Here is a 228,459-nt window from a genome sequence, read left to right as displayed (position 1 = left end):
ACATGGGCAACCTTGGTCAACGTGAGTTCCGCAGGACCTTGCCGCTGCGGCGTGCCCTGCGGCTGGGGATCGTTCATCGCCTCTCCCGGATGGGAATGCGGATGTCCAATCCCTCTCGGCGGCACCGGCGATCGACGTAGCACATCACTCGTGACGACGCCTCGACCACCTCACCGAATGCCGCCACCAGCAGCACGGCGGCGGTGATCAGGACGATCACCGCCCAGCGATGGGTGCCGGTGAAATCGGTGACGAACAGCGGGATGGCCAGCAGCGGCACCGCCAGCAGTCCGAACAGGGCGCGTTGGGCAATCCACAGTCCGGCCGTCGACCACTGGGCGCCTTCGACAAGCAGTTTCGCGCGCGCGACGCCGTCGCGATACGAAGTTCGCTCGACGAAAAGCACTGGAACCGTGACCCAAAGGCGCGCCCGAAGCCGGCCGAGCCAGATCAACGCCAGCGGAAGCGTCACGAGCAACAGGCTGCTCACCACGACTACGCCGACACCCACCAGGGTGAACCACAGCTGGAACACCAGCAGCGGACCGAATATCGCAGCACACCGGCCCAGCGCGGTGCGCGAGCCGATCGGGGCGCCCTCAACCGTCGCGAGTCCGAGTGCCACAGTCGTCCCGCGTAACGCGAACCGCAGTAACCACGCGCACACCGCGGTGGACAGAATCGCCGCCCAGGCCGTGCCCTGGTCGGAGCCGCCGGTGAGCCACGAGGCGCCGGCGGTTGCCGCGATGACGACCGACTCGGCGGCGAGCAGGCCCAGCAGGCTCAATCCGGCCAGGACGCGAATGTTCGCCTGGATCAGCGCGAACGGCAGATCGAGCAGTTCACGGAAACTCAGGGGTCGGATCGGCACCGTCGCTCCAGGAGACCCCGGTACCGGATCTGTTCCCGCCCCGACGGCGCCGGCCGGTTCGGCGGCTGGCAGCACGGGCTGAGTCTAACCGGCACCCGCTGGGGTCGGCACTGCATCATGTGCCGGCATCGCGTCCGGCCGATGGGGAAGCGCCCGAACTCGCCGGCGCGGTGTTGCGTGCCCACTGCCCTGTCGGCAGAGTCGGGACGCCGCAGGAAGTCGCCGCCGCGGCGTTCGTGTGGCTTCGACCGTAGTGGCGTGGCCGTCGGGAACGGCGCTCGAGGTCGAGCGTGCGTCCTCCTGCCGGGCCTTACTCTCCGCCGATCAGCGACCGGGCGGGAGTTCGCGATGGTTGGCGGCGCGCAGTTCAGCCTCACGGCGGCCGCGGATTTCTTCCCGGGTCGCACCGGTGGGCAGGCTGTAGCCTGCGGCGCCGGTCGGGGGAAGGGAGTAGCGCGGCGTGTGGGCGGAATAGTTGGAATCGACAACCGTGGAGGCGATGTGCCGGGCGTGCGCGACGTCGGGGGAGCCGGCCCGGCGTTGGTAGCCGACCGAAGCGCCCGTGGGGTGCGAGGTCTGGCCGTCGATGGTGACCTTGCGGGTGCGGCGCAGGGTGAAGGTGATCTCGTCAACCTCTTCGAAGACCTCTTCGAACGCTTGCCGCGCGGTGCGCAACGGGTAGGTCGCGGTGTCGATCGCGTTGGCGACTAATGACGGAACCAGCGGACGGATGAAGCGTGCCGCGGTATCGGTGAACGGCACCGTGCCGATCAGCGGCAGTTCGAGGCCGCCGGTCTGGGGCGCCGCGGCGGGCGGGCGCGCGGTCAGGGGCGCGGGGAGGTTCGGTGTCATCTCGTCAGGTATGACACGGTCCGTGCGGTCGTGCGCCGCAGCGGAAGGACATTCGGGGCGGCGCGGCGGTTCACTGATTCCGATCTCGATGCCGCCGATGGCCGCGATGATCCGGGTGCGCTGCCGCTGCTGGTCGATGGCCGTGTCCGCCTCGGTGGCGAGGCGGGCGGCGGTGAGTTGCTGTTCGACGCGCAGGGTTTCGGCTTCGGTACGCACTTCGGCCTGCTTGACCGCGATGGCCGTGTCGGCTTCGCGCTGCGCGCGGTCGTATACGGCGCGCGCCGCGTTGTGCCGGTCGAAGGAGGTCTCCCCGCGCCACCAGCGCAACACCAGCGGCAGCAAGGCGAGCGCGACGAACGCCACAATGGTGAGAATGCGCAGCGGTAACGCGTCGCGCACCGTGTAGTCGTTCATCGCCTGCCAGCGCGCGCCCAATCCACGGTCGGCGCCGTCGAACGCCTCCGTTCGCGCGGTGGACAGCGCGTTCTGGTCGTCGGCGACTCGGCGGTCGGCCGCGTCGACCCGGCCCTGCGCGGTGGCGAGCCGAGTGCGGGCGTCATCGAGCATGTCGTCGGCCGTCCGTGCCTCCGGCCCCCGGCCGGGTATGCCCGTAATCCTGGTCTGCGGGCACTCGGGGGTCGGGTTGTACTCACAGCGGGCGACCACCAACGCACGATCGAGATCCAGCTGCGCTGTGGTGATCGACTGGTCGAGTGCGGTCCGGTCGGCTTTCGCCCGAGCTAGTTCGCTCTGTGCCGCAACCACCCGCGCGGCCGAATCGACCGACTGTCGAGCCTGATCATCCAGCATCCTTTCGACGGACGCCCCGAAGAGAACGATGGCGGCGGCTTCGGCGATCAATCCGCCCGCCAGCACGGCCAGCGCGATGCGCGCGATCAGTCCGAGCCGATCCGGCCCCCCACTCGGTCGCGCCGTCGCCGCCGCCCGCGCGAGCGCGCCGGTCAGCGCCGCGACCAGGAGCACCACCGCCGCGCTCGCCCAGAGCGGCCACGCGCGGGTCGAGGACGTGGCCAGCGCGGTGACCGTGCCGGAGATCGCCGCGAACAGCAGCACGACGGCTCCGGTGACGGCATAGCCCGCGCGTTCGTGGCGATCGGTGATTTCGCCGGTCCGGCCCCCGCCGAGCCAGGTGAACAAGCCGGTGACGGTCATCGGAAGACACATCCTCTACGTCCCAGGCGCTTTCGCGGGCGCGACGAAACTGTCACGGATTCGTTGTGACAGCGTGACAGGCCTCTTGTCCGCGCGGCGGGCAGAGTCGCTCGGATGTGTCCAGGGTCACAAATCGTCGAGCGGGGACCCCGCCGACGCGGTGGCTGCGGCGACGTGGGTGACGGCCGGCGAGCGCGGCGTCGCGGCCATCCATGATCCCGTGCGAGAGGCCGAGATATCCGACGTGATGGCCCGGCTCGGCGATGGCCTTGACCTGCCGGAGAACGGAGTACGGCAGTTGTTCTTCGGCCGGATCGAGGCGAACAAGGCGGTGCAGCGCGGTCTGCTGCTGCAGTGGCGCTTCGACCCCGCCGCCGCACCGACCAGCCTGGCCGGCCTCTGGTCCGTGCGCCCGGTCATCGACCAGGTCAACCTCGACATCCTTGATCAGCTCGGACCAGCTCGCCGCCCGCCGAGCCGTACCGCCCGCACCGGACTGCGCGGAAAGGTTGGCGCGCAGCGTCTTCGGCGTGTTCGGTACCGGCTGTATCGACGCCTTGTGTCAGGCCGCGCCGGTACGCGCCGCGGTCGTGCTCTGCCCGGTTCGGGCGCTGGCTCCGCCTTCGCTGGGAAAATGTGTCCAACGCCACATCTGCTTATTTGCTGAAGGTGTGCTGAATCCCACAGTGTGCAAAAGAGTCCGGACGGTCGGATCGCATTCATGGCTTGTCACGCTGATGTCGGAAATGTCTCAGGGGTCGAGGTCGCCGAGTTAGCCGCTCTCCCTTGGTTTGTCCGGCCCTGGGGCGGGGAAACCTTTCTCGACGCAGGTGAGGGCGGTTTCATGGGTTACATCGAGGTTTCGGGCCGGTGGTGCGCGCCGGTTTTTCCACCTGGCATCCGAGTGTCACGGGATCGCTTGCACCGTACTTGCTGCTTTACACTGGACGACGCGCACACGTGGAGGACCGCATGAAGAAGCCCAGCTAAACCAGGTTGTTAGCACAACCTAAGTTGGTTGGGCCCTGGACCTGACTTATCGTTTGCTCTTACGCCGGACACAGCATGTTCGGCGATCGCCCCCGCTCGGGCAGCCCCAGCCTGGTGCTCAGCGTAGCGGGCGCGAACCCGCTCGGAGGTAAGGATCGTGTTAGGGATCCGTTACCGAAGGGCACCCACTACGTCACAGAAGCGGGTGGAACAACTGCAGACCTGACTGCACGCCGAAGACCATCAGCGCGGCTGGCTTCGGAACGTACGGGCGCAGTCTTGTACGGAGGCGTTCGACGAAAGGCCGTTTTTCTTCGAAGGCCGACTTTCTTGAAGGCAGAGGCATGACGCAACTTCCTGGCCACAGGTCACCTGGACCCATCGGTCTCTACGACCCGGCGCACGAACACGACGCCTGTGGCGTCGCGTTCGTGGTCGACATGCACGGCCGCCGCAGCCGCGACATCGTCGACAAGGCTATTACGGCGCTGTTGAACCTGGAGCATCGTGGTGCCGCCGGCGCCGAGCCCAACAGTGGTGACGGCGCGGGCATCCTGATCCAGGTGCCGGACCGATTCTTCCGCGCCATCGTGGACTTCGAGTTGCCGCCGGAGGGCTCCTACGCCACCGGTGTCGCCTTCTTGCCGCAGGCCCGCCGCGAAGCCGCGCGCGCCGCCTACGGCGTGGAGAAGATCGTCAAGGAAGAGGGCCTCGAGGTCCTGGGGTGGCGTGAGGTGCCGATCGACGAGTCCTCGCTCGGCGCCCTGGCGCGGGACGCCATGCCGACCTTCCGGCAGATCTTCGTCGCCTCGCCGAAGAACGCTTCCGACCCGCTGTCCGGGCTGGATCTGGAACGTCGCGCCTACGTGGTGCGCAAGCGGGTCGAGCACGAACTCGGGTCGGCCGGCGCCGGCGAGGGCGCGGTCGGCCGGGAGTCGGTCTACTTCCCGAGCTTGTCCGGGCAGACCTTCGTCTACAAGGGCATGTTCACCACGCCGCAGCTGCGCGCGTTCTACCTCGACCTGCAGGACTCCCGGGTGGAGAGCGCGCTGGGCATCGTGCACTCCCGCTTCTCCACCAACACCTTCCCGTCCTGGCCGCTGGCCCACCCGTTCCGCCGGATCGCGCACAACGGTGAGATCAACACCGTCACCGGCAACGAGAACTGGATGCGCGCCCGGGAGGCATTGCTACGCAGCGACGTCTTCGGCACCGACTCCGCGGGCAAGAACCGGCTGGAGAAGATCTTCCCCGTCTGTACCCCGGGGGCGAGCGATACGGCCCGCTTCGACGAGGTGCTGGAACTGCTGCACCTCGGCGGCCGCAGCTTGCCCCACGCCGTGCTGATGATGATTCCCGAGGCATGGGAACGCAACGAGAACATGGACCCGCGGCAGCGGGCCTTCTACGAGTACCACTCGATGCTGATGGAGCCGTGGGACGGCCCCGCATCGGTCTGCTTCACCGACGGCACCGTCGTCGGCGCCGTGCTGGACCGCAACGGCCTGCGACCCAGCCGCATCTGGGTCACCGACGACGGCCTGGTCGTGATGGCCTCCGAGGTCGGCGTGCTCGATATCGACCCGTCCAAGGTGGTCAAGAAGGCGCGCCTGCAGCCCGGGCGCATGTTCCTGGTCGACACCGCCCAGGGCCGCATCGTCGGCGACGAGGAGGTCAAGTCTCAGCTCGCCGCCGCGCATCCGTACCAGGAGTGGCTGGACGCGGGCGTGAGCCGCCTGGCCGACCTGCCCGACCGCCCACACGTGCACATGTCGCATGACCGCGTGCTGATCCGCCAGCAGATCTTCGGATACACCACCGAGGAGCTCAACCTGCTGATCTCGCCGATGGCCAAGACCGGCGGAGAAGCGCTCGGCTCGATGGGCACCGACACCCCGATCGCGGTGTTGTCCGCTCGCTCGCGGCTGCTGTTCGACTACTTCTCGCAGCTGTTCGCGCAGGTCACCAACCCGCCGCTGGATGCGATCCGGGAAGAGGTCGTGACCAGCCTCAAGCGCAACATCGGCCCGGAGGCCGACCTGCTGCACCCAGGGGCGGGGTCGTGCCACATGATCGCGCTCGACCAGCCGATCCTGGACAACGACGAACTGGCCAAGCTCGTGCACATCAACGACGACGGCTCGCACCCCGAGTTGCGTTCGGTGGTCGTGCGCGCTCTCTACCCGGTGAAAAAGGGCGGCAAGGGCCTGCGCAAGGCGCTCGAGGCGATCAACACACAGGTGTCGGCCGCCATCGACGGCGGAGCGCGGATCATCGTGCTGTCCGATCGCGAGTCGAACGAGAAGCTGGCGCCGATCCCGTCGCTGCTGCTGACCTCCTCCGTGCATCACCACCTGGTGCGCGAGCGCACCCGCACCATGGTCGGCCTGGTCGTGGAGGCCGGTGACGCCCGCGAGGTGCACCACATGGCCACTCTGGTCGGCTTCGGCGCCGCCGCGATCAACCCGTACATGGCCTTCGAGACCATCGAGGACATGCTCGAGCGCGGTGCGCTGGAGCTGCCGGGCAGCACCGGCGACCTGGCCGCCGACTACCGCAAGGCGGTCGCGAACTACAACAAGGCGGCGGGCAAGGGTGTGCTGAAGGTGATGTCCAAGATGGGCATCTCCACCCTGGCCTCCTATACCGGTGCGCAGCTGTTCCAGGTGATCGGCCTGTCGCAGGAGCTGGTGGACGAGTACTTCACCGGTCTGCGCTCGCACCTGGACGGCATCGGCCTGGAGGACATCGCCGCCGAGGTCGCCTCGCGGCACGAGATCGCGTTCCTGGAGAACCGTAACGAGCGTGCGCACCGTGAGCTCGAGGTCGGCGGTGAATACCAGTGGCGGCGCGAGGGCGAGTACCACCTGTTCAACCCGGACACGGTGTTCAAGCTGCAGCACGCCACCCGCTCCGGTCAGTACTCGATCTTCAAGGAGTACACCAAGCTGGTCGACGACCAGTCCGAGCGGCTCGCGTCGCTGCGCGGGCTGTTCAAGTTCAAGGGCGACGTTCGCAACCCGATTCCGATCGACGAGGTGGAACCCGCCGCCGAGATCGTGAAGCGGTTCTCCACCGGTGCGATGAGCTACGGCTCCATCTCGGCGGAGGCACACGAGACCCTGGCGATCGCCATGAACCGGCTCGGCGGACGGTCGAACTCGGGTGAGGGTGGTGAATCGCCGTCGCGTTTCGAGCCGGAGGAGAACGGCGACTGGCGGCGCAGCGCGATCAAGCAGGTGGCCTCCGGCCGCTTCGGCGTGACCGCGCACTACCTGACCAACTGCACCGACATCCAGATCAAGATGGCGCAGGGTGCGAAGCCCGGTGAGGGCGGCCAGCTCCCGGCGCACAAGGTGTACCCGTGGGTCGCCGAGGTACGGCACTCGACGCCGGGCGTCGGCCTGATCTCGCCGCCGCCGCACCACGACATCTACTCGATCGAGGACCTGGCGCAGCTGATCCACGACCTGAAGAACGCGAATCCACAGGCGCGGATCCACGTGAAGCTGGTCGCCGAGCCGGGCGTCGGCACCGTCGCCGCGGGCGTCTCCAAGGCGCACGCGGATGTCGTGCTGATCTCCGGTCACGACGGCGGCACCGGCGCCTCGCCGCTGACCTCGCTCAAGCACGCGGGTGGCCCCTGGGAACTCGGCCTGGCCGAGACCCAGCAGACCCTGCTGCTCAACGGGCTGCGCGACCGGATCGTGGTGCAGGTCGACGGTCAGATGAAGACCGGCCGCGACGTGATGATCGCCGCACTGCTCGGCGCCGAGGAGTTCGGTTTCGCCACCGCGCCCCTGGTGGTCTCCGGCTGCATCATGATGCGCGTGTGCCACCTGGACACCTGCCCCGTCGGCGTCGCGACGCAGAACCCGGTTTTGCGCGAGCGCTTCACCGGCAAGCCGGAATTCGTCGAGAACTTCTTCCTGTTCATCGCCGAAGAGGTCAGGGAGTTGCTGGCGCAGCTGGGCTTCCGGACGCTGGACGAGGCCATCGGACGGGTCGATCTGCTCGACACCTCGCGGGCCAAGCAGCATTGGAAGGCCGGGAAGCTGGACTTGTCGCCGATCCTGGACGACGTCGAGACGGCGTTCATGTACCAGGACCGTCGCTGCACCAAGACGCAGGACCACGGCCTGGACAAGGCGCTGGACCAGCAGCTGATCGTGCAGAGCCGGGACGCGCTGGAGCGCGGCCAGGCGGTGAAGTTCGAAACCAAGATCACGAACGTGAACCGGACCGTCGGCACCATGCTCGGCCACGAGGTGACCAAGCTCTATGGTGGCGCCGGCTTGCCCGACGACACCATCGACATCACCTTCACCGGGTCGGCGGGCAACAGCTTCGGCGCCTTCGTGCCCGCCGGTATCACGCTGCGCGTGCAGGGCGATGCGAACGACTACGTCGGCAAGGGCCTTTCCGGCGGTCGCCTCGTCGTGCGTCCGTCGCTGAACGCGCCCGCCGAGTTCCGCGCCGAGCAGAACATCATCGCGGGCAACGTGATCCTGTTCGGCGCGACCAGCGGGCAGGTGTTCCTCAGCGGTGTGGTCGGCGAGCGGTTCGCTGTACGTAATTCCGGCGCCACCGCGGTGGTCGAGGGCGTCGGCGATCACGGCTGTGAGTACATGACCGGTGGCCGGGTGGTCATCCTCGGCGAGACCGGCCGTAACTTCGGCGCCGGTATGTCCGGCGGCGTGGCGGTGGTCTTCGACCCGAACGGCACCTTCGCGTCCAAGCTCAACCCTGAGCAGGCCGACGCCGTCGAGCAGTTGGCCGGTGACGACTTCACCTGGCTGCACGACATCATCACCCAGCATCGTGACCAGACGGGTTCCCCGGTCGCCGATCGCATTCTGAGCGATTGGTCGCAGCAGGTGAACCACTTCGTCAAGGTCATGCCGCGGGAGTACAAGAAAGTTTTGCTCGCCATCTCCGAAGCTGAGAAGAGCGGCAAGGACGTGGACGAAGCGATCATGGAGGCGGCACGTGGCTGACCCGCAGGGATTTCTGAAGCACACCGCCAGGGAACTGCCGACGCGGCGGCCGGTGCCGCTGCGCCTGATGGACTGGAAAGAGGTCTACGAGGAGAACTTCTCGCACCAGACCTTGCGGACCCAGGCCAGCCGGTGCATGGATTGCGGTATCCCGTTCTGCCACAACGGCTGTCCGCTGGGGAACCTGATTCCCGAGTGGAACGACCTGGTCTACAAGGACCGCTGGCGCGAAGGTATCGACCGGCTGCACGCGACCAACAACTTCCCGGAGTTCACCGGGCGGTTGTGCCCCGCGCCGTGCGAGGCGTCCTGCGTTCTCGGCATCAATCAGGATCCGGTCACGATCAAGCAGGTCGAGGTCGAGATCATCGAGAACGCCTTCAACGAGGGTTGGGTGACCCCGGTCTACCCGACCCGCCTCACCGGCAAGAAGATCGCCGTCGTCGGTTCCGGTCCGGCCGGCCTGGCCGCGGCGCAGCAGTTGACCCGGGCCGGGCACACCGTGACCGTGTTCGAGCGGGCCGACCGCATCGGTGGTCTGCTGCGCTACGGCATCCCGGAATTCAAGATGGAGAAGCGCTTCATCGATCGGCGTGTCGCGCAGATGGAGGCCGAGGGCACCATCTTCAAGGCCGGCGTGAACGTGGGCGTCGACATCACCGCCGAGCAACTGCGCGAGCAGTTCGACGCGATCGTGCTCGCCGGTGGCGCCACCCTCGCTCGTGACCTGCCGATCCCCGGTCGCGATCTGGACGGCATCCACCAGGCGATGGAGTTCTTGCCGTGGGCCAACCGGGTTCAGCTCGGCGACGACGTCACCGACGCCGACGGCCTGCCGCCGATCCACGCGAAGGGCAAGCAGGTCGTCATCATCGGCGGTGGTGACACCGGCGCCGACTGCCTCGGCACCTCACACCGGCAGGGTGCGGCCAGCGTGCATCAGTTCGAGATCATGCCGCGTCCGCCGCAGGAGCGGGCCACCTCGACCCCGTGGCCGACCTACCCGTTGATGTACCGGGTTTCCTCGGCCCATGAAGAGGGCGGCGAGCGGGTGTTCTCGGTGAACACCGAGCGCTTCGTGGGCGCGGACGGCAAGGTGACCGGCCTGGAGGCGCATGAGGTCACGATGGTCAACGGGCGCTTCGAGAAGGTCGAAGGCACCGACTTCACGCTCGAGGCCGATCTGGTACTGCTGGCCATGGGCTTTGTCGGTCCCGAGAAGCCGGGCCTGCTCGCGGATCTCGGCGTCGGCTACGACCATCGCGGCAACGTTCAACGGGACAAGAACTGGGCGACCAACGTTCCCGGCGTCTTCGTCGCTGGTGACATGGGTCGTGGTCAGTCGCTCATCGTCTGGGCCATCGCCGAAGGCCGTGCCGCGGCCGCCGGTGTCGACCGGTATCTGGAAGGCGAGACCGCGCTTCCGGCGCCGATCACCCCCACCATGGTGGCCCAGCGCTAGACCCTCTCTTACCGGAGCGGAAACCAAGGCGCCTGTGGACAACTCGTCCACAGGCGCCTTTCGCGATTGGTAGACCTCGGCCCGCGCACCTTTCGCGCATCGAGCTCGGCGGCCGCGTCGGTAATTCGACACACTGCGGGTTTCGACACACTGCGGGTTTCGAATGGCATCGCGGCGGTTGTGCCCTTATCGTGATCTGCGCGGACATTGATCTTGGATGTGGTCGGTGTGCACGTCGGACGGTCGGTGGTGTGTATTTACCTGGCGTGCACGGAAACGACATCCGGTGAGTTCAGCATTGACGCGGCAACTCGGCGGGAAGTTCGACGAGGGCAAGGGTTTGGAGCGGTATGCAGTGGAAGAAGGTCGTCGCGGCTCTTGGCGCATCCGCGACGGTGATGTCCGGCTTGGTTTTCGGCAGTGGGTCGGCGAGCGCAGATCCCGGCTGCCCCAGCCTGTACGTGGTGGCTGTCCCGGGTACCTGGGAGACCGGACATGATAAAGCGCCGCAGCCCGGCATGTTGTCCGGTGTCACCCGAGGTCTTCCGTCCTCCGCGGAGGTCGACTACGTGACGTATGCCGCGACCGCCTTCCCTTGGGAGGGTGAGATTTACGGCAACTCGAAGAAAGAGGCGGTCGACAACGCCCGCGGTCTGATCGCGAGCATGGCACAGCGATGCGGCGCGACCAGGATCGCGCTCATCGGTTACAGCCAGGGCGCGGACGCAGCCGGTGACCTCGCCGCCGAGATCGGCACCGGTCTCAGTGTGGTGTCACCTGATCGCATCGCCGGTGTCGGGTTGATCTCCGATCCGCGACGTTCGCCCACCGACATCCAGGTCGGCCCGATCGCCCCCGGTGCGGGCGCGGGTGGAGCTCGAGTCGGCGGCTTCGGCTGGGTCAGCGACCGCACGCGCACCATCTGCGCGGTCGACGACCTCTACTGCGCTACCGCGACCGACGATTTCGTCACGCGGTTCGCCGGATTCCTCGCCCAGGCGTCGGACGCCAACCCCGCCAACCTGTGGCGCTACCAGATCGAGGCGGGCAACATCCTCGGCGATCTGATGGCCTTCGGCGGTGTCCCGGCGCTACAGGCGCAGCTCACCGACTCGGCCAACCAGCAGCGGGTCAAGGACCTCGAGCGCTTCTACAAGTCGCAGGCGCACACGGTCTACGGCGACTATTCCGTGGGTGGCGGCCAGACCGCCATCTCCTGGATGCGCAACTGGCTCGCGGGCATGGCCTGAGCTGGCACCGAAACCGTAAGGCCCACAGCCGGACAGACTCGGCGGTGGGCCTTCGGTTTTCCGGGGAGGCCGGCTAGCTCGACCCGGTCGGCGGCAAGAACTGCTGGAATTGCTGCAGCGGCGGGGCATCGCGCCATGGTTGATCATCCGGCCCACGGCGCGGACCGTCGTGCCCTTCATGCCTATGGAAGTGACGGTGCCAATTGATATCGGTACCCTGCGCCGGTGCGTCCACTGCCTGGACTTGGATCCCCTCGGTCGGTTCGGCCGGAGTTTCGGCGGACGCGGTCGCGGCGAGACCGGCGAGCGGCACGGCGATCAGCGCGCCGGCTACGGCCACCCGGGTGAGACGCCGCAGCGGCGTAGCGATTTTGAAGAGCGACACGGAATTCCTTTCTCTCGAACCGTAAGCCACTATGCGAGTGGCTCACCGCTTCCATAGAAGTTTCCGTCGCTGGGACGCCGGTTCGATCGCCCTGGCAATCGGCTGGGAACGGCTCAGGTTCGGGTCGCGATATTGCGCGGCAAGAGATCCCACACGTGCCCGTTCTCGTTGACTGTAGCGACTGTGCGACTTCCGTTGCGGGAAAACAAGATTCGGGTGATCGAGCAGTAATCGACGGGAAACGTCAGCGGACGCTCCAGTCCGAGAACCGCTTGCAGCAGCACGTTGATCACCCCGCCGTGTGCGAACACGATGACAGTGTCGGCGGGATCGGTAGTAGCGACAATGTCGGCGACCGCCGCACATACTCTGGCGGTGAAGGCATCCCCGTCGACCTCCACGGGGAAATACCCGGCCTTGATCCGATCGTAAGCGTCCCGGAATTCGACCTTGGCGTCCTCGATCGGGATGTAGGCGGGGAGATCGCGATCGTATTCGGCCAGGTCGTCGACGATCTCTACGTCGAGACCGAGTTTCGAGGCGGTCCGCGCCGCAGTCTCCCGCGCTCTGCGCTGCGGACTGCACACCACGCGGGAGATTCGATGGTGCGCCACCGCTGCGGGCACCCGCTCGGCCTGCTCCAGCCCCACCGGCGCCAACTGCGGATCCGCGGGTCCAGTGGAGTTCACTATCCGGACCGGCTGAGCATGACGAACAAGGATCAACTGCACACGCCTACTCTGCCCCATCCCCGGACCGGCTCCATCCGGACCCGCGAACCCTGCGATGGGCGAGACGCGGGTGACATACTCGAAGCATGACCGTCGAGCCGTTTCCGCAGTGGCTGCGTCCGCCGCCGGGTGGGTTCGTCGCCGAGGACCTCGATCGCCTGCCCGACCTCCCCCCGCACACCGAGTTGATCGACGGGAGCCTCGTCTTCGTGAGCCCGCAGGCCAAGTTTCACATGCTGGTCATCGATCTGCTCGGCTATACGCTTCGCCGGCTCGCTCCAGCACAGCTGCGGGTGCGGCGGGAAATGACTGTGACGCTCGGGCGGGACCAGCGTCCCGAGCCGGACCTCGTCGTGATCCACGCCGAACGGGACGGTGGCCCTGAGCTGACGACGTACCAGGCCGATGACGTTGTATTGGCGGTCGAGGTGGTCTCCGGCGAATCGCGTACGCGTGATCGGGAGCGTAAACCGCAGCTGTACGCCCGTGCGGGGATCGCCCACTTCTGGCGGGTTGAAAATGTAGACGGTCGCCCGGTGGTCTATGTCTACGAACTGGACCCTGCGACGAAGGTCTACGCGCTCACCGGAATTCACCACGATCGTCTTCGGCTGACCGTGCCGTTCGACATAGACCTCGATCTCACCGATATCGATCGACTCTGAGTCGGGCGCCGTCGTCTCGGCTGCCCAACCAGGCGCAGAGGCCGACTGGCGCGCGGCACGAAATGACGGCCCGGTTCGCCTCGGGCGAAGCCGGGCCGTCAGCCGTCAGGTGTTCTTCTTCCGCTTGGTCAACAGGTAGATGCCGACGATGATCAACGCCACGACCAACAGGCAGCAGATCGCGCCGACGATCAACCCGCCGCCTCTGCTGCTGCGCTTCTTTTTGGCCGCGAGCTCCGTCGCCGAACTCAGCCACACGTCCGGGCTCGCCCACACGGAGTGATCCAGCAGACTCGCATTGGCCAGCAGGTCGAAGTACATATCGAACCCCTCTAGGTATCGGCCTCCTCCCGGAGCCGAATATCCAAGCGTAGTCGTCCGATTCGCTCGAGGAGGTCCATTCGCCGCGCCGGCTCGGTCAGCGTGGTTTCACCAACGGGAACGGCAGCGTCTCGCGAATGCTGCGTCCGGTGATCAGCATGACGATCCGGTCCACACCCATCCCGAGCCCACCGGTCGGCGGCATCGCATGTTCGAGCGCCTGGAGGAAGTCTTCGTCCAGCTCCATCGCCTCCAGGTCGCCGCCTGCTGCCAGCAACGACTGCTCGGTGAGTCGGCGCCGCTGCTCCACCGGATCGGTGAGCTCGCTGTAAGCGGTGCCGAGCTCGACGCCCCACGCCACCAGGTCCCAGCGCTCGGTGACACCGGGAATGCTGCGATGCTGCCTGGTGAGCGGGGACACCGAGATCGGGAAGTCGATGTAGAACGTCGGTTCCTCGGTGCGCGACTCGACCAAGTGCTCATACATCTCCAGCACCACCTGGCCCGCGTCCCAACCATGCTGATATGGCACGTCGACCTTGTCGCAGAGCTCGCGGAGTTCCTCGACCTCGGTCTGCGGCGTGATCACAGCGCCGACCGCCTCGGACACCGCCGCGTGCACTGTGATCACCCGCCACTCGCCCGAGATGTCGACTTCCTCGAACGTGTCATTTCCGCTGGGCCGCAACGCCACCATCGCACCGTTGGCCGCGATCGCGGCGTTCTGGATCAGCCGACGGCACAGGTGCATCATGCGTTCGTAATCGCTGTGCGCCTCGTAAGCCTCGAGAATGGTGAACTCGGGGTTGTGGCTGTAGTCGACGCCCTCATTGCGGAAGGTTCGTCCGATCTCGAACACCTTCTCCATACCGCCGACGCATAAACGCTTCAGGTACAGCTCGGGCGCGATGCGCAGGTAGAGGTCGAGGTCGTAGGCGTTGATATGGGTGGCGAACGGCGTCGCGTTGGCACCGCCGTGCACGCGTTGCAGGATCGGTGTCTCCATCTCCAGGTAACCCCAGGAGTTCAACGAGTCCCGCAACGAGCGCACTACCGCGCTGCGCTTGGACAGCACCTCACGTACCTCGGTGTTGATCGCCATGTCGACATAGCGCTGCCGCACCTTCGCCTCCGGATCGGCGAGGCCTTTCCACTTGTCCGGCAACGGATGCAGGCACTTGCCCAGCATTCGCCAGTCCGCCGCGAGCAGTGAAAGCTCACCGCGCCTGCTGTACCCGATCTGGCCGCTCACCTCGATCAGGTCGCCGAGATCGAAGAACTCACCGAACTCGGCACTGCGTTCGCTGCCGACCCGGTCGCGGTCGATGACCAATTGGATGTCGTCGGTCCAGTCGCGGACCACGGCGAAGATCACGCCGCCGTAGTCGCGAATGCGCAGCAGTCTGCCGCAGACCCGGACCGTGGTACCGCGCGGGGAACGCCGCGCTTCGGCGACAGTGTGTGTGGGCGGGTAGGCGACCGGGTAGGGGTCGACACCGGAATCGGCGAGGCGCGCGAGTTTGTCCATCCGCACGCGAACCTGCTCGGGCCTGCGCGGAAGCTGCTCCTCGCCGTGCACCTCGGGCGTCTCCGGTGGGCTGCCGTCAGCGTTCAGGCCCGTCACCGTGGCAGGCACCGCGGTGTGCGCACCGGTGTGCGTCATCGCGTCGGTCTGCTTGCCGAGCCGTGGGACGAAACCCTCGGCCAGCCCGCTGGCCAGCGCGACGCGTGGTAGCTGCCTGCGCTCTTCGAACAGGAAGAAACGGGGAACCCAATGCGGCTGGTACTTGACGTTCGAGCGATACAGCGCTTCCAGCTGCCACCAGCGCGAGAAGAACAACAGCACGCCGCGCCACAAGCGCAGCACAGGGCCGGCGCCGATCCGGCCGCCTTCCTCGAACACCGAGCGAAACACCGCGAAGTTCAGCGACACCTTGGTGACGCCGTAGTGCTCGGATTGCAGCGCGAGCTGCGAGATCATCAGCTCCATCACGCCATTGGGGCCCTGCGGATCACGGCGCATCAACTCCAGGGAGGCACCGGTATGGCCCCACGGAACCAGCGAGAGCATCCCGAGCACCCGATCCTGCGGATTGATCGCCTCGACCAGCAGGCAATCGCCGTCCAGCGGATCGCCCAATCGGCCCAGGGCCATGGAGAACCCACGCTCGCTCTCGGTGTCGCGCCAACTATCCGCGCGGGCGATGATCCCGGGAAACTCCTCGGCCGGGATATCGCGGTGGCGGCGGATGCGCACCACGACGCCGTGCTTACGCAGCCGGTTCGCGGCTTGGCGCACCGGTTTCATCTCCGGACCGGCCAGCGAGAAGTTCCTGGTGTCGACAATGGCTTCGTCGCCGAGGCGCAGCACGGACAGGCCCGCGCGACGGTAGGCCGTCGCGCCGAGTTCGCTCGCGCCCATCACCGCGGGCGCCCACCCGAATCGGTCGGCCAGCCGCAGCCAGGCATCGATCGCTTGGGGCCAGGACTCCCGGATACCGATCGGGTCGCCGCTGGCCAGGCAGACGCCGAGCTCCACCCGGTAGGTCACCGCCGCCTTGCCGCTCGGTGCGAACACCACCGCCTTGTCCCGGCGGGTGGCGAAGTAACCGAGCGAGTCCTCCACGTCCGAGCGCTCCAGGAGCCCGCGGATCGCCGACTCGTCGGTCCCGGTCATCGCGTTGGCCGCGCGCTGCGAACGCAGCAGGATGATCACCGCGGCCAGGAGCGCGAGGGCGCCGAAGAGTCCGAGCAGGAAGTTAATGAACGGCCGCGGATGGCCATCGAAGTGCTCGTTGTCCGCCAGCACCGCCGCGGTAACCCGGTATACCGCCCAGGCGGGTCGCTGGATGCCGGGCGGCAGACTGCCGGGGAACAGCTCGACCAGGCCCCAGCCGAGCAGCGCACCCACGATCAAGCCGCCGACCAGCACGCCGAGCGCCTTCCAGCCCGCACCGCGGCGCACCTTGGTGTAGAACTCCGGCCACGCCGCGACGAGCATGCCGATCACCGCCAGGTGCACCACCATGGCCACCAAGGCGTTGATATCGCCCTGTTCGGTGAACAGGAGACTGTTGGCCAGTGCGTAGGTGGTGAGATACCCCACCAGCAACCACCAGGCGATTCGTTTACGGCTGGCGAGAGCGCCCGCCAGCAACCCGACGACCAATGCCCACATCAAGTTGGTGTCGGGGGCGTTGAAGTAATACTCGTCGACGTAGCGGCGCGGAAGCTGGGTCAAGAAGCGCAGTCCTGGCGAAAGGCTCCAAAGCAAGCACAGCGCCGCGAACACACCGAGCGCCAATCCCGCGATATGCGGCACTTCCGAGAGTCGGCCATGTCCACGGTGCGGAACCGGTGGAGTCGGTCTATCCGGAGGCGGGTTGGCAGCGATGTGTTGCTGGGCTTGCGTGGAGGTCACGTCAACCAGTGTGTACGCAGCTGTGTCAGATTTGCCACGCATGTGGGACGGCGTGTCAGTGCTCGATTTGCCGCGCTCGCCGCGCAAGGCCGAACCGGATACGGCGGGCAGCGAGGCAGACCGAAATTTCAGCAGGCCGGAGGACAGGTCGACGGAAGCCGCCGGGATCGCGGCGGGCGTAGGGCGGTGTTCGGTGAGTTCAGATGGGGGAGTAAGTATTTACCCCATGTCAGAACCAGTCGATGTGCCCATCGGTGACGACGTCATTCGGCTCGGTCAGTTTCTCAAGCTGGCCAACCTGATCGAGTCGGGTGCAGAGGCCAAGACTGTGATCGCCGCCGGATTGGTTCGGGTGAACGACGAGGTCGAATTGCGGCGCGGACGGCAGTTGCACGTCGGTGACGTGGTTGCCCTTGCCGGTCACCAGGCCAGAGTGTGCGGCTGATCACGGCCCGGGCAGCAGCAGTCTGCTTCGGACCGCGCGGGGCGGACTCAGTCCTCGGTGCGCACGACGATGCCGTCGTGGTCGCTGTAGAGCAGCTCGCCTGGGACGAAGGTGACCCCGCCGAATTCGACGGGCACGTCCCGGTCGCCGCTGCCGGTCTGCGTGCTCTTGCGCGGGTTGGTGCCCAGGGCCTTGATGCCGATGTCGAGGGTGCGCAGAATGGCGCTGTCGCGGACCGCGCCGTTGACGATGATGCCTGCCCACCCGTTATCGACGCCGCGCCCGGCGATAATGTCGCCCACCAGCGCGGCGTGCACGCTCGCGCCGCCATCGACCACCAGCACTCTGCCTTCGCCGGGTCCGCCGAGCGTCTGCTTCACCAGCAGATTGTCCTGGAAGCAGCGGATGGTGGTGATGCGTCCGGCGAACGCGGCGCGCCCGCCGAACTGAATGAACTGCGTGTCGCAGCTACGGATCTCCGAGCCGATCTCATCAGCCAAATCGGCGGTGGCGATTACGTTCACAGCGCCTATTCTGCAGCGTCTGCGCCGCCACGCGCCCCTTGGGCTCGAAAGCGGGGTGGGCGGATCTGCTGGGCTATCGGTGGCCGTAGCGCAGTTCGTACAGGTCTCGATCGTGTTCGGAGACCTTGCCGTGGTCGACCAATTCGGGATTCAAGCCGTGCTGGACCAGACGGAATCGGCGCCAGACGTAGCTGAGCGCGACCGTGAAGACCACCAGGGGAACGATCATCATCACGATCAAGCCGATCTTGAGGGGGAGCGGCCCCGGGAAAAGCAGTACCAGGGCGAAGAACGGGATGATCGGCCCGAGGAACCGGACGAGATATCGCTCCATGGCCCCGTGTCCGACGAGGTCGTGAATGACCCACTCGTGTAGCTCCTCGGGGAGCTCGCGGCCGAGATCGTAGGCGATCCGCTGCCCTATCGTGGGGGTTTTCATACTTCTAGGCTATGCCTGTGGTGTAAGTCACCGCTAGTTCAAGCGGGGCGTCCGTGCCTGCGCTCGTAGTCGAGGCGTTCGCGTTCGGTCCGGCTGCGGGAGTCGGCGTCGGCGAGGGCCGGGTCGAGACCGTGCTTGATCAGCCGGTGCCGCCGGTAGACGTACAGCAGCGCCACCGTGAAGTAGATCAGCGGCAGGTACAGCAGCGCCATCATCGCCAGGCCCATCCACAGGGGACCGGGCAGCAGCAAGAACAGCATGAGCACTGGTATCACCGGCACGAGGAACCGCAGCAGATAACGCCGCGTAGCACCGGGGCCGACGAGGTCCGCACGGACCCAGTCGGACATCGATTCGGGTAGCGTGCGGCCGCAGATATAGCCGATTCGCTGGGGGAAGGAGGGCGCTGCGTTCACGGGTTCAGCATCCTCCACCGCGTTATCGTCAGCGCAACCGGCTCGCCCCCGCAGTAGCTCCGAACACACACCACAGCGGCGCGAACACGCCACGAGCTGAACCACGGTCATGCGCAGACACCCACGGGCTGGGCATACCGGCTCAGGCAGTGACCGCCAGCGTTGCGGCGAGACCGAATGCCAATGCCATCAGGATGACCTCCACGATCGCCCGGCGCAGCGAAGCCTCCGCGCCCATCCGGTGGTCGGCCGCTCGCTGCACCCAGCTGCGTCGCCACCACCAGCCCAGCGTGAGCAGTCCGAGCAGCAGCACGGTCTTGGCGAGCAAGATCCTGCCGTAGCCGGTCGTGACGAACGGAACGATCCCGCCGACGCGGATCAGCCCGTTCAGCATTCCGCTCACCGCCAGTGTTGCCACCATCGGCGGCGCCGCCGCCGAATACCTGGGCAGCGCGACCGCCCATTCGCCGCGGGTCCGCACCACCAGTGCCAGCGCGATCAGCAACCCGAGCCAGGCCGCCGCCGCCAACGCGTGCACCGCGGCGAGCACCGACCCGAAAGCCTGCTGCGACATATGCCCGGTGATCGGGCGCAACGCCAACGTGACCGCCGCGAACACCAGCACCAAATCGCCCGAGGCGGACTCGGGCCGGCGGAAAGCCAGCGCGGAGCCGCCCGCTACCGCCACCACGCCGACCAGGATCGCGATCCCGATCTGTCCGCCGCTGACGTCGACGAGGTACGTGCCGAACTGCTCGGCGCCGAGGTCGGCAACCGGAACACCGATCACCTCGGCTGCCTCGAAGACCAGCACGGCGAACTCCGCGATCGCCCAAACGCCGGCGAGAACCGCCAGCATCCGCCACGGTGTCTGCAGCCGCGGCGCTAGGCGCGGCAGCGCGGCCAACCCGAGCGTAGTCGCCCCGACGCCGTCGGCCACCACCCGGACCACCGCCTCCGCGGGCAGCGGTCCGGGCAGGATCAGGGCCCAGGCGAGCGCTACGCCCAGCAGCCCGGACGGGACGCTGAGCAGTAACGCGGGCCGACGTGCCCCGTCGATCTTCGCCTTGCTCACTGTTTCGAGCCGCGGCTCCTGCCGCCGTACAACGCGAATGCGAGCCCGCCGCCGAAGAGCACGATCGCACCGCCGACGAACACCCACAGCGGGACTCCACCCGAGTCGTCGGTGCGCTCGCTCGCCTTCGCGTTCGGCTTGGGCCCCGGCGTGCCGTTGCCGGGCTTGCTGAGCGTGAAATGCCGTTTACCGCTGACCGGGTGGCCGTCGGCCGACGTCACTCGGTAGGCGATGGTGTACTCGCCGACCGGTCCCAGCTCACCGACAGCGACGCTGACCGTCTTGCCCTCGACCACAGGCTCGCCCTTGGACCAGAGGTTGCCATCCGGGCCGACGACGGTGAGCGCCGGAAAGCTGGGTTGCAGCTCTTCGTTGAACGTGACGCTGGCGCGGGCCGGTCCGGTGTCGACTGTCGCATTGTCCTCCGGAACGCTGCCGGTGGCGGCGGAATGCGCGGCGGCGACTCCCGCCGCGGCGACACCGAATCCGAGCAGGAACAGTCCCGTGACAACGGCGGTGAGCAGTCGGCGGGTCATGAGCGCCGCGCCCGGATCACATTGCCCAGGCCGAGCGCGACGGCGAGGACACCGAGCGCGAGGCCGATCCCGCCGAGCCAGCGGGCGGTGTCGTCGGTGTCGGCGGTATGGTCGGCGGCCCCGCTGTCGACCATGTGCCCGTCTGCCGCGTTCTTATGGCTCGCGGTCAGGGTCACCGACGGCGCTGGATGCTCGGGCTCGTCGCCGTCTTTGCCGACCGGTTGGTCCCAGCTGACCACCTTGCCGTCGGAGTAGGTCTGCTTTGCGGGGAAGCTGACCGAATCCTGCTTGGGCAGCGGGCCGACCGACACCGCGAAACGCTGGAATTGACCAGGCGCAATACCGGGTGCACCGGGGTCGGCGGTCCAGGTGATGGCGGTGATCTCGGACTTGTCGTTGCGTTCGACCCTGGCCGACCACCCCGGAATCGGTTCGGTTCGAGCGGATTTCAGAGTGGGCAGGGTGATGGTGAGCGCCGTAGTGCTCGCGGTATCCGACTCGGTGGGTACCCGGAAGGTGGCGACCGCGTATCCGCCTTGTGCCGCGCCGGGCGCGTCCACCGTGACATGTGCCGCGGCGGTACCACCGGCGAGCAGGACGAGTGCCGCCGCCGAGGCCGTCGTCGCGAGGGCGCGCGAAATCGAGCTGTGCATTGTGAAGTCTCCTGTGTGCGAGAGCTGGGTGTCGAGGGATCAGGCCGACACCGGTGGCGCACGAGGACCGATCGCGCCGCTCGGGGCGCAGCGATACAGCGGAAGACCGGGATCCGGCCAGTGCGGCGCGCCGACGATCCGTGCCGCACGCGGCGGGGCGAATAGCGCACGCAGCACACCGGAGGCCACGGTGTACAGCCGCCCAGCGAGCACGATCAGGACGGCGCAGCCGAGCGTGGCGATGACATGAGCGAACAGCATCCACCCGGCCGGCAGGATGGAAACCGTTGTGGCGCCGGTAATTCCGTGCCGAGCGTGATCGAAGGCGGACGAGCCCGACAGCTCGGCATGGCCCGCCAGCTGACCTGCCCCGAGCAGTCCGACCAGAGCCGGCCCCGGCCGCGTCGACACCATGCCCGCGGCCGACCCGGTCGCGATGGCGATCAGCAGCAGCAACGTCAGCTCGGTCGTGTCGGGAACACCGCCGCCCGCGGCACCATGTGCCGCGACGGCGAGCGTGGCGACGAGTGCACCCACCAGCCCACCGCGCAGGCGGCCGGCGTGCAGGTGCGGGGACATCGCAGCGGTGCCGGTCAGCGCACGCCGAGCCGGGCCAGGATGTCGGACTCGATCCCCGACAGCTCATGGGTGATCGATGCGTGCACGGCGCGGCGTCGGTGGGCGGGCATCTGGTCGGCGGTGCGTACGGCGGCGGTCAGGCTGCCGAGGCGGTCCTTCGCGGCGGCGGCGAACTTCTCTGTCTCGGCCTTGGCCTTGGCGTCCTTGCCGTCCTGGGTGTCGACCTGCTGCAGCGCCGCTTCCGCATTCACGATCCTGGCCTGGAGCTTCGCGCCGTGCCCGGTGAAGTCGCCGAGCTGGTCGATGCCGACACCGAGCTGCTGCGCGCGGCGGGTGTCGAGCTGACCGCGCAGAAACGTCGCACCACGGTAGGCGAGCGGGGCGAGCACCGGGATGAGCACCCGGGCCACACCGAGGTACTTCTTGACCTGGCTCGCGCTGAACGGATCACGCTCGGCCTTGGCCGCCAGCTTCAGCGCGGCCTTCTCCTCCGCTTGGAGCGTGGCAATCTGCGCCTTGGCGACCTTGCCCTGGGTTCGTGCCTCGGCGCGGCGGGCTTTGCGGTCGTTCTTGGCGGCGAGCCTGGCCTCGATCGCGGCCTTGTGCTTGAGAGCTTTCGCCTCGGCCCTGCGGCTCGGCCGCCGTTTGCGCTTCGTGAACAACCCCATCGAAGGCCCTCCGTCATGCTGGTTCGCCATGGCGGCACGACACCGAAGCCCGTCCGCCCATGTCACACAGTTCGCCGTCACCCTATCGGGTCCACGGCGACAGCGGCGAGGGTAGTGCGGCTCGCACGCTGTCCCGCAGCCGCGGCGCATGCGAGACCGGCTCCACGGCCGACCAACCGGCCGCAATCCGGCATCCGATCGGCCGCCATATCCACGCAAAGTCGCGAGCGCGGTGCCCCGGACGTGGTCCGTCAGAGGGGGCGGTGTGCGGCAACGGGCCTCGTCGGATGGCCCGGGCTGAGCGTTCCAGACCGAGCATCGCCCGGCCCGCGAGCCTTGTGGGGCCGCGAACACCCAGCCCCGCAGGCGCTGCCAAAACAGTTGTCAGGGGGAGGGACCATACTGCATAGCGTGGATTCGGACATCGGTGACCAGGATGGTCGCAAGCGCAACGGCACGGCTGTGGATCGGCTCGCCGACGCGCCGACCGCTTTCATCGATGCCAGGGCGCTGATCGGATGCCGTCACCGCCTGCGTCTGGACGCGGCGTATCCGGAGGCGCTGGCCGGAATCTCCGAGGACGCGGGCGTGCGCCAGCGCAGAGATGCCGCCGCCGCGCACCGCGGCCGGGTCCGGGACGCGCTGATCGCGGCGGCCCCGGACGCGTGGGTGGTGATCGATGCGCAACTGCGCGCCGGCGAGCGGGCCGATGCGACGATGCGCGCGTGCGCGGCGGGCGCGCAACGCATCTGGGGCGGACTGCTGCCGCAGGAACCGGAAACCGGTCGACGCGGCGGCTCGGAGATCCTGCTGCGTGACGAGGACCGCGGGGGATACATTCCGGTCATCGTGGTGAACCACAAGGTGACCGACCCGCGGCAACCGGAACCGGCGGATTTCCACCCGACCACCACGGACCCGTATCGCTGGAACCCGCAGCCGGATCCGCACCGCAAACTGCGCCAGCAACCCCGGGACCAGCAGCGGCTCGCCCACCTGCACCGGATGCTGCAGCGTCACGGATTGGCCAGTCCGGCCGTGGTCGGCGGCGTGATCGGTTTCGACTTCGACCGCATCCTGGTGCACGACCTGGCTCCGCTGCTGGCCGATTACGACCGCCGCTACGCCGACCGGATCGCGGTGGTGCGTGGCGAGTTGCCGACCCTACCGTCCAAGGTGCCCGAATGCAGGCAGTGCCCATGGTGGACGCGCGGAGTCGAGGGCCCGAGTTGCGAGGGCCGGCTGATCGAGCGCCGCGACGTCAGCCTGGTGGCGCCCGGTTCGCGCGCCGAGGTGCTGCGCGGACACGGCATCGAGACGATCGACGAGCTGGCCGCCTGGGTGGGTGCCGATCCCGAGGACTGGCAGCATGGGCCGTTCGACGAGGCGGTGGTGACCGCGCGGGCCTGGATCGCGGGTGCGCCGCTGGTGCGCCGGGTCGAGCAGGTATCGGTCCGGCGGGCCGACGTGGAGGTGGACGTCGACCTGGAAAGCTTCCAAGAGCACGGCGCCTACCTGTGGGGAACGCTGTTGGACGGCGTATACCGTCCGTTCGTGACCTGGGATCCGCTGCCCACCGAGGACGAGGGCCGCTCTTTCGGCGAGTTCTGGACCTGGCTGATGACCGTGCGCGCCGAGACGGCGGCGGCCGGGAAAACGTTTGCCGCCTATTGCTACTCGCGCACCGCCGAGGACAAGTGGCTGTATGAGTCGGCGCGACGGTTCGCGGGCCGCCCTGGCGTGCCGACCGTGCAGCAGGTACGCGCGTTCGTCGACGGGCCGCAGTGGGTGGACATGTTCCAGGCCGTGTCCGACCAGTTCATCTGCCCGAATGGCAAGGGTCTGAAGAAGATCGCACCGGTCGCCGGATTCGCCTGGCGTGATGCCGAGGCGAGCGGTGAGGCGTCGATGAGTTGGTACCGACTCGCTGTCGGCTATGACCTCGCGCCGGACCCGGCCCAGCGCACCCGGCTGCTGGAGTACAACGAGGACGACGTCCGCGCCACCCAGGTGTTGCGCGAGTGGATGACCACCCGCGCCGACCTCGAGGTTGCCGGCCTGGCCGATTTCGCGTACGCGTCGGTGCCGCCTCCTTCGGCCACCGCACCCGACTGCGGCGGTACCATCGCGATGTGACAGAGCACGTCGAAAAACTCGAGTTCCAGGCAGAGACGCATCAGCTGCTCGAGCTGATGATCCATTCGATCTACTCCAATAAGGACACGTTCCTACGGGAGCTGATCTCGAACTCCTCCGACGCGCTGGACAAGCTGCGGCTGGAGTCCTTCCGGGACAAGGATCTGCACGTCGACACCTCGGATTTGCGCATCGAGCTGGACGTCGACACGGACAATCGGATCCTGACCGTCCGGGACAACGGCATCGGTATGTCGCGCGCCGAGGTGGTCGATCTGATCGGCACCCTCGCCAAGTCCGGTACCGCCGAACTGCGCAAGAAGCTGAACGAGGCCAGAAGCGCCGCGGCAGGCGATATCGATGCGGCGGAGCTGATCGGTCAGTTCGGTATCGGCTTCTACTCCACCTTCATGGTGGCCGACAAGGTCACGCTGACCACGCGCCGCGCGGGGGAGACTACGGGCACCCGGTGGGAATCGACCGCGGGCAGCTCTACCTACACGATCGAAGAACTGGACGAGGCACCGCAGGGCACCTCGGTCGCGCTGCATCTGAAGCCGGCCGACGAGGAGGACCACCTCTTCGACTACACCCTGGAGTGGAAGCTGCGGGAGATCGTCAAGAAGTACTCCGACTTCATCGCCTGGCCGATCCGCATGCAGGTGGAGCGGACGGTCACCGAGGGCGAGGGCGAGGACGCCAAGGAGACCAAGGTCCTCGAGGACCAGACGCTCAACTCCATGAAGGCGCTGTGGACCCGCCCGAAGAGCGAGGTCAGCGACGAGGAATACACGGAGTTCTACAAGCACGTCAGTCACGGGTGGGACGATCCGCTGGAGATCATTCCGCTGAAGGCCGAGGGCACCTTCGAATACCAGGCGCTGCTGTTCGTCCCGTCGCATGCGCCGTTCGACCTGTTCACCCGGGAGCACAAGCGCGGTGTGCAGCTCTACGTCAAGCGGGTGTTCATCATGGACAACTGCGAAGAGCTGATGCCGGAGTACCTGCGCTTCGTCAAGGGCGTGGTGGACGCGCAGGACCTGTCGCTCAACGTGTCCCGCGAGATCCTGCAGCAGGACCGGCAGATCCAGATGATCCGCAAGCGCCTGGTGAAGAAGGTGCTGTCCACGGTGAAGGATCTGCAGGGCGCTGCGGACCAGACCAAGTACCAGACCTTCTGGAAGGAGTTCGGCCGCGTCCTCAAGGAGGGCCTGCTCGCGGACTTCGACAACCGGGAGACCATCCTGCAGGTCTCGTCCTTCGCCTCGACGAACTCCGAGACGGAGCTGACGACGCTCGCCCAGTACGTGGAGCGGATGCCCGAAGGGCAGGACGCGATCTACTACATGACCGGCGAGACCCGTCAGCAGGTCGAGAGCTCGCCGCATCTGGAGGCGTTCCTGGCCAAGGGCCGCGAGGTGCTGATCCTGACCGACCCGGTCGACGAGATGTGGGTCGGCTCGGTGCCGGAATTCGACGGCAAGTCGTTCCAGTCGATCGCCAAGGGCGAGGTCGACTTGGAGACCGAAGAGGAGAAGCAGGCTTCCGAGGCGCTGCGTGAGCAGCAGGACAAGGACTTCGCGGACGTGCTGGCCTGGCTGGGCAAGGCGCTCGCGGAGAGCGTCAAGGAGGTCCGCCTGACCAATCGGCTCACCACCTCCCCGGCGTGCCTGGTCGGCGACGTCTTCGACTTCACGCCGATGCTGGAGCGGATGTACCGCGCGTCGGGTCAGGCGTTGCCGGAGAGCAAGCGGATTCTGGAGCTCAATCCGACCCACCCGCTGGTTACCGGCCTGCGCGATGCGTACGCGGCGAAGAAGGACGAGGCCGAAGCGGGTACCGCGACCGAGCTGTCCGAAACCGCCGAACTGCTCTTCGGCACGGCGGTGCTGGCAGAGGGCGGCGAGCTGAAGGATCCCGCGCATTTCGCGCACATCCTCACCGACCGGCTCACCCGCACGCTGTGAACCGTCCGCGCCCGGAGGACCGTGCAGTCCTGCGGGCGCGGCGGGTCCGCAGGACCTGTTTCGGCCATTTCGCGGCTACCGAGGTTATCGAGATGGCATATTCGCAGAGCTGGGGAACTCGTCTTCGGTGTGGCGCGGTTCGATGGGATGGCTGAAAGGATCGTCGGAACATGTCCGGAAACCCGCTGGCCGTCGCCGAGCCGTGGGACCTCGTCGCGGACGGCTACGCCGAATTCGCGCCCGCCCTCATGCAGCCGTTCGCGGCCCGCGCGCTCGAATTCGTTTCGCTGTCACCAGCGTCGCAGGTCGTGGACGTGGCGGCGGGCCCGGGCACGCTCAGCCTGCTGGTCGCCGAGCAGGTGACGCTGGTCGAGGCGATCGATTTCTCCGCACCGATGATCGCGCGGTTGGCGAACAGTGCCGCTGCCGCCGGGCTGACCAATATCCGGGCGCGGGTGGGTGACGGGCAGGATCTGCCTTACCAGTCCGATCGGTTCGACGCCGCGTTCTCGATGTTCGGGCTGATGTTCTTCCCCGAGCGCGCGAGAGGATTCGCCGAGCTGTTCCGAGTGTTGCGGCCCGGCGGTACCGCGGTGGTGTCGAGCTGGGCGCCGATCGCCGACTCGCCGCTGATGCGGATGATGTTCGGCGCCCTGGCCGCGGCCGATCCGAATATCCAGGAGCCGCAGCCGAACTTCTTGAGCTTGGAGAACCCGGAGGTCTTCGAATCAGAGATGCGTGGCGCGGGCTTCGAAGCCGTGTCGATCCAGCGGCATTCGATCGCGCTGACCTTCACCAGTCCGACGCAGATGTGGGAGACCATGGTGCGCAGCAGCGCGCCGCTGGAACTCATGCGGCACAGCGTCACCGCGCAGGTGTGGGCCGAGCGCGCCGCGGTCATGCAGGCGTATCTCGCGGAGAAGTACCGGCCGAACGGTCTGCTGTCCACCACCGCGTACCTGGGTATCGGGCACAAGCCGCAGGCGTGATCCCTGGCTACGCGGCAGAGTCTTCCGCGCAGCCAGGCCGAGGCGTTACCGCGGAGCCATGCGCAGCGCACCATCCATACGGATGGTCTCGCCGTTCAAATAGTCGTGCTCGATGATGTACTGCGACAGCTGCGCGTACTCGTCCGGACGGCCGAGGCGGGACGGGAAGGGCACGCCCGCCTCGAGTCCCTTGCGGTACTCCTCGGTGACACCGGCCAGCATCGGAGTGTCGATGATGCCGGGGGCGATGGTGTTCACCCGGATGCCGAACTGGGCCAGGTCGCGCGCGGCGGGCACGGTCATCCCGTGCACGCCGCCCTTGGACGCCGAGTAGGCGATCTGGCCGACCTGGCCCTCGAACGCGGCGACGGAGGCGGTGTTGATGATGACGCCACGCTGGCCGTATTCGTCCACCGCCGCGGTTTTCGCGATCGCGTCCGCGGCCAGCCGCATGACGTTGAAGGTGCCGAGCAGGTTCACCGTGATGACCGTGCGGAACAGCTCCAAGTCGTGCGGGCCGTTCTTGGACAGAATGCGACTCGCCCAACCGACACCGGCGCAGTTGACCACGATGCGCAGCGGCGCGCCCGAGCCGACGGCCTGCTCGATGGCCGCGCCGACCTCGTCGTTGCTGGTGACATCGGCGGCGATGAGGGTGACCCCGGCCGGCACGTTGTCGCCGGCGCGCTCGATCGACTGTGGCACATCGAGTCCGAAGACGGTGGCGCCGAGTTCGGCGAGTCGCTTGGCGGTGGCGGCGCCGAGGCCTGATGCGCCCCCGGTGACAATGGCGGCGGAACCCGAAATCTCCACGATGGTCCTCTCGTTCGTGACAGCCAGTTGGCCCTTCGTCAATTGCACCTTAATAGGGGCCGCCGGACGGTGTCCGTCCCGAGGCCTCGGTGGGTCGAACGATGCTTCCGGGACACTGGTCACCGCTCGGATGACGGTCGGTCTGCTCCCATTGCGGAAACCGCTGCTGGATCTGGTGCGTCGAGGTGGTCGGCCGCACGGCTTCGCGCTGGCAGGTTCCGGTGAGCCGCGCGGGTGAGCAGCAGCGCGGCACCGGCCAGCGCTGGAGCGAGCGCCGCGAATCCGATCACTGCGACGCCGCCGAGATCTGGTGCGGCCGTGCCGAGGAATGCGGCCGCACCGAAGTAGAGGAACAGCAATCCAGACCCGATGCCGATCGCGTGCTCCGGCAGGTGCTTGCCGACCACGATGCCGACAGCGATGGCGAGCGCGTCGGCGGCGACCATACCGGCTGTGGAGCCGAGCCAGACGCCTACCCAGTCGAAGTCGGTGGCCAGCGCCGCAGTGGTGAACATGGTCCGATCACCCAATTCGGCCAGCAGGAACGCGGACAGCACGACGAAGAACGGCGCGCTCGCGGTTTCGGGCGGCTTGGGCTCTTCGTCCGTGGGGCGGAAATGCTCGCGCAAGGTCCACAGGCCGACGGCCAGGAAGGTGATCGCGGCGACCAGTGCTATCGCCCGGGTGGGCAGTGCCGTACCGAGGAAGTAGCCGACGCCGACCGAGATCAGATGCACCGCGGCCGAGGCCGTCGCGATACCGCCCAGCACCACCCACCAGCGATAGCGCAGCGCGAACGTCAGCGCCATCAGCTGAGATTTGTCACCCAGCTCGGCGAGAAAGACGATACCGACGCTCAGCAAAACAGTGGCGATCATATGTGGCTGCTCCAAGGGCTCCGGCCTGTCGGTCGGAGATATCGGTGCCCTCCGGCCGACAACGACGTGGTTGTCCAGGCCGAAGGTCTCGCCCACCGGAACAATGCCGGTTCACACAACCGGACCCGCGCCCACGGGGCATCGGGTCAGTATGTCGACTGCGCGATTGCGGGCTACTCCCCTTCGCTGCTGCCGACTCTACCGGCCCGAATCCTCAGCGCCAACTTTCTGTAATCGAAATCGCAATGCGCACAATAAGTTTGGCGATCCGCGTGCAGAGTTTCGGGCACCCTCACGCGGCCAGCAGCATAGCCAGAACCGCGGTGTCGGGATCGCTGATCGGATCCAGACCGACCCGACTGACCAGCGAGATAACCGTTCCGTCGGACTCGGCCTCGGCCCATGCCGCGCGGTGCTCGAGCCCCAGATGCGGCACGCCGGGTAGCAGTACGCAGCCGGAGGCGGCGCCCGTGCATTCGGGCAGCGAAGGCTGCGTCTCGGACGGGGGGTGCAGCATCAGCAGGGCAGGTGGCACATGCTCGGCAAACCGGCCCGGCCGCACGGCCTCGGCGCCGAGCACCGGACCTTCGGCCAGGACGAGTCCGACCGTGCCGGGGGCAGGGTCATCGGGTAATTCCTCACGCACACCGAACACCATCGAGGTCGTCAGTAACCCGGGAAGGGTGGCTACGCGCACCGCGAGCACGAGAACTTGGGCCCATTCCCTCGTGGTTTCCGGCCAGCGGCCCGAGATGATGAATCCGCGCAGCGACCCGCGCGAGTGGAACGGCGTGATGCCGATGGGTCCGTTCGTGCGCATTTCTGCCTCCCGTCGCACAACCGGGGCGGCCTTGCCCTGTTTTCCTGTGATGTCCGAATATGAACCACGAGTCACCTGGCACACAAGTACCAAAGAGTGCCAGTTCGGGTTCAATGTGCAGCGCCGGGCAGCGGCCGAAACACAGCGGACCCGCGAACCGGTTGACGCCGGTTCGCGGGTCCGTGGGGTGGCTGCTCAGCCGAAGATCAGGCCCTTGGCCTGAGCGGTCGCCTTCGCGAACCGCTCCTGCACGTCGGCCCAGTTCACGACGTTCCAGAACGCGGTGACGTAGTCCGCCTTGACGTTCTTGTACTGCAAGTAGAACGCGTGCTCCCACATGTCGACCTGGAGCAGCGGAATGATGCCCAGCGGGACGTTGGCCTGCTGGTCGTAGAGCTGGAAGGTCAGCAGCTTCTGGCCCAGGGTGTCGAAGCCGAGCACCGCCCAGCCGGAGCCCTGCAGACCGTTGGCCGCCGCGGTGAACTGCGCGCGGAACTTGTCGAACGAGCCGAACTGGTCGTCGATCGCCGCGGCCAGCTCGCCGACCGGCTTGTCACCGCCGTTGGGGGAGAGGTTCTTCCACCAAATGGAGTGGTTGACGTGGCCGCCCAGGTGGAACGCGAGGTTCTTCTCGTTCAGGAAGATCGCCGCGTGGTCACCGGCCTCGCGGGCGGCCTCGAGCTTCTCCAGTGCCGAGTTGACACCGGCGACGTAGGCGGCGTGGTGCTTGGAATGATGAATCTCATTGATCTGCCCGGAGATGTGGGGCTCCAGGGCGCTGTAGTCGTAATCCAGATCTGGCAGCGTGTACTCAGCCACGATGTCCCTTCCTATGTCGGGCTGGTTGTGCCCGTTGTTCGAGCCCAGCCAACCATCATTCGTACACCCGGTCGATTCCAACTCGGGGCGATGCCCGCGCATTCCGGTGCCGACGCGGATCGAATCGGTCGACGACGGCGCGGCGGTGCCGACCGCCATCGCGCGGGTCGCGCACCGTCACATCACGGACATCGGCACACTGGAAACGCACGCGTAGCATCGAACCATGTCGTGGTACGACGAGCTAGTGGGGCGCCTGAGCCTCCCCGAACCTGCCATGGTCACACCGGAACAGGCTCTGCCCGGCCGGGGGGAACCACTCCCGGTGCCGGATACCCACTCCGTGAACAGTCACCCGATCCGCCCGCCGTTTCCCGACGGCACGCAGGTCGCGGTCGTGGCAATGGGCTGTTTCTGGGGTGCGGAGAAGGGATTCTGGGAACTCGACGGCGTCTACACCACCGCGGTCGGCTATGCCGGTGGGTACACGCCGAATCCCACGTATGAAGAGGTGTGCAGCGGGCGGACCGGCCACACGGAATCCGTGCTCGTCGTGTTCGACACCGCGGTGGTCGATTACGCGGGTGTGCTCCGGCACTTCTGGGAGAACCACGATCCCACCCAGGGCATGCGCCAGGGCAATGATCGTGGCACGCAGTACCGTTCGGCCATCTTCACTCTCGACGCCGGACAGGCCGAACTCGCCCGCACTACCGCGCAGGCTTACGGCAAGCGACTGGCTGCCGCCGGATACGGCGAGATCACCACGGAGATCGTGGCAATACCCGGCCAGTCGGCCTTCTACTACGCCGAGGCGTATCACCAGCAGTACCTGGCGAAGAATCCCGGTGGATACTGCCCGGTGCACGCAACCGGCGTGAGCTGTCCGGTGGGCCTGGGCGCTTGAGCGTGCGCGAACCGCACATCCGGCCGAGCGGATGTGCGGTTCGGCGCCGCAGTGCCGGTAAGCGTTGTTTCGGTCCGGGACAGGCGGTCAGAGCGGAGGAGCGATGCCGGGGCGGGCGGCCCGCGGGTCGCCCGCGTCGTGCGCTTGCCACCAGCGGACTCCGTTGGCGATGAAATCCGCCAGCGGGATCTGCTTGCCCCGTGCGTCGTGTACGGTGATGCCGTCGAACCACACTCGGATGTCCAACTCGCGCGGATCGATTCCCTCTTCCTGGGAGAACTCGATAACGTGCGCGGTTGCGTGGTCGTCGATCCGGGTGTCGAAGCTGAGCAGCTCGCTCCACAGCGCCCAACCGCTGTCGTCCAGGTCGATGAACTCCCAGCCGTGCAGCCGTCCACCGCCGAAGCTGCGGATGGCCTCGTCCAGGCCGTCCAGTTGCAGCGGCAGCACCCGGGGCTCCAAGTCGTCCCAGTGCTGCGTCCGCAATGACGCGGCAACCCGGCTCACGCCGGTGAATATCACCTGGACCCGGGAGTCCTCGGATGCCGTGCCGTGCTCCGGAAGCGTCAGCACTTCGAGGTCGAGTCGCAACTGATCGGCCGTCTCGTCCACCGCGAGGCCGAGGCATGTGGCCTCGGACAGCGCGACGTTGAGGCCGGCGGTGTCCATTCCGTCGAGTAGCCCCCTGCTCACGTTCATCAGCCCAGGCTACCGACCGTTGCTGCCGCAATTCGGCATTTTCGGCGGCGTTCTCATTTTCATGGAACCGAACGGGTGCCGGCTCCGTCCAACTAGATATCGGAGCCTCCTCGGCCGCAGGCTCCGAGGTCGGCGACGAATGGCCGCTCCGGGATGGTCAGGAGGGGAGTCCCGGATCGGTCATTCGCATCGCTCGGCTCGGGGACACACCGAGGGCGAGCGGCCGAGCGGGTCATTTCCGGGCCGGAGGTATGGAAATCGCTGGGTCCGATCGCCCGGCTACTCGATAGCCGCACCCTTTCAGTGGTGCGCTCGCCGATAGCTGTGTCTTGTGGATCAGCTTGTGGATTATGTGGATAACTTCGACCGAGTTATGCACAACCAGTATCGAACGGGGCGGCGGTCGAGTTCCAGAGTGGAGAACGTACCCCAGATCGTAGCTTGCTGTCGAGCTGGTTTCCCCGGCACGGAACTGCGCAGTAGCTCGTCCCCCATGGCAGGATCGAGTCTGTGACGAGCCTCCACATTCCGTCCCGGCAGGTGGTCGAATATCAGGCAGATAGCGGATATGACGCCATCCAGGTCCGCGGCGGCACGGTGGCATGGCCGCAGGCGCGCCGGCCGCTGGTCGCGGAGGGTGACCACGAGGCGAAGATCTACTGACGAAGGAACGGGGTGCGCGGTGAGTACGGTGGTGCAACCTTGTGCGCGCTGCGGCGCGCGCTGGGCCGTGCAGGGTGCGCCGATGCACTGGTGCCCACGCTGCCGCGGCGCGCTCCTCTCGCCCGCGCCGATCGACGCGCCCGCCGACCGCCGCAATTACCGCTGGGTGGCACGCAAGCCTGATTCCCTGGCCCGCCGGGCGCAGTCGCCGGGCAGCTCGCGCGCGGCTACACCGACACCCCGCTATGCGCAGATGCCGCGATGGGGTCTGCTCGACGCGGTACCGCGGGCCGGCGCCGCACCGCGCAATCGGCTCGGCAGGCTCACCGACTCGGTGACCAAGCTGCTCGTCGTGACCGCGGGGGTCTTCACGCTCGCGGCTCTCGCCGAGCTGGCGCGGTACTCGGTTCTGTTGCGCAACCGGACGCGCCTGATCCATCCGGTGGTGCTGTTCGCCTCGGATGCGTTCGTCGTGGTCGCCGGGGTGCTGACACTCGGCTTCGCGCTGCTGGCGGCGGTGGCGGCGCTGGGCAAACTGATCGAGGTCAGACAGGACGTCTACGCCGCGGCGAAGCGGCGCGACCCGCGTTCGCCACGTGTGCTCGCGCTCGGTTGCCTGGTTCCGGTGGTCAACCTGCTGTGGCCGGGGATCTTCCTGACCGAGGTGGCGGCCTTGCGCGGGGATCCGCGGATCCGTCGCGCCATACAAATATGGTGGGTGGCCTGGGTTTTCGGCGGCGGCGTCGCACTGGCCGCGCTGTTGTGGCGGAACGCGGACTCCCTGCAGGCCAAGGCGGACGGGGTGCTGTTCACGGTGTTCGCCGACGCGTTCGCCGCGGCGGTCGCGCTGCTGACCCTGTGGGTGCTACGGACCATCGAGGGACGGGATCTGCTCGGGCGCAGCTGGACCGCGCGCCGCTGGCTGATCGCGGTCGACCCCGCCGCACCGGTGATCGCGCCAGTCCATCCGGGCGGCACGGCCGACTCGGAGCCGGCGAAGACCGCCGCATCCGCGGATGAGGACAACGGTATTCAGGACCGTGAGCACGAGGAGGTTATGGCCAAGTGAGCCAGGGCAGTCGCGCACCATTCGTCGTCGCGCATCGAGGCGCCTCGGCGGCGCGCCCCGAGCACACGCTCGCCGCCTACGAGCTGGCGCTCCAGGAGGGCGCCGACGGCGTCGAATGCGATGTCCGGCTGACCCGGGACGGGCATCTGGTGTGCGTGCACGACCGAACAGTCGACCGGACCTCTTCGGGCAGCGGGCTGGTCAGCGAGATGACCCTCGACGAACTGCGGGCGCTCGACTTCGGCGCCGACGGCGCGCCCGCCTCGGTGCTGACCCTCAGCGAGTTGATCAGCTTGGTGCTGGACTGGCGCAGCAGGCCGACCAAGCTGTTCATCGAGACCAAGCATCCCGTCCGCTACGGCGCGCTGGTGGAGAACAAACTGCTGGCCGAACTCCAGAGATTCGGGATCGCCGCCCCCGCCTCGGCGGACCATTCCCGGGCGGTGGTGATGTCGTTCGCGGCCACCGCGGTCTGGCGCATCCGCCGCGCCGCACCGCTGCTGCCCACCGTTCTGCTCGGCGAATCATCGCGCTACCTGGGCGGATCCGCCGCAACGACGGTCGGCGCCACCGCCGTCGGCCCGTCGGTGAAAACGTTGCGCGAACATCCCGAGCTGGTCGACAAGGCCGCCGCCGCGGGCCGCGCCACATACTGCTGGACCGTCGACGACCCCGGCGACGTCCAGTTGTGCGCCGACCTAGGCGTCAGCTGGATCGCCACAAACCACCCCGGACGCACCAAGTCGTTGCTCGGCGCCGCCTGAACAGCCACACACGGCCGGCCGTCAACCGGTCAGTGTTTCTTCACGTAGAGACGCTGCCGCTGCCGCACGGCTGCGCACACGGCGCGGCGATGCCGATCGGCACGGATACCTCGTTACCGACGACCCGATCCTGCGCATCCACCGCGTTCAGGATCGAATGCCGAGTGGCTGCCGTGTCCGTGGCGAAGGCGCCGGCGGGCCCACACCCGAACACGGCGATCAAGGTCTCAGCGAACGTCAAAGCGATGCGGTTGCTGTCTCACGCACTGCGTCGGCCCGACTCCTTTTGCGAGTGCAGCGAGAGCGAGCAAGCTCACCAGCGCCGCAGGTGCTGCCGAACCAACGCCAGCCGCTGCCGAACCGGCACGGCGCGGCAAAAACAACACACCACCCTGTAGGTTGTGCCCTCGTGGGTAAGAGCAAGCGCAACAGTCCTAAGCCCGGCGGGAACCGGGCGCAGCGTCTCGCCGAGCGACGGGCGGCGCAGGAGCAGGCGGCGCAGGCCGTCACGCGTCCGTTCGAGGGCTTGGCCGCGGAGTGCGATCTGGTCGCGCTGCGCGAGTTCGTTCCGTCGGCCACCGCGCGGTTGACACTGTCGCCCGCGGTCGCGGCCGAGCGTCCGGTCGTGCTGGCAACGGTGCTGCCCGGCGCGGTGGCTGCGCTGGTGCGTGCTGGTGCGGAGCCCAGCGGCTATGTCGGCGCGCAGGTGCAGGTCCAGGGCGCGGACCCGGGTGCGGATCTGGCCGCGGCGATTCTGTGGACGCAGTCCGCCGAACCCGGTGATTCGATCACCTCGGTGGAGAGCGTCGCGGGCGGTCCGCGGCTGGCCGATGTCATCGATCCCGCGGCGGGCCTGGACGTGACGGTGCATCAGGACTTCGACTGGTGGGTGCCGGCGGGCGTCGAGCCCGATCCGCAGGTCGCGGCCACCATCGAGCAGGCCAAGGCGGCGATCATGCCGTCCGCGCGGCTCGCGCTGGCGGGGGATGCCATCGGCGCGGCGTGGTGGGTGGACGCGGGTGAGAAGGCGCACATTCGTTGGGTGCGTCCCGAGGACGAGGACGATCTGATGCTGGCGCTGGCTCGTGTGCACGCGGCGGGCGGCCTGCATCTGGGTGCGGGTTCGCGGTTCGCCGGTTCGTTCCGCACCCACGGTGTGCTCGTCCCGGTGTTCGACCTGGACCGCGAGCGGCACCCCGAGGAGTGGGTGCAGCCTGCGGTCGAGTTCGGTGCTCGATTGTCCGAGGCGCTGCTGGCTACCGACGCGCCATTGACGGCCGGTGAGCGGCGTTCCCGCGATGGGCTGCGGTCGCGTCAGGTCACGCTGCGCTGAACTCGAATTCCTGCGGGATTTCGGGAATAATTTTCTTTCCGTGTGTCAGCCACTCGGCACCGCACTGAAAACCGGAAGTTAGGGAAGTCTCACCGAACTGCCGAAAGCCGAGAGAAATCTTGCTCATGGCGCTCGAAGCCAAGTGCGTTGACGGGGTATCTCGCCGAAACGCAAAACAGGCCCGGCTGGTGGAGCCAGGCCTGTTTGCCGTTTTCGGCGAAGGTCGTCAGACGGAGCCGCCCGCTACCGTAGGCGCGCCGGAGGCATCGCTCGGGCCACTCATCTCCCGGGCGACGAATTCCTCCAGATCGAACAGGTTCGACCCGGCGCGGTCGGCGATCGTGAGCAGGGTCGTCATCCTCGCGACCTCCTCCACCTGCTCCTTCAGGAACCATTGCATGAACTGTTCACCGAGGTAGTCGCCCTCTTCGCGGGCGGTGCTCGCCAGCTGGACGATCTGCTCGGTGACGGTCTTCTCCTGGGCGAGCGCCAGCCCGATCGGTTCGCGGGCATTCTCGAACCGGGATTTCGCGGCGTCTACACCGGAAAGCTCGATACTGATATCCCGGTCCAGGAAGTACTGCACGATCATCATCGCGTGGTTACGTTCTTCTACCGCCTGCGCATAGAACCGTTTGGCCAGCTGCGGCAGATCGGCATTGTCGAACCAGACCGCAATCGCGATGTACTGATGCTCGGCATTGAATTCATGCCGGATCTGATCGTGCAACAGGCTGTGGAATTTGCTGCGGGGGGATTCCGGATGGCTTGACATAGGACTGACATTAGCGCTGGTCACAGCGCATGTCATCCAAGTGCAACCTTATTGAGGCAAGTGTTGCCTAATTAATTCTGCGCCGTGCCTGCCATTTTCGGCGCCGCTATATCGCCGCGGGGGCCCGTCCGCAGCTCACGCGCGACGAACTCTTCGACGTCCAACAGCCGGCCATCGGCGCGGTCGAGAACAGCCAGCAGCGTGGTCATCCCGGCGACGTTCTTCATCTGCTCCTCGAGGAACCACTGGATGAATCGTTCACCCAGGTAGTCGCCGGACGTGCGGGCAGCGCGGGCCAGATCGCTCGTCTGCGTGCTGCGGATCTGCTCGCCCTCCAGCAGCAGAGCTATGGCGGTGCGCGGGCTGTCGAAGGTCGAATGGATCTCGTCCAGCCCGCCGATTCGCACCTCGAGATCGCGGTCGAGCAGGTATTGCACCAGGCGGAGTGAGTTCGCGTACTGTTCGCGCGACCGGGTATAGGCATGTCCGGCCAGTCGCGGTAGCCGATTCGAGTCGAAGTACACGGCGGCGGCGAGATACTGCTGGGCCGCGGTGAACCCGTGACGGATCTGCGCGCGGAGCAACTCCGGGAAGGTCTCCGGGGAGGACTCGGGGAAGGGCGCAGCCACATCGATATCCGGCATGGCACCGACGCTACCGGGTCAGCAGCTCCTCCGGGATGGGTTGGTCGCCGGCCAGCGCGTTGAAGAACCGGCTCGCCTTGCCCTTGTCCCACAGCAGGACGTTCCCGCTGTCGGTGTCATCGAATCCGCCGATCGGGACAGCCGTCGCGACCGTGTCGCTTTTCAGTGCCCAGGCCAGTCCGCCGAGGTCCCAAATGTGATCGCCGTTGTCGACCTTCAGCGACTTCACGGTGTCCGAGGCCAGGGGCCACAGCTTGAACGGGTTGGCCAGAGTGGTGCCGCTGGTCGCCTTCGCCAGTAGCGCCGCCAGGAAGATCCGCTGATTGTTCATGCGGTCCAGATCGGCGAGGGGGGTGGCGCGGCTGCGCACGAAGCCCAGCGCTTGCGGACCGTTCAGGCGCTGGCAGCCCGCGGGGAGATCGATGCCGGCGAGCGGGTCGTCGATCGGTTTCGGCAGGCAGACGTCGATGCCGCCGAGCGTGTCGACCACGCTGGCGAAACCGCCGAAGCCGATCTGCGCGTAATGGTCGATACGCAGGCCGGTGGCGATCTCCACGGTCTGTACCAGCAAGGCCGGTCCGCCGATGGCGAACGCGGCGTTGAGCTTGTCCTTGCCGTGGCCGGGAACGCTGACGTAGGAGTCGCGCGGCAAGCTCACCAGGGTGGTTTTACCCGACTCCGGGACATGCACCAGCATGATCGTGTCGGTGCGCTCGGGACCCACTTCGCCGCCTGTGGCCAGTTCCTGCTCCTGCTGGGGCGTCAGCCCCGCGCGTCCGTCGGAGCCGACCAGCAGCCAGTTCGTCCCCGGCGTGTCGCCCACACGCTGGGCGTAGTTCGCCAGCGCCGGGATGCGATTGAGCGAGTTGTCCAGCTGGATGACGGCGCCGACGGCGGCGAGGACCAGTACCAGCAGGATCACCAGCAACCAGCGGAAGGGGTGGCGCTTGCGGCGCGGCCGCGGCGCCTGGGCGGGGCGTGTGCCGCGCGGAGGCGCTGGCGGCGGCCCTTCGCGATACGGCCGCGGCTGCTGCCACGGCGCGTGTGGCGGCCCGTCATCGAAGCGAAGCGGCCGTTGCGTGGGAGCATGCGCGGGGCCCTTGTGCTGCGGGACCGGTTGCTGCGTGGGGGCATGCGGCGTGCGTCGTGCTTGTTCCGGCGGAACCTGCGAATACGCCAGCGGCGGCGCGTGTGGCGGGCCGTCTCGGTGCAGCACCTGGGTGGGCTCGATCGGCGGCGGAGCAGCACCGGCTGCTGGGGCTTGCATGCGGCGTCGCATCGGGGGTTCGCCGGGCCTGCCTGGCGGCGGCATCCGGCGCGCTCGCGCATTGCGCTGGGGGTCGTCGCCGTTCATCACTGAGACTCTACTTATCCGGTGGTCATCGGGTATTGCACGTGTACCTCGGGCTGGACGGGGTGCTGCATAGTAATTCGTCTCCGCGACCCACCCGTTAGCGAACCGGTGGGCACAGTTGAGTTACGGCAGCCACGAAACATGGCCGCGCAGAACGGTATAGCCGATGTAGGCGACCGCATCGATGGTCGCGTGTGCGAGGACAAGCGGCCACAGCCGGTTCGTGCGCTGCCAATAGCGACCGAATATGACGCCCATCACCATGTTTCCGAGACCGCCGCCCAGCCCCTGATACAGGTGGTAGCTGCCGCGCAGGAGCGCTGAGGCCAGCAGCGCCGAGTGCGCCGACCAGCCGAGCCGACGCAACCGGGTGATCAGGAACGCCACCACGATCACCTCCTCGGCCAGGGCATTCGCGCAGGCCGACAGGATCAGGACGGGCAACCGCCACCAGTGGTCGCCGAGCGATGCGGGCACGATCGTCACGCTGACGCCCAGCGCGTGTGCGGTGAGATACAACCCCAGGCCCGGCAATCCGATGATCGCGGCGAGCGCTATGCCGGGCAGCGCGTCGGCGCGCCACCTGATCCGCTTCGCCAGTCCGATCAAGCGCGGGCCGAGACCGCTGCGCCACAGCAGGTACAGTCCCAGCGCTGCCCATGCCACCAGCCGCAGCACGCTGAGCAGCTGAAACAGCAGGTCGATGGTGGACTGGGTGGATCGCGACGGGTTCAGCGCGATGGTCCGCCCGCCGACCCCGCCCGGCGCCAGCGCGCTTTCCACCAGCGAGAGCGCCGCGTTGAGCCCGCTGAGGCCGAACGTGACGAGCAGCACGATGACGATCTCGAGTTTCAGCGCGAGCCGTTGCTGTTCGGTCGGCTCGACCTCGTCCCAACCGGTACCGGACTCCGCACGCATGGGTCGAATCTATTGCGCCGGCTGTGCGTGGCGCCCGCCACGTCGGGTCGGGCCCGCGACTTCGTTCGCTGAACGAGGTCGGACCTGTCCGATGGAGTTTCAAGTGCCAGCCGGTTCGGTAGGCGAACCGCGGGCCGCGGCCGCTGCGTGGACTTGTGTGAGCGGGCGAATCAGATGCGGCGCAGGCCGTTGAGGAATGGGCAGCCCGCCAGGGTGCGTACGGCGCGGCTGAGCGCCGCGATGTCGTCGGCCGGAGCGCTGAACGGGAGCCGGAAGTCATGGTCGCCGTCGTACCCCTCGATGCGCAGGGTGAGTCCGTAGCGGTCGATGGCCAGTGGGTGCACGATGCCGTGTCGCAGGCGCGGCGGCAGATGCCTGGCCAGCTGGTCGACGACGTCGGCGTGGTCGACCGCCATGTGCTGCAGCCACGCGGATTCCATGGCGCAGAACGGATCCGGCTGCGCCAGCCGCAGCTCGTCGCTGCGCACCGACTCCGCGCCGGTCGAGTCGGCTACCACCGCGGAGTTGATCACCAGGCGCAGCAGTGTTGCACCGAAGCCGACGTCGAGCAGGCCGGGATGCGGGTGGTCCTTCGCGACTTCGGTCGCGAGAGCGCGCTGCGCTCGTATGGGCACCGCCCGCACCCAGCCGCGCAGCCAGACCAGCGCGCGTACCGGCTCGCGCAGCGGCAGGGGCGCGTGGTCGGTGAGTTCGAGCACCGCGGGCGCCCCGTTCTCGCCGGTGTTGCCGGCCAGGATCGCAGCGACCGACGAGGTCGGCACCGCGATCACCGCGTCGCCGCATGGCCGCACGAGGTGCACGGACGTGGGTGTCGGATCGATGCCGGGCATGGCGAGTACCGCCTGCTCCGCGTGGACGCAGGCGCTGCGCACCCGCTCGGCGGTGGACGGGGCGACGGTCGGGGTCGGACGCGGCATGCAAACCTCCGTGGGGCGGACAACGGTTCCTTGATTAGGTTACCCTAAGCTAAGTGAGGTCGGTTGGTTCCGCAAGCCTTTCGATCGAGCTGATCGGGGGAACGTGGTCCAGGACCGACGATCCGGATTGTTACGGTGAGGGCGTGTCGGAACGGACGGAACCCAGCGAACCGGTGCTGGTGACGCTATCCATGCCCCCGCGGCGCAGTCTGGTCGACGGACTGGTCCGCAATCTCGGCGCAAATGATGCTGCGCCGGTCCTCGAACTGGATGTCCCGGATGCTGACATCGCGGACTTCCTGGCGGGTGCGGCGCACTCGGATACCGGTTTCGTCGCTCGAACCTCGTCCGGTCGTCATGCGGTGGCCATCGTCGCGGCCACGGTCGCCGCCCTGTGTGGCGAGGACATCCACGCTGCCCTCAGTGCGCCTGATATCGCTTTTCTGAGGTCGCTGAAGCCCGCCGCAATTGATGCTGTCCGGTCGGTTTTGCTTGCAATCGAAACCGAGGATGCCGACCAGTTGATCGACGCATTGCGTGTGCTCGCCGGCCACTGAAGCCATACCCGACGGCCGCGAACACAGGCCGGCCCGCGTCCAGCAGTCGCAATCGCTGGGGAGCCGGACGGACTGCCAAGTAATCTCGTAACCGTGCCGCGAATCGCGTACTTCGGGCCGTCCGGAACCTTCACCGAGATGGCCCTGGCTCAACTCGAATCCTCGGGGGCCTTTGCCGGGCCCGTGGAGCGGGTCGCCGCGCCCAGCCAAGGGGGCGCACTGGACCTGATCCGCTCCGGCGACGTGGCCGGCGCGGTGGTGCCGATCGAGAGCTCCGTCGAAGGATCGATCTCGGCGACCCTCGACTCCCTGGCAGTCGGCCCCCGGGTGCAGATCATCGCCGAAACCGAGCTCGAGGTGAGTTTCACGATCCTCGGCAAGCCGGGAACGACCCTGGCCGGGGTGCGGACCCTGGCCGCATACCCGGTGGCCGCGGCCCAGGTACGACTGTGGGTTGCCCGGCACCTGCCGCAGGCACAGCCCTACATCTCGGCGTCCAATTCCGCCTCGGCCGAAGACGTGGCGGCGGGCCACGCGGACGCCGCCGTCTCGACCGCGCTGGCCGGGGAGCGGTTCGGGCTGACCGCGCTGGCCTCCGGCGTTGCCGACCACGAGCGAGCGATCACGCGCTTCGTGCTGTGCACCCGGCCCACGGTGGCGCCGCCCGCCACCGGCGCGGACCGCACGTCCATCGTGCTGGAGCTGCCGAACGCACCGGGATCGCTGATGCGCGCGTTCGCGGAGTTCGCCACGCGAGGCATCGATCTCACCAGGATCGAGTCCCGTCCTACCCGAACCGGCATGGGGACATACCGTTTCTATCTCGACTGCGTAGGGCATATCGACGACACTGCGGTGGCCGAGGCACTCAAGGCGCTGCACCGCACGGCGCGAATCCGGTTCCTCGGGTCCTGGCCGGCGGCCTCGGCGACCGGAGCTCCGCCGCCGTCGGATGAAGCAGCGGCGGAGTGGTTGGTTCAGTTGCGAAAGGGGATGGCGGACCTATGACCGGCAGATTGATTCTGGTCCGGCACGGTGAGACCGAAGGAAACGTCGCCAAGCTGCTCGACACCAGGATTCCGGGACTGCCGCTGACCGAACGCGGTGCGGCGCAAGCGAAGACGTTCGGCGAGGGCCTGCTGCGGCCGCCGCAGGTGCTGTTCTCCTCGGCCGCGCTGCGCGCCAGGCAGACCGCGAACTACATCGAAGCCGCCACCGGCGTGGCTGCGATGGTGCTCGACGGCCTGCACGAGGTACAGGCCGGCGATCTCGAAGGGCAGCACAGCGAAGAGGCCCACCAGACCTTCCAGCAGATCTATCGCGCCTGGCACGAAGGCGATCTCATGCTGCGGGTGCCCGGCGGAGAATCCGCTCAGGATGTCCTGGACCGCTTTCTGCCCGCGATCGCGGAGTTACGGGCTACCTACTTGACCCACCAAGACGGTGCCGGCGATGTGATGGTCGTCAGTCATGGTGCCGCCATGCGCCTTGTTGGTCGCACGCTAGCTGATGTGCGACCACCATTTACGACGAACAACCACCTGGATAACACCGAGACCATCGAGCTGGTCCCGATGCCCGACGGCGGGTGGCAGTGCATTCGGTGGGGCCGGTTCACGCCGCCGTTCGGATACGACGTCGCGCCGACCTCCGACGACCCGATGGGTTGACGAAGGCTGATGGCGCGCTCAAGAACGTTTCGGGTTCGGCGGGAAGTCTTCGCGTTCCGGCAGCGAGTTGATCAGATCCTGTACTGCCGTGCGCAATCGCGCGGCGGTTCCGCTGCTGAGTGACGTCCACTTCACGCCGTCGCCGGACTTGCTCGCGGTCGCGATGAATCGCCCCGCGCGCGTATTGAAGATGGCGATGTGGTTGTCCGCCACCTCCCTGGTTCCGTCGCCGTAAACCACGCCGACGATCTCGGCATACGAATGGATCTCGACCAGGGCCGCTGCCAAAATCTTTGCGTCGTTCGTGGGGTTGCCGACTTTGGTCAGGCGCTCGGCGGTGGCGGCGGCGTCGCCGGTGTCTCCGAAGATGGTGGCGAGTTCTTCGGTCGGGGCGTTCATGCCGTAGAGCTCGAGCGGTTCGGCGTAGCCGAGCGCCGCGAGTACCGTGGCAGGCAAATCGATCCCGGCCTCGTCGATGACGTAGGAGTCCTGCCCGCGAAGGGCGACGACCGGAAGGTCATCACCCTTCGCCAGACAAAAGCGGCTTACCCACCCGTCAACGATCAACCGCAGCGCGATGATCCAGTGCGGCCGGTTCAGCGCGCGCAGCCGATTCTCCAGATCGCGATGGACCACGTCGTCCACGAGGAGCTCGCGCTGGATGAGGGACTCGGCCGCCGCGCCCATCGCCGCCCTGTGGTCGGTCATGTTGTCGTAGTGTCCCCTCGCGTTCAACACGACTGGGACCTCGATCTCCAGCTTCTCCATGAGAAACTGCATCTCATCGAGCGACAGGACGACCGCCTCGAGCGTCGACGGGCCGCGGCCCGCACCGAGTACGGTCACTTAGCCGTCTCGCTGATGTCACCGCCGCCGATGACTCCGTCGGCGGCGAACCGGCCGTCGCTGAAGTGCTCGGTCGACCGCAGGTAGTCCAGGCCGTTGTGCTCGGTCTCGTCGTCCTCATCGGTGCGAGCCTGGTTGCCCAGCAGTGGGTTGCCGTTGCCCGGATTCGCTTGCCGGACCGGCGTCGCGTCGGCCTGGTGGGCCGTAGCGGTTTCCTGCGCCGGTGCAGGCCCACCGATGGTGCCGCTCGCGCCCCAGCCTTCGGGAAGTTTGAGCGAGCCGTTGACGCTCGCCGCGGATCCGAGGCCGGTGAACGACACCGCGCGTGTCGAGGCGGCGGCACTGGCGGCGGCCGCACCCGCGCCCATGGACATCGGAGCGATGCCCGACATGGCGGGAGCGCTGGTCGTCGTCGCCGTGGCGATGGCACTGCCCGCGGCATTTCCGACCGTCGAAACGCCGGCGGTGGCAATTGAGCCGACCGCCTGGGCTGCCTGGGTGGCGACGCTTGCCACGCCCGGGTTGCTCAAGAACGCCTGGGTGGCTGCGATAGCGCCCTGGATCGGATCCACCGGAACGTCGGATGCCTTGTCGGCCGCCTGCTCCGGGCTGGCCGTTCCGGCGCCCTGGGCGATCGGCGGCGGCATCAGGAACTCAGCAGGAGTCGCGAGCATGGCGCTGGTCGCGGCTTCGTAGGTCTCCATCACCAGCGCGGCACGGGTGTCCATCGCGTTCCGGGCGATCTCCGCGGCCTCGAAGGCGCCGCTCACGACCCCCGCCGGGTTTGCCGACAGGGTCAAGGCGGTGTTGACGGCCGCGATTTCCGGCGGGCTCGGCATGGCCAGCGCGGCGACGGTGTAGGCGGTGGCGTTCGCCGCGGCCTTCCCGCCCATCGCAGCCGCTTGCACGCCCTGCTGTTCGGACCAGCCGAGGAAGCCGGTGAGCTTGCCCAGTGCGGCGATACCGTTGACGCCCTCCATGCCGACGCCGAGTTCGGCCATCACCCTGGCGACGGTCGTTGTCGCGTCGACCCAGGCGGCGGTGAGCCCGCCCCAGGCGGTGGCGGCGGCCGAGATGGGAATGGCGTGCGCGCCCGCATGTAGGGTGGCCGAATTGACCTCCGACGGCCGGGCCGCCCAGATCACGCCGGTGACTCCTGCAACCATGTTTGACTACTCCCCTGAATTAAAAGTGTTGCTGACAGTCTCGTTCGCGGACCTACACCTGAACGGCGCTGATGCCGGCCGCACGCACCACATCACCGGCGACGTGCTGGGCCAACTGCATACGTAACGTGGCCGCGGCGTGGTGGCACTCCAGAATCGCCTGTGCGATCGCCCGGTCGTGGGACATCGCCCCCTGGTTGAAGTGGCTTGCGCTGACGAACGAGACTTCCTCGGCGCCGGAGGGCAATACGTGCGTCGCGGGTGCGGTGATCGCCGCGGCGGCGGCCAGCCGTTCGGCGACGAGGTCGAGCTCGGCCGCGGCTGCGAGAATGGTTTCGGGTGCGATCAGTACATGTCCAACCATGACTCGACTCCTTCTAGTGGCTGTGGGGCGGAACCACGAGAATTCCCCCTTCGAGTGATAGGACGCGACGGCAACACAATCGGTTCCATCGAATCCCCAACTTTTCGATCTCGCTGCCGATTACACACCCACGACGGTGGGTACGCAATACGACTCGGACAAGACTAGCCCCATCCCAGCTGATGCAGACGGTCTTCGTCAATCCCGAAATAGTGTGCGATCTCGTGGATCACGGTGATGGCCACCTCTTCCACCACCGCTGCCTCGTCGGCGCAGAGTTCGAGAATGGTCTCGCGGTAGATCGTCACGGTGTCGGGAAGCGCCCCGCCGTACTGACTGTCGCGTTCGGTGAGCGCGATACCGTGATACAGCCCGAGCAGCTGGGGATCCTCCGGATTGCGCGGCTCGATCAGTACGACCACGTTGTCGATCGCGCGGGTCAGCTCGGGCGGGATGAGATCCAATGCGTCGCCGACCAATTCCTCGAACCGGTCGTCCGACATCGAGACGGGCATCGGCGATCCGCTACCGCGGCTGGGGCTGTGGCGGCAGCGGTGCGGCGCCGGGCAGCGGTGCGGGCGTGGACCGTCCGTTGTTGGGCGGCGGCACCGGAGCCTGGCCGTTGACCAGGATGTCGCCCTTGGCCGAGCCGGTGATCGGCGCGAAGCCCTCCTGATCGGCTCCCTTGCCGATCATGCAGTCCAGTTTGCGGCTGCCCGCCATCCAGCTGCGAGCATCGATGTAGTCGAAGAACAGGGTCAGTGTCTTGTTGCGGATCACGTCCGGCCCGCCGAGGTACTCCGTCGAGGTGCGGGTGCACTCCTGCTCCACGAACTTGTCCTGCTCCTCCTTCGGCGGTGGGCCGCCGTTGAAGTGCGTTCCCACGTCGACGGTGGAGACGATCTCGATGGCATGCGGCTGTGCGCAGTCCACCGGATCGGTGGGCAGATTCTGGTTGATGCCGAGGCACACCCCGGGCTCGTACACCCTGGACTGGTCGTGCTCGGCCGCGCTGCCGACCGAGGACGGCGTGCCGACACTCGCCGCGACCTGCAGCCCGCAGCGCAGTGTGCGGTCACCGTGCTGCCAGCCGTCCGGGCTGGGATACATCAGCCCGACAATGTATTTGCCGCGCGGATCGAAGCGACCGGACAGGTATTTCTGCACGGCGGGCAGGCAGTGCTCTTCTTTGAGCTCGGTGAGCCGCAACGAGTCGGGGAACCGCGAGCCGGGTCCGAACTCCTTACCCGGATAGCGGCTCATGTCGATATCGGCGGCGACCTCGAACAGGTGCTTGCTCGAACAATTCACCTTGACCAGGTCGGATCGGTCGGGTTTGGTCCAGCTCAGGCAGTCGCCCTTGGCCGCGGTACCGAACACCTTGTCCAGTACCGGTTGCGGTGGCGAGCCGGGATTGTGTGCCTCGAGCCCCTTCTCATTGTCGAATCCGGTCACGAACAGCGTCACCAGGGCCGCGACCACCGCGCCGACGGCCACCGCGAACAGACCCCAGCGCAAGGTGCGCGCCGACAGCTGCACCTCGCGCAGGTTGCCGCTGTCGGCGAACGTGGCCTTGGCCGAGCCGAACGTGTGGCGGACCGTGTCGGCACGCGAGGACGCGCCGCGCGTCGGCGCGCGCCGGGACCGGGACACAGGTTCAGGGGACATCGCGGTCCATCATGGCAGGTGTCCGTCTCGTGGTGCGACGACCTGGCTCGATCGGCGCGGCAACTGCTGTGGGTCTTACCGCGGTGGGTCCAACTGCGGTGGGTTTCAGCCCCGTAGCGCCGACAGGAAGACGCCCGGCAGTCTGGCGGGATTGGCCTCGGCGTAGAACTCGGTCAGCCTGCGCGCGGTGGTCGCGGCCGAAGCGTTGTCGATGAACCACGGCGGCTTCGGTGCGATAGCGAGTTCACCGCGCAGCAGCGAGCGCGGCGCGGGCCGGAACGGACCGCGCACCACGGTGCGCTCCACGTCATCGAGCAGCAAGGCGTTGTGCACCACACCGATTCCGCTCTGCACGTCGTCCAGGGTGTGGCCGGGGAAAGCGCCCCAGGCGGCGCGCGGGGCGAGGAACGCCAGCCCGGTCCAGGCGTTCACCGCGATCGCGCCGTAGCGCAGCCGCTCGATCGCGCGGTCGAAGGCGATGCCGAGCCTGCGGATGGTGATCGGTGGGACGATCACGTTCGCGCCGAGCGTTCCGGTCAGCTCCGCGTTCGCGAAGTCCACCGCACGCTGCAGGAAGTCGCCGCCCGCGTAAGGCAGCTCGACCACCCCGAGCACCGGAGCGAAGTACTCGGTGCGCAGCAGCGGGGTATCGGTTTGCGGGAGCTGGTCGATCAGCACACGGCCCGCACCCAGGCGCTCGGCCCCCGGATACGACGCCAGTGCGTCGGCGACGCGTGCGTCGCTGCCCGGGTAATACGCCGGTCGCTGCGGCGCCCGCTCCATGGCCAGGCGCAGTTCATCGAGAAACTGGTCTTTGCGGTCCCAGTCCGCGCTGAGCACAACCGTCTGCGCTGCCACGCAGTTGTAGCCGCCGTTGTGCAGACGCTGGGTGGCCACGTGCTCGGCCTGGTAGCGCAGATCGGCGTCGGACCAGGCGCCGGGCACCACGAGGGTCGGCGAGATGCCGCCCAGCTCGCTGGTGATCGGTTTGTCCAGCAGTGGACGGTTTTCCTGCTTCCGCTGCACACCCTCGGGGCCGGGACCCCACACGATCGCGTCGTGGGTGTGCGCGCTGCCGGTCATGTGCACGTGCGCGACGTCGGGATGGTGCACCAGGTAACCGCCCTGCTCCGCGCCGCCGGTGAGGATCCGCAGCACGCCCAGCTCGAGGAGCGGCTCGAACACCATCTCGAACACCGTGAACAGTGGGTCGGTGATCGGGTTGAGCTTCAGCGCGACCACTCGGTTGTGCGCGTACAGCTCGTACAGCGCGTCGAGCGGCGGGATCGAGGTGATATTGCCCGCGCCCAGCACCGCGCCGATACCGCCGGTCGCGGTCGGATCCAGCTGCGCAAGTCCGGCCCGCCTGCGCGCGGTGTCGCCGTCGATGCCGGGCCGCAGCCATACCTCGCCGCGGAAACCGCTGAGTAGCAGACGGTCGTAGACGCCGCGCGGAAAGATAGGCACCGCTATCCGGCCGCCCGGTGTCGCTTTCAGCGTGACGCCGGTCAGGGGGCTGTACCCGGCCTCCAGCATGGCCAGAGTGTCCGACAGCGCGGCCGTGGCTTGCAGCAGAGTGAGCGGGCCGGACATCCATTCCTCGCCGACCAGCGGCGAATCCTCATCGAGGCCCTTGACGACGCATGCGGCCCGCACCCAATCCGCGGCGAAGCGGCCGGTCCGCGCGTGGATCTCGGCGAGCAGTTCGCGGCGCCGGCGCAGCGCGGTGGCGGCCCATGCCTTCTCGCCCGCGGTGAGGTCGGCCAGCGCGTTGTCGATGGCGGTCTCGTCGAATGGCGTGCCCACAAGCCCACTATGCGCGCGATTCCGGGCCGATGGACCGCATCCTGGGATATCGGCGTGAAACGGAAACACGTCGACTACTAGGCTGGTGGCCCATGATCGACCTCCGATTCCTGCGGGACAACCCCGACGTGGTCCGTGCCTCGCAGCGCGCCCGCGGCGAAGACCCCGCCCTCGTCGACGCGCTGCTCGAGGCGGACGCGGCGCGGCGTGCCGCGGTGGCCACTGCGGACAACCTGCGCGCCGAGCACAAGGCGATGGGCAAGCTGATCGGAAAGGCGAGTACCCAGGAGCGCTCCGCGCTGCTCGCCCAGGCCGGCGAGATGTCGGTCAAGGTCAAGGAGGCCGAGGCCGCCCAGCACGCGGCCGACGCCGATCTGGACGCCGCACATCGCGCCATCTCGAACGTGGTGCAGGAAGGTGCTCCCGCGGGCGGCGAGGACGATTACCTGGTGCTGCAAACCATCGGCACGCCACGGGAATTCGACTTCGCGCCGAAAGACCACGTGGAGCTGGGCGAGTCGCTCGGCCTGATCGACACCGAGCGTGGCGCGAAGGTATCCGGCGCCCGGTTCTACTTCCTCACCGGTTACGGTGCGCTGCTGCAACTGGGTCTGCTGCAGTTGGCCGCGCAGAAGGCCGTGGCCAACGGCTTCACCATGATGATCCCACCGGTGCTGGTGCGTCCGGAGATCATGGCCGGCACCGGATTCCTCGGCCAGCACTCGGCCGAGGTCTACCATCTCGCCGATGACGATCTCTACCTCGTCGGCACCTCGGAGGTGCCGCTGGCGGGTTACCACTCGGACGAGATCCTCGATCTGAGCGGCGGCCCCAAACGGTATGTCGGCTGGTCCTCGTGCTTCCGCAGGGAGGCGGGTAGCTACGGCAAGGACACCCGCGGCATCATCCGGGTGCATCAGTTCGACAAGGTGGAGATGTTCGTCTTCACCACGCCGGACCAGGCCGACGCCGAACATCAGCGGCTGCTCGGTTGGGAGCAGGAGATGCTCGCGGCCGTCGAGGTGCCCTACCGTGTGATCGACGTCGCGGCGGGCGATCTGGGCAGCTCGGCCGCGCGCAAGTTCGACTGTGAGGCGTGGGTGCCGACTCAGCAGACCTATCGGGAACTGACCTCGACCTCGAACTGCACCACGTATCAGGCGCGCCGTCTCGCCGTACGTTATCGCGACGAGAACGGAAAACCGCAGGTCGCCGCCACTTTGAACGGCACGCTCGCGACCACCCGCTGGATCGTCGCGATACTGGAGAACCATCAGCAAGCCGACGGATCGGTCCGGGTTCCGGCTGCGCTGGTCCCGTTTGTCGGCACCGAGGTGCTCCGGCCGCCGAATTGACAACGGGCATATGACGGACAAGTAAATAGCTACCGGTTCGCCGTGTCGGATTCCTTGGATGTGGCAGCCGGCCGGATTCCTTGTGTCTAGGCTGTCCCTCGTGCGAGGAATCGGGTCTCGCGGCGATACCCGGACTCGGGTGCGGGCCGCATCTGCGCTGGCGACGGCCATGGTCATGGCTCGAACGACCGGGGCGTTCTATGTGATGGGCGGAGTTCTCGGCCTGCTCCTCACCGCGATCGCCCCTGGCGAGGAAGGTAATCGGCCGCTGGTCGGTGGGGCGGCAGCGGTAGCGCTGGCGCTCGGTCTCACGCTGCTCGCGTGGGGGCCGCGACTGCCGCATTCGATCCACCACGTCTACGTCGCGATCGCGACCGCGCTGGTGACCATCGCCGTGCATTCGTTCCCGAACACGGTCGGCGCGCTCGGCCTCGCGTCGTTCTACGTGTTCATCGCGTGCGACGCCGCGCTGTTCTTCGCCTGGCCGCAGGCGGCGGCGCACATCGTGTCAGCGCTGGCGCTGTGCTTTTGGGTGCTGCCCACCCGGCCGGCGACCCCAGGACTGCCGTGGTGGTCGGGCTTGATCCCGGGCGGTGTCACTCTCGGCGTCGGCATCGTCGTCGGCATCCTCACCAGGATGGCCTCAGAGGCCGACATCGATGTGCTCACCGGCCTGCTGAACCGGCGCGGCTTCGATCGTGCGCTCAACACCGCGATCGAGCACGCCACCCGGTCCGGGCAGGGGCTCGCGCTGGTGCTGGTCGACCTGGACCGGTTCCGCAAGATCAACGACCACCTCGGGCACCGGGCGGGCGACGCGGTCCTGCAGCGGGTGGCCGACACTTGGTCGAAACTGCTCGCTCCCGATCAGCGTTTGGCTCGTTACGTCGGGGACGGGTTCGCGTTGCTGCTGCCGAATACCACCGAACAGGCCGCGATCCTGCTCACCGAGCAGCTGCGCGCAGCGGTGACCACCGGTTGTTCGGCGGGCGTGACCTCCTGGCAGCCGGGGGAATCGGGATCGCTGCTGGTCAGTCGCGCCGATGTCGGCCTGTATCGGGCCAAGCAGGCCGGACGCAACCGTACGGTGCTGGAGTCCTCCCGGCAGCTGCCGCTGGCGGTGGAGCTGCGGGAGGCGATCGACCGCGGCGCCCTCGACGTGCACTACCAGCCGATCGTCAGCCTGACCGAGGGCGGCGGCAAGGCGGTCGGCGTGGAGGCGCTGCTGCGCTGGTCGTCCAGTGCGCAACCGGACGTGACCACCGAGGGTCTGATCCGCGTCGCCGAGGAGTACGACCTCATCGCCGACCTGGACGAACTGGTGCTGCGCCGGGCCTGCGCGGATGCCGCGCGGCTGCAGGAGACCTTCGCCGCGCTCGACTTGACCCTGAACGTGAACGTCAGCGGGCTCGAGCTGGCCGAGGCCGGCTACGCCGACCGGGTGGCGGGCATTCTCGCCAGTACCGGTTGGCCCGCCGATCAGCTCGTGCTCGAGGTGACCGAGAGTGAGCTGGCCGCGGAATCGCAGACCGCGATCACGAATCTGCACACCCTGCGCGAGCGGGGTGTGCGCATCGCGATCGACGATTTCGGCACCGGGTACTCCTCGCTCAGCAGGCTGGCCACGCTGCCGAGCGACATCCTCAAGGTCGACCAGTCCTTCGTCGCCGCGATCCGCTCGGGCTCGCCCGCGCCGCCGCTGCTCGGCGTGATCGCCGCCCTGTCCAACGCGCTGGATCTCCAGGTGATCGCCGAGGGCGTCGAGACCGAGTACCAGGCGGCGGTGCTCACCGAACTGGGCTTCGCGCTCGCGCAGGGCTACCACTACAGCGACTCGCATCCGGTGTCGGAGCTGATCAGCGACCTCAACGAAAACCACGGCCGGGTGGGTATCGACGCCACGGAGCGGGAACTGGGCGACGGGGACTCGGTCCACGCCAACGGCTGGGTACCGCTGCGCTGATCCTGCTCCTGACGCCCCGGTTGATTCCCTTGACGCTGTACGGCGGTTAATTCCCTTGACGCTGCGCGGCGAAGGTGGTCATGCTGACGGCATGCGTTTGCTCCTCTACGCCTATTGATTCGCGGGGACGCTGCGCGCCCGATCGACAGATAGCGCGCGCAATCTCAGCCTTCGCTCGCTGATCGTTCGAGCCGTACTCTTCAAGAGCACTGGTGAACTGATTCCGCTGTACGCGCTGTACGCCTTGCTGTTCGCCGACCATGGGATGAGCGCGGGGCAGATCTCCGCGCTGTTCGCGATCTGGTCGGCGACGTCGTTCCTACTCGAGGTGCCCTCCGGCGCGTGGGCCGACACGGTCTCGCGGCGCGGTCTGCTGGTGCTGAGCGGTGCCTTGCTGACCGCCGGGTTCGCCCTGTGGACCGTGGCACCCTCCTTCCCAGGCTTTGCTGCCGGATTCGTGCTGTGGGGCACGTCCGGCGCCTTGGCCTCCGGCACGTTCGAGGCGTTGCTCTACGACGACCTCGCCGCTCGCGGGAAGGCAGCGTCCTACCCGGGGATTCTCGGTTACACCCGCGCGGGTGCGGAGGCCGCCGTGGTCGTCGCGATCGTCGCCGCGACCCCGCTCTACCTCTACGGCGGTTACGCGCTGGTCGGCTGGTCCAGCGTTGCGGTCGCGGCCGTGCACACGGTAGTCGCGCTGTCGCTGCCTACAGCGCCGAAAGCGGTGTCCGCGGCGGATGTCGACGATTTGGAAGACGCTCTACCGGAGTCTTCCGAGGACGACAGCGCAGTGCGTTCCGGTGCCACCCACACTCCAGCGCGACGTACCGATCCGGGCAATCCAGCTCTTCGAGTGGATACGGCGTCGGCTGCCAACGATTGCGCAGCGGAGAGTGCCGTCGAAGCCGATGCCGTGGTGGGGGCGAGTGTGCAGGCCGCGGATGGGGTCGGCGCCCGCGCAACCGTGCCAGGTGCCGTCGGCAGGAGCGATCCGGGCGATTGCGCTGTGCCGAACATCGCCCCTGTACCGAACATCGCCGCGCTCGGCTGCGCGTCGAACGCCGATGCGCGCGGTGCGGCGGGAGGCGCCGTTCCTGGCGGCTACTCAGCGGCCACCGACGGCGGTTCGGTGGACGCGGGCAATCGCGCCGGCTCGGATCCGCAAGTAACGCATTCGGTTTCGGGCGAGCGAGGTGTTTTGCCGGGCGGCTCGACCCAACGGCCACGACCGTTCGTCCAGTATCTGGGCATGCTGAAAGCCGGTGTCGTGGAGGCGGTTCGGGTGCGGGCGTGCGCCATGGCGTGTTGCTGGAAGCGCTGTTGTTCGGCATCACGGCGTTCGACGAATACTTCGGTCTGCTCGCGCAGCAAATCGGCGTTTCCACCGCGGTGGTGCCGCTGCTGGTCGGTCTCACCGTGCTGGGTTCGCTGATCGGTTCCGTGCTGGGCGGGCGGACCGAAGGCATGTCGGGCCGGGCGATGGGGATCGTCATGGGTGTCTCCGGTGTGCTGTTCCTCGCCGGCGCGCTGGTCGCAGGGTTTGCGGCCCGGCGGACCGACGCCATGTATCCGTTGGCGGTGCTCGGATTCACGGCGATCGGCATCTCCTACGGCATCGTGCACAACGCGGTGGTCGTGGCGGGCGCGCGCCTGCAGGACGCCATCGAGGGCCCGGCGCGTGCCACGGTCACCTCGGTGTCCGGCTTGCTGAGCGAGGTGGTCGCGCTGGCGGTCTTCGGTTTCGCCGCCGTGGTGACCATTCGGTACTCGATGTCCACCCTGCTGGCCTTGCTCGGCCTCGCCGTGCTCGCCATAGCCGCGTCGACGCCCCGCTGGTTGCCCCGCCGCCAGTGAGCGGTACGCCACCTGAGACCCCGCGCTCGCGATTGCCGCATTCTCGTGCCAGTCGTGCGGATAGCGAGTGTGGGCGGCCGCTCGACCGGACGGCGCTTCGGCCCCGGGTAGCGTGCGGACCATGACCGTGCGGGTGAGGCTGGGGCTGGTCTTCGGATTCGCTATCGGCGCCGGCGTCGCGGTGCAGGGACGGATCAACGGGGCGCTCGGTGCGCGCCTGCACGACGGTATTGCCGCCGCGACCATCAGTTTCGGCACCGGGCTGCTGGTGCTGGCGGTGGGTTTCGCGGTCAGCGGGCGGCTGCGCGACGGTGCGCGGCAGGTGCGGCGGGCGTTGTCCGAGGGTGTGCTGCGGCCGTGGCAGTTGCTCGGCGGTCTCTGCGGCGCCTTCTTCGTCGCGTGCCAGGGTCTCACCGTCGCGACGATCGGCGTCACCGCGTTCACCGTGGCCACTGTCGCGGGCCAACTGCTCAGCAGCCTGGTCGTCGACCGTCTCGGTCTCAGCCCGAGCGGACGCACGCCGGTCACCGGGGTGCGGCTGATCGCAGCGGTGCTCGGTGTGCTCGCGGTGCTGGCCGCCGGATTCGGCCCCGGCACTGCCGTCAGCGGTGGTCTCTCGGTGCCGGACGCGTTGCGCGACGCGCCGACCGCGCTGCTGATCGTGCTCCCGGCGCTGGCCGGGATCGGCCTGGCCTGGCAGCAGGCGGTGAACGGCAAGGTCGGCGCCGTCGGCGGACCGTTCTCGGCGGCCATGATCAACTTTTGTGTCGGGCTGGGCGCGTTGCTCGTCCTCGCGGCCGCGGTGCGCGCCACCGTCGGCGGTTCGGCCCAATTCCCCACCGAGCCTTGGCTTTACGTCGGTGGCCTGATCGGCGTGGCTTTCATCGCGCTGGCCGCGCTGACCGTCCGCTGGATCGGGGTCCTGCTGCTCGGCCTCACCTCGGTGGCAGGGCAACTGCTGTTCGCCCTGGTCCTCGACCTGATCACCCCGACAAGCGCGGGCCTTTCGGCGACCGCGATCATCGGCTGCGTACTCACTCTCGTCGCGGTAGGCGTCGCGACTCGATCGCGGTCGTGAGCCGGCTGGCCGGCTCCCGACCGGATCGAAGGTGGGTTCGATCAAGCCGGGTGGCGACGGTCGGCGCAAGGTCCTCGCATCCGGGATTCGGATGCCTCAGCTCAGCTTGCGTGAACGCAGTTCGTGTCCCTTGGATGTCTTGCAGCGCCCGGACTCCAGATCCCACTGCCAGCCGTGCAGGTTGCAGGTGAGCGTGTTGCCGTCCACCACGCCGAACTTCGATAGGTCTGCTTTCAGGTGCGGGCAGCGCCGCTGCACCTCCCAATCGCCGAGTTCGGTGGAGGCGCTATCGTCGTGCGCCTCGGCGAACCATCCGTCGGCGTAGGCGATCCGCTCGTCGGTGAGACATTTGAAGAAGGTGTAGAGGAACTCGTTGTATCCACCGATCCGCCAGGCTTGGAAGCGGGTGGACAGGAAGATGGTGTTCACCCAGTCCGGCTCCTGGTCGCGCAACACCGTCTGCACCAGCTCCGGTGCGATGCGGAAGCCGTAGCGGTAGCGACCCTCGCCCTCGATGGGCGCGCGCACCGTGCGTTTGGGGAAGTCCAGCACCACGGTTTCCTCGCCGATCACCAAACCGACCGGGTATCCGATGCCGTCGCAGATCAGGTCGCTCTGCACCATGATCGGCTCGAAGAGTTTCTGCAGCGGCTCCAGCACCGCGCCCTCGCCGGTGGCCCAGGTCGCCTTCTCCGCTTCCAGCACCGGCGCGAGGCGCTGCGCCATCCGCTCGATGTACTCGGCCTTGTTGTCGTAGATCTCGGCCGGGTCGCTCGGGTGCGTCAGCGTCAGCTCGGCGCCGCGCACGTCGGCAACCGAGCCCGGGATCATCAGGATCCCGCCCGTATCGCCGTGGATCTGCATCTGCTCCAGGAACACCTTCTGGTCGGGGAAGATGTTGCCCTCGTCGCCGCGATCGTCGTTGAGGTAGCGCAGCTCGTCGTCCAGGAACACCGGCGGACCTGCCGAAGGCACCACCCAGGTCGCGCCGACCTGTTCGATATAGCTGCGGGCGCGGTCCATACCGCGCTGACGCTTCTGCTTGCCGAAGTTCGACTTGGTGCGGGCCGGAATGTCGTAGACCATCGGGTACCAGATCGCGCCCGAGTATTGCAGCAGGTGGATGTCGACGTGACCGAACGCCTCGTGCAGCACGTCCATCTCGACCGGGCGGGCGTCGTTCATGTTGAAGCAGGTGGTCTCGCCGTCGGCGACGACGAGCCCGGAGTCGCCGATCGGGCCGTCGGCCGGGGCACGCAGCGCGATGATCATGATGTCCAGCTCGCCCCCCGGGCCGGTCACCGTGTGTTTGACCGAGTTCTCCGTCTCGAAGAACTTGTGGAAGCCCAGGAGCTCCAATTCCCGCCGCAGATCCGGCACCGGGTAGTCCGGCAACAGCACGGTCGCGTCCTTGTCGACGTGCTCGGCCAGCGTCTTCGCGTCGAAGTGATCGCGGTGCAGATGCGAGACGTAAAGGAAATCGCATGCGCCCAGCTCGGCCCAATCCAACTGGGTGTTGTCGGGGAACGGGAACCACGAACCGAAGTACGCGGGGTTCACCCAGGGGTCGCAAAGGATCGACCCGGCGGTGGTGCGGATGTGGAACCCGGCGTGTCCGACGCTGGTGATCTGCACTAGCTGCTCCTCCTGCTGTCGCCAGCCAACCAGGGTAATAGTTGGGCCGAGACGTCGCCCGATGCGGTGGCGCCCTCCGGCCTGGAAGGTACTCTGGATATCCACAAGAGACGTCGTAGGTATCCGTAGGAGGCTGATCGGAATGTCGAAGACTCCGATCGAGATCGATGACGAGGCCTTGGCCCTCGCGGCCGAGGTGCTCGGCACGAAGACGAAGAAAGAAACAGTCAACGCCGCGCTCCGCGAAGTCGGTCAGCGACTGGTGCGGATCCGGGCGCTTGCCCGACTGGGTGAGATGGCCGACCGTGGTGACTTCGACGAGTTCATCGGCAACAAGGCCGCGTACCGCCGGTGACACCTGCCCTCTACCTCATCGATACGTCAGGTCTGTTCCGGCTCCTGCAAGACAAGTTCCGACGCGCATGGGCAGACCAGTTGACCGCCGGGGTGATCGCGACCTGCCCGATCGTGGAGCTCGAGTTCTTGTATTCCGCGCGGTCGTTGGCCGATCGACTGGAGAAGAAGCGGCTGCTACGTGAATTGTTCGGCTGGGTGCCGATGTACGAGCGCGGATACGAACGCGCTGACGAGGTTCAGCAGCTGATGACAGACCAGGGGATGCACCGTTCGGCTGGGCCGGTAGATCTTCTGATCGCGGCGACAGCTGAGCACCATCGGCTTGTCGTGCTGTGCGATGATCGCGACTTCGACGTGATTGCTCGGATCACCGGGCAGCAGATCGCCTTCGTCACGGACGTCTGAACCGGGCGGCCCACCCGGAGGGAATCGGGGGCGTAGCGGTGTGGCACGCGGTGACGGAGCAGTGCCGAAGGGGCGGTCAGCGACTACGCTTGCAGACTTGTGGAACCCGTCTACCGGACCGTCATCGGGCTGGCCCGTACCGTCTTCTTCCTCGAAGGTCTGAAGTTCACCGTCACGGGCGATGAACATATCCCCGCGCGGGGTGGCGCCGTGCTGGCGGTGAACCACACCGGCTACATGGACTTCACCTACGCGGGCCTACCGGTGCGCACCCCCAAGCGTTACGTCAGGTTCATGGCCAAGAAGGAAGTCTTCGACGACAAGATCTCCGGCCCGATCATGCGGGCCCTCAAACATATTCCGGTGGATCGTTCGGCGGGGGCCGAGTCGTACCAGGCCGCGGTGGAGTATCTGCGCCGCGGAGAACTGGTCGGGGTGTATCCCGAGGCGACCATCAGCCGCAGCTTCGAGATCAAGGAATTGAAATCGGGCGCGGCGCGCATGGCAATCGAGGCACAGGTGCCGATCATCCCGATCGTCATCTGGGGTGCGCAGCGGGTGTGGACCAAGGGGTTCCCGAAGCGGCTCGGCCGCACCAACACGCCTATTTCGATCGCGGTCGGCGAACCGATCCAGCCTTTCGAACCCGCAGCCGAACTCACCGCCCAGCTGCGCTCGACGATGCAGGACATGCTGCTCGACGTGCAGAAGGACTATCCGCACGAGCCCGGTGCGTACTGGGTTCCGGCCCGGCTCGGCGGCGGTGCTCCTACCCTGGAGGAGGCGGATGCGTTGGATGCCGCCGAGGCGGAAGCGAAGGCCGCGCGTAGAAGTGCGGCGGGGCAGTAACGGGAGATCGGATGGCGCGGGAACCGGTGTACGACCTTCTCGCCGGCCTGGCCCGAACCATTTTCCTGGCGCAGGGCTTGCGCATCGACATCGAAGGCCAACAGCGCATCCCCCGTTCCGGTGGGGCGGTGCTCGCCGTCAACCACACGGCGTATCTGGACTTCATGGAGGTCGGGCTGGTCGGGCGCAAGTCCGGCCGCAACGTCCGATTCATGATGAAAGCCGAACTCGAACACGGCATCATCGGTTTCCTGATGAAGCACTGCAAGGCGATCGGTGTCGATCGCACCGCGGGCGCCGAATCGTATGCCCGCGCGGTGACGGCGCTGCGCGAGGGCGAACTGGTCGTGGTTTACCCGGAGGCGACCATCAGCCGCAGTTTCGAGCTGAAGGAATTCAAGTCCGGCGCGGCCCGCATGTCCATTGAAGCCGATGTGCCGATCGTTCCCCTTGTCATCTGGGGTGCGCACCGCGTCTGGACCAAAGACATCCCGAAACAGCTGGGCCGCCACAACTTCCCGATCAATATCCGGATCGGCGCGCCGATCCCGCCCGCCGAACCGCCGGACGCGCTCAGCGCAACCCTTCGTGCCCACATGAGTGAACTGCTGGAAAACGCTCAGCGGAACTACCGAATGCCGGAGCGGGCTCGCTGGGTTCCCGTTCGGCTCGGCGGCAGCGCTCCCACTCTCGAGCAGGCGGCGGTTCTGGAACGCGAGGAAATGGCAAGACGCCGAGCCAAGGCCGCCGGTCGTGCTCCGCACCAGGCATAGCGGCCGTGGTCGCTCGTCACGGTGACCACCCTCCGCGGCTGAACCTCTCCCGTTTCGGATTCGCTTGCGCGGGTACTCCTGCCGATGGCGTGATGCGCAGGCATTGCTACGAAGACCTCCTGGCGTATGCCCGGACGGGACGACACTCCGGGTGCCGTCCCGTCCGGTGTCATCGTTAGCGTGCCGCTGAGCGGAAGCTGCGCAGCCGCAGGCTGTTGCTGACCACGAAGACCGATGAGAACGCCATCGCCGCGCCCGCGAGCATCGGATTCAGCAGGCCCGCCATGGCCAGTGGGATCGCGGCCACGTTGTAGGCGAACGCCCAGAACAGATTGCCCTTGATGGTCGTGAGCGTTCGGCGCGAGAGGCGGATCGCGTCCGCCGCTGCCCGCAGGTCGCCGCGCACCAGGGTCAGATCGCTCGCCTCGATGGCGACGTCGGTGCCGGTGCCCATGGCCAAGCCCAGGTCGGCCTGGGCCAGCGCGGCGGCGTCGTTCACGCCGTCGCCCACCATGGCGACCACCTTGCCCTCGGCTTGCAACCGCTTGACGGCCGCCACCTTGTCTTGCGGCAGTACCTCGGCGATCACGTCATCGATGCCGACCTGCGTGGCGATCGCCGCGGCGGCGGCCTGGTTGTCGCCGGTGAGCATGATCGGGGCGAGGCCCAGCGCGCGAAGCTGGGAAATCGCTTCGGCGGAAGTCGGTTTCACCGCATCGGCGACCACCAGCACGCCACGCGCCGTGCCGTCCCAGCCCACCGCGACGGCGGTCTTGCCCTCGGCCTCGGCCGCGCGCATCGCGTGCGTCAGGTCGTCGTCCAGGTGCAGCGACCAGTCGGCGAGCAGGCGGGCCCGGCCGACTACCACGGCGTGACCGTCCACCACTCCCTGCACGCCCAGTCCCTCGACGTTCGCGAAGTCTTCGACGGGCTTCAACTCGCCGACCCGCTCGCGGGCGCCCTTGGCGACGGCCTGCGCGATCGGGTGTTCGGACGAATCCTCCAGTGCTCCAGCAAGTGCCAAAATCCGCCCGGCCTGCTCGCCTGCGGCGGGGATGACGTCGAGCAGGGTCATCCGGCCGGCGGTGACGGTGCCGGTCTTGTCCAGCACCACGGTGTCCACCCGCCGAGTCGATTCCAGCACCTCGGGGCCTTTGATCAAGATGCCCAGCTGGGCGCCGCGTCCGGTGCCGACCATCAGCGCGGTCGGCGTGGCCAGCCCGAGCGCGCAGGGGCAGGCGATGATCAGCACCGCCACGGCGGCGGTGAACGCGGCCGCCACGGAACCGCCGGTGCCGAGCCAGAATCCGAGCGTCGCGACCGACAGCGCGATCACGATCGGCACGAAGATGCCGGAGATCCGGTCGGCCAGCCGCTGGGCCTTGGCCTTGCCGGTCTGCGCGTCTTCGACCAGCTTCGCCATCTGGGCCAGCTGGGTGTCGGAACCGATCCGGGTGGCGCGCACGACGATCCGGCCGCCGACGTTCACGGTCGCGCCGACCACGGCATCCTCGGGACCGACCTCTACCGGCACCGACTCGCCGGTGAGCATCGCGGCGTCGACGGCCGAGGAGCCCTCCACCACGATGCCGTCGGTAGCGATCTTCTCGCCTGGGCGCACGACGAAACGATCACCGACGGTCAGCTGTTCCACCGGAATCCGCTGCTCGACCTCGCTGTATCCGCTGCGGTGTGCCCCGGGTTCTCCGTTGTCGCGCGCGCGCCCTCCCGCGGTCGGGTCGCTCGCACGAGGCACCAGCACCGAGACCTCTTTCGCGCCCAGTTCGAGCAGGGCCCGCAATGCCGCACCCGCGCGCCGCTTGGCCCGAGCCTCGAAGAAGCGCCCGGCCAGGATGAAGGTGGTGACCCCCGCCGCGGCCTCCAGGTAGATATTGCCGGTGCCGTCCATCCGGGAAATGGTGAACTCGAACGGGTGGGTCATTCCCGGGGTGCCCGCCGTGCCCCAGAACAGCGCGTACACCGACCAGCCCAGGGCCGCGAGCGTTCCCGTCGAGATCAAGGTGTCCATGGTCGCGGTGCCGTGGCGCAGGTTTGTCCACGCCGCACGGTGGAACGGCAGCGCGCCCCACACGACGACCGGCGCGGCGAGGGTCAGCGAAAGCCACTGCCAATTGGTGAACTGCAGGGCCGGGATCATCGCCATGGCGACCACCGGCAGCGACAGCACCAGCGAGACCAGCAGGCGGGTGCGCAACGCGGCGGCCGGATCGTCCTCGGCGGTCGCGATCTCCGGCGGCTTCGGCGGGGCGGGCAGTGCCGCGGTGTAACCGGCCTGCTCGACGGTGGCGATCAGATCGTCGGGCGAGACGTCGCCGGCGACCTCGACCCGGGCCTTCTCGGTGGCGTAGTTCACCGTCGCGGTGACGCCGTCGAGCTTGTTCAGCTTCTTTTCGATGCGAGCGGCGCAGGACGCGCAGGTCATGCCACCGATCACCAGCTCGACCTGCCGGGCGGGCGATGGTTGCGTCGCGGTGGTCATCGTGGGTGCTCCGTTCTGCGCGGGCGGTGGATCGACGAGTCAGTGGCTGTGTCCGCCCGGCGCCGGCTGCTGCATACCAGTGTGTTCGGTGTGCGTGGCGGTGCCTGCGGAGGGGGTGCCTTGGGCGGGGATGCTCGGGGGGACGGACAGGGTGAACTCGGCGGTGCGGACCACGCCCTCGTGCTGGAAGTCGAGGAACAGGCGGTAGTCGCCCGCGCTCGGCGCCGTGAGGGCAAAGGTGATGCCCGGTCCAGCCGGGGTCACGCCGTCGCCGGGGTGACCCTCCGGGTGGACGTGCAGGTAACCGAGGTCGGTGGCGCGCAGGGCCACCAGGTGACCGTAGGCGCCGAGGTAGGGCTGGAGGTCGTCGACCGGCTTGCCGCCGCGGCGAACCGACAGGGTTACCGTCGACGGTTGACCAGGGACGACGACACCGTCCAGCGTCACGCTGTAATCGCCGACTGTGGCGGTGTTGGTCGCGGGCGGGAGTTGTTGCGGTTCGTAGTTACCTGGCACCCGCAGATCCGCGCCCAAAGTCAGGTTGTCGCCAGCGTCCGGGATGAAATCGGCGAACACGCGATAGTCGCCGGCGCGGGTGAGGTCGATGGGGACGCTCCAGGTTCCGTCTGCGCCCAGCGCCGGGTGCACGTGCTGGAAGGCGGCCATGTCGCGGCGCACGACGATCAGGTGCAGATCCTTGTCGTGGTTGCGTACGTAGCGGGTGACGGCCACCCCGTTCTGGTCCAAGATGCGGAAACGCAGCGGTGTACTCGGCGTCGCCGGGGCCTGGGAATTCTCCAAGCGGAGGGTGTATCCGCGCTCGGTTGCCAGCATTCCCGCGGGTAGGGCTTCCGAATGGGCCGCGCCCTGCTCGGTGGGGCCGTCATGTTTTCCCGAGTTGTGTGCGGCGGGCTCGGGACCGATGACCGCGCCGGTTGCCAGCGCGATCCCGAAGACCGCCGCGAGGCCGAGGGCGAAACCGCCGAGCTTGATGGATGCGTTCATCGATGTGCTCCGTTCGGTACTCGAGCGGCGACCGGGTAGGCCGCTGGAACCACCGCGCCGGAGGGTTCGGTGGGCTCTACGGTCACCCGGCTGTCGGCGAGACCGGCGGCGGCGGAGTCGACGTCGCAGACTCCGCCGAGCTCGTCCGGGACCGAGGTGGCGCGACGGCCGCGGGTCGTATCGGTGGCGGGGGTGCTCATGGTCGATCTCCTCTTCGGGTTGCCCTACACGATTCTTACCATACCCCCCTAGGGTATTAGTCCGTCAAGGGTGGTGCGGGACACAGGAAAAAAAATCCGCTCCACGATGTGCCGAACCTGGGGTCGGGATCGTCCGGCCGAGTGGGTAGGCGATGGCGGGAGTCGAAGCGGCGTGAGCCTCGGCCGATACCGGGTGCCGACGCGCGATGGTTGCCGAACTCCGGACTGCGGCGGCCGGATCAGGCCGAGTGCAGGTTGCGGGCGGTCGGGGAGGTTTCGGTGGTGGCCGGGTCAGGGTGGGTGCCGAAGAGCCGATCGGCGGTGCCGGAGGTGGTGACCGTGAACCAGTAGTGCTCGTTCTTGTAATGATGGTGGCGGTGGTTGCGCCAGATGGCGCGGTAGAGCGAGCCTTTCGGCTTGTAGTCGGTGTGGATCAGATAGTGCGTCCACTCGTAGCCGAGACCGAGCAGGGTGATGGTGATCAGGAAGGTCAGGCCGAGGCCCAGGCGCGGGAAGGTGAATCCGGCCAGGGCGATCAGCGCGACGATCAGCACGCAGAGCGTCCTCGTCGGAATGAAGATCAGCGGAATGTTGCGCGGGTCCACATGGTGCTCGCGGTGTTTGCGCGCGAGTTCGCTGTCGAGACGGATCGGGCCGACCCGCCGCGGCCGCCAGTGCAACACCGTGACGTGCACGATCCACTCGAAAACCGGGAAAACCGCCAGCATCGCCGCGGGCACCAGCAGGTCGGTCGGCTGCCAGTCGCCGCCGACGACCCGGCCGATCGACGCGCCCACCAGCGTGGTCGCGATCATCCACGGCGAAGGATGCCGGAGGAATTCGCGCAACGCTTGGCCGAGGGATAGTTCACGGCGCAATGCCCGCTTGTCCCGGCGCGCTTCGGCGCGTGCCTCCGTGTCGGCCGTATTCGGTTCGAATGCCTCGGATTTCGTCATGGGTGTTCCTGGGGTGTGCGTGCTCAGGGCCCGCCGATGGCCTCGAGCAAAGCGGTGGTTGCCGGTTCGAGCAGCGCCCGAGCGGTAGTGGCGGCCTTCTGTGGCCTGCCCGCCACTATGGCGGCGGCCAGTTCGCGGTATGCCTCGACGTTGCCCACCTCGGCGGACATGGCCGGGGACAGCGCCGCGAGCGCCGGTTCGTAGGCGGCGCGCAACATGTTGAACATCAGCCGGAACATGATGGAATCGGCCGTGTCGACGACGTGATCCCAGAACTCCAGCGCATGCCGCTGCCGAGCGATCGGATCCTGTTCGGCGGCAAGCGCTTCGATGGACGCGTCGAGCAGCGCGCGGGCCGCGTCGGTGCCGGTCGCGCCGACGCGGCGTGCGGCCAGTTCCGCCGCCTTCGGCCCGTTGTGCAGCCGCGTCTCCAGTATGCTGCGCGCCACCGCGGGGTCCAGTTCCCCGGCTTGCACCAGCAGCCTGGGTAGAATCTCGAGCCCGGCTCCGCGCCGATAGTCCAGCACGGTGGTCGCGTCGCCCTGACGCACGGACACCAACCCGGCCGCCGCGAGCCGTTGCAGCGCTTCCCGTACCGCGGGCCGCGACACCCCCAGGGCCTGCGCCAACTGCCGCTCGCTGGGCAGCGTCGCTCCAGGGGCCAGATCCCCACTGAGCACGTCCGCCGCGATCTGCTCGAACACGTCCGCCGATACCGATCGCTTGACTACAGGTCGCAACGCCATGGCTCTACCGTGCGCTTAGTTGGTCAGGAGGTCAAGTGGTCAGACCAGTTGTCCGAGGGTGTATTACGGTTCGGGCGTATTATTAATGCGAGCAATTCATAATATGGGAGGTGTCGTGGCGACTACGGTAGAGATTCCGGACGAGGTCCTTGCCGAGGCCATGCGGCTCACCGGCCTCACCACCAAGAAGGCCGTCATCAACCTCGCCATGTCGGAACTGGTGCAGGGGTATCGACAGCGTGCGGCTCTGTCCCGGTTGCAGCGAGTGGATCACAACCCCTTCCTGACCGAGGAAGAACTCGCTGACGTCATGGCGGCAGACCCCCGGTGACACTGTCGAGCGATCGGCCCCACTACCTGCTCGATCAATCGGTGATGTCCCACTACTGGGCCGAGCCAATGGTGCAGCGCAAGATCGACCAACTCGCGGTCGGCGGCGTCCTCGGTGCGTGCGTGGTGACTATGGACGAAGCGCGGTTCAGCGCACGCAACACCCGGGATCTGAAGTTCATCACGGAGTTGTACGGCTCGGTGTTCCGGTGGCTGGAATTCGATGACGAAGCCGAGAAGCACGTCGAGCGGATCAGGTCTGTCCTCTGGAGGATCGGCGCGGGACGCGGAGCGCAAACCACAGACGTGCACATCGCCGCCGTCGCGCTGCGGCACGACGCGACGGTCGTGCACAACGACACGGATTTCGTCACTATCCAGCGCGCGGTTCCGGAGCTGAAACAGCTACGGATTTTGCCCAACGAGGAGACCGAGTAACCCACCAGCGGTACCAGAAAGAGGGGCGGGAACTGTCCGAAGCCGCCGGATGGACCTGGAGTGTTCGGATCTCAGGTGGGGTCGGAGCCGCGGATGGCGGACAGCCAGGTGGTGATCGCGGCGGCGATGGTGGTGGCGGCGAGGAAAGCGGGAAGGCCGCCACCGTCGATGTAGACCCACAGCAGAGCCGCGAAGGGGGCGGCGACGATGGATTGAGCGTCGAGCAGGAGGCGGCGGCGCAGCCGAATGGCCGCCGCTGTATGGGCGCAGGCGTCATTATCCGGGCGGCTGGGGTTGTCGATCAAGCGCCCAGGCGGCTCGGCCTCGCGGATGCGGCCGCAAGGATAGAGGCGTCGTCCGGCGATGTGGATTGTGCGATCGCTGCACTCCACCTCCGTTTCGGTCAGGCTCACCAGCACCGGGTCGAAGTAGACCGGAAGCCAGCGCGGGCGCCCCGCACCGCCGAGCTGCAACCAGGAACGACTGGTCAGCCGGTGCTGTTGGCGCACCCGGGTGACGCGGACGGTTCCCGGCGAACTCGAACGCCGTAACCGCACCAGCCCGACTGCAACGGCGAGCCGATACCCCGTATACCCGACGACACCAAGCACGACCGCCGCGATCGCCGCGACCTGATCCAGCGTGCCGAACGGCGCCCACGCAGCACAAACCGCGAGGGCGCCGATCGTCACCGTGAGCGGATAGGCCAGCGGGTGGCCCGATCCGGGGCTCACTTCAGGAAGCCGACTTTCGTGTAGTCCAGCGAGGCGAGTCCGGCAGCGCCGTAGTTCGCCAAGTCGGCGCGCACCCCGACATTGCCCGCGGACTGCATCAGCGGTAGCGAATGGCCTTCCTCGAATACTTTGCGATCGACCTGGTTCGCCAGCTCGATCGCCTTCGCGGGGTCGAGTTCCGAGACCGTCTGCTCGATCAGCGCATTCAGTTCCGGCGAGCCGATCCGGCCGTAGTTGCCCTGCAGGTCGCCCGGGTTGTAGCCGTAGATCTGGTTGAGGCTGCCGAGCGGGAACGGGTCACCCACCCAGGTCCACTGCGCTACATCGAAGTTGCCCGGCTGGATCACATCGGTGAAGTAGCCCTTGCCGGGCTTGGTCTCGATATTCAGCTTGACGCCCACGGCGGCGAGGTTCTGCTGGATGATCTGCGCGATCTGCACCCAGGTGTCGTCCTGATACATGACGTCACGGATCTCCAGTTTGCGGCCATCCTTCTCGCGGACGTCGCCTACCAGCTTCCAGCCCAGGTCATCGAGTTCCTTGGCGGTGGCGGCCGGATCGAAGCCGAGGCTGTTGTCCTGGTATCCCTTCTGCCCCTGGATGAAGACGTGGTTGTTGAGCGGTTTCGGGTTCTCCACCAGGCCGTGCTGAATAGCCGTGACGATGCCCTGCCGGTCGATCGCCTTCGAGATCGCCACGCGCAGCTTCTGGTCGGCGAGGATGGAACCCGGTGCGCCGTTGAACGTGAAGTGGTTCCAGCTGTTTCCCGGCGCCCGGCGGATGGCGATGCCCGAGGTGTTCTTCGCGGTCCTCAGTTCATCCCGGGTACCAAGGCCGACCGCGTCGATCTCGTTGTTCTGCAACGCGGGCAATTGGGCGGAGGAATCGAGCACGCTGAAGGTGATCGTGTCGAGCTTCGGGGTGTCGCCCCACCACTTGGGATTGCGGCCCAGCACGATCCGTCCCTGCGCCCGGTCGGTGGACTGCACGAGGAACGGTCCCGCGGTCAACGCGATGCCGTCGACGAGGCTCTTGTTGAACGCCTCGGGGGTCGCGGTGACGGACTTGGGGAACAGGAAGGTGTTGCCCGCGAACTGCCCGCGCCATTCGGCGTAGGGCTTGTTGAACGTGATGATCGCCTGCCGGTCGTCGACGCCGCGTTCGACCTTCTCGACGCGATCGAACCCGTTGTTGATGGCGATCAGGAAGGCCTTGTTCGCGCCGCTGAGCGCGTTGGCCTGGGACTGGATGTCTTCCCACGTGATCGGGGTGCCGTCGGACCAGACGGCCTTGGGATTGATCGTGTAGGTGACCTGCTGCGGAGTGGTATTGGTCAGTTGGACGTCGGTGAAGTAATCGGGGTTGATCGAAAGCTCGCCCGCCGCGTTCGTCCGGAACGCGCGTGGCATCATCGGCCGTTCGATCCCGCCGGTCTCGGCGTCGTTCCCGTCGTTGGACAGCGAGTTCCAGTTCGCGGGAAACGCGGAGATCGCCAAGCGCAGGTTGCCGCCGTCGCGTAGCTCGCTGACATCGTGCGGGTTGATGTCGTTGGTGGTGCCGAGCTCGGCGGACGAACCCGCGGCCGCCCCCTCGTTGTCCGAACTACACCCGGAGGCCACCAAACCGATCGCGACCGCGGCGATCGCCAGCCGTGTCGTCAGTGCACGAATCCGCATGGTTCGCTCCTTCCCGCAGCGCTGCTGCGTGTCTGCTTCAGGAAACCAATCTTGGTGTAGTTGTATGAGGCGAGTCCGGGGACCCGCGGATTTGATGTCGCTTGTGGTGCCGATAACGTCGGACAGCCACCGCCCGATTCGGCGCCGTCCGCGCTGAACCCCCGCGACCGCGAGTCCGAACGCGACGACCGGAACCGACCGGCGCGGCCGGGTGCAGCCTCGAGCGATCGGATCCGCATCGCGCCTCATCCTTCCTAACGGCTCACGGCCGGCACTGGAACAGCATCGATCAGCGCGCGTGTGTACTCGTGCGTCGGCGCCGCGAAAATCTGCTCGGCGGACCCGTATTCCACGATCTTGCCGCGATACATGACCGCGATGTGATGGGCCAGGTTGCGCACGACCGAGAGGTCGTGGGAGACGAACAGATAGGACAGTCCGCGCTCGGCTTGCAGATCGCGCAGCAGGTTCAGCACACCGGCTTGGATCGAGACGTCCAGTGAGGATACCGGCTCGTCCAGCACGAGCAGTTCCGGATCCAGCGCGAGCGCGCGGGCGATGCTGATGCGCTGCTTCTGGCCGCCGGAGAAGTCGCCGGGGTAGCGGTCGGCGTGTTCCGGGCGCAGCCCGACCTGCTCGAGCAACTCCGGGACTCGGCGGGCGATCTCGGCCCGCGGCCGTCCGTCGATGCGCAGCGGCTCGGCGAGGGCGTCGAAGATCGGTAGGCGCGGGTCCAGCGACGCGGTGGGATCCTGGAAGACGATCTGCATCTTCCGCCGGATCTCCCGCCTGCGCGACTTTCGCAGCGTCGCGACGTCGCTGCCCATGATCTCGATGGTGCCCGCCTGGGGGCGAATCAGGTCGAGGATCTGCGTGAGGGTGGTGGACTTCCCCGAGCCGGACTCGCCGACCAGCGCCAAGGTGCGCCCGGCTCGCACCTCGAAGCTGATGCCGTCGACCGCCCTGATCTCGCCCTTGCGGCGGCGGATCACCACACCGGAGGTGATCGGGAAGACCTTCACCAGATCGGAGACCCGCAGCACCACCTGTGTTTCCACGTCGGGTTCGGACTCCGGTTCGGAGATCTCGCTGCGGTAAGCCTCGAACAGCGTGTCCGTGCCGACCTCGGCGGTGCGGATGCAGGCGGCGGAGTGCCCCGGCTCGGTCATCTCCAGCGGCGGTTCGGCAGCCGCGCATTCCGCGATCGCTACCGGGCAGCGCGGCGCGAACGAGCAGCCCGGCGGCAGCGCGTGCATGGCGGGCGGCGCGCCGACGATCGGGATGAGCGGACGGCGCGCAGGGCCGTCCATGCGCGGAATCGAACCGAGCAGGCCCACGGTGTACGGCATCCGCGGCGCGTTGAACAACTCCGCGGCGGTCGCCGTCTCGACGATCCGGCCCGCGTACATCACCGCGACACGGTCGGCCAGCGTGGCGGCGATGCCCATGTCGTGGGTGATCATGATGACGCCCGCACCGGTGATATCGCGCGCCTTGCGCAACAGGTTGAGGATCTGCTTCTGCACCGTCACATCCAGTGCGGTGGTCGGCTCGTCGCAGATGATCAGTGCCGGATCGTTCGCGATCGCCATCGCGATGACCACGCGCTGACGCTGGCCGCCGGAGAATTCGTGCGGAAACGCCTTGGCCCGCACCTCCGGGTCGGGAATGCCGACCAGGTCGAGCAATTCCACCGCTCGTTCGGCGGCCTCGGACCTGCTCATCTTGCCGTGCGCCAGTAGGGCTTCCGCGATCTGGTCGCCCACCCGGTAGACCGGAGTGAGCGCGGACAGCGGGTCCTGGAACACCATGCTGATGGAACTGCCACGCAGCTGGGACAATTGCCGGTCGCCGAGTCCGAGCAGTTCGCGGCCGCGGAACCGGATGGAGCCGGTGATCCGCGCCTGCTCCGGCAGCAGCCCCATCACCGCCAACGACGACACCGACTTGCCCGAACCGGATTCGCCGACGATGGCCAGCACTTCACCGTCGGACACCGTGTAGGTGACGCCGCGGACCGCTTCGATCCGGCCCTCCTCGCTGGGGAAGCTGACGCGCAGGTCGGTGATCTCCAGCAGCGGTGTGGTCGACTGGGTCATGCTGTGCCCTTTCTCGCATGACCGGGGCCCTGCGTGGTGACGCGTACTGCCGCCTGCGGACCTCGACCGGTCATGCGCGTGCCCTTTCTCGCATGACCGGGGCCCTGCGTGGTGATGCGAACTCGACCGGTCATGCGCGCGCCTTCTTCTTCGACCGCGCCCGCTTGGCGCCGGGATCGAACGCGTCGCGCAGTCCGTCGCCGACCAGGTTCGCGCACAGTACGGTAGTGATCAACAGACCACCTGCGAACAGGAACAGCCACGGGTAGGTCAGCGCCGACTTGGTGCCGGTCGCGATCAGCGAGCCGAGCGACACGTCCGGGGGCTGCACGCCGAATCCCAAGAAGCTCAGCCCGGTTTCGGCCATGATCGCCGAGCCGACGGTGAGCGTGGTGTCGATGATCAAGATCGAGGCGATGTTCGGGATGATATGGCTGAGGATCACCGTGCGGGTGGGCGCGCCCATATACCGCGCGGCGCGCACGAATTCGCGATCTCGCAAGCTCAGCGTCAGGCCGCGCACGATCCGGGCGGAGATCATCCAACCGAAGCAGGACAGCAGGATGATCAGCAGCAGAATGGATCCGCTGCCCTTGGTTCGCGGCGCGAACAGCGCGATGATGATGAAGCTCGGGACCACCAGCAACAGGTCGACCAGCCACATGATCGCGCGATCGGTCCAGCCGCCGAGCAGCCCGGCCAGTGAACCCGCGGTCGCCGCGATCGTGGTGGACATCAGCGCGACGCACAGGCCGATGATCAAGGATTTCTGCAAACCGCGCAGGGTCTGCGCGAGCACGTCCTGGCCGATCTGCGTGGTGCCGAAGGGGTGCTCGAGGCTTGGTGGCTGCAGCAGCGCGGTGTAATCCAGCTGCTGGTAGTCGTACGGCAGTACCGGCGGGAGCGCGAAGCTGACTACGAACAGCAAGATCAGGACAATGCCGCCGGCGACGGCCGGTTTGTTGCGCAGGAAGCGACGCAGGACCAGCTTACGTCGTCCCGTCGCGGTGACCGCGGGAGCGCCTTGGACGATGATCTCGGCTTCAGTCATGCTGCCCCCATGGTGGATTCGCGGGCCCTACGTGGTTACGCGGGCCGCCGCCTACGGTCCGGTCGCTCATCCCACACGCACCCTGGGGTCGAGAATCGCGTACACGATGTCGGAGAGCAGACCGGACACCAGCACGACCAAGCCGGCGAACGCCGTCACCGTCACCACCACGTATAGATCCTGGGCATTGATCGAGTCGACCAGCCACTCGCCGACACCGTGCCAGCCGAAGATCTTCTCGGTGAAGGTCGCGCCCGTGATCAGAGCGCCGAGGCTGTAGGCGAACAGCGTCGCCATCGGGATCAGCGCGGTGCGCAGGCCGTGTTTGTAGAGCGCTTTGCTGCGGGTGAGGCCCTTGGCGCGAGCGGTGCGAATGAAATCGCTCTGGAGCACGTCGAGCATGGCGTTGCGCTGGTAGCGGCTGTAGCCCGCCATGGCGCCGAGAGCCAGCGTGGCTGTGGGCAGGATCAAGTGCTGGACGCGGTCGAGCAGCTGCGGCCCGAAGCCGTCGATCGCGTTCGCCGACGTCTCGCCGGTATAGAGGAAGATCTGCTGGCCGGTGAGCGAATTGATCTCCAGCGCACCGTACTTCAGCAATGTCGCGAGCAAGAACACCGGCGTGCTCAAGACCAGCAGCGACACCACCGTGGTGAAATAGTCGCTGAACTTGTATTGCCGAATCGCCCCCGCCGCGCCGATCAGAACCCCGAGCACGGTACCGACCAGTGAGCCGACCAGCAGCAGCCGCAGACTCACCAATACCCGGCGCGGCAGTTCCTCGCTGACCGGCTGGCCGGCCAGCGTGGTACCGAAATCACCCTGCGGGATGCCCTTCAGCCAGCTGATATAGCGCTGCGGGATCGGCTCGTTGAGATGCAACTGCTCGGCCTTGGCATCGATCACTGCTTGCGGTGGGCGCGGGTTACGTTGTTCGAGACTGTCCAGCGGCCGGAACGTCAGGGACGCCAGGCTGAACGTCAGAAACGAAGCCAGCAGCAACAGCACGACATAGTTGAGCGCGCGTCGTAGCAGGAAGCCGGTCATCAGTCCTCTGGTCTTTCGGCTGGCGAGCCAGCGTCGGTATTAGCCCCCGATCATAAGGACGTCTTCGCCGCCGCGCGTGCCACGAGACGTTCGGGCATGTCCGATCCCGATCCGGCTATGGGCCCGGCGGCGGTCCGGGGCTGTCCGGCAGGATGGACGAGGTGAGTCCCTTGCACCTGCCCAAGCCGAAGATGGTCGCTACCGATGTCGACGGCACGCTCATCGATCCGGACGAGCGGGTCACCGCGCGGACCAAGGCGGCGGTGGGTGCGCTGATCGCCGATGGTGTGCCGTTTGTGCTCGCCACAGGTCGTCCGCCGCGTTGGGTCGCGCCGGTGGTCGAGGGACTGGGGTATGCGCCGCTGTGCGTGTGCGGCAACGGCGCGGTGATCTACGACAGCGCCGCCGATCGGGTGCTGGCCAGCATGACATTGGACGTGCCGACGCTGGCCTGGCTCGCCGATGTCGCCGAGCGGGCGCTGCCCGGCTGCGGTTTGGCCGCGGAACGCGTGGGCGAGAAGGCGCACGACGCGGTGACGCCACAATTCGTCAGCTCACCCCAGTACGAGCATGCCTGGCTCAATCCGGACGACACTTCGGTTGCCCGTGCGGAGGTCATCGACGCACCGGCGATCAAGATGCTCATCCGGCTGCCCGGCGCGCGCAGCTCAGATATGCGCACGGTGCTCGCTCCGCTGATCGGGGAGCGCGCCGACATCACTTACTCGACCGAACACGGCCTCATCGAACTGTCCGCACCTGGCGTCACCAAAGCGTCGGGTCTCACGGTGGTCGCCCAGCGTCTGGCCGTGGACGTGGCCACCATCGTCGCCTTCGGCGATATGCCCAACGACGTCCCGATGCTCACCATGGCCGGTCTCGGCGTCGCGATGCGCAATGCCCACCCCGAAGCCCTCGCCGCCGCCGACGAAGTCGCCGAATCGAACTCCGACGACGGAGTCGCCCGCGTCCTCGAACGCTGGTGGGTGTGAGGGTCAGTGAGCTTGGTGCGGGATGAGGGAGCTGCGGTGGTGCTTGGGTGTCAGCTGTCGAGGGTGCCGATTGAGTGGATAGAGGTGCGGTGCCGTGGTGGTGCCTGGTGCGGTCGGCGCCGGATCGACTGTCCAGGGCAGCGGGGTCCAGCCTTCAGGTGATGAGATGGAGCGTGGTTCGCCATCAGGTAGGTGAGCCGCAGCGTAGTTGGTTTCCACGCGGGCAGGCGCTACAGCTGCGGGCGGGGGATCGGCGGGAGGGCCCGGTACCGGACTCTGGCTGTCGGATAGGGCCTGGTCAGTGGGTGCGGGGATGGTTTGGTCCGTGGGGCCGGCAGGTGCCGGGACGCCTTCGGCTACCGGGGCAGGCGCGGTTGGCGACTCCGGACCGGCCGGGGTTCGGGCGTCGGGAGCCGGGTTGATCGCAGACGGCGGAGCAGCGGGAGTGGCGCCTTCTGGGAATGGGACGCTCGCCGGAGCGGCGACGGGGCTTTTCCGGTTCAGTTCGTCCTGGTAGGTCTTCCACACGGTGGTCACGATGCCCGTGAGCTGATCGAGGATCAATGAGCCGTGCTGGAAGTCGGCGCGCAGGCCGTCCGGGACGGGATAGGCGTCGTGCAGCGGGAGCCCGAGGATGCCGGTGTCGGCGCCGAGTTGCAGGAAGCGGTCCCGGATGAGGCCCAGCACCTCGACGACCTGACCGCCGGGCACGGTGTAGACGTCGCCGTTGGTGAACTTCACGTGTTGCTGGCCCTGCGCGGCGGGCAGTACCTCCGATTGCGCGGCGCCGAGTGGTCCATCGGGTCCGCCCGACAGCGACCAGTGCCTGGCAATGAGGTTGTCCTGCACCATGTTCAGTAATTTGGTGGTCAGTGCGGCGAGGGCTGCCACGTCGATGCTGGGGGCGGGCGGGCTGTGGAATCCGCCGGAGCCACCCGGCGCGCCGGCGGCGATATCACGGATCCGGTCCATCAACGCGTATGCGGCATCGCCGGGACAGTCGGTGTGGCCGACGTCGCGGTGCGCGAAGACGACCGGCAACCGCACGGCCTCGCCCTTGGCATACGGGGTGAACGACGTCCCCTCGGAATACATCGTGGTGAAGCCTTTGGGGTCCAGTCCGGCGATCCGGCTGCGCCAGCCTATGAAAGCGCCGATCGCGTCGATGGACTCCTTGGTCGGTGCGATGGATTCGTAGTCACCCATCAGCGCCACACCCGCGGTGTTCTCGTTGAACCCGCCGGCGTGCGCGCCCTGCACCGGCCGGTCGAGGCCGCCGAAGCGTCCTTCGAAAATTTGGCCGTACTTGTCGACCAGCGCGTTGTACCCGATGTCGCACCAGCCCAATGTTTTCGCGTGATAGGTGTAGATCGAGCGGACGATTCCGGCCGATTCGGACTTGCTGTAGTCGTTACGACCGGCGGTGTGGTGCACGGTGACACCGCCGAGGCCGTCGTCGTACGTCGGGTCTTCGCAGCGAATCGATTCATCCGCGCCCCACTGGGCCCGGGTGATGACGTTCGGTCCACCGCCGGGCAGCGGCGTCGCCACGCTGTGCAGTGAACCGTCGATGTCGCCCCGGCCGGGATCGATGAGCACGGCGGTCAGATCGGGGGGCTGCTCGGCGCCATCGTCGGACTGGAATTGGGTCGGCTCCTCCGGGCGGGGGCCGGTGTGTTGGGCGGGGTCCGCATCGGGCACGGCCTCCTGGGCCGGATCGGGCACAGTCTCCTGGGCCGGATCGGCGGAGGACGGCTCGGTCTGCTGGACCGGATCATCCGCGATCGCCACGGGCCGCTCTACCGGCGCCGCGGCTCGGCTGCGCGTGACCAGCACCTGTACCGCGTTCGTGTTGCCGACGTAGATCGGCTCGGTGCCGTCGATCGCGCCTGGGCCGGAGCGGTCGGTGCGGTGGGTCTCGACAGGTTCGGTGTCGTACCAGGGCCCCCAGGTGCCGTCGGGTTGCCGGGCTCGGATGGTGGCTCTGGTGTTCGTCAGCTCCTTGGCGGTCAGCGCGACCATGCTGAACAGGGTGTCGCGCGCGAGTTCTTTCACCTGCGCCCCCACTCGCGTCATCAGTTCGGGGGTCACGGCGCCGGGCGACAGCGCGGGCGTGTCGGGCGTGGTGCCGGGCTGCAGTCGCGCGGGATCCGCGATGAAGCGCACGCTTCCCGGGCTGCTCGAGGCTTTCGCCGGAGCGGGAGAACTCGGGCTGTCGGATGCCCGGCCGGAATCCGTTCCGGGTATCGGTATTTCTTCGGGGAGCTGCCCGCCGGGTGGGAGCGGTAGCCCGCCCGGCACCGGGATGGATTCCGGAATCGGCAGCATGCGCAGGTCGGAAAGGCGCAGATCGGGCAGGTTCAATCCGGTTAGTTCGCGCAGTGGTAGCACGATGTCCGGTGCTCTGGTTAGCGCGACTTCGGCGAGTTGCGCCGTCACCGCGGGGTCGCTGTCGGTGGCGGTCCGGTAGTCGGTCGAAGCGCTGCGGGTGATCGTTGCGAGCGGCGCCGCCACCACGAGGGCGGTGACAACCGGGAGCACGTAGGAATGTTTCGGTGTGCCGTACCGCACGAGCGTCTCCAATCAGGTCGAACCGGTGATCTCGAGCAATTCGGGGTTGCTACCTGATGTATCAACAATCACATTGACCACAATTGTCACGTGTCTAAACCTCTAGTTGAGAATTATGATTGCTTGAATGTAGCTCTCGGATTGCGACGGGCGGGGGACGACATGCCGACCGGTGTCGAATCGACCGGTCCCCGGAAACCATGGGAGTGCAGGGATGCACCGGAATGCAGGAGCGCTGAGCACGGCGAAATGCGCGGTGCGAACTATCCGCCGTGCCCGACCCCGGACAGGCCGGAATCGACGAGCGGTCATCCGGTCGCCGCTGCGCGCAGTGTTAACCGGCGTTGCCGCACTGTTGTCCGGCGTTGCCGTAATGGTCACCGGCGGCGTGTTCGTGCTGACGGATGGACCGGCCGACACGCCGTACCGCACCGTGGCCGGGCCGGGACACGGGCGCGGCATGAGTCAGGTCGGCGCGTTCGAGAGCGCACAGGACGGGTGGGTCGCCGAACGCATTCTCGCGCACTACTACCCCGGCGCAGTGCTCGCCACCGTCGCGCCAACCGCGATCCGGGTCCGTCTCATGGGGCGGGACGACTCGTCCCTGGACGTCTTCGCCGACGCTGGTTCGCGGGTAGCGGGCCGCGACGTGGCGCCCGGTCAAGTCGCGCATCTGACGCCGCTGCCGGGCGGCGGAGCGAACGTCGTCGTGACGGTCGGTTGCGACGGCGAGGTGCTGTGGCAGGCGGCGACCGACGATCCGTGGATCCGCCCGATCGACGGCCGCCCGAATCGTCCCGCAGCCGAACATCTCACCCTGTGCGGGGGACCCGCGTATCGCGGCGCGCTCGGCGTCGCCATCGAGAACGGGGCAATCCGCACGGTCAACCAGGTGGACGTCGAGGATTATCTGCTCGGCGTGGTCCCGGCCGAGGTGCAGGCCAACTGGGCGGACAGCGGCGCGGCCGAGGCGCTACGGGCGCAGGCGATCGCGGCGCGCTCGTACGCACTCGCCGAGCAGCGCTATCCGTACGCCCAGACCTGCGACACCACCGACTGCCAGGAGTATCCCGGCACGACGAAGGAAGATCCCCGGGCGGCCGCCGCAGTCGCCGCCACCGCGGGCACCGTGTTGCTGCGCGACGGACGCATCCTCCGCACGGAATACTCCGCCGCGCCCGACAGTGGAGAACCCGTGGACATCCGCACTTTCGACGTCGGCCCCGCCCCGGGCGAACTGCTCGCCACCGCCCCGCCGGAGGACCCGCGCAAACAGCGGTCTGGCACCGAATCGGCGATCGATGCCGAGTACCGCCGGATCGGTGGCTCGACCAGTACTCTCGGCACGCCGCTCGGCCCAGAGATGATCCTGCCGCAGCACGCGGGCACCTACCGGCTCTACACCAAGGGCGTCATCATCGCGACGCCGACGCTCGGGGCGCAGGTGGTCGACTTCACGCGGTTGTTGCAGTTGGTGCCGAACCCCGCTGGGGCGCAGCCGATTCCGTCCACGGCACCCGCGACTGGTCTGCCTCCGGCTCGTAACGCGCCCAGCGCCGATGCTTTGCTTCCGTCCGGTGGTGTGGCTCCGTCTGGTGGTGCGCTTCCGTCGGGTGGTGTGGCCGGACCTGACAGTGCGCACTCGCCGACAGTCGCGGCTGCCCCCGCTGCATCCGCCCCTGCTACATCCGCGCCATCGGTGGGCGCGGTTGCGGGCACTGAGCCCACGCCCTTCGCAGGCGCGACTCCATCTGGGGCTGCGGCGCCGGCCGGTTCGGTTCCATCTGCTGTGTTGCCGCGTGCCGAATAGCGGGCCGTTCACCGACTCCGGCTGGGCGAGGCCAGGGGTTTGTCGTTGCGGATGAGTTGCTCGGGCACAGATGCGGCGAGATCACTCTGATGGTGCGTCGCCGAGTGACTCGGCCAAGCTGCGCAGCAGGTCCGCCAGCTGTTCGCGGGACGAAAGGTCCAGTGCCGCAAGCATTCGCTGTAAGTTGCCCATGTGCCGGGGCAGTATGTCGTCGATGAGTGCGCGGCCCTTCTCGGTCAGCCGGACCCGGACTGCTCGGCGATCTTCGGGGCAGGCCCGGCGCTCGACCAGCCCTTTGGCCGCCAGCCGGTCGATGCGGTTGGTGATCGCGCCGGAGGTGACCATGGTGGCCTTCAGAAGCGCGCCCGCGGTGAGTCCGTCGGCGCCGCCGGAACGGCGCAGCGCGGACAGCACGTCGAATTCCCAGACTTCCAAGCCGAATTCGCTGAAGAAGCGCTTGAGATCCTGGTCCACCAGCCGCGCCAGCCGCTGGATCCGGGCGATTACGAGCATCGGCGCGACGTCGACCTCCGGCCGCTCCCGATGCCAGTGGGCCGCGAAGAGGTCCACTGCGTCCGACATCACACTCCTCTCGATGGAAAGAATCTCAATGCTAATCTATTCGCCGCAAGAAATATCTTAACGTTGAGAATATCAATGAGGAGGGCAGATGACGACACGCACCGCCCGGTCGGCCGACAGCCGGGTCGCGGGCACCTTGGCGCTCACCGCGCTCACCCCGGTCGTCTGGGGCTCGACCTACGCTGTCACCACCGAATTCCTGCCGCCGGACCGTCCGTTGTTCACCGCACTCATGCGTGCGCTGCCCGCGGGGCTGGCATTGCTCGCCCTCACCCGGGTTCTGCCCCACGGTAGGTGGATCGGCCGCGTCGCGTGCCTCGCGATCCTCAATATCGGTGCGTTTTTCCCGCTGCTGTTCCTCGCGGCCTATCGCCTGCCGGGGGGCGTCGCGGCGGTGCTCTCCGCCGTCGCTCCGGTCTTCGCGCTCGTCATCGCGGCTGTCGCGCTGGGCGATAAGCCTGGTGGCCGCGCTCTGCTCGGCGGCGTGGCGGGTGTAGTCGGTGTCGCGCTCGTCGTGCTGCGTGCCAACGCGCAACTCGATACCGTCGGTGTGCTCGCCGGTCTCGGGGCCGCGGCTTCGATGGCCGCGGGCACCGTGCTGAGCAAGAAATGGGGCCGCCCCGATGGCGTCGGCCCGCTGGCCATGACCGGCTGGCAGCTCACCGCGGGTGGCCTGTTCATCGCGCCCTTGGCACTGCTCATCGAGGGTGCTCCGCCCGCGCTGGACGCCGAAGCCGTCGGCGGCTACCTGTATCTCGGCGTAATCGGGACGGCGGTGGCCTACTGGCTCTGGTTCCGCGGCATCGCCCGGGCGTCCGCGACCTCGGTGGTTTTCCTCGGATTGCTCAGCCCGGTATCCGCGGCGGTGATCGGGTGGGTGGTGCTCGGGCAGGCGCTCACCGCGCTGCAGGTGCTCGGCGTGGCAATCGCGCTGGGTGGGACCCTGCTGGGGCAGAAGACGGCTGCTCCGAAGGTCACGGGCAGTCCCGACACGTCGCCCGTCGTGGCCGCGTCCGTTCCCGTGCCGCGCTGAAGGCGGCGTTCTCGGCCTGGAATCTCGGCCTGGTCAGGGCTTGACCTTGTCGTAACGTCAACTTGCATGCTGGTTGCACCGACGAGACGAGAAGGGAGAACGCGGTCATGGCCATGGTCACCGGGGAATGGTCCATTCAAGATCTGGCGAAGGCGGCCGGTACCACCAGTCGCACGCTGCGCCACTACGGGCAGCTGGGGCTGTTGCCGCCCAGCCGGATCGGCGGCAACGGGTATCGCTACTACGACCAGGGCTCCCTTGTGCGGTTGCAACGCATCCTGCTGCTTCGAGAACTGGGCCTCGGCCTTCCGGTCATCGCCGAAGTCCTTGCCGGAGAACAGGACACCACCGCTGCGCTGCGCACGCATCTGGGCTTGCTGCGGCAGGAACAGGATCGGCTCCGGCGCCGGATCGAGTCGGTGCAAACCACACTGCACAAGACGGAAAGAGGTGAACAACTCGTGGCAGCAGAAGTATTCGACGGCTTCGACCACGCGAAGTACAAGGACGAGGTGATCGAACGCTGGGGCAAAGCGGCCTATGAGAGCGGCGACCGCTGGTGGCGCTCGTTGTCCGACGCGGACAAGAAGGCCTTCCAGCAGACCCATCTCGACATCGCCGCCGACTACGGCCGGGCACGCGCCGCCGGGCTCGCGCCCGGAGCCGATGAGGTACAGGCCATCGTCCAGCGCCATTACGAGTGGATCGGCATCGGCTGGCAAGGCCGCCCCGTGCAGAAGGAGGCGTTCGTCAACCTGGGCGAGATGTACGTAGCCGATCCGCGTTTCGCGGCGAACTACGACGTGCACGGCGCGGGCACCGCGGAATTTTTGCGCGACGCGATGCAGGTCTACGCCGAGCAGCGGCTGTAGCTCACCACGATCCGACGGCCGGTACTAGGCGTACCGGCCGTCGTCCGTTCGGCGTCATCCGAGTCGATCGCGGTCGGACGGCGCGGTAAGGCGCGGTGCTACAAGTCGCCCGGCTGCTTCACCTGTACCGCCGCAGTCCGGTTACCAGCCACCGGCGCCTCAGTTCGGCCACTTTCCGCCACAGTCTCGACCGCACCCCTGACGTGGCCTGACCAACGCGATACCGGGCACGTCACGCCATCGCCAGGTTTGGGCGTCCGTCGCATCCGAGGGCGGGCAGCGACGTCTTCGGTGGTCGGACACCAGGAGGAGTGGGCGGCTTCCGCGTGTAGGCCGTCGATTGTCGGGTCCACCTCGGCGGCGCCGGACTTCGGGGGTGGTGTGCATATTCGGCTCGACGATTCTGGTGTGTGACCGGGTGATGAGGCGCTGTCTTCCAGTACCTGATCGGCGCGCTGGACTCCGGCTGCCGGTGCGTGAAGGTGCGGACGGAAACAACCGGGCGCAGCCGGTCGAGCAGTGAAACCCGGCCCGGTTGCCAGAGCGATTTTTTTCGGCAAACGTCAGGCGAAATTCAGAGGTCATCGGGGTGAAACCGGGACGGGGAGCGGGGCCGCCCAGCGCAGCTTCCGACTGCACCCGGGCGCGACGGAGACTTCCGATACGCTGGGCTCCCGTGACCGTCGCATCGTCCCCGGGTAACTCCGTCAATTCCGCCTCACAGTTCGATCTGATCGTCGTCGGCTCCGGATTCTTCGGGCTGACCGTCGCCGAACGCGCCGCCACCGTGCTGGGTAAACGGGTTCTGGTGATCGAGCGCCGCCACCATCTCGGTGGCAACGCCTACTCCGAGCCGGATCCGGAAACCGGGATCGAGATCCACAAGTACGGCGCGCACCTGTTCCACACATCGAACAAGCGGGTGTGGGATTACGTCACCCAGTTCACCGAGTTCACCGGGTACCAGCACCGAGTGTTCGCGATGCACAAGGGGCAGGCCTACCAGTTCCCGATGGGCCTCGGTCTGGTCTCCCAGTTCTTCGGCCGCTACTTCTCGCCGGAACAAGCGCGCAAGCTGATCGCGGAGCAGGCCTCGGAGATCGAGACCAAGGATGCCCAGAACCTCGAGGAGAAGGCGATCTCCCTGATCGGCCGCCCGCTCTACGAGGCGTTCGTGCGCGACTACACCGCCAAGCAGTGGCAGACCGACCCGAAGGAACTGCCCGCGGGCAACATCACCCGTCTGCCGGTCCGCTACACCTTCGACAACCGGTACTTCAACGACACCTACGAGGGTCTGCCCCGCGAGGGCTACACGAAGTGGCTGGAGAACATGGCCGCCTCCGATCTGATCGAGGTGCGCCTGAACACCGACTGGTTCGACGTCCGTGCGCAGGTGCGCGCCGAAAGCCCGGACGCGCCGGTCGTCTACACCGGCCCGCTGGACCGCTACTTCGACTACAGCGAGGGCGAGCTGGGCTGGCGCACCATCGATTTCGAAACGGAGGTGCTGCCGGTCGGCGACTTCCAGGGCACCTCGGTGATGAACTACAACGACGCGGACGTGCCGTACACCCGCATCATCGAGCCGCGCCACTTCCACCCGGAACGTGAGTACCCCGCCGACAAGACCGTGGTCATGCGGGAGTACTCCCGGTTCGCGCAGACCGGCGACGAACCGTACTACCCGATCAACACCCCGGACGACCGGGCAAAGCTGTTGGCCTACCGTGAGCTGGCCAAGAACGAGACAGCGACGGCGAAGGTCGTCTTCGGCGGCCGGCTCGGCACCTACCAGTACCTGGACATGCACATGGCGATCGGCAGCGCGCTCAGCACATTCGACAACGTGCTGCGGCCCACCCTGGCAGACGGCGCCCCGCTCGGCACCGATCAGGAGGCGTAGGAGCACATGACCTCCCAATCCATCTTGGCCGACCCGGCCACCGAGACCCGCGCGAAGTCGCTGCTGCAGCGCATCATCCTGCCCAGGCCGGGCGAACCGCTGGACGTGCGCACCCTCTACGTCGAGGAGTCGGCCACCAACGCCCGGCGCGCGCACGCCCCCACCCGGACCTCGCTGTCGATCGGCGCGGAGTCCGAGGTCTCGTTCTGCACCTACTTCAACGCGCTGCCCGCGAGCTACTGGCGGCGCTGGAGCATCCTGTCGTCGGTGGTGCTACGGCTGGAACTGGCCGGTCACGGCCGCGTGGACGTGTACCGGTCGAAGGCCGACGGCTCGCGTATCCACGTGCAGGGCAAGGAATTCGCGGGTGGGAGTGGGGCGGGATGGGACGCCGTGGCGAGCGGCGCCGACTCGGTGGTCGTGGAATTCGAGACCGACCTGGGCCCGTTCGAGGACGGCGGCTGGATCTGGTTCGATATCACCACCGACACCGCCGTCACGCTGCTGTCCGGCGGTTGGTACGCGCCGGTCGAGGCGCCGGGCGAGGGCAGCATCGCGGTCGGCATGCCCACCTTCAACCGGCCCACCGATGCGGTGAAAACCCTTGCCGCTCTTGGCTCGGACCCGCTGGTGCTGGAGAAGATCAAGGCCGTGATCATCCCCGACCAAGGCACTCGGAAGGTGGTCGACGAGCCCGGCTTCGCGGAATCGGCCGCGGCGCTGCGCGGCAGGCTGGCCATCCACGATCAGCCCAACCTCGGCGGCTCCGGCGGCTACAGCCGGGTCATGTACGAGGCGCTGAAGACCACCGACGCCGAATACATCGTCTACATGGACGATGACATCGAGATCGAGCCGGACTCGATCCTGCGCGCGCTGGCCTTCGCCCGCTTCGCCAAGTCGCCGGCGCTGGTCGGCGGCCAGATGCTCAACCTGCAGGAGCGCTCCCACCTGCACGTCATGGGCGAGGTCGTCGACCGCGGCATCTTCATGTGGACCGCGGCGCCGAACGTGGAATACGACCACGATTTCTCGAAGTATCCGCTCAAGGACCGGGACAACTCCAAGCTGCTGCACCGGCGCATCGACGTCGACTTCAACGGCTGGTGGACCTGCGTCATCCCGCGCCGCGTCGCCGAGGAACTCGGCCAGCCGCTGCCGCTGTTCCTGAAATGGGACGACGCGGAGTACGGTCTGCGCGCGCGGGCCGCGGGGTATCCGACCGTCACGCTGCCCGGCGCGGCGGTCTGGCACATGGCCTGGAGCGACAAGGACGACGCGATCGACTGGCAGGCGTACTTCCATCTGCGCAACCGGTTGGTGGTCGCCTCGCTGCACCTGCCGGGCAACGGCCGGGGCATGGTCGTCAACACCGTCAAAGCGACCCTGAAACACCTGCTCTGCCTGGAGTATTCGACGGTCGCCATCCAGAACCTGGCGATCCGGGATTTCCTCGCCGGCCCCGAGCGGCTGTTCCAGCTGCTGCCGAGCGCCCTCGGCGCGGTGCACGAACTGCGCAAGCAGTACCCGGACGCGGTGATCCTGCCCTCGTCCACCGAACTGCCGCTGGCCAGTCATCTCGGTGTCGGCGCGGTAGCCGAGCCCGCCAACCCGATCGCCAAGCTGGTCCGGCTGGTCAAGGGCGTCGTGCACAACTTCCGCCCCGCGCACCCCGAACACCATGAGACCCCGCAGCTGAACGTGCCGACGCTGGACGCGCGGTGGTTCCTGCTCTCCCAGGTCGACGGCGTCACCGTCACCACGGCCGACGGCCGCGGTGTCGTCTACCGCAAGCGCGATCCGCGGCAGGCGCTCGGCCTGTTCAAGGAGGCCATGAGCCTGCGCAAGGAGCTGGCCGCGCGCTTCCCGGAGATGCAGCAGCGCTACCGCGCCGCCCACCCGCAGCTGACCAGCACCGCGGCGTGGGAGAAGGTCTTCGGTATCGACACGAAGGAAGGACAGCAGTGAGTCTCGGAGCGAGCGCGGCCGACGACGCGGCGGTGCGCCGGACGCCGCAGAGCGCGAACGGCCACGGCGGCCCGGTTTCGGCCGAACCCGCGGGGGCGCCGACCGCGCCACCCGAGGTCGCCATCATCAACGCCGTACAGGCCGCCCTCGGGAGCAAGCCCGCCGTGGTGTCCGCGGCGCGCGGGATGTCGCACTTCGGCGAGCACGCGCTCGGCTGGGTCGGCGTGGCCGCCGCGGGCTGGTTGCTGGACAAACCGCGGCGCAGGCAGTGGGCCGGTGTCGCGGTCGGCGCGGTCGGCGCGCACGCGGCCTCGATCGTGATCAAGCGCGTTGTCCGGCGGCCCCGGCCGAACGATCCGTCGGTGCAGGTCAACGTCGCGACGCCGAGCAAACTGAGTTTTCCGTCCTCGCACGCGACCTCGACTACGGCGGCTGCCGTGTTGCTCGGCAGATTGACCGGGCTACCCTTGCCTGCGGTACTCGTTCCCCCGATGCTGCTGTCCCGAGTGGTCCTCGGGGTGCACTATCCCTCCGACGTGCTCGCCGGATCCGCGCTCGGTGCCGCGTCCGCCGCTGCCCTGCTTGCCGCCGAAAAGAGACTCGATAGTGACCGGACAAGAAAGAGCCTTGGTTGACATGAGTGAAGAGCCGACCGGCGCCGACCTTGCCGAGGCGGTTGTCAAGGGCCCGCCCAAGACGCTGGCCGGAGGTCTGATCAAGGCTGTCCGTCCGCGGCAGTGGGTGAAGAACGTCCTGGTGCTCGCCGCGCCGCTGGCCGCGGGCACCGCCACGGACCTGGACGTGCTCGCGCACGTCGGCATCGCTTTCGTGATGTTCTGCGCGGCCGCTTCCGGCATCTACCTGGTCAACGACGCGCTCGACGTCGAGGCCGATCGGGCGCATCCGACCAAGCGGTTCCGGCCGATCGCCGCGGGTGTCGTCCCGGTGAACATGGCCTACCTGCTGGCGGCGGTGCTGCTCGCCGCGTCCATCGCGGGATCGTTCCTCGCGTCGTGGCATCTGGCCGTGGTGATGGCGGTGTACATCGGGATCCAGCTGGCGTACTGCTTGGGCCTCAAGCATCAGGCCGTGCTGGATATCTGCATCGTGTCCTCCGGTTTCCTGCTGCGCGCCGTGGCCGGTGGCGCGGCCGCGAACATCGACCTGTCCCAATGGTTCCTGCTGATCATGGCTTTCGGCTCGCTGTTCATGGCGGCGGGCAAGCGCTACGCGGAACTGCAGATCGCGCTGGCCACCGGCGCCAAAATCCGCAAGTCCCTGGAGTACTACACGCCCACCTACCTGCGCTTCATCTGGACTCTGGCCGCGACGGCGGTCGTGGTGTTCTACGGGTTGTGGGCGTTCCAGCAGGACAATGCCAAGCACACCGACTGGTTCGCGATCTCGATGATCCCGTTTACCATCGCAATTTTGCGTTACGCGGTCGACGTCGACGGTGGCGAGGCCGGTGAACCCGAAGAGATCGCGCTGGGGGACCGCGTCCTGCAGTTCCTCGCAATCGCCTGGATCGGAGCGGTAGGTGTCGCTGTCTATCTCACCTGACGAGATGCTGGTAGCGGAGGAAACGGAATACGCGGCGCAGCGGCCGGCCGATGCGGCGGCGCGCTACGTGACGCGATTCGCGCGCCTATCCAAAGCCACGTTCGTCGGTGGGATCGCGCTCACCGTAGTTCTTTTCGCGATCGGAGGCTGGCAGCGGCGGTGGATCGCCGACGACGGCCTCATCGTGTTGCGCACCGTGCGCAACCTGCTCGCGGGCAATGGTCCGGTCTTCAACGCGGGCGAACGCGTCGAAGCGAACACCAGTACGGCGTGGACCTATCTGGTGTGGTTCTTCAGCTGGCTGACCCAGGCCCGGCTCGAGTACGTTGTGCTCGGCGTCGCGCTCACGGTGTCGCTGGCCGCGGTCGTGTTCGCGATGCTCGGCTCGGCGCGGCTGTGGGGCGGGACCGGAGCCGGACTGCTGCTGCCCGCGGGCGTGCTGGTCTACATCGCGCTGCCCCCGGCTCGTGATTACGTCACCTCCGGGCTGGAGAGCGGTCTGGTGATCTGCTGGATCGGCGTGCTGTGGTGGCAGCTGATGCGGTGGAGCCAGGCGAAATCGGTTCGCCTGCCCGGTCTGCTCGGTCTGGTTTTCCTCGCCGGGCTCGCCCCGCTGATCCGTCCCGAGATGACGCTGGTCGGCGCTTTCGCGCTGCTGATGATCTTCCTGGCGCCCATGCCGGAGAGCAGGCTGCGCCCGATCGTCCTGCGGGCGGTTATCGTCGCCGTGGCCGGGCTGGTGCCGCTGGGGTATCAGATCTGGCGGATGGGCTACTACGGACTGCCCTACCCGAACACCGCCGTCGCGAAGGACGCGGGTGGCGCCAAATGGGGCCAGGGGTTCACCTACCTCTGGGATCTGGTCGGTCCGTACTTCCTGTGGCTGCCGCTGCTGGTCCTGTTGATCGCCGGTGTGGTCGCCGCCCGCACGCAGGCGAACCGGGCGGCGCAAGCCGACCGCGACGATGCGCACGGCTGGTCTATCGGCCGGGTCAGGAATCGGCTGCGCTCGCCGGGCGCGGTCGTCACCATGGTGCTGGTCAGCGGGTTCCTCTTGACGCTGTACGCGCTGCGGGTCGGCGGCGACTTCATGCATGGCCGGATGCTGCTTCCGCAGCTGTTCTTGCTGCTGCTGCCGGTCGCGGTGCTGCCGATCCGGCTGCCCGCGGGCGGTGTGCGCGCGGTGACGGCGGCGGACTGGTCCTTCGCGGTGCTCGCGGTCGCGCTGGTCGGTACCGCGGGCTGGGCGCTGTTCGCCGCCGACGCCACCGCGATCAAGACCGGTACCAAGATCACCTCTACCGGCATCGTGGACGAGCGCATCTACTACGTGCTCAATACCGGTCACGACCATCCGATCCTGGCCGAGGACTACCTGGACTACCCGCGCGTGCGCGCGATGGTCGACGACATCGCGGCCACCCCGAACGGCGGTCTGCTGCTCAACTCGCCATCGTTCATCTTCTGGTATGTCGCGCCGCCGCCGGCGCCGGTTCCCGCGGGCGGCGCCGGGCACACGGTCTACTTCCTGAATCTGGGCATGACCAGCATGAACGTACCGCTGGACGTGCGCGTGATCGATCCGATGGGCCTGGCCTACCCCTTGGCCGCGCACACCGATCGGCTCGCCGACGGCCGGATCGGGCACGACAAGAGCCTGTACCCGGACTGGGTCGTCGTCGACGCGGGCATGGTCGACAAGAAGCCGTGGATGCCCTGGTACCTGGACGAGAAGTGGGTGACCCAGGCGCGCACCGCCATGTCCTGCCCGGACACCCAGGCGCTGCTGATCTCCTCCCGTGATCCGCTGACCTTCGAGCGCTTCCGGCACAACGTGCGCAACGCCCTGCGGTTCGCGAAATACCGCATCGACCGGGTGCCGAGGTACGAGCTGCAGCGCTGCGGGCTGGTCGATCCGTTCCCGCAACCAGCCGCGCCACGCTGAATTCCGGGAGCGGGATGGCCTGGCCGGAGTGTTTTACACCGCTTTATCTCTTTTTGGTAACGTCCGCGCGTCGATACCGATATAAGCTACGACCGTATGCCCAACCGTGCCGTCCACCGGTCCGTGGGGCATCGACGGGTTACCGTGTGGACGGCTTGCCGCTGTCGCTGTGAGACGAAAGGCTGAAACTGATGCGAGGCGTGATCGGGCGTCGTCTGAATACTCGAAGAGCAGGCTCCTGGCTCAAGCGGTCCATGCTGGTATCGCTGGCAGTGCTGCTACCGCTCGGGGTGTCGGTGGCAGGTCCTGCCGCCCCGGCGTCCGCCGCGTTCAATCCGGATGGCATGGACTTCTGGGTCGATTCCGAGATGGGGCCGATCAAGTCGCGCATCTTCCGTGCGGCCGACGGCAACACCGGACGCGTGGTGTACGCGCTGGACGGCATGCGGGCGCGTAACGACCTGAGCGGCTGGGAGATCGACACCGAGGTCGCCCGCGAGCTGACCAAGTGGAACATCAACGTGGTCATGCCGGTCGGCGGCCAATCCAGCTTCTACGCCGACTGGAACGGTCCGAGCGACTTCTTCGGCCTCGGCAGTGGCTCCTCCGCCACCGGCTCGGCGAACTCGGGCTCCGGTCTGCTGACCGGCTCCGCGGGTGGACCCGGCAAGACCACCACGTACAAGTGGGAAACCTTCCTCACCAAAAACCTGCGCTCGGCGCTGCGCGACCGGCTCGGGTTCAACCCGAACGGCAACGGCGTGTTCGGCCTGTCCATGGGCGGCAGCGCCGCGCTCACCCTGGCGGCCTACCACCCCGACCAGTTCCGTTACGCCGGTTCGTACTCCGGGTACCTGAACATCTCCGCGCCGGGGATGCGCGAGGCGCTGCGTGTCGCCATGCTGGACGCGGGTGGCTACAACATCGACGCCATGGCGCCGCCGTGGGGCCCGCAGTGGCTGCGGATGGACCCGTTCGTGTTCGCGCCGCGGCTGAAGGCCAACAACACCCGCCTGTGGGTTTCCGCGGGTAGCGGCTTGCCCGGCGCGGCGGACGGCGTGAGCTTCGGCACGCTCAACGCGATGGGGTTGGAGGCGTTGGCGCTGGCCAACACCCGCGCGTTCCAGGTGCGCATGCTGTCCCTCGGTGCCGGCAATGTCACCTACGACTTCCCCGCTGTCGGTGTGCACAACTGGAACTACTGGGCCGACGAGGTCTACCGGATGATCCCGGATCTCTCCGCGAACATCGGGTAACCGATCGGTAAAGAAACCACCGACCGCCCGGCGCCTCTGGTGCCGGGCGGTCGGCCTTTTCGGGACGTCTCGGATTTCCCCGGTAACGAATATGAAGTCGAAACGCTTCGGTAGTTGTGCACTGGATCACTATCCAGCAACATAAGGGCATTCTGTCTTCCGAAGATACGCGAACAGCATGCACCGAGGTCGATTCGTCCGTTTCTCGGTGGATGGCCGGTCTCGGCGCCCGATGAGGGGGCCGATGGAGATCGCTTGGTGTTTGCCAATCGGGTCGCCCGAGGGAAAGGTCGAATGTGATGGGAAGTGCGCGCGGGAAACGCAGTCCCGGTAGGTCTCGATCAACCGGTTCATGGTTGCGACAGTTCGCTCTCGGTGTCGCGGTGGCAATGCTGTTGCCACTCGCGGCGACCGTGGCGGGCGTCGGCGCCCCCGCATCGGCGGCATTCAACCCCGCCGCCTTCGACTTCTGGGTCGATTCCCCCATGGGACCGATCAAGTCCCGGATTCTGCGCGCCGCCGACGGCAACACCAACCGGGTCGCCTATGTGTTGGATGGCATGCGGGCCCCGGACAACCTGAACGGCTGGGAGATCGAGACCAACATCCCGGCAGTCCTGGCCGGTAACAACATCAACGTGGTCATGCCGGTCGGCGGCATGTCGAGCTTCTACGCCGACTGGAACGCGGCGAGCGAGTTCTTCGGCGTCCCGGCCGGTTCCGGCTCGAGCACCGGCTCCGGAATCCTCGACGGGTTCGCCGGAGGACCGGGCAAGAGCTACCGGTACCAGTGGGAGACCTTTCTGACCGACAACCTGCGCAAGGCGCTGCGCGACCGGCTCGGGTTCAACCCCAACCGCAACGGCGCTTTCGGCCTGTCCATGGGCGGCAGCGCCGCCCTGACCTTGGCGGCCTACCACCCGGATCAATTCAGCTTCGCCGGCTCGTTCTCCGGCTACCTGAACATCTCGGCGCCCGGCATGCGCGAGGCGATCCGCGCGGCGATGATGGACGCGGGCGGCTACAACGTCGACTCGATGGCACCGCCATGGGGTCCGCAGTGGCTGCGGATGGACCCGTTCGTCTTCGCGCCCAACCTGATCCGCAACGGCACGCGACTCTGGATCGCCGCGGCCAGCGGCCTGCCGTCGGCGACCGACCCGCTGAGCTTCAACACCCTCAACGGCATGGGGCTGGAGACGCTGGCGCTGGCGAATACGAAGGCATTCCAGGTCAGAATGGCGACGCTGGGCGGCGGCAACGCCGTCTATTCTTTCCCGCCCGTCGGCATTCACGCCTGGAACAACTGGACCGACGAGGCGACGCGGATGATTCCGGATATGTCGGCGAACATCGGCTGAATTGCAGTGGTGCGGGTGGTGGCCCCTCGGTTGTCGCCGCTATCACGGTAGATCTCGGCTCCGATCACGTTTCGGTCTCGATGCGGTGGGTGCGGCCGAATTGAAATGGCGGATTTTCAGCCACATCGCCGGGCGCGGGCGCTGCGGATACCGCCAGGGATCCCGGCTCGGTGACAGTTCCCGCCAGGAACTGAAATATCTTGGGTTCCAACACGACAACGCGCTGCGAACGCGATAGGGTCACCGCAGCATCACCTTGCGCAAACGGAGAGATTTCGCCCGGCGGAAAGGCCCCGATCTTGCTAAAGCGAAGGGCGTCGAATATCGTCCAGCGAGCGCAAGTGTGACCAGATCGTTGTAGCGCCGTCACGGGCCGGATAGTCGGGACCCGTGCTGTGACGCGCGTCTCGTTGGCAGCACGGGTGCCGCTTCGCCCTACCGAGCGGCGAGCGGCACCACCACAGCAGAAAGAGAGCAGGATTCATGCGTTTCGGCAGGGCGGCCGCGCCGAAGAGAACACAGTCGGGACGGCGAGGCACGCCTCGCGGTTGGCGTAATCGAATTCTGGCCGTCGGTGCCGCCGTGCTGGCGCTACCGACCGCCGCCGGACTGGCGACCCCGACTCTCGCCGCCGCGGCACCGTCGGCGCACGCGCCGGTGCTGCGGGCGCCCGCGGGCGGCTACGAGGACCTGATGGTTCCCTCCAGCATGGGACCGATCAAGGTGCAAGTGCAGTGGGCTTCGCGCGGCGGCAACGCGGCGCTCTACCTGCTCGACGGTCTGCGTGCGCGCGACGACCGCAACGCCTGGTCGTTCGAGACCAACGCGCTGCAGCAGTTCGCGAACGACAACATCACCCTGGTGATGCCGGTCGGCGGCCAGTCCAGCTTCTACGCCGACTGGTACGCGCCGTCGAACACGAACGGCCAGAAGACCACCTACAAGTGGGAGACCTTCCTCACCAAGGAACTCCCGGCCTTCCTGGAGGGCTATGGCGTTTCCCGCACCAACAACGCGGTCGCCGGACTGTCCATGGGCGGTAGCGGGGCGCTGGCCCTCGCGGCCTACCACCGCGATCAGTTCAAGTTCGCCGCCTCCTACTCGGGTTACCTGAACATCTCCGCGCCGGGTATGCGCGAGGCGATCCGGGTCGCGATGCTCGACGCTGGTCGGTTCAATGTGGACGCGATGGCGGCCCCGTGGAGCTCGCAGTGGCTGCGGATGGACCCGTTCGTCTTTGCGCCGCAGCTGCGCGGCCTGCCGATGTACATCTCAGCGGCCAGCGGCCTGCCGGGCCAGTTCGACCAGCCGAACTCGGCGGTCGGCGTGTTCAACACCGGCAACGCGATGGCGCTGGAGGCGCTGTCGCTGGTGAACACCCGCGCCTTCCAGGGGCGCCTGAATTCACTGGGTATCCCGGCACGCTACGAATTCCCGGCCGCCGGTACCCACTCCTGGAAGTACTGGGAGGGCCAGCTGTTCAACTCGCGCAACATGATCCTGGACGCCACCGGCGGCTGGTGACCTGATTCGCTTCGACACATTCAGGCCGCACCGATCTCGGTGCGGCCTGAATTGCGTTCGGGGACAGTCGTCGCAGTGCGGCGACGAGAGTTTGCCGCGCAGCGCGTGTCGCCCCTGGACACCGCCATAACCGGAGTACAAAGCTTGTTGTGGCAGGGATAACACGCGGTAGCTGGGGCGCACGCGGGCGTCTCGTCGCTCGTTCGGCACGCGGGCGGCTGATGCTGCTCGCTACCGCCTTGGTGGTCCCGCTAGCCGCGAGCCTGTCGGTCGCCGTGCCCGTGATCGCGCAGCCCGCCGCCATGCCGCCCGCGCCGGTGCTGGGGAAGGTCCAGTGGCTCAGCGACCGTCGCGTCGCGATGTGGGTGAATTCGCAATCCATGGGCGCGCCCATCCAAGTGCAACTGCTGCTGGCCAGGGACTGGAACTCCCGCCCGGAGGCGCGGTTCCCGGTCCTGTTCTTGCTCGACGGCCTGCGCGCTGCCGACGACGAGAGCGGTTGGACAAAGGATGCGGGTGCGGTCGATTTCTTCGCCGATAAGAACGTCACTGTGGTACTTCCGGTCGGCGGCCAGTCCAGTTTCTACTCCGACTGGCTGGCGCCGGACAATGGCCACACCTACAAGTGGGAAACCTTCCTGACCAAGGAGCTCCCGCCGCTGCTCGAGACCTACTGGCGAGCATCGGATGTGCGCGGCATGGAGGGCTTGTCGATGGGCGGCACGGCCGCGATGTTCCTCGCGGCCCGCAATCCCGGATTCGTGCGGCACGCCGCGTCCTATTCCGGCTTCCTGACCACGACGACGCTGGGCATGCCGCAGGCCATCGAGTTCGCCATGCAGAACGCGGGAGGTTTCGACTCGGCCGCCATGTGGGGTCCGCCGATGAGCCCGGAATGGGAAGGGCATGACCCGTACGCGCTGGCCGACAAGCTGAGGGGAATCAGCCTCTACGTGTCCAGTGGCAGCGGTGCGACCGGCCCCTTCGACCAGTCCTCCGCTATTCCGGGGGTGAGCACCAACTTCGCCGGAATGGGCCTGGAGATCCTGTCCCGGCTCACCTCGCAGAACTTCGTGACCAAGCTGGCCAACCTGGCGATTCCGGCGCAGGTGAACTATCGCCCGTCCGGTACCCATTCCTGGCCGTACTGGGATTTCGAGATGCGCCAGTCCTGGCAGCAAGCCGCGACCGCGCTCGGTGTCGACCCGGGCAAGCCCGCCTGCCAGGCGAGCGGCGCGATCGGCGGGGTGGTCGCGGCGGCCAGCTGGCTCGGTGAGTGTCTCACCGGCGAGTATCCGGTGGCGGGCGGCACCGCCCAGGACTTCAAGGGTGGCCGGGTGTTCTCCGCGCCGGGTGGCGGCACGTACCCGGTCGGCGGCATGATCGGCGCCGGTTACCAGGCTGCTCTGGGGCCCGGCGGCCCGCTCGGGCTGCCGACGGGCGACGAACGCGCGCTGGACGACGGCCGCGGCAGGTGGCAGAGCTTCCAGCATGGCTCGCTGTACTGGACACCGCAGACCGGTGCCCAGGTGGTCCGCGGTGCGATCCTGGACGAGTGGGGCAAGCAAGGGTTCGAGCGCGGCCCCGCGGGCTATCCGACCGCACCTGAAATCAAGACGCCGAACCGCGACGGCTCCGTCCAGGGGTTCGAATACGGTCCCTTTTACTACAGTCAGGCCACCGGCGTGCACCGCGTCCAGGGTTTGATCTTCGGCAAGTACGCCCAGCTCGGCTACGAGAACAGTCCGCTCGGTTTCCCGGTCGCCGAGGAGCAGCCGCTGAAGGATCTCGGTCGATACAGCGCTTTCGAGGGCGGCAATATCTATTGGAGCCCGCTGTCCGGGGCCTGGGCCGTCCGCAACGGCCCGGTACTTGATGCGTGGCGTGAGATCGGTTATGAGAACGGCAAACTCGGCTATCCGATCAGCGACGAGTTCCCCATTCCCGGTGGCGTCCAGCAGAACTTCCAAGCCGGATTCATCACGGTGCGCGACGGCAAACCGGAAGTTCACGGTATCTGAAACCGCGGCGTCACCACTCTGCTCGGGAGCGAAGCGCGGCCGAGTAGCACCGTTCGGTACTGGGCCGGCAGCCGAGGGGGCCGAGCGCGAGCGCGGCCGAGTCCGTAGTCTTCAAGGCTGAGCTACCAACCGCTCGATGCTGAGCTACCAACCGCTCGATTCCAAGACGTGTCAACCCGTCGGGTGCGAGTCTTACGAGCACCGTTCGCGGCACGAGCCACCAGGGGGCCGTGAACACGCGGCGTCGCAGGCGCCGCAAAATTCGACACAGGAGGACAAGAATTTATGCATCGGACCCGTGGAAGGGTATTCGGCCTGGTCGCGGCGATGGCCGCGATCGGCCTGCTCACCGCGTGTGGCGACAATGATTCGACGGCGACGAGCACGCCGACGCCGATCCGCAGCACGACGGTGACGCAGTCGCCCGCGGCGTCGACGCCCGCCGATACCGGGCAGCCCGCCCCGGCGCCGGAGCAGCCCACGGCGACAGTGGCGCCCGAGCGTCCGCAGCCGGTGCCGACCCAGGCGGTCCCGCCGGCGGACACCTCGAAGCTCACCGACAAGGACAAGCGTTTCCTCGACGAGCTGGCGAAACAGGGCGTCACCCCGTCCACCCCGGACATCGCGCTCAGCATCGGCGCGTACGTCTGCCAGGGGACCGCCGCGGGGGCGTCCGACCAGGATCTGACGACCTTCGTGAACGCCATGGCGGGTTCCGACCCGTCCTTCGACCCCTCGAAGATGCCGGTCGAGAAGGCCGGGCAGGTCTACATCACGACCGCGCGAGCGACGTACTGCCAGTGAGTTCGCGTGTCCGTTCGGCGTCCCGCCGGTCCAGGCCGGCGGGGTGCCTGCTGATCGTGATCGGCGTCCTGGTGCTGATCGTCCTCGTCGTCCTGCTGCTGTGGTATCTGCTGGCGGGACGGTTGCGCCCGCCCACTCCGGGGCCGAGGCCGCCGGAACGGCCGACCTCACAGCCCGCGAGTTGCCCCGATGTGCAGATGGTTTCGGTGCCCGGCACGTGGGAGTCGAACAGCAACGACGACCCGCACAACCCGACGGCGAACCCGCTGTCGCTGATGCTGAACGTCACCGGCTCGGTCGCCCAGCGATTCCCGGCGCAGCGGCTGGAGGTCTACACCGTTCCGTATGTCGCGCAGTTCTCCAATCCGATCGCGATCCCGCCGGACGGACAGCAGTCCTACAACAACAGCCGATCCGAGGGCACGCAACGGATGGTCGATGCCATGGCCGCCCGGCATCAGGAGTGTCCGCTGACCACGTATGTGCTCGCGGGGTTCTCGCAGGGCGCGGTGATCGTGGGTGACGTCGCCGCGCAGATCGGCGCGGGCAACGGCCCCGTTCCCGCCGATCAGGTGCTGGGCGTGACGTTGATCGCCGATGGACGGCGCACCGGCGAAACCGGCCCCGGTCAACCGATCCAGGTCGGGACGCCGCCGCCCGGCGTGGGTGCGGAAGTCGCCTTGCGGGGCTTGAACGTGCCGGGCATCACGATGACCGGACCACGTCCGGGGGGCTTCGGCGCACTGGCCGAGCGCACCTACACCATCTGCGCGCCCGGCGATCTGATCTGTGACGCGCCGCGCGAGGCATTGAACCCGTGGAATCTCGTCGGCAGCGTGAACGCGCTGGTCCGCGCGGCCGGGAACCCGGTGCACGCGCTCTACAACGGCTTCGTCGTCGACCCCGACGGCACTACCTCCACGCAGTGGACGGCGAACTGGGCGGCCGGCCTGATCGAGGGTGCGCCGCATCCCGCGCATTCGTGAGAACGCACAGCGTGCGATACCCGCACCGCGTAGCCGTGACAAGGGCGACCCTTGTTCGGCGGCACGCTGTAAAGTGCCCTGATGATCGCGACGCCGGGCAACAGGCCTCGGGCGGGCGTCGCGCCCGTATTTCCTTACAGCCAGGAGCATGAGTTCATGACAGAAGCCGCCGCACCTGCCGCCACGGCAAGCCGCGCCGCGGATGCTGCGTCGACCGCGCTGGGCACTGCGGTGCGTCCGTTCCGCTTCGCGGCGGCCGGCGAGGGAAACAAGCAGGAGGGCGGTGCCCGCAAGTTCATCCAGACCGCCCAGCAGGCCGAGGAGTACGGCTTCGACACCTTCGTCGTCCCGGACCACCTCGGTGACCAGATCGGCCCGATCGCCGCGCTCGGCGCGCTGACCCAGGCCACGGACAAGATCCGGCTCGGGACGTCGGTGCTGGCGAACGGTTTCCGCCACCCCGTCGTGCTGGCCAAGGACCTCGCCACGATCGACGTGCTGTCCAAGGGCCGGCTCGAGGTCGGCCTCGGCGCGGGCTGGATCAAAGAAGAGTTCGACAACGCGGGTATCCCCTACGAGTCGCCCGGCGTCCGGCTGGAGAAACTGGACGAGGCGCTGACCATTCTCGACGTGCTGCTGCGCGGCCAGGAGTGCACCTTCGACGGCAAGCACTATCAGGTGCGCGGCGTCAAGGGGACTCCTCGGCCGCGGCAGGGCCCGCGTCCGCCGATCTGCGCGGGCGGTGGCGGCCCGAAGATGCTGCGCTTGGCCGCCCGGCACGCCGACATCATCTCCGTCATCCCGGTCACCACCAAGGACGGCAAGCTCCGGCTCTCCGGCATCACCATCGAGAAGGCCGTGGAAAAGGTGAACCTGATCAGGGAGGCCGCCGGTGACCGGTTCGCCGACATCGAACTGAACTGGGCCGTCACCGCGATCGTGATCACCGATGATCGCGAGAAGACCGCGGAGATGGCGCTGTCGGCGTTGGAACGGGGACTGCACCCGAACCTGGAGGTCGATGTTCAGTTGTCCGTCGAGGACATCCTGAACTCGCCCTACGTGGCGATCGGCACATTCGAGGAGATCGCCGAGCAGCTCAGGCGTGTGCGGCAACTCACCTCGATGTCCTACGTCGGTGTCTTCCCCACCCAGATGGACGCGTTCGCCCCCGTTATCCCCCTGCTGCGGGACGAGTGAACCGGTCTTCTCTGTAACATGACTCTGGTTTGAGTACATCTAGCCGATAGGCGGTCACCGCGCAGACCGCACAAAATCTGCAGGCTGGCTCTGCACTTGGAGCACCCGCGGGCGAAAGCGAGTCGGGGCCTCACAGGTAATAACGGCGATCTCGCCGGTTGCTGCGTGTGCCTCGGAGGAGAAGGAATGGAAGAGACTTTCGACGACTACCTGGACGAAACCGGGAACATCCGAATTCCCGAGGATCACACCCTGGTCGATCACGTCGAGAAGCACACTCGGAACGACGCGAACACCCTGGCGTATCGCTACATCGACTACTCCCGCGAGCGCGACGGCGAGGCGCAGGAGCTGACGTGGCGTGAGTTCGGCATCCGGCTGCGCGCGGTGGCCGCTCGACTGCAGCAAGTGACCAACCCGGGCGACCGGGTCGCGATCCTCGCCCCGCAGGGTTTGGACTACGTGATCTCCTTCTTCGCCGCGATCTACGCGGGCACCATCTCGGTCCCGCTGTTCGACCCGGACGAGCCCGGCCACACCGACCGCCTGCGCGCGGTGCTCGGTGACTGTGAGCCCGCCGCGATCCTGACCGCGAGCTCCTCCGCGGCCGGGGTCCGGCAGTTCTTCCGCTCGCTGCCCGCCGCCCAGCGCCCGCGCATCATCGCGGTGGACGCCATCCCGGACAGTGTCGGCGAGAGCTGGGTGCGCCCCGACATCGCCATCGACGACATCGCCTATCTGCAGTACACCTCGGGCTCCACCCGGGTGCCGGCCGGTGTCGAGATCACCCACCGCGCCGTCGGCACGAACCTGCTGCAAATGGTGGAAGCGATCAACCTGGATTGGAACTCACGCGGCGTGACCTGGCTGCCGCTGTTCCACGACATGGGCTTGCTCACCGTGATCCTGCCCGCGGTGGGTGGCAAATACATCACCATCATGTCGCCGAGCGCGTTCGTGCGCCGCCCCTATCGCTGGATCAAGGAACTGGCCGCGGTCTCCGACGGTGCCGGAACCTTCGCCGCCGCACCCAACTTCGCGTTCGAGCACGCCGCGGCGCGCGGTCTGCCGAAGCATGGCGAGGCGCTGGACCTGTCGAACGTGATCGGGCTGATCAACGGCAGCGAGCCGGTCACCACGTCGTCGATGAAGAAGTTCAACGAGGCGTTCGCGCCCTACGGGCTGCCCAAGACCGCCATCAAGCCGTGCTACGGCATGGCCGAGGCGACGCTGTTCGTCTCCGCCACCAAGGCCGAGGACGAGGCCAAGGTCACCTACGTCGACCGCAAGGAACTCAACGCGGGCCGCATGGTGCAGGTCGAACCCGGCCATGCGGACGCGATCGCGCAGGTGTCCTGCGGTTATATCGCGCTGTCGCAGTGGGCGACGATCGTCGATCCGGAATCGGTGGAATCCGAGGGCGGCGGCCGCGAACTGCCCGACGGCCGGGTCGGCGAGATCTGGCTGCACGGCAACAATATGGGCATCGGTTACTGGGGGCGTCCGGACGAGACGACGGCGACGTTCCGGAACAAGGTCACCCACCGGCTGCCCGAGGGCAGTCACGCCGAGGGCACCGAACCGGCGGCGAACTGGATGCGCACCGGCGACTACGGCGTGTACTTCGAGGGCGAGCTCTACATCACCGGCCGCGTCAAGGACCTGGTGATCGTGGACGGCCGCAACCACTACCCGCAGGACCTGGAGTACTCCGCGCAAGAAGCCAGCACGGCGCTGCGCCCCGGGTTCGTCGCCGCATTCTCGGTGCCCGCCAACCAGCTCCCGGCCGAAGTATTCGAGCAGGGCAGCCATTCCGGCCTGCAGTTCGACGCCGACGACGCCTCCGAGCAGTTGGTCATCGTCGGCGAGCGCGGTCCCGGCGCGGGCAAAGCCGATCCGCTGCCGATCGCCGACGCGGTGCGCGCGGCAGTCGCGCAGCGCCACGGTGTGACCGTCCGCGACGTGCTGCTGGTGCCCGCGGGCTCGATTCCGCGCACGTCCAGCGGCAAGATCGCCCGGCGGGCCTGTCGGGCGGCCTATCTGGAGGGAACACTGCGGGGTGGTTACACGCAGCAAGCCTTCCCCGATGCACTGGAAGAGTAATCGCCACGGGCGGCCTCGGACCGACCATTGACGCTCGGCACCGACCTTCCCACGCCGAGCGTCAATACCCGGTACGCCCGGTACGCAGACAGGTAGCTTGAGGAATTGATGGCTGACAACGAGGGCACGCCCACTCAGACGACCGACACCCCGCCGGCGGAAACCGTCGCGGACACGACGGCCCCGGCCGAGTCCGCGAAGGGTGGCGCGCAGACCGACATGTCGGTCGCGGAGCTGCGCGAGTGGCTGCGGCGCTGGGTCTGCGAAGCGACCGGACAACCGATCGAGCAGATCACCGTCGACCGGCCGATGGAGGAGTTCGGGCTCGCCTCGCGCGATGCCATCGCCCTCGGTGGGGACATCGAGGAACTGACCGGCGTCGTGCTGAACGCGACGATCGTGTATCAGCATCCGACCATCGCCGCGCTCGCCGAGCGGATCATCAACGGTGAACCGGAGGCGCCTGCGGAATCGTCCGACGACGCCTTCTACGCCGCGGGTTACACACCCGGCGAGGCGCACGACATCGCCATCGTCGGTCTGTCGACCCGGCTGCCCGGCGCGGGTAACACGCCTGAGTCGACGTGGGAATTCCTCATCGGCCGCGGTGACGCGATCCGGGAACTGCCCGAGGGCAGGTGGTCGGAGTTCGCCGGCGATCCGGCGGCGGCCAAGGCGATCGCCGAAGGCAACACCCTTGGTGGTTATCTCGACCAGGAAGTCGTGAAGAGCTTCGACGCCGAGTTCTTCGCGATGTCGCCGATCGAGGTGGAGCGGGTCGATCCGCAGCAGCGCCTGATGATGGAGCTGACCTGGGAGGCGTTGGAACACGCCAGAATTCCGGCCAGTCAGCTCAAAGGCGAGGCGGTCGGCGTCTTCATCGGCACCTCGACCAACGACTTCATGCTGGTCGCCGCGCTCGGTCTCGGCGGGTCGGACCAGTCCGCGCCCGCATCGGCCGCCGCGTATGGCTTGACCGGCAGCTCGTCCTCGATCATCGCGAACCGCATCTCCTACTTCTACGACTTCCGCGGCCCTTCGGTCGCGATCGACACCGCGTGCTCGTCCACACTGGTCGCGGTGCACCAGGCGGTGCGGGCGCTGCGCAGCGGGGACGCCGATCTGGCGCTGGCGGGCGGCGTGAACATGCTGCTCGCTCCGATGGCCACGCTCGGCTTCGACTCCGTCGGCGCGGTCGCGAAGAACGGCAGGGTCAAAGCGTTCAGCGCCGACGCCGACGGCATGGTGCGCTCCGAGGGCGCTGGTCTGGTGGTGCTCAAGCGGCTCGCCGACGCCGAGCGTGCCGGCGATCGGATCCTCGGCGTGGTCAAGGGTTCGGCGGTCAACTCCGACGGTCGCTCCAACGGCATCGTCGCGCCGAACCCGGACGCCCAGGCCGAGGTGCTGCGCCGCGCCTACCGCGACGCGGGCATCCCGCCGTCCACGGTCGACTACATCGAAGCGCACGGCACCGGAACGCTGCTCGGTGACCCGATCGAAGCCGACGCGCTCGGCCGGGTCGTCGGCCGCGGCCGCGACGCCGACAAGCCCGCGCTGCTCGGCTCGGCGAAAACCAATTTCGGCCACCTGGAGTCCGGCGCGGGTGCGGCCGGCCTGGCCAAGGTGATCATGTCGTTGCAGCACAACGTCATTCCGCCGAACATCAACTACGCCGGGCCGAACCCCTACATCCCGTTCGACCAGGCGCACCTGAAGGTCGTCGACGAGCCCACCGAGTTCCCGCGTTACAGCGGCACGGCCACCGTCGGGATCTCCGGCTTCGGTTTCGGCGGCACCAACGCGCACGTTGTCGTCCAGGAGTATGTGCCCACCGCGGACCCGGCGCTGGCACCATTCGCCGAACTCGAGTCGCAGCTGAGCGGCGACGTGCTGAACCGCGACGCGCTGAACGAGGACGTGCTGGACGACGAGACCACGGACGTGGTCGCGGAAGCCGACGCCGTGGTCGCTGGGGCCGTGGTCGCGGGCGTCGCCGAAGCTGCCGAGGCCGCCGCGCCTGCCGCCGAATGGACCGTCGAGCGCACCGAGCCGTTGCCGCTGATCCTGCCCGTTTCGGGCTACCTGCCCTCGCGCCGCCGTCGCGCCGCCGCCGAGCTGGCCGACTGGCTGGAATCCGAGGCGGGCGCACGGACCCCGCTCGCCGATGTGGCGCGTTCACTGGCCAAGCGCAGTCACTGGCGTTCGCGCGGCGTCGTGCTCGCCACGTCCCACGAAGAGGCGGTCGCTGGGCTGCGCGCCATCGCGGCGGGCAAGCCGGGCCCGGGTGTGTTCACCGCCGACGCGCCCGCGGTGCTGGGCCCGATGTGGGTGCTGGCCGGTTTCGGCGCGCAGCACCGCAAGATGGGTAAGCAGCTCTACCTGGAGAACTCGATCTTCGCTGGCGCCGTTGACGAGGTCGACGAGCTGGTGCAGGACGAGGCCGGATATTCGGTGCGCGAGATGTTCCTGGACGACGGCCAGGATTATGACGTCGGCACTTCGCAGGTCGGCATCTTCACCATCCAGATCGGCTTGGCCGCGCTGCTGCGCGCGCACGGTGCGGAACCCGACGCGGTGGTGGGCCATTCCATGGGCGAGGTCGCGGGCGCGTACATCGCCGGTGGCCTGCCCCTCGAGGACGCGGTGCGCGTGATCTGCGCCCGTTCCCGCCTGATGGGCGAGGGCGAGCAGATGATCAGCGATGACGACGTGCGCAATATGGCGCTCATCGAGTACAGCGCCGAGGATGTCGCGAATCTGCTGCCGGATTACCCGGATGTCGAGGTCGCGGTATACGCGGCGCCGACCAACACGGTGATCGGCGGCCCGCAGGATCAGGTCGCGGCGATCGTCGCGCAGGTGGAGGCGGCGGGGAAGTTCGCCCGGGTGCTGCAGACCCGCGGCGCGGGACACACCTCGCAGATGGATCCGCTGCTCGGCGAGCTTGCCGCGGAACTGGCCGGCATCGAGCCGACGAAGCTGAAGACCGGCGTGTACTCGACGGTGCACAAACAGGAGTACTTCCGTCCGGGCGACGACCCGATCCACGACGAGGCCTACTGGGTCAAGAACATGCGCCACAGCGTCTACTTCACCAACGCGGTGAAACTCGCGGTGGACGCGGGCCACACCACATTCCTGGAGCTGGCGCCGAATTCCGTTGCGCTGATGCAGGTGCTGGGCACCACCTTCGCCGCAGGCCTGCACGACGCGCAGCTCATCCCCACGCTCAAGCGCAAGGAGGACGAGTCCGCGGGCGTGATCGCCGCACTCGCCCAGCTCTACGTGCACGGGCACAAGGTCGATCTGTGGTCACTGCTCAGTGCCGGTGACTACGCCGAGATTCCGCGAACCACGTTCCTGCGTAAGGAGTATTGGCCGAAGGTCGAGTTGTCCTCGGGCGGCAACGGGCGAGTGCCGGGCGCGCACGTCGCATTGCCGGACGGCAGGCACGTCTGGGAGGTGCGGGCGTCCTCGGTCACCGGTCTCGTCGAGTTGGTGAATGCCGCTGCGGCGCAGGTACTCAGTGACGTGTCGCTCGGTGCCTCGATCCCGCACGCGCCGATCCCCACCTCGGGCACGCTCACTACCACGCTCACGCCACACCTCGGCGGCGCCTCGGTGCAGGTGCACGCCAAGGAGGGCAACAGTTTCCGGCTGGTGTTCGACGCCGTCCTGGTCTCTGGCGCACCGCTGCCGGAAGTCGTTGTGGCCGAGCCGATTCCAGGCGCGGTAGCGGTGCCGCAGAGCGGCGTCGACAGCGAGTTCGTGGAAACCTTCGGCGAGCGATGGGATCCGAACGGCACGCAGACCGTCGAGGAGCGGCTCGCGCTGATCGTCGCGGAATCGATGGGTTACGCGGTCGAGGATCTTCCGATGGAGATCCCGCTGATGGAACTCGGTCTGGACTCGCTGATGGCCATGCGCATCAAGAACCGGGTCGAATACGAGTTCGACATCCCGCAGCTGCAGGTCCAGGCCGTGCGCGACGCGAGCCTGCATGAGGTGGGCAAGGTGCTGCGCTACGCCATCGAGCACCGCGACGAAGTGCAGGCGATGGCCGACCAGCAAGCCGCCGACAAGGCCGCGGGCGGCACGGGCGAGTTGGCTGTCGACGCCGACTTCATGTCCGCGGCCAGAGCGGCGCTGGCTACCGGAGCCGACCCGCTCGCCGCGGTGGGCGCCGCGACCGCATCGTCGGACACCGGACTGCCCGGCAAGGTGAGCGCGACATCGGAAACCGCTGCGCCCGAGGCGGATTCGATTCCCGTCGCAGCGGAGACCGGGTCGGCCGAAACGGCTTCCGCAAGTGATGCCACTCCCGCCGCGCAATCGGTTATCGAGCCCGCACCGGCCACGGCCACACCTGCCGCAGTGTTCGGCGGGCAGCCGTCCGCCGACGTGGAAGACGACGTCCCGCCGCGCGATGCCGCCGAGCGGCTCACCTTCGCCACCTGGGCGGTGGTCACCGGTAAATCGGCCGGAGGCATCTTCACCACGCTGCCGATCCTCGACGAGGACACCGCGGAGAAGCTGGCCGCACGCCTGACCGAACGGGTCAAGGCCGAGGTCACGGTCGATGACGTACTCGACTGCGAGACCATCGAACAGCTGGCCGACATCGTGCGCAATCTGCAGGACAGCGGCGCGGATGTGGACGGTTTCGTCCGTCCGCTGCGTGCGCGGCCGGAGGGTTCGGACGCCGTGCCGGTCTTCGTGTTCCATCCGTCGGGCGGTAACACGCTCGTCTACGAACCGTTGCTGAAGCGGCTGTCGGCCGAGACTCCGATGTACGGCCTCGAGCGGGTCGAAGGGTCGATCGAGGAACGGGCACGCCAATACCTTCCTGAGCTGCGCAAGATTCAGGGTGACGGTCCGTTCGTGCTCTACGGTTGGTCGCTCGGAGCGGTGCTGGCCATGCAGACCGCGCAGCTGCTCCGTGCCGAGGGCGCGGATGTGCGCGTGGTCGGCCTGATCGACCTGGCCCTTCCGACGCAGGGTGAGGACAACAGCCCCGAGGAGCGGGTGCGGCGCATCGAGCGCTACCAGGTGTTCGCGAAAAAGACCTACGGTGTCGAAGGCGAATTGGACCGCGAGCAGTTGGAAACTCTGGCGGCCGCCTCTGACGACGAGCAGTTCAGGATGATCAGCGATCTGATCAAGATCAGCGGCACGAAGATTCCGGGTGGGGTGCTCGAGCACCAGCGCACATCGTGGGTCGAGAGCCGTCAGCTCGCCAAGACCCAGCCATCCCGCTACGACGGCGAGACGGTGCTCTACCTCGCCGATCGTTACCACGACGGGATGATCGAGCTCGAGCCGCGCTTCGCCGACCGGTTGCCCAACGGCGGCTGGGACGACTACCTGACCAACCTGGAGGTCGTCCACATTCCAGGCGACCACTTGCAGATCATCGATGAACCGCGGATCGGGAAGATCGGGGCCGACCTGACCGCGAAGCTCGCCGCGATCCAGGCGAAAGGGGCCAAGTGAGCACGACTGCCGAAAAGCTCGCCGACCTGCGCAAGCGACTGGAGCTGGCGCAGGAACCGGCCGGTGAAGCGGGGCTGGCCAAGCGGGCGAAGAAAGGCATCCCCAGCGCCCGCGACCGGATCAACATGCTGCTCGATCCGGGCACGTTCATGGAGATCGGTGCGCTGGTGCGCAAACCGGGTGATCCCGCCGCGCTGTACGGCGACGGCGTCGTCACCGGGTACGGCTTGGTAGCGGGCCGGCCGGTCGCGGTGTTCTCGCACGACCAGACCGTGTACGGCGGTTCGGTGGGTGAGATGTTCGGCCGCAAGGTGGCCGGGCTGCTGGAGTACGCGGCCAAGGTCGGCTGCCCGGTGGTCGGCATCAACGATTCCGGCGGCGCGCGCGTGCAGGAGGCGGTGACCTCGCTGGCGTGGTACGCGGAGCTGGGGCGGCGCCAGGAGCCGCTGTCGGGTCTGGTCCCGCAGGTCTCGATAATCCTCGGCAAGTGCGCGGGCGGTGCCGTGTACGCGCCGATCAACACCGACGTGGTGGTGGCGACCGAAGAGGCGTACATGTTCGTCACCGGTCCGAAGGTGATCCGCGAGGTCACCGGGGAGGACGTGAGTCTCGAGGAACTCGGCGGCGCGCGTAGCCAGGCCGAATACGGCAACATCCACCATGTCGCGAAGAACGAGGCGGCCGCGTTCGAGTGGGTGCGCGATTATCTGAGCTACCTGCCGACCAGCTGCCAGGAACTGGCGCCGATCGTGAATCCCGGTCTGGAGCCGGAGACCACCGACAACGATCTCGAGCTGAACTCGATCGTCCCGGATTCCGACAACGCGGGCTACGACATGCACGAGATCCTGCTGCGGATCTTCGACGACGGTGCGTTCCACGAGGTCGGCGGGTCCGCTGGACGCAACATCATCACCGGCTTCGCCCGGGTCGACGGGCGCAGCGTCGGCGTGGTCGCCAATCAGCCGATGGTCTACGCGGGCGCGTTGGACGCGCGGGCCTCGGACAAGGCGGCGCATTTCGTGCGGCTGTGTGACGCGTACGAACTTCCGCTCATTTTCGTGGTCGACACGCCCGGGTTCCTGCCCGGGGTCGAACAGGAAAAGATCGGCGTCATCAAGCGTGGCGGCCGGTTCCTGTTCTCCTACGTCGAGGCCAGCGTGCCGAAAGTGACCGTGGTGATCCGCAAGTCCTATGGCGGCGGCTATGCCGTGATGGGATCCAAGCAATTGGGCGCCGACGTGAATCTGGCCTGGCCCACCGCGCGCATCGCGGTGATGGGCGCGGAGAGCGCGGTCAGCCTGATCGGCGGCAAGCAGATCGAGGCCGCGCCGGAGGAACAGCGGGCGGCCATTCGCCAGCAGATGATCGACTTCTACAACGCCACCATCGCCACGCCTTGGGTGGCTGCCGAGCGCGGATATGTCGACGCGGTCATCGAGCCGTCGAAAACCCGGCTGGAACTGCGGCGCGCGCTACAACTGTTGCGGGACAAGTCGGTTGCTCCCAACCCGCGCAAGCACCACCTGTTGCCGCTGTAGCGATGCCGGAAACACGATCGGGCCGCATCCTTCGGGGCGCGGCCCGATTCGTGTGTTGCGTGTCGGAAAGTCAGCCGATGCTGGCGGATTCGATGACGACGTCCTCGACCGGCACGTCCTGGTGCATGCCCGCCGAGGACGTGGCGACAGCCGCGATCTTGTCGACCACGTCGGTGCCTTCGGTCACCGCGCCGAACACGGCGTAGCCCCAGCCGGCCGGGCTGGGCGCGGAGTGGTTGAGGAAATCGTTGTCCGAGACGTTGATGAAGAACTGCGCGGTGGCCGAGTGCGGATCGTTGGTGCGGGCCATCGCGACGGTGTATTTGGCGTTCTTCAGGCCGTTGTTCGCTTCGTTCTGAATCGGGTCCTTGGTGCCCTTCTGGCGCAGACCGGACTCGAAGCCGCCGCCCTGGATCATGAAGCCGGGGATGACGCGGTGGAAGATCGTGCCGTTGTAGTGGCCGGAGTTCACGTAGTCCACGAAATTGCGCACGGTGTTCGGCGCCTTCTGATCATCCAGTTCGAGGACGATCGGCCCGTAGTTCGTCGAGAGATTCACCTTGGTCATACCCCTACCCTGCCATGCTCCCCCGCCTCTCCGAATCTTCAGGCCGTACCGGTTGGGTGACGCGGGATTGCGTTCAGGTCCTGCGTTGGGTGCCAGTTGTTTCTGGGCGTACCCGGTGAGTTACCCATGTTCTTTCGAAATCAGTTGTCGGGATAGAGCCAAGATGCCTGGAATAGGCCCGAATGCTTACCGGTTGGAGGTGGATGGGTAACTCGCTGGGCACACCAAAACTCGAGCGGCACCCAAGCGTGATCGGGACGCTGATACGCGCCATCTGACTGGCATGCCCTATAGACCCGGCGCGGCGGGGGAGCCAGCTAGCATTGCCAACCGTGCCCGACGCCGCAACCGCTGTTCTGACAAAACCGCCCGCCGCCCCGGCGGTGACTCCGAATGATTACCGGACCGCGCGCTTGATCGCACTGGTCGCCGGAGTGCTCGGTGCACTGTTCGCGCTGGCGACGCCATTCTTGCCGGTCACGCAGGCGACCGCGGCGCTGAACTGGCCGCAGGGCGCAACGCTCGCCGACGTGCAGGCGCCGCTGATGTCGCAGGTCCCGGTCGAGCTGACGGCGACGATCCCGTGCGACACCATCGCCCAGCTGCCCGAGCGGGGTGGCATGCTGCTGGCCACCGCGCCGCCGCAGGGTGACCGTGCCGCGCTGGAGGCCATGTTCGTGCGGGTGTCGGGGAGCTCGGTGGACGTGGTAGACCGCAATGCGGTCGTGGTGTCTGCCGAGCGGGGCCAGATGGGCGAGTGCACGTCGCTGACTATCAGCTCGGACGCCGATCGCACGCACGCGGTGTTCAATGGGCTCAGCAAGCAGGTCGAGCAGCCGGTCGAGGGTCGGGCCCCCGAGACGGTGACCGTGCCGGTGGAGGGCGCGCTGAGCGGTGACCTGCGGCCGCAAGTGGTCGGGATCTTCTCCGATCTGAAGGGCGCGGCGCCCGCGGGGCTGGCATTCCACATGACCGTGGACACCCGTTTCTCCTCCAGCCCGACCGCGATCAAGCTGATCGCGATGATCGCCGCGGTGCTGTGCACGCTGGTCGCACTGGCGGCGCTGGGCCGGCTCGACGGCGGTGACGGGCGCGCGCACCGTCGATTCCTTCCGGCGAACTGGCTGAAGCCGACCTGGGCGGACGGCGTGGTGGTCGGCACGCTGCTGCTGTGGCATTTCGCGGGCGCGAACACCTCCGACGACGGTTACATCCTCAGCATGGTGCGGGTGGCCCCGCACGCGGGATACATGGCCAACTACTTCCGGTGGTACGGCGTGCCGGAGGCGCCGTTCGGCTGGTACTACTACGTGATCCAGGTCTTCTCGGAGATCTCCACGGCCAGCCCGTGGGTGCGGTTGCCCGCGCTGGCCTGCGCCGTTCTGTGCTGGCTGGTGATCAGCCGCGAGGTCGTGCCGCGCCTGGGCCGCGGCGTGCGCACCAGCAAGGTGGCGCTGTGGACGGGTGGCTTGGTGTTCCTGGCGTTCTGGCTGCCGTTCGACAACGGTTTGCGTTCCGAGCCGATCGTCGCGCTGGGTGCGCTGCTGACCTGGGTGTCGATCGAGCGGGCCATTGCGACCGGTCGGCTGCTGCCCGCCGGGGTCGCGGTGTTGGTCGCGGCGTTCACGCTGGCCGCCGCGCCCACGGGTCTGATGTGTGTAGCGGCGCTGCTGGCCGGTATCCGGCCGCTGGTGCGCATCGTGGTGCGCAAGCACCGGCGGTTCGCCGCCGAGGGCGTCGGGCGGTGGGGATCGACGCTGCCGCTGCTCGCGCCGATCGCCGCGGCCGGTGTCCTCGTGCTGACGGTGGTCTACAGCGATCAGACCTTCGCGGGTATCCAGGAGGCCAACCGGGTGCGCCAGGTGACCGGGCCGAACCTGGCTTGGTACGAGGACTACCTGCGCTATTACTACCTGTTCGTGGAGACCGTCGACGGCTCGCTGTCGCGCCGCTTCGCCTTCCTGGTGATGCTGCTGTGCCTGTTCACCACCATGCTCGTGCTGCTGCGGCGCAGGCAGGTGCCGGGCATCGCGAGCGGGCCGACCTGGCGGCTGATGGGCGTGGTCTTCGGAACGATCTTCTTCATGATGTTCAACCCGACCAAGTGGACCCACCACTTCGGCGCGTACGCGGGTATCGCGGGCTCGCTGGCGGCGGTCACCGCGGTCGCGGTCTCGGCGAGCGCGTTGCGGGCGCGCAAGAACCGGGCGATTTTCCTGGCCGGGTTGCTGTTCGTGCTGGCGGTCGCCTTCTCCGGCATCAACGGCTACTGGTATGTGTCCAGCTTCGGCGTGCCGTGGTTCGACAAGCGCGTGTCGCTGCACGGCTACCAGTCGAACACGCTGATGCTCATCCTGTTCGGGTTGGCGCTCGCGCTGGTCGGCTGGTACGCGTTGCGCGAGGACTACACCAAGCCGCAGCCGTCGGCGAAGACGGCGCGGGGCCGGCGGATTCGCCGGTTCGCCGCGATTCCGCTGACCGTGGTCGCCGCGGCGATGGTGGCGCTGGAGGTGCTGTCCCTGGTCAAGGGCGCGGTCTCGCAGTACCCGGCGTACTCGCTGGCCCGCTCGAACATCGACGCACTCGGCGGCAGCACCTGCGGCCTGGCCAATGACGTGCTGGTGGAACCGGACCCGAACGGCGGCAGACTGCAGCCGATCATCGACCCGGCGCACCCGCCGACCGACCCGGCCGATCCGCTGGCCGGTATCGACCCGGTCGGTTTCGACCCGAACGGCGTGCCCAACGATCTGTCCGCCGACACCGTCGAGGTGAAACCGGGCACCGGCAACACCTCCACCCAGTCGGTCGGCGCGGCGTTCGCCGAGGGGCAGAGCGCGGGCACCGGCGGCGGCCAAGGCGCGCGCGGCGTCAACGGCAGCACTGTCGCCCTGCCATTCGGCTTGGACCCGGCGACTACGCCGATCCTCGGTAGCTATCAGAACGGAATGCAGCAGCCCGCGAGCGTCACCTCGAGCTGGTACCAGCTGCCCGCTCGTTCGGCGGACACACCGCTGGTGGTGATCTCGGCCGCGGGACGCATCCTTTCCTTCGACGACACCGGTGCGATGAAATACGGCCAGTCGCTCACCGTCGACTACGGCAAGCACCTGCCCGACGGAAGCGTGCAGAAACTCGGCACCTACCTGCCGCGCGATATCGGCCCGTTCCCGTCCTGGCGTAACCTGCGCGTGCCGCTGGATGAGATCGCCCCGGACGCCGACGCGGTGCGCATCGTCGCCAACGATCCGATCCTGATCGGCGACCAGTGGCTGGCGTTCACTCCGCCACGGATGCCGAAGCTGCAGTCGCTCAACAGCCTCCTCGGTTCGCAGCAGCCGATCCTGCTGGACTGGGCAGTGGGCTTGCAGTTCCCGTGCCAGCGGCCGTTCGACCACAAGAACGGCGTGGCCGAGGTGCCCGGCTACCGGATCCTCCCGGATCGCCCGTTGGCCATCAGTTCCACCAACACCTGGCAGGCCGAGGAGTTCGGCGGCCCGCTCGGCTTCACGCAGATGCTGGCCAAGTCGACCACCGTGCCGACCTATCTGAAGGACAACTGGGCGCGCGACTGGGGTTCGCTGGAGCGCTACGACCAGTACGACCGCAACGCGATCCCAGCGAAGTTGGACACCGGGACAGAGACGAGGTCCGGCCTGTGGACGCCGGGCCGGCTGCGGGTGTTCTGACCGAGTCGGAGCGGACCGGACACCGGGCCGCCGCGTGGGTGACAAACCTGCGCGGCGGCCTTTCCGTGTCAGGCCCATGAACTCAACGGGCCAGAAATGCGCTGAGTGCGTGCAAGCCTGTGCCGGTAGTCTCCAGGCAATGACGAGCGGCGCCCCCAGCGACTGGTACCGCTGGATCCCGGACCAGATCACCGCACGAGACTATGAACTGCTGCCTGTCGACTTCTGCCGGACTATCGAGGTCGTCGACGGCCATATCGTGAAGTGCGAAAGTCCATCACGGCTGCACAACCGGGTGGCGCGGCGAATGGCCGCGCACATGGAAGCGGCGCGCAAACCAGAGCCGCGCGTGATAGTCGAAACCGACGTAGACGTCCGGCTCAGCGACGTTCCGCTCAGCCTTCGTCGACCGGACGTCGTCGTGTATCGCTGCCTCGATGATGACGCGAAGCTCTACGCCGATCACACCGTGCTCGTGGTAGAAATCGTCTCTCCGGACAGTTCACACCACACCGATACCGTGGAAAAGAAGGCCGCGTACGCCGCGGCCGGTATCCCGGTGTACCTCATCGTGTTTCTCACCGAGCCCGGCGATGGGATCGAGCAGATCGAGGAGTACCGCCTCTCTGAAGGCCGGTACCACCTGGTATGCCTGCACACTCGTCGGCTGACGGTGGACGTGCCGATACCCATCGACGTCGCTTTCGGCGAGCTGACTACGGGATAGCCAGTCCAGTAGCCGGACACAGGGCCGCCGCGCAGGCAATCCTGCGCGGCGGCCCTGCCCGTTTTGTTCCGGTGCGATACCGGGCGCTCAGACCTTCAGGCGAAGACCGAGCTCGCGCCGGAGCACCTCTTGCGAGGGAAGGCGGTTGAGCACCCGCAACACCGCGGGTCGCAGTTCCCGTTGTTCCTCTTCGCTGAGCAGTCCGACAAGATCGCGCAGACCCATATCATCGAATGCCGTTGTCATAAATCACAGATTAAGGCCACGAGCCCGATTCGTCCTGCGATGCATCGGCACAGGTGGGGGCCTATTTTTCAGACCGTACAACCGGTTTTTGTACCCGGCTCGCCGCAGTGGTCGGGCGGCGAGCGCCTCAGCCATCTCAGCGGGCCCGGATTGCTGCGGCGATCAGGTCACTGGTCAGATTTCCGGCGCGCAGCAAATCCATCGGGCTGACGCCGTCGAGCTCCTTGTTAGGGGTGCTCCACCAGGCGCCGACCTCCCATGGGCGGTCCTGGGCGCCGAGCCCGACATTGGCTTCCTCAACTAATGGGTCTATGCGTTTACCGGCGGCATCCAGCTGAAAGGTCGGGAACCGGTATGTCTTTCCGACAGGGAACCCCAGGAGCCTGGAACGGGCTCGGTGGTACCGCACGGCACTTGTCCTGCGACTGGGGGTGGCGCTCGCGTCGATGACGGCGCCGACCTCGGACGTCCCGATGCATTCGAATCGCTGCAATATCCGGCGGTGTTCGGCAGGAAGCGGATCGGCAGGCGGTTGATAGGTTGTCGACCAAATGGGCTGGTTCTCCCATCCTCGTGGGCATCCGATACGGCTGTCCGGTTGGCCTATTGCAGCAAGCCCGGCCTTGATCAGCTCCGCGGTCTCGAGGCGCCACGTCGACTTCGGGTCGAGTTGGCTCGTGAGATAAGCGAGTATCGCCAGCGACGCATATACCCGTGAGCGTGAGTGGGCGTCAGCCGCATGAGCGAGATCTGGGGTACCTTCGAGCCGGCTGACCTGTTCGATCATGTTCTTGTTCCACAAACGCACGTGATGGGCGCATGTGTTGCGCAGGTACGTGAGATTCATGATCCATTTCGTCAGAGCCGCGCCGTCTCCGTCGCAGTTCTCATCGAAAATTCCGAAGCTTGCGGCGATCAGGTTCTTATGCGCCGGTTTCAACCCGGCGAGCAAGGTGGACAGGCTGCCGAAGGTGAGCAGCTCTGTGACCACCCAAACTGGAAGCGGCATACCATATTTGGCTTTGAAGTGCTTGACAAAGTCCTCTTTCGACCGGTCTTCATTCCGTCTAACGTTGGTCAGCCACTGTGCATGGCCGCTGGTCAGCCAATGCGCTTTGCTCACAACAGGATTCTGGTCATCGAACGCGGTGAATGTTCGATCCAAAGATGCGGGGTCGAGATGCGCGAAGGGGTGTCCGGCGCCCAGGGTGTACCCGAGTTGGACCCGCAGCGCGACTTCGATGCGCTCGATCGCATCAAGAACGTGCAGCCGGAGGCGGCGATCGAACTCATAGAGCTCCAAGACGCGGTCGAATGTCGTCCCAGGAACGAACTCGTCACCTATTGCAGTGCGGGGGGCTTCTCCCGGTGCGCCGGGAATCTGTACTTGGACACGATATATGTACCAGTAGCCGCTCAGCCTGTAGTAGCCGATCTTGCTCAGCACTTGCATGGCCGCTGCTTCGTTGTCAACGATCAACCCGCGCTGGCGCAGTAAGCTCACCTGATCGGCCAGAGACTTGAACGGCTTGTCATAGGTCGTCATGATCGGTGTCCGGCGTGCGTTCGAGCACATCGCGGCAAGAGCATACTCATCAAGGCACCTTTGGGTATGATGTATGGACATGGCCGACCGCCCACTCCCGCCCCAGGGAGGGACGGTCGGTTCTCTCTTTCAGACGACGGTCGCCGGGCCAGAGTTCGCGCCGCACTGACCGTCTCCTCGGGGCGGCTCTGCGGCCTCGCCACCGCTTGTCGCCAGCCCTGTCACGAGCGGCACGAGCATTCGAAGGATCATAAGTTGTAGCTGTACGTGGGGCATATTTTTCAGACCGTACAAACCGGTTTTTGTGAGAGCCGACCGGCTTCCGCCGCGGACGCGCGCCATGATGCCTTGCCCGGAGCAAACGGGCCCTGAGATCACACTGTGCCCGCGGGGGCGATCCACCGCGTGGGCTGGCCGGTGATCTGCGCAACGGTCTCGAAGTCCGCGTCGTAGTGCAGAACTGTCAGTCCGCCCAGCTCCGCAGTCGCCGCTACCAGGAGATCGGCTAGCCCTGCGCTCCGTAGACAGCCTTGCTTGGCCATCTCGTATTGCACTTCCCGTGCTCGCTCCCAGACTCGCTCAGGCATGGGCTGCCAGGGGTAGATGTCGGCAAGATCATCTCGATCCTGTTCGAAATCGGCCAGTGACCGGGATGAGTAGAGGAACTCCGTCTCGGTCGCCGCGCAGATATGCACCCGACCCGCCTGCACAGTGCCCGCCCATACCGAGGCGACGGTGGGATGCCCCATACGCGCCAGAGCGCTGGTGTCGATGAGATACCGCTCTACCGCCACGCCTCGGCCTTACGCCCAGGCGCGACGATGTCGTCGTACGCACCGGCCTGGGACCGAGACATCATCCGTTCTAGTGCTGCCGAACGCCGATAAATGGCGATGACCTGGTGCAACGCCGCGTTGACGGTGTCCTTCTTGGTCGTGGTGCCGAGCAGATCGCCTACCTTGGCCAAGGCTGCATCGTCGATGTCGATCATTGTTCGCGACATATCTTCCGCCTCCAGGAGATGCATGATTCTTGAATCAAGAGCATACGATTACATGAAATTATATGCCTCAAATAATCGCAACGGGCACATGGACTCGAACCGTGCTCGTCGTGCGGCTAGCAGCATTCGTCGTCGCTCGGAGTTCGAGCATGTCGAACCCAGAGTCGTGGGTCGAGATCGGGAGGGGCGCTGGGGAACTGCTTCACGAGCGCCCCGTATAGCCGAAGGATCATCAGTTGTAGCTGTAGGTGGGGTCGTTGTCTTCGCGGTACGCGCGAACTGTGGTGTCGATCAGGCGCCTCAGGTGGGCGTTCAGTGCGGAGGTGTCGGCGGGTTCGGCGCGGATGTCGTGGGTGGCAGAGTAGACACCAGTCGCGCAGAACGCCACTCACCGACCAGACGATTGCGGTTTGCTCGGCTTACACACCGAGACCGTCGCCAGCCGCTGTGTCGCGTCAGTCATCCCCGATCGTCAGCGGATTCGGATCGGATCGTCGGTCGCCAATCCGTTGCGGGTCTCGACGGTGACGCCGATGCCGGCGGGACGGGCGTTCGGGTCGTACGGAGTGAACTTTTCCAGCGAACCCCAGTCGCGTGCCCAGTCGCGGTCGAGATAGCTGGGGACGGTTTGCGACTTCAGCAGCAGGCCGGTCCAGCCGAGGGGGCCGCCGCCGATGTCGTCCTGCCAGGCGTTGGAGGCGTCGGAGCCGACTCGGTCGGGCAGGATACGCCAGTTGGGGATTTCGGCGACGCCGTCTTTGTGGTCGAACGGGCGCTGGCATGGGAACGCGAGGCCGACGTGCCAGTCGAGCAGGACCGGGTCTTTCGATCCCACTACCGAATTCAGCGTGGCCAGTTTGGGCAGGCGGGGCGGGGTGACGGCCAGCCACTGCTTGGTCGTGATGTCGTTGTCGATCGCGACCAGTCGCACCGCGTTCACCTCGGCGGGCAGCTGGTCCAGCGGCACCCGCAGGTTGCGCCAGGACGGCGCCGGGCCGATATCCAGCGGATCGATCGAACCGAGGGTGCGCACCTCTCCGTTCGCGTCGCGGATGCCGTACTCCAGATGCAATTCCTGGCCATAGGTGAGCACACCGTCGGCGTCGACGGACCGAATGCGGCCCGCGGCGGTGATCGCGAGCACCTGGTAAGCGGGGTCGTGACGCAGGCTGTCGGTGAGGTCGAGCCGGTACCACTGGGTGGTCAGCTTCGCCTGTTGCTGCTCGCCCTCCTGATAGCTGCCGAGCACCGGGGTCTTGGCCGGGTCGAGGCCGAACGGGAGCGCGACGGTGCTGCCGTTCACGCCCGCCTGCGCGGTGGTGCCGCCTCCGGTGCCCGCGCCGGTGGTCTTGGTGGTCTTGTTCTCGGAGTCCTTCTCCACCGAGTTCGCGCCGCCGCCGACTGTCTCCTCCGCGTCGGCGGTGAGGTCACGCGCGACCCCGTTCGGCGTGAAACCTTTGTTCTGCGCGGCTAATCCGTCTGCCAGTGCGCCGGTGTAGGGCTGCAACAGCGAGTCCGCGGTGTTCGTTTCCACCATGACCTCGTTGGCCAGTGCGCACGAATCGCCTTGCACGCTTTCGACATTCGACTTCGTGATCGAGTACGCCGGATACTGGGTTGCCGCGGCCTTGGCCAGCGAGGCGACCTCGAAGATCACGAGCAGCGCGGCCGCGATGGTCAGCGGCGCCGAGGCCCACCGATCGAAACGCCGTGGCGCGGTGGTGCTCTCGCGTCGATACGGCTCGCGATAGTGCTGCCAGACCGCGATCAACAAAGCGACGCCGCTCAGACCGAAGAAGAGCGTGGACAGGCCCTTGCCCGCGACCAGCGGAGCCTTGTCCCACCACGGCACCCCGTAGCTGGACACGTACCACCATCCGTTCGACCCGGTGAAGGTCACCGCCAGCAGGAACAGCACCGCGGCGGCGAACAGCGACCGATTGCGCGCCGAGCGAATGCCGGTGGTGCCCACCGCGACTGCCGCGAGCGCGGCCAGCGATCCGGCCAGTCCGGCGTACACGCCGAAGTGATGGGTCCACTTGGTGGGGGTGAACATCATCAGCAACAGCGAGGCGAACACGATGCCGAGAATGCGCACCGACGGGCCGCGCGAGGTACCCGGAATCCGTCCCTTGCGCAGCACCTGCAAGACGCACACCAGCAAGCACAGCAGCATCACCAGTACGCCGAAACGCCGCGCGAGCGAGCCGTCCGGCGACAGCATCAGCAGCGAGTCCCACCGGGTGCGCTCGTCGAACCAGGCCACGTTCGGGCCGACGATCGTACGCACCCTGGTGGCCTCGAGCACGGTCGACAGCGTCTGGTCGGCGAAGATCACCACCAGTACCAGCGTGCCCGCGGCCAGGCCCGGCGCGAGCAGTGCCGCCAACCGGAATGCCGTGCCTGCTCGGGACGGCTTGTGCAGGTCCGCTGGGCCGTTCACCGCGGCCGCTGCGTCCGCCGAACCGGCGGCGGCCGCGTCGGCGTCCGCCCCGGTCCGGGTCGCGACAGCCCCACGCGCACGCTTGATGAGGATCAGCAGCACCGGTCGGGAGCCCGCGATCAGCGCCGCGATGCAGATGAGGCCGGTCGGGCCTGCCGCGAGCGAGAAGGCGGCGATCAGGACGGCGACCGCGGCGGGCAGCAATCGCCCGGTCGCGATGGCGCGTTCGATCGAGCACCAGGTGAGCAGCGCGCCCGCGGCGATCAGCGGCTCGGGACGCAGACCGTTGTCGTAGGGCAGCCAGAACGCGAGGAACACCAATCCCGCCGTCCACAATGCCACCTTGTTGCGCCGCACCCGAGCGCCGAGCCGCGGCAGCACTTCCCGGCTGATCACCAGCCAGCAGATGATTCCCGCCGCCAAGGTGGGCAGGCGCATCCACAGGCTGGCGTCGGAGATTCGGGTCATCCACGCCAGCGCCTCGTAGGACCAGCCGAACGGCGCTTCGGGCACCGCGAACCATCGGTAGTAGTTCGCCATATAGCCCGCGTGCTCGGACGCGCGCGCCATGTTCAGGATGTAACCGTCGTCGGAGGTGTTGGCCCCGATGACGTGCCACAGCGCCAGCGTGCCGAGCACCACGCCGTCCGCGGGTGTCACCCGCCACCAATGCGCAGGCAGGAACCGCCGTGGCTTACGGCCGTCGCTGGTGTCGAGCAGGTGCAGTGCGAGCAGTGCGATCAGCGTGAACACGGCGGCGGCGATCATCGCGGCCAGCTTCAGCGGCGACGGTGTGGAGGAGAATCGCGAGTCGATGTCCGCGTGCACCCGCGCGCCGTCGAGCCGGCCCGCGTCCAGGTCGGTGAACACGCCCACCATCTGCGGCCGGATGTCCCGGCTGACCGTGGACCGGAACGGCGTGCCGTCCTGTCTGGTCACTCCGGTGAGTTCCGCGGTCGTGGCCGCCGCGGTGGACTCGACCGTCAGCGTCGCGCAGGATCCGACCTCGGCCAGCGGCGCCGACAGCAGCGGGATATCCCGCAGGACCACCGAGAGCACGCCGTCGGCCACCGAGACGACCAAGCCTTTGGTGGCGGCCTGGCCGGACGCCATCGGAACGGTGGACAGCACAGTCCCCGTGCCGACCGCTCCCGTGAGCGAGCAGGGCAGCGTGGCGTCGAACCGCAGCGGCTCGTAGGACACCAATGGCGCGGCAACGCTGGTCACGCCGGACTGGGGCCAGTCCAGGCTCGCCCGATCCTGCCGAACCGGCAGCAGCGGGGTCAGCAACGCCAGGAGGAATCCGAGGAGCCCCGAGACGAGGGCGATCAATCGGTTACGGGTGAACGCTCGAGAAGATCGGTCCGGTCGCACGGTCGTTGATGCTAGCCACCGCCCGGGGTACCCGGACTACCGCAACGTGTGAACGTGTCCGGCAACCAGACGTCCCCGACCCGGATGAGGGCGAATCCGAGCCGCGGCGTGGCGGCTTCCCCAGCCGCCTCGCCGACCTTCTCATCAGTCACAGGTGCATCCATCTTGCTCAGGAGCTACACCGAAGAAATAGCTCTGGCCCACATTCGGTGGTCGGCGACAGCGAGCCCGGAGCGCCGAGGTTGCACCTGCTGAATCAGGCCGGTGTAGTCGATACCTCGCGATGCTTGCCGCCGGGCGAGCACCTCTGTTCGGGCGGGCTCAACCTCTTCGCATCGTCCGGGAGGTACCGCTCAGCGGTGGACGGTGACCAGGGTGAACGGGCCGATATCGGTGGTGGTGAAGCGCGGGTCGGCGAACAGCTCTTTGGGGAAGCTCACCGGGTAGCGAGCGACGTTCGGGTCGTTCGGGTAGACGTCTTTCGCCAGCCGCAGCGTGTACGTGTCGCCGCTGCGCCGGAACAGGAAGGCGTCCGGCGCGCGCCATGGGCTCGCGGCTAGGGCGTCGTGCAGCTCCCGCGGCGTCTTCAGCTTGCTCCAGCGCTCGATGGTCGCCGCGCGGCCCGCGAAATCGGCGAGCGGATTGGCGTAGTGCGAGGTGAGTGCCTGGAAGCCGAAGTATGGGTAGAAGGACAGGAAACTGGTGTCGGCCGTGAGCACGACGGTGTCCGAGCGTGGGCGTCCGGTCTGTGCGGTCAGCGCCGCGTCGACCTGACGGTAGAACGACACCGCCGAGGGCGCCCGTTCGTCGGCCCGCTTTCCGTCACCGTCGGTATCGGTGTAGGCGGTGGTGATCTCCGGCGCCAGGATGTGCGGGATGTTCTGGGTGAACGCCAGCGCACCGATCGTCGCGACCGCGATCACCACGAGCCGGAACCGAGCGGGTTCGTTCAATGCCTGGTAGATCGCTCGCGCGCCCTCCACGAACCCGAATGCTCCCGCGACCGCGAGCAGCACCAGCAAGACCGGCTCCAGCCGGAACGACAGCAGCGTCGTGCCCGCCACGGTCGCCGCCATGGACAGCAGCGTCCACAGGTAGATCGCGACCACTCCGATGCCCAATGCCTGTGCCCGCCGCGACGACCCGCCGCGCAGTACCAGCCACACCGTGCCGATCAGGCACAGTGCACCGAGCAGCGAGAAGTCGAACATCGGCAGCGGCAGCTCGGAACCAGCTTCCGGCAGGTAATGCAGGGCGGTGCCAGAGCTCGCGGTCCGCCCACGCAGCGCCTTCGCCAGGTACGGCGCCCACACGACGAGCGCGACCGCTGCGGCGATTGCCCCGAGCACCACCAGCCGCACCAGCGGCGGCAGCGCCGCGCGCCAGGACCGACCGGTGACCACCGTACTGGCGGCGCGCTGGTCACGCACCGCGAGCGCGGCCGCCGACAGGCCCATCAGGCCGATCGCGAATGCGGCTACAAGGAAGTAGAGCGTGTAGAAGGTGGCCGCCAAGCCGAGGAACAACCCGACGCCGATAACCGCGCCCCAGCCCCCGGCGGTGCGTGGCTCCTGTTCCGCCGTGCCCGACCGAAGGTCCTCGGGCGGTCGGTGCAGCGCACCCCAAGCGAGCACGAGCGCGGGTGGAAGCAGCAGCACGATGACGGCGCTGTAGGCCTCCGGCGCGGCATACGCCACCGTGACCGCGGTGCTCGCCGCCGCGACGCCCACCGCCCAGTCCGCACGGATCAGCTTCGACCACAGCACCAGCGCGACCACCGCGGCCACCGCGAGGAAGCCGATCGCGTACGGCTTGAACACCTCCCAGCCGTCCAGCCCGAGCAGATTCGCGACCCGCCCGCCGATCCAGAACCAGCCGGCCGGGTACATCGGCGGCAGCTGCGCGTACGTCATATCGTGCAGCGCGGCGGAGTCGGTGAGCCGGGTGAGGAACTCGGTGCGGAACTCCTGATCCACCGAGACGCCGAACAGATACAGCTTGGTCGCCGCGAGCGGCATCCCTAGGGTGACCGTGACAAACGTCGAAATCCCCACCCAGGAAAGCAGTTTCGCGACCCACGGCCACTTGTGCAGTCGCAGCAGCGCGATCGCCGCCGCGAGCAGCCCCGCGGCGACGACCTGCCCGACCGTGGTCAGCGCCCGGGTCACATTCGAGGAGTTGAACGCGGGCCACTGCACCATCGAGAACGCCATCAGCCCGACGGCGGCTACCGCGACGGCGACGACCGTCGCGAGCGCGGCCTCCCCGAGACCGGAGGCGGTCTGTCGCACGAGCAGCGTCGTCCGCCCTGGAGGCGGGGTGGGATCGGCGGAACGCGCCGCCGCCGCGCCCGTCGCGGTGACGGTGCTCAACGGACCGCTCTGTGCTCGTCGCGCTCGATTACTCGCATGGCGCCTCCGGATTCACTGGGGGTCGACTCCGTCAGACGATAGGTGCCCACGCGATCGACGATCACGCGGGCACCCGGATCCGATCGTCCGGTCAGATCGGCAGTCTGCGGAAGATCGCGCGCGGGACGTGCCGCAGCACCATCATCACGTAGCGGAAGGCGCCCGGCGCCCAGACCAGTTCCGTACCCCGCTGCGAGGCCGCGACCGCGAGGACGGCAATGTCTTCCTTGTCGACGGTGAGCGGCGCCTCCTTGACGTGCGCGGAGAACCTGGTCCGCACCATGCCGGGCCGGATCACCAGCACCCGCGGTCCGTGCGGGCGCAGCGCCTCGCCGAGACCGAGGTAGAAACCGTCCAGGCCGGCCTTGGTCGACCCGTAGACGAAGTTCGAGCGCCGCACCCGTTCACCGGCGACCGAGGACATGGCGATGATCCGCCCGAAGCCCTGCGCCTTCATCTTCTCGCCGACCAGCACGCCGACCGAGACCGCCGCGGTGTAGTTGACCTGCGCGACCCGGACGGCCTTGCGCTGGTTCTGCCACAGTTCTTCGGGGTCACCGTCGAGGGCGAAGGCGACGATGGCGACGTCCACGTCGCCGGCGTCCCACGCGGCGTCGACCACCTTCGGGTGGCTATCGGTGTCGAGCGCGTCGAAGTCGATGACGTCGACCTGGCTCGCGCCCGCGGCCTTCATCTGAGCGACCGCGTCCTCGCGCAGTGGGTCACCCGGAAGCGCCGCCAGGACGATGCGCGCGGGGCCCTTCTTCAGGTACTCCGCGCAGATCGCCAAGCCGATCTCCGAGGTGCCACCCAGCAGCAGAATCGACTGCGGGTTGCCAACGGCATTGATCACTGCAGCTCCAGCCTTCTCGCCATATCGGACATGAAAACACCGGTGGGATCGACGCTTCGGCGGACCTTGATCCACTCGTCGATCCGGGGATACATCTGGTGGAACGTCTCGGCGGTGGTCCGCGAATCCTTCGCCGTGTACAGCCGCCCGCCGAACTCCATGACGCGGCGGTCGAGATCGGAGACGAGCTCGTTGAGGCCGGGCCGGATCGGGAAGTCGCAGCAGATGTTCCAGCCTGGCATCGGGAAGCTCAACGGAGCCGGGTTACCCGGACCGAACAGCTTGAACACATTCAGCGCCGAGATGTGCCCGGACGCCTGGATATCGATGATGATCTGCTTGAATTCGTCGACCGCTTCGGTCGGCACCACGAACTGGTACTGCAGGAAACCGGCCGGACCGTACGCGCGGTTCCACTCCGCGATCATGTCGAGCGGGTGATAGAACTGCGTCAGGTTCTGGATCTTGCCGGTGTAGGTGCCGCCCATGGCGTAGTACGCCTCGCCGACCGCACCCAGGGTGAGCCGGTTCGCGGTGAAGCTCGGGAAGATATTCGGCACTGTCAGCAATTGCGGAGCATCGAACTTCAGCGGATTTTTCTGCTTCTTCTTCGGCAGCTCGTCCACCGTGGCCAGCCGGCCACGCGTGATGCAGGCGCGACCCAGCTTCGGCTGTGGGTTCATCACGTCGAACCACGCGCTCGAGTAGGTGTAGTTCGCCTCGCTGCCGTCGCTGTGCGCGGCGATGGTCTCGTCGAGCGTCGTGGTCTTCACACCGTCGTTGAGGAAGTACGCCGTCTCGGTGGGCACCATCTCGATGGTCGCGCGCAGGATGATGCCGGTCAGCCCGTTGCCGCCGACGGTCGCCCAGAACAGTTTGGCGTTGCGCTTCGGTGTGATGTGCTGCACCTGCCCGTCGGCGGTGAGCAGATCGATCGAGCGCACATGATTGCCGAAGCTGCCCTCGCTGTGATGGTTCTTGCCGTGGATATCGGAGGCGATCGCGCCACCGATGGTCACCTGCCGGGTGCCCGGCAGCACCGGGACCCAGAGCCCGAACGGCAGCGCGGCCTTCATGAGCTGATCCAGGCTGACGCCGCCGTCCACGTCCACGATCCGCGTGTCGCGGTCGATCCGGTGGATGCTGTTCAGGGCGGTCATGTCGACGACCAGGCCACCCGCGTTCTGCGCGTGGTCGCCGTAGGAGCGGCCCAGGCCGCGGGCGATCACGCCGCGCCGCAGGTGGGCGGGCTTGCCGTCGTTGTCCTCGGCGACCATGGCGACTGCCTTGGCGATCAACTCGGGATCGCTGGTCGAGAGCACTTCGGAAGATGTGGGTGCGGTGCGACCCCACCCGGTCAACGTGCGGGTCCGCGTCGGAAGTGTGAACGCATTCCCCGCGGCGGAGCCGTTTGTGACGCCGGCGCCGCTGTCGTTCCCGGTTGTCGTGGTGGCGGTCGGAGCTTTCGTGGACATCGGCATAGAGGCTACAGGTATGACGGCAGATCCGGTCGGGGTCGCTCTACCGCTGGGTAGTGACGCGCGCTGAGTAGTGACGTGCGCTGGGTAGTGACGCGCAGGTCGGTCAGAACCGAATCCTGGTTGTTCTCCGTTCGACGCTACGCTCGTCGGCGTGCAAGCCGAACCCCACCTGCCGCTGCCGACCGAGTTGCCCCTGGTCGACGAGCCCGGCGGCACCGAGGTCGACCTCAAGACGCAGATCATCCGGTTCACCCTCACCGGCGGGTTCTCGGCCGTCGTCGACTACGGGCTCTACAGCCTGCTGCTGAACCTGGTGGGCCTGCCGGTGAGCATCGCCAAGTCGATCAGCTTTGTGGCAGGCACCACAACGGCCTACCTGATCAACCGCCGCTGGACCTTCCAGGCCCCGCCCAGCCGTATCCGCTTCCTCGCGGTCATCGCGCTCTACGCCCTCACGTTCGCGGTGCAGGTCGGCATCAACAACCTGCTGTACTTCACGCTTCCCAGCGAGTGGTGGCGCCAGCCGCTGGCCTTCGTCGTCGCCCAGGGCACGGCGACGGTGATCAACTTCGTCGTCCAGCGTTTGGTGATCTTCAAGATCCGCTGAGCGCTGGCGTGCCTATTCGCTTGCGCCTGCGATCGACGGAGGAGCGGTCGATGCTGGGCGCTCGGGCGCATACCGACTCTCAGGAACCGCTGACCAGCGCGTTCTGCTGCGCCTTCGCGCCGAAGTAGTCGCCGCCCTTGGCGCGCACGTTGTCGGTGCCCCACTCGCGCTGTTCGCGCGGGGCCGGCACCAGATGCGGGATGTGCTTGCGGCAATGGATGTACGCCTCTTCCACATCGACTACCACCCAGTGTTCGGCGACGCGGCCCTTGTGGTCGACGGGTAGGTCGGTCACGACGCTGCGGAGGGCGTGGTCGGGAACCAGGTGCGCCGAGCCGTTGATGTGCAGTCCGATGAGGTCCCGCACGAAATCGATGAGCAGAATCCCGACGTGCGGGTTCTCCAGGATATTGCCCAGACTGGCCATTACGCCGTTGCCGCGATATTCCGGATAGGCGATCCGGTGCTCATCGATGACGTGCAGGAAACCGGGCAGCCCGGCCCGAAAACTCGAGTCGCATTCGCCGTGTTTATCCGCTGTGGCGATGAACGCCATATCCATCCGGCCGATGAATTCGATCATCGTTGGATTGAGTCGATCGAGCACTTGATCGTCGTAGAAGCGCTGGGCGCGATCCTGTGTTCCGTACCGTTCCTGCAGCTCACGTTCTCCGTCGCTGCCATTATGTGCGCTGGGCATTGCCGCCCCTCCAGTTGCCGGAATCCGGGGTTCACCAGGCTCGACGTTGAACCGCGGTCGTACCGAGATCGCGCCAAGTTTAGATGAAATCGCGTGACAAACGTCGCAATCCGCGTCGATCGGGCCTGTGATCCCGGTGCGGCGCAGGGATTTCCGTAGATCGGCGAAAAGCCGACCGGCCGGAACTATTTCCGGCCGGTCGGGATTGCTATTTGGTAACTCGGGCCGGGCCCACTGTGACCGGAACACCGTTGAACACAGCGTTTCCGGAAGGCACGTCGACCACCGAATCATCGGTGAGCACATTCGCGTTGACTCCGGCGTGCGCGCGGGCGACACTCTGCCCGCTGTCGGCGTGGCCCCATCCGTGCGGCAGGCTCACCACACCGGGCATGATGGCCGCGGTCGGCTCCAGCGGAACCGTCAGTGTCCCGGCGGCCGATTTCACCACCGCTAGGTCGCCGAGTCCCAGCCGCGCCACGTCAGCCGGATTGATCTGCAGTGTGCAGCGATTCGATCCGCTCACCAGCGGTGCGATGTTGTGCATCCAGCTGTTGTTGGACCGCAGCTGCCGCCGTCCAATCAGCACGATCTCCGGTGCGGCGTCGGACAGTCGTGCCCGCATTCGCGCCACGTCGTCGAGCAGCGGCCGCGGAGCCAGGTCCACCTTCGCGGTCGCGGTGCGGAGCGCACCGGGCAAACGCGGCTGCAAGGGGCCGAGGTCGATGCCGTGCGGGTTGTCCAGCAGCACGCGCAGATTGAGCGTGCCGCCGTTCCATTCGCCGTACGGGCCCAGGCGCAGCATCAGGTCGATGCGCTGCTCGGTGCTGTTCTCGCCGATCAGCTCGCCGCGCCGGTCCGCGAACCCGGCCTTGTGCAGCAGACCCGCGATGACAAGTTCGTCTACAGCGGTGAGTGGGTCGGCGCCGTTGTGCGGCCGACCGGTCAGCGCTGCGGCGAGGCGGGCCAGGACAGCGGGCTCCGACGGCCGGGCACCCAGGGGCACCAGCGGACGGGAGTACCTGGCATAGTTGCGCACCGCGAACTGCAGCAAGGCGAAATCGTAGTGCGGCGATTGCGTTGCTCGTGGCGGCGGCAGGATCACATCGGCGTGCCTGGTGGTTTCGTTCACGTACCGGTCCACGCTCACCATGAAGTCCAGCTGAGCGAACGCCGCGTCCAAGCGGGCGCCGCTCGGCGCGGACAACACGGGATTCCCGGCGACCGTCACCAACGCGCGGATCTGGCCCTCGCCCGGTGTGGTGATCTCGTCGGCCAGCGTCGCGACGGGCAATTCCCCCATGGCCTCGGGCAGCTCGCGAACCCGGCTCGCCCAGCGCCCGGTGCGAAACGGCCTGGTGCGCGGGATGCCACCCGCTGCGGCCGTGGCGAACATCGCGCCGCCGGGTGCGTCGAGGTTGCCGGTCAGCGTGTTGATCGTGTCGACGAGCCACTGTGTGACCGTGCCGAACTCGGCGGTGCAGGTTCCGATCCTGGCGTAGACCGCCGCGGCCGCCGCCGCCGCGAGCTCACGGGCGAGGCGCACGATCGTGGACGCGGGCACGCCGGTGCGGACTGCCACCGATTCCGGGTCGAATGCCGCTGCGGCTGTGCGCAATTCGTCCAGTCCGGTGACCTCCACGCGGACGTCGGTCAGCTGCTCGGCGAACAGCGTGTGCACGATGCCGAACAGCAGGTACGCATCGCTGCCCGGACGGATGAACAGATGCTCGTCGGCCAGTTTCGCGGTGCGCGTCACCCGGGGATCGACCACCACGAAGCGGCCGCCCCTGCGCCGCAACGCCTTCAGTCTGCCGGGAAAGTCCGGGGCGGTGCACAGCGAGCCATTGGATTCCAGCGGGTTCGCACCGAGCATCAGCAGATATTCGGTGCGGTCGAGGTCGGGTACCGGCACGGTCAGCGGGTCGCCGAACATCAGTCCGCTGGCCACCTGCTTGGGCATCTGGTCGGCGGTGCTCGCGGAGTAGATGTTCCTGGTGCTCAACGCGCGCAGCAGAATCGGCGCGTACAGCGTGCCCGCGACGGTGTGGGCGTTGGGATTGCCCACGTAGGCTGCGGCGGAGTGGTTTCCGTGCTCGGCCACGATCGCGGGAAACCGCTCGGCGATGTAATCGAAGGCGTCGTCCCAGGACGCGGTGCGCCAGGCGCCGGTGGCGCGGTCGCGGATCAGCGGTTCCGTGACCCGGTCGGGGTCCTCGTCGAGCTGCCCGAAGCTGGCACCCTTCGGGCAGAGGAAACCCTTGCTGAAGGGATCATTGCGGTCGCCGCGGACCGAGGTCACGTGGTCGTCGGCGTCCAGGGTGAGTTCGAGTCCGCAGACCGCTTCGCAGAGCGGGCAGGTTCGCAGCAGGGTGCGCGGTTGCGTGATCGGGGCCATACCCCATCTTGGCGTCTACCGGTGGAACTGAGAAGAGAACGCCCGATATCCGCAACGCCGAACGACCGGTACCCGTCGGCGCTGCGGGATGACGATCCGGAGCGCCGGGACGGATACCGGTCGCGACTAGGCCGGTCAGCGCGGTGCCGACCCGCGATCAGCAGGTGAACTCGATCTTCGGACGGGTTCTTCAGCAGGCGGTGGCCAACAGGCGGGCGCTGCTCAGCAGGCGATGGTCAGCTTCGCGCGGCGCGACGTGCCAGCAGCCCGCACTGCGGCGGCGACCGCGACGACCGGCGGCACCCAGCGGGCCTCGGCGGGCGCGACACCCCAGTGCGCCGAGCCCGCCGAGAGCTGGGTGGGCGGCAGCGGGATGCCCGCGCCGTCGCTGTATACGGTGGCGCCGGCCGCACGCAGCGCCTGCAACGCCATGGCGGCCTTGCGGATGCCGGTGACCAGGTGAATCTCGCGACGCTGTGCGCCGGGGATCTCGATCACCGGGCCGGACAGGTTGTTCGCGCGCAGGAAGCGGCGGACCTCGCCGGCCAGTTCGCCGGTAACCTCGATGCCGGACAAGTCGTCGTCGGTGATCAGGCTCAGACCGTTGGCCGTTTCGGCGACCGTCCATCCGCGCTGGCTGTAGTCCTGCGCAGCGGCGGTCATCTCGGCCGCCGAGACGGAAGTCGGAAACGTGGTGCGCACTGTCTTCTCCATTCCCCGGTAGATCGTGGGTCCTGCTTTCATGGGGCGTATCGCCAGCGGCCGCCGGAAGCGTTACGCGAACTTCGAAACAATTTCCGGAGTGTCGCCTAGGTCTCATTTCCGCGGATTCCGGTCGGATGCCACCCAGCATTCCGCTATGGCTCGCAGATGTTGCCACACAGCTACTTTCGGTCGCCGACCTGAACGCTCACTGGGCCGGACCTGTGAGACCGCTGGGGAAGGAGTGACTGATGTTGCTCAGGGAAAACGTGTCGGCCGCGCGGGTTTCCGGCTGGATCGTGCCGCCGCGAGCGGGGAGGATGCTCGGCATGAGCGTCAGCCTGGAAACGGTAACCACCGCGGGGCACACAGGCCGATAGGGGACGGCAGCATGAGTGATCAATCGAACGTCACCGGCGAGCCCGTGCAGGCGGGGAGCTTCGAGGGCGAGTCGCGGTGGATCGCGTGGAAAGAGGCCGCGACCAAGCGGTTCTCCCGCGACGAGCCCGAGGAGGAATTCGCTGAGCCATTCGGCAGCCCGCAAGCCTTCCTGCGGTGGAGCGCCGCCGCGGCGCGCGCCCTGCTCGACGTGCAGTTCCATCGTTCGGCCACGCGCACGCTGTTGCCGCTGGCCTACATGCTCGGGTTGGTATTCGCTTTCGCCGTGCCGATCGCGCTGACCGTCTCGATGTGGCGGGTGTCGGCGGTGTTCGGGCTGCTCGCGGCTCTGCTCGGGGTCCCGCTCGGCCTGACCATCGCGGCAGCCGTGCGCCTGATGCTCGAATTCCTGGTGAACGCCTCGCGCCTGGCGACCAGGGTGGAGCACATCAGTGTGCTGGCCGACGACCTGTTCCAAGCGCTGGCCGATGTGGCCGAGCCGGTCAATCAGCTCTCCGAAGACGTTCGGGCGGTGCAGTTCTGGCGTTTCCGCAAGCGCACTCCGCGCAGATAGGCGTGCGGCACGAGACGTCCGCTTCCGCGCGGCTTTCGCGAGGGCCCGTGTCGGGGCACGTGTGCGGCGCCATCAGGGATGAGCGCGCGTCGCTGCGATAGCGTCGCGGGTCAGTCCTTCGACGGGCGCGGCAACGCCCACGTGTCGCTCAGCACGGCCCGGTGGGTGGGCAGCGCTTGTTCGTGTACATCGCGGCCTTTGTCGGTCAGGCAGACGAACACGGCGCGGCGATCTTCGGTGCACATGGTGCGCCGCACCAGGCCGTCGCGCTCCAGCCGGGCCACGGCACGCGACAGTGCGCTCTGGCTCAGATGGATATCGCCTGCCAAGTCGCTCATGCGGTAGTCGCCGCAGTTGGCGTCGATCAGCCGGTCCAACGTTTCGAATTCGCTGAGTCCGATGCGATGTCGGCCCTGGAGTGCTTTCTCCAGGGCGCAACTCACCGCCGCATGCCGGTGGAGCAACTCGCGCCACTCTGCGACCAGATCAGGGGGCACTCCGGTGCATCGGGCGGTGTCTATGAACGGCTTCGACATGGCCTCATCTTAGTGACCCGAGTCACTTTATGCCTGCACATTAAATGCGTCTGCATTTATGTAGCCAACGCACTCGGCCCCCCGGCGACCGATCCGATCGCTGGTGCGCCCGGGCGTCGTGCGCAAGTCGCCGGCGCGCCGGCCTGGCGATCGTCGCGGTGGCGGGCTCCGCTGCAGTTCATCGTGACCTGTCCTTGCGGGACACCGGGGGCTGGTCGCCGCTGAAGCCGGCGATGGCACTGCGGCCGGACGGTTTGCTGGTCGTGCTGTCGGCCCTTTTCTAGGACAGGCTGGTCGACCGGTTCGGCGCCGGACCGAGGCGAAAGGAACGGGAACTCGTCGGGCTGAGTGCGGTATCCCGAGCGCCGTCACCGCACCGGGTGGCGGCGCTTCGGGATGCGCGGCGGCCCCCTGGCGCTCGCTACCTTCGGCCACGCCTTCGATGCGGCTCAGGAGAAGGGTGGGGCCACAGTGTCTTTCGCGGAACGGATGAAACTGAGCTTCCTGCCGTCGCGGCCGGTCCGCGGCCACTCGATGCCCAGCGTGGGGTCGAATGCATCGAGATCGTGGTCGAATTCGGGCTGGTACTCCAGTGAGCACAGGTAGGTGACCGTCGACCCGTCCTCCAGGGAGAGGATCGCGTGCCCGAGGCCCTCGGACAGGAACACCGAGCGCCGGTCGACGTCATCGAGCAGCACGCTGTCCCAGCGACCGTAGGTCGGCGAACCGCGACGCAGGTCGACGACCACGTCGAGGAAAGCTCCGCGCACGCAGGTCACGTATTTCGCCTGGCCGGGCGGATCCTCGGTGTAGTGGATGCCGCGCAGCACCCCGGCCGCCGACACCGAGCAATTCACCTGCCTCAGGTCGAACGAACGTCCGGTCGCCTTCTCGAACTCCGAGGCCTTGAACCCTTCGAGGAACATGCCGCGATCGTCGCCGTGCCGGCGCGGCGTGACCACCCACGCGCCGGGCACCGCGAGTTCTCGGAACTCCATGCTCACCAGTCCCGGCCGCGATCGAGCAAATCGAGCAGGTAGCGGCCGTAGCCGGAGCGGACCAGCGGCTCGGCGAGCGCGCGCAACTGCTCATCGTCGATGAAGCCCATCCGCCAGGCCACCTCCTCGGGCACGCCGATCTTCAGGCCCTGCCGCTCTTCGATGGTGCGCACGTAGTTGGCCGCGTCCAGCAGTGAATCGAAGGTGCCGGTGTCCAGCCAGGCGGTGCCGCGGGCCAGCACGTCCACGCTCAGCCGATCCTGTTCCAGGTAGGCGCGATTGATATCGGTGATCTCGTATTCGCCCCGCGCCGACGGACGCAGCGAACGGGCGATCTCGACGACGTCGTTGTCGTAGAAGTACAGCCCCGGAATCGCGTAATTCGACCGGGGAACCTTCGGCTTCTCCTCGATGGACACCGCGCGGCCGGCGCTGAACTCCACCACGCCGTAGGCCGTCGGGTCCGACACCCAGTAGGCGAAAACCGCGCCGCCGTCGATCCCGTGGAAGCGGTTGAGGCTGCTGCCGAGCCCGGGCCCGTGAAAGATATTGTCGCCGAGCACCAGTGCCGCGCACTCGGTGCCGATGTGATCGGCGCCGAGGACGAAGGCGCTGGCCAGGCCGTCCGGCTCCGGCTGCACCACGTAACTGAGGCACAGGCCGAACCGGGAGCCGTCGCCGAGCAGCCGCACGAAGGCGTCGGCGTCCTCCGGTGTGGTGATCACCAGGATGTCCCTGATCCCCGCGAGCATCAGCGTGGAAAGGGGGTAGTAGACCATCGGTTTGTCGTAGACCGGGACCAGCTGCTTGCTCACCCCGCGCGTGATCGGGTGCAGCCGGGAGCCGGTGCCGCCCGCCAAGATGATTCCGCGCATGGGTGGAGTCTGCCAGTTTCACGGCACCGGGATTCGATCAGGTTCCGACTATTCCTCGATTCGATTACGGGTGTTTCGCTTCCCCATGGACTCCGGCGATTCTGTTGCATAGATCACATTATGTGCGGTGTTCTGAAAAGTCACCGTCTGCGATGTCAGCGCCGACAGCTGCGGACCTGGGGTCCAGTCGTGACTCGGCGTGCCAGTGGGAGGTAGGTGCGCGATGTCAGACCTCGCCGCCAAGGTGGAGCGCCGGCACGGTACGCAAGCCGTGACCAGAGCCGGTGCACGCAGCGCGGTGCTGAATCCGGCCGGACCGAGCGCCCAATCGCGCTTGTGGCGGGCGACGTGCATGGGAGTGGCGCGCCTCGGCGCCGAGGTCGACGGAATGCTCGATCCGGCCCTCTCGCCGGTGAACGCGGCGCTGTCCGCGCTTGCTCCGGTGCGGTTGATCGCGGCCGAAGACGAGGTGCTGCGGTTCGACCACGAGCTGATGCCCCAGCGGCTCACCGCGGCGGGCGCGCCGAACACGCTGGAGCTGTGGCGCGGCCAGACGCACGCCTTCCTGAGAGCGACGCCGAACCCGCCGAAGAGTCGGGTGGCGCCGGCGCGGGTTTCCCGGCTCGTGCGGACCTGTATCGAGGAAGACCAGCAGGCGCGGACGGCCTGACCGCCCGGCCTCTCCGAGGCGGGCCCCGTTCCGCAAGTGGCCGGGACGGGGTTCGCGTCCGTTTTGCCCCTTTTTTTGAATGATCGGGTGGCGCACGCATATCGAGATCGAAGTTATCTGCCGTTGATAGGCAGGTTCGATATGGAGATCACAGCGTCGAAAAACTTGGTATTTCCATATTGTTCAGTATTTGTTCATATTTTGCTGATGCTCGAACAGCGGTAGCCCCGCCGCGCTGGAAGCGTGGCGGGGCTACCGGCTCGTTTTCAGTTGTCCGTTCGACTGCGGATTACTTCGGAGCGGTGAACGGCTGGTTGATCGTCGAGAAGTACTGGATCGCGGCGAGGATCGCGACCGGAGCGGTCACGAACAGCTGACCGCCCAGGGTGCCCAGGAAGCCGACGGCGGCCGCACCGGCGATGCAACCGGCCAGCGGGCCAGCGCCGAACAGGCCGAGCAGCGCGCCGGTCAGGACCAGGCCGGCCGCGCCACCCGCGAGGCAGCCGAGGGCCGCGCCGGTGAGGCCACCGACCAGGGTGCCGACGGTGGCGCCCACGCTGATGGTGTCCTTCATGCGGTTGAACGCGGCCAGCTCACGGTCGTACTCGTTCTTCCACGGCGCCTTGTCCTCGTACGGCAGGGCGACCGGCTTGTAGACTGCGTGCTCCATGTCGAACTGCGGGGTCAGGATGGCGGTGTGGTCGGAGATGTCGGCGGCGATCGGGAACTCGAAGTCGTCGACGCGGAACTTCAGCTCGGTGCCGGCCACGGTGGTGCCGTTGGCGGCCTTGATCTTGAACACGCCATCCTCGTTGACCAGCGAGCCCGCGTCGGTGGTGATGATGGTCGACGTCGGGGTGGCGCCCGCGGTGTAGTTGACCACGCCGCTGTCGGCTTCGGTGGCCGGAGCCGCATTGACGGTGCCGGCGGTGACGCCGAGGGCGGCGATCAGCATGGCCGACGTCGCGGCGAATTTCCTCATCAGCATTTGTTTGGAACCTCGATGTGAAGACGTTCGGAGGGGACTGGACGAGCAAAATCTAAACCAGCTAACGAGTGGTGAACCCGTTGTGACCGTTTATTCAAATTCTGTTCACCGAGCGGACTCGCGGCTTGGTGAGGTCCCGAAAATGCGGTCGCTGACCGGGCATTTCTCGAAAAAAACAAACCGATGGTTCTCATCATCGAGCCTCAAATGAGATGAAAGTCACAGATTGAAAATCTGGGTGGCTGTTCGGTGGCACGGATTCGAGCCGATCGTCGGCGCGACCGTTCCCCACGTAGAGTCATGGGGTGCGATTGCTCGTCACCGGCGGAGCCGGATTCATCGGCGCGAACTTCGTTCAGCAGACCGTGTCCGACCATCCCGATACGACCGTCACCGTCCTCGACGCCCTGACCTATGCCGGGAACCGGGCCTCGCTCGATCCGGTGGCCGATCGCATCGATTTCGTGCACGGCGACATCGCCGATCTCGATCTGGTCGACGAGTTGGTCAGCGGCGTCGACGCGGTGGTGCACTTCGCGGCCGAGTCGCACAACGACAACTCGCTCGCCGAGCCCTGGCCGTTCGTGCAGACGAATATCGTCGGCACCTATTCGCTGCTGCAGGCCGTGCGCCGCCACGACGTGCGCTACCACCACGTGTCGACCGACGAGGTCTACGGCGACCTGACATCGGAGGCCCCCGCGTTCACCGAGGCCACGCCGTACAACCCGTCCAGCCCGTACTCGGCCACCAAGGCTTCGAGCGATCTGCTGGTGCGCGCGTGGACCCGCTCGTTCGGCGTCCGGGCCACCATCTCCAACTGCAGCAACAACTACGGGCCCTACCAGCACGTCGAGAAGTTCATCCCACGCCAGATCACCAACCTGATCGACGGGGTCCGCCCCCGCCTCTACGGTGCCGGAGATCAGGTGCGCGACTGGATCCATGTAGCCGATCACAACCGCGCCGTGTGGGACATCCTGCGCCGCGGCCGCATCGGGCAGACCTACCTGATCGGCGCCGACGGGGAACTGGACAACAAGTCCGTGGTGCGACTGCTCCTGACGGAGTTCGGGCGGGATCCCGACGACTACGACCACGTCACCGACCGGCCCGGTCACGACCAGCGCTACGCGATCGACGCGACGCTGTTGCGCACCGAACTCGGCTGGCGGCCGAGCTACGCGGACTTCCGCGCTGGGCTGGCGGCGACCATTCAGTGGTATCGGGACAACGAATCCTGGTGGCGGCCGGGTAAAGCGGACACCGAACGCGCCTACCACGCGGCAGGTGAACGGACGCTCAGCGCGGCCGAAGACTGAAAAGGCCGCCGCGGCCGGGAACGATCCCGTGTGGCGCGGCGGCCGAATGTCGCTGCGGTTCAGCCCCAGACGATGGTGTAGTACTTCGCCGCCGCCGCGATGAGCGCCACGGTCGTCGCCGCGAGCACGGTGATGGCCGGGCCGACCGTCGGTGTCTTCCCCGCGGCCGTGTTCTCCACAGCCGTGTTCTCCGCTGCATAGGTGAGCCGCAACGGCATCCAGCGCAGCAGAACCGCGAGCGCGACGATCGCCAGCGGCACGAAGTAGCGGCCCTGTACGCCATCGATGATGTAGTAGCCGACCGGCGTGAACGACATGTAGAGCGTCACGTAGATCATCGCCACGCTCGCCGCCACGGTCAGCGCGACGAGCAGTGTGCGACGGAAGGTGGGGGCGTTCAGCCGCTCCGCGACGCCGAGACTCACCGCGAGCGCGAGCAGGCAGGCCAGTATCGAGAGGGCGGGAACGTCGACGTAGGCGAAGCCGAGCTCGCCGAAGAACTGGCTGAACCATCGCTGGTCGCGCAGCGCGATGCTCTCGCCGAACACCTGCACGAACCCTGGCGGGTCACCGAGAATGCCACGCAGCTGCTCACCGGGACGCACCGAATGCCACTGATGCTGCGGCCGCATCAGGCCCATGCCCTCGCCGGTCGGCGCCGCGATCTTCATCCATACCGCGAAGGCCAGCGCGCCCGTCGCGGCGAAGATCCACGGGATCCACCGGCGCGGGCCGGTGAACCCGAACCGGTCGGCCGGCACCAGCACGACGAGCAACGCGAGCAGCACGTACGTGGGCTTGCTCACCGGCAGCAGGATCGTCGCGGCCAGCAGCGCGCCGATTTCCACCCGGCCCAATCGCTCGCCGAGGAACATGGCCTTCACCAGCAGTGCCGAAACCAGAATCGCCAACGCATTGGTCATCGTGTCAGCGGTGACGGTGCCCGCCTGGAACACCGCGATCGGCAGCACCGCGACGGTGAACGCCAGCCACTGCAGCCGGTGCGCACGCAGCGCGTACAGACCGAATCCGACCACCGCGAGGTAGGCCGCCAGCCCGGCGAGCCGGGTGAGCAGCAGCAGGCCGCCGACGTCGAGCCCGAACAATTCGCCGAGCCGGATGCCGATCGCGGCCGGGATATAAGGCACCGGCGAGTAGGCGGCGGTGTTGGTGAACCAGACCGGTTCGGTGGCGTCGGAGACCGCGGCACTGCTCAGTTGGTCGTAGCGGGCGGGGTCCTCCACCATCGGGTCCGGTTCATCCGGGTTGGTGGTGTAGTCCTTCAGCGCGTAGCCCATCAGCACGGTGATGCCGGCCGGAACATCGCCGCCGTAGGCGACGCCGCGAGGGTCGTGGATCTGCTGCGGCAGGAACCCGCCGTGCGCGACCTGGTAAGCGCGGCCGAACTGGGTGATCTCGTCATGACCCCAGAACGGGGGAGTGAGGACGGTGAACAGTGCACCGAAGATCGCCGCAAGTACGGTGAAGGCGATCGTCGCCCCGCCGAGCCGGGCTACGGCCCGGCGCGCGAAACGTCGCACGGACCTGGTCGCGGGCATCGCCGGAGCCGGACCTGCCGGATCTGTCGCCGGCAGCGACGCGGAGTCGATCGCGGGTACCGGTGTTGTGTCCGTGGCGGCGGCCGGATCCTTGTCCAGCGCTGCGGTCCGATCCGGCGATGTCGTCAACGCCGGGCTCCGCCGTCGTTCGGGCGCCGGTCCTGCGCGCCCGCAGCCGTGTACCGCAGGTAGACCAGTCGGGCAGCCTCGTGGCGGGAGCGCCGGATGCCATCCAGAATCAGGCCGGCCGTCCAGGCCAGGCTGCCCAGCAGCAGCAGGGTGAAGCCGAGGAACAGCGTCGGGAAACGCGGCACCGCATGGGTGTTGTAGAACTCGACCACGATCGGGATGGTCAGGATGATCGAGACCAGCCAGCTCAGCGTGCCGAACACGCCGTAGAACGCGACCGGCCGCTCGTGCCGGGCCAGCCCGATGATCAGCGCGAGGATCTTGAACCCGTCGTGATAGGTACGAAGTTTGCTCTCGGAGCCCGCGGGACGGTCCCGGAAACCGACCGGCACCGCGGTCCGTGGCACCCGCAGGTGCAGGGAATGCACGGTGAGTTCGGTCTCGATCTCGAACTCGCGGGACACCGCCGGGAAGCTCTTCACGAAACGGCGGGAGAACACCCGGAAGCCGGACAGCATGTCCTCGACGTTCTCGCCGAACACCTTTCCGACCACACCGTTGAGCACCCGGTTGCCGGTCTCGTGTCCCGCGCGGTAGGCCGAGGCGCCCTCGTCCTGCTTGCGCACGCCGAGAACGTGGTCGTAGGGGCCGTCCAGCAGAGTTTTGATCATCAGTGGCGCGGCCGACGCCTCGTAGGTGTCGTCGCCGTCGATCATCAAGTAGACGTCGGCCTCGATGTCGGCGAAGGCGCGGCGCACCACATTGCCCTTGCCCTTGGTGTGCTCGTGCCGCACGATCGCTCCGGCCTCGCGGGCGCGCTCGGCGGTGGCGTCGGTGCTCAGATTGTCGTAGACGTAAACGACTATTCCCGGCACGGCGGCTTGTAGGTCGGCGACGACCTTGGCGACCGAAGCCTCCTCGTTGTGACACGGAACGACGGCGGCAATACGGAGCTCGGTGGCGTCCACCCGGGTCAATCCTCGCGATCGGTGCTGAATGTGGGAACACGGGGAGGGTACAGGGAACCCACCGCGGATGCGTGGCCGACCTCAGCCGTCGCGGGCCCGGATTTTCCCCGCGCGATCGGCTCCAGCGGGCTGCGGTAGCGTCGGTCCGTGCCATCCAGTGCGTCGACCGCAGCCGAAGGTGAGCCCGTGCCGCAGCCGTCCGGATCGGTCGTCGGCAAGGCGCGCACCGCGCTGCGCCGAGGCGGTGCCTTCCTGGTGGTCGGCGCGATCGGATTCCTGGTGGACGCGGGCACGTACAACCTCCTGGTGTTCTGGGGCGGCGAGGGCCTGCTCTATCACTACCCACTGCCGGCCAAAATCCTCGCTATCGCGGTCGCCACGGTGGTCACGTATTTCGGCAACAAGTGGTGGACATTCGCGCACAAGCAAACCGGCAACCCGGGGCGTGAGTACCTGCTGTACGCGGTGTTCAACGTCGTCGCGATCGGCCTGCAACTCGGCTGCCTCGGTTTCTCGCGGTATGTGCTCGATCTGTCGACTCCGCTGTCGGACAACATCTCCGGCACCGTCATCGGGCAGATCGTGGCCGTGGTGTTCCGCTACTGGGCGTACGACAAATTCGTCTTCACCGGCGCTCGCGAGGATACTGGCAACACCGTGGACAACGAATCGGCGAACGTTTAGCAATGCTTCGGGTACCCGCCGGTGTGGCTGCACGCCGGGCGCGCACGCGGGGCGGTTGATATCCTCACCCCCGCCGTGAAGGCATCCTGGGGCGTGTCTGTCCCGTCCGGCACAATGAGAATTTCGAGGATTTCATGGATCAGTCGGCTACCCAGGCCGTTACCGAATCAAACGATCGCTCGACGGCCGCTGACGCGCCTGCCGCACTGCGCGCCGACCATCGGGCGCCGGACCGGCTCGTGCTCCAGCGCGGTATCTTCACCGGTCCGTCGGAGAAGGTGAGCGACGACCTCTACGCGGTGGTCAAGGGTGGCTCGCATCGAGAACGCTTGACGCTGCGCCTGGACAAGGGCGCGAGCGCGCACACCAATACCTACTTCGGCCGGTTCGCCGCCAGCTACTGGCAGCGCTGGACCACGGTCACCGAAGTGCGGGCCACGATGGTGCTGGACGTCGCCGGTGATGCCGGACGATCAGAGCAGGCGAAGATCCGGTTGGTCGCCTCGGACATCGCGGGGCACCGCAGGATCATCGACACCGCGCGGGTCGATGCGAGCGGCCTGGTGACGCTGAGCGCCCCGCTCGACCAATACGTCGACGGCGGCGCGCTGTGGCTGGAATTCGACGCCACCGGTGGCGCGCTCGCAATCGCGGAGCTCACCTGGACCGCCGCCGCGCCGGAGCGCGTGCGACCGGTCGCGATCGCCATCTGCACCTTCAACCGGGCCGAGGACTGCGCCGAGACCGTCGCCGCGTTGTCGTCCGATCCCACCGTGCTCGCCGCGATCGACGCGGTGTACGTCGTCGACCAGGGCACCGATCTGGTCGAGAACCGGCCGCGCTACCAGGAGGTCGCGCCGGCCTTCGGCGACAAACTGTGCTACATCCGGCAGCCGAACCTGGGCGGCGCGGGCGGCTTCACCCGCGGACTCTACGAAGTATCCGCCGTCAACGAGCACGCCGACGTCATCCTGATGGACGACGACATCCTGTGCGAGCCGGAGACGGTGCTGCGGCTCAACGCGTTCGCCAATCTGACCGTGGAACCGACGTTGGTCGGTGCGCAGATGTTGTTCCTGCTCAACCCCGACTACCTCAACGTCGGCGCCGAGGAAGTGCACCTGCACCGGCTGCGGCATGGGCAGAAGGTGCCGAAGGCGCTGCGCAACACCAGCATGCTGAAGAAGAACCAGGAGCGCCGCGTCGACGCGGGCTACAACGCCTGGTGGACCTGCCTGATTCCGGCCGAGGTGGTCGCGAAGATCGGGCTGCCGATCCCGATCTTCTTCCAATGGGACGACGTGGAATACGGCATCCGTGCGCGCGAGCACGGTTTCGTCACGGTCACGCTGCCCAACGCCGCAGTATGGCACGCGGACTTCTATTGGAAGGACTACGACGACTGGGCGCGCTACTTCAGCACGCGAAACTCGCTGATCGTCGGCTCGCTGCACACGGATCTGGACGCGAAGGAAATCACCCGCAAGCTGTTCCGTGAACTGTCCGAACATCTGGTTGCGATGCAGTACGGCCTGGTGCACACCACGTTGCAGGGCATCGAGGACTTCCTGAAAGGTCCGAAGGTGCTGCAAGACGGCGGTATCGAGGCCCTTGCCGCCGCGCGTACCAGCCGGGGCGACTACCCCGAGACGATCAAGCACTCGGCGGCGACACCTCCGGTCCGCTCGGCGGACATCCAACTGCGCCGTGCCGGTGGGGAACCCAGCCGCGTGCTGCTGGTGCTGATCAAACGTGCGATCAACCAGTGGCTCGGTCGCACCCAGCCCGGCATCATCGGCGTTACCAGGGAAGATGCCTACTGGTGGCATGTCTCGCTGTTCGAGCACGTGGTTGTCACCGATGCCTCGCAGTCCGGCGTGCGGGTGCGCAGGCGGGACAAGGCCCGGGCCCGTCAGCTGCTCCGCCGCACCCTGCGCGTGCTGCGCCGCCTGCGGGGCGAACTGCCGGCCGTGCAGGCGCAGTACCGCGCCGCCATGCCGGAACTCACCAGCCGCGCCAACTGGGAGCGCTTGTACGGTTCCGCCGCTCCGCGTACCTAGCTAAGGAATTGCTGGCAGTGTCGGACTCAGGTCGCCAACTGTCTGGGTAAAAGATCAAGGCCCGAACACGAACCCGAGAGCCTGCCAAAGCCCAGCTCGCAGCGCGCCTCCCGTTTATGGCCTTGTGGGAGTTCGAAGGCTCAACCCAGAGCCGCGCTGAGCTTGCCTCCTAGGGCCGTGATCGTGTCGACGTCGCCCGGCACTCCGGGCTGCCAGGGGAGTACCAGTCGGTCCTTGGTCTTGTCGAGGTACCGGGGAACGAGGTGCAGATGGAAGTGGAACACCGTCTGCCACGCATCGGCACCGCAGCAATTCAACAGGTTCAAGCCATCGACACCGAGCACTTGCGCCGCCGCCTTGGCGATCCGCTGCGTGGCCAGCGTCACCGCGGCCAGATCCTCGGCCGGGATGTCGAGAAGATCTTTGCTGTGCCGTTTGGGTATGACCAGAAGATGCCCGTCCGACGCCGGGTTGATGTCCATGAAGGCGAGGGTTCTGTCGTCCTCCGCTACCCGAACGGACGGAACCGTACCGGCCACGATGCCGCAGAACAAACATTGATCGCTCATGAGGGTCGACCTTAGGCGCAAGTCAACAAGCAGCTGGGGGCGCGGGAGCGGATCTGGCGGCAGCGCAGACGCCGTGATGTCGTGTTCGCACCGCACTCACCGCTGCCGACCAGCGCATCCGGGTGGATAGCGATCCGCCGCAGCGCCTGCACACGGCTATACATTCCGTGGATACGGCAATATGATGCCAATCGTGTCGAATCTGCGGATCAGCGAAGTGGCCGCTTTGATGGGGGTCAGCGATGACACCGTGCGGCGGTATATCGATCAGGGCCGACTGACCGCGATCCAGCTGGACAGCGGCCGCAAAGGCGTCAGCGGCCGCGAGCTCGCCGAGTTTCTGCAGGCCAACGCCGACGCTCCGGAGCCCGGTAGCCCGGTGGTGGCGGTCTCGGCGCGCAACCGGATGCGTGGGATCGTGACCCGCATCGTGAAGGACACGGTGATGGCTCAGGTCGAGATGCAAGCCGGGCCCTTCAAACTCGTGTCCTTGTTGAGTCGGGAATCGGTCGACGAACTCGGCCTGGAGGTCGGCAGCGTCGCGGTCGCATCGGTGAAGTCCACCCATGTTGTTGTAGAAATCCCGGAAAGTTGATGAGGATGAGGACGATTCGCTCGCTGAGTGCGGTTGCTCTGACCGGAGCTGTCGCATTGACATTGGTCGGTTGTGGATCGGACAAGTCGTCCGATCCGGCCCCCGCCGACAAGATCTCCGGAACGGTGACGGTATTCGCGGCCGCATCGTTGACCGAGACGTTCACCGAACTGGGCAAGCAATTCGAGGCCGCGCACCCCGGCACCAAGGTCGTCTACAGCTTCGGTGCGAGCTCGGCATTGGCTGAACAGATCAAGCAAGGCGCACCCGTCGACGTATTCGCCTCGGCGGCTCCGAAGAACATGCAGCAGGTCGTCGATGCGGGCAGCATCACCGCCAAACCGGTGACATTCGTGCGTAACCGCCTCGAAATCGCGGTCCCCAAGGGCAATCCCGGCCACATCACCGGACTCGCCGATTTCGGCAAAACCGAACCGAAGATCGCACTGTGCGCCGAACAGGTGCCGTGCGGTGCCGCGGCCAAGACCGTCTTCGACGTCGCGGGCGTCAATCCGCAGCCCGACACCCGTGAGGCAGACGTCAAAGCCGTGCTGACGAAGGTCACCCTCGGTGAAGTGGACGCCGCGCTCGTCTACCGCACCGACGTCAAAGCCGCGGGAGAGAAGGTCGAGGGCATCGACTTCCCCGAGGCCGGCAAGGCGATCAACGACTACCCGGTCGCGCCGCTGGCCAAGGCGCCCAACTCCGCCGCCGCCGCGGCATTTGTCACGTTCATCGAATCCGACCAAGCCCGTGCGGTATTCACCAAGGCGGGATTCGACAACCCGTGACCTCGACGTCGGCGCGACGGCGGACAGCACGCGGGCGGCGACCGCTCGTCCTGCTGCTGCCTGCAGTCTGCGGCTTGGCGTTTCTGCTACTACCGCTGATCGGGCTGCTGCTGCGCGCGCCTTGGCGCGGCCTGCCCGACCGGTTGTTCAGCGCCGAAGTCGGCCAGGCGCTTCGCCTTTCATTGGTCTGCGCGAGTTCCGCGACATTCATTTGTCTCGTTTTCGGCATTCCCTTGGCGTGGCTGCTCGCTCGCGGCGAAATCCCCGGACTCGGATTCATCCGAGCGCTGGTGACGGTTCCGCTGGTGCTGCCGCCGGTCGTCGGCGGTGTCGCTTTGCTGCTCGTGCTCGGTCGCCGCGGGCTGATCGGCCGCCACTTGTATGAATGGTTCGGTGTCTCACTGCCTTTCACGACAGCCGGGGTGGTGGTTGCCGAGGCATTCGTGGCGATGCCGTTCCTGGTCATCTCGGTCGAAGGCTCCTTGCGCGCCGCGGATCCACGTTATGAGGAAGCCGCCGCCACTCTCGGTGCCTCGAGGTGGCTGACCTTCCGCCGGGTCACCCTGCCATCGGTCCTGCCGGGCGTCATCGCGGGTGCGGTACTGTGCTGGGCCCGCGCACTCGGCGAATTCGGCGCCACCATCACCTTCGCGGGCAACTTCCCCGGTAAGACCACCACCATGCCGCTGGCGGTATACCTCGCCCTGGAAACCGATCCCGAGGACGCGATCGTGCTGAGCCTCGTGTTACTTGCCGTGTCGGTGGCCGTGCTCGCAGCGCTGCGCGACCGATGGATACGGGGAGCAGTATGACCCTGGAAGCCGAATTACAGGTCACCCGAGGACAATTCGAGCTCGGCATCAGCGTCACGGTGGCACCCGGCGAGGTTGTCGCGCTCCTGGGACCCAACGGCGCCGGAAAAACTACCGCCCTGCGAACGCTCGCCGGTCTCACACCACTGACCGACGGCAGAATCCGTCTCGACGCCCAGACCTGGGACCAACCACCGAAGATCTTCGTCCCCGCGGAAAGACGCGAGGTCGGTGTGGTGTTCCAGGATTACCTGCTGTTCGCGCACATGTCCGCCCAGGACAATGTCGCCTTCGGGCTGCGTGCCCGAGGGCAACGCCGCCGTGCGGCCCGCGACCGCGCCGAGTTCTGGCTCGACCGGGTCGGTCTCACCGAACACGTGCGCGCCAAACCACGCGCCCTGTCCGGCGGACAGGCTCAACGCGTGGCCTTGGCCCGCGCGCTCGCCACCGACCCGCAACTGTTGCTACTCGACGAACCGCTCGCCGCGCTCGACGCCGGCACTCGCTTACAGGTCCGATCCGACCTCGCCCACCACCTCACCGACTACACCGGACACACGGTGCTGGTCACCCACGACCCGCTCGACGCCATGGTGCTTGCCGACCGCCTGGTCATCCTCGAGCGAGGTGTCGTCGTCCAGGAGGGACCGCCCAGCGAGGTGGCCCGAAGACCGCGATCGGACTATGTCGCGAACCTGGTGGGCCTCAACCTCTTTCGCGGCTCAGCGCACGACACCACCGTCGACCTCGTCAGCGGTGGGGCACTCACGATAGCCGAACCACGCCAGGGTGCAGTGCATGTCGCGTTCGCGCCCAGCGCGGTCAGCTTGCATCCCGAACAACCCGCGGGCAGCCCACGAAACACGTGGCCGGTCACCATCGTCGGCCTCGAACAGCACGCCCACACCACCCGCGTCCGCCTCGACGGCAGTCCACCGGTACTCGCCGACGTCACCCCCGCCACCGTCGCCGAGCTGCGCCTGCACAATGGGGCGCAGTTGTGGGCTGCGCTCAAAGCAACCGAGATCCACACTTACCCGGCATGACGCCACCGCGCGGCAGTGCATGGAACGGCTTCCCGTCGCTCAGTGACCAAGGTTCGGCGATATGGAAACACTGAACATCGCCGAGCCGGCTGTCGCTGGTCAGAGAAAGAGGTCGGTGGTGAGTTCGGCGTCGCCCGGAGTGACGCGGTATTTGTCCAAGTCGGTGATGCCGTGGGCGGCCAGAACGTCATCATCGATGAAGAAGTTGCCGGTGGTTTCCTTGCTCGGTGAGGTGAGCACCAGGTAGGCGGCGTCGGCGTAGATGTCGGGGGTGCGTGAGGTGGCGGCCACCTTTTCGCCGCCGAGTAGGTTCTGCACCGCCGCGGTGGCGATGGTGGTGCGCGGCCACAGCGAGTTGACGCCGATGCCGTCGCCCTTCAGTTCCTCGGCCAGGCCCAGTGTGGTCAGCGACATCCCGTACTTCGCGATGGTGTAGCCCAGTGCCATGCCCGCCCACTTCGGGTCCAGGTTCAGCGGCGGGGACAGGGTCAGGATGTGCGGGTTGCGTCCGGCGTCCGCCGATTCGCGCAGGTACGGGATGCTCAGTTTGGACAGCAGGAAGCTGCCTCGGCAATTGATGTCCTGCATCAGGTCGTACTTCTTCATCGGCAGCGCAGCGGTGGGCGATAGATCGATGGCCGAGGCGTTGTTCACCACGATGTCGATGCCGCCGAACCGCTCGACTGTCCGGCGCACGGCCTCGGTCACCGAATCATCGATCCGGACATCGCCGACGAACGGCAGCACCTGCCCACCCGCCTGCTCGAGTTCCGCGGCGGCGGTGTGTATGGTGCCGGGCAGCTTGGGGTGCGGCTGGTCGGTCTTCGCGATCAGCGTGATGTTGGCGCCGTCGGACGCGGCCCGCTTGGCGATCGCCAGACCGATGCCGCGACTGCCGCCGGACATGATCATCGTCCGCCCCGCCAGCGCCTTGGATCCCGGTTCCGTCATGTGACTTGCTCCTTCGTGTGTGCCCCCGGGCAGGCCGCCCGCGGCGTCGCACGCCTGCACACCAAGCGTAGATTATGCAATCAGTTGCATAAAGGAGCCGAAAAAGGGCACCGGCATGCCGGTGCCCTTTTTCCGGTTCAGAGCGTCGCGAACACCAGCAGGATGTTCAGGAGGATCATCAGCCCGGTCACTGCCCAGACGATGTACAGGAACACCATGCCCGGAGCCTTCTGCGGAACCGGGCCGATCGCGCCATTGAGGAAGACCACCACCGGCGCCTTGTAGTAGAAGCGCGTGGCCTGTCCCTCGGCGATCGGCACGGTCACGTTGGCCGGACCCATATCGAACAACCACGGGGTGGTAACCCGGACCTGGTACTGGCCGGGCCCCACCGGGATGTGGTTCGCGCCCCAGCGGGTATTGGGCACCCGTTGGCCGTTGACCAGGATCTTCGGCTTGGTCAACGCGAGCAGGAACGCCCAGCCCGCGTACGAGGCGTCGATGGTGATGCCAGGCGGATCGGCCGGCTGGCCGTAACCCTGCTGCGCTTCGAATTGCTGGGGCTGCCCGAACTGCTGAGGCTGCCCGAACGGCGCAGGTTGACCATACGGCTGCGGCTGGCCGTATTGCGGTGCGGGCTGGCTGTATTGCGGTGCGGGCTGGCCGAATTGGGGCGTAGGCTGCCCTGCCTGCGGCTGCACGAGGTGCGGTTGGCTCGGATGCTGCCCCGCGGGCGGCGGCGCGTACTGCGCAGGCGCCTGCGAGGGCGAGTACTGGCCGACTGGCGGCTGCTGACCGAATGCCGGCTGTCCAGGCCATTGCCCGGGCTGCTGGCCTTGAGGCGGGTACCCGCCAGGATGACTCATCTATCCCTCCCAGATAGCGAACAGTGCGAGGGCGACCCTACCGTGCCTCGGTGCGATCAGCGTCGTGCGATCAGCGTTTTGAGTTCCGCTCCCGGAACATCTTGCGATGCTGCTTGGTGATGTCCCGCCAGGCCCGCTCGCGTTCGGCCTGCAACCGCTTGTCGGTGCGCGCTTGCATCCATTCGTTCTCCCGCGCCAGCTTGCGGTAACTGTCCAGCCTGCGCTGGGTCAGCTCGCCGTTGTCGATCGCGTCCCGCACCGCGCATCCCGGTTCGCCGCGGTGTGCGCAATCGCCGAAACGGCACTGAGCGGCAAGGGATTCGATGTCGCTGAACGTCTTCTCGATGCCTTCGGTGGCATCCCATAATCCGACGCCACGCAGCCCAGGCGTATCGATCAGCGTGCCACCGCCGGGCAGCGGCCTCAGCTCCCGGTGCACCGTCGTATGCCTGCCCTTCTTGTCCGCATCCCGGACCGTGTTCGTGGCGAAGATCTCGGCGCCCAGCAACGCGTTGGCGAGGGTCGACTTCCCAGCACCAGAGGGGCCGATCAACGCGACGGTGCCCGCCACCATCGCGACGAGCACATCGAGCCCGGCGCCGGTATCGGCGCTCACGGCGAGCACGGCCGCGCCCGGCGCGACGGCCCGCACCTCCTCGAGCGGAAGATAGATCGCCGCGTCGGCCTTGGTGAGCAGCACGATCGGCTGGGCGTCGCTCTCCCAGGCCAGTGTGAGCATGCGCTCGATGCGGCCGAGGTCCACGTCGCCGTCGGCGGCAGTGCAGATCAGCACGGTGTCGACGTTCGCGGCGAGTACTTGGCCTTGCGACCGGCCGGACACTGACGACCGCACGATCACCGTGCGGCGCGGAAGCAGTCGCCGCACAGAGGAATCGGTATCAATGCTCACCCAGTCGCCGGTGCACAGCCCGCTGACCTCGGAATCCGCGCGTGGGCAGCGGGCGCGGGCGACCCCGCTCGGCGTCGCGACGTCGCATTCGCCGCGGTCCATCCGAATGACCCGCGCAGGCACACAGCCTTCCTCGATCATCGAGGCGTAGTGGGTGGAAACGGCTTCGGTCCAGCCGTAAGGGACGAGAAGGTCGTAGTCGACCATGATGGAAGGAATCCTTCGTCGGGCGCCGAACCCGAAGAAGGTTCAGCGAAGGGAGAATGAGCAGGAGTTTCGTGTGGCCGCATGCGTAGCGCGCCCGGACACGACAATCCGCACGTTCCTCGTCACGGTCCACACCTCCTTGCCTCTCTCGCAGTCGCCCAACCCTCGCATCCAACCTCTCACCCACGCAACCGAATTTCCGACTTCCGCGACTACTCGGGGTTGCCGAATTGCTCGTGGCGGCCGAGGGAGCGGAGGTGGAACCACTCGCGCAGACCCGCTGGGTCGCGGCGAGTAACCAGGAAGAACCAGGAGAAGCGGATCCACTCCTGGGGCAGCAGTTTGCGCATGCCGGGCTGAGACATCAGGTAGCCGCGGTTGCGGTAGGTGAAGTAACGCTTCACCGGGTCGTCGGGGTACTGCGTGTGCATCCGGCCACCGAGAATCGGTTTGAACTCGGCCGCACCGTTGGGGTGCAGGTATGCCGTCTGCAAGCAGGTGCCGAACGGCAGGCCGGAGCGCACCAGGCGGCGATGCACCTCGACCTCGTCGCCGCGTACGAACAGGCGTAGGTCCGGCACACCGATCACGTCGACCGCCTTCGCGGAGATCAGCGCGCCGTTGAACAGCGAGGCGATCCCGGGTAGGAAGTCCTCGTCGCCGAGTTCCGAGCGCAGCCGCCGCCACACCACGCCCCGGCGCAGCGGGAAGGCGAGGCGGTCGGGTTCATCGATATCGCAGACCACGGGTGACACCTCGACCAGCCCGTGCCGGTCCGCGCAATCGAGCAGCGTGGACAGCACGTCCGGGCCTTCGGGCCTGCCGTCGTCGTCGGCGAGCCACACCCAGTCCGCGCCGATGCTCAGGGCGTGCAGCATGCCGAGCGCGAACCCGCCCGCGCCGCCGAGATTGTGCGCCGAACCCAGATAGGTGGATTCCAGCGGCTGGTCGCGGACCAGCGCTTCGACCTCCGATTCGTTGCCGTTGTCGACCACGATCAGGTGGTCCACCGGCCGCGATTGGGACGCAACGACTTTCAGCGACTCGGCGAGCAATTCACGCCGCTTGTGCGTGACGACGACCGCCACGATGCGCGCATCCGTGCCGGCGTTCGGCAGCGCGCAGTCCGCAGCGAGATCGTCGAGACCTTTCGTCGGCACGGAGCCGGTCCCCGCTTGCGCTTTTTCGTCGATCGGGGTGTCCTGTCCGGCCGGCTCACTCATGCCGCAGCCTTTCCAGCATGAGCGGGGCCTTGCGTGGTCACGCTTCGCTGCCGCCTCCGGGCCTGACCGCTCATGCTGTGTTTGTTTTGGGCATGAGCGGGGCCTTGCGTGGTCACGCTTCGCTGCCGCCTCCGGGCCTGACCGCTCATGCCTGATTCCGCTCCAACTCTCGTTCGGTGCCTTCGGCCCGTTCGGCTTCCATTTCGCGCAGCACCGTCGCCACATGGTTGCCCGCTTCCGGCCCCTCATAGGCTCGTACCACTTCTTCGATGCCGCCACGCAAGCGAATCTGGCCGTGGTCGATCCACAGCGCGGTATCACACAGCTGCGCGAGGAATTCGTTGGAGTGGCTGGCGAAAACCAGAATGCCGGAACGGGCGACCAGCGACTGCAACCGCAGCCGCGCCTTCTTCATGAATTCCGCGTCCACCGCGCCGATGCCCTCATCGAGCAGCAGGATCTCCGGATCGATCGAGGTCACCACGCCCATCGCGAGTCGGACGCGCATACCGGTGGAATAGGTGCGCAGCGGCATGGACAGGTATTCGCCCAGCTCGGTGAAATCGGCGATCTCCTCGATTTTCGAGAGCATCTGCTTGCGCGTCTGCCCGAGGAACAGGCCGCGGATGATGATGTTCTCGTAACCGGAGATCTCCGGATCCATGCCGACGCCGAGATCGAAGACCGGCGCGACCCGCCCGCGAATGCGCGCACTGCCGCGGGAGGGTTCGTAGATGCCCGAAAGCAGCCGCAGCAGCGTCGATTTGCCCGCGCCGTTGTGCCCGACCAGACCGACTCGGTCGCCCTCTCGCAACGAGAGCGTGATGTCGCGCAACGCCTCGATCACGACGACGTCGGATTGGTTGCGTCCGATCGCGCCGCCGGCCTTGCCGAGAAACGCCTTTTTCAGCGACCGCGATTTGGCGTCGAAAATCGGGAATTCGACCCACGCGTCCTGGGTTTCGATACTCACACGGCTCATCGGGGGCGCTCCTATACCCAGTACGGTACGCGCGAACGGTATTGCCTCATGGCGAAGATCGCCACGATCCAGCCCAGCAGGGTGATCGTGCCGACGATCAGCCAGTGCCGCGGCTGCGACGGTTCGCCGAGCAGGGGCGCCCGGACGATTTCGAGATAGTGGAATGTCGGCACGAGCTCGGCCAGCTTGGCGCGCTCCCCGGTGCCGACCTGGGATTCCAGGGTCTTGGTCGTCCACATTACCGGCGTCAGCACGAACAACATCAGCGTGGTGCTGCTGAGAATCGGCGCGATATCGCGGTAGCGGGTGCTGAAAATACCGAACACGATCGACACCCACGCGGAATTCAGGAAGATCAGCGCGATCGCCGGAATCGCCAGCAGGGTCTGCGGGCCGAGCTGGCGCCACAGGCCGAAGACGACGAGCAAGACCAGGTAGATGACCATGTTGTGGGCGAAGAACAGCAGTTGTCGCCACACCAGCCGGTAGACGTGCACACTCAGCGCGGACGGCAACTGCTTGATCAGGCCCTCGTTAGCGATGAAGACCTCCGAGCCTTCCAGGATGCTCGCGTTGATCACGTTCCAGATGATCAGCCCGACCGTCACGTAGGGCAGGTACTCCCGCAACGGCTGGCCGAGCAGCGCCGCATAGAGAACGCCCATCGCCATGGCCTGCAGCCCGGTGGCGATGGTGATCCAGAACGGGCCGAGCACCGAGCGGCGGTAGCGCTGCTTGATGTCCTGCCAGCCGAGCGACAGCCACAGCTCGCGCTGGGCGAATCCGCCCGCGAAGTCCTGGAACGCGCGCCGGAACGTCTGCGAGTCCGGCACGATCCTCGCGACGGTCGCACCGGTGTGTGCGGCCTCGGCTTCCGGCGTCGTCGCGCTCACCGGATTCTCCTGCGCCGAATCGTCGGATCGCAGGGTGTGCTCGATCGGTGAATCGTCGTCGGTACGCGCTCGGTCATCGGAACCAACTGAGCTCTCTTCGGGACGCACCGCACTCGGGTCGGAGTCGGGGCGAGCGGCAGCGGCGGGCACGGTGCACGAGACTACCCCGGCGGCTTGCCGCCGCCGCGTGGCACACACACCTCGGCGGTCTCACAAGTATTGGCCGGAACCGCCGGTGACCTGACTGCCCTGGCCGCCGCGCGGGTCGCCGACGTGCAGACCGGGCGGCAGCGCACCCTGACGCATCTGCTCGAGCTGGGCGCGCGCAGCCATCTGCTGAGCGAACAGCGCGGTTTGGATGCCGTGGAACAGTCCCTCCAACCAGCCGACCAGCTGCGCCTGCGCGATCCGCAGCTCGGCGTCGGACGGGACGGCATCGTCGGTGAACGGCAAGGTAAGCCGCTCGAGCTCTTCCCGCAACTCGGGGGCGAGGCCCTGCTCCAGCTCCCGCACCGAGGACGTGTGGATCTCCTTGAGCCGATTGCGGCTGGCCTCGTCGAGCGGAGCCGCGCGGACCTCCTCGAGCAGCTGCTTGATCATGGTGCCGATCCGCATGACCTTCGCGGGCTGCTCGACCATGTCGGCGAGCGATTCGCCCGAATCATCACGGTCGTCCGAGTGGTCCTTCTTATCGTTGCCGGTCACCACCTGTGCGGTGTACGGCGTGTCCGATCCAGGCGCCGCCGGGATGGCCAACGGCCTGCCGTTCGGGCCGACGACGACGATATGGTCCGGTGTCTCGTCCGAGTGCGTCATGGTTCCCATCATGTCGCGTCCGCCGCGAACGCGCTAAGCCGGTGCTCCTGGTGCCGCGATGCGACAGCGCGCACCGGAGGTTGCCCGGTCGGCGCCCCGGCACGGGCTCGGCGCTCTATTCTGTTCGGGTCGTGTGGTTCGGATTTCTCGAAAGTCGGTTGCCATGCTGAGTCCCAGGTCGCTGTGCGCCCACCGCTTCGCGGAGGGGAACGCGGTTATACAGGCTCGCCCGCTGCCCTTAGAGTGGCCAACATGACTTACGACGTCGCGAGGGTTCGGGGCCTGATACCGTCCCTGGGCGACGGCTGGATCCACCTCGACCCGCAAGCGGGCATGCTGGTTCCGGATGCGGTATCCCGTGCCGTATCAACGGGTTTCCGAACTTCTTCGTTTTCGCATGTCGGCCGCACCAGCGCCGCCGTGCGCAGTGCGGCGATCCTGGACGCTGCCCGCGAGGCGGTGGCGGACCTGGTCGGCGGCGACCCGGCGGGCGTGGTGCTCGGCCCCGACCGCGCGGTCCTGCTCGCCTGGCTCGCCGAATCGCTGAGCTCTCGGCTCGGGCTCGGCACCGGCATCGTGCTGTCCCGGCTGGACGACGAGGCCAATGTCGCGCCGTGGTTGCGCATCGCCAACCGATACGGCGCGCACGTGCGCTGGGCCGAGGTGGAGATCGAGACCTGCGAGATGCCGTCCTGGCAGTTCGAGGAACTGATCGGTCCCACCGCGCGACTGGTCGCGCTCACCGCCGCCTCGCCCATCGTCGGCTCGGCGCCCGCGGTGCGGGTGGCCGCGGATCGGGTGCACGAGGTGGGCGGGCTGCTGGTGGCCGACGCGTTCGGTGCCGCCCCCTACGCGCTGATCGACATCGACGAATTGAACGCCGACGTGGTCGCGCTGAGCGCGCCGGCCTGGGGTGGTCCGCAGATCGGCGCACTGGTCTTTCGCGACCCGGCGTTCCTGGACCGGATCCCGTCGATGTCGCTGAACCCCTATGCGAAGGGCGCCGAACGGCTCGAGGTCGGCGGGCATCAATACGCGCTGCTGGCCGGCCTGACCACCTCGATCGACTTCCTCGCCGGGCTCGATGAACGGGCGCGCGGAACCCGGCGCGAGCGCTTGGAGATGTCGATCACCTCACTGCAGGATTATCACGACGAACTGTTCGAGCACCTGATGGCCATGCTGAGCTCGATCCCGAGCCTCACCGTGATCGGCCGTGCGTCCACCCGCATCCCGACGGTCAGTTTCACGCTCGCCGGCATGCAGGCGGAGAAGGTCGCGGCCAAGCTGGCCGACAACCGGATCGGTACGGTGAGCGGCGTGCACGGCGGCAGCAGGTTGCTGGACGCGCTCGGCGTCAACGACGAGGGCGGCGCCGTGACCGTCGGCCTCGCGCCCTACACCACCAAGTTCGAGATCGACCAGCTCGGCAGGGCGCTGCTGGCGCTGGAGTGAGCGGTCCGGCCCTCAGAGTTCGTGCACCCGCAGTACCACCTTGCCGAACGCCTCGCCGGAGTCCAGCAGCCGGTGCGCGTCGGCCGCCGCTTCGATCGGCAGCTCGGCGGCGATCACCGGGACGACGGTGCCGTCGGCGATCAACGGCCACAGCTGCCTGCGCACCGCGGCGATGATCTCGGCTTTGCCGCCGACGCCGGTCGCGGGCCGCGCCCGCAGGTTGGTGGCGTGGATGGTGCCCCACTTACGCAGTAGCGCGCCCAGATTCAGCTCCGCACTGACCCCGCCCTGCATGCCGATCACGACCAGCTTGCCGTGGTCGGCGAGTGCGTCGACATTGCGTCCCAGATAGGCCGCACCCATGTTGTCGAGGATGATGTCGGCACCGGCACCGCCGGCGCCCGATTTCTGGGCCCGTAGCACGGTCACGAAATCGTCATCGCGGTAGTTGATCAGCACGCTCGCCCCCAGCTCCGCGCAGCGCGTCAGTTTCTCGGCCGACCCGGCGGTCACCGCGACGCGCGCGCCGAGCGCTGTGGCGACCTGGATGGCGTGCGTGCCGATACCGCCTCCGCCGCCGTGGATCAACACCAGCTGATTCGCGTGCAGGCCCGCGGTCAGCACAAGATTCGACCACACGGTGGCCGCCACTTCGGGCAGTCCAGCCGCCGCGCCGAGGTCCAGGCCGTCGGACACCGGGAGCACCTGGGTCGCGGGCACCACGACTCGTTCCGCGTAACCGCCGCCGGACAGCAGCGCGCACACCCGATCACCGACCACCCAGTCATGCACACCGTCGCCGAGTTCGGCGACGACACCGGAACACTCCAGGCCGATGATCGGGCTACCACCGGCAGGGGGTGGGTAGTGACCGCGGCGCTGGAGCAGATCCGCCCGGTTGACGCCGGCCGCGGCTACCTCGATCAACAGCTCGCCGTGGCCGGGCGCTGGATCCGGCGCCTCGGTCCAGGACATCACTTCGGGTCCGCCGAATCCGTTCAGGCTGATGGCACGCACCGTGCCATAGTGCTCCGCCGGTTCGGATCACCGCGCGCTGACCCCTGAGTCGCCTCGGCACCGGGTCCGGACGTTGCGCCCGGTGCGAGCGCAATCCGGCAACCAGCCTGCACTGATCGGCACCACGGACTACCGTTCCGGGGATGAGCGGCGGCTTCATCGATTTTCAGAACGAGATATACCTGGGCGGCCTAGGCGGCGCTCTTCCCGAATTGCCCATGACCGCCGCGGGTTTGGAGGCGCTCGCGCGGGAGCGGCTGGACCCGGCGGCTTTCGCGTATGTGGCGGGCAGCGCCTCCGCGGAGCGCACCGCCGTAGCCAATCGGTCCGCCTTCGACCGATACCGCATCCTGCCGCGGATGCTGCGCGGCGCGACCGGCCCCGGGGCCCGCGATCTCTCGGTCGAGGTGCTCGGCACCCGGCTGGCCGCTCCGGTGCTCACCGCGCCGATCGGCGTCCTCGAACTGCTGCACGAGGGCGGTGAGGTGATCGTGGCCGAAGTTGCCAAGGAACTCGGCATCGGCACGGTGCTGTCCACCGCCGCCTCCTCGACCATCGAAGAGGTCGGCGCCGCCGCCGGTGCGTGGTGGTATCAGCTGTACTGGCCCGCCGACGACGAGCTGGCTCGTTCGTTCGTCCAGCGCGCCGAGCGGGCGGGGGCCTCGGCGATCGTGGTGACCGTGGATACCCCCGCCCTCGGTTGGCGTCCCCGTGATCTGGAGTTGGCACACCTGCCGTTCCTGCACGGCAAAGGCATCGCCAACTACCTCTCCGATCCGGTGTTCCGTGCCCTGCTTCCGGCCGCGCCGGAGGAGAGCGAGGAGGCGATGCGGACAGCGATCCTCACCTGGGTCGGGCTGTTCGGTAACCACACCCTGCGGCCTGCCGACCTCGCGCGCCTACGGGAATGGACGGATCTGCCGATCGCGGTAAAGGGCATCCTGCACCCTGATGACGCGCGGCAGGTGGTGGAGGCGGGTGCCGACGCGGTGGTGGTGAGCAACCACGGTGGCCGCCAGGTCGACGGTTCGATCGCGGCTCTGGAGGCGTTGCCCACGGTGGTGGCCACCATCGGCGACCGTGCCGACGTACTGTTCGACTCCGGCGTGCGCACCGGCTCCGATGTGCTCGTCGCGCTGGCGCTGGGCGCCAAGGCTGTGCTGTACGGGCGGCCCTGGGCCTACGGTCTGGGTCTCGCGGGCGCCGCGGGCGTCCGGCACGCGCTGCGGGCACTGCTCGCCGATCTGGACTCCACGCTGGGACTCTCCGGGTGCGTCGACCTGGGCACGGTCGGCCGCTCGCTGCTGTCTACAGTGCGCTGACCTGCGATATCGCCGATTTGCGGAGTTCGTCGCGGATAGAATGACCACCGTGCATACCGAATCGAGCGGTCGAACGGTGTCCGAGCCGCGCTGGCTCACCCCAGCGCAGCAGCGCGCCTGGCGCGCGTATATGGACGGTCACCAGCGTCTGATGGCGGCACTGAATCGTCAGCTGCAGCACGACAGTGACCTGACCATCGCCGAATACCGGATCCTGGTCCTGCTCTCGGAGGCCCCGGACTGCTCGCTGCGGATGAGCGAACTGGCCGACGGTGTGCTGTCCTCGCGCAGCAAGCTGACCCATCAGATCCGGCGGCTGGAGGAGCAGCGGATGGTGCGCCGCAACACCTGCCTGGAGGACGGTCGCGGCGTGGTCGCCGAACTCACCGACGAGGGCATGCGTCGTTTGGCGGCCGCCGCACCCGGCCATGTCGAAGCCGTCCACCGCCACTTCATCGATCTGCTCGCTCCGGCCCAGCTCGAGGTGATCGGCGAGGCCTTCGGACGCGTGGATGCCGAAATCGGTAAGCACTCCGGCTGAGCGGTCCGCTACGATCAGGTCCCTGGAGACGTGGCAGAGCGGCCGAATGCACTCGCCTTGAAAGCGAGCGTCGCGAGAGCGACCGGGGGTTCAAATCCCTCCGTCTCCGCCATGAGCGTGATCTGCGAGCCCGGTCCGAACCCCGTTCGGGCCGGGCTCGGCTGATTCAGCAGCTGTGCCGGACACCCGCCTGGATGGCGCATGACCTTTCCCGCCGGTGAACTGGGCGGACGGTCCGGTCACCGCGTCGAGGGGCAGCGCGGCGACCTCGACACCGGTAGTGTGGATAAACAATCCTGCCGGTCCTGGTCAGATGCCCGGAAAGGGCTCGACGCACAGGGTACGGCTGGTGTACTGGCGGTGTGCTGGATTTATTTTGATTTGCTGGATTTGCTGGATCGGCCGAACGAGCGGCCCAGCATCGGTGATATCGAGTATCGTTGACCGACTTGCTTTTCGTCGAGTATCGTTGGCCGACTTGCTTTTCGAGGGTTCCAGGGGGTCGGCCGTGCGGAGCGTCATCGGGATGGCAGCCACCATAATCGCGCTGCACGTTCTCGGTTGGGGAACGCTCCTGGTCTTTGTGGCGCCGGGCAATTTCCTGATCCAGGGCTCGGTGTTCGGGGTCGGACTCGGAGCGACTGCCTACACCCTCGGCATGCGCCATGCGTTCGATGCCGACCATATTGCCGCAATCGATAACACGACGCGAAAATTGCTGGCGGAAAACGGGAGACAGAAGACTCAAACGGTGGGTTTCTGGTTCGCGCTGGGCCACTCGACCGTCGTGTTCGTGCTCGTCGCGTTGCTCGCCGTCGGGGTGCGTGCCCTCGCGACCAACCTGGAGGACGAAGATTCGGCACTGCACCAGTGGAGCGGTGTGTGGGGTACCGGCGTGTCGGGCACCTTCCTGATCCTGATCGGCCTGCTCAATCTCGCGTCGCTGGTGGGGATCTGGCGCGTCTTCCGGCAGCTGCGCCACGGCGAGGTCGACGAAGCGCAGCTGGAACGGCAACTGGACAACCGTGGCCTGCTGAACCGAGTATTGCGGCCGGTGATCGGTCTGGTTCGCAAGCCGAGACACATGTATCCGGTGGGCGTGTTGTTCGGCCTCGGGTTCGATACCGTCACGGAGGTCGGTCTGCTGGTGATCGCGGGCGGCGCGGCGGCGACCGGGTTGCCCTGGTACTCGATCCTGGTACTGCCCGTGCTGTTCTCTGCGGGCATGGCGCTGTTCGACGCACTGGACGGATCGTTCATGAGCTTCGCCTACGACTGGGCGTTCGCCAAGCCGGTTCGCAAGATCTACTACAACCTGGTGATCACCGGTCTGTCGGTCGCGATCGCCCTGTTGATCGGCGGGCAGGAAATCGTCTCGCTCGTCGCCGAGAAACTCGAGGTCGAATCAGGCGTCATCGCCTGGGTGGGCCAACTCGATCTGGGTGATCTCGGTTACATCATCGTGGGGCTCTTCGTGCTCACCTGGGTGGTCGCGGCCGGTGTATGGCGGTTCGCCGGAGTAGAACGGCGCTGGCGCAACAGCCTCGCCGCCCGATGAGCCCGACGGGCGAACGTCGGCTGACTATTGCGGGCGCACCACCCCGGTAGGCTCTGGCAGGATGGTTCGCATGCTGTCTGGCCGCAGGGTGCGGCGTTGGGTCTCCAGCGTCCTGGTAGGTGCCGCTCTCGTTTCGGGTGTGGTGGCGTTCGGCGCTCCCCAGGTCGCGGCGGCGCCCGGCACTGCTCCGCCGGTGAACACCGGCTCCTCGGACGGCCCGGGTCCAGCCGAACCGACCAGTAAACAGCCCGCGACGCCCAGGATCGACCGCGTCGAGCCGATCAACGATCGGTGGCTGCGGGTGTTCGTCGCGTCTCCGTCGATGAGCCGGGTGGTCGAGGTGCAGGTGCTGCTGCCGCGCGATCGGTCCCGGCCCCGCCCGACGGTCTACATGCTCGATGGACGCAGCGCGAGCCGCGACAGCAACAACTGGACCGAACTCGGGCACGCGGACCGCTTCTATGCGGACAAGGACGTCAACGTGGTGCTCACCGTCGGTGGGCCCGCCAGCTTCTACACCGACTGGCAGCATTCCGACCCGGTGCTCGGCACCAACATGTGGGAGACCTTCCTCACCAAGGAACTGCCCCCGCTGATCGACGCGACGTTCAACGGCAACGGCACCAACGCGGTCATGGGCGTCTCGATGGGCGCCGAGGCCGCGATGATGCTGGCGTTCCGCCAGCCGAAGCTCTACACCGCGATCGCGGCGCACAGCGGCTGCTTTTCGATGGGCACCGATATCGGTCAGGCGCAGGCCCGCGCGGTGGTCGCCACCTACATGGGTGAGCCGGACAACATGTTCGGCAACCAGGACGACCCGGCCTGGCTGGCCCACGACGTCACGCTGCACGCGGACGCGTTGCGTGGCAAGACGATCTACCTGTCGGTGGGCAGTGGTCTGCCCGGCGTGCACGACGTGCCGGGGACCCCGAATGTCGACCTCGCCAGCGCCATCGGTTTCGGCGGTCCGCTGGAGGCGGCGACCAATGTGTGCACCCAGCGGCTCACCGACCGGCTTCGTTCGCTCGGCATCCCGATCACCGCGCATTTCCGCGCCACCGGCACACACTCCTGGCCGTACTGGGAGGACGAGCTGGCCCTGTCCTGGCCGACGATCGCGGGCGCGCTCGGCGTCCGCTAACCGAGGAACCGCGCCGTTACCGCGGGATCGGCGGCGAAGTCGAGGAACAGGTCGTTCTCGTGCGGGTCGCCGGCCGTGACGCGGACACCGTCGTTGCCGTAGGGCCGTACCAGTACGCCGGCCGCCGCGCTCGCTTCGCCGAACTCGGCGCTGCGCTCGCCCAGCGGCAGCCACACGAAGTTCGCCTCGCTCGGTGGCATCCGATACCCGGCCGTCACCAGCGCGTCGCGCATCCGTTCGCGCTCGGCGACCAGAACATCGGTGCGATCGAGCAATTCGTGCCGTGCCTCCAGCGACGCGATCGCCGCCGCCTGCGCGAGCCGGTTCACGCTGAACGGGATGTGCACTTTCAGCAGCGCCGTGATCACGGCGGGATCGCCCACCGCGTAGCCGACCCGCAGGCCGGCCAGCCCGTAGGCCTTGGAGAAGGTACGCAGCACAACCACATTGGGTCGGGTCCGGCCGAGCTCTACACCGTCGGGGTGATCGGCCAGCCGCAGGTATTCGTAGTACGCCTCGTCCAGCACCACCAGCACATGCGGCGGCACCGCGTCCAGGAACCGGACCAGTTCCGCCTTGCCGACGGCGGTGCCGGTGGGATTGTTCGGATTGCAGACGAAGATCAGCTTGGTTCGTTCGGTGACTGCCGCCGCCATTGCGTCCAGATCATGCACCTGGTCCGCGGTGAGCGGTACCTGCACCGCGATCGCATTGCCGACCTTCGTCACGATCGGGTACGCCTCGAACGAGCGCCACGCGAACAGCACCTCGTCGGTTGGGTCGGCGCAGGTGATCTGCACCAGCTCCTGGCACAGGGCCACGCTGCCGCAGCCGACCGCGACATTGTCGAATCCCACCCCGAGAAAGTCGGCCAGCGCCGCGCGCAGCTGCGTTACCTGGTTATCCGGATACCGGTTGGCCGACTCGGCCGCCTCGGCGATGGCTTTGACGGCGGCGGGCAGCGGACCGAAGGTCGTTTCGTTGCTGGCCAACTTGACCGCGCCGGGATTGCTGCGGCCGGGGGTGTACGCCGGGATCGAATCTAGGTCCGGCCTGATCTGCGCTGTCACACTCCAACCCTAATCTGCGCCGCACAGGGCCCGGCCAGCGTACCGGAAATTGTCTTGGCCGCAGGCCCTCACATGCGATTTTCTACCGAAGTGTCGCAATTCGCCCTACGCTGGTTTCATGTCGGGCACCTACGACGATATAGCCCCGCTACGGGCAAGCCACCAAGAAGACGAGCGACCGACTGCCTGCGGGCAGGTGCCCATCACCGTGGTGGAGCCGGAGGGAAATGCTCGCGGCGGGATTGTGGTGCTCCACGAGTCCCGGGAGTTGACCGGCGCCCTGCGTGAGCTGATGAACGCGCTGGCCGGGGAGGGCTGGACGGTAGTCGCGCCCGATCTGTTCCACCAGCTGAACGGCGAACCGGGCGGCGGAGTCTTCGGCGACGAGCTGTTCGACGACTTCGACGCGTGCTTCGACTGGCTGACCCGGCGGGGCGTGTTCCCCGACACCGTCGGCGTGCTCGGTTTCGACTCCGCGGGAACAGCGGCGTTCCTGGTCGCGACCAACCGTCCGATCGGGGCCGCGGTAAGTGTGGCGGCGCGCGGCATCGTCGAACCGCTTGCCGAGCGGGCCGATGCTCTGGTGCAGTCCGCCCCGCTGCTGCAGGCGCCCTGGCTGGGCCTGTTCGGTGCCGACGACCCGGCCACCCCGCCGGCCCAGGTCGAACAGTTGCGCGACGCCACCGCCCGCGCCGCCGTCGCGAGCCTGGTCGTCACCTACCCCGGTCTGCATCACCGCGCCGACACCCCGGACACCGACGACGACACCGATGCGCTCGATTCGCAGACCAGAATCTTCGATTGGTTCGACAGTAACCTGCGCTGACCAGTCGTTTTGTGATCTGTGCGGTTGCTGCTGTAACCTTTCTGCTCGGCGGTTCGAAAGGACCGGTGCCCTCGAAGAGAAGGCTCCAGGAGGCGTGCCAGAGCGGCCGAATGGGACTCACTGCTAATGAGTTGTCCCTTCACGGGGACCGGAGGTTCAAATCCTCTCGCCTCCGCCACACCCGGGAAACCGGGTACAACTGAATAACACCGGCGCCCGTAGCTCAACGGATAGAGCATCTGACTACGGATCAGAAGGTTAGGGGTTCGAATCCCTTCGGGCGCACACAGGTAGAAGGCCCCTCCGCAATAGGCGGATTCGAGGGGTCGTCGCAACACTGGTGGTCGAGTTATGCCGCCAGTAGCTTAGCCAGGCGCTCGGCTGGGGTATCCCAGCCGAGCGTTTTGCGTGGTCGGCCGTTGAGTTCGACGGCGACGGCGTCGAGGTAGTCGCGAGTGTGCTGGGAGAGGTCGGTTCCCTTGGGGAAGTACTGCCGTAGCAGGCCGTTGGTGTTCTCGTTCGAGCCGCGCTGCCATGGGCTGGCCGGGTTGCAGAAGTAGACAGGAATGTCGGTGGTGATGCTGAACTGGTGATGCTCGGCCAGCTCGCTGCCTTGATCCCAGGTCAACGACCGCATGAGATGAGGTGGAAGTTGAGTGACAGTGCGCTGTAACGCATCTCGCATGTGTTCGGCACTACGACCGTCCGGCAGGTGGACCAGCATCACGTAGCGGGTGCTGCGTTCGACGAGGGTGCCGATCGCCGAGGCGCCATCCTTCCCGATGATCAGGTCACCCTCCCAGTGGCCTGGTACGGCTCGGTCTTCGACCTCGGCGGGCCGGTCGCTGATCATGACCATCGGGTGGGTGAACCTCGGCTGGCGACTGCTGGCCTGGCGGTGCGGCTTGCGGCGAGTACGGCCGGTGCGCAGCACTCGCGCCAGTTCACGACGCAGCTCACCACGGCCCTGCACGTAGAGGGCCTGATAGACGGTCTCGTGGACCACGTGCAGCTCCGGCTGGTCGGGGAAGTGTTCACGAACAGCCTGGCAGATCTGTTCCGGGCTCCACCGCTTGTCCAGCCGCTGCTGAATGAATTCGGCCAGCTCGGGGTAGCGGGCGGTCTTGCGTAGTTTCGGGCGCGGCCGACGCGCGTCGGCGCGGGCCGCAGCGGCGTGGGGCCGGTAGGCCAGCTGCCCATTCGAACCCACGGTGCCGTTGCGGCGGATCTCACGGCTGATCGTGGACGGGCTGCGTCCTAGTTCGGCGGCGATCGTGCGGATACCGGCCTTCTCTCGCCGCCGGTCGGCGATGCGGATGCGTTCGTCCTCGCTCAAATACCGCGACCTCATGGCAGAGGCTGCCCGCTCGACACGAGCGGGCAGCCTCCTGCGCTGGGGATCATCACGGCCGTTGCGCCACTCACGCCCCGTACGTTCGTTGACGCCGACCATCTTCGATGCCGCCCTGTTGCTGTAACCGAGTTCCACAAGACGCAGATACTCCGCCCGCTCAGCCCGCAACTTCCTCGGCCCCTGCGGTTTCCGATCAGCCCGGGTCTTGAAGACCATCGCAATCTCCCCTGAACTGGGGTGTTGCGATGACCCCTAGAACCCAAGATATGTGGAGGGGCCTTCTCACAATGTCGCGCACGAGTGCCGCAGATCGTCCAACCGAAGCGGCCGGACGCGGGCCTTCTCCACCAGCTGAGCGAATGCCCGATCGACGTTCCTGGGCTTCAGCGGGATGCCCCGCGTCAGTGGTGACAACTACGGTTGCCTGCCTCGTGCACAGGCGCACGAGTCGGTCACTGGCCGGGCAGCAGGGAGCCTTTCAGTCCGACGCCGCTGGCTCCGACAACGCGAACGCTCCGCCACCCTCGTCTCAGCGTGAAGCAGGGCGTCGCAGGATCGCGGTCAGGCGAGTAACCAGTTCGGCTTCGTCGACCGCGTCGGTGAAGTGGGTCAGGTAAGCGCCGTCCGGGTCCATGACATAGGTAAACGCCGAGTGCGGCATCTGGTAGCCGTCCGGGTCGTCGGGGTCGGCGACCGTCGTCGAAAATACGCGGAAAGACTTTTTGGCTCTGTCGACTTGCTCGGTCGAACCGGTCAAGCCTGTGAACCGCGGATAGTCCGGCGACAGGAACTCCTTCATCACCTCTGGCGTGTCCCGGTCGGGATCAACGGTCACGTACAGGGGTTGGATTCGATCCGCGAGCGGACCCAGGGAGTTGAGTACGGCCGACAACCGGTGCAGCGCTCGCGGACACACCATCTTGCAGTGCGTGAATCCGAAGAAAACCACGACGTAGCGCCCGCGATAGGTCCTTTCGCTCACCTCGTAACCGTTGTGGTCGGTGAGGTCGAACGCACCGCTTATGTACCGCCGGGCGGGGGTGCCGGTCGTCTCGTTCATTCGCTCGATCCCTGCAACGGAGACACCTCGAGGTCAAAGGTCCGTGGCGCACCCGCAGGCACCCGAACCCTGATGTCGACGTCGATGCGTTCGATCTCGATTCCCTGCGCACTGTCAGCGGCCGTGACCGGGGCACCGGCTCCACCGGTCGCGACGATGACTCCACGTTCCCGCAACGTCCACCGCTCTCGGTCGGCGACATTGCCGAGAATGATCGAACCGTCACCGTCTCTGTCGGCATGTCGTTGAATGCGGAAGATCAACGTGCCCGAGCTCGGAGTGAATCGCGCTCGGCTCACCGCGATGTCGCCGGCGACGGCGGTCAGCGTGGGCTCGGTGAAATGCGCAGCGTCCCAAGGCTTGTTGTAGAAGCCCCAGAGGCCGTCACGCACATTCAACCGCGCGTATCCGAGCAGAACGTTGCCAGTGAGTGGTTCGACCTCGATTCGATTGCCTGCCTGGTCGCACTGGATGTCGTTGCGGGGGTAGAACAGGCCGCCGTCGCGCCAGGTGGGGTTCATAAAACGGTCGGCATGGGCGAGCAGCCCGTCCAGCGTCGAGGTGTCGCCCATCTCGGATGCCCACGTCGCAGCCCACCCGAAATCGCAGAAGTCGGCGACGACGGGCCGACCTGGGATGATTTCCAGATCAGGTGTGAAGCGAACCGATTTCGTTCCGTCCGGACCAACGACCAGCAGGTCCTTCATCTGGTTGGGGTAGTGCTCTCGAACGAATTCACGATTCCACATATTCATCAGAGTTCCGCACCATGCGTCCACCCAGGTCGACGGTGCCTCGTTCGGCATCATCTGGCGGGGATTCCGCGAAATCAGCATGTTGTAGTGCCCGGTCGAATCGAGCCGCCCCAGTTGCGACCATGTCTTCTCGTAGCTGTAGGTCACTTCCGCAGCAACGTTCTCACCGGTAACCAGATCGTGCATGCGGAAGCCGAGAATCGCCGGCTGGTTGCAGATCTGAAATACACAGTTGGGCTCACAGGCCACGCCGAGATACCCGCTCTCGACCATCTGCCAGTAGATCTGCTCGTTGAGGGAATGCTCGTCGTATTCGAACCGCTTCGGTTCTCCGCCCCAGAAGAACGACCAATAGTCGAACGTCAAGGCACCTGGATGCGCGTACCGGTCATCACCGAAGAGGTAGTGGTACATCAAAGTGATGGACTGGACGTATGCGCTGTACATGATGTTTTCGCGGACAACCGGATCCCATTGTTCGTGGTATCCGTCCGACAGATGGGCGTTGAACACCGACCCACCGCGGCTGGAATCGCGCCAGTACATCCAGACCTCGGGCAACAGCAGCTTGTCGATCAGGCGTTCGAGGACCGGTTTGAATACGCCCGGCGCGTTCGGTAGCCGATGGAAATGGGTCAGGGCCAGGGCGTAAGCCATGTAGGCGAGCTGAAAGCGATAGCCACCGAAATCATCCTGGCCGTTCGCCTTACCCTGCATCAGTGACCAGTCGTTGGGCAGTTGCCGGGACAGGTTATCGAAGTGTCGAAGGTGGCCGAGTTGCTCAGTGGTCAATGTTGTGTCGGCGACAACGCATTCGGTCTCTTGCATGTGCAGCTACCTTCCATGGGACTGATGGATCCATGCTCCCGCTGTTCGCGGTGCCGAAGTGTTCCGATCGCGAACACTCATCCCTATGCGAGGCCAGCTAGATTTGCGAGGTCGCCGATACGGGGATGCGCCGACAATTCGGCCGAACGATAGAAAATTCTTGATCCGGAGATGAACCGACATGGCCAACTATGAAGAAGTCATTCGCGCGTGGGCGGATGCTTGGGGAAATGCCACTCCAGAAGAATTCGCGGCTCAGTACACCGAGGATGGCGTGTACATCGATCACGCTTTCCGTTTCGGGAGGTCGGGACGTGACGCGATCGCTGAGCACAGCGCCATCTGGCACAACTCGATCACGGACTTCAGAATGACGCCCCGCGAAGTCCGAGAGACCGACGACGGCGCGCTGATGACCTGGGTCGCCACCGGAACCTTCGCCCGAGACCTCGCTGCCATGCCGGCCACGGGGAAAGACTTCGTTATGCACGGCACTGTGTGGCTGAAGATCAATGCCGAGGGCAAGATCACGGTGACCGAGGAGTACTACAGCACAACGTTCGCGCAGGACAACCAGGAGTCCTACGCACTCTTCGAGGCTGGGCAGCTATAGCGCCCGGTCGACGATGGTGCCCTCCTTGTTCATGTGAGCAGAGACCCCCTTCGCGGCTCGATCAATGTGGCTGACAGCATCGAATCCGTCGCCACCCGTAGCGCCAAGAGGGTATCTGCGGGCAACCAACTCCTCGGATGCTTTCCGATCCGATCTCGCGGGGGGACGTTCCGGCGGCACATGGCGGGCGAGCCGGTCGCGCGAAAGGTGTACTGGCTCAACCGGAAAGCCAGTGCCAGCATGAGGCCTAGATGATCGCGTCGATGCCGCCCTTGCCACGGAGAAGATCGTTGACGGGCCGATTCATGTGTCATACATTGAACGACAGAAACGAATAGGGCATACGTCACTGGCCTTTTCGGATCCGCCGGTGTTCGGGTAGCCGCAGAGCAGGGTTGAAATGACAGAAGTGTATGAATTGTCCGCGGCTCAGCTCAAGCAGGCGTACCGCGAGAAGCGGCTTTCTCGCCGGGAGGCGGTCGAGGCCAGCCTTTCCCGGTGTGACCTGGTGAACCCGGTGGTGAACGGGGTCATCTATCGCTTTGATGAGCGGGCGCTGCGGGAGGCGGATGAAGCCGACCGGGATGCCGGGGATCGTTCTTCGCTGCCGCTGGATGGAGTTCCGATCACGGTGTCGGAGATCTATGCGGTCGAGGGCAGTTCACAGCCGCTGGGGGTGCCGGCACTCGAGGAGGTGACGGTCTCGAAGGCGGATGACGAGCTCGTTGTCCGTCTTCGTGAGGCGGGGGCGATTATCGTCGGGAAGACCGCCATACCGGAGGGGTTCTTCCGGTGGAACACGGTGAGCTCGTTGTTCGGGGAGACGCTGAACGCGCGTGATACGTCGCGTTCGGCTGGGGGTTCGGGTGGTGGCGCGGCGACCGCGGTGGCGTCCGGTATCGTCCCGATCGCGTTCCATGGCGACGGTGGTGGTTCCCTTCAGGAAGTGCTCGCAGGTCTGGAGGGTGTGCGTGTTGCCGAGCCTCGGAAGTAGATCGTCTATCGGCGCCACGGGTGGGTCCGCAATCCGCGCAGTGCGCAGCGGAGCGTGGTAAGCGTGCCCGAGATCTTCCGATACGGTCCCTACCCCAGCAACTTCACCGAGATCCACCCCGCCAGCGGACCGCACATACGCGGCACCATCGCGATGCTGCACGGCGGATGGTGGCGCTCCCGATTCGATCTGCACCTCATGGATGACCTCTGCCAAGTCCTGGCGGCGCAGGGATGGCGAGTCGGCAATGTCGAGTTCCGGCGCACCGAGGGACAGCCCGGCGATGACGGCGGGTGGCCGCGAACCTTCGACGACGTCTCGCTCGCGCTCGAGAAACGGGCCCCGGTGCCGAACGGAAAGCCGACCGTGGCCATCGGCCACTCAGCCGGAGGACACCTCGCGCTGCTGGCCGCCAAGGCCGGGCTCGTGGACGCGGCAGTAGCGCTCGCGCCGATCACAGACCTCGAATGGTGCCAGCGAGATGGACTGGGAGAGGGCGCCACCGATGTCTTCCTCGGTGTCGCGCTCGAACACGCGAAGCCCCTCCACGCCGAGTGCTCACCGACGGAACTCCTCCCGCTCGGCCGCCCCCACCTCGTGGTGCACGGGACCCGCGACACCCGCGTGCCCGTGGACCAAAGCCGCCGATACGTGGAACGGGCGCGTACCGCAGGAGACCGCGTCGACTACATCGAAGCGCCTGAAGCAGACCACTTCCAAGTAATAGAACCGGACTATCCCGTGTGGGCAGCAATCAACGAATGGCTCGAGGGAGTGCGTCCCGTGCAGCAGCTGCGCTCGAACCAGTGAGCCTCGGACCGGTCACTGTTCACGCGGTGCACTTCTCCGCCATTTCTCGACTGAGAGCAGCGCTCTAGGGGTGGTCGGCGGCTACCCGGCACGGCGGCGCCTGCGGCATCGCGTTGCCGCAGGCGGCGTTCCGCGTTTCGGTTTCACTTCCACGCCGGGAGGGTGGGGAGATCGCCGGTCAGGTCGGAGCCGGGGCTGCGGCCGATGAGCCAGGTGGCCAGGGAGTGGGCCGGGCCGGAGATGGTTCGAGTGGCGGGGGAGGGACCGATGGTGGTGGTGAAGTCGGTGTCGGTGGACTGGAGGGTGAAGGGTTCCAGGGGGCTGTCAGCGGTGCGGCGGGTCAGGTCGTCAGCCGCCGAGGGAAGGATGCGGGCGACGAATGAGGCGGGCCAGTCGGACGGTTGATAGCCCGCGTTCAGGTCGACATGGTGAATTTCGACCTCTTGCAAACGCATCCAGGGGACCTTTGTCGCGGAGATCGAGTGGCCCTGGCGGGTCCGTACTTGCGTCTGCCAGGCGGCATCGGTCAGTGAACGCGCCAGGCCCAGCCAGCGTGCCGCGGCGGTCTCGTTGTCGACGAGTTGCTCGGCGAGCGGCCGGGGCGCGCCTGCCTCGATGTCGTGGTCGCGCAGGAAAGGGCTGGCGTACTGGGGGATCTCGGTGCCGGTGTGGGCCCACAACAGCAGGTTGACCAGGCTGTCCGCGTTGCGGGCCAAGTGGGCGAGCACGTGACCGCGGGTCCAGCCGGGCAATAGGGACGGCTCGGCGACCGCGCCTGGCTCGAGGCTGCGGATAGTGTCGAGCAGGCGTGCGGTCGCCTCGGCGACGGTGTCGAGCTGCACGGGGGTCTGCGAAGGTGCCGTTGTCACGGTCTCGACCCTAGCTACAGCAAGCCCGGCGCGCCGTCTCGATGGGCAGGGGCGCACAGCAAGCAGGTCTGGGCCAGCCGTCACTGAACTCCAACTGGCAGTGTCTCCCGATGCCATCCCGCTGTTCTTCGACAGACATCAGGAGCCCAGGCCGGGAACTGTGCTGCACGAGGCCGCGCAGCGTGCTGAGGACGGTCACTCGAATCGGTCACCGGCGGGCGCGATGAGATCGGCCGATCTCGACGGAACACCGGGTCCGACGCTTCGCCGGTGGTACCGGGAATGCCCCGCCAGCGGTACCGGGAACGCCTCGCCGGTGGTGCCGGGCCGGACCTTCTACTCGGCGACGATCGCGTCGGCCTCGATCTCCACCAGCAGCGCTGGGGAGATCAGCGCTTTGATCTCATACAGGGCCGTCGCGGGGCGGATCGCACCGAATACTTCGGCGTGCGCTTTGGCGACCTCGGGCCAGCGCGCGATGTCGGTGAGGAAGATGCGGGTGCGTACGACGTCGGCCAGGCTCGCGCCCGCATCCGTCAACGCGGAACCGATACGGCGCAGGGTTTCTCTGGTCTGCTCACCGATGTCGTCGCCGCCGATGGCGGTGCCGCCCGGTGCTGACGCGGTGGTCCCGCTGACCGCGATGACATTGCCGAGCCGGACTGCCCGCGAGTAGCCGACGATGTCTTCGAACTCCGAACCCGAGGAGATGTTCACGCGATCACTCATGCGCGACAGCATCGCACGGGCCCGCGTCGCGGCCGAAATCAGCACGGGCCTGCGTCGCGGCCGAGATCAGCCCGGATCGGTCCACTCCCTGGCCTCGATGATCACCGCGGCGGCCAACGCGAGCAACCACAGTGACATCGCGCCGACCTGGATGCGCTGGGCGATCCCGAGGGCGTAGTTCCCGGGCAGGTTGTCGGCAACCAGCAGCCATACTGTCGCCGCCGACCCGATCGCCAGCGCGACCATGCCGAATTCGCGCAGTATCCACCAGCGCCGGTAACGGAACGCGGCGAGGCTGAACGCGAAGGCCGCGACGGCGACCGAGGTGACCGCCAGCGTGCTGGTCAGCGCGTGCGGCTGATGTAGCTGAGGGAACAGTTCGCTGGGCCCACCGCACCCGGCCGCGCCAGGAGCGCAATCGTGCAACGGCAGCAGGACGTCGGCGATGGTCGACGCACCGAAGCAGAACAAGGCCACCCAGCCGATCGTGGTGAGCCTGCGGCGCCGGAACAGCAGGAACCCCGCGATCGTGGCCGACATCAGAGCCGCGCCGGTGATCGCGTCGGCGGTCGCGAACACCTGCCGGTACGGCTTGCCCTCCGCGTCCAGTTCGCTGAGGAAGGAATTGACCGGGTCGAGGTCGATTTTCAGCACGAATTGCAGGACCCAGGACGAATAGCAGACTGCCGCGAGCGCGATGGCCAGCGCGATCATCACCGATGCCGGTCGCAGGCGTCGGTAGGTGATCTTCGGGCCACGCGTCACGACCTCATTGTGCTGCCTGCTGTCCGTGCCGGGAGCCAGGCCCGGTCGCGCACGTCTTTCCGGCTACCCGGACGCAAGCGCATCCTGGACGCGATCGGCCGCGGTCACCACGTCCTCGTGCTCCCAGATACGGACGACTCGCCAGCCCGCCGCGGCCAGCGTCGCGTCGGTGGCGCGGTCCCTTGCCACGTTTCCGGCCAGCTTGGCGGCCCACCATTCGGCATTGTTCTTCGGGTCGGTGGCGTGCTGTGGACAGCGGTGCCAGAAACAGCCGTCGACGTAGACCGCAACCCGTCGGCGGGGAAACACCAGGTCGGCGCGTCGGCGCTGGCCGCGGATCGGGGGTCGATCAACGAAAAAGCGCAGACCGCGCCGGTGCAGTTCCCGGCGCAGCGCGAGTTCCGGATCGGTTCCGGTGCGCCGCTGGCGGGCCATTCGCGCGCTGGTGGCCGCGTCGGTACCGGGGCGTCGTGTCATGCTGCCCAGCCGCCCATCCGTTCGAGATGGCTTTCGACGTCGGCGAGGAAACCGGATGGAAAACGCAGGCTGCCCATGCTCGTCCGGCGCAGGAACCCCGCGGTGGCGCGGGCGGAGAGCAGTTGCGCGCCGGTGAGGAAATGGCTCAGGTCCTCGTATGGCTCGTGCACCGGCCAGGTCGACACCGGCACCCTGAAGGCTGTGCCGGCGTGCCCCCACGCCGCGACCGGCCACGGCGCGCCGGGCGCGAGCGGCTGATCGTGGGGGATCAGGTCCATCGGTGTCGCCAGCCGAGAGCCGACCCAGGCCGCCATCCGCACGCTCACCGCGTTGCCGACCAGCTTCCAGCGATGCCCCTTCCGCACACCGGGCACGTCGGTGGTGGGCGCGGTCCAGCCGGGGTCGAAACCCTGCAGGCGTTCGGCGTCGGTGATGCCGGGCGTGACGATCTCGCCGGAGGGCAGCCGGACCGCGGGCGGGCTCGCGATACCGAGCGCCGATCCACCCTTCAGCGTCGGCACCGCGTTCACTGCCCAGCCCAGCCCGCGCACTCCCTCGGTCCAGTAGAAGCCGCACGGATCGTGCGTGGGATCGCCGACCGTACGCGGTCCGGCGTCCTCACCGAACAGCACTCGGCGCGGGTCCTCGGTGCGCGAGGCCAGCATCAGCACACGTTGCCGCCGCTGCGGCAATCCGAACGCGCGCGCGTCGACTACCCGGTAGGCCCAGGTGTAACCGAGGTCGTCGAGCGCGCTCGTGATGTGCCGCATCGCCGCGCCGCGGCCGAGTTGCAGCATGAACGGCACGTTCTCGATCAGCAGCCAGCGCGGACCGCGTTTGCGGCGCACCAGCCGGAACACCTCGTCGACCAGACCCGAGCGGGTGCCGGTGATGCCTGCGGTGCGGCCGGCCTGGGAGAGGTCCTGGCACGGGAATCCCGCCGCGACCAGTTCGGTGCCCGCCGGGATCGCGCGCAGCCGGGTGATGTCGGAATGCAGCGGCACGTCCGGGAAGCGGGCCGCGAGCACGCCCTGGGCGCCGGGCTCGATCTCGCACAGCAGTTCGGTGTGCCAGCCGTGCCTGCCGAGACCGAGCTCGAGTCCACCGATTCCGGCGAACAGCCCGACCATCCGCGCGCCCGTCAACGACCTTCCCTTTCTCGCGTCCACACCGGACGCTCCCGCGCGCATCCTGTGCCCGGGAGCAGGGTACTCGAGTCGTCCGAGGTGATCGGCGAACCGGCGACCGACGTCCCGAGCACCTGATACGGTCCGCGTGTCACGCAGTGCTATCGGTTCGATGTTTTCAATAATCACAGGACCGGTCGCGCGATGTCGTGGTGATCGGTCGTTCCGCCTGCGCTCCAGTGCCATCCGCGCGGGCCGCCCACGATCCTGGTGGCGCGCTCGCGCGGCGCTTTTGCTCGATGCCGTTCCAGAGCGACGCTAGGGAAAGTGAGCGAAAATGCAGATTTCTTCCACCAGAAACGGACAGTTCCCGCCCGTTGTGGTCACCAGCCTCGCGGCGACCACATCCATTGCCGGTGACGTGGACTCCACGTGGAAGGGTCTGCTCAATGGCGAGAGCGGCATCGAACTGCTGGAGGACGGCTTCATCGACCAGTTCGAGCTGCCGGTGCGCATCGGCGGTCATCTGAAGGTCGAGCCTGCCCGGTGCCTGGCCAAAGGCGAGACGCGCGGACTGGCCTACGTGGAGCAGATGGCTATCGTGCTCGCTCGCGAGGTGTGGTGCAACGCGGGGAGCCCGGAGGTCGACAAGTACCGTCTCGGCGTGTCCATCGGCACCGGGCTCGGCGGCGCCGAGGCGATCATCGACGCGCGGGACAAACTGAACAACGGCGGCTACCGGAAGGTTTCGCCGTATTCCGTGCAGGCGGCGATGCCGAACGGGTCCGCGGCGTGCGTCGCGCTGGAACTCGGCGCGCGAGCCGGTGTGGCGACGACGGTGTCGGCCTGCTCATCGGGGTCGGAGGCGATTGCGAACGCCTGGAAGATGATCGTGATGGGTGACGCCGACATGGTGGTCACCGGCGGGGTGGAGGGCTCGATCCAGGCCATCGCGGTCGCGGCGTTCACGATGATGCGAGCCATGAGCACCCGCAATGACGCACCCAAGCGCGCGTCGCGACCGTTCGACGCCGATCGCGACGGCTTCGTCTTCGGCGAGGCGGGCGCGATGCTGGTGCTGGAGACCGAAGCGCATGCCAAGGCGCGCGGCGCGACCATCCACGCACGCCTGCTCGGCGCCGGCATCACCTCCGACGGCTTCCATCTCGTCGCGCCCGATCCCGAGGGCTGCGGCGCGGCGCGCGCGATGACGCGGTCGCTGCAGACGGCGGGTCTGACCAGAAACGACATCACGCACGTCAACGCGCACGCGACGGGCACGCCGGTGGGCGATACGGCAGAGGCCCGCGCGATCAACAAGGCCATCGGCACTCACCCGTCGGTCTACGCGCCGAAGTCGGCGCTCGGCCACTCCATCGGAGCGGTTGGCGCGCTCGAATCGGTGATCACCGTGCTGAGCCTGCGCGACGGCATCGTGCCGGCCACACTGAACCTGGACAATCAGGACCCCGAGATCGATCTGGATGTCGTCCGCGGCCAATCTAGGCCCGGCCGTATCGATTACGCCGTGAACAACTCGTTCGGCTTCGGCGGGCACAACGTCGCGCTGGCCTTCGGCCGATACTGACCGCAGGCGGGCGGAATTCCTGCTAGCCTTCCCGACGCTTCGTTATCGACCTGTGTTCGGTGTCATTGCACGGCTTGCATGCTGGTGTGTTGGAAAAGGATAAGGCGATGATCGACGAAACCTTCGACGACTATCTGGACGATCAGGGCAATATCAAAATCAGGGGGAACAAGACCCTGATCGACTTCGTCGACAAGCACTGCGCGGAGAACGGCGAGGACCTCGCCTACCGCTACATCGATTACTCGCGCGAACGCGACGGTGAGTACCTCGAACTCACCTGGCGCCAGTTCGGTGTGCGGCTTCGTGCGGTGGCGGCTCGGTTGCAGCAGGTGACGTGTCCGGGCGACCGGGTAGCGATCCTCGCTCCGCAAGGGCTCGACTATGTCGTTTCGCTTTTCGCCGCGGTGTACGCGGGCAATATCGCGGTCCCGCTGTTCGATCCGGAGGAGCAGGGCCACACCGATCGGCTGCACGCGGTACTGGGTGACTGTGCGCCTGCGGCGATCCTCACCGCCGGTTCCGCGGCCGGCGGGGTGCGGAAATTCTTTCGCCATCTCCCCGCGTCGCGGCGCCCGCGCATCATCGCGGTGGAAGCGATCCCGGACGGCGTCGGCGCGTCGTGGACGCGGCCGGATATCAATATCGACAGCGTGGCCTACTTGCAGTACACCTCGGGGTCGACCCGGACGCCCGCGGGTGTGGAGGTCACCCACCGGGCGGTGGGCACGAACCTGTTGCAGATGATCGACGCCATCGGCGTCACCGAGAATTCGCGTGGGGTCACCTGGTTGCCGCTGTTCCACGACATGGGCCTGCTGTCCGTGATCCTGCCGACCATCGGCGGCGGGTTCATCACGATCATGTCGCCGAGCGCGTTCGTGCGCCGCCCGTATCGCTGGATCAAAGAGTTGGCCGCGGCCTCCGATGGTGCCGGAACCTTTTCCGCCGCACCCAATTTCGCGTTCGAGCACGCGGCGGTGCGTGGCAAGCCGAAGCCGGGCGAAGAATTGGACCTGTCCAATGTGATCGGGTTGATCAACGGCAGCGAGCCGGTCTCGGTGTCCTCGATGAAGAAGTTCAACGAGGCTTTCGCGCCCTACGGATTGCCGCAGACGGCGATCAAACCGTGTTACGGCATGGCCGAGGCGACGCTGTTCGTGTCGGCGACCAGGGCCGAGGACCAGGCGAAAGTCGTCCACGTCGACCGCGCCGAATTGAACGCCGGGCGGATGATCGAGGTCGCGCCGGATGCCGACAATGCCATCGCCCAGGTGTCCTGCGGGTATGTGGCGCTGTCGCAGTGGGCGGTGATCGTCGATCCGGAGCATGGCACCGAGCGAGTCGACGGTGCGGTCGGCGAGATCTGGCTGCACGGCGAGAACATGGGCATCGGATACTGGGGGCGTCCCGAGGAGACCGAGTCCGTATTCCGTGCGAAGCTGGCGGCTCGGCTGGCCGACGGCAGTCACGCGCAAGGCGCGCCGCCGGACGCCAACTGGATGCGCACCGGCGATTTCGGCGCTTACCTCGACGGCGAGCTGTACATCACCGGCCGGGTCAAGGACCTGGTCATCGTGGACGGACGTAACCACTACCCGCAGGATCTGGAGTTCTCCGCCCAGGAATCGAGCCAGGTATTGCGCCCCGGATTCGTCGCGGCGTTCTCGGTGGCGGCCAACGAACTGCCCGCGCTGGTCTTCGACCAGGACAGTCATTCCGGACTGACGTTCGACCCCGAGGACACTTCCGAGCAACTCGTGATCGTCGCGGAACGCAATGCCGGCGCGGGCAAGCTCGAGCCCGAACCGGTCGCCGACACTGTGCGCGCCGCGATCGCGCGGCGACACGGCGTGACGGTACGCGACGTGCTGTTGGTGCCCGCGGGCTCGATTCCGCGCACGTCCAGCGGCAAGATCGCCCGCCGCGCCTGCCGGGCGGCCTACCTGGAGGGCACGCTGCGCGGCGGTCACCAGCAGCAGGCATTCCCGGACGCGCACCGAGATTGGGAGTCCGAGAGGGCGGTCGTCGGATAGCGGCGCAGCCGGACGGCGTCCGGCCGTAGCTTCCGCCGGGTCGAGTGCGGGCCGGCGTCACCACCTCGCGGCGGTTGTCGAGGCAGTGGTCGCGATCGGTGACGCGCAGGTATCCGGCGACGATCAGCACGCCATCCAGTCCAGGTCCCGATGCCTTGACCTCGAGGTCACTCGAGGTTGTCGGCTTGTCGGCTCGGCGGTCGCAGGCAGTGGAATGGCCGAATGGGAATGGCTGAACGGGGATGGCCGAAAAATCGGTTGGTCGATGCTCGCTCCGGTGCGACCCTGAAATATCGGACCTCGATGCGAACATCACCGAGGGGCCCGCTCCGCGCCGCGAATCACCTACCTCGAGGGGGAGCTTTGTCTGTCGCAGTGGATATTTCGTCGGCCGAACCGGAGGCCGACAGATCACCGCGGCCCGCGGCCAGGCGCGGAGGGTCGCTGCGCCGGTTCTGGCCGTACCTGCGTCCGCAGCTCGGGATCCTGCTCACCGCGAGTGGTCTCGCGCTGCTCGCGAGCCTGACGGCCGTCGTGATTCCACTGATGATCGCGCGGATCATCGACGGTCCGGTCGCGCACCGCGATCTCGCGGGCGCGCTCGGGCCGGTGGCTGTCGTCGTGGTGCTCGGTCTGGTGGAGGCGGGCGCGGTGTGGGGACGTCGCTGGCTGATCGCCGCGCCCGCCACGCGGTTCGAAATCACCTTGCGGGCCACGATCTTCCGCAAGTTGCAAACGCTGTCGATCGGCAGACACGACGCGTGGGAGTCGGGTCAGCTGCTCTCGCGTGCGGTGGACGACCTGTCCACCATGCGGCGGTTCGTATCCTTCGCGGGCCCGTTCCTGCTCGTCCACACCCTGACCATCCCGATCGGGTTCATCGCGCTGGTCGCGCTGAGCTGGCAGATCGGCCTGATCTTCGCGATCGTATCGATCCCGCTGGTGGGCATCTGCGTTCGCTTCGAGCGCCGGTACTCGGTGGCTTCGCGGCGGGCCCAGGACCAGGCCGGCGACTTGGCCACCACGGCCGAGGAGTCCGCGCAGGGCGTGCGGGTACTGAAGGCATTCGGTCGTGGCGTGTTCTTCGGCGGCCGGTTCACCGCTCAGGCGCGCGAGCTGCAAAAGACCGAGCTGCTGAAAGTGCGATTGGACGCGACGCTGTGGTCGGCCATGGTGAGCCTGCCGAAGCTGGCGATCGCGTTCGCGCTCGGCTACGGCGGCTACTCGGTGGCGCACGGCGCGATGACGCTCGGCACGCTGGTCGCGGGCATCACACTGGCGACTTTCCTGCAGTGGCCGATCATTTGGACCGGCTTCCTGCTGGCCGAGCTGAACGATGCCCGCACCGCGGCCGACCGCTACTGGGAGATCATCGACACCCCGATCGACATCACCGACCCGGTCGACCCGGTGGACCTGCCAGAGCGCATCGTCGGCGAACTGCGTTTGACGGGAGTGTGTTTCGCCTTTCCCGACGCCGAAAATCCGGTGCTGCGGGATGTGTCGCTGAAGGTGCGTCCCGGTGAGACGGTGGCACTGGTCGGCGCGACGGGCAGCGGAAAGACGGCCCTGCTCAACCTGATTCCGCGCCTGTACGACGTGACCGGTGGCGCGATCACCATCGACGGCATCGACATCGCGGCGATGCGGGTCGCCGACTTGCGATCGCTGGTGTCGGTGGCGTTCGAGGACCCGGTGCTGTTCTCCGCGAGCGTGCGGGAGAACGTCGCGCTCGGCGATCCGTCCGCCACCGACGCCGAGGTGCGCCGCGCGCTCGAGGTCGCCCAGGCCGCGGAGTTCGTGGACAACCTGCCGTGGGGCCTGGACACCAGAATCGGTGAGCAGGGTCTGAGCCTGTCCGGCGGGCAGCGCCAACGACTCGCGCTGGCCCGTGCGGTGCTCACCGGGGCGCGCAGCCGGATCATGGCGCTCGACGACCCGCTGTCCGCGCTCGACGTGGAAACCGAGGAACGGGTGCAGGCGCGGTTGCGCGCCGTGCTGGCCGACGCGACCACGCTGCTGGTGGCGCATCGTCCGTCTACGGCGGCACTGGCCGATCGGGTGGCGTTGCTCGCCGACGGCCGGATCGAGGCCGTCGGAACCCACGACCAGCTACTGCGGACCAGCAGGAGATACCGAGAACTGATGGGCGGTGCGCAGCGATGAGCGTCGAGACGGCCATGTCGAAAGACGAAGCAGTGCAGGATGTTTCCGGCCACGAGGACGAGGCAGCCGATTGGCGCGGCATCGCGAACGAGGACAAGGAGATCACCGAAACCGGAAACCTGGTGCTGGCCGGTCGATCCCGGCGACTGCTGCTCGACCTGTTGCGGCCCTACCGCAGGCCGGCCGCGCTCGCGCTGGTGCTCATCGTGGTGGACAACGCCGCCATGGTGTCGGCTCCGCTGTTCGTCGCGCACGGGTTGGATACCGGTATCGCGCGGGGCGTGGCCGGTGACTGGGCGCCGCTCGCCTGGACCGCGGCCGGGTACCTCGGCTCGGTGCTCCTCGGTGTGCTCACGACCTTCTCGTTCCTGCGGGTTTCCGGCAGGCTCAGCCAGAGCGTGCTGTTCGACCTGCGGGTGCGCTCGTTCACGCATATGCAGCGCCTCAGCGTCGCCTTCCACGAGCAGTACACCTCGGGCAAGGCGGTCGCCCGGCTCACCGGCGACATCGAGACCCTGCAGGAACTGCTGGAGAGCGCCCTCAATCAGGCGCTGAGCGCGATCCTCTCGGTGCTGACCATCGCGGCGTTGCTGGTCTATCTGGACCACGTCCTGGCCGCGATAGTGCTGGCCGGCTTCGTGCCGCTGGTGCTGGTCACGCGGTGGGCGCAGCGCAGACAGCGGGCAGGCTACCGCCGCACCCGTGGCGCGATCGCCAAGGTGGTGGTCCAGTTCGTCGAGTCGATGGGTGGCATGCGGGCGGTGCAGGCATTTCGCCGCGAGCAGCGCAACGAGTCGGTGCTGGCGATCCAGGACGCCGAATTCCGGCAGGCAACCACTGCGGCGATGCGCGGAATGGGCGACTACGCCGGACTGACCAAACTGCTCGGCAACCTGACCACGGTGACCGTCATCGTGGTCGGTGCGTGGCGGGTGATCGAGGGCGATCTCGCGGTCGGCGTGCTGGCGGCCTACCTGCTGTATCTCAACGAGTTCTACGGTCCGCTGGACGAACTCGCCCAGGTATTCAACGCCTATCAGTCCGCGGCGGCCGCGCTGGAGAAGATCTCGGGTGTGCTGGAGGAGGAACCGTCGGTGCCGGAGCCCGCGCAGCCGCAGGCGCTGGGCAAGGCGTCGGGCGCGGTGCGGATGGACGAGGTGTGGTTCGGCTACCGGTCCGATACCACCGCGGATTCGCGACCTGTGTTGCCCGAGTTCACCCTGGACATCCCCGCCGGGCAGGTGATCGCGCTGGTGGGCTCTACCGGCGCGGGTAAGTCGACGCTGGCCAAGCTGCTGACCCGGTTCTACGACCCCTCGGGCGGCGCGGTCACCCTGGACGGCGTAGACCTGCGCGACCTGTCGGATGCCGATCTGCGACGCAACGTGGTGATGGTCACACAGGAGTCCTATCTGTTCTCCGGCTCGGTGGCCGACAACATCCGGCTCGGCAGGCCCGAGGCCACCGACGCGGAGGTATTCGCCGCGGCGCGATCGGTCGGTCTGTACGACTTCGTGCAGGCGCTGCCCCACGGCTTCGCCACCGACGTGCGCAAGCGTGGCGGACGGCTCTCGGCGGGGCAGCGGCAGCTGGTCGCGTTCGCGCGGGTGTTCCTGGCCGATCCCGCCGTGATCGTGCTGGACGAGGCCACCTCGAGCCTGGACATCCCGAGCGAGCGGCTGGTGCAGCGGGCGCTGGAGAGCGTGCTGCGCGGTCGCACAGCGGTGATCATCGCCCATCGGTTGTCCACGGTGGCGATCGCGGACCGGGTGCTGGTGCTCGAATCGGGCCGGATCGTCGAGGACGGCGCCCCTGGCGCCCTGATCGCGGGCACCGGCCGTTTCGCCGACCTGCACGCTGCGTGGCTGGAGTCGCTCGTGTGATGGGCGAGGTATGCGAGTACGGACTGAACGTCGCTTACGGTAGATACGTGACGACCCAAGCCTCCGACCCCGAGAGCCGCGCCGGGGACCCGCCGGAATCCCGGTGGCCGGCGATCCTCACGTGGCGCGCTCATGACGCGTCGCGGATGGAGTCGGTGCGGGTGACGCTCAACGGCAACCGCATCCGCGCCGCAGGGCGCATGATCGGCGGCGGGTGCGCGGAACATCCCGCGTTCAGTGCCTCCTATGACCTGGTCACCGACGAGAACGGCGCGACGAAGCGGCTCTCGCTGCGCACGACGACGGCCGCCGGGGAGCGGCAAGCCTCGATCGCGCGCGACGAAGAGAACTATTGGCTCGTCGACGCGGGCGGCCACCACGTGCGCTCCACCTTCGGCGGCGCGCTCGACGTGGACGTGGTGCTCAGCCCGTTCTTCAACACCCTGCCGATTCGTCGCTACGACCTCCAGCACGCGGTCGAGGACGTGCAGGTGCCGGTGGTCTACGTCCGCCTGCCCGACCTCCTTGTGCAAGAGGCCACGCTGGTCTACAGCAGCGCGGCCGACGGCATCAGCGTGCTGTCCCCGGTCTCCAGCGCGACCGTCACGGTCGATGCCGACGGCTTCCTGCTGGACTACCCGGGCTTGGCCGAGCGCATCTGACCGCGCCGTTCAGTCGAGCCGGGGTGAGACGCGCCTCCGGGTCTCATGAGAGTCTCCACCGCTCGTGCTACCCCGTCCCGGCAGGCTGACACGACATCAGGTTCGATTCGGCCTGACTGCGCCTTATTCCGTTGCGGCAGAACGACACACGGGTTCGCACAGGCCCGATGCCCGCATTCTTCTGCGCTCACCCCGGAAACGCCAGATCACCAATCCAGGCGACTTCGAACATTCACAAGTGCCGAGCGGACAGTGATCTGCATCAGTTCACGGTAGCGCCTGTGCGGGATCGATCCGGTTGGTAGTGAACCTGCTGCTCGCGTCGTGATCGTGGGTCGGGACAATGGTCACCGTGCGGCGGGCCAGGTGCAGCCGGTGCAGCGTCTTGAAGGTGGCGTCGCGGTCCACGTCGGCGAAAAGGCCCGGGTAGCTGGACTTCTGGCGAATATCGTCGATTTGCAGGTAATGCCAGGCGGCGTCGCCTGCAAGCAGCACCCAGCCGCTTTCGGTGTGGCACAGGATCCCGATGCTGCCCGGGGTATGGCCGGCCAGATCGACAAGCACCACACTGCCGTCGCCGAACAGGTCGCGGCTGCGGGTGAAGGTGAGCACCGGTGGTCCGTCGAGGTCGAACTGCTCGAGCGGGCGGTCGCGCAGAGAATCGCGCACGCCGCCGACCGGAGCGACCGCCCCGCCGGTGATCCAGCGGTGTTCGTCGCTGTGCAGGTGAACCGGCAGGCCGGGGAAGTCGAGCAGGCCGCAGACATGATCCCAGTGCGTGTGTGTGGGCAGTGCGAAACCCGGTGCGGGAAGCTGAGGTTCGCTCTGCAAGGCGGTGATCGTCGGGATGGTGTCGGCGGGTGGCTGGACCGCTACCCGCAGGATCGAGGGAAGCTGCGCGATGGCCCGGTGCTCGGCGTCGAGGCAGAAGCTCGGATCCACCAGAAAGGTGGCCTCCGGGTGCTGAACGACGAACGAGGTAAGTGAATTGCGAATCTGCCTCGGATCGAACCGTCCCTCCACGATCATGGGCGTCGGCACCGTACGCGGCACCTGTTCCAGGGTCGTGATCTTGACCGTGCGCTGCGCGGCGGGCAGCCCCGCATCGGCGATCGACCGCAGGAAACGCTCGTCCGGCTTGCGCGGCCGCACCATCCCGCGCACCAGACCCGTCGCGGCGGCACAGCATTCGAACACACTCGGACTGCGAACTGGTTCTGACATGGAGGCACGCTAATACTTGATGTCGACATGAAGTCAAGGAGGCGATCGTGACCACCGTATCGGACCTACGCATCGGCGACGCTGCGGCGATCCTCGGTATCGAGGCCCACGTCCTGCGCCATTGGGAATCCGTCGGCCTACTCCACCCACCCCGCACCCCCTCCGGCCACCGCACCTACAACCAGCAAACCCTCGACATCGCCCGCCTGATCCGCATCCTCCAACGCACCGGCCTTTCCCTCGAACAGATCCGCGACTTGGGTACCAGCACCTGCGACGCCCGCGCCGCCCTCATCGAGGCCAAACGCGCCGAGATCCGTGCCCGCATGACCCTGCTCGAAGCTACCGAGGGCTTCCTGGCCCACCTCACCACCTGTAGCCACCCCGTGATCGCCGACTGCCCCGAATGCTCGGAGTTCAGCCGCCGGTCATGACCGCGATTTCCGCGGCGATCGGGAGGTCGATCGCGCCGTTCAGCGCCGTGTAAGGGTGCCGCCGGCCGCGCGCAAGTTATGCCGCCGTAGTGGTCGCGGGGCTGATCCAGGGGGCCATCTCGCGGTTCAGCCGAGCCGGGTGAGGACGCCGCCGCGTTCCCCGGCCGCCCGCAAATCTTCCAGCCAGTTGTGGTCACCTGGCCGGACGCCGGTGATTTCCCAGCGGGTCGCCGATTCGTAGCGTTTCCGGGCGTCGTGTCCCGCCTCGGCCAGATCAGTGAGGGATTGCTCCGCGCGCAGGCTGTCGCGTGCCGCTGCGAGCACCCTGAGCGTTTCGTCCAGCACTTCCAGCAGCGCCGCGGCATTCGGCTCGCAGATCGCGCGAACCAGATCGGGGGCGGTGCCCGCGACCCGGGTGCCGTCGCGGAACGATCCGGCGGCGAGACCCAGCGCGAGCGCGCCGCCCGCGGCACCGGCCGTCGCCAACGCCTCGGCCAGCACATGCGGAAGATGTGAGATGCGGGCCACGGCGCGATCGTGCGCTGCGGCCACGACCGGGACGACCACCGCCCCGCAATCGAGAGCCAGCCGCACCACGCGGCTCCAGGGTTCGGCGTGCGTGCCGTCGTCCACGCCGACCGCCCACACCGCGTCGCGGAACAATCCAGGATCGGTGGCCGCCCACCCGGATTCGGCGGTGCCCGCCATCGGATGACCACCGACGTACCGGTCGCCGAGACCATGCGCCCGCACCGCGTCCACGACCGGACCCTTCACACTCACCACATCGGTGAGCACGCAGTGTGGCGCGAAGGTGGCGACCGCGGCGAGCATATGCTCCACCGCCGGCATCGGCACCGCGATCACGATCAGCGCGTCGCTGTCGGCAGCCCGCTGCAGCGCGGCGGTGAGGTCTTCGGTGACGTCGAATCCGTCGTCGCGTGCGGCCTGCGCACCCGCCGCGGAGCGGTTGTATCCCCAGCCGTCATAGCCCTCGGCTGCAGCCGCACGCAGCAATGACCCACCGATCAGGCCCGTCCCGAGGACGCATATGGGTGCTTTCTTCGCCGAAGTCACCGGACCAGATTGGCATACGACTTCAACATTTCAGCTCGAGCAGACTACCGTTGCGGCCATGGCAGCACAGCGCTCGGGCACGAACAGGGCGGCGTCGGATGATTACGACGACGTGGAAGGGTTCGCAGTGGCGGTCGTCCGCGAAGAAGGCAAGTGGCGATGCAGCCCACTGAGCCAGGCAGCGCTCACCGATTTGTCCGCCGCGGAAAGCGAGCTCAAGGCTTTGCGCAGCTCGGGAGCGGTGTTCGGCTTGCTCGACATCGACGACGAGTTCTTCATCGTGCTGCGGCCCGCGCCGAGCGGCACCCGGATGTTGGTGTCGGACGCGACGGCCGCGATCGATTACGACATCGCCGCGGACGTCCTGGAGGCATTGAACATCGACATCCCCGATATCGACCCGGACGAACTCGACGACATCGAGCCGTGGGAGGAGGGCGACCTCGGTGTGCTCGCCGATCTCGGCCTGCCCGAACCGGTGCTGAGTGTCATCCTCGCCGAGACCGACCTCTACCCGGACGAGCAGCTCGGCATGATCGCCCAGCGGCTCGGCTTCGCCGGTGAATTCTCGGCGGTGCTGGACAAGCTGCCGCGCTGACGTGCGAGTCCTGCCGGACGACCCGTTTCCCTCGGACGCCGACATGATGCGCGTCGCACTCGACGCCGCAGCCGCGGCGGGGGAGCGGGACGTACCCGTGGGCGCGGTTGTCTTCGATTCCACCGGAAGGGAACTCGCGCGCGCGGCGAATGCCAGGGAAGCGCTCGGTGACCCCACCGCGCACGCGGAGATCCTGGCGCTGCGCCGCGCGGCCGCGGTGCACGGCGACGGATGGCGGCTGGAGGATGCCACCCTCGCCGTCACGCTGGAGCCCTGCACCATGTGCGCGGGCGCGCTGGTACTCGCGCGGGTCGGCCGGTTGATCTTCGGCGCCTGGGAGCCGAAGACCGGCGCTGTCGGCTCACTGTGGGACGTGGTTCGCGATCGCCGGCTCAACCACCGGCCGCAGGTGCGCGGCGGCGTGCTCGAGGCGGAATGCGCGGCGTTACTCGACGAATTCTTCCGCGCCCAGCGTTGAACATCGCCAGGTCACCTGGCGATTTAGCGATCCGGCGACGGTCCGGTATGGTTGTCGGCGGTGGCGTGTCCGAGCGGCCTAAGGAGCACGCCTCGAAAGCGTGTGAGGGGTAACCCCCCTCCGAGGGTTCAAATCCCTCCGCCACCGCTTACGCCCCTCACCTGAATCGCCAGGTGAGGGGCTTTTCTTCCCACAGAACACATCGGCCGATCCGGGCGCGTCTCGCACAGGCCGCACTGATGCCAGGATTGCTGCCCAGCAACGCACTCGGCCGCCGCGCCGGTGTGCGGTCCCGGTCTCCTGTCCGGCGCCCCGATGCCGTGGCCGCAAAGGTGGAAAGCGACGGCGAACGCAACGCCGAGTCGAAGATTCACCGCGACTGCATCACGGCCTGGCACGAGGCCGCCGCCCGTCTCGCGGCCGACCGCATGGTAGTGGCCAGGTGATCGAACTGCCCAAGAGTTGAGCGCCTACCACCCCCGGCCATATCGGCAGCGGCCCCGGAACCATCTCGGTTCTGGGGCCGCTGTCGTTTTCAGGGAAGGGTCATCCCCAGTATTCACCGCGTTTCTTCCGGTCCTCGATGTCGGCCAGGTATTCGGCTTCCTGGTCGGTGCCTAATTTGTCTTCGTCGCCGAATCGGTCGCGCAAATGAATCCGTTGCTCAGGTGGTACGGCGTCGCGGCGCGCGTTGAATGTGGCGAAGGACGCTTTGATTTCCGCCAGTTTCTCGGTGGTGGTGTTGTCGGGTATTTCTCCGGGAGCGTAGAATGTTTTCCCGCCAATTCTTTCCGGCATTGTCTCGTCTCCTATCAGTAGGAATCTCGGCCATTTGGATGATTTCGCGGCCGTCCGGTCCTGGGAACCGGTCGTCATTCGTGCTCGTGCGGCTCCTTTCGCGAGCCGTCCGGGTTGAATGCGTCGTCATTGAAATCGTCGTCACCGAACCGTGAGGACAAATGGATGCGCTTCTCCGGGGGGACTGCGTTGCGGCGTTCCTCGAACTCGGCGAACATAGTCGCGTAGCGGTCCAGTTGTTCCTGTGTCAGTGGCGGCTTTCCGTCCTCTTCGCGAGTCGAGAACCGTCGTCCCTTGTATATTTCGGCCATCGTTGGGGCTCCTAGATTTCCTCGGCCATTTCAATAATGATGCGCCCGGTCTCCGGGTCCGGGTACCGATTCAACACATTGAACTCGGTTCCGGATTTGAACAAAACCTCGAGTTCTTCGGGTTTCCGTGCGAATTGCTCGATGGACTTGCCGTGTTCGGAAACTATCCTGAATTCCACTTGGCGGTCGAACGCCGCTTCCGGGGCGCGGGAACTGGAGGTGAAGCCAGCTTCGGTGACCGTGTGGCCGGGCTGGTACCGGGCCAGGTCTTCGGGAGTGAGGTCGGCGCGTCTGGTCACCAGGCCCTGATAGTCGGGCAGTTTGTCGAGTGCTGCGTTGAGGTCGGTTACCCGCAATTCTTGCGCCCGATTGATTCCGCCGTGGCGTAACACATAGTTGAGAGATTCCGAGCCGCCGGGGCCGGTGTATTCCCATAGTGCGGCTCGGTCGGCATCGTTGAGCAGTGACGCGGCGGCCGGGTCGGCCTTCGGCCGCAGGCGCCCGCCCGGTGTCAGGTCCTCCAGCCGTTCGACTTCCCGCACATGCCGCTGGATATCGGCATCCAGCTTCACTCCTGCGGCGATCCGGCGTTCGTTCTGCCATTGTTCAATCATGAGCCGGATCGGGCGGGCGTAGCGCGCGCAGATTGCGGCGGCACCGGCCAGACCGACAGCCGCGGACACACCGAAAGTGATCCACGATGAGGCAAGCGAGATCGCGGCATTGATCGCCAGTTCGGTCAACAACGCATCCCGGATTGCCTCGAGCTGCATCCGGAGGTTGTCACGCAGTTCATCCAGCGCCTGGCGGTGGGCGCGGCAGGACGCGGCCAGGTCCGTCATGGCTGTGATAGCCGCGTCGGCGGCTGCTTTGAGTGCGCGCAGGTCCTCGTCGACGAACGCGCTTTCGGGCGCGGTGATCGACTCCAGGGCGGTGGCGGCCGACTGCAGGGCAGCGGGGAATCCGGCCACCGCGGCGGCGCGGGCGGTGCGTTCCCAGGTGTTGCCCGCGTTGCTGATTGTGGTGGCGTTGCCGTCGGGCACGATGATGCCGATCATCTCGGCAAGGCCGATGCCGCTGTCGACCAGGCCGTTGCCGGGGCCGCCCGCCGAGGGCAGCGGGATTCGGCACACGATCACAGGCGGTAGCGGCGCGGCTGGGCGGGTGGGCAATGGCCCGGTGCCGATAGTGGCGGCGAACTCCGCGCATTCGTGGTTGTAGCCGACCTGCTGAAGGATGACGGCGTACCCGTGGGCGGCGTTGGCGAGTTTGGACACCAGGCGCAGGATTTCGGCGGCCCGATTGTCGTAGGATTCGCCCCATTTCTTGGCGTCGCTGTAAGATCCGGCCATGTTCGTTGCCTGCGCCATGGCGGGCCATTCGGCATCGACGGCGGCCCAGAAATCGGCTGCGGCGGTAGCCAGTTTGGCGGCGGTGTCGTAGTAGGTCGGCACCGACACGTCGATGACGGTCATCCGGCGGCCCCGGTGCCGCGGCCGAGCATCGAGAGATTGGCCGCGGATGCCGACTCGTACTGCTGGCGGGCGGCGGTGGCCGCGGCGCGCATCTTCGCCAGGCCGTCACGGATCTTCCCGGCCGCGGTGGTCCATTCCAGATGTGCCGCAGCGTGGGCGGCGGCCGCCTCCCCGCTCCAACTCGTGTGCAGGGCGGCGATGCGTTTTTCGATTTCGTCCAGCGATTCGTCCACGAACCCGTTCAGCCCTTCGATCCGGGCGGTGACGGCCTCCAAGTGGGCAAGATCGACGCGGTACTCGGTAATAACGTCCCCTTCGGGTTCGGGCGCGGGATGTCAGATCGGCGGCAGGCTCAGTGAGCTGTAGGTGTTCGCGGCCGCGGTGTCGGTGGTGGTGGCACGGTCTACGACCACACCGAGCAGTTCGGCCATGTCGGCCAACGCTTCCCACACGCTGATTGCGGCGGTGTGTGTCTCGTCCCATGCGGCGGCGTAGGCGGTGGCCGCCTGGCCGCGCCAGCTGGACGTGAGCCCGTCGACCTCGGCGCTGGCCGCGCGCAATCCGTCGGTCAGGCTGGCCGCGGTCTGTTGCACATAGCGCCCGGCATCTGAGACGTGCTCGGGCACCAGAGCAAACGTCGTCGCGGCCGGTGAGTTCTCGCTCACTCGCTCTCTCCTTTCCTCCCCCTCGTGGTCCCCCGCATGGTTCGTGTGATGACTGCCTATCAGATGGGACGGGCAACAGCCCGACTCGGTTCCATCAAATCGCGGTCAGCCCAGCAAATCTCACGCTTCCTGCGCGGCGGGCGACCGACGAGGCGGCCGCAGATGGAAACCCGCCCTTGGCGTGCTCGCACTCGTAGGGTGCTGGGCGGGCTGGGACACCGCCGCGACACCTACGAGATCGGCGAGGACTCAGCGCGCCGAATCGGCGTATGCAGATGGGGACGTGTGGTGATTGAGCTGCGTCGGAATGTGTTTTGCTTTTCTGCTGGATGATGTGGCGTAGATCATCGACTAGGGCTGTTCTGGGACGTCGGTGCTCGGCGGGGCGGGATTCTTGATCTGTTCGCGCAGGATGTCGCCGTGGCCGGCGTGACGTGCGAAGTCCTCGCTCAGGAGCAGGTAGATGAATCGCAGGTTGACGTCGCCGAGGCGGGGGTGTGTGGTGATGTCGTCGGGGTCGAAGTCGGCGGCGATCGTGCGGGAACGTTCGCTGGCGCGCTCGAATTCGGCGATCACCTCGGCCAGGGTCTCGTTGTCGTCGACGACGAAACTGGCGTCGCCCGCGATCGTGGCGCCGTCGCATTCGCTCGCGGGCAGGCCCGCCAGGACGCGCTGGAACCAGATCCGTTCGGCGACTGCGGCGTGTTTGAGCAATCCGATCGGGGTGGTCATCGACGTGACGAGGCGGCGGCGGGCGTCTGCGTCGGACAGACCGCGCACCGTGTTGACCAATTCCGCTCGGTTGCGGTCGAGCGCGCTCTCGAGCAATTGGCGTTCAGTACCGGTGGTGACCTGTGGTATCGACCATGTCATGGTCTGCTCGAGTCTGTTGGGTGGGGTCGAATCTGCCTGTTGTACTTGTGATTTCATTTTTTTACTCCATTCAGGACGGTCCGGTGACCTTCTGCTGAGTAAGTGAGAGGCGGGGTGTAAGGATGCGGCACGCAGCGGAGCTGGGCGGCGATTCGGGACCGGGGCCGGAATTCGGTGAGTTCATCAACTGTGCCGCTGATCTCGGGCGAGCCGCTCGCTGAATGCGCAGTTGTCTGCCTCGAATCGCAAGATCTGCGCGGCGCGGCGTGCACGATGACGCTGGTCTGTTGCTTCGCGTGCAGTCGTTGCTCGAACCCTATCGCAAGTTAGGGCCGGTCGCCACAGAGGGTTCGGGAGGCACCCGGTTCTGAAACCATGTGTAGCGGATATCGAATGCGAATCCGGCACCGAACAGGTGCGCTCCCTCGCGGCGGCCGCCGCTGCCAGTGTGGAGCGTGCGGCGGCTGACTCACGTGCCGAGGCCACCGGGCCATGCCGCGCGGGTTGAGCGAGGCTGTTCGCACAGCCAGGATCGAGCCGGGGAATCGAGCACGGTCGGTGAATCGTCTGCGCCATCACACAACCGTGTCGGGGCAACCATGCACACTTCCGGTGGAAGCGACGTACTCGAACCAACGAACTCAGCGAGAGGGAGTAGCGCGGTGGACGCAGAGCTTTTGCAGCATCCTGCCGTCGAGATTGCAACCCGGAGGGTCAGCGACTTCGATCCTGGTCTCACCCCAGTGGCCGCCGCTGTGCGCGCTGGCATGGTGGCGGTTGTTCTGGAAAGCGGCGACAAGCGGTTCACGGTGCACGTGGAGTACCGCGATGGTGAATGGGTCGCGCCGAATTTCGTCTGCGGTACACCGCGTCGGGATCGGCAGCGGGAGGCCGTCACTGGGCATCAACCGCTGTGCGAGCAGTCGCGGAAGTGGTTCCATTGGCCTGCGGGCGAGCAGGAATCGGACCCGGTTGGTTGGCATTCGGTGACCGGTATCGCTGCGCTGGACGCGGTCGCGGTTTCGCTGACTTCGACGTTGGAGTCGTCTACGTCGCCGATCGGTGAGTCTGGACTGGCGTTTACCTTGGTACAGGGGCGTTGGGCCGACAAACCTGTGATTGGGGTGCACACCCGTGATGGGCGGACTGTGACCGGGCGTCCATAGACACCACGTTTCACGACTCTGTAGCTATCCGGATGCTCAGGTAGCTGGTCGAGCTCAATGATCTGACTCGATCAGGCCCGATGCCGCATACAGCCCTGACAACACGAAGCCCCGCCGACCTCCGTCGAGACGACGGACTTCCTGTTGCTTGCGTTACGAGCGGTCGAACTCGCCCTCGCACGCACCCGCGACGAAGGCGTCCCATTCGCCGGGGGTGAACACCAGCGCCGGGCCGGTGGGGTTCTTCGAGTCGCGGACGCCGACGTGCCCGCCGTCGAGGAAGGCGACCTCAACGCAATCCTTGCCCCCACCACTGCGGCTGCTCTTGAACCACTTGGCCCCGGACAGATCAACGTTCACGCTGCATACTCCCTTGCCACCCTGCGGAGCAGGGCCTTGCTGCTGGCGACATCCAGTGTCGTTTGCTGGATGGTCTCGAACGCCTGACGATACCTGTCGAGGTCCTTCACGCGTTCGAGATACATATCTCCACCGTAGGACTCGACGTAGACAACGCTCGGCGCGTTCGGCCGTCCTTTCGCGTCCTGCCCGAAGTCCAGGAGAGTAAACGGTCCAGGGGCGATTCCCAGCGGAAATCCGGCAGTGAACGGTTGGATGCGCACTCTGACGCTGGCCGGGAGGTTGGCCAAGTGAGTGGCCTGCGCCGACATTACCGATGGTCCGCCGACGACATACCTCAGGCATGCCTCATTGAAGATCACGTCGACCTTTGCCGGTTGGGTCTTGCGGGTGATGAGAGCTTGTCGTTTGGTTCGCAGCTCGATCCGGCGATTCAGCTCCTCATCCGAGATGCCGGGAAAGAAATTTCGGTCCAGTGCTCTGGCATAGTCCGGGGTCTGGAACAGACCGGAGATAATGTCAGGCCGGTAGCAGGACAATTGCTGCGCGCTCGATTCCAGCCCGACATACAGCTCGAAGTTGCCGAGCAGCAGGTCATCGAACGCGTGCCACCAGCTCTTCACCGATGCCTGCGCCGCCAAACCCTTGAGAGCGGCCATGAGATCGGAGTCGATGTCGTAAATGCGGCACAGGGCTTCGACATCGAGTTCGCGAACCTTGGGCGACTGCCCCTTCTCCACCCGCTGAAGCTTGCTCGTGGACCACTGCATCATCGGCGCAACCTGATCGAGCGTCAGATTCGATGCCGACCGCGCCTCTCTGAGGTACTGCCCGAGCTGGCGCCTCGGCAGGGTGGTGTTGTCGTGGTCCTGGTCCGTCACGTTCTCTCGGTTCCCGTCACGCTGCCCGGGTCCTGTCGTCATGGGAAAAGTCTCATTCATCGGCGACAACCACTATGGCGCTTTCGAAAAAATACTCATGAAAACCCTTGGCGGGCTTGCCTTCTGTGATCGGCCGGGTGTGTTCTGTGTGTGCGCTCGTTTTGTGATGTGTAACCGCCTGTCTCTCAACGTAGTTCGTTCCTATCCCTGCGTGCCGGGAGGTTGGCGGGACGGGAGCACCCTCCAGACCTTCGATTCGAGTAGAGGTTTTCATGGGCCACATAGCGTTTGGCGACACGCCGTTGACCCGGTGCCACTATTACCGGCAGGTGTGCGATCTGCCTGCGGTTCTCGACCCGCCTGAGCTGGGTCGGATCGTCATGCGAACCTCGTATGTGTGGGCGCTGACAATGCCCGCGCCGTTGGGGCGGGCGGTTCGGGAAGTCATGCAGCGCTGCGGAGACGCCGCCGGGCCGATCCTGGCGCATCCTCGCTCGAACAGGTGGTGCTTTCTCGTGCGGCCCGATGTTCCTGACGACACCAAGGTTTTCGCGGAGTTGTTCCGCCTTGATGTGTCGGTCGTGCGGGAGGGTGGAACGGTGGCGTTGCCGTCTCCTACGGCTACGTCCGGTGCTATCAGGCATTGGATAGCGACCCCTCGTGACAGGTTCCGCCCGTCCGGGCTGGTTGTGGTCGACGCCGTGCGTTCGTGCGGTGGGCCAGGAAGACGCCGGGCGGTCGCGCATGTCTGACGACATGAAGCAGACGGCTCTTCCTTCGAAGGACATGGTGTTGCAGGCATGCTCGGGCACAGTGGCTGTCCCACATCCGATCCTGCAAGCCGCCTATGAGCTGGCGAGTCTGCACGAGGCGCGTAGTAGTGCGGATGCGAGCGACGAGATCGACTGTGCACAAGCGAGATTGGTGCGTGACATCGATTGCTGGGTGGCAGCGGAGAAGCCACCGGAGTTCGGGGCCGCCTATCGCCATACCGAGACCGTCGGCATGGTGATCGATCGGATCGCCGAATTCTCGGTAGCCGCGCACTGCGCACTCGCAGAAGGCACGTCGGAATTTCAGCGCCACTATGCTTGGCGGCGGCTCGCCGAACTCGCGCTCGCCTACAGCGATTTGTCGTTCGAGATATCCGCCGGCATCCGGCGACTGCCGGACTTCACTTACCCGGCAGATTCGAGCGACGAGACCGGGGCAATGCGATGAATCCTCGACGGGATGTTCTCCGTTGGATGAGGTTACCCACGAGCTGGGCGGTTGTGCCGGGTGTAGCCGGTCATCGGCCCCGCGAGCCTGTGGGAGTGGGGGCATGGTGGCGGCTCTGATGAGCACGGCCGCGTCGAAACGCACGTTCGGGTCCGCGCGTGAAAATGGTGGTCCAACGGTGTCGTGTGTGGTGGGTTCAATTCCGCCCGGCACCGGCCGGGTACTTGCCAGCACGTACAGAATTTCTGCCGCACCATAGGATGATGGCCCTACGCCGGAAGGAGGTCGGGTGGTGAGCGATCTGGACCATCACTACTGGATGAGCCGGGCGATCGAACTCGCGCGCCGGTGCCCGGTGGTCGAGGGCGCGTTCTCGGTGGGCGCGGTGATCGTGGCCGACGGCGCGGAGATATCCACCGGCTACTCGCGCGAGAACGACCCGAAGGAGCACGCGGAAGAGGCCGCGCTGGGCAAGCTCGACGCGGCCGACCCCAGACTGTCGCGCGCGACGCTCTACAGCACGCTGGAACCGTGCTCGGAACGCGGGACCAAGGAGCGACTGCCGTGCACGGACCGAATCCTGCGGGCCGGTATCCCGGTGGTGGTGATCGCATGGCGGGAGCCGTCGACGTTCGTCGCGAATTGTGTCGGTGTGGAAAAGCTGCGGCAGGCAGGCGTCACGGTGATCGAGATTCCGGACCTGGCGCAGGCGGCGATGTCGATGAACCGGCACCTGGACCTGTCCTAGCTAGTTGTCGTAGTCCCAGTACTGCAACCAGCGCACCGACGCGAACAGCAGCAGCGTCAGCGCGTAGAGCACGACGACGACCGCGGCCCCGGCGGCGCTGGCTCGTCGGCTCGCGCCGTCGATCGGATCGAGCCAGCGCCGGAACCACGCGGCGACCGCCGGTGACAGGAAGTAGCTCATCAGTCCCACGCTGACGATCTGGCTCAGCCACATCGCCAACCACGGTTGTGCGCCGAACCGGTCCAGCACTGGGCCGAGGAACCTGGACAGCGTCATCACGGTCGGATACAGCACCAGCAGCACCAGCATCGCGGTCTTCCAGGTCGGCGTCATCCTGGTCTCGCCGTCGACCGTCCGCACCGTGGACCCGAACGGCGTGGTGTGCGCATCCACGGTGAAGTCCTCGGTCAGTTGCGAGCGCAACTCCGGCAATGCGGCGGCGCGTTCCTGCGAGCGCATCCAGTCCGACAACTGAGTTCCCGTCCGGAACCGGAGCACGGACAACCAGCGCCCGCGAGCATCGGACGGGAAGAGGGCGGCGCCCTCGAATCCCGGAAATTCCGAACTCGCCGCGACAAGCCGCGCTTCGGTCGCCGCGAATTCGGCTTCCTTGCCGCGGGCGACGCGGTGCCGGAATACCCCGATTCCCGGTGTCGGCGAGCCTCCTGCGAGGATGATCAGATCCGAGCTTTTGCGCCGAAATCCGAGCGACTCACCTGCACCCAGCAAGCGTGCCCGCTCGGCGGAGTCCAGAAAATCGTGCAGTAGTTGTTCGGATCGAAAGGTAACGCTGAAACCCGGCTCTAGTTGCGGGTATTCGCTTACTGCCACAGCGGCATCTACGAATCCCTCGGCAGTTTGGGCGATTTCGGCGATCCGATCCAGCCAGGCTCGAAAATCCACCTCGTCGGTAGGGCGGTGAAAGAGGGAGATGGCGGTCGCGGCGGAGTTCATCGACGGCTTCTAGTGGAGACCGATGCGGCGACCCCGCACGTAAACCTCGGCGATAGCGGGCTCGCGCAGGCCCATCAGCAATGCGAACAACGTCTGATCCCGCGCCAATATGGGGTCTTCGGAACGGATCCCGTATGCCAGCGTATTTTGCAGCGCCGGTACCCGCGCGGGCTCCACCACGACGAAATCGGCTTCCTTGCCGAGATCGAAGTTTCCGAATCGGCTTTCCATATCCAAGGCACGTGCGCCCGCCAGCGTGCCCGTGAAGAGCATTTCCGCCGGGTGCATCGATACTCCGTTTTCGCCGGGCTCGGAAATGTGCACCTTGAAGGCAGCCGACAGCACCTGCGGGATGTGCCATTTGTCGCCGCCGCCGAAATCTGTTCCGGCGGCCACGGTGACGCCCGACGCTACCGTCCGCTTCCACGGCATCGTGCCGGAGCCGAGGAACTGCTGAGAAACCGGGCAGTGTGCGATCGATGTGCCGGTCTCGGCCATTCGACGCAGTTCGACGTCCTGGCAGTGCACGCAGTGGGCGAGGATGCTACGCCTGCCGAGCAGGCTTTCACCGCCCTCGGCCGACCCCGGCAAGAACTTCCCGTCATAGGTGTCCAAGTAGGTAGCCACCTCGTACACCTGCTTGGTGGTGTCGACTTCCCCGGTGCCCGGACGATTGTTCTCGTTGAGATGGCTGTGGAAATAGACGCCCCGATCGCGCACCGAATCGTACAGTTCGCCAAGGTTTTTCAAGGTATCGCGAGTGACCGCCAGCGCGAAGCGCGGGACTACCGCCACTTGCAGCAATGCGGTACCGACATCGCCGGTATCGGCGGCGTGCCACCGGTCGATTTCTTCGATCGTCAGGCGGATGGCGTCGTCCTCGGTGGTGATCAGCGGCGCCGCCGACCGATCCCCGGTTGTTTGGATACCGCGTCCGCTGACCATTCGTAGACCGCGGCGCTCGGTCTCGGCGAACAGTGCGTTTTGCGCATGGGGAAAGGCCGATCCGAAGACCATCGCTGCTGTGGTGCCCGCCGCGATGCGTCGTTCGCAGAATTCGACGGCAGCTAATTGCGCGAATTCTGGTTCGGCGTAACGAGATTCCGCCGGATAGATGCACAGCTCGAGCCACTCCAGCAATTGACCGCCACCGTATGCGTCACCTGCGAAGGTCTGCGGGAAATGCACGTGGGTGTCGACGAACCCCGGCAGAAGGAACCCCGGACGATGGTCGTGCACGTCATCGTCGCGGTAGTCGTCCGGAATATCGGCGCTGGTTCCGCAGTACACGATGCGACCACCGTCATCGATTACCAGCGCCCCGTCCGGTATCGCGACCAGCGCGTCGGCCACATCGCCGGTAACGGGGCTACCGGCGATGTGAAAAATGTGCCCCAAGTGGACTTGGCTCACTCTTCGAGGAGAACACAAGTCGGCGCGCCACGGCAGCGGATCGAACGAAATAGAGTCAGACGCCGCGGAAGAGCCCAGACGTCCCGGAAGAGAAATGCCGCGGGCGCGATAAAACTTGTGCCCAGGCTGCGCTATCTACTTTCGAGTGGACCGGCTGGTGACGATGCTGTGGTTTGTGCGCAGGACGACCGTGTGACGGTCGAGGTCGACGCCGACCAGCGGCGGAGCGCCTTGGTTCTGCTCGTCGCGCAGCATGGACACCGACTCGCGGTGGTCGAGTTCCAGGCGTTTTGTGCCGTAGAACAGCGCGGTGAACTCATCGGTGAACGTACCGGAGATCGGGGTGCGACGCCGCTTGCGTCGTTTGTGCACGGTCAGCTCGTAGACAGCGACGAGCACGAGCAGGATGACCCAGCCGGGAACCGACCACTGCAACACCGCTGCCATGTAGGCCGAAGGTACCAGCGCGGCGGCCGAGGTCCGGCAAGGTCGAGAAATATGCTTCCGGGGCGGATATTCAGTGCTGTCAGGGGTATCCGCCTGATACGGAAGTGCGGGCAGGTCGTGACGCCACATGCGTCGTCGGACAGCCCGCGCGGTAGTGATGCGCGAGAGAACCATGAGAATCGGAAGTGCCATCGTCCTGATCTGGTTGCTGATCGGCGTGGTCGCCGCGGCACAGCGCCACTATTTCGACAGTGGCCCGATGAACTGTGCCGGTGTCGGCACGATCGCCGTCACGGTCATCGCGGGACCGCTCAACTACATGGGCGTGAACCCGAAGATCGCGGATTGCGATGTCCCGCAACCTAGCCCGTAGCGGGTAGCGGTCGGAGATTCCGGGTATCCCCGCTTTCGGGGAGCACGGAAGGAACCGATGAGATGCGTGACCAGCAATTTCGCACGCCGCCCAGACGTGGCGCAGGCTCCCGGATTATGGGGTTCCTGCTGCTGATCTGGCTGGCTACCGGACTGCTCGCCGCCGCTCAGCGGCACGATTTCGAGCAGCCGCCGACCGACTGTGCCCGATGGGGCACCATCGCCGTGACGGCACTGGCCGGACCGCTCAATTACCTCGGCGTGAATCCCGAGGTCGGCACCTGCGAACTGCCGGAACCAAGCCGGTGACCGGCACGCTCGCCGCGGACTGATCAGTCGGAGCGGGCGGCTCCCGCCACCGGCTGGGCCCAGGAAACGAGCTCGGCCCCGCCCCCGAGGTGATATCCGGGGCGCGGGGCCGAGAAAACAGTTGCTGATCAGCTGACGCCGACCGGCACCTGCGCCGTTTCGGTGGAACGCCGCTGCAGCTCATGCAGCTTCGCCCCCTCCACGTCGATGTCGGGCAGGATCCGGTCGAGCCACTTCGGCATCCACCACGACCATTTGCCCATCAACACCAGCAGCGATGGGATCAGCACCATGCGGACGATGAACGCGTCCAGCAGCACGCCCGCCGCCAGCGCGAAGCCGAACGACTTCGCCGTCACGTCGCTTTCCAGCAGGAACGAACCGAACACCGAGATCATGATGATCGCCGCCGAGGTCACCACGCGCGCGCCGTGGTGGTAGCCGGAGACCACCGCCTCCTTGGCCGACTTGCCTCGGACGAACTCCTCGCGCATCCGGGTGACCAGGAAGACCTGGTAATCCATCGCGAGCCCGAACACCAGGCCGATCAGCATGATCGGGAGGAAGCTGACCAGCGGATGCGGGTCCTCGATCAAGCCGAGCTTGCCTTCCTGGAAGATCAGGACGGTCGCGCCGAAGGTCGCGGCCATCGACAGCAGGAAGCCGAGCGCCGCGGTGAGTGGCACCAGGATCGATCGGAACACCAGGATCAGCAAGACGAACGCCGCGCCCGCCACGATCGCCAGGTAGGGCACGATCTTGCTGAGCAGGACGTGGTCCACGTCGGCGTAGATCGCGGTGGCGCCGGTGATGCCGTACTCGATGCCGTACTGCGCCTTCAGCTGGCCTTCGGCCTCCCGGGCGTCGCGCACCAGGTCCTTGGTGGCCTGGTTGTTGGGGCCGGACTTCGGCACGCCGTTCAGCAGCGCACCCGCCTGGTCCTTACTCCACTGCGGCTCGGTCACGTAGTCCATGTCCGGGTAGGAGGCAAGCTTCTGACGGAGCGCTCCGACCGCTGCTTCCCGGTTTTCGGCGGGGACGCCGCTGAGGTCGACTGCCACGTTCAGCACACCGTTGCTGCCTTCGCCGAAGCCTTCGGTGCGCAGCTCGTAGGCCTTCCGGATGGTGGAGGTCTTCGGCATGCTGTCTTCGCCGGGCAGGCCGAGGGTCAGGCCGGCGGCGGGCGCGGCGAGCGCGCCGAGGACCACGATGCTCAGCAGCAGTGTGACCCAGGGTGCCCGGCCGATCAGTCGGCCGACGCGCATGCCGTTGGTGATCGAGGTGTCGTCCTCGGGGTCGTGCTGGGCGATCAGCGGCAGCTTGGGCTTGAACAGGAAACGGCCGAACGCGCCGAGCAGCGCCGGCATCAGCGTGATCGCGGTGAGCACCGCGAAGCCGGCGGCGATCGCGCCACCCAGGCCCATGAAGGTCAGGAACTCGACACCGACGATGCTGAGGCCGGTCAGAGCGATGATGACCGTCAGGCCGGCGAACACCACCGCGGAACCGGCCGTGCCGAGCGCGGTGCCGGCCGCCTCCTCCGGCGAATCCTGCACCGCCAGTTCGTGCTTGTACCGGGACACGATGAACAGCGCGTAGTCGATGGACAGCGCGATCCCGATCATCGAGGCGAGGAACGTGGTGAAGCTGGGGACCTCGATCACCGAGGTACCGAGCATGATCAGCGAGGTGGCCGCGCCGAGGCCGACGATCGCCGTGGCGATCGGCACGAACGCGGCGACGATGGCGCCGAACGCCACAATCATCACGACCAGTGCGACACCCATGCCGATCAGTTCGGACTTACCGCTGGGGCCCTCCTGCTTCTGCGCGATCGAGCCGCTCATTTCCACCGTGAGCCCGGCAGTGCGGGCGTCGGCGGCCACGTCGTAGGCCGCCGTACGATCCTGGTCGGTCACGTCGGTGAACTTTTTGATCGTGAACGGGACGTTGACCACCGCCACGGTTTGCGGCGCGGTCTTGCTCAGCACGTTCAGTGGTGCGCCGCTGCACTGCGCCGGGTCGGGGTTGGTCAGGCAGCCCATCTTCTCGGCCGCTTCGATCGGGTTGCCGACCGGCTTGGCGTGGTCGACCAGGTCGAGTTGGCCGAGCTTGGCGATGAAGGCGTCCATCGCCGCGCGGTTGGCCGGGTCGGTCAGCTTCTGTCCCGTCGGCGCGGCGATGACATAGGTGCCGGTGACCGCGTCGAATTTGAACGTGGCGGACATGCCGGGGAAGTGCTTGTCGAGGATTTCGGTGGCCCGGGCGGAGGGCAGGTCCGGCATGCTGAAGTCGTTGCTCATCGGCTTGCTGAGCTGGGTGCCCAGGCCGCCGAGGAGCACGAACAACAGGAGCCAGACGGGAAGGACTATCCATTTCCGGCGGAAAGCGAACTTTCCCCATCTATAGAGATAAACGGACACGAGAGGTTTCTCCTAGCGGTGACTGGGATCGTGCTGGTTTGTGCGTGTAGACAGCACTCGCGGGGCGTCGCGCACGTCCCCGCCGCCACTGACGCTTCTGCCTACCGTGCGGTAGGTAGACTACCCAGTACCTAAGTGGAGATACAACCTCTACTTTACGGGCGGTGTGCGCTGGGCCTGACGAGTGATGAGAGGATCGTCGAATGGTTGTCCCTGCCGCACCTGGCCCTGTTTCCCCAGGTGGGCGAACTAAAGTTGCAATTCGCGATGCTGCGGTAAAGCTGTTCGGGGTCAAAGGATTCGAGCAGACGAGCTTGCGCGAGGTCGCCGATGCGGTGGGAATCACAAAGGCGTCGCTCTACTATCACTACGCTTCGAAGCTCGATCTGCTCTTGGCGATCATTGATCCGATCGTGGACCACATGCGCTCCGTCGTCGACAAGCTCGACGATGTGCAGCACGACGCGGCTGGTATCCGTCTGGTTCTGCAGACCTATCTGCGCGGCCTTATTCATCACCGCGACGCCGGAGTGCTGCTCGTGCGCGACACGCTGGCCATCATCAACGCCATGGCCGACCGCTATCCGGACTTGATAGAGGCCCATCAGGCGGTGCGCGTCTGGCTGGCCGGACCGGAAGCCACCGCGGAGGCGAAACTGCGCGCCAGCGCGGCGCTGGAGGTGATCGGCGTGGCACTGATCTCCAAAGAACTGGCGCCCGGCGCGGGCGACTCCCTCGTCGAGTCCACCCTGCTGGACGCGGCAACCTGTGTGCTCGGCGCCGGCGGCGCCGCGTAGATTCGAGCTACCCGTCGCCCCACGCCAGGAGTCACCGCTGTGCACATCACCGCGAAGGTCGATTACGCGGTGCGGACGCTGCTCGAAATCGCCAGTGCGCCGCCGCTGGATCAGTCCGTGGCTGGGGGTGGCACACCCTTGGTGCAGGCCGCAGTGGTCAAGGCCGAGGCGGTCAAGGCCGAGGCGATCGCCACCGCCCAGGGGATTGCGCCCAAGGTGCTGGAGTCCGTACTCGGCGAGCTTCGCCGCGCCGATCTGGTGATCAGCAGACGCGGCCCGGAAGGCGGCTACTGGCTGGCCCGGCCCGCCGCGGAGATCTCCATCGCCGACGTTATCCGCGCGATCGAGGGCCCGCTCGCGTCGGTGCGCGGCGCACGACCCGAGGATGTGCGCTATCGCGGCTCGGCCGAGTCGTTGCAGCGGGTGTGGATCGCGCTGCGGGTCAATATCCGTGCGGTGCTGGAGAACGTGACCATCGATGACATCGCGCACAACCGATTGCCCGGATTCGTCGAGGCGCTGACCGAGGACCCTGGCGCCTGGGCGCGAAGATAATGCTGGACAGGAGGACATTCATGCTGGTCAGGAATCCTCATGACGGATCGGGCCGATTGCCGGTAGCCTGCGATTCATCATGCTGATCAGACTGCTCCGCACGCATCTGTACCCCTACCGCGCCCAGCTGGCGGGGGTCGTTGCGCTTCAGCTGATTTCCGTCATCGCGATGCTGTACCTGCCGAGTCTGAACGCGGACCTGATCGACAACGGTGTCACCAAAGGTGATCTCGGCTACATCTGGACCACTGGCCTGTGGATGCTCGCGGTCTCCGGCGTGCAGATCGTCGCCTCGGCTTCCTCGGTCTATTACGGCGCGCAGGCCGCGATGGGCGCGGGCCGGGATCTGCGCGGCGCGGTACTGCACCGGGTCGGCACGTTCTCCGCGCGCGAAGTGGGGATGTTCGGCGCGCCCTCGCTGATCACCCGCAATACCAACGATATTCAGCAGGTGCAGCTGCTCATCGTGATGTCGGCGACCATTCTGGTGATGGCGCCGATCATGTGCGTCGGCGGCATCATCATGGCGCTGCGCGAGGATCTCGGCCTGTCCTGGCTGCTGCTCATCGCGGTGCCCGCGTTGGGTCTGTCGATGGCCGTGCTGATCTCCAAAATGGTGCCCGGCTTCCGCGCCATGCAGGCCAGGATCGACGAGGTGAATCGGGTCCTGCGCGAGCAGATCACCGGTATCCGCGTGGTCCGAGCGTTCGTGCGGGAGCGGCAGGAGACCTGGCGATTCGGCCTGGCCAACACCGAACTGACCGATACCGCGCTGCGTGTCGGCCGGTTGATGGCGCTGATGTTCCCGACCGTCATGCTGATCAGCAACATCACCGCCGTCGCGGTGATCTGGTTCGGCGGGCGCGCGATCGACGCCGGGCACATGCAGATCGGCTCGCTCACCGCGATGCTGTCCTACATCATGCAGATCCTGATGGCCGTGATGATGGCCTCCTTCTTGGCCATGATGGCGCCGCGCGCGGCGGTCTCCGCCGACCGGATCGGCGAGGTGCTCGACACCGAATCCTCGGTCCACCCGCCGCGACTGCCGCAGCCGTTCACCGACGACCCGGCCATCGTGGACGTCCAGTTCGCCGAATTCGCCTTTCCCGGCGCGGAGAAGCCGGTGCTCAAAGCCATTCGGTTCCAGGCGCGGCCGGGAACGACCACCGCGATCGTCGGCTCTACCGGTGCGGGCAAGACCACGTTGGTCAACCTCATCCCACGGCTGATGGACGTCACCGACGGCGCGGTCTACCTCGGCGGCACCGACGTCCGCCACCTCGACTTGGCACTGTTGCGCGCGCAGATCGGGCTCGTACCGCAAAAGGCGTACCTGTTCTCCGGAACCATCGCGAGCAACTTGCGCTATGGCAACCCGGACGCCACAGACGAGGAACTATGGCACGCTCTGGAGATCGCTCAGGCCGCGGATTTCGTCCGGGAGATGCCGGAAGGATTGCGGACCCCGGTCGCACAGGGCGGAATCACGGTCTCCGGTGGCCAACGCCAGCGGCTTGCCATCGCCCGAGCGCTGGTGAAGAAGCCGAGGGTGTACCTGTTCGACGACTCGTTCTCCGCGCTCGACGTCGCCACCGACGCCAGACTGCGCGAGGCACTGAAACCCGCGACCGCCGATGCCTCGGTGCTCATCGTGGCCCAGCGCATCGCCACCATCCGTGACGCGGATCAGATCCTGGTGCTCGAGGACGGCGAGCTGGTCGGCGTCGGCACCCATGAGCAGCTGATCCGGGACTGCTCGGAGTACCGCGAGATCGTCGAGTCGCAGCTGAGTGCGGAGGAGGCGCGATGAGAGACAATTGCGAAGCGTCTTGTCGCGCCGATCGGGTGCGGGTGTCCCGCAGGGTGCAGGAGGCGCGATGAGAGACAATTGCGAAGCGTCTTGTCGCGCCGATCGGGTGCGGGTGTCCCGCAGGGTGCAGGAGGCGCGATGAGACCAGGAATGCCCAGTCCCGGTGCGCCGGGGGCCAAAGCGAAGGCGTTCGGACCCTCCCTCAAACGTCTGCTGCACAGGCTCGCGCCGGAGCGGGTCTCCGTCGGACTGATCGTGGCGCTCGTCATCGCCTCGGTGGTGCTGAACACCCTCGGGCCCTACATCCTCGGCAAGGCCACCAACCTGGTCTTCGACGGTGTGGTCGGCGAGCAGCTCCCCGCGGGAATCAGCAAAGACCAGGCGATAGAAGCGTTGCGAGCCAAGGGCGACAACACTTTCGCCGACATGCTCAGCGCCATGAACGTGGTGCCGGGGGTGGGTGTGGACTTCGGTGCGGTCGGCCGGGTGCTCGCGCTGGTGCTCGTGCTCTACCTCGGCGCGGCAGTCTTCAGCTGGTTGCAGGGATATCTGCTCAATATCGTGATCAACCGCACGGTGAAGCGGCTGCGCAGCGACGTCGAGGACAAAATCCATCGACTTCCGTTGCGCTACTTCGATTCCGCGCCGCGCGGTGACGTGCTCAGCCGGGTGACCAACGACGTGGACAACGTGTCGCAGAGCTTGCAGCAGACCATGAGCCAGCTGCTGAACGCGGTGTTCTCGGTGCTCGGCATCCTGATCATGATGGTGTGGATCTCGTGGGTGCTCGCGGTGATCGCACTGCTCACCGTGCCCGCCGCCATCGTGGTCACCGCACAGATCGCGAAACGCTCCAAGCCGCACTTCGTCAACCAGTGGAAATACACCGGCTTGGTGAACGCTCAGGTCGAGGAGGCCTACACCGGGCACGAGGTGGTCACCGCGTTCGGTCGCAACCGCGAGGTCGGCGCGGAGTTCGACAAGCGCAACCAGGACCTCTACCAGGCCAGCTTCAGAGCGCAGTTCATCTCGGGTTTGATCATGCCCGCGATCATGTTCCTCGGGAACGTGAATTTCGTGCTGGTCGCGCTGGTCGGCGGGCTCAAGGTGGCGACGGGCACCCTCTCGCTCGGCGAAGTGCAGGCATTCATCCAGTACTCCAGGCAGTTCAGCCAGCCGTTGACCCAGCTCGGCGCGATGGCCAATCTGTTGCAATCCGGCGTCGCCTCGGCCGAGCGGATCTTCGAGATCCTCGACGCCGAGGAGCAAACCCCGGACCCGGTGATGGACAACGTCCGTCCGGTCGATCGTGGCCGGGTGGAGTTCGAGGCCGTCTCGTTCCGCTACGAACCGGACAAGCCGGTGATCGAGCGGCTTTCGCTGGTGGCCGAGCCCGGACATGTGGTGGCGATTGTCGGCCCGACCGGTGCGGGCAAGACCACGTTGGTGAACCTGCTCATGCGGTTCTACGAACTGGACGCGGGCGCGATCACCGTCGACGGCGTGGATATCACCCAGCTCACCCGGGACCACCTGCGCTCGCGCATCGGCATGGTGTTGCAGGACACCTGGCTGTTCCGCGGCACCATCCGGGAGAACATCGCCTATGGCAACCCCAACGCCGGCGAGCAAGAAATCCTCGCCGCCGCGCGCGCGGCCTACGTGGACCGTTTCGTACACGCGCTACCCGACGGCTACGACACGATCATCGACGAAGAGGGATCCGGCGTCAGCGCGGGCGAGAAGCAACTGATCACCATCGCCCGCGCGTTCCTGGCCAAACCATCGATCCTGATCCTGGACGAAGCCACCAGTTCCGTGGACACCCGCACCGAACTGCTGGTGCAACACGCCACCGCGGCGTTGCGCCGGGACCGCACCAGCTTCGTCATCGCCCATCGACTGTCCACCATTCGCGACGCCGACTTGATCGTCGTCATGGAATCGGGCCGGATCGTGGAGCACGGCACGCACGAGCGTTTGCTCGGCGAGCGCGGGGCGTACTACCGGCTCTACAACGCCCAGTTCGCCGCTGTGTAATTCGAGGGTGTCGTGGCGGCTGTCCGGTGGCCTGGTGGGGTCGGGGCAGGGGCAGCTGCGAGGATAGCGGGGTGGCCGGTCCCGAATCCTTCTCCTTCACCGTCGGTACTCGTCTGGCTGGGCGGCACGGCCGGTCCGGTGTGATCGGTACGCCGCACGGGCCGATCGCCACGCCCGCGTTCATTCCGGTGGGCACCAAGGCGACGGTCAAGGCGGTACTGCCGGAAACCATGCGCGACCTCGGCGCCCAGGCAGTGCTGGCCAATGCTTACCACCTCTACCTGCAGCCGGGCGCCGACATCGTGGACGAAGCGGGCGGGCTCGGCTCCTTCATGAACTGGCCGGGGCCGACCTTCACCGACAGCGGCGGGTTCCAGGTGATGTCGCTGGGTGTCGGATTCAAGAAGGTGCTCGCGATGGACGCGGTCGACGTCCGCAGTGACGACGTGATCGCGGCGGGCAAGGAGCGGCTGGCCACCGTGGACGACGACGGCGTCACGTTCCGCTCGCACCTGGACGGCTCGGCGCACCGGTTCACCCCCGAGGTATCGATGGGCATCCAGCACCAGTTGGGCGCCGACATCATGTTCGCCTTCGACGAGCTCACCACGCTGCTCAACACCCGCGCCTACCAGGAGCGGTCCGTGCAGCGCACGCACGAGTGGGCACAGCGCTGCATCGACGAACACGAGCGGCTGACTTCGGCCCGACCGCACCGCCCATACCAGGCACTATTCGCTGTCGTCCAGGGCGCGCAATACGAGGACTTGCGCCGCAAAGCCTGTCGTGGACTCGAATCGATTCGAGGAAGCGCAGGAACGGGTTTCGACGGCTACGGTATCGGCGGTGCGCTGGAGAAGCGCAACCTGGGCGCCATCGTCGGCTGGTGTTGTGACGAGCTGCCCGAGGACAAACCGCGGCACATGCTGGGCATCAGCGAGCCGGAGGACGTCTTCACCGCGATCGAGAACGGTGCGGACACCTTCGACTGCGTGAATCCGTCCCGGGTGGCTCGCAACGCGGCGATCTACGTCGACACCGGCCGGTTCAACATCAATACCAGCCGCTTCCGTCGCGACTTCACTCCGATCGATGAGACCTGCGACTGCTACACCTGCGCCAACTACACCCGCGCCTACATCCACCACCTGTTCAAGGCCAAGGAAATGCTCGCGGCCATGCTGTGCACCATCCACAACGAGCGATTCACGGTGCGCCTGGTGGATCGCATCCGGCAGAGCATCGAGGGCGGCTACTTCGACGAGCACAAGGCGGAAATATTGGGCCGCTGGCACGGAAACGGTGATTGATCTGCAACTTCCGCGAACAGAGCCGGGCAAGCCTGCATTCAGGTCGCCACCGGTGGTCGCCTGTCCGCAACCGCTGTCTGTGCTGAGAACCCAGATCCCGCGGTGACAACGTGTCACAACCACATCGGCCCGGCCTCCGTTTTCGAGCGCAGCGAGACCGAGCATTCCCCCGTTCGCGGCCCGGCTCGCGTGCGAGCGGCCGCCGCGTCCGCGACGAAGTCGCCAGCGGCGGTCGCTCGCACGCGAGCCACAAGGGGGCCGCGAGCCCGCCGCGCCCGCGCGGCCGAAAATACAGCTCAGGCTTGCAGCGGGGCTACTTCCGTTGGGGCGTAGGTGGGTTCGCGCTGCTTCAGGATGGCGATCACGCGGTAGGTGATCGGAAGCACAAGAACTTCGGCGAGGGTCTTCCAGAGGAAGCCGACGATCACGTAGTTCACGAACTGCTGCCAGCTGTCGATACCGATGGCGCCCGCGGCGATCGAGCAGAAGATCAGCGTGTCCCCGAACTCGCCGACCACGGTCGATCCGATCAGCCTGGCCCACAGGTGTTTCTCCTTGGTCCGTTCCTTGATCAGCACCAGCGTGGCGGAGTTCAGCAGCTGTCCGACGAAGTATCCGGCCAGGCCCGCGAGGACGAGCCGGGGCGTCGTCCCGACGACGGTGCGGAATGCGTCCTGGTTCTCGTAGAAGCTCGCGGCGGGCAGCTGGATCGCGATGGCGAAGCATACGACCGTCAGCAGCAGGGCCGCGAAGCCGTAGTAGATCGCACGCCGGGTGGCGCGGAAGCCGTACACCTCACTGAGCACATCGCCGAGGATGTAGGCCAGCGGGAACAGAAAGAAGGCTGCGTCGGTGGCGATGGGCAGGATTTGCAGGGGTCCCAGCGACACCGAGTGATCGCCGAGGAACTCCACCCCCTTGGTGGCACAGATATTGGAAATGATCAGGGTCGCAGTGAACAGGGCCACGATCGGTGCGTAGTACCCCCGCGCTACCTGGGCAAATGCCGCATGGTCCGCGGGGCGTCCAGGCCCGCCGTGTTCTTCGGTGGTTTTCGACTCACTCACCCGCATCATCCAACCAGGTTGTGGAATACGCTGTAGCAATGACGAATCCCGGCGATTCCGACGAGTGGTGGAAGCAGTACGGCGGCCAAGGCGTGTCGCCGGTGTCCGGTGCGCAGAGTTCGGTGCCGCAGTACCCGAGCGCCGAGCAGCCGTCGGGTTATCCGTCGGCGCCGCAGTACCCGGTGCAGCCACCGTCGCAGCCGATGACGCCGCCTCCGCAACCGCAGTACCCCTCGTATCAGCAGCCGGCGCAGCCGTATCCGCAGCCGAGCTACGGCTACCAGAGCCCCTACCAGCCGTACGGCGCCCCGGTGCAGGGCACCAACGGCATGGCGATCGGCGCGCTGATCTCGTCCCTGGTCGGGTTCGTCACCTGTGGGCTCGGCTCGATCGTCGGCATCATCCTCGGGGTGGTAGCACTGAACCAGGTCAAGCAGTCCGGCCAGGAGGGGCGTGGAATGGCGCTCGCGGGCATCTGGATCGGTGTCGGCGCGTTCGTGCTCGGCATACTGTGGTTCGTCGTCGTGATCATCGCCGGCACTACGAGCTCGTAGCGCAACGGCTGTACGAAGCAACAGGGGCGCACCCGATTCGGGTGCGCCCCTGCGTGTTCGTGCGGCTGGCGCAGCTCAGGCCTTGACGACCTGGGTGCCGCCGGCGAACTTGTCGTGCCAGCCCTGCTTGTTCGGGTCCTGGGAGATGGTGACCATGATGTAGATCGCCAGGCCGAGCGAGACCAGGGAGCCGACGCACGGAATGATGTTCGCGGCGACGAAGATGTTGCGCTTCAGCGAGGTGGCCGGGTCGATCTTGGCGGCGCCGCCGGGGGCGAGCACCTTCAGTCCCAGGATCTTCTTGCCGAGCGTGGTGCCCTGCGAGGTCTCCAGGCCGACGAAGTAGCCGAGCTGCACCAGGGTCCAGACCACACCGAGCCCGATGGTGAGGACGGTGGAGCGGCTGACCAGGGCGTACAGGATGAAATAGGGGATCGCCAGGATGATCGCGTCGATGACGCGCGCCCCGATACGGGTGCCGAGGTCGCCCGCCTGTCCGCCATAGTTGTCGAACCCGGGCTGCTGTGGGTACTGACCGTAGGGGTCCTGCCCTTGCTGCGGCTGCTGCCCGTACTGGGGCTGCTGCCCGTATTGCGGAGGCTGCTGCCCGTATTGCGGAGGCTGCTGCCCGTACTGCGGCTGCTGCCCGTACTGGGGCTGCTGCCCGTACTGCGGAGGCTGCTGTCCGTATTGGGGCTGCTGGCCGTATTGCGGCTGCTGCCCGTACTGGTCGCCGCCTTGCGGATACGGCTGCCCATACGGCTGCCCGCCCTGCGGATACTGGTTGGGGTCGTACCCACCGCTTGTCATAGTTGTTTGTCCTCGTCGATTGATCAGTAGTTGGACGATGCGTACGTTACGGACATCGGCTGTGTTGCAACAACCCATTCACGTCGAGTATCCACGGTTCACGGGGCAGCCGCCGGGGATCGAATCGGGCGAGTAGCTCGGATGACGATGTCGCGATGTAGCCGAGTGAAGCGGCGAGTGCCGAAACGACTTCCCCGGGTGTGTTGCCGAGCGCCCGCCAGTCGGTAAGTGTAACCGCGCCATCCCGTTTCGCCAGCCGCCGTCCCGCCGGATTGAGCACCAGCGGCACATGGGCGTAGTGCGGCACCGGAAGGCCGAGCAGTGTCGCGAGGTAGGCCTGCCGCGGTGTCGACGGCAGCAGGTCGTCTCCGCGTACCACTTGGTCGACATCCTGCGCGGCGTCGTCCACGACGACCGCGAGGTTGTAGGCCGCAACGCCGTCGCCGCGGCGCAGCACCACGTCGTCGACCGGGCCGCGATAGCAGCCGTGCAGGGCGTCATGCACCTCGAATTCGGTGACCGTCGCGCGCAACCGCAGCGCGGCAGGGCGGCCCTCGGCGCGCAACCGGATGCGCTCCGGCTCGGTCAGTTCGCGGCAGGTGCCGGGGTAGGCGCCCATCGGCCCGTGCGGCGCTGTCGCTGCCTTCTGAACTTCCCTTCGGGTGCAGAAGCATTCGTAGGTGAGGCCGGCAGCGGTGAGACGTTCGATGGCGGCTTCGTAGAGCGGTCGCCGTTCGGACTGACGTACCACGGGGCCGTCCCAGTCCACGCCGACCGCGGCGAGATCATCGAGCTGCCGCTGCTCGGCGCCGGGCCGCACCCGATCCAGATCATCGATCCGCAGCACGAAACGCCGACCGCTCGAGCGGGCGAACGCCCAGGCCAGTAGCGCGGTGCGGAGATTGCCCAGGTGCAGGTCCCCAGACGGACTCGGCGCGTACCGGCCCGCACCCGGCTCAGCCACGGGCTCGACTGGTGAAGGAGCAGATGCGCACTTCTGCCATGGTAGGAGTGCGACGATCAGCCGCGCAGCTGCGGCCTCAGCTCGGCTTCCGACGGCGCTTCGCCGGCCGCCAGCGCGGCGAGGAGAGCTTCGGCGTGGATCACCAGCCCGGTTCGATCAATGTCGTAGGGCACCTCGTCTTTCTCCGGATGATAGGCGTTCAGCCGGGACACGGCGCGGGCGAGGAGTGTACGCGCCCCTTTGGGATTGCCGCGCTGTATGTGGGTGAGACCGACAGCGAACTGTGCGAGTGCCTGCCACAGCATCCGCTCGGCGAACGGCCCGTTCTTCCATGCGGCCTCTAAAACCTCATGCGCATTGAAAGCCAGACCCTCGTCCAGCAGTTGCTGAGCGAAGGTCAACGTTTGCTGGGGTGACAGATCGAGATCATCCGGAATTCGGGCAACTCCGGTACTGCCCGGCGGCAGTGGACGCCCGAGGCGGTCGCGCGGGCGGGCGTTACGTGCGCGACCTGCGTCGTCGCGATCGCGTTCGACCATGGGTTCCATGATGCACGGCCCCCGGCGACGAGGTCGATGCGGGCCGTGATGGTCGGCGAATATCGACCGATAACAGGGCAATCACATCCGTCAAAAAGATTTTGGTACGCCAGTGCGAAGAATTGATGCCACTCTCTGGCAATTTTTCCGCAACCATATTACTGAGCAAGCATGTGTAGCTCCGATGATTGAATAGGCAAGAGATGGGCAAACTTTCGATGAACCTGCTAGGGTTACCGCGCGGGGACAGGCCCCGCGCGAGGTTAATTTCCTCTCGAAGTCGATGTGCAATATCGACGCACCGGGAAAGTGTGTGCCGCCAAAGGGCGCACTGCGGGATTCGGCTTTCAGCCGAGTGCCGATGCTAGCTGAAACGATGTCAGGAGAAATCTATCTCGCTCTCGACGCAGCAAAGGAGCTAGTGCCGTGGAAGTTGATTGGGCGGGCGCTGTGTGGCGCAAGAGCACATACAGTGGTCCGGATGGGAACTGCGTAGAAGTCGCTTTCCTTACGGATGGCAACATCGCGGTTCGTGACACCAAGGACAACGGACGTGGCCCGGTCTTGGCCTTCGTGCCGGGCGTGTGGGATGCGTTCCTAGCAGGCGTCTCGGCGGGGGAGTTCCGGCGCGGATAACACCGCACGGAAACCGCCTTAACAGGCAAAGCGGGCCCCGGGTCGCGTGGACTCGGGGCCTTCGCGGTGTTTCGGTGGTTTGTCGGATGACCTGCGGGGTGTCGGATGACAGACGGGTGCTGGATGACATTTGGTGCCGTCGAACATCAGTGGGCGGAACCGTTTCCGCTGTCGTTCGCCCGCCGCTGAGCTCGGCGCAGCACGGCGAGCTGTTTGCGTTCCTCCTGGTGTTCGGTCTCGAAGTGCTGCTCGCTTTCTCGGTGCGGGTCCGCACGGAAGAAGCTGCCGGTGCCCGGTCTGCCCGCTGCGCCGAGCTTGCTCATCTTCTTCGGGACCGGGGCGCCCTGGTACTCCAGCGGAATCGGGTGACCGTGCTCGTCCACCGGCCCCAGCGGCTGATGGATCTCGATGTACTCGCCGTGTGGCAAGCGTTTGATCACACCGGTTTCCACGCCGTGCTCGAGCACCGCGCGGTCGCTGCGCTGCAGACCGAGGCAGATGCGGTAAGCGAGGAAGTAGGCCAACGGGGGTGCGAGCAGAATCCCGATGCGGCCGGCCCAAGTTGTCGCGTTCAGCGAAATGTCGAACTTGTAGGCGATGATGTCGTTGTTGCACGACAGGGTGAGCACCACGTAGAACGCGATCGCCATCGCGCCGATCGCGGTGCGGACCGGCACATCGCGCGGCCGCTGCAGCAGGTTGTGGTGCGCGGCCGTGTCTCGGGTGAGGCGCTTCTCGATCCACGGGTAGGCGATGAGCATGGCAAACACCACGGTCATCACTACCGCGACCCAGACGGGCGCCGGGACGGTGTAGCGGCCGAACGGATAGATCTCCCATGGCGGCAACAGGCGAAGGAACCCATCGGTCCACATCATGTAGAAGTCCGGCTGCGAGCCGGCTGACACTTGCGAGGGGTTGTAGGGCCCCAGATTCCAGATCGGGTTGATCTGGAACAGGCCGGAAATGATCGCGACGACGCCGAGGGTGAAGGCGAAGAACGCGCCCTGATCCGCCGCGAACACCGGTACGATCCGCGCGCCGACCACGTTGTTCTCGGTGCGGGCCGGGCCGGGGTACTGGGTGTGCTTCTGGTACCACACCAGCGCGATGTGCGCGGCGATCAACGCCAGGATGATGCCCGGCAGCAGCAGTACATGCGCGATATACAGGCGCGGGATGATGATCTCACCCGGGAAATCGCCACCGAAGATCAGCCAGTGCAGCCACGTGCCGATGATCGGGATACCCATCGTGATTCCGCCGAACGCGGCCCGCAGACCGGTGCCCGAGAGCAGGTCATCCGGCAGCGAGTAGCCGAAGAACCCCTCGAACATCGCCAGGATCAGCAGCAGCGAACCCATCACCCAGTTCGCCTCCCGTGGTTTGCGGAAGGCGCCGGTGAAGAAGATCCGGAACAGATGCACGATGATCGACGCCGCGAACAGCAACGCCGCCCAGTGATGCACCTGCCGCACGAACAGACCACCGCGCACCTCGAACGAGATGTTCAACGCCGTCTCGTACGCCCGTGACATCGTCACACCGCGCAGTGGCTGGTAGGACCCGTTGTAGACGACCTCCGTCATCGAAGGGTCGAAGAACAATGTCAGATACACACCCGACAGCAGCAGGATGATGAAGCTGTAGAGCGCGATCTCACCGAGCAGGAACGACCAATGCGTCGGGAAGACCTTGTTGATCGACCGCTTCAGAAACGCGGCCGCCCGATACCGCTCGTCCGCCCCATGAGCTTGCGCAGCGACTGTGCGAGCAAGATCTGTAGCCATAGCCGACACCCCGCCCTGGGTGAGAGTCGTGTCTATTCCTACTACAGACGGTAGCAGGGCTTGGCGGGAAAATCGATGGACCCCGCGACGAGCTTTGTTCGCGATTACGGCCGATCAGGCTCGGGCGAGGGCCGGTACGGGTTCGGCATGCGCGAGTTCGCTGGAGACCTTGATGTCCAGGTCGATCCGCGTCGCGCTGATCACGGAGCGTTCTTCCTCGACGGTGTTCTCGATCGCCCGCGACCACAGCGCCTGGATTTCCGAGATCTCCTCGCTGGTCGCTTCGCCATCGAGTTCGATTCCGCGCCGCTGCAAGGTGATGTTCAGCGCGGCGGTGAGCGTGCGCATCAGATCCGCACAGCGATTGGGGAGCTTGCGGTGCGCCACGACGCGCAGGTTGCTGACGAATCCCACGGACTCGCCGATGGTCTGGCTGAGTTCCGCAGCAATTCGGTCCAGTTCCGCGCCGTCCCAGCGGTCGCACTGCATCAGCCGCTGACGGACCTCGCTGGAGATCGCCAGCACGGACGAGACCGCGGAAAGCACCGATTCCCGCCGCCACTTGTCCTGGTCCCGACGGTCCGCCGCCGCGTTCGTCAGCTCCATATTGCGCTGTGCGGCATCCAGCGCCACCCGGTTCCGCTCGTCTGCGGCGGACACCGCCGCACGATTCGTGCGGTTGTTGACCAGCACGCCGACCAATGCCGCAACGGCGACGATGAGGGAACCGAGGAGTGGAAGCCACTGAGTCACGGGGAGATCATCGCATCGTAATCGGAAGCCGCACAGTCGCGATCGGCTCTGCCCGCGGCCGCAGTGGTTGGTCTCGTGCAGCGACCATCAGCGGGAACCGGAATCCGAAGCCGACACGGTGCGCGTCGGGCCCCGGCCATACTCAGTGCGAACTCGGAGTTCCTTGGTGGAAATAGAGTCGCCAGCCCCGCTCCGACCGCCGCCACACGGAACTGCGGCGCACACGCCGCACAGCATCGTCGGACATAGGTGAGTCGGAAACATAGGTGAGATGGACTGTGTCAGGGGCAAGCAGCGCACCGCGCATCTCGCTGACTCTGATCGGCTCATCCGATGGGCGAGAATCCGCGGCGAGAGCAGCGATGATGGCGGATCGACTCCACCAGCGGCCGGAAGCGCCGATTTCGCTGAACTCCGGGTCGAGCAATTCGGCGAGATGTTCGGCTGACGACCTGACCGCGGGATCCAGCAGCCGCAGCTCGCCGGCTATGGCAGCGCGCACGGCGCTATGCGAGTCAACCATGTCACCGACTTCAGGCGAGGGTCCTCGGCCGGCTAGCCGCTCCGAATGAGCGAAACAGGCAGCATGAGCGAGGTAGGCGGCACGGGCGCCGACCGTTGGCGGGGGCGGTGCAAAACCGCCCCCGACCAGCGGGCTTTCTGGCGGAGGATAGGGGATTTGAACCCCTGAGGGTGTTAACCCAACCCGCGTTCCAGGCGAGCGCCATAGGCCACTAGGCGAATCCTCCGTGGAGCAGCATACCGGTAGCCCCCGGCCGGTCGCCAAATAGGGGCGGGGGATCGGGTGAATCGCCTGGTGGGGTGGGGCGGCAGACCCGGGGATGGGGCTGGGGTGCGGAAGCCGCTACACTGGCCAACGGATCCCGCGCGGCGCGCATCCTGTGAACCCCCCCAGGGCCGGAAGGCAGCAAGGGTCAACGGGCTCTGGCGGGTGCGCGGGGTCCCCTTTCAACGGGCTCGCGCTGACGGCCATATCGTCGTCGGATAACGCCTCCAATTCCGGGCAGCGCACGGGTAACGTGAACACCGGTCCGCGGATGCACATGCGTCCGCACCGACACATGTTCGGCCGCCGCCGCACATCGGTCCGGCCCACCCATCGTCCATTCGCTGCTTGAAAGGCTGCCCAGGATGCCCCGGCAAACGCAGATCGGTTTGATGAGCCATGCGGAACTCGTGCTCGAGCACGACACCCAGACCGCGAACTACGCGACGCTCCAGACCGAGAAGCTCACGCTGGACCTGACCCGGGGGAAACCTTCGCCGGAACAGCTCGACCTGTCCACTCCGCTGCTCGAACTGCCCGGTGCGGCGGATTTCCGCGACAGCGCCGGCACCGATTGCCGCAATTACGGTGGCTTGCACGGCCTTCCGGAACTGCGGGCGATCTTCGGTGAGCTGCTCAACATCCCGGTGGCGAACCTGCTCGCCGGCAACAACGCCAGCCTCGAGCTGATGCACGACGTGATCACCTACGCGATGCTGTACGGCACCAACGACTCCGAGCGTCCCTGGGCCGCCGAGGACACGCTGAAATTCCTGTGTCCCGCCCCCGGCTACGACCGGCACTTCACCATCACCGAGGCACTCGGCTTCGAGATGATCTCCATCCCGGTGCGACACGACGGCCCCGACACCCATGCCATCGCCGAACTGCTGGCGACCGACCCGCAGATCAAAGGTCTGTGGGCGGTGCCGAACTACTCCAACCCGACCGGAGTCACGTTCTCCGAAGAGGTCGTCCGCGAACTGGTCTCGATGCCGGCCGCGGCGCCGGACTTCCGGCTGTTCTGGGACAACGCCTACGCGGTGCACCCGCTCACCGACACCGCGGCCCCGGTGCTCGATGTGCTCGGTATGGCCGCCGCGGCTGGAAACCCGAACCGTCCGTTGGTGTTCGCCTCCACCTCGAAGATCACTTTCGCCGGCGCGGGCGTGAGTTTCATCGGTGGTTCGACGGCCGATCTGGAGTGGTACCTGAGCCATGTGTCGAAGAAGAGCATCGGCCCGGACAAGATCAACCAGCTGCGTCACCTGCGGTTCTTCCAGGACGCCGACGGCGTGCGCGCGCACATGCAGAAGCATCGCGCGATTCTGGAGCCGAAGTTCGCGCTGGTGCTGAGAATCCTGGAGGACCGTCTCGGCGCGTCCAAGGTGGCATCCTGGACCGAGCCCAGGGGCGGCTACTTCATCAGCCTGGACGTGCTGGAGGGCACGGCGGCGCGGGTGATCGCACTCGCCAAGGACGCGGGCATCGCGCTGACCGCGGCGGGCTCCGCCTTCCCGTACCGGAAAGACCCGGAAGACAAGAACATTCGCATCGCACCCAGCTTCCCGCAGCTGCCCGAGCTGGAGCAGGCGATGGACGGCCTGGCCACCTGCGTGCTGCTCGCGGCCACCGAGAAACTCCTCGGGAAGTAGCCGCACCGAACGAGCAATCGCACCCGACGCCGCCCGGCACGGCCTCGTGCCGGGCGCTCGCCTGAACGGGTGCTGTCGGACGGAGCACGCGAGGAGGCGAGGCAGCCGCCTAGTTGGTCTCCAGCAGCGTTTTGAGTCGTGCGAGGTCGGCGCGGTTCGCCCGGCGGATCGCCGCCTCGATCAGGGGCGCGGCGAGTTTCTCGAATCCGCTCGGCTCGCCCCGGTTGCGCAGCGTCATGCGGGTGCCGCCCGCTGGAGTGTCCGCCCAGGTGTAGGTCGTTTCCATCGGGAACGGGCCTTCCGCGGTGTGCATCACCAGCCGCTCGCCGGGTGCGTAGTCTCGTAGGTGTAGGACAGCTGCCTGCCGAGGAAGTGAGCGACGAATGACATGCGTGCGCCGACCCGCAGCGTCGGCTCCGTCTGCCAGATGACGCTGCGGATCCGCGAATACCAGGTGGGAGCATGCGTCGGGTCGCCCGCGAAGGCCGCGACCAGCTCACGGGAGCGGTCGATCTCGATTTCGGTCAGCACGTCGACGGTCATCGGACCGATTCAGCGCGGTTTATGTGCGAGGACGGCGAACATGGTGACCGAGAGGTGGATGTCGCCGTCGGCGGCGCCCGCCGCGAGGTCGGTGAGCAGTTGGGCGCGCTCCGCCTCGGTGATCGCGCCCCGGGCAACCGCCATCGCCGAGATCCTGGTGACCAGCGAACCGGCGCCGACGCTGCGGTCCTGCACCAATGCCTGCGAGCCGATGTCGTCGACCACCAGGCCGGCCTTGTCGAGCAGGCCGGGGATGCGGCGGCCGGACAGCGGGTTGGTGGTCGCCGACACGAGTGTGTCGATCACCTCCCGCACGACCCGCCGATCGCCGGGGTGCATGATCGCCGTGCCCCAGTCGCTGTCCATCACCACGACGCGTCCACCTGGCCGAAGCACCCGTGCGATCTCGTTGGCAGCGCGGGCGGGGGCGGTCAGGTGCTGGAAGACGCGCTCGCACAGCACGGCGTCGAAGCTGTCCGGGCCGAACGGCAAGCCATACGCGTCGCCGGAATGGAACTTCGCCGTGGAGCGCGCCTCGGCGGCCCGGCGTTCGGCGGCGGCGACCAGCTGCGGGTCGGGCTCGACGCCGACGGCGCTGCCATTCGGGCCCACCGCTTCGGCGAAGGCGATGACCTGCGAGCCGGTGCCGGAGCCGATGTGCACAGCGTGTTCGCCGGGGCGCAGCGCGAGCGCCTCATGCGCCCAGCCGCGCAACCGGCGGATACCTGGTAGGGCCGCCTGGAGGTCGCGCACGTCGACGAGTTGGTCTTGACCGGCTCGGTCGAAGCGATCCGGCCGCGACCCGTAGGTGTTCATGGGTCCGTGTCCATCCCTGGCCGTTGCCGTCGGTGTCGCCGTCGTCTGAGGCATGGTCTGGAGCCTACGCGGCGGGTCGGCTACCCGCGCGTAGGACATGTGAGGCGAGTCACTATGCCTGTGTATAGTCGTTGAGCAGCGCGCTTGCCTTCGTGAGTACCTACCTTCGTGAGTACCTAGGTGACTCGTCTGGCACGCCAAGACAGAAGTCGCACTGGACGCAGGACCTGAACGCAATCCCACGCCACCTGGCCAGTACGACGTGAAGACTCGCCGGCGGCGGGTAGCGAGGCGGGAGAGCGATGAGTCGCAGGCTGTGCTTGGCGCAGGATACCGAGGCGGACAAGCTGCTGACCGAGGACCACTTCGCCACGTTGCTGGGGATGCTGCTGGACCAGCAGTATCCCATGGAGCATGCCTTCCGCGGCCCGAAGAAGATCGCCGACCGAATGGGTGGGTTCGACATCCATCGCATCGCCGAGGCCGACCCGCAGGAGTTCGAGGACCTCGCCGCGACGCCACCGGCCATCCACCGCTACGGACGTTCCATGGCTCGGCGTGCGCAGGGGCTGGCCCGCTACGTCATCGAGCACTACGACGGCAATGCCGAGAACATCTGGACCGTAGGCGATCCGGACGGCAAGGAAGTGCTGCGCCGGCTGCGGGACCTCCCCGGCTACGGCGAGCAGAAAGCCAAGATCTTCCTGGCCTTGCTCGGCAAGCAACGTGGCGTGCGGCCCGCGGGGTGGCGCGCGGCGGCCGGTGCGTACGGCGAGGAGGGCTCGCGCCGCTCGGTTGCCGATGTGACCGACGCCGAGTCCCTCGCGCAAGTGCGGGAATTCAAAAAGCAGGCGAAAGCGGCGGCCAAAACAACGGCGACCAAAACAACATAGCGTGGCGGCTGTAACTCGCGGGTTGCCTATTTGAAATCCTGCTGCGTTTTTCCCTCGTTCTTCCGGAGTTTGTCCCTGATGCTCTTCGCTGGAACGGCTCCACCTGAGATGAGGGATTGCAGGACATGAAGATGAGGAAGCTCGCCGTGCTCGCGGCACTGGTGACCGTGGCGACCGGAGTGGCCGCGGGTACGTCCGGCGCCGCGCCGGCCACCGAAGCCGACAGCGGCGTGATCAATTACACCGCGGGCGCCACCCCGACGTCGACCATCATCACGACCGACGCGGGCTCGCTGGTCAACGAGGATGGCGTGTTCAAGATCAAGGCCGCCAACGGCACCACCGTGGCCGGCGCCGAGCTGAAGTTCCGCGTCGACGACTTCGAGTTCCCGATCGCCGCCGACATCTCCGACCACACGGCCGTCCTGACGCCGCAGTTCGACACGGAGCACGCGGTCTACAAGCCGGTCGCCCTGCCGTACGAGGACAAGGCGCCGTGGAAGACCGAGTACGACCGTGAGCTGGCCGCCTGGAACCGTCTGACCAGCACGATCTCCGCGGGCGCTACGGTCGGTACCCTCGTCGGTGGCCTGAGCGGTGCCGCCCTCGGCTGCCTCGCGGGTGGCGCGGCCGGCCTGGCCCTGACCGGGCCGCTGCTCGGCCTGTTCGGCGCTGGCCCGCTGGCCGGTTGCATCGCCGGTGCGGCCGCCGTCGGCTTCCTGGGCACCCTGGCCGGTCAGCTGTTCGTGACCGCTCCGGTCGCGATCCTCGCCGCGATCCAGTACTTCTCGACGATCAACCAGCCGTTCACCCCGGCGAAGTAATCCCGGCGACGTAATACTGCGCGCGAAAGACCCCGCCTTACAGCCCATCGGGCTGGGCGGGGTCATTTTCGTGTGCTCGGACCTGGGGAAACGATGTGCCTGTGCGCACATCCACGGCTCGATGGTTGGTGTGTCGCGGATTTCGATGTTAGCGTTGATGACATGTCTGTCGGCCGATGGAACCTGCTGCGAGTCACTTACGTGACCGCTTCGCTGGGCCTTCGGCTGCCGTTGACGCGTGAGCTGTGTCGTCCCTCTTGCTGCAGCTGAGCCACTTTTCCGGCTGATTTGCTGCCTCGTCGCCCATGTAGGCATGTCCCGTTCGGAACGGGACTTCAGCAAGGATCTGCACAATGTCTCTTCCCACCCTTGAACGATCCGTCTCCAGGGGCGCCAATGGTCGTGTCCGGGTTCAGCGTCCCGTCGTCGCGGCCGAACTCCGCATCGGCGACAACCCTGCGGCCGCGGTCTTGCGTGCCGCGACCGGCGGCCCCGTGGCCCGCGACAATGCCGCACGCACAACGGGTTTGAGCATCGCGACGGTCAACCGCCAGGTTTCCGCGTTGCTCGCGGCCGGCCTGCTGCGCGAGCGTCCGGACCTGACGGCCTCGGGTGCGGTCGGTCGCCCCCGCGTCCCGTTCGAAACCGATCACGACGCCTACCTGACCATCGGCATTCACATCGGCGCCGCGGTGACCAAGATCGTGGCCGCCGATCTGCGTGGTCGTATTCTCGGCGGGCTGGCCATCGGCACTCCGCAGACCGGGCAGGAGTTCGCCACCACTACCGTCGCCCGCAGCGCGAAAGCGTTTCTGCAGCGCTGGCATCGGCGCAAGGCATTGTGGGCCGGCGTCGCGATCGGCGGCCGGGTCGACCCGCTGACCGGCGTCGTGGACCATCCGAAGCTGGAATGGCAGGGGGCACAGGTCGGTTCGGTGCTCAGCGAGGTGCTGGAGCTGCCCGTGTCGGTGGCGCCGCACGTCGAGGCGATGGCGGCGGCGGAGTTGCTGTTGCCCATCGGTGAACCGAAGGACCAGGCCCGCGGCGAGCGCGGCAGCAGCCTGTACTTCTACGTGCGCGAAACCGCCGGCGTCGCGGTGACTTTGGACGGGCGCGTGCACACTCCGAGCAATGGCCCCGGTTCGATCGCGCACTTGCCCACCGGCTCGGACGTCGAATGCCCCTGCGGACGACGCGGCTGCTTGGAGGTGACCGTGGGTGACCGGTCCCTGCACTCCAGGGCGGTTGGCCGCGGTATCATCCCGGCGCACAACGGAACCGCGGGCTCGACCATCGCCGACCTGTACCGCGCGGCGGAGGCCGGTTCCGAGCCCGCGCGGGAACTGCTGGCCGAGCGGGCCACCATCCTCGGGCATACCGTGGCCATGGTGCGCGACATGCTCAATCCGGATCGGGTGATCCTCGGCGGCCAGGCCTTCACCGGCTACCGGCCCGCGGTCGCCCATGTGGCGCGTGCCTTCAATCAGGGCTCCACGCTGCCGCCGACCGACATCCGGATCAGTGGATTCGGTGGGAAGGTCCAGGAATTCGCCGCGGTGGTGACCTCGCTGAGCGTCCTCTACGCCGATCCGCTCGCCGCCATCCGGCGAACCGCGTTGAGCGACTGAGCGATACGAGAAGGGCGACCGGCCATCGGCTGGTCGCCCGCTTTTCGCGTGTGCGAAAGCGCTAGCGATGTGGATCGCCTGCCGTCGCGAACAGCCCTTCCAGCGCGGTGATGAAGAACGGGAAGTGGCTCGCGAAGCGCTGGAGGTCACGCTCGCGCTCGAAGCCGGCGAACCAGTAGACGCCGGGTTGGGCGTCGGCGGACGGATCGAGGTTCCGGAAGACGCGGATCCAGTTGTCGGCGCGCCCGCCGATCACCGTGAACGGCAGGGCGCGGGAGAACACGGTCTCCTGATCGATCGGCGGGATCTGTTCGCGCCGTGTCGCTTCCAGCCCACGCTGCAGCGCGCGGATCTGCCGGGTCAGCTCCAGTCCGCGAGCCGTCCGGACCGGCAGGTACTTCGGCAGCAGCAAGGTCGCGACGCCACCGATCGCGATGGCGACGCCGACCAGGGCGTGCCCGGAGGTGAGCGCGAGCGCCACGGTCGCGGCGATACCCCCGATCACCAGAGCACCGCCCAGCCCCACCGCGAGACCTGGGCGGCGGCGATCGAGGAAGTTGCCACGAGCGACGGCGTCGGCCAGTAGCGCGGTGCGCACCGGATCGGCGGCGACGCGGCCCGGCGCGCGCAACTCGGCGAGCGTCACCGCGTCGGTATTCCCGGGCAGTAGCGCGTGGTAGACCGCCTTCTCATAGTCGCGTAGCTGGTCGTCGGGGGCGTTCACCCGGGTGATCCGCCAGTCGCGGTCGTTGAGCGGCGCGAGCCGGATATACCGGCGTACCGCGAGATCCACGACGGTGGCCGCGATGTCGACGGGGTCGACATGTCCGTCCAGCAGCAGGCCCGCCTCGCCGGGCAGCACGCCCAGAGGTGAGGTGAACTGCACGCGGTCGCCCTCGCGCAGCAGCGGATCCATCGTCTCCGAGCCGTTGCCCGCCGCCGCGTCCTGACGACGGGCGCGCAGCACGAACGCGACCAGGCCGGCCAGGGTGAGCAGCAGGACGCCGAACGCGACGAGAACCGGCGCTGTGATAGCGAAGGGGCCCGCGTCGCCGCTGCCGCGCACGTCGGCGTTACTCGGTACGGTGCCGGGCGGCAGTTGCAGGGTCAGATCGATCGCGTCGCCCTTGTGCAGGTCGGTCTGCTCCAGGAAGAGGACTCCGTCCGTTTCCACTCGGACGTCGGCGCACGGCCGGGAGTTGCCGGGCGGGCCGAGTTTGCAGTCGACGATGCCCATTTCGAAGCTGGGGCTGATCAGGGTCGCGCTGATCGCGGCGATGTCGGCGTTGAGTACGCCGAGCCAACGGAACACCTGGGTACCCGGCGCGTCGCTGACCGTGTTGCGCACGGAGTACCGGAAGGTGGACTGGCCGGGCTTCGCCTCGATGGTGAATTGGTCGTTCGCCACCGTCGCGGTACCGGCACCCTCGGTATCCACGTTGGTGACCTGGAAGACGCGCTCAGCGTCGTCGCTGATCTTCAGGCGCAGTGGAAGTGACATCCGGAACGAGCCGGCCGGCGGCACAGCCACCTGCTCGACCACCTCGAGCACGCCCTCGCGGTTCAGCTTCAGATCGGCCGTGATGGTCACACCGCTCGGTTCGGGCTCGGTGTGGGCGACCGGTGCCGTCGCGAGAATTCCCGCTGAGGCGAGTAGCAGCGCGCCTGCGGCGGCCCCCCGAAAAGTCAGCATGGCTGCCTACTTTAGACAGCCTCCCGAAACCGAACTCGGAACGGATCCGTATGCGAAGTCTGGGCGCCGGCGGGTCAAGGCGGACCCCGACCGGTGTATTCCGGTGTGAGGTGAGGGCCGCGGCTACTGCGACGGCCAGAGCTCGGGCAGAAACGGTCGCGCCGCGCATGTTGCTACCAGCGTCGGGCCAGCTGTGTTAACAGTGCTGAATCGGATTGCTATTCTGCGTCAGCGGCTGTCGGCGATCACTGAAACGAGGGGGACGGGGGCGTGACACAACCACCGTACGGACACGGACCGGTTTCGCATGGCGGACGCGCGGTTCCGTCGCCTGGTTACGGTGCGCCTTTGGGTCAGCGACCGGGTAACGGCCCACCGCCTGGTTACGGTGCTCCGCCGGGATATGCCTCGCCGCCGGGATATGCCCCGCCGCCAGGGTACGGGCCGCCGCCTGGATATGGCCCGCCGCCGGCCTTCGGTACGCCGGGTTACCGTCCCCAGGTTCCGCCGCCGATGCCTTATGGTCCGCCTGGGCGTCCACCCCATCCGCCCCCGCGCAAACGCGGAGGTGGCGGCTGGGTTGCGCTGCTGATCGTGGTCGTGTTCCTGGTCGCCGGGGGATTGGTGCGCAACGCGATCGCCGTCGGACGCGACGCCGCCGACGCGTCCGGCCCGCAGCCCACCTTTACTTTCGCCCCCCAGCCGGACGGCTCGACCGGACCCTCGGAGACCGGCAGCAATCCGCTGCTCACCGACCCGGCCGCGACACTGCTTCCGGCGCGATGCGACTACTCCCGGTGGGGAACTCAGGTGGATGTCGCGCGCGAGTTCTTCGAAAGCGCCGCGTCGTGCCTGGCGGCGGCGTGGCAGCCAGTGCTGCGCAAGGCGAATCTGCCGTTCCAGCCGCCCGCGCTGAACGTCAGCGCGACCACGTCCGGCATCACCACGCCGTGCACCGGCTCGACGAGCAATTTCGCCGCGTTCTACTGCCCGGCGAACAAGACCATCTATATGCCGATCAGCCAACTGCAGACCGACTACTTCAAGGACAACTGGGTGGTCTACCTGTCGGTCTTCGCCCACGAGTACGGACATCACGTGCAGGCGATGTCGGGCATCCTGCGCCGAGCCAACAGCGAGCGGGCCGATGCGGGGCCGCGCAGCGCCAAGGGGCTGGAACTGTCGCGCCGAGTCGAGTTGCAGGCCAACTGCTTCGACGGGATGTACCTCTCGTCCTCGGAAAAGGGCAGCTCGCTGACCAATCCGCAGCTCAGCATCGCACGCAAGGATGCCTATGGCCGCGGCGACCAGGCAGGGGATATGCGCGATCACGGTTCGTCCGAGAACGGCGGTCAGTGGTTCGAGAAAGGGCTGGACGAAAACCGTGCGGCCCAATGCAATACGTTCACCGCGTCCACAAGCTCGGTGAGCTGACCGGGTAGTAACCCCGAGCCCGCTCAGCCCGGCCGGCGTGCGTGAGTGCCGCCGGATCCAGATGGGTCGGCATGGCCGGTCCGGCTGAGTGATTCGGCGGCGGCGTACGGGATCTCCTCGCGCAAGTCGCCGCGCCGCGGCGATCGTGAACCGATCACGCCCGTCCCGCGGTTTCCAGCGTGCGCGGCGCGGTGACGGCCTCGGCCTCGGTCAGCCCGATCCTGGCGTGCAGACGCGCCAGCGGTTGCGGCGCCCACCAGTTCGCCTTACCGAGCAGCCGCATGAGCGCGGGCGCGAGCAGGCCGCGGATGAGGGTGGCGTCGGCGAGCACGGTCAGCGTGAGGCCGAGCCCGAGCAACTGCATGAACGACACCTTGGCGGTCACCAGGGCGCCGAGCACGATCGCCATCAGCACGGCGGCCGCAGTGAAGATCCGGCCGGTGCGGGCCACGCCGACCGCGACCGCGCGCGTGTTGTCGTGCGTGGCCAGCCATTCCTCCCGTACTCGCGACAGCAGGAACACCTCGTAGTCCATCGACAGGCCGAACGCCAGGCAGAACATCAGGATCGGCATGGTCGGCGCCAGATAGCCGACCGGGGTGAAGCCGAGCAGTCGGGACAGGTGGCCTTCCTGGAACATCCACACCATCGCGCCGAACGCCGCGGTCAGCGAAAGCGTGTTCAGCACAAGCGCTTTGATCGGCAGCACCACGCTTCCGGTGAACAGGAACAGCACGATGAAGGTGGTCAGCGCGATCAGCGCGGCGGCCAGCGGCAGGCGGGCGGCCAGTGCGTGCAGCGAGTCGGCGTTGGCGGCCGCCGCGCCGCCGTAGAGCGCGGCGCCCGGTGCGGGGATCGCCCGGATCTGCTGCAGTTGCCGGTCACCGGCGGGGGAGAAGGGGTCGAGATCGGTCGCGACACTCAGGTATGTCCCGGTGTCGTTGGCCAGACCTGGCGGCGGCGCAGCGAGGCGGGCCCCGGTCGCGTAGATTCCGGCGCTGGACAGCACCGCTGATACGCCTTCGACCCGAGAGAGCTGGGCGGCATAGGCGCCGATCGGCGCGGTGTCACCGTGGTATCCGTCCAGCACGATCGTGGTACGGGTGACCGGGTCGGCCCGCGGGAACTCGGTGCGCAGCGCGTCGCCGACCTGGCGGCTGGCGGCGCTGGTCGGCAGCACCCGGTCGTCGGGATAACCGAATTCGACCGAGCGGAACGGAGAGCCGAGCGCCAGCAGTACCGCGATGATCACGATCGCGACCGGCGCCGCGTGCCGCATCACCCAGCTGACCATTCGATACCAACCGGTCTCCTCCGGTGCCGGTGGGCCGGGCGCCGGCGCGCCGAGTCGTAACAGGCGTCGCAGCGGAACCCGCAGATCGAGGGAATTCACCCGGGGCCCGAGTAATACCAGCGCGGCGGGCAGGACCACGATGGAGGCGGCCGCCGCCGTGCCGACGACCGCGACGCCCGCGTACGCGAAGGATTTCAGGAAGTACAGGTCGAACACGCTCAGCACGGCCATCGACAGCGCCACGGTCAGCGCGGAGAACAGCACGGTGCGTCCCGCGGTCTGGACGGACCGGATGGTGGCCGCGGTCGGGTCGAGGCCGTTGCCGAGTTCTTCCCGGAAGCGGCTGACGATGAACAGGCCGGCGTCGATGGCCAGCGCCAGGCCCATCGCCGTCGTCATGTTCAGCGCGTAGATCGAGACGTCGGTGAACAGGGTGAACAGCCGCAGGATCGCCAGGGTGGCAAGAATGGCGAACACGCCGATGACCAGCGGAACAGCGGCGGCGACCAGGCTGCCGAACACCAGGATCAGCACGATCATCGACAGCGGTACCGCGACGCTCTCGGCCACGGCGAGATCGCGGGTGGTCTGCTCGGTCACGTCGTGATAGATCGCCGCGATGCCGCCCTGCCGGACCGTGATGCCGCCGCCGTCGCGGGTGAACTGCTCGGTCAACTCGCCCGCGGTCCGCTGAACCTGGGTTTCGTCGCCATCGACGTAGGCGACGACCAGGGCGCTGCTGCCGTCGGTGCTGCGCAGCGCGCTCGCCAAGGGCGGCGGTGCGGTCCAATAGGACTGGACGCCGTGCACATCGGAGCGCGCCTTCAGCGCGTCCCCCAGTCCGATGCCCGTCGCGGTGGCGGCCGGATCGTCGGCGCCGGCGTCCGAGCTGACCAGGAGTACGAAGTTGGGCGCGGCGCCACCGAAGTTGTCGGCGATGAGTTCGGTCACTCGGGCGGACTCGGCATCGTGCGAGGTGAAGCCGCCGGACTTCAAATGTGTGGCTGCCGTTGCGCCGAAGACGCCGAACAACACGGCGAGGGCGAACGCCGTCGCGAGCACGACGCGGGGGGCTCGGGTCGTGAGTCGCGCTATCCGGGTCAGCATCGAGGCCCCCTCGGTTGGTCAGCGGCGCCAGAGTAACGCCGCTGACCAACGGTGTCGAGGCCGGTCGACGAGCCAGAGCTCAGCCGCGGAACTTACGGATCGCTCGCAGGCCCCTGCGTCCGGGTACGGGGAGATCGTCGCGTATGGCAACCCACTCAGCGGTGGTCAGCCACAACTGTTGAACGCGTGCGTCGGCCGTGTTGTGGAAGATGCGGCGGCCGCGGTCGTCGCGCAATTCCTGTGCCACTACCGACCAGCGCGGCGGGCGGCCGTGCTCGTCCAGATAGTCGGCGAGGTAAGTCGCGATGGCGGTGCCGATGATGTTCACCGGGCGCAGCGATACCCGATTGCCGTACTGGGCGGCGTAGAAACGTCGCGCGGCACAGAGCGATCGGGGGTTGGCGTTGGAGGCGATCCAGCCGGCGCGCTGCGCCCGTTCGATCAGCCACAGATGTTTGACCGCTGACGGTGCGATGTCGCCGACACGGGTGCGGATCAACGTCATGATCTGCTCGCTGCACAGCACGTCGCGGCGGGTCGGCCCGTATCCGTAGGTGGTCCAGTGGCTGTCGGCGAGTTTGGCGAGCGCTCTGCCGAAATCGTCGATGCTGCGTTGCGCGCGGCGGCCGAGCCGTTCGATGCGTTCCGCCTCGCGGCGCATCTCGTTCTGCGCGGTCAGGGTGCGAATCGCGGCCATGGTCGGCACCTGACCGCGATCGAGGAGTTCGAGGATCGCGGCGGAGGTAGCCGGGTCGGCCGCCGCGGTCACCGGCAGCGAGTCACGCTTGATCGCGAAGTCCTGCGGGCTGATCGCGCGGCTCAACAGGACTACCGCGGAGCGGTCGCCGGCGAAATCGGTGCCGGACAGCCAGGCGGTGGCGATGTCGTCACACGACGGCACGGTGGACGTTCCTCCGGTGAAGTGTGGGAATTGGCGCTGGTCACCCGTTGGTCGAACGCTGGTTGTGCCCCGGTCGGGATGAGGGACCGGCCGGGGTCACCAACCTGATGAAGGTTTGGCTACCGAAGTTGCCGACAGCCACGTTAGCCAGCGGATTGCATGGTGTCACTCACGGTGACGGTTTCGTTATCTCCGAAAAGTCGGCGTCAATCGGGGTGTGCGTCTAAATTTTCCAGACTATGACGGGTGATCCGGCGACCGAATTCCGGTTTAACTCGTGCGGCATGTTCCGATTGCTGGATCATTGCCGTCTTGGGTGGCAAAGTTTGCCGCCGAAGAAGTCGCGCGGCATGTTGTGATCTGGGTCACATTAGCCTCGGAATCCGCCGCACCGGGCGGGCATGTTGTTTGTCGGTGGTCGCCGGTAACCTCTGGCCGTGGCTCTGTACCGGAAATACCGACCGGCAACGTTCGCTGAGGTGGTGGGTCAGGAGCACGTCACCGACCCGTTGAGTACCGCGCTCGACACGGGGCGAATCAGTCATGCCTACCTGTTCTCCGGTCCGCGCGGCTGCGGCAAGACCTCCTCGGCGCGCATTCTCGCCAGGTCGCTGAACTGCGTACAGGGCCCCACGTCGACGCCGTGCGGTGTCTGCCCGTCCTGTGTGGCGCTCGGCCCCGGCGGACCGGGCAATCTGGACGTGATCGAACTCGACGCCGCCAGCCACGGCGGCGTCGACGACACTCGTGAGCTGCGTGATCGCGCCTTCTACGCGCCCGCCGAGTCCAGGTACCGGGTGTTCATCGTCGACGAGGCGCACATGGTGACCACCGCGGGGTTCAACGCGCTGCTGAAGATCGTCGAGGAGCCGCCGGCTCATCTGATCTTCATCTTCGCGACCACAGAGCCGGACAAGGTGCTGCCGACCATCCGCTCGCGCACCCACCATTACCCGTTTCGCCTGCTGCCGCCCGCCACCATGCGCGGCCTGCTGGGCCGGATCTGCGAGCAGGAGCAGGTGCCGGTCGACGAAGCGGTGTATCCCTTGGTGATTCGCGCGGGTGGCGGTTCCCCGCGCGACAGCCTCAGTGTGCTGGACCAGCTGCTGGCGGGCGCGGGTTCCGAGGGCGTCACGTATTCCCGAGCTGTCGCGCTGCTCGGCGTCACCGACGTGGCGCTGATCGACGACGCCGTCGAGGCGCTGGCCACCGTCGACGGAGCCGCACTGTTCGGCACCGTCGACCGGGTGATGGAGGCGGGCCACGACCCGCGTCGCTTCGCCGTCGACCTGCTCGACCGTTTCCGCGATCTGATCCTGTTGCGTGCGGTACCCGACGCCACCGCCCGCGGTCTGGTGACCGGCCCCGGTGACGTGCTCGACCGGATGCGCGATCAAGCCGCGCGACTGGGCCCGGCCACCTTGACTCGGTACGCCGAACTGCTGCACGAGGGCCTCGGCGAGATGCGCGGCGCAACGGCGCCGCGACTTCTGCTCGAGGTCGTCTGCGCCCGGATGCTGCTGCCGTCGGTATCCGATGCGGAATCCGCCACGCTGCAGCGCTTGGAACGGCTGGAGCAGGCAGTGGCGAGCGGCTCCGTCGGTGCCGCGCCCGCCGCGTCATCGGCGCCGTCCGCCGCTGCGACCCCACCCGCGCCGTCGGGTGCGGCGCCGTCGGAACCGCCGCGCCGGCGAGGCGCGGAGGCTCTGGCCGCGATTCGCCGCGAGGGCAGTGGCGGTGGTTCCGGTGAAGCCCCGGCGCCCGGCCCGAGTGATACCGCCGAAGCCGGTGGTTCGCGAGCTGCCGGCGGGCCGACGGATACCGGCGGGGCTGCGGCCGGGGAGGTTGCGCCGGCTGGGGATGCAAACGCCGATTCCGATCGCTCAGCTCCGCTCGGCGAGGGCACGCCGGCGGCGGCTCCATCTTCCGGGGCGGTCGGTTCCACCACCGCCGCACCGAGTGATGAGGTGCGCGTCGGTGACATGACATCGCCCGGCGCCGACGCGGCGCCCGCCGGGGATGCTGGGTCGTCCGGCCGTGCCGAATCGGCTGCGTCCATCGCGAGCACGGCACCGCGGGCAGTCACGGCGTCCACCGCCGCGGGCGGTGACCTGCTCGGCGAGGTGGAAGCCGCCTGGCCGGAGATTCGGGCCAAAGTGCGGGAGTTCGGCGCGGCGGTGCAGGCGATGCTCGCCGGTGCGTCGGTCGCGCGGGTCGAGGGCGACGTCATCGTATTCGCGCATCAGCACGCGCCGCTGGCGCAGCGCCTGTCCGAACCGCAGAAGCTGGCGGCCGTCCGGTCGGCGGTGCGTGCGGTGCTCGGGCGCGACCATGAAGTGCGCTGGGAGGTGGGCGGCGCGCCGCCGCGACCTGCCCCAGCTCGATCCGGCGCAGCGGCGAACCGCTCGCGCGCGGCGGGCAACCAGGCGGCCGGCCGTGAATCCGGCAACGTACCTGGACCTGCGGCGGACGCGGCGCCGCCACGGTTTTCCCGCCCGAGCCAGTCCAGGAACGCGGGCGCGGAAAAGCCGGCCGATGCGGGCCGCTCGCGTGCGGCCGGCGCGAACCCGCGCCCACACGCGGCGGACGACATCCCACCGCCCGACTACCCGGACCTACCGGACGATCCCGGCCCGGCGGACTATTCGCCCTACGTCCCCGAGCCGAGCGGAAACGACGCCGTGACCAGCGGAGGCTGGGCGAACGACGCCATCGTCCCGGCCTCGACGCCGGAGGAGGAGCGGGAGATGATGGCCGCCGCGGCGGATCCGGTGGCGCCTGGCGAGCGCCGCGACCCGGACGAGATAGCCCTGGAATTGCTGAAGAGTGAGCTAGGTGCCACACGAATGGATGGTTGACAACCATCGTTCCGACGACGTTAAGTTAACCGGAGTTCGCGCACGACGGTAGTATGAGACGGGTAACCGTGAGCATCGGGGTGACGATGTTCCACCAGGTTTTGTACAGCGTCAGGAACGGTCGGCCACCGGGCCGGTCGGTGAGCAGCCGCAGCCACGCCGCACTCGCGGTGTCGCCGCACACCTGCGCTCGGACGGACTCGGGTCCGGCCGCCCGCACCTAAGGAAGGAAGACTCCGCTATGGCCACAGAGGCTATGACCACAGAGGCCTACATCTACGAGGCCATCCGCACTCCACGCGGCCGGGGCAAGAAGAACGGCTCGCTGCACTCGGTCAAGCCGATCGACTTGGCTGTTGGTCTGGTCCAGGAGCTGCGCGGCCGCTTCCCGAACCTCGACGAGGACCGGATTTCCGATCTGGTCCTCGGCGTGGTCACGCCGATCGGCGACCAAGGCGCCGACATCGCGCGCAGCACGGTCACCGCGGCCGGTCTTCCGGACACCGTCGGCGGCTTGCAGATCAACCGCTTCTGCGCCTCCGGCCTCGAAGCGGTCAACCTGGCCGCCCAGAAAGTCCGTTCCGGATTCGACGACCTGGTCCTGGCCGGCGGCGTCGAGTCCATGTCGCGCGTGCCGATGGGCTCCGATGGCGGCGCCTGGGCGATGGACCCCGCCACCAGCTACGACACCTACTTCGTCCCGCAGGGCGTGTCCGCCGACCTGATCGCCACCATCGAGGGGTTCACCCGCGACGATGTGGACGCCTACGCGGTGCGCTCGCAGGACTTGGCCGCCAAGGCCACCTCCGGCGGCTACTTCACCAAGTCGATCGTCCCGGTCAAGGACCAGAACGGCCTCGTCGTGCTGGACCGCGACGAGCACATGCGTCCCGGCACCACCGCGGAGGACCTGGCCAAACTGCAGCCGTCGTTCGCCGTGATCGGTGAAATGGGTGGCTTCGACGCGGTGGCGCTGCAGAAATACCACTTCGTCGAGAAGATCAACCACGTGCACCACGGCGGCAACAGCTCCGGGATCGTCGACGGCGCCGCGCTCGTTCTGCTCGGGACGGAGGAGGCGGGTAAGGCGTCCGGCCTGACCCCGCGTGCGCGCGTCGTCGCGACCGCCACCAGCGGCGCCGACTCCACCATCATGCTCACCGGTCCGACCCCCGCCACCAAGAGGGTGCTGGACCGAGCGGGGCTGACCCTCGATGACATCGACCTGGTCGAGATCAACGAGGCCTTCGCCTCCGTGGTGCTGAAGTTCCAGAAGGATCTGAACATCCCGGACGAGAAGCTGAACGTCAACGGTGGCGCGATCGCCATGGGCCACCCCCTGGGGGCGACCGGTGCGATGATCACCGGCACCATGATCGACGAGTTGGAGCGCCGCAACGGCCGCTACGCGCTGATCACCCTGTGCATCGGCGGCGGCATGGGCGTGGCCACCATCATCGAGCGCGTCTGATTCCCCACCGACAGCTGAGAATTTCGCGCGGCGTACGCGTCCGGCCCGCAGCAGGCGGTTCGCGTCACCACGTGGGGCCCGCGAACGCCGCAATTCAACGAGGAGACACAGAGCTGTGAGCGAAACCAACATGATCGGTTGGGAGCAGGATTCGGACGGCATCGTCGTGCTGACGATGGACGACCCGAACCAGGGCGCCAACACGATGAACGAGCTGTACAAGAAGTCGATGACCGCGACGGTCGATCGGCTGGAGGCGGAGAAGGACAGCATCACCGGCGTGGTCCTGACCTCCGCGAAGAAGACCTTCTTCGCCGGCGGCGACCTGAAGAACTTGATCAACGTCGGACCGGACGACGCCCAGGCCGTGATGGCGGAGCTCCGCGAGATCAAAGGCGCGCTGCGACGCCTGGAGCAGCTGGGCAAGCCGGTCGTCGCGGCTATCAACGGCGCCGCGCTGGGCGGCGGGCTGGAGATCGCGCTGGCCACCCACCACCGCATCGCGGCGGACGTGCCGGGTTCGCAGATCGGTTTGCCGGAGGTCACCCTCGGTCTGCTGCCGGCCGGCGGCGGCGTCATCCGTACCGTGCGCATGCTCGGCGTGCAGAACGCCCTGCTGCAGGTACTGCTCCAGGGGCAGCGCAACAAGCCGGCCCAGGCCAAGGAGATCGGCCTGATCGACGAGCTCGTCGGGTCCGTCGAGGAACTGATCCCGGCGGCCAAGGCGTGGATCGAGGCCAACCCCGAGGCGTGCGTGCAGCCGTGGGACAAGAAGGGCTTCAAGATTCCCGGTGGCACCCCGGCCTCGCCGGCTTTCGCGGCGAACCTGCCCGCGTTCCCGGCCAACCTGCGCAAGCAGATCAAGGGTGCGAATATGCCCGCGCCGCGCGCCATCCTGTCGGCCGCTGTCGAGGGCTCGCAGGTCGACATCGACAACGCGTCGCTGATCGAGTCCCGATACTTCGTGCATCTGCTCACCGGACCGGTCGCGAAGAACATGATCCAGGCGTTCTTCTTCGACCTGCAGACGATCAACAACGGCGGTTCGCGTCCGAAGGACGTGCCGAAGCAGGAGATCAAGAAGGTCGGCGTGCTCGGCGCGGGCATGATGGGCGCCGGCATCGCCTACGTCTCCGCCAAGGCCGGCTACCAGGTCGTGCTGAAGGACGTCTCGCTGGAAGCGGCCGAGCGGGGCAAGAGCTACTCCGAGAAGATCGAGGCCAAGGCGCTGTCTCGGGGTAAGACCACCGAGGAGAAGTCCAAGGCGCTGCTGGAGCGGATCACGCCGACCGCGGACGCGGCCGATTTCGCCGGCGTCGATTTCGTCATCGAGGCCGTTTTCGAGAACACCGAGCTGAAGCACAAGGTCTTCCAGGAGATCGAGGACATCGTCACACCCGACGCATTGCTCGGCTCGAATACCTCCACCCTGCCGATCACCGGTCTCGCGACCGGCGTGCAGCGCCAGGAGGACTTCATCGGCATCCACTTCTTCTCGCCGGTCGACAAGATGCCGCTGGTGGAGATCATCAAGGGGGAGAAGACCTCGGACGCGGCGCTGGCCAGGGTGTTCGACTACACCCTCGCGATCAAGAAGACCCCGATCGTGGTCAACGACAGCCGCGGCTTCTTCACCTCGCGCGTGATCGGCACCTTCGTCAACGAGGCGATCGCCATGCTCGACGAGGGCATCGAGCCCGCGACCATCGAGCAGGCCGGTCTGCAGGCGGGCTACCCGGCCGCGCCGCTGCAGCTGTCGGACGAGCTGAACTTGAAGCTTATGCAGAAGATCACCAAGGAGACCCAGGCGGCCGCCGCGGCCGGCGACACCACCATGGGCGCCAAGCGGCACCCGGCGTGGGACGTCATCGACTACATGGTGTCCGAGGGCCGCCCGGGCCGGCTGGAAAAGGCGGGTTTCTACGAGTACGACGAGAACGGCAAGCGCACCGGTCTGTGGCCGGGTCTGCGCGAGCACTTCAAGACCACGGCGGACTTCACCGTCGCACTGCAGGATCTGATCGACCGCATGCTGTTCGCGGAGGCGATCGAGACCCAGAAGTGTTTCGACGAGGGCGTGCTGACCTCCACCGCCGACGCCAACATCGGCTCGATCTTCGGCATCGGCTTCCCGGCGTGGACCGGTGGTGTGCACCAGTTCATCGTCAATTATCCGGGTGGCCGGGAGGCCTTCGTTGCCCGCGCCGACTACCTCGCCGAGACCTATGGCGAGCGCTTCGCGGTTCCGGCCTCGCTGCGCAAGTAGTCACCGCGCCGACCGAATGACGAAGCCCGCCATCGCGTTC

The 228,459-nt window shown here is 67.0% G+C and carries 209 protein-coding genes, 5 tRNA genes and 1 other RNA gene (1 of these 215 only partly in view); 103 read left to right on the top strand and 112 right to left on the bottom strand.

Annotated features, from left to right (window positions below):
* The 3 genes from ACT86A_RS13090 to ACT86A_RS13080 form a co-directional block, all read right to left on the bottom strand.
* Positions 1-77, bottom strand: partial view of a DUF4129 domain-containing protein gene (locus ACT86A_RS13090; protein ID WP_445092350.1) — the beginning only. The gene continues 1,030 nt to the left of window position 1, outside the view; only the first 77 of its 1,107 coding nucleotides appear in the window; its start codon is at positions 75-77; its stop codon lies off the left edge, out of view.
* The gene (locus ACT86A_RS13085; RefSeq protein WP_445092349.1) at positions 74-871 is read right to left on the bottom strand and encodes a hypothetical protein; all 798 of its coding nucleotides are present in this window, start codon (positions 869-871) and stop codon (positions 74-76) included. Before ACT86A_RS13085 ends, ACT86A_RS13090 begins: the two co-directional genes overlap by 4 nt.
* A 324-nt stretch (positions 872-1,195) precedes the next feature.
* Complete coding sequence (locus tag ACT86A_RS13080) at positions 1,196-2,896, bottom strand: DUF4407 domain-containing protein (protein WP_445092348.1); 1,701 nt, start codon at positions 2,894-2,896, stop codon at positions 1,196-1,198.
* A gap of 178 nt (positions 2,897-3,074) precedes the next feature.
* Here ACT86A_RS13080 and ACT86A_RS13075 point away from each other — a divergent pair, with 178 nt between their 5' ends.
* The 4 genes from ACT86A_RS13075 to ACT86A_RS13060 all read left to right on the top strand — a co-directional run bounded on the left by ACT86A_RS13075 (position 3,075) and on the right by ACT86A_RS13060 (position 11,595).
* On the top strand, positions 3,075-3,563 hold the full coding sequence (locus ACT86A_RS13075) for a chorismate mutase family protein (RefSeq protein WP_445092347.1): 489 nt from the start codon (positions 3,075-3,077) through the stop codon (positions 3,561-3,563).
* A gap of 667 nt (positions 3,564-4,230) precedes the next feature.
* Positions 4,231-8,883, top strand: a complete 4,653-nt coding sequence (gene gltB / locus ACT86A_RS13070; protein WP_445092346.1) for a glutamate synthase large subunit — start codon at positions 4,231-4,233, stop codon at positions 8,881-8,883.
* Entirely contained in the window at positions 8,876-10,345 is a 1,470-nt protein-coding gene (locus ACT86A_RS13065; protein WP_445092345.1) for a glutamate synthase subunit beta, read from the top strand. The genes gltB and ACT86A_RS13065 overlap by 8 nt, the downstream gene beginning before the upstream one ends.
* 350 nt (positions 10,346-10,695) lie before the next feature.
* Positions 10,696-11,595 (top strand): cutinase family protein, encoded by a 900-nt coding sequence (locus ACT86A_RS13060; RefSeq protein WP_445092344.1) that lies wholly within the window; start codon positions 10,696-10,698, stop codon positions 11,593-11,595.
* Positions 11,596-11,668: 73 nt separating this feature from the next.
* On the opposite strand, the gene ACT86A_RS13055 is transcribed toward ACT86A_RS13060, so the two are convergent.
* Positions 11,669-11,980, bottom strand: a complete 312-nt coding sequence (locus tag ACT86A_RS13055; protein ID WP_445092343.1) for a hypothetical protein — start codon at positions 11,978-11,980, stop codon at positions 11,669-11,671.
* Between the two features lie 113 nt (positions 11,981-12,093).
* Entirely contained in the window at positions 12,094-12,711 is a 618-nt protein-coding gene (locus ACT86A_RS13050; protein WP_445092342.1) for a histidine phosphatase family protein, read from the bottom strand.
* Between the two features lie 86 nt (positions 12,712-12,797).
* Between ACT86A_RS13050 and ACT86A_RS13045 the strand changes: the two genes are divergently transcribed.
* On the top strand, positions 12,798-13,376 hold the full coding sequence (locus ACT86A_RS13045; RefSeq protein WP_445092341.1) for a Uma2 family endonuclease: 579 nt from the start codon (positions 12,798-12,800) through the stop codon (positions 13,374-13,376).
* A 105-nt stretch (positions 13,377-13,481) separates the two neighbouring features.
* Here the strand turns inward: ACT86A_RS13045 and ACT86A_RS13040 are convergent, their stop codons facing one another.
* Positions 13,482-13,697, bottom strand: coding sequence for a hypothetical protein (locus tag ACT86A_RS13040; protein WP_445092340.1), 216 nt, complete (start codon positions 13,695-13,697; stop codon positions 13,482-13,484).
* Between the two features lie 97 nt (positions 13,698-13,794).
* The gene (gene lysX / locus ACT86A_RS13035) at positions 13,795-17,118 is read right to left on the bottom strand and encodes a bifunctional lysylphosphatidylglycerol synthetase/lysine--tRNA ligase LysX (RefSeq protein ID WP_445092339.1); all 3,324 of its coding nucleotides are present in this window, start codon (positions 17,116-17,118) and stop codon (positions 13,795-13,797) included.
* Between the two features lie 226 nt (positions 17,119-17,344).
* Between lysX and ACT86A_RS13030 the strand changes: the two genes are divergently transcribed.
* Positions 17,345-17,563: an RNA-binding S4 domain-containing protein gene (locus tag ACT86A_RS13030; RefSeq protein ID WP_445092338.1), complete on the top strand. Its 219-nt coding sequence runs from the start codon at positions 17,345-17,347 to the stop codon at positions 17,561-17,563.
* Positions 17,564-17,610: 47 nt separating this feature from the next.
* Here the strand turns inward: ACT86A_RS13030 and rraA are convergent, their stop codons facing one another.
* The 8 genes from rraA to ACT86A_RS12990 all read right to left on the bottom strand — a co-directional run bounded on the left by rraA (position 17,611) and on the right by ACT86A_RS12990 (position 22,453).
* The gene (gene rraA / locus ACT86A_RS13025) at positions 17,611-18,087 is read right to left on the bottom strand and encodes a ribonuclease E activity regulator RraA (protein ID WP_445092337.1); all 477 of its coding nucleotides are present in this window, start codon (positions 18,085-18,087) and stop codon (positions 17,611-17,613) included.
* Positions 18,088-18,160: 73 nt separating this feature from the next.
* Positions 18,161-18,526: a DUF5313 family protein gene (locus ACT86A_RS13020; protein WP_445092336.1), complete on the bottom strand. Its 366-nt coding sequence runs from the start codon at positions 18,524-18,526 to the stop codon at positions 18,161-18,163.
* Positions 18,527-18,564: 38 nt separating this feature from the next.
* Complete coding sequence (locus ACT86A_RS13015) at positions 18,565-18,942, bottom strand: DUF5313 family protein (RefSeq protein WP_445092335.1); 378 nt, start codon at positions 18,940-18,942, stop codon at positions 18,565-18,567.
* A 142-nt stretch (positions 18,943-19,084) separates the two neighbouring features.
* Positions 19,085-20,017, bottom strand: coding sequence for a CopD family protein (locus tag ACT86A_RS13010; RefSeq protein ID WP_445092334.1), 933 nt, complete (start codon positions 20,015-20,017; stop codon positions 19,085-19,087).
* Positions 20,014-20,553 (bottom strand): copper resistance CopC family protein, encoded by a 540-nt coding sequence (locus tag ACT86A_RS13005; protein ID WP_445092333.1) that lies wholly within the window; start codon positions 20,551-20,553, stop codon positions 20,014-20,016. Before ACT86A_RS13005 ends, ACT86A_RS13010 begins: the two co-directional genes overlap by 4 nt.
* Positions 20,550-21,206, bottom strand: a complete 657-nt coding sequence (locus ACT86A_RS13000; RefSeq protein ID WP_445092332.1) for a YcnI family copper-binding membrane protein — start codon at positions 21,204-21,206, stop codon at positions 20,550-20,552. Before ACT86A_RS13000 ends, ACT86A_RS13005 begins: the two co-directional genes overlap by 4 nt.
* Before the next feature lie 39 nt (positions 21,207-21,245).
* Complete coding sequence (locus ACT86A_RS12995) at positions 21,246-21,785, bottom strand: hypothetical protein (RefSeq protein ID WP_445092331.1); 540 nt, start codon at positions 21,783-21,785, stop codon at positions 21,246-21,248.
* 14 nt (positions 21,786-21,799) lie between these two features.
* Positions 21,800-22,453, bottom strand: coding sequence for a DUF6474 family protein (locus ACT86A_RS12990; RefSeq protein WP_445092330.1), 654 nt, complete (start codon positions 22,451-22,453; stop codon positions 21,800-21,802).
* 462 nt (positions 22,454-22,915) lie between these two features.
* On the opposite strand from ACT86A_RS12990, the gene ACT86A_RS12985 reads away from it, so the two are divergent.
* The 3 genes from ACT86A_RS12985 (at position 22,916) to ACT86A_RS12975 (ending at position 27,545) form a co-directional block, all read left to right on the top strand.
* The gene (locus tag ACT86A_RS12985; protein WP_445092392.1) at positions 22,916-24,589 is read left to right on the top strand and encodes a TM0106 family RecB-like putative nuclease; all 1,674 of its coding nucleotides are present in this window, start codon (positions 22,916-22,918) and stop codon (positions 24,587-24,589) included.
* Positions 24,586-26,556 carry a molecular chaperone HtpG gene (gene htpG, locus ACT86A_RS12980; protein ID WP_445092329.1) on the top strand — a complete coding sequence of 657 codons (1,971 nt, stop codon included), beginning with the start codon at positions 24,586-24,588 and terminating at the stop codon, positions 26,554-26,556. Before ACT86A_RS12985 ends, htpG begins: the two co-directional genes overlap by 4 nt.
* 170 nt (positions 26,557-26,726) lie before the next feature.
* Positions 26,727-27,545 (top strand): class I SAM-dependent methyltransferase, encoded by an 819-nt coding sequence (locus tag ACT86A_RS12975; RefSeq protein ID WP_445092328.1) that lies wholly within the window; start codon positions 26,727-26,729, stop codon positions 27,543-27,545.
* A gap of 45 nt (positions 27,546-27,590) precedes the next feature.
* Here the strand turns inward: ACT86A_RS12975 and ACT86A_RS12970 are convergent, their stop codons facing one another.
* The 4 genes from ACT86A_RS12970 to ACT86A_RS12955 form a co-directional block, all read right to left on the bottom strand.
* On the bottom strand, positions 27,591-28,358 hold the full coding sequence (locus ACT86A_RS12970; RefSeq protein WP_445092327.1) for an SDR family NAD(P)-dependent oxidoreductase: 768 nt from the start codon (positions 28,356-28,358) through the stop codon (positions 27,591-27,593).
* Positions 28,359-28,477: 119 nt separating this feature from the next.
* Positions 28,478-29,236 (bottom strand): TMEM165/GDT1 family protein, encoded by a 759-nt coding sequence (locus ACT86A_RS12965; protein ID WP_445092326.1) that lies wholly within the window; start codon positions 29,234-29,236, stop codon positions 28,478-28,480.
* 292 nt (positions 29,237-29,528) lie between these two features.
* Positions 29,529-30,056, bottom strand: a complete 528-nt coding sequence (locus ACT86A_RS12960; RefSeq protein WP_445092325.1) for a peptidase — start codon at positions 30,054-30,056, stop codon at positions 29,529-29,531.
* 195 nt (positions 30,057-30,251) lie between these two features.
* On the bottom strand, positions 30,252-30,875 hold the full coding sequence (locus tag ACT86A_RS12955) for a superoxide dismutase (protein ID WP_445092324.1): 624 nt from the start codon (positions 30,873-30,875) through the stop codon (positions 30,252-30,254).
* Between the two features lie 226 nt (positions 30,876-31,101).
* On the opposite strand from ACT86A_RS12955, the gene msrA reads away from it, so the two are divergent.
* Positions 31,102-31,782 (top strand): peptide-methionine (S)-S-oxide reductase MsrA, encoded by a 681-nt coding sequence (gene msrA / locus ACT86A_RS12950; protein ID WP_445092323.1) that lies wholly within the window; start codon positions 31,102-31,104, stop codon positions 31,780-31,782.
* A gap of 87 nt (positions 31,783-31,869) precedes the next feature.
* Here msrA and ACT86A_RS12945 read toward each other — a convergent pair whose 3' ends face one another.
* Positions 31,870-32,481 (bottom strand): hypothetical protein, encoded by a 612-nt coding sequence (locus ACT86A_RS12945; protein WP_445092322.1) that lies wholly within the window; start codon positions 32,479-32,481, stop codon positions 31,870-31,872.
* Between the two features lie 510 nt (positions 32,482-32,991).
* Between ACT86A_RS12945 and ACT86A_RS12940 the strand changes: the two genes are divergently transcribed.
* The 4 genes from ACT86A_RS12940 (at position 32,992) to ACT86A_RS12925 (ending at position 36,310) form a co-directional block, all read left to right on the top strand.
* Entirely contained in the window at positions 32,992-33,144 is a 153-nt protein-coding gene (locus tag ACT86A_RS12940; protein WP_445092321.1) for a hypothetical protein, read from the top strand.
* A 19-nt stretch (positions 33,145-33,163) separates the two neighbouring features.
* The gene (locus ACT86A_RS12935; RefSeq protein WP_445092320.1) at positions 33,164-34,213 is read left to right on the top strand and encodes a DUF4328 domain-containing protein; all 1,050 of its coding nucleotides are present in this window, start codon (positions 33,164-33,166) and stop codon (positions 34,211-34,213) included.
* A complete protein-coding gene (locus ACT86A_RS12930) occupies positions 34,210-34,977 on the top strand; it encodes a glycerophosphodiester phosphodiesterase (RefSeq protein WP_445092319.1) in 768 nt (255 codons plus the stop codon). Before ACT86A_RS12935 ends, ACT86A_RS12930 begins: the two co-directional genes overlap by 4 nt.
* Before the next feature lie 409 nt (positions 34,978-35,386).
* Positions 35,387-36,310 (top strand): DUF5926 family protein, encoded by a 924-nt coding sequence (locus tag ACT86A_RS12925; RefSeq protein ID WP_445092318.1) that lies wholly within the window; start codon positions 35,387-35,389, stop codon positions 36,308-36,310.
* 226 nt (positions 36,311-36,536) lie between these two features.
* Here the strand turns inward: ACT86A_RS12925 and ACT86A_RS12920 are convergent, their stop codons facing one another.
* From ACT86A_RS12920 to ACT86A_RS12900, 5 genes are all read right to left on the bottom strand, one after another.
* A complete protein-coding gene (locus ACT86A_RS12920) occupies positions 36,537-37,085 on the bottom strand; it encodes a ferritin (protein ID WP_445092317.1) in 549 nt (182 codons plus the stop codon).
* A 71-nt stretch (positions 37,086-37,156) separates the two neighbouring features.
* Positions 37,157-37,729, bottom strand: coding sequence for a ferritin (locus ACT86A_RS12915; RefSeq protein ID WP_445092316.1), 573 nt, complete (start codon positions 37,727-37,729; stop codon positions 37,157-37,159).
* Positions 37,730-37,739: 10 nt separating this feature from the next.
* Entirely contained in the window at positions 37,740-38,996 is a 1,257-nt protein-coding gene (locus tag ACT86A_RS12910; RefSeq protein ID WP_445092315.1) for an LCP family protein, read from the bottom strand.
* Between the two features lie 210 nt (positions 38,997-39,206).
* A complete protein-coding gene (locus ACT86A_RS12905; RefSeq protein WP_445092314.1) occupies positions 39,207-40,001 on the bottom strand; it encodes a CPBP family intramembrane glutamic endopeptidase in 795 nt (264 codons plus the stop codon).
* Between the two features lie 170 nt (positions 40,002-40,171).
* Positions 40,172-40,939, bottom strand: a complete 768-nt coding sequence (locus ACT86A_RS12900) for a DUF2470 domain-containing protein (protein WP_445092313.1) — start codon at positions 40,937-40,939, stop codon at positions 40,172-40,174.
* Between the two features lie 143 nt (positions 40,940-41,082).
* Between ACT86A_RS12900 and ACT86A_RS12895 the strand changes: the two genes are divergently transcribed.
* The 3 genes from ACT86A_RS12895 (at position 41,083) to ACT86A_RS12885 (ending at position 43,166) form a co-directional block, all read left to right on the top strand.
* Positions 41,083-41,496, top strand: a complete 414-nt coding sequence (locus tag ACT86A_RS12895; protein WP_445092312.1) for a hypothetical protein — start codon at positions 41,083-41,085, stop codon at positions 41,494-41,496.
* 93 nt (positions 41,497-41,589) lie between these two features.
* Positions 41,590-42,504 carry a prephenate dehydratase gene (gene pheA / locus ACT86A_RS12890; RefSeq protein ID WP_445092311.1) on the top strand — a complete coding sequence of 305 codons (915 nt, stop codon included), beginning with the start codon at positions 41,590-41,592 and terminating at the stop codon, positions 42,502-42,504.
* Positions 42,501-43,166, top strand: a complete 666-nt coding sequence (locus tag ACT86A_RS12885) for a histidine phosphatase family protein (RefSeq protein ID WP_445092310.1) — start codon at positions 42,501-42,503, stop codon at positions 43,164-43,166. Before pheA ends, ACT86A_RS12885 begins: the two co-directional genes overlap by 4 nt.
* A gap of 18 nt (positions 43,167-43,184) precedes the next feature.
* Here ACT86A_RS12885 and ACT86A_RS12880 read toward each other — a convergent pair whose 3' ends face one another.
* The 6 genes from ACT86A_RS12880 to ACT86A_RS12855 all read right to left on the bottom strand — a co-directional run bounded on the left by ACT86A_RS12880 (position 43,185) and on the right by ACT86A_RS12855 (position 49,016).
* Complete coding sequence (locus tag ACT86A_RS12880; protein WP_445092391.1) at positions 43,185-43,934, bottom strand: ESX secretion-associated protein EspG; 750 nt, start codon at positions 43,932-43,934, stop codon at positions 43,185-43,187.
* A 74-nt stretch (positions 43,935-44,008) separates the two neighbouring features.
* Positions 44,009-45,178 carry a PPE domain-containing protein gene (locus ACT86A_RS12875; protein ID WP_445092309.1) on the bottom strand — a complete coding sequence of 390 codons (1,170 nt, stop codon included), beginning with the start codon at positions 45,176-45,178 and terminating at the stop codon, positions 44,009-44,011.
* Positions 45,179-45,230: 52 nt separating this feature from the next.
* Entirely contained in the window at positions 45,231-45,542 is a 312-nt protein-coding gene (locus ACT86A_RS12870) for a PE domain-containing protein (RefSeq protein ID WP_445092308.1), read from the bottom strand.
* A 164-nt stretch (positions 45,543-45,706) separates the two neighbouring features.
* Positions 45,707-46,057 (bottom strand): metallopeptidase family protein, encoded by a 351-nt coding sequence (locus ACT86A_RS12865; protein ID WP_445092307.1) that lies wholly within the window; start codon positions 46,055-46,057, stop codon positions 45,707-45,709.
* Positions 46,058-46,067: 10 nt separating this feature from the next.
* A complete protein-coding gene (locus ACT86A_RS12860; protein ID WP_445092306.1) occupies positions 46,068-47,210 on the bottom strand; it encodes a septum formation family protein in 1,143 nt (380 codons plus the stop codon).
* A 105-nt stretch (positions 47,211-47,315) separates the two neighbouring features.
* A complete protein-coding gene (locus ACT86A_RS12855; RefSeq protein WP_445092305.1) occupies positions 47,316-49,016 on the bottom strand; it encodes an aldehyde dehydrogenase family protein in 1,701 nt (566 codons plus the stop codon).
* Positions 49,017-49,108: 92 nt separating this feature from the next.
* Here ACT86A_RS12855 and serS point away from each other — a divergent pair, with 92 nt between their 5' ends.
* The 5 genes from serS (at position 49,109) to ACT86A_RS12830 (ending at position 55,266) form a co-directional block, all read left to right on the top strand.
* Entirely contained in the window at positions 49,109-50,371 is a 1,263-nt protein-coding gene (gene serS, locus ACT86A_RS12850) for a serine--tRNA ligase (protein ID WP_445092304.1), read from the top strand.
* A gap of 100 nt (positions 50,372-50,471) precedes the next feature.
* Complete coding sequence (locus ACT86A_RS12845) at positions 50,472-52,334, top strand: putative bifunctional diguanylate cyclase/phosphodiesterase (protein WP_445092303.1); 1,863 nt, start codon at positions 50,472-50,474, stop codon at positions 52,332-52,334.
* Positions 52,335-52,515: 181 nt separating this feature from the next.
* Complete coding sequence (locus ACT86A_RS12840) at positions 52,516-53,766, top strand: MFS transporter (RefSeq protein WP_445092390.1); 1,251 nt, start codon at positions 52,516-52,518, stop codon at positions 53,764-53,766.
* Positions 53,655-54,188 carry a hypothetical protein gene (locus ACT86A_RS12835; protein WP_445092302.1) on the top strand — a complete coding sequence of 178 codons (534 nt, stop codon included), beginning with the start codon at positions 53,655-53,657 and terminating at the stop codon, positions 54,186-54,188. The genes ACT86A_RS12840 and ACT86A_RS12835 overlap by 112 nt, the downstream gene beginning before the upstream one ends.
* Before the next feature lie 121 nt (positions 54,189-54,309).
* Entirely contained in the window at positions 54,310-55,266 is a 957-nt protein-coding gene (locus tag ACT86A_RS12830; protein WP_445092301.1) for a DMT family transporter, read from the top strand.
* Between the two features lie 96 nt (positions 55,267-55,362).
* Here ACT86A_RS12830 and ACT86A_RS12825 read toward each other — a convergent pair whose 3' ends face one another.
* A complete protein-coding gene (locus tag ACT86A_RS12825; RefSeq protein ID WP_445092300.1) occupies positions 55,363-56,901 on the bottom strand; it encodes a Rieske 2Fe-2S domain-containing protein in 1,539 nt (512 codons plus the stop codon).
* 142 nt (positions 56,902-57,043) lie between these two features.
* On the opposite strand from ACT86A_RS12825, the gene ACT86A_RS12820 reads away from it, so the two are divergent.
* From ACT86A_RS12820 to ACT86A_RS12805, 4 genes are all read left to right on the top strand, one after another.
* Positions 57,044-57,256, top strand: coding sequence for a type II toxin-antitoxin system VapB family antitoxin (locus tag ACT86A_RS12820; RefSeq protein WP_445092299.1), 213 nt, complete (start codon positions 57,044-57,046; stop codon positions 57,254-57,256).
* The gene (locus ACT86A_RS12815) at positions 57,253-57,663 is read left to right on the top strand and encodes a PIN domain nuclease (RefSeq protein ID WP_445092298.1); all 411 of its coding nucleotides are present in this window, start codon (positions 57,253-57,255) and stop codon (positions 57,661-57,663) included. The genes ACT86A_RS12820 and ACT86A_RS12815 overlap by 4 nt, the downstream gene beginning before the upstream one ends.
* A gap of 99 nt (positions 57,664-57,762) precedes the next feature.
* The gene (locus tag ACT86A_RS12810) at positions 57,763-58,512 is read left to right on the top strand and encodes a lysophospholipid acyltransferase family protein (RefSeq protein ID WP_445092297.1); all 750 of its coding nucleotides are present in this window, start codon (positions 57,763-57,765) and stop codon (positions 58,510-58,512) included.
* Between the two features lie 11 nt (positions 58,513-58,523).
* The gene (locus tag ACT86A_RS12805) at positions 58,524-59,285 is read left to right on the top strand and encodes a lysophospholipid acyltransferase family protein (protein WP_445092296.1); all 762 of its coding nucleotides are present in this window, start codon (positions 58,524-58,526) and stop codon (positions 59,283-59,285) included.
* Positions 59,286-59,460: 175 nt separating this feature from the next.
* On the opposite strand, the gene ACT86A_RS12800 is transcribed toward ACT86A_RS12805, so the two are convergent.
* The 5 genes from ACT86A_RS12800 to ACT86A_RS12780 form a co-directional block, all read right to left on the bottom strand.
* Positions 59,461-61,785: a heavy metal translocating P-type ATPase gene (locus ACT86A_RS12800; RefSeq protein ID WP_445092295.1), complete on the bottom strand. Its 2,325-nt coding sequence runs from the start codon at positions 61,783-61,785 to the stop codon at positions 59,461-59,463.
* Positions 61,786-61,824: 39 nt separating this feature from the next.
* Positions 61,825-62,790, bottom strand: coding sequence for a DUF8832 domain-containing protein (locus tag ACT86A_RS12795; RefSeq protein ID WP_445092294.1), 966 nt, complete (start codon positions 62,788-62,790; stop codon positions 61,825-61,827).
* On the bottom strand, positions 62,787-62,990 hold the full coding sequence (locus tag ACT86A_RS12790) for a hypothetical protein (RefSeq protein ID WP_445092293.1): 204 nt from the start codon (positions 62,988-62,990) through the stop codon (positions 62,787-62,789). Before ACT86A_RS12790 ends, ACT86A_RS12795 begins: the two co-directional genes overlap by 4 nt.
* Positions 62,991-63,229: 239 nt before the next feature.
* A complete protein-coding gene (locus tag ACT86A_RS12785) occupies positions 63,230-63,946 on the bottom strand; it encodes a sterol desaturase family protein (RefSeq protein WP_445092292.1) in 717 nt (238 codons plus the stop codon).
* Positions 63,947-63,969: 23 nt separating this feature from the next.
* On the bottom strand, positions 63,970-64,692 hold the full coding sequence (locus ACT86A_RS12780) for a FadR/GntR family transcriptional regulator (RefSeq protein ID WP_445092291.1): 723 nt from the start codon (positions 64,690-64,692) through the stop codon (positions 63,970-63,972).
* Positions 64,693-64,807: 115 nt separating this feature from the next.
* Between ACT86A_RS12780 and ACT86A_RS12775 the strand changes: the two genes are divergently transcribed.
* Together ACT86A_RS12775 and ACT86A_RS12770 are read left to right on the top strand one after the other, a co-directional pair.
* Entirely contained in the window at positions 64,808-65,023 is a 216-nt protein-coding gene (locus ACT86A_RS12775; RefSeq protein ID WP_445092290.1) for a type II toxin-antitoxin system VapB family antitoxin, read from the top strand.
* Positions 65,020-65,460 carry a type II toxin-antitoxin system VapC family toxin gene (locus tag ACT86A_RS12770; protein ID WP_445092289.1) on the top strand — a complete coding sequence of 147 codons (441 nt, stop codon included), beginning with the start codon at positions 65,020-65,022 and terminating at the stop codon, positions 65,458-65,460. Before ACT86A_RS12775 ends, ACT86A_RS12770 begins: the two co-directional genes overlap by 4 nt.
* 71 nt (positions 65,461-65,531) lie before the next feature.
* Here ACT86A_RS12770 and ACT86A_RS12765 read toward each other — a convergent pair whose 3' ends face one another.
* From ACT86A_RS12765 to ACT86A_RS12745, 5 genes are all read right to left on the bottom strand, one after another.
* The gene (locus ACT86A_RS12765; RefSeq protein ID WP_445092288.1) at positions 65,532-66,194 is read right to left on the bottom strand and encodes a hypothetical protein; all 663 of its coding nucleotides are present in this window, start codon (positions 66,192-66,194) and stop codon (positions 65,532-65,534) included.
* Positions 66,191-67,870 (bottom strand): ABC transporter family substrate-binding protein, encoded by a 1,680-nt coding sequence (locus ACT86A_RS12760; protein ID WP_445092287.1) that lies wholly within the window; start codon positions 67,868-67,870, stop codon positions 66,191-66,193. Before ACT86A_RS12760 ends, ACT86A_RS12765 begins: the two co-directional genes overlap by 4 nt.
* Before the next feature lie 254 nt (positions 67,871-68,124).
* Positions 68,125-69,969: an ABC transporter ATP-binding protein gene (locus tag ACT86A_RS12755; RefSeq protein ID WP_445092286.1), complete on the bottom strand. Its 1,845-nt coding sequence runs from the start codon at positions 69,967-69,969 to the stop codon at positions 68,125-68,127.
* A gap of 130 nt (positions 69,970-70,099) precedes the next feature.
* Positions 70,100-71,020 (bottom strand): ABC transporter permease, encoded by a 921-nt coding sequence (locus ACT86A_RS12750; protein ID WP_445092285.1) that lies wholly within the window; start codon positions 71,018-71,020, stop codon positions 70,100-70,102.
* Positions 71,021-71,086: 66 nt separating this feature from the next.
* Entirely contained in the window at positions 71,087-72,064 is a 978-nt protein-coding gene (locus tag ACT86A_RS12745; protein WP_445092284.1) for an ABC transporter permease, read from the bottom strand.
* A gap of 191 nt (positions 72,065-72,255) precedes the next feature.
* Between ACT86A_RS12745 and ACT86A_RS12740 the strand changes: the two genes are divergently transcribed.
* Positions 72,256-73,056 (top strand): HAD family hydrolase, encoded by an 801-nt coding sequence (locus ACT86A_RS12740; protein WP_445092389.1) that lies wholly within the window; start codon positions 72,256-72,258, stop codon positions 73,054-73,056.
* 3 nt (positions 73,057-73,059) lie between these two features.
* On the opposite strand, the gene ACT86A_RS12735 is transcribed toward ACT86A_RS12740, so the two are convergent.
* A complete protein-coding gene (locus ACT86A_RS12735; RefSeq protein ID WP_445092283.1) occupies positions 73,060-75,597 on the bottom strand; it encodes an N-acetylmuramoyl-L-alanine amidase in 2,538 nt (845 codons plus the stop codon).
* A gap of 361 nt (positions 75,598-75,958) precedes the next feature.
* On the opposite strand from ACT86A_RS12735, the gene ACT86A_RS12730 reads away from it, so the two are divergent.
* On the top strand, positions 75,959-77,437 hold the full coding sequence (locus ACT86A_RS12730; RefSeq protein ID WP_445092282.1) for an LGFP repeat-containing protein: 1,479 nt from the start codon (positions 75,959-75,961) through the stop codon (positions 77,435-77,437).
* Between the two features lie 81 nt (positions 77,438-77,518).
* Here ACT86A_RS12730 and ACT86A_RS12725 read toward each other — a convergent pair whose 3' ends face one another.
* Positions 77,519-78,019 (bottom strand): MarR family winged helix-turn-helix transcriptional regulator, encoded by a 501-nt coding sequence (locus ACT86A_RS12725; protein WP_445092281.1) that lies wholly within the window; start codon positions 78,017-78,019, stop codon positions 77,519-77,521.
* 88 nt (positions 78,020-78,107) lie between these two features.
* On the opposite strand from ACT86A_RS12725, the gene ACT86A_RS12720 reads away from it, so the two are divergent.
* From ACT86A_RS12720 to ACT86A_RS12680, 9 genes are all read left to right on the top strand, one after another.
* Positions 78,108-79,052, top strand: a complete 945-nt coding sequence (locus ACT86A_RS12720; RefSeq protein ID WP_445092280.1) for an EamA family transporter — start codon at positions 78,108-78,110, stop codon at positions 79,050-79,052.
* A gap of 107 nt (positions 79,053-79,159) precedes the next feature.
* Positions 79,160-79,924 (top strand): MerR family transcriptional regulator, encoded by a 765-nt coding sequence (locus ACT86A_RS12715; protein ID WP_445092279.1) that lies wholly within the window; start codon positions 79,160-79,162, stop codon positions 79,922-79,924.
* A gap of 676 nt (positions 79,925-80,600) precedes the next feature.
* Positions 80,601-81,830: a UDP-galactopyranose mutase gene (gene glf, locus ACT86A_RS12710; RefSeq protein WP_445092278.1), complete on the top strand. Its 1,230-nt coding sequence runs from the start codon at positions 80,601-80,603 to the stop codon at positions 81,828-81,830.
* A 6-nt stretch (positions 81,831-81,836) separates the two neighbouring features.
* Positions 81,837-83,798, top strand: coding sequence for a glycosyltransferase (locus ACT86A_RS12705; RefSeq protein ID WP_445092277.1), 1,962 nt, complete (start codon positions 81,837-81,839; stop codon positions 83,796-83,798).
* Between the two features lie 122 nt (positions 83,799-83,920).
* Entirely contained in the window at positions 83,921-84,433 is a 513-nt protein-coding gene (locus ACT86A_RS12700; protein WP_445092388.1) for a phosphatase PAP2 family protein, read from the top strand.
* A 1-nt stretch (position 84,434) separates the two neighbouring features.
* Positions 84,435-85,361 carry a decaprenyl-phosphate phosphoribosyltransferase gene (locus ACT86A_RS12695; protein WP_445092276.1) on the top strand — a complete coding sequence of 309 codons (927 nt, stop codon included), beginning with the start codon at positions 84,435-84,437 and terminating at the stop codon, positions 85,359-85,361.
* A 4-nt stretch (positions 85,362-85,365) separates the two neighbouring features.
* Positions 85,366-87,306, top strand: coding sequence for an arabinofuranosyltransferase AftB family protein (locus tag ACT86A_RS12690; RefSeq protein ID WP_445092387.1), 1,941 nt, complete (start codon positions 85,366-85,368; stop codon positions 87,304-87,306).
* A gap of 191 nt (positions 87,307-87,497) precedes the next feature.
* Positions 87,498-88,562 (top strand): alpha/beta hydrolase, encoded by a 1,065-nt coding sequence (locus ACT86A_RS12685; RefSeq protein ID WP_445092275.1) that lies wholly within the window; start codon positions 87,498-87,500, stop codon positions 88,560-88,562.
* Between the two features lie 299 nt (positions 88,563-88,861).
* Entirely contained in the window at positions 88,862-89,923 is a 1,062-nt protein-coding gene (locus ACT86A_RS12680; protein WP_445092274.1) for an alpha/beta hydrolase, read from the top strand.
* Positions 89,924-89,987: 64 nt separating this feature from the next.
* Here the strand turns inward: ACT86A_RS12680 and ACT86A_RS12675 are convergent, their stop codons facing one another.
* Positions 89,988-90,293, bottom strand: a complete 306-nt coding sequence (locus ACT86A_RS12675; RefSeq protein ID WP_445092273.1) for a hypothetical protein — start codon at positions 90,291-90,293, stop codon at positions 89,988-89,990.
* A 113-nt stretch (positions 90,294-90,406) separates the two neighbouring features.
* On the opposite strand from ACT86A_RS12675, the gene ACT86A_RS12670 reads away from it, so the two are divergent.
* The 8 genes from ACT86A_RS12670 to ACT86A_RS12635 all read left to right on the top strand — a co-directional run bounded on the left by ACT86A_RS12670 (position 90,407) and on the right by ACT86A_RS12635 (position 105,595).
* A complete protein-coding gene (locus tag ACT86A_RS12670) occupies positions 90,407-91,447 on the top strand; it encodes an alpha/beta hydrolase (protein ID WP_445092272.1) in 1,041 nt (346 codons plus the stop codon).
* 221 nt (positions 91,448-91,668) lie between these two features.
* On the top strand, positions 91,669-93,468 hold the full coding sequence (locus tag ACT86A_RS12665) for an alpha/beta hydrolase-fold protein (protein ID WP_445092386.1): 1,800 nt from the start codon (positions 91,669-91,671) through the stop codon (positions 93,466-93,468).
* Between the two features lie 285 nt (positions 93,469-93,753).
* Positions 93,754-94,272 (top strand): DUF732 domain-containing protein, encoded by a 519-nt coding sequence (locus ACT86A_RS12660; RefSeq protein ID WP_445092271.1) that lies wholly within the window; start codon positions 93,754-93,756, stop codon positions 94,270-94,272.
* Positions 94,269-95,258, top strand: a complete 990-nt coding sequence (locus tag ACT86A_RS12655) for a cutinase family protein (protein WP_445092270.1) — start codon at positions 94,269-94,271, stop codon at positions 95,256-95,258. Before ACT86A_RS12660 ends, ACT86A_RS12655 begins: the two co-directional genes overlap by 4 nt.
* A gap of 156 nt (positions 95,259-95,414) precedes the next feature.
* On the top strand, positions 95,415-96,458 hold the full coding sequence (locus tag ACT86A_RS12650; RefSeq protein ID WP_445092269.1) for an LLM class F420-dependent oxidoreductase: 1,044 nt from the start codon (positions 95,415-95,417) through the stop codon (positions 96,456-96,458).
* A gap of 186 nt (positions 96,459-96,644) precedes the next feature.
* On the top strand, positions 96,645-98,561 hold the full coding sequence (gene fadD32, locus ACT86A_RS12645; RefSeq protein ID WP_445092268.1) for a long-chain-fatty-acid--AMP ligase FadD32: 1,917 nt from the start codon (positions 96,645-96,647) through the stop codon (positions 98,559-98,561).
* Between the two features lie 108 nt (positions 98,562-98,669).
* Positions 98,670-104,054: a polyketide synthase Pks13 gene (pks13, locus tag ACT86A_RS12640; protein ID WP_445092267.1), complete on the top strand. Its 5,385-nt coding sequence runs from the start codon at positions 98,670-98,672 to the stop codon at positions 104,052-104,054.
* Complete coding sequence (locus tag ACT86A_RS12635; RefSeq protein ID WP_445092266.1) at positions 104,051-105,595, top strand: acyl-CoA carboxylase subunit beta; 1,545 nt, start codon at positions 104,051-104,053, stop codon at positions 105,593-105,595. The genes pks13 and ACT86A_RS12635 overlap by 4 nt, the downstream gene beginning before the upstream one ends.
* Before the next feature lie 70 nt (positions 105,596-105,665).
* Here ACT86A_RS12635 and ACT86A_RS12630 read toward each other — a convergent pair whose 3' ends face one another.
* Complete coding sequence (locus ACT86A_RS12630; protein ID WP_445092265.1) at positions 105,666-106,163, bottom strand: peptidylprolyl isomerase; 498 nt, start codon at positions 106,161-106,163, stop codon at positions 105,666-105,668.
* 332 nt (positions 106,164-106,495) lie between these two features.
* Here ACT86A_RS12630 and ACT86A_RS12625 point away from each other — a divergent pair, with 332 nt between their 5' ends.
* Together ACT86A_RS12625 and ACT86A_RS12620 are read left to right on the top strand one after the other, a co-directional pair.
* Positions 106,496-109,852 (top strand): arabinosyltransferase domain-containing protein, encoded by a 3,357-nt coding sequence (locus ACT86A_RS12625; protein WP_445092264.1) that lies wholly within the window; start codon positions 106,496-106,498, stop codon positions 109,850-109,852.
* Positions 109,853-109,991: 139 nt separating this feature from the next.
* Positions 109,992-110,579: a Uma2 family endonuclease gene (locus ACT86A_RS12620; RefSeq protein ID WP_445092263.1), complete on the top strand. Its 588-nt coding sequence runs from the start codon at positions 109,992-109,994 to the stop codon at positions 110,577-110,579.
* Positions 110,580-110,666: 87 nt separating this feature from the next.
* On the opposite strand, the gene ACT86A_RS12615 is transcribed toward ACT86A_RS12620, so the two are convergent.
* The 10 genes from ACT86A_RS12615 to dprE1 form a co-directional block, all read right to left on the bottom strand.
* Positions 110,667-110,825 carry a hypothetical protein gene (locus ACT86A_RS12615; RefSeq protein WP_445092262.1) on the bottom strand — a complete coding sequence of 53 codons (159 nt, stop codon included), beginning with the start codon at positions 110,823-110,825 and terminating at the stop codon, positions 110,667-110,669.
* Between the two features lie 136 nt (positions 110,826-110,961).
* The gene (locus ACT86A_RS12610) at positions 110,962-112,371 is read right to left on the bottom strand and encodes an Abi family protein (protein ID WP_445092261.1); all 1,410 of its coding nucleotides are present in this window, start codon (positions 112,369-112,371) and stop codon (positions 110,962-110,964) included.
* A gap of 374 nt (positions 112,372-112,745) precedes the next feature.
* Positions 112,746-113,165 carry a PIN domain nuclease gene (locus ACT86A_RS12605; RefSeq protein WP_445092260.1) on the bottom strand — a complete coding sequence of 140 codons (420 nt, stop codon included), beginning with the start codon at positions 113,163-113,165 and terminating at the stop codon, positions 112,746-112,748.
* Complete coding sequence (locus ACT86A_RS12600) at positions 113,156-113,374, bottom strand: type II toxin-antitoxin system VapB family antitoxin (protein WP_445092259.1); 219 nt, start codon at positions 113,372-113,374, stop codon at positions 113,156-113,158. The genes ACT86A_RS12605 and ACT86A_RS12600 overlap by 10 nt, the downstream gene beginning before the upstream one ends.
* A gap of 232 nt (positions 113,375-113,606) precedes the next feature.
* Positions 113,607-113,762, bottom strand: a complete 156-nt coding sequence (locus ACT86A_RS12595) for a hypothetical protein (RefSeq protein WP_445092258.1) — start codon at positions 113,760-113,762, stop codon at positions 113,607-113,609.
* Positions 113,763-113,846: 84 nt separating this feature from the next.
* Entirely contained in the window at positions 113,847-117,191 is a 3,345-nt protein-coding gene (locus ACT86A_RS12590) for an arabinosyltransferase domain-containing protein (RefSeq protein ID WP_445092257.1), read from the bottom strand.
* Positions 117,192-117,202: 11 nt separating this feature from the next.
* A complete protein-coding gene (locus ACT86A_RS12585) occupies positions 117,203-117,343 on the bottom strand; it encodes a hypothetical protein (protein ID WP_445092256.1) in 141 nt (46 codons plus the stop codon).
* 201 nt (positions 117,344-117,544) lie between these two features.
* Complete coding sequence (locus ACT86A_RS12580; RefSeq protein ID WP_445092255.1) at positions 117,545-119,563, bottom strand: arabinofuranosyltransferase; 2,019 nt, start codon at positions 119,561-119,563, stop codon at positions 117,545-117,547.
* Between the two features lie 130 nt (positions 119,564-119,693).
* Positions 119,694-120,455 (bottom strand): decaprenylphospho-beta-D-erythro-pentofuranosid-2-ulose 2-reductase, encoded by a 762-nt coding sequence (gene dprE2 / locus ACT86A_RS12575; RefSeq protein WP_445092254.1) that lies wholly within the window; start codon positions 120,453-120,455, stop codon positions 119,694-119,696.
* Complete coding sequence (gene dprE1, locus ACT86A_RS12570) at positions 120,452-121,936, bottom strand: decaprenylphosphoryl-beta-D-ribose oxidase (protein ID WP_445092253.1); 1,485 nt, start codon at positions 121,934-121,936, stop codon at positions 120,452-120,454. The genes dprE2 and dprE1 overlap by 4 nt, the downstream gene beginning before the upstream one ends.
* Before the next feature lie 151 nt (positions 121,937-122,087).
* Between dprE1 and ACT86A_RS12565 the strand changes: the two genes are divergently transcribed.
* The gene (locus tag ACT86A_RS12565) at positions 122,088-122,543 is read left to right on the top strand and encodes a GtrA family protein (RefSeq protein WP_445092252.1); all 456 of its coding nucleotides are present in this window, start codon (positions 122,088-122,090) and stop codon (positions 122,541-122,543) included.
* Positions 122,544-122,622: 79 nt separating this feature from the next.
* Here ACT86A_RS12565 and ACT86A_RS12560 read toward each other — a convergent pair whose 3' ends face one another.
* The 4 genes from ACT86A_RS12560 to ACT86A_RS12545 all read right to left on the bottom strand — a co-directional run bounded on the left by ACT86A_RS12560 (position 122,623) and on the right by ACT86A_RS12545 (position 126,674).
* Complete coding sequence (locus tag ACT86A_RS12560; protein ID WP_445092251.1) at positions 122,623-123,243, bottom strand: pyridoxamine 5'-phosphate oxidase family protein; 621 nt, start codon at positions 123,241-123,243, stop codon at positions 122,623-122,625.
* 208 nt (positions 123,244-123,451) lie between these two features.
* On the bottom strand, positions 123,452-125,641 hold the full coding sequence (locus ACT86A_RS12555) for a molybdopterin-dependent oxidoreductase (RefSeq protein WP_445092250.1): 2,190 nt from the start codon (positions 125,639-125,641) through the stop codon (positions 123,452-123,454).
* 222 nt (positions 125,642-125,863) lie between these two features.
* The gene (locus tag ACT86A_RS12550) at positions 125,864-126,385 is read right to left on the bottom strand and encodes a hypothetical protein (RefSeq protein ID WP_445092249.1); all 522 of its coding nucleotides are present in this window, start codon (positions 126,383-126,385) and stop codon (positions 125,864-125,866) included.
* Positions 126,386-126,551: 166 nt separating this feature from the next.
* The gene (locus tag ACT86A_RS12545) at positions 126,552-126,674 is read right to left on the bottom strand and encodes a hypothetical protein (RefSeq protein WP_445092248.1); all 123 of its coding nucleotides are present in this window, start codon (positions 126,672-126,674) and stop codon (positions 126,552-126,554) included.
* A gap of 60 nt (positions 126,675-126,734) precedes the next feature.
* On the opposite strand from ACT86A_RS12545, the gene ACT86A_RS12540 reads away from it, so the two are divergent.
* The gene (locus tag ACT86A_RS12540) at positions 126,735-127,295 is read left to right on the top strand and encodes a DUF4282 domain-containing protein (RefSeq protein ID WP_445092247.1); all 561 of its coding nucleotides are present in this window, start codon (positions 126,735-126,737) and stop codon (positions 127,293-127,295) included.
* Positions 127,296-127,405: 110 nt separating this feature from the next.
* Here ACT86A_RS12540 and ACT86A_RS12535 read toward each other — a convergent pair whose 3' ends face one another.
* The 3 genes from ACT86A_RS12535 to rfbA all read right to left on the bottom strand — a co-directional run bounded on the left by ACT86A_RS12535 (position 127,406) and on the right by rfbA (position 129,704).
* Positions 127,406-127,831, bottom strand: a complete 426-nt coding sequence (locus ACT86A_RS12535; protein WP_445092246.1) for a MarR family winged helix-turn-helix transcriptional regulator — start codon at positions 127,829-127,831, stop codon at positions 127,406-127,408.
* A 449-nt stretch (positions 127,832-128,280) separates the two neighbouring features.
* Positions 128,281-128,829, bottom strand: a complete 549-nt coding sequence (locus tag ACT86A_RS12530) for a dTDP-4-dehydrorhamnose 3,5-epimerase family protein (protein ID WP_445092245.1) — start codon at positions 128,827-128,829, stop codon at positions 128,281-128,283.
* Between the two features lie 2 nt (positions 128,830-128,831).
* Positions 128,832-129,704: a glucose-1-phosphate thymidylyltransferase RfbA gene (gene rfbA, locus ACT86A_RS12525; protein WP_445092244.1), complete on the bottom strand. Its 873-nt coding sequence runs from the start codon at positions 129,702-129,704 to the stop codon at positions 128,832-128,834.
* Positions 129,705-129,927: 223 nt separating this feature from the next.
* Here rfbA and ACT86A_RS12520 point away from each other — a divergent pair, with 223 nt between their 5' ends.
* Positions 129,928-130,374: an alpha/beta hydrolase gene (locus ACT86A_RS12520; RefSeq protein ID WP_445092243.1), complete on the top strand. Its 447-nt coding sequence runs from the start codon at positions 129,928-129,930 to the stop codon at positions 130,372-130,374.
* Between the two features lie 289 nt (positions 130,375-130,663).
* On the opposite strand, the gene ACT86A_RS12515 is transcribed toward ACT86A_RS12520, so the two are convergent.
* Positions 130,664-131,362, bottom strand: a complete 699-nt coding sequence (locus ACT86A_RS12515) for a DUF8020 domain-containing protein (RefSeq protein WP_445092242.1) — start codon at positions 131,360-131,362, stop codon at positions 130,664-130,666.
* 305 nt (positions 131,363-131,667) lie between these two features.
* Between ACT86A_RS12515 and rfbB the strand changes: the two genes are divergently transcribed.
* Positions 131,668-132,684 (top strand): dTDP-glucose 4,6-dehydratase, encoded by a 1,017-nt coding sequence (gene rfbB / locus ACT86A_RS12510; protein ID WP_445092241.1) that lies wholly within the window; start codon positions 131,668-131,670, stop codon positions 132,682-132,684.
* Between the two features lie 59 nt (positions 132,685-132,743).
* On the opposite strand, the gene ACT86A_RS12505 is transcribed toward rfbB, so the two are convergent.
* Both ACT86A_RS12505 and ACT86A_RS12500 read right to left on the bottom strand, forming a co-directional pair.
* The gene (locus ACT86A_RS12505) at positions 132,744-134,372 is read right to left on the bottom strand and encodes a DUF2142 domain-containing protein (RefSeq protein ID WP_445092240.1); all 1,629 of its coding nucleotides are present in this window, start codon (positions 134,370-134,372) and stop codon (positions 132,744-132,746) included.
* Positions 134,369-135,340 carry a glycosyltransferase gene (locus ACT86A_RS12500; protein WP_445092239.1) on the bottom strand — a complete coding sequence of 324 codons (972 nt, stop codon included), beginning with the start codon at positions 135,338-135,340 and terminating at the stop codon, positions 134,369-134,371. The genes ACT86A_RS12505 and ACT86A_RS12500 overlap by 4 nt, the downstream gene beginning before the upstream one ends.
* Before the next feature lie 186 nt (positions 135,341-135,526).
* Here ACT86A_RS12500 and ACT86A_RS12495 point away from each other — a divergent pair, with 186 nt between their 5' ends.
* Both ACT86A_RS12495 and ACT86A_RS12490 read left to right on the top strand, forming a co-directional pair.
* Positions 135,527-136,024 carry a GtrA family protein gene (locus tag ACT86A_RS12495; protein WP_445092238.1) on the top strand — a complete coding sequence of 166 codons (498 nt, stop codon included), beginning with the start codon at positions 135,527-135,529 and terminating at the stop codon, positions 136,022-136,024.
* 134 nt (positions 136,025-136,158) lie between these two features.
* The gene (locus ACT86A_RS12490) at positions 136,159-138,084 is read left to right on the top strand and encodes a glycosyltransferase (RefSeq protein ID WP_445092237.1); all 1,926 of its coding nucleotides are present in this window, start codon (positions 136,159-136,161) and stop codon (positions 138,082-138,084) included.
* A 140-nt stretch (positions 138,085-138,224) separates the two neighbouring features.
* Here the strand turns inward: ACT86A_RS12490 and ACT86A_RS12485 are convergent, their stop codons facing one another.
* Positions 138,225-138,653, bottom strand: coding sequence for an HIT family protein (locus ACT86A_RS12485; protein WP_445092236.1), 429 nt, complete (start codon positions 138,651-138,653; stop codon positions 138,225-138,227).
* 193 nt (positions 138,654-138,846) lie between these two features.
* Between ACT86A_RS12485 and ACT86A_RS12480 the strand changes: the two genes are divergently transcribed.
* From ACT86A_RS12480 to ACT86A_RS12465, 4 genes are read left to right on the top strand one after another with little or no spacing between them, the layout of a single operon-like run.
* A complete protein-coding gene (locus tag ACT86A_RS12480; protein WP_445092235.1) occupies positions 138,847-139,248 on the top strand; it encodes a TOBE domain-containing protein in 402 nt (133 codons plus the stop codon).
* 5 nt (positions 139,249-139,253) lie between these two features.
* Positions 139,254-140,039, top strand: a complete 786-nt coding sequence (gene modA / locus ACT86A_RS12475; RefSeq protein WP_445092234.1) for a molybdate ABC transporter substrate-binding protein — start codon at positions 139,254-139,256, stop codon at positions 140,037-140,039.
* Positions 140,036-140,851, top strand: a complete 816-nt coding sequence (gene modB / locus ACT86A_RS12470; protein ID WP_445092233.1) for a molybdate ABC transporter permease subunit — start codon at positions 140,036-140,038, stop codon at positions 140,849-140,851. The genes modA and modB overlap by 4 nt, the downstream gene beginning before the upstream one ends.
* The gene (locus ACT86A_RS12465; RefSeq protein WP_445092232.1) at positions 140,848-141,897 is read left to right on the top strand and encodes an ABC transporter ATP-binding protein; all 1,050 of its coding nucleotides are present in this window, start codon (positions 140,848-140,850) and stop codon (positions 141,895-141,897) included. The genes modB and ACT86A_RS12465 overlap by 4 nt, the downstream gene beginning before the upstream one ends.
* A 99-nt stretch (positions 141,898-141,996) precedes the next feature.
* On the opposite strand, the gene ACT86A_RS12460 is transcribed toward ACT86A_RS12465, so the two are convergent.
* The 7 genes from ACT86A_RS12460 to ACT86A_RS12430 all read right to left on the bottom strand — a co-directional run bounded on the left by ACT86A_RS12460 (position 141,997) and on the right by ACT86A_RS12430 (position 148,745).
* Positions 141,997-142,848, bottom strand: coding sequence for an SDR family oxidoreductase (locus ACT86A_RS12460; protein WP_445092231.1), 852 nt, complete (start codon positions 142,846-142,848; stop codon positions 141,997-141,999).
* 137 nt (positions 142,849-142,985) lie between these two features.
* Positions 142,986-143,714: a chromosomal replication initiator protein DnaA gene (locus ACT86A_RS12455; RefSeq protein WP_445092230.1), complete on the bottom strand. Its 729-nt coding sequence runs from the start codon at positions 143,712-143,714 to the stop codon at positions 142,986-142,988.
* A gap of 70 nt (positions 143,715-143,784) precedes the next feature.
* Positions 143,785-144,831, bottom strand: coding sequence for a ribosome small subunit-dependent GTPase A (rsgA, locus tag ACT86A_RS12450; RefSeq protein WP_445092229.1), 1,047 nt, complete (start codon positions 144,829-144,831; stop codon positions 143,785-143,787).
* A gap of 212 nt (positions 144,832-145,043) precedes the next feature.
* Positions 145,044-146,054 (bottom strand): galactofuranosyltransferase GlfT1, encoded by a 1,011-nt coding sequence (glfT1, locus tag ACT86A_RS12445; protein WP_445092228.1) that lies wholly within the window; start codon positions 146,052-146,054, stop codon positions 145,044-145,046.
* Positions 146,055-146,199: 145 nt separating this feature from the next.
* Complete coding sequence (gene wzt, locus ACT86A_RS12440) at positions 146,200-147,036, bottom strand: galactan export ABC transporter ATP-binding subunit Wzt/RfbE (RefSeq protein ID WP_445092227.1); 837 nt, start codon at positions 147,034-147,036, stop codon at positions 146,200-146,202.
* Between the two features lie 11 nt (positions 147,037-147,047).
* Positions 147,048-147,929, bottom strand: a complete 882-nt coding sequence (gene wzm, locus ACT86A_RS12435; protein WP_445092226.1) for a galactan export ABC transporter permease subunit Wzm/RfbD — start codon at positions 147,927-147,929, stop codon at positions 147,048-147,050.
* A gap of 210 nt (positions 147,930-148,139) precedes the next feature.
* Entirely contained in the window at positions 148,140-148,745 is a 606-nt protein-coding gene (locus tag ACT86A_RS12430) for a bacterial proteasome activator family protein (RefSeq protein WP_445092225.1), read from the bottom strand.
* A 252-nt stretch (positions 148,746-148,997) separates the two neighbouring features.
* Between ACT86A_RS12430 and ACT86A_RS12425 the strand changes: the two genes are divergently transcribed.
* The gene (locus tag ACT86A_RS12425) at positions 148,998-150,200 is read left to right on the top strand and encodes a cysteine desulfurase-like protein (RefSeq protein WP_445092224.1); all 1,203 of its coding nucleotides are present in this window, start codon (positions 148,998-149,000) and stop codon (positions 150,198-150,200) included.
* A gap of 12 nt (positions 150,201-150,212) precedes the next feature.
* Here the strand turns inward: ACT86A_RS12425 and ACT86A_RS12420 are convergent, their stop codons facing one another.
* Entirely contained in the window at positions 150,213-151,217 is a 1,005-nt protein-coding gene (locus tag ACT86A_RS12420; RefSeq protein WP_445092223.1) for an NAD(P)H-quinone oxidoreductase, read from the bottom strand.
* Positions 151,218-151,360: 143 nt separating this feature from the next.
* Between ACT86A_RS12420 and ACT86A_RS12415 the strand changes: the two genes are divergently transcribed.
* From ACT86A_RS12415 to ACT86A_RS12390, 6 genes are all read left to right on the top strand, one after another.
* Positions 151,361-152,539, top strand: coding sequence for a lactate 2-monooxygenase (locus ACT86A_RS12415; protein ID WP_445092222.1), 1,179 nt, complete (start codon positions 151,361-151,363; stop codon positions 152,537-152,539).
* Positions 152,540-152,579: 40 nt separating this feature from the next.
* Positions 152,580-153,080: a MarR family winged helix-turn-helix transcriptional regulator gene (locus tag ACT86A_RS12410; RefSeq protein WP_445092221.1), complete on the top strand. Its 501-nt coding sequence runs from the start codon at positions 152,580-152,582 to the stop codon at positions 153,078-153,080.
* Positions 153,081-153,104: 24 nt separating this feature from the next.
* Positions 153,105-153,192 (top strand) — tRNA-Ser (locus ACT86A_RS12405).
* Between the two features lie 89 nt (positions 153,193-153,281).
* On the top strand, positions 153,282-153,524 hold the full coding sequence (locus tag ACT86A_RS12400) for a hypothetical protein (RefSeq protein WP_445092220.1): 243 nt from the start codon (positions 153,282-153,284) through the stop codon (positions 153,522-153,524).
* A gap of 34 nt (positions 153,525-153,558) precedes the next feature.
* The gene (gene nicT, locus ACT86A_RS12395; RefSeq protein ID WP_508104364.1) at positions 153,559-154,638 is read left to right on the top strand and encodes a Nickel transporter NicT; all 1,080 of its coding nucleotides are present in this window, start codon (positions 153,559-153,561) and stop codon (positions 154,636-154,638) included.
* 70 nt (positions 154,639-154,708) lie between these two features.
* Entirely contained in the window at positions 154,709-155,782 is a 1,074-nt protein-coding gene (locus ACT86A_RS12390) for an alpha/beta hydrolase (protein ID WP_445092218.1), read from the top strand.
* Here ACT86A_RS12390 and hisC read toward each other — a convergent pair.
* Positions 155,779-156,852, bottom strand: coding sequence for a histidinol-phosphate transaminase (gene hisC, locus ACT86A_RS12385; RefSeq protein ID WP_445092217.1), 1,074 nt, complete (start codon positions 156,850-156,852; stop codon positions 155,779-155,781). The genes ACT86A_RS12390 and hisC overlap by 4 nt on opposite strands.
* 118 nt (positions 156,853-156,970) lie before the next feature.
* Here hisC and ACT86A_RS12380 point away from each other — a divergent pair, with 118 nt between their 5' ends.
* The 3 genes from ACT86A_RS12380 (at position 156,971) to ACT86A_RS12370 (ending at position 157,963) form a co-directional block, all read left to right on the top strand.
* Entirely contained in the window at positions 156,971-157,678 is a 708-nt protein-coding gene (locus tag ACT86A_RS12380; RefSeq protein WP_445092216.1) for a dienelactone hydrolase family protein, read from the top strand.
* A gap of 88 nt (positions 157,679-157,766) precedes the next feature.
* Positions 157,767-157,856, top strand: a tRNA-Ser gene (locus ACT86A_RS12375).
* A gap of 34 nt (positions 157,857-157,890) precedes the next feature.
* Positions 157,891-157,963, top strand: a tRNA-Arg gene (locus tag ACT86A_RS12370).
* 64 nt (positions 157,964-158,027) lie between these two features.
* Here the strand turns inward: ACT86A_RS12370 and ACT86A_RS12365 are convergent.
* The 3 genes from ACT86A_RS12365 to ACT86A_RS12355 form a co-directional block, all read right to left on the bottom strand.
* Positions 158,028-159,131: an IS30 family transposase gene (locus ACT86A_RS12365; protein WP_445092385.1), complete on the bottom strand. Its 1,104-nt coding sequence runs from the start codon at positions 159,129-159,131 to the stop codon at positions 158,028-158,030.
* Positions 159,132-159,561: 430 nt separating this feature from the next.
* Positions 159,562-160,092, bottom strand: coding sequence for an SCO family protein (locus tag ACT86A_RS12360; protein ID WP_445092215.1), 531 nt, complete (start codon positions 160,090-160,092; stop codon positions 159,562-159,564).
* Positions 160,089-161,675, bottom strand: a complete 1,587-nt coding sequence (locus tag ACT86A_RS12355; RefSeq protein ID WP_445092214.1) for a linalool dehydratase/isomerase domain-containing protein — start codon at positions 161,673-161,675, stop codon at positions 160,089-160,091. Before ACT86A_RS12355 ends, ACT86A_RS12360 begins: the two co-directional genes overlap by 4 nt.
* Before the next feature lie 181 nt (positions 161,676-161,856).
* Here ACT86A_RS12355 and ACT86A_RS12350 point away from each other — a divergent pair, with 181 nt between their 5' ends.
* From ACT86A_RS12350 to ACT86A_RS12340, 3 genes are all read left to right on the top strand, one after another.
* Entirely contained in the window at positions 161,857-162,288 is a 432-nt protein-coding gene (locus tag ACT86A_RS12350; protein WP_445092213.1) for a nuclear transport factor 2 family protein, read from the top strand.
* Positions 162,289-162,688: 400 nt separating this feature from the next.
* Positions 162,689-163,282, top strand: coding sequence for an amidase family protein (locus ACT86A_RS12345; protein WP_445092212.1), 594 nt, complete (start codon positions 162,689-162,691; stop codon positions 163,280-163,282).
* 63 nt (positions 163,283-163,345) lie between these two features.
* Positions 163,346-164,092, top strand: a complete 747-nt coding sequence (locus tag ACT86A_RS12340; RefSeq protein WP_445092211.1) for an alpha/beta hydrolase family protein — start codon at positions 163,346-163,348, stop codon at positions 164,090-164,092.
* A gap of 143 nt (positions 164,093-164,235) precedes the next feature.
* Here the strand turns inward: ACT86A_RS12340 and ACT86A_RS12335 are convergent, their stop codons facing one another.
* The 5 genes from ACT86A_RS12335 to ACT86A_RS12315 all read right to left on the bottom strand — a co-directional run bounded on the left by ACT86A_RS12335 (position 164,236) and on the right by ACT86A_RS12315 (position 168,062).
* On the bottom strand, positions 164,236-164,961 hold the full coding sequence (locus ACT86A_RS12335; RefSeq protein ID WP_445092210.1) for a maleylpyruvate isomerase family mycothiol-dependent enzyme: 726 nt from the start codon (positions 164,959-164,961) through the stop codon (positions 164,236-164,238).
* Positions 164,962-165,297: 336 nt separating this feature from the next.
* Positions 165,298-165,690, bottom strand: coding sequence for a RidA family protein (locus tag ACT86A_RS12330; RefSeq protein WP_445092209.1), 393 nt, complete (start codon positions 165,688-165,690; stop codon positions 165,298-165,300).
* A gap of 66 nt (positions 165,691-165,756) precedes the next feature.
* Complete coding sequence (locus ACT86A_RS12325; RefSeq protein WP_445092208.1) at positions 165,757-166,455, bottom strand: DUF998 domain-containing protein; 699 nt, start codon at positions 166,453-166,455, stop codon at positions 165,757-165,759.
* 63 nt (positions 166,456-166,518) lie between these two features.
* Positions 166,519-166,932: a very short patch repair endonuclease gene (locus ACT86A_RS12320; protein ID WP_445092207.1), complete on the bottom strand. Its 414-nt coding sequence runs from the start codon at positions 166,930-166,932 to the stop codon at positions 166,519-166,521.
* The gene (locus ACT86A_RS12315) at positions 166,929-168,062 is read right to left on the bottom strand and encodes a DNA cytosine methyltransferase (protein ID WP_445092384.1); all 1,134 of its coding nucleotides are present in this window, start codon (positions 168,060-168,062) and stop codon (positions 166,929-166,931) included. The genes ACT86A_RS12320 and ACT86A_RS12315 overlap by 4 nt, the downstream gene beginning before the upstream one ends.
* Positions 168,063-168,396: 334 nt before the next feature.
* On the opposite strand from ACT86A_RS12315, the gene ACT86A_RS12310 reads away from it, so the two are divergent.
* The 5 genes from ACT86A_RS12310 (at position 168,397) to ACT86A_RS12290 (ending at position 176,394) form a co-directional block, all read left to right on the top strand.
* The gene (locus tag ACT86A_RS12310) at positions 168,397-169,647 is read left to right on the top strand and encodes a KasA/KasB family beta-ketoacyl-ACP synthase (RefSeq protein WP_445092206.1); all 1,251 of its coding nucleotides are present in this window, start codon (positions 168,397-168,399) and stop codon (positions 169,645-169,647) included.
* A gap of 107 nt (positions 169,648-169,754) precedes the next feature.
* Entirely contained in the window at positions 169,755-171,683 is a 1,929-nt protein-coding gene (gene fadD32 / locus ACT86A_RS12305) for a long-chain-fatty-acid--AMP ligase FadD32 (protein ID WP_445092205.1), read from the top strand.
* A 363-nt stretch (positions 171,684-172,046) separates the two neighbouring features.
* A complete protein-coding gene (locus ACT86A_RS12300) occupies positions 172,047-173,849 on the top strand; it encodes an ABC transporter ATP-binding protein (protein ID WP_445092204.1) in 1,803 nt (600 codons plus the stop codon).
* A complete protein-coding gene (locus ACT86A_RS12295; RefSeq protein WP_445092203.1) occupies positions 173,846-175,732 on the top strand; it encodes an ABC transporter ATP-binding protein in 1,887 nt (628 codons plus the stop codon). Before ACT86A_RS12300 ends, ACT86A_RS12295 begins: the two co-directional genes overlap by 4 nt.
* A gap of 47 nt (positions 175,733-175,779) precedes the next feature.
* Positions 175,780-176,394 carry a putative glycolipid-binding domain-containing protein gene (locus ACT86A_RS12290; RefSeq protein ID WP_445092202.1) on the top strand — a complete coding sequence of 205 codons (615 nt, stop codon included), beginning with the start codon at positions 175,780-175,782 and terminating at the stop codon, positions 176,392-176,394.
* Positions 176,395-176,661: 267 nt separating this feature from the next.
* On the opposite strand, the gene ACT86A_RS12285 is transcribed toward ACT86A_RS12290, so the two are convergent.
* Positions 176,662-177,618 (bottom strand): MBL fold metallo-hydrolase, encoded by a 957-nt coding sequence (locus ACT86A_RS12285; protein WP_445092201.1) that lies wholly within the window; start codon positions 177,616-177,618, stop codon positions 176,662-176,664.
* A 47-nt stretch (positions 177,619-177,665) separates the two neighbouring features.
* Between ACT86A_RS12285 and ACT86A_RS12280 the strand changes: the two genes are divergently transcribed.
* Positions 177,666-178,052, top strand: a complete 387-nt coding sequence (locus ACT86A_RS12280; protein ID WP_445092200.1) for a MerR family transcriptional regulator — start codon at positions 177,666-177,668, stop codon at positions 178,050-178,052.
* A 126-nt stretch (positions 178,053-178,178) separates the two neighbouring features.
* On the opposite strand, the gene ACT86A_RS12275 is transcribed toward ACT86A_RS12280, so the two are convergent.
* A complete protein-coding gene (locus ACT86A_RS12275) occupies positions 178,179-179,129 on the bottom strand; it encodes a prephenate dehydrogenase (RefSeq protein ID WP_445092199.1) in 951 nt (316 codons plus the stop codon).
* A 58-nt stretch (positions 179,130-179,187) separates the two neighbouring features.
* On the opposite strand from ACT86A_RS12275, the gene ACT86A_RS12270 reads away from it, so the two are divergent.
* The 4 genes from ACT86A_RS12270 (at position 179,188) to ACT86A_RS12255 (ending at position 180,651) form a co-directional block, all read left to right on the top strand.
* Positions 179,188-179,727: a tRNA adenosine deaminase-associated protein gene (locus ACT86A_RS12270; RefSeq protein WP_445092198.1), complete on the top strand. Its 540-nt coding sequence runs from the start codon at positions 179,188-179,190 to the stop codon at positions 179,725-179,727.
* Between the two features lie 43 nt (positions 179,728-179,770).
* Entirely contained in the window at positions 179,771-180,205 is a 435-nt protein-coding gene (locus tag ACT86A_RS12265; RefSeq protein ID WP_445092383.1) for a nucleoside deaminase, read from the top strand.
* Between the two features lie 59 nt (positions 180,206-180,264).
* A tRNA-Ser gene (locus ACT86A_RS12260) sits at positions 180,265-180,352 on the top strand.
* Between the two features lie 92 nt (positions 180,353-180,444).
* Positions 180,445-180,651, top strand: a complete 207-nt coding sequence (locus tag ACT86A_RS12255; protein WP_445092197.1) for a hypothetical protein — start codon at positions 180,445-180,447, stop codon at positions 180,649-180,651.
* A gap of 100 nt (positions 180,652-180,751) precedes the next feature.
* On the opposite strand, the gene ACT86A_RS12250 is transcribed toward ACT86A_RS12255, so the two are convergent.
* The 6 genes from ACT86A_RS12250 to ACT86A_RS12225 form a co-directional block, all read right to left on the bottom strand.
* The gene (locus ACT86A_RS12250) at positions 180,752-181,003 is read right to left on the bottom strand and encodes a hypothetical protein (RefSeq protein ID WP_445092196.1); all 252 of its coding nucleotides are present in this window, start codon (positions 181,001-181,003) and stop codon (positions 180,752-180,754) included.
* A gap of 74 nt (positions 181,004-181,077) precedes the next feature.
* Positions 181,078-181,314, bottom strand: a complete 237-nt coding sequence (locus ACT86A_RS12245) for a hypothetical protein (RefSeq protein WP_445092195.1) — start codon at positions 181,312-181,314, stop codon at positions 181,078-181,080.
* 11 nt (positions 181,315-181,325) lie between these two features.
* Complete coding sequence (locus ACT86A_RS12240; protein ID WP_445092194.1) at positions 181,326-182,789, bottom strand: ADP-ribosyltransferase; 1,464 nt, start codon at positions 182,787-182,789, stop codon at positions 181,326-181,328.
* Positions 182,786-183,064: a WXG100 family type VII secretion target gene (locus ACT86A_RS12235; protein WP_445092193.1), complete on the bottom strand. Its 279-nt coding sequence runs from the start codon at positions 183,062-183,064 to the stop codon at positions 182,786-182,788. The genes ACT86A_RS12240 and ACT86A_RS12235 overlap by 4 nt, the downstream gene beginning before the upstream one ends.
* Positions 183,065-183,124: 60 nt before the next feature.
* The gene (locus tag ACT86A_RS12230) at positions 183,125-183,454 is read right to left on the bottom strand and encodes a WXG100 family type VII secretion target (protein WP_445092192.1); all 330 of its coding nucleotides are present in this window, start codon (positions 183,452-183,454) and stop codon (positions 183,125-183,127) included.
* Between the two features lie 351 nt (positions 183,455-183,805).
* Entirely contained in the window at positions 183,806-184,327 is a 522-nt protein-coding gene (locus ACT86A_RS12225) for a DinB family protein (protein ID WP_445092191.1), read from the bottom strand.
* Positions 184,328-184,989: 662 nt separating this feature from the next.
* Here ACT86A_RS12225 and ACT86A_RS12220 point away from each other — a divergent pair.
* Positions 184,990-185,493: a hypothetical protein gene (locus tag ACT86A_RS12220; protein WP_445092190.1), complete on the top strand. Its 504-nt coding sequence runs from the start codon at positions 184,990-184,992 to the stop codon at positions 185,491-185,493.
* A gap of 153 nt (positions 185,494-185,646) precedes the next feature.
* Here the strand turns inward: ACT86A_RS12220 and ACT86A_RS12215 are convergent, their stop codons facing one another.
* Positions 185,647-185,853 carry a DUF397 domain-containing protein gene (locus ACT86A_RS12215; protein WP_445092189.1) on the bottom strand — a complete coding sequence of 69 codons (207 nt, stop codon included), beginning with the start codon at positions 185,851-185,853 and terminating at the stop codon, positions 185,647-185,649.
* Complete coding sequence (locus tag ACT86A_RS12210) at positions 185,850-186,734, bottom strand: helix-turn-helix domain-containing protein (protein WP_445092188.1); 885 nt, start codon at positions 186,732-186,734, stop codon at positions 185,850-185,852. Before ACT86A_RS12210 ends, ACT86A_RS12215 begins: the two co-directional genes overlap by 4 nt.
* A gap of 744 nt (positions 186,735-187,478) precedes the next feature.
* On the opposite strand from ACT86A_RS12210, the gene ACT86A_RS12205 reads away from it, so the two are divergent.
* Both ACT86A_RS12205 and ACT86A_RS12200 read left to right on the top strand, forming a co-directional pair.
* Positions 187,479-187,955, top strand: a complete 477-nt coding sequence (locus ACT86A_RS12205; protein ID WP_445092187.1) for a DUF4254 domain-containing protein — start codon at positions 187,479-187,481, stop codon at positions 187,953-187,955.
* Between the two features lie 292 nt (positions 187,956-188,247).
* Entirely contained in the window at positions 188,248-188,703 is a 456-nt protein-coding gene (locus ACT86A_RS12200; RefSeq protein ID WP_445092186.1) for a deaminase, read from the top strand.
* Here the strand turns inward: ACT86A_RS12200 and ACT86A_RS12195 are convergent, their stop codons facing one another.
* From ACT86A_RS12195 to ACT86A_RS12185, 3 genes are all read right to left on the bottom strand, one after another.
* On the bottom strand, positions 188,704-189,657 hold the full coding sequence (locus ACT86A_RS12195; protein ID WP_445092185.1) for an antibiotic biosynthesis monooxygenase: 954 nt from the start codon (positions 189,655-189,657) through the stop codon (positions 188,704-188,706). It abuts the gene before it with no gap.
* Positions 189,658-189,666: 9 nt separating this feature from the next.
* A complete protein-coding gene (locus ACT86A_RS12190) occupies positions 189,667-191,055 on the bottom strand; it encodes an amidohydrolase family protein (protein ID WP_445092184.1) in 1,389 nt (462 codons plus the stop codon).
* 150 nt (positions 191,056-191,205) lie between these two features.
* The gene (locus ACT86A_RS12185; RefSeq protein WP_445092183.1) at positions 191,206-191,517 is read right to left on the bottom strand and encodes a DUF6191 domain-containing protein; all 312 of its coding nucleotides are present in this window, start codon (positions 191,515-191,517) and stop codon (positions 191,206-191,208) included.
* A gap of 172 nt (positions 191,518-191,689) precedes the next feature.
* Between ACT86A_RS12185 and ACT86A_RS12180 the strand changes: the two genes are divergently transcribed.
* Both ACT86A_RS12180 and ACT86A_RS12175 read left to right on the top strand, forming a co-directional pair.
* A complete protein-coding gene (locus ACT86A_RS12180) occupies positions 191,690-191,890 on the top strand; it encodes a hypothetical protein (RefSeq protein ID WP_445092182.1) in 201 nt (66 codons plus the stop codon).
* A 116-nt stretch (positions 191,891-192,006) separates the two neighbouring features.
* Positions 192,007-192,198, top strand: a complete 192-nt coding sequence (locus tag ACT86A_RS12175) for a hypothetical protein (protein ID WP_445092181.1) — start codon at positions 192,007-192,009, stop codon at positions 192,196-192,198.
* Positions 192,199-192,326: 128 nt separating this feature from the next.
* Here ACT86A_RS12175 and ACT86A_RS12170 read toward each other — a convergent pair whose 3' ends face one another.
* Complete coding sequence (locus ACT86A_RS12170) at positions 192,327-194,621, bottom strand: MMPL family transporter (protein WP_445092180.1); 2,295 nt, start codon at positions 194,619-194,621, stop codon at positions 192,327-192,329.
* 203 nt (positions 194,622-194,824) lie between these two features.
* Here ACT86A_RS12170 and ACT86A_RS12165 point away from each other — a divergent pair, with 203 nt between their 5' ends.
* The 5 genes from ACT86A_RS12165 (at position 194,825) to tgt (ending at position 201,136) form a co-directional block, all read left to right on the top strand.
* Positions 194,825-195,418 carry a TetR/AcrR family transcriptional regulator gene (locus tag ACT86A_RS12165; RefSeq protein ID WP_445092179.1) on the top strand — a complete coding sequence of 198 codons (594 nt, stop codon included), beginning with the start codon at positions 194,825-194,827 and terminating at the stop codon, positions 195,416-195,418.
* 39 nt (positions 195,419-195,457) lie between these two features.
* A complete protein-coding gene (locus ACT86A_RS12160) occupies positions 195,458-195,973 on the top strand; it encodes an RrF2 family transcriptional regulator (protein ID WP_445092178.1) in 516 nt (171 codons plus the stop codon).
* 79 nt (positions 195,974-196,052) lie between these two features.
* Complete coding sequence (locus tag ACT86A_RS12155; RefSeq protein WP_445092177.1) at positions 196,053-197,786, top strand: ABC transporter ATP-binding protein; 1,734 nt, start codon at positions 196,053-196,055, stop codon at positions 197,784-197,786.
* 138 nt (positions 197,787-197,924) lie between these two features.
* Positions 197,925-199,826: an ABC transporter ATP-binding protein gene (locus tag ACT86A_RS12150; RefSeq protein ID WP_445092176.1), complete on the top strand. Its 1,902-nt coding sequence runs from the start codon at positions 197,925-197,927 to the stop codon at positions 199,824-199,826.
* Between the two features lie 71 nt (positions 199,827-199,897).
* Complete coding sequence (gene tgt, locus ACT86A_RS12145) at positions 199,898-201,136, top strand: tRNA guanosine(34) transglycosylase Tgt (protein WP_445092175.1); 1,239 nt, start codon at positions 199,898-199,900, stop codon at positions 201,134-201,136.
* 296 nt (positions 201,137-201,432) lie between these two features.
* Here the strand turns inward: tgt and ACT86A_RS12140 are convergent, their stop codons facing one another.
* Positions 201,433-202,212: a queuosine precursor transporter gene (locus ACT86A_RS12140; protein ID WP_445092174.1), complete on the bottom strand. Its 780-nt coding sequence runs from the start codon at positions 202,210-202,212 to the stop codon at positions 201,433-201,435.
* Positions 202,213-202,241: 29 nt separating this feature from the next.
* Between ACT86A_RS12140 and ACT86A_RS12135 the strand changes: the two genes are divergently transcribed.
* The gene (locus ACT86A_RS12135; RefSeq protein WP_445092173.1) at positions 202,242-202,757 is read left to right on the top strand and encodes a DUF4190 domain-containing protein; all 516 of its coding nucleotides are present in this window, start codon (positions 202,242-202,244) and stop codon (positions 202,755-202,757) included.
* Between the two features lie 75 nt (positions 202,758-202,832).
* On the opposite strand, the gene ACT86A_RS12130 is transcribed toward ACT86A_RS12135, so the two are convergent.
* The 3 genes from ACT86A_RS12130 to ACT86A_RS12120 are packed head-to-tail and all read right to left on the bottom strand — an operon-like array spanning position 202,833 to position 205,070.
* Positions 202,833-203,567, bottom strand: coding sequence for an RDD family protein (locus ACT86A_RS12130; RefSeq protein WP_445092172.1), 735 nt, complete (start codon positions 203,565-203,567; stop codon positions 202,833-202,835).
* A gap of 46 nt (positions 203,568-203,613) precedes the next feature.
* Entirely contained in the window at positions 203,614-204,531 is a 918-nt protein-coding gene (gene gluQRS / locus ACT86A_RS12125) for a tRNA glutamyl-Q(34) synthetase GluQRS (protein WP_445092171.1), read from the bottom strand.
* A 56-nt stretch (positions 204,532-204,587) separates the two neighbouring features.
* A complete protein-coding gene (locus tag ACT86A_RS12120) occupies positions 204,588-205,070 on the bottom strand; it encodes a DUF309 domain-containing protein (protein WP_445092170.1) in 483 nt (160 codons plus the stop codon).
* 426 nt (positions 205,071-205,496) lie between these two features.
* On the opposite strand from ACT86A_RS12120, the gene ACT86A_RS12115 reads away from it, so the two are divergent.
* Positions 205,497-205,706: a DUF397 domain-containing protein gene (locus ACT86A_RS12115; RefSeq protein ID WP_445092169.1), complete on the top strand. Its 210-nt coding sequence runs from the start codon at positions 205,497-205,499 to the stop codon at positions 205,704-205,706.
* A gap of 146 nt (positions 205,707-205,852) precedes the next feature.
* Here ACT86A_RS12115 and qcrB read toward each other — a convergent pair whose 3' ends face one another.
* The 4 genes from qcrB to ACT86A_RS12095 form a co-directional block, all read right to left on the bottom strand.
* Positions 205,853-207,496 (bottom strand): cytochrome bc1 complex cytochrome b subunit, encoded by a 1,644-nt coding sequence (qcrB, locus tag ACT86A_RS12110; RefSeq protein ID WP_445092168.1) that lies wholly within the window; start codon positions 207,494-207,496, stop codon positions 205,853-205,855.
* 114 nt (positions 207,497-207,610) lie between these two features.
* Positions 207,611-208,249: a hypothetical protein gene (locus ACT86A_RS12105; RefSeq protein ID WP_445092167.1), complete on the bottom strand. Its 639-nt coding sequence runs from the start codon at positions 208,247-208,249 to the stop codon at positions 207,611-207,613.
* 142 nt (positions 208,250-208,391) lie between these two features.
* Entirely contained in the window at positions 208,392-208,772 is a 381-nt protein-coding gene (locus ACT86A_RS12100; RefSeq protein ID WP_445092166.1) for a nuclear transport factor 2 family protein, read from the bottom strand.
* Between the two features lie 138 nt (positions 208,773-208,910).
* Positions 208,911-208,998 (bottom strand) — tRNA-Ser (locus ACT86A_RS12095).
* A 127-nt stretch (positions 208,999-209,125) separates the two neighbouring features.
* Here ACT86A_RS12095 and ffs point away from each other — a divergent pair.
* Positions 209,126-209,220: signal recognition particle sRNA small type (ffs, locus tag ACT86A_RS12090), an RNA gene on the top strand.
* A 181-nt stretch (positions 209,221-209,401) separates the two neighbouring features.
* Positions 209,402-210,691: an aspartate aminotransferase type Ic gene (locus ACT86A_RS12085; RefSeq protein ID WP_445092165.1), complete on the top strand. Its 1,290-nt coding sequence runs from the start codon at positions 209,402-209,404 to the stop codon at positions 210,689-210,691.
* A gap of 109 nt (positions 210,692-210,800) precedes the next feature.
* Here ACT86A_RS12085 and ACT86A_RS12080 read toward each other — a convergent pair whose 3' ends face one another.
* The 3 genes from ACT86A_RS12080 to ACT86A_RS12070 are packed head-to-tail and all read right to left on the bottom strand — an operon-like array spanning position 210,801 to position 212,050.
* Positions 210,801-211,076, bottom strand: a complete 276-nt coding sequence (locus tag ACT86A_RS12080; RefSeq protein ID WP_445092382.1) for an SRPBCC family protein — start codon at positions 211,074-211,076, stop codon at positions 210,801-210,803.
* Positions 211,004-211,234 carry an SRPBCC family protein gene (locus tag ACT86A_RS12075; RefSeq protein ID WP_445092164.1) on the bottom strand — a complete coding sequence of 77 codons (231 nt, stop codon included), beginning with the start codon at positions 211,232-211,234 and terminating at the stop codon, positions 211,004-211,006. Before ACT86A_RS12075 ends, ACT86A_RS12080 begins: the two co-directional genes overlap by 73 nt.
* A 9-nt stretch (positions 211,235-211,243) precedes the next feature.
* The gene (locus tag ACT86A_RS12070) at positions 211,244-212,050 is read right to left on the bottom strand and encodes a methyltransferase domain-containing protein (RefSeq protein WP_445092381.1); all 807 of its coding nucleotides are present in this window, start codon (positions 212,048-212,050) and stop codon (positions 211,244-211,246) included.
* Between the two features lie 302 nt (positions 212,051-212,352).
* Between ACT86A_RS12070 and ACT86A_RS12065 the strand changes: the two genes are divergently transcribed.
* The 3 genes from ACT86A_RS12065 (at position 212,353) to ACT86A_RS12055 (ending at position 215,395) form a co-directional block, all read left to right on the top strand.
* Complete coding sequence (locus tag ACT86A_RS12065; protein ID WP_445092163.1) at positions 212,353-212,943, top strand: HhH-GPD-type base excision DNA repair protein; 591 nt, start codon at positions 212,353-212,355, stop codon at positions 212,941-212,943.
* A gap of 125 nt (positions 212,944-213,068) precedes the next feature.
* Entirely contained in the window at positions 213,069-213,767 is a 699-nt protein-coding gene (locus tag ACT86A_RS12060; protein ID WP_445092162.1) for a DUF8020 domain-containing protein, read from the top strand.
* Between the two features lie 353 nt (positions 213,768-214,120).
* Positions 214,121-215,395 carry an ROK family protein gene (locus ACT86A_RS12055; RefSeq protein ID WP_445092161.1) on the top strand — a complete coding sequence of 425 codons (1,275 nt, stop codon included), beginning with the start codon at positions 214,121-214,123 and terminating at the stop codon, positions 215,393-215,395.
* Positions 215,396-215,456: 61 nt separating this feature from the next.
* Here ACT86A_RS12055 and ACT86A_RS12050 read toward each other — a convergent pair whose 3' ends face one another.
* Positions 215,457-217,088 carry a DUF2207 family protein gene (locus ACT86A_RS12050; RefSeq protein WP_445092160.1) on the bottom strand — a complete coding sequence of 544 codons (1,632 nt, stop codon included), beginning with the start codon at positions 217,086-217,088 and terminating at the stop codon, positions 215,457-215,459.
* A gap of 513 nt (positions 217,089-217,601) precedes the next feature.
* Here ACT86A_RS12050 and ACT86A_RS12045 point away from each other — a divergent pair.
* Positions 217,602-218,522 (top strand): neutral zinc metallopeptidase, encoded by a 921-nt coding sequence (locus ACT86A_RS12045; protein WP_445092159.1) that lies wholly within the window; start codon positions 217,602-217,604, stop codon positions 218,520-218,522.
* Positions 218,523-218,676: 154 nt separating this feature from the next.
* Here the strand turns inward: ACT86A_RS12045 and ACT86A_RS12040 are convergent, their stop codons facing one another.
* Positions 218,677-220,923 (bottom strand): MMPL family transporter, encoded by a 2,247-nt coding sequence (locus ACT86A_RS12040; RefSeq protein ID WP_445092158.1) that lies wholly within the window; start codon positions 220,921-220,923, stop codon positions 218,677-218,679.
* 79 nt (positions 220,924-221,002) lie between these two features.
* The gene (locus tag ACT86A_RS12035) at positions 221,003-221,824 is read right to left on the bottom strand and encodes a hypothetical protein (protein WP_445092157.1); all 822 of its coding nucleotides are present in this window, start codon (positions 221,822-221,824) and stop codon (positions 221,003-221,005) included.
* A gap of 437 nt (positions 221,825-222,261) precedes the next feature.
* Between ACT86A_RS12035 and ACT86A_RS12030 the strand changes: the two genes are divergently transcribed.
* The 3 genes from ACT86A_RS12030 to ACT86A_RS12020 all read left to right on the top strand — a co-directional run bounded on the left by ACT86A_RS12030 (position 222,262) and on the right by ACT86A_RS12020 (position 228,419).
* Positions 222,262-224,682, top strand: a complete 2,421-nt coding sequence (locus ACT86A_RS12030; protein WP_445092156.1) for a DNA polymerase III subunit gamma and tau — start codon at positions 222,262-222,264, stop codon at positions 224,680-224,682.
* 256 nt (positions 224,683-224,938) lie between these two features.
* Complete coding sequence (locus ACT86A_RS12025; protein ID WP_445092380.1) at positions 224,939-226,153, top strand: acetyl-CoA C-acetyltransferase; 1,215 nt, start codon at positions 224,939-224,941, stop codon at positions 226,151-226,153.
* Between the two features lie 115 nt (positions 226,154-226,268).
* Positions 226,269-228,419: a 3-hydroxyacyl-CoA dehydrogenase NAD-binding domain-containing protein gene (locus ACT86A_RS12020; protein WP_445092155.1), complete on the top strand. Its 2,151-nt coding sequence runs from the start codon at positions 226,269-226,271 to the stop codon at positions 228,417-228,419.
* The last annotated feature ends 40 nt before the right edge of the window (positions 228,420-228,459 follow it).

Source organism: Nocardia glycosmidis, from assembly GCF_052545115.1.
Note: the sequence above shows the minus strand (reverse complement) of the source record. Positions and strands in the feature narration are given on the sequence as shown.

Excerpts from the sequence above, each read along its gene's own strand:
- ACT86A_RS13080 (WP_445092348.1), bottom strand. The coding sequence starts at position 2,896 with ATGACCGTCACCGGCTTGTTCACCTGGCTCGGCGGGGGCCGGACCGGC.
- gltB (WP_445092346.1), top strand. The coding sequence starts at position 4,231 with ATGACGCAACTTCCTGGCCACAGGTCACCTGGACCCATCGGTCTCTAC.
- ACT86A_RS13060 (WP_445092344.1), top strand. The coding sequence starts at position 10,696 with ATGCAGTGGAAGAAGGTCGTCGCGGCTCTTGGCGCATCCGCGACGGTG.
- ACT86A_RS13045 (WP_445092341.1), top strand. The coding sequence starts at position 12,798 with ATGACCGTCGAGCCGTTTCCGCAGTGGCTGCGTCCGCCGCCGGGTGGG.
- ACT86A_RS13040 (WP_445092340.1), bottom strand. The coding sequence starts at position 13,697 with ATGTACTTCGACCTGCTGGCCAATGCGAGTCTGCTGGATCACTCCGTG.
- ACT86A_RS13030 (WP_445092338.1), top strand. The coding sequence starts at position 17,345 with ATGTCAGAACCAGTCGATGTGCCCATCGGTGACGACGTCATTCGGCTC.
- ACT86A_RS13020 (WP_445092336.1), bottom strand. The coding sequence starts at position 18,526 with ATGAAAACCCCCACGATAGGGCAGCGGATCGCCTACGATCTCGGCCGC.
- ACT86A_RS13005 (WP_445092333.1), bottom strand. The coding sequence starts at position 20,553 with ATGACCCGCCGACTGCTCACCGCCGTTGTCACGGGACTGTTCCTGCTC.
- ACT86A_RS13000 (WP_445092332.1), bottom strand. The coding sequence starts at position 21,206 with ATGCACAGCTCGATTTCGCGCGCCCTCGCGACGACGGCCTCGGCGGCG.
- ACT86A_RS12995 (WP_445092331.1), bottom strand. The coding sequence starts at position 21,785 with ATGTCCCCGCACCTGCACGCCGGCCGCCTGCGCGGTGGGCTGGTGGGT.
- ACT86A_RS12990 (WP_445092330.1), bottom strand. The coding sequence starts at position 22,453 with ATGGGGTTGTTCACGAAGCGCAAACGGCGGCCGAGCCGCAGGGCCGAG.
- ACT86A_RS12975 (WP_445092328.1), top strand. The coding sequence starts at position 26,727 with ATGTCCGGAAACCCGCTGGCCGTCGCCGAGCCGTGGGACCTCGTCGCG.
- ACT86A_RS12965 (WP_445092326.1), bottom strand. The coding sequence starts at position 29,236 with ATGATCGCCACTGTTTTGCTGAGCGTCGGTATCGTCTTTCTCGCCGAG.
- ACT86A_RS12960 (WP_445092325.1), bottom strand. The coding sequence starts at position 30,056 with ATGCGCACGAACGGACCCATCGGCATCACGCCGTTCCACTCGCGCGGG.
- msrA (WP_445092323.1), top strand. The coding sequence starts at position 31,102 with ATGTCGTGGTACGACGAGCTAGTGGGGCGCCTGAGCCTCCCCGAACCT.
- ACT86A_RS12945 (WP_445092322.1), bottom strand. The coding sequence starts at position 32,481 with ATGAACGTGAGCAGGGGGCTACTCGACGGAATGGACACCGCCGGCCTC.
- ACT86A_RS12920 (WP_445092317.1), bottom strand. The coding sequence starts at position 37,085 with ATGTCAAGCCATCCGGAATCCCCCCGCAGCAAATTCCACAGCCTGTTG.
- ACT86A_RS12915 (WP_445092316.1), bottom strand. The coding sequence starts at position 37,729 with ATGCCGGATATCGATGTGGCTGCGCCCTTCCCCGAGTCCTCCCCGGAG.
- ACT86A_RS12910 (WP_445092315.1), bottom strand. The coding sequence starts at position 38,996 with ATGCAAGCCCCAGCAGCCGGTGCTGCTCCGCCGCCGATCGAGCCCACC.
- ACT86A_RS12905 (WP_445092314.1), bottom strand. The coding sequence starts at position 40,001 with ATGCGTGCGGAGTCCGGTACCGGTTGGGACGAGGTCGAGCCGACCGAA.
- ACT86A_RS12900 (WP_445092313.1), bottom strand. The coding sequence starts at position 40,939 with ATGCCGCGTCCGACCCCGACCGTCGCCCCGTCCACCGCCGAGCGGGTG.
- ACT86A_RS12885 (WP_445092310.1), top strand. The coding sequence starts at position 42,501 with ATGACCGGCAGATTGATTCTGGTCCGGCACGGTGAGACCGAAGGAAAC.
- ACT86A_RS12880 (WP_445092391.1), bottom strand. The coding sequence starts at position 43,934 with ATGGAGAAGCTGGAGATCGAGGTCCCAGTCGTGTTGAACGCGAGGGGA.
- ACT86A_RS12875 (WP_445092309.1), bottom strand. The coding sequence starts at position 45,178 with ATGGTTGCAGGAGTCACCGGCGTGATCTGGGCGGCCCGGCCGTCGGAG.
- ACT86A_RS12870 (WP_445092308.1), bottom strand. The coding sequence starts at position 45,542 with ATGGTTGGACATGTACTGATCGCACCCGAAACCATTCTCGCAGCCGCG.
- ACT86A_RS12865 (WP_445092307.1), bottom strand. The coding sequence starts at position 46,057 with ATGCCCGTCTCGATGTCGGACGACCGGTTCGAGGAATTGGTCGGCGAC.
- ACT86A_RS12860 (WP_445092306.1), bottom strand. The coding sequence starts at position 47,210 with ATGTCCCCTGAACCTGTGTCCCGGTCCCGGCGCGCGCCGACGCGCGGC.
- serS (WP_445092304.1), top strand. The coding sequence starts at position 49,109 with ATGATCGACCTCCGATTCCTGCGGGACAACCCCGACGTGGTCCGTGCC.
- ACT86A_RS12830 (WP_445092301.1), top strand. The coding sequence starts at position 54,310 with ATGACCGTGCGGGTGAGGCTGGGGCTGGTCTTCGGATTCGCTATCGGC.
- ACT86A_RS12820 (WP_445092299.1), top strand. The coding sequence starts at position 57,044 with ATGTCGAAGACTCCGATCGAGATCGATGACGAGGCCTTGGCCCTCGCG.
- ACT86A_RS12805 (WP_445092296.1), top strand. The coding sequence starts at position 58,524 with ATGGCGCGGGAACCGGTGTACGACCTTCTCGCCGGCCTGGCCCGAACC.
- ACT86A_RS12800 (WP_445092295.1), bottom strand. The coding sequence starts at position 61,785 with ATGACCACCGCGACGCAACCATCGCCCGCCCGGCAGGTCGAGCTGGTG.
- ACT86A_RS12795 (WP_445092294.1), bottom strand. The coding sequence starts at position 62,790 with ATGAACGCATCCATCAAGCTCGGCGGTTTCGCCCTCGGCCTCGCGGCG.
- ACT86A_RS12790 (WP_445092293.1), bottom strand. The coding sequence starts at position 62,990 with ATGAGCACCCCCGCCACCGATACGACCCGCGGCCGTCGCGCCACCTCG.
- ACT86A_RS12785 (WP_445092292.1), bottom strand. The coding sequence starts at position 63,946 with ATGACGAAATCCGAGGCATTCGAACCGAATACGGCCGACACGGAGGCA.
- ACT86A_RS12780 (WP_445092291.1), bottom strand. The coding sequence starts at position 64,692 with ATGGCGTTGCGACCTGTAGTCAAGCGATCGGTATCGGCGGACGTGTTC.
- ACT86A_RS12760 (WP_445092287.1), bottom strand. The coding sequence starts at position 67,870 with ATGCGGATTCGTGCACTGACGACACGGCTGGCGATCGCCGCGGTCGCG.
- ACT86A_RS12755 (WP_445092286.1), bottom strand. The coding sequence starts at position 69,969 with ATGACCCAGTCGACCACACCGCTGCTGGAGATCACCGACCTGCGCGTC.
- ACT86A_RS12750 (WP_445092285.1), bottom strand. The coding sequence starts at position 71,020 with ATGACTGAAGCCGAGATCATCGTCCAAGGCGCTCCCGCGGTCACCGCG.
- ACT86A_RS12745 (WP_445092284.1), bottom strand. The coding sequence starts at position 72,064 with ATGACCGGCTTCCTGCTACGACGCGCGCTCAACTATGTCGTGCTGTTG.
- ACT86A_RS12740 (WP_445092389.1), top strand. The coding sequence starts at position 72,256 with ATGGTCGCTACCGATGTCGACGGCACGCTCATCGATCCGGACGAGCGG.
- ACT86A_RS12725 (WP_445092281.1), bottom strand. The coding sequence starts at position 78,019 with ATGTCGGACGCAGTGGACCTCTTCGCGGCCCACTGGCATCGGGAGCGG.
- ACT86A_RS12720 (WP_445092280.1), top strand. The coding sequence starts at position 78,108 with ATGACGACACGCACCGCCCGGTCGGCCGACAGCCGGGTCGCGGGCACC.
- ACT86A_RS12715 (WP_445092279.1), top strand. The coding sequence starts at position 79,160 with ATGGCCATGGTCACCGGGGAATGGTCCATTCAAGATCTGGCGAAGGCG.
- ACT86A_RS12705 (WP_445092277.1), top strand. The coding sequence starts at position 81,837 with ATGACCTCCCAATCCATCTTGGCCGACCCGGCCACCGAGACCCGCGCG.
- ACT86A_RS12695 (WP_445092276.1), top strand. The coding sequence starts at position 84,435 with ATGAGTGAAGAGCCGACCGGCGCCGACCTTGCCGAGGCGGTTGTCAAG.
- ACT86A_RS12690 (WP_445092387.1), top strand. The coding sequence starts at position 85,366 with ATGCTGGTAGCGGAGGAAACGGAATACGCGGCGCAGCGGCCGGCCGAT.
- ACT86A_RS12685 (WP_445092275.1), top strand. The coding sequence starts at position 87,498 with ATGCGAGGCGTGATCGGGCGTCGTCTGAATACTCGAAGAGCAGGCTCC.
- ACT86A_RS12680 (WP_445092274.1), top strand. The coding sequence starts at position 88,862 with ATGGGAAGTGCGCGCGGGAAACGCAGTCCCGGTAGGTCTCGATCAACC.
- ACT86A_RS12670 (WP_445092272.1), top strand. The coding sequence starts at position 90,407 with ATGCGTTTCGGCAGGGCGGCCGCGCCGAAGAGAACACAGTCGGGACGG.
- ACT86A_RS12665 (WP_445092386.1), top strand. The coding sequence starts at position 91,669 with ATGCTGCTCGCTACCGCCTTGGTGGTCCCGCTAGCCGCGAGCCTGTCG.
- ACT86A_RS12660 (WP_445092271.1), top strand. The coding sequence starts at position 93,754 with ATGCATCGGACCCGTGGAAGGGTATTCGGCCTGGTCGCGGCGATGGCC.
- ACT86A_RS12650 (WP_445092269.1), top strand. The coding sequence starts at position 95,415 with ATGACAGAAGCCGCCGCACCTGCCGCCACGGCAAGCCGCGCCGCGGAT.
- fadD32 (WP_445092268.1), top strand. The coding sequence starts at position 96,645 with ATGGAAGAGACTTTCGACGACTACCTGGACGAAACCGGGAACATCCGA.
- pks13 (WP_445092267.1), top strand. The coding sequence starts at position 98,670 with ATGGCTGACAACGAGGGCACGCCCACTCAGACGACCGACACCCCGCCG.
- ACT86A_RS12630 (WP_445092265.1), bottom strand. The coding sequence starts at position 106,163 with ATGACCAAGGTGAATCTCTCGACGAACTACGGGCCGATCGTCCTCGAA.
- ACT86A_RS12620 (WP_445092263.1), top strand. The coding sequence starts at position 109,992 with ATGACGAGCGGCGCCCCCAGCGACTGGTACCGCTGGATCCCGGACCAG.
- ACT86A_RS12615 (WP_445092262.1), bottom strand. The coding sequence starts at position 110,825 with ATGACAACGGCATTCGATGATATGGGTCTGCGCGATCTTGTCGGACTG.
- ACT86A_RS12610 (WP_445092261.1), bottom strand. The coding sequence starts at position 112,371 with ATGACGACCTATGACAAGCCGTTCAAGTCTCTGGCCGATCAGGTGAGC.
- ACT86A_RS12600 (WP_445092259.1), bottom strand. The coding sequence starts at position 113,374 with ATGTCGCGAACAATGATCGACATCGACGATGCAGCCTTGGCCAAGGTA.
- dprE1 (WP_445092253.1), bottom strand. The coding sequence starts at position 121,936 with ATGCCGATGTCCACGAAAGCTCCGACCGCCACCACGACAACCGGGAAC.
- ACT86A_RS12560 (WP_445092251.1), bottom strand. The coding sequence starts at position 123,243 with ATGCCCAGCGCACATAATGGCAGCGACGGAGAACGTGAGCTGCAGGAA.
- ACT86A_RS12555 (WP_445092250.1), bottom strand. The coding sequence starts at position 125,641 with ATGGCCCCGATCACGCAACCGCGCACCCTGCTGCGAACCTGCCCGCTC.
- ACT86A_RS12550 (WP_445092249.1), bottom strand. The coding sequence starts at position 126,385 with ATGAAAGCAGGACCCACGATCTACCGGGGAATGGAGAAGACAGTGCGC.
- ACT86A_RS12545 (WP_445092248.1), bottom strand. The coding sequence starts at position 126,674 with ATGCCGAGCATCCTCCCCGCTCGCGGCGGCACGATCCAGCCGGAAACC.
- ACT86A_RS12540 (WP_445092247.1), top strand. The coding sequence starts at position 126,735 with ATGAGTGATCAATCGAACGTCACCGGCGAGCCCGTGCAGGCGGGGAGC.
- ACT86A_RS12535 (WP_445092246.1), bottom strand. The coding sequence starts at position 127,831 with ATGTCGAAGCCGTTCATAGACACCGCCCGATGCACCGGAGTGCCCCCT.
- ACT86A_RS12530 (WP_445092245.1), bottom strand. The coding sequence starts at position 128,829 with ATGGAGTTCCGAGAACTCGCGGTGCCCGGCGCGTGGGTGGTCACGCCG.
- rfbA (WP_445092244.1), bottom strand. The coding sequence starts at position 129,704 with ATGCGCGGAATCATCTTGGCGGGCGGCACCGGCTCCCGGCTGCACCCG.
- ACT86A_RS12520 (WP_445092243.1), top strand. The coding sequence starts at position 129,928 with ATGTCAGACCTCGCCGCCAAGGTGGAGCGCCGGCACGGTACGCAAGCC.
- ACT86A_RS12515 (WP_445092242.1), bottom strand. The coding sequence starts at position 131,362 with ATGCTGATGAGGAAATTCGCCGCGACGTCGGCCATGCTGATCGCCGCC.
- ACT86A_RS12490 (WP_445092237.1), top strand. The coding sequence starts at position 136,159 with ATGGATCAGTCGGCTACCCAGGCCGTTACCGAATCAAACGATCGCTCG.
- ACT86A_RS12485 (WP_445092236.1), bottom strand. The coding sequence starts at position 138,653 with ATGAGCGATCAATGTTTGTTCTGCGGCATCGTGGCCGGTACGGTTCCG.
- modA (WP_445092234.1), top strand. The coding sequence starts at position 139,254 with ATGAGGACGATTCGCTCGCTGAGTGCGGTTGCTCTGACCGGAGCTGTC.
- ACT86A_RS12465 (WP_445092232.1), top strand. The coding sequence starts at position 140,848 with ATGACCCTGGAAGCCGAATTACAGGTCACCCGAGGACAATTCGAGCTC.
- ACT86A_RS12460 (WP_445092231.1), bottom strand. The coding sequence starts at position 142,848 with ATGACGGAACCGGGATCCAAGGCGCTGGCGGGGCGGACGATGATCATG.
- ACT86A_RS12455 (WP_445092230.1), bottom strand. The coding sequence starts at position 143,714 with ATGAGTCATCCTGGCGGGTACCCGCCTCAAGGCCAGCAGCCCGGGCAA.
- rsgA (WP_445092229.1), bottom strand. The coding sequence starts at position 144,831 with ATGGTCGACTACGACCTTCTCGTCCCTTACGGCTGGACCGAAGCCGTT.
- glfT1 (WP_445092228.1), bottom strand. The coding sequence starts at position 146,054 with ATGAGTGAGCCGGCCGGACAGGACACCCCGATCGACGAAAAAGCGCAA.
- wzt (WP_445092227.1), bottom strand. The coding sequence starts at position 147,036 with ATGAGCCGTGTGAGTATCGAAACCCAGGACGCGTGGGTCGAATTCCCG.
- ACT86A_RS12430 (WP_445092225.1), bottom strand. The coding sequence starts at position 148,745 with ATGACGCACTCGGACGAGACACCGGACCATATCGTCGTCGTCGGCCCG.
- ACT86A_RS12425 (WP_445092224.1), top strand. The coding sequence starts at position 148,998 with ATGACTTACGACGTCGCGAGGGTTCGGGGCCTGATACCGTCCCTGGGC.
- ACT86A_RS12415 (WP_445092222.1), top strand. The coding sequence starts at position 151,361 with ATGAGCGGCGGCTTCATCGATTTTCAGAACGAGATATACCTGGGCGGC.
- ACT86A_RS12410 (WP_445092221.1), top strand. The coding sequence starts at position 152,580 with ATGACCACCGTGCATACCGAATCGAGCGGTCGAACGGTGTCCGAGCCG.
- ACT86A_RS12400 (WP_445092220.1), top strand. The coding sequence starts at position 153,282 with ATGACCTTTCCCGCCGGTGAACTGGGCGGACGGTCCGGTCACCGCGTC.
- ACT86A_RS12390 (WP_445092218.1), top strand. The coding sequence starts at position 154,709 with ATGCTGTCTGGCCGCAGGGTGCGGCGTTGGGTCTCCAGCGTCCTGGTA.
- ACT86A_RS12380 (WP_445092216.1), top strand. The coding sequence starts at position 156,971 with ATGTCGGGCACCTACGACGATATAGCCCCGCTACGGGCAAGCCACCAA.
- ACT86A_RS12365 (WP_445092385.1), bottom strand. The coding sequence starts at position 159,131 with ATGGTCGGCGTCAACGAACGTACGGGGCGTGAGTGGCGCAACGGCCGT.
- ACT86A_RS12360 (WP_445092215.1), bottom strand. The coding sequence starts at position 160,092 with ATGAACGAGACGACCGGCACCCCCGCCCGGCGGTACATAAGCGGTGCG.
- ACT86A_RS12355 (WP_445092214.1), bottom strand. The coding sequence starts at position 161,675 with ATGCAAGAGACCGAATGCGTTGTCGCCGACACAACATTGACCACTGAG.
- ACT86A_RS12350 (WP_445092213.1), top strand. The coding sequence starts at position 161,857 with ATGGCCAACTATGAAGAAGTCATTCGCGCGTGGGCGGATGCTTGGGGA.
- ACT86A_RS12345 (WP_445092212.1), top strand. The coding sequence starts at position 162,689 with ATGACAGAAGTGTATGAATTGTCCGCGGCTCAGCTCAAGCAGGCGTAC.
- ACT86A_RS12330 (WP_445092209.1), bottom strand. The coding sequence starts at position 165,690 with ATGAGTGATCGCGTGAACATCTCCTCGGGTTCGGAGTTCGAAGACATC.
- ACT86A_RS12320 (WP_445092207.1), bottom strand. The coding sequence starts at position 166,932 with ATGACACGACGCCCCGGTACCGACGCGGCCACCAGCGCGCGAATGGCC.
- ACT86A_RS12315 (WP_445092384.1), bottom strand. The coding sequence starts at position 168,062 with ATGGTCGGGCTGTTCGCCGGAATCGGTGGACTCGAGCTCGGTCTCGGC.
- ACT86A_RS12310 (WP_445092206.1), top strand. The coding sequence starts at position 168,397 with ATGCAGATTTCTTCCACCAGAAACGGACAGTTCCCGCCCGTTGTGGTC.
- fadD32 (WP_445092205.1), top strand. The coding sequence starts at position 169,755 with ATGATCGACGAAACCTTCGACGACTATCTGGACGATCAGGGCAATATC.
- ACT86A_RS12295 (WP_445092203.1), top strand. The coding sequence starts at position 173,846 with ATGAGCGTCGAGACGGCCATGTCGAAAGACGAAGCAGTGCAGGATGTT.
- ACT86A_RS12285 (WP_445092201.1), bottom strand. The coding sequence starts at position 177,618 with ATGTCAGAACCAGTTCGCAGTCCGAGTGTGTTCGAATGCTGTGCCGCC.
- ACT86A_RS12270 (WP_445092198.1), top strand. The coding sequence starts at position 179,188 with ATGGCAGCACAGCGCTCGGGCACGAACAGGGCGGCGTCGGATGATTAC.
- ACT86A_RS12265 (WP_445092383.1), top strand. The coding sequence starts at position 179,771 with ATGATGCGCGTCGCACTCGACGCCGCAGCCGCGGCGGGGGAGCGGGAC.
- ACT86A_RS12255 (WP_445092197.1), top strand. The coding sequence starts at position 180,445 with ATGCCAGGATTGCTGCCCAGCAACGCACTCGGCCGCCGCGCCGGTGTG.
- ACT86A_RS12250 (WP_445092196.1), bottom strand. The coding sequence starts at position 181,003 with ATGCCGGAAAGAATTGGCGGGAAAACATTCTACGCTCCCGGAGAAATA.
- ACT86A_RS12245 (WP_445092195.1), bottom strand. The coding sequence starts at position 181,314 with ATGGCCGAAATATACAAGGGACGACGGTTCTCGACTCGCGAAGAGGAC.
- ACT86A_RS12240 (WP_445092194.1), bottom strand. The coding sequence starts at position 182,789 with ATGACCGTCATCGACGTGTCGGTGCCGACCTACTACGACACCGCCGCC.
- ACT86A_RS12225 (WP_445092191.1), bottom strand. The coding sequence starts at position 184,327 with ATGACATGGTCGATACCACAGGTCACCACCGGTACTGAACGCCAATTG.
- ACT86A_RS12205 (WP_445092187.1), top strand. The coding sequence starts at position 187,479 with ATGTCTGACGACATGAAGCAGACGGCTCTTCCTTCGAAGGACATGGTG.
- ACT86A_RS12195 (WP_445092185.1), bottom strand. The coding sequence starts at position 189,657 with ATGAACTCCGCCGCGACCGCCATCTCCCTCTTTCACCGCCCTACCGAC.
- ACT86A_RS12185 (WP_445092183.1), bottom strand. The coding sequence starts at position 191,517 with ATGGCAGCGGTGTTGCAGTGGTCGGTTCCCGGCTGGGTCATCCTGCTC.
- ACT86A_RS12180 (WP_445092182.1), top strand. The coding sequence starts at position 191,690 with ATGAGAATCGGAAGTGCCATCGTCCTGATCTGGTTGCTGATCGGCGTG.
- ACT86A_RS12175 (WP_445092181.1), top strand. The coding sequence starts at position 192,007 with ATGGGGTTCCTGCTGCTGATCTGGCTGGCTACCGGACTGCTCGCCGCC.
- ACT86A_RS12165 (WP_445092179.1), top strand. The coding sequence starts at position 194,825 with ATGGTTGTCCCTGCCGCACCTGGCCCTGTTTCCCCAGGTGGGCGAACT.
- ACT86A_RS12155 (WP_445092177.1), top strand. The coding sequence starts at position 196,053 with ATGCTGATCAGACTGCTCCGCACGCATCTGTACCCCTACCGCGCCCAG.
- ACT86A_RS12150 (WP_445092176.1), top strand. The coding sequence starts at position 197,925 with ATGAGACCAGGAATGCCCAGTCCCGGTGCGCCGGGGGCCAAAGCGAAG.
- ACT86A_RS12140 (WP_445092174.1), bottom strand. The coding sequence starts at position 202,212 with ATGATGCGGGTGAGTGAGTCGAAAACCACCGAAGAACACGGCGGGCCT.
- ACT86A_RS12135 (WP_445092173.1), top strand. The coding sequence starts at position 202,242 with ATGACGAATCCCGGCGATTCCGACGAGTGGTGGAAGCAGTACGGCGGC.
- ACT86A_RS12130 (WP_445092172.1), bottom strand. The coding sequence starts at position 203,567 with ATGACAAGCGGTGGGTACGACCCCAACCAGTATCCGCAGGGCGGGCAG.
- ACT86A_RS12120 (WP_445092170.1), bottom strand. The coding sequence starts at position 205,070 with ATGGTCGAACGCGATCGCGACGACGCAGGTCGCGCACGTAACGCCCGC.
- qcrB (WP_445092168.1), bottom strand. The coding sequence starts at position 207,496 with ATGGCTACAGATCTTGCTCGCACAGTCGCTGCGCAAGCTCATGGGGCG.
- ACT86A_RS12100 (WP_445092166.1), bottom strand. The coding sequence starts at position 208,772 with ATGGTTGACTCGCATAGCGCCGTGCGCGCTGCCATAGCCGGCGAGCTG.
- ACT86A_RS12085 (WP_445092165.1), top strand. The coding sequence starts at position 209,402 with ATGCCCCGGCAAACGCAGATCGGTTTGATGAGCCATGCGGAACTCGTG.
- ACT86A_RS12075 (WP_445092164.1), bottom strand. The coding sequence starts at position 211,234 with ATGACCGTCGACGTGCTGACCGAAATCGAGATCGACCGCTCCCGTGAG.
- ACT86A_RS12070 (WP_445092381.1), bottom strand. The coding sequence starts at position 212,050 with ATGAACACCTACGGGTCGCGGCCGGATCGCTTCGACCGAGCCGGTCAA.
- ACT86A_RS12065 (WP_445092163.1), top strand. The coding sequence starts at position 212,353 with ATGAGTCGCAGGCTGTGCTTGGCGCAGGATACCGAGGCGGACAAGCTG.
- ACT86A_RS12060 (WP_445092162.1), top strand. The coding sequence starts at position 213,069 with ATGAAGATGAGGAAGCTCGCCGTGCTCGCGGCACTGGTGACCGTGGCG.
- ACT86A_RS12055 (WP_445092161.1), top strand. The coding sequence starts at position 214,121 with ATGTCTCTTCCCACCCTTGAACGATCCGTCTCCAGGGGCGCCAATGGT.
- ACT86A_RS12050 (WP_445092160.1), bottom strand. The coding sequence starts at position 217,088 with ATGCTGACTTTTCGGGGGGCCGCCGCAGGCGCGCTGCTACTCGCCTCA.
- ACT86A_RS12045 (WP_445092159.1), top strand. The coding sequence starts at position 217,602 with ATGCCTTATGGTCCGCCTGGGCGTCCACCCCATCCGCCCCCGCGCAAA.
- ACT86A_RS12040 (WP_445092158.1), bottom strand. The coding sequence starts at position 220,923 with ATGCTGACCCGGATAGCGCGACTCACGACCCGAGCCCCCCGCGTCGTG.
- ACT86A_RS12025 (WP_445092380.1), top strand. The coding sequence starts at position 224,939 with ATGACCACAGAGGCCTACATCTACGAGGCCATCCGCACTCCACGCGGC.